The following is a 230,686-nucleotide window of genomic DNA, read 5'->3' as shown; positions in this document are numbered from 1 at the left end:
GACGGTATTTTCTTAGACGATGCGAAGACAGTGCTCAAGCATTGCGCAACGGCAGAAGACTTCATTGCAGCTGAATTCGTTGAAGTGAATCCTTTGCTTGAAGAAGGAAACGGAACCGCGGAACTTGCGAATGAACTGATCGGAGATCTACTTTTGGCAATGGAAACACATCGCTTAGTAAAATAATGGATGGAACTTGAACTCTTTTCATCGGGGTTCAAGTTTTTTTGTTACAATTTAAAAGGAGATGAAACATTTATCGGTCGACTTCGTATAAGAGATTGACCGCATAGAGCGGGGGGTATTCAAAGTGGAAGAAACGACACTACGCTTAATTGAGCGAGTGAAACAGGGAGACCGTGATGCATTCGCGGCACTTGTTGATCTATATAAGGAAGGTGCCTTTCTTGTGGCTTTCCGGGTCTTGCGCGATCGAATGGAAGCGGAGGATGCGACACAAGAAGCCTTCATCCGTGTATTTACGAAGATTGATTCGTATAATGCACAATGGAAGTTCCGGACTTGGTTGTACCGAATCGTCACGAACGTATCGATTGACCGATTACGGAAAAAGAAACCTGATTATTCTCTTGATGCTGAGATGTCAGGTACTGAAGGACTGACATTGTATTCACAACTCGAGAGCAAGGATACCTTGCCGGAGGACCAAGTGGTCGATAACGAGCAACGAAACGAAGTCGGGGACGCGATTGCGGCTTTACCAGAAAAATACCGTGTCCCACTCGTCCTGAAATATGTAGAGGATCTTTCGCTAAAGGAAATCAGTGAAATGATCGAATTACCTGTCGCTACTGTCAAAACTAGAATTCATCGTGGACGGGAAGCGCTGAAGAAGCATTTTGCCAAACGATGAGAAGGAGGAACTCACCATGTCACGAGAGCATGTACATGAACGGATTCAGGATTATTTAGATCAAAACCAACCACCTGAGGAATTCGAGCGATTGGAAGCAGAGTTACGGGAAGCGGACGCGATGGACGAGTTCGAAGAGTATCGACTCCTTGATGCTCGACTGCGTCAACTTCCAGCGCCCAAATTATCGGCAGATTTTACATCCCGCGTGCTGGCACAATTGCCCGACCAGGTGGATACGCCGAGCGCTGCTTTACTGCACCAACCGCAACCGTCCCGTTTTGGAGGGAAGATGAAGCAATACCCATTGCTCGCGGCCGCGGCTGTTTTCTTACTTTTGTCGGTCGGTAGCCTTGGTGGTTATATGGCACAGGAAGAACATGACTTATCTTATACGAATGCACCAGGCATCGTCGCTCAAAATGGTGAGGTCGTCGTGCCAAAAGGCGTCACGGTCGATCAAGATCTCTATGTCGAAGGCGGGAACGTCCGAATCGAAGGGAAAGTTAATGGCGACGTCATGACCGTTGACGGGAAAGCGTACACGGCGAGTGCTGGTAGCGTGACCGGAGAAATCAAGGAAATCGATCAATTATTCGAACGCGTATGGTACGGAATCAAGCGTCTATTTCAATAATCAGCTGGGACGAGTCGAACTCGTCCCTTTGTGCTATAATGGAAACTGTTTAAATCAGATGAGTTAGGGGGCACGGTTGGTGAATTACTTCAGCTGGCAACCACTTCAATTTCAATTGTTGAAACTGGGAGAAAACGTACATTGGTACGATTATATTAATGACGTGATTGATATTGCGGTCGTGACGTTCGTCATTTACCGTCTCATGATCATCGTCAAAGGAACAAAAGCGGTCCAGCTCATTAAAGGGATTTCGGTCATTTTGATCAGTTGGTTCCTGAGTGGCTTTTTTGGACTTAAAACACTTCAATTCTTACTCAATCAAATTATCACCTATGGGTTACTGGGGATCATCATCATCTTCCAACCCGAACTCCGGCGTGGACTGGAACACTTAGGACGAACGAGTAAATTCTTCTCACGTAGTGCGATCAGTGATGAAGATGAACAAGTTCGAATCGTCGATGCGCTCGTATCGTCTGCCCAGTACATGTCAAAACGCCGTATTGGAGCACTCGTGACGATTGAACGTGAGACAGGACTGAGTGAATACGTAGAGACGGGCATTCCGCTTGGTTCACAAATCACGAGTCAGTTGCTGATCAACTTATTCATTCCGAATACACCATTACATGATGGCGCCGTCATCGTCCAGCAAGGCAAGTTAGCAGCTGCCGCTTGTTACTTACCGTTGTCAGAAAGTGCACATATCTCAAAAGAGCTTGGAACACGTCACCGCGCTGCAATCGGTGTCAGTGAAGTAACGGATAGTGTTACGCTCGTCGTCTCGGAAGAAACGGGTGGTGTCTCACTCGCCATCAATGGACGTCTGTACCGGGAACTCGATGAAGAATCCTTACGGACGAAGTTGCTTGAGACGATCGTTAAGGTCGAACAGACGAATACTTCCTTCTTGAACTGGATGGGGGCGAAAAAATAATGTTCGAAAAATGGTTCAATGAACGCTGGTTTTTACGCATTGTTGCGGTCGTCTTAGCCGTCATGTTGTATTTGATGGTGGCAGGTTCGAATACGACAGGAAAAAGTGACGCCGCTAGTCTGTTGCCGATCGCGGGTCAAGGTTCGACGAAATTTGACGTGCCGGTCACGGTCCAGTATGATGAATCGCAGTGGGTCGCCTATAATATTCCAAATACGATGGAGGTAACCGTTAAAGGTCCATCGAGTAGCTTGACGATGCTTCGGCTCGTTCAGGATTTTGGGTTATCGATTGATTTAAAAGGACTTGACCCTGGCTATCATCGTGTCCGTGTCACAGCAACTGGCTTCGGAAAAGATGTCGAGGTGACGCCGAAGCAGGAGACGATCGAAGTCTTCCTCGATAAGAAGATTACAAAGGAAGTACCTGTACAAGTCGCCTTACTCAATAAAAACAAAATCGCTGAAGGATATGTCGCTGGGGAAGCACAACCGAACCAACAAACCGTTGAAGTCACGGGAGGCGCAGAAAAGTTACAGGCGATTTCAGCGATCCAAGTACCGATCGATGTAACTGGTCGGGCAGAGACGTTTAAAGAGACGTTCAATGCCAAAGCGACCGATGCGAACGGGAATACGATCAATGCATCTTATCAACCAGAGCAACTAGAAATCACAGTACCGATCTATAAGGAAAGTAAGACGGTACCGATCAATGTGCAGACAAAAGATGACGTCAAAAAAGGATATACCGTCGTCAAGATCGTTCCCGTTACGACGGAAGCTCGTCTATATGGAACAAAAGAAGAGTTAGAGCGTATCGGTTCCGTTGATACGGAAGCGGTCTCGCTCAAAGGACTGACGAAGACGACAGAAAAAACCGTCAAACTTGTTGAACCAGAAAATGCGACAGCGATGGATCCGACACAGGTCACCGTCAATATCGTTGTCGAAAAGGAAAATGCGAAATCGACGACGGAAACCGTCGAAGATCGGGCAGAGAAAACGATTCCGGGTGTGACGGTCACGTTGAATGGGTTTGATGAATCGAAGTATACGATTGATTACAACCAAACGATTGATGTCATTGTCCGTGGGAAAGAATCTGATTTAGCATCGATCGATGCGACGGATATCAAAGCGGTCATCGATGTGACGGGACTAAAAGAAGGAACGCACGGATTGCCGATTTCGTATCAGACGTCAAAAGCCTTTGATGTCCTGCGTCCGGATAATATGGATGTCACGCTAAAAGCTGTTCCGCGGACATCCGTTCCGACCAATTAAAACAAATTAGTGAAATGAGGAAATAACACATGGGTAAGTATTTTGGAACTGACGGCGTACGCGGCGTCGCAAACGTAGAATTGACACCGGAACTAGCATATCGCCTCGGTCGAACAGGTGGTTACGTGTTGACGAAACACGAAAGCACACGACCAAAAGTCTTGATCGGACGCGATACACGTGTTTCTGGTCAAATGCTTGAGAACGCACTCATCGCTGGTCTTTTATCAATCGGTGCAGAAGTCATGCGTCTTGGTGTCATCTCGACACCGGGTGTCGCGTACCTGACAAAAACGATGGATGCGACAGCGGGAGTCATGATTTCTGCATCGCACAATCCAGTTGAAGATAACGGAATCAAGTTCTTCGGTTCAGATGGCTTCAAGCTCGATGACGCAACTGAGCTTGAAATCGAAGCATTGCTCGATGAAGCAGAAGATACATTACCACGTCCAGCTGGAAAAGAACTCGGTTTCGTTCACGATTACTACGAAGGTGCACAAAAATATCTTCATATGCTTCGCCAGACATCGGATGAAGATTTCTCAGGTATCCATGTCGCGATCGACGGCGCACACGGTGCAACGTCAAGCCTCGCACCACGTCTATTCGGTGACTTGGAAGCAGAAGTATCGACGATCGGTACAACTCCGAACGGACTCAACATCAATGATGGTGTCGGTTCGACACACCCAGAACATCTCGCTGCCTTCGTTAAGGAAAAAGGCGCAGACGTTGGTTTATCGTTTGATGGAGACGGCGACCGCTTGATTGCAGTCGATGAGAACGGTGATATCGTCGATGGCGATAAAATCATGTTCATTTGCGGAAAATACTTGAATGAACTTGGTCGTCTGAAAGACAACACGATCGTTGCGACGGTCATGAGTAACCTCGGCTTCCATAAAACCGTGGAAGAAAACGGGATGACGGCACTTCAGACAGCGGTCGGTGACCGTTATGTCGTCGAAGAGATGCGTAAGAACGACTACACACTCGGTGGTGAACAGTCGGGGCATATCATTTTCATGGATTACTCAACGACAGGGGACGGCATGTTGTCAGGCGTCCAGTTGTTGCAAATCATGAAAGCGACAGGGAAAAAGTTATCGGAACTCGCAGCTGAGATGCCGATCTTCCCACAACGTCTCGTTAACATCCGTGTCTCAGACAAAAATGGTGCAATGAGCGGTCCTGCCGTGCAAGCGATCATTGCTGAAGTCGAAGCAGAGATGGCGGGCAACGGACGGATTCTCGTTCGTGCGTCAGGAACAGAACCACTCGTTCGTGTCATGGCAGAAGCTCCGACACAAGAAGCGTGTGATGCATACGTCGAGCGGATCGCGAACGTCGTTCGTGAGAACTACGCGTTACAAGAAAATTAAGCAACCTGAAGCGGAGCGAGTGCTCTGCTTCTTTTTTACAATTATTTTAGAAAAACAGATTGAGATTTTTACAAAAAATAGGTATTATGCGTATTGAATAGAAAAATATCGGGAATAGTTACAAATACGTTACCTTTCTTGCTTTTTCAGATTAAAGTTCGTATGATGGTGAAGTCGGACAGAAACGGGGTCAGACGGAAACAAGAAGCGCCAGGGCTTTCACCGTAGGATGAAAGCTGACGAGGTGGAGGTTTATCGAATCATTCGGCGGATGCCTCCCGGTACCAGATCCATACCGTAAATCGTTCTGAAATCGTCCAAGTGATTGGACGGACAAACAGACCGATCGGGATCCTCTCAACAAGAGCCGTTTCCTCTTTAGGGAAATACTTGTAAATGGAGAGATGTAACATGTGCGGAATCGTAGGTATGATCGGACAGGTCAACACGAAGGAAATTTTATTAAAAGGTCTCGAGAAGCTCGAGTACCGCGGCTATGACTCGGCAGGTCTTGCGTTCGTCAACGACGGCGTCCAAGTCCACAAAGAAGTAGGCCGGATTGCTGCGCTACGCGAAGTCGTTCCTGCAGATGCAGACGGGACAGTCGGAATCGGACACACACGCTGGGCGACACATGGTGTCCCAAGCGTACCAAACGCGCACCCGCATCAAAGTGCGTCAGCACGTTTCACGCTCGTGCACAACGGCGTCATTGAAAATGATGAGCAGTTGAAAGCAGAATTGAATGTCGATCTCCTCAGCGACACGGATACAGAAGTCATCGTTCAGATGATTGAAAAGAACTTCAACGAGACAGGTGACGTCGCGGAAGCATTCCGTCAAACACTTCGCGTCTTGCACGGTTCGTATGCCCTCGCATTGATCGATGCTGAAAATCCAGACGTCTTATACGTCGCAAAAAACAAATCACCACTTCTCGTTGGTCTCGGTGACGGTACGTTCAACGTCGTCGCATCAGACGCAATGGCAATGTTACAAGTAACGGATCAATTCATCGAGTTGCATGATGGCGAGATGATCATCTTGACGCGTGATAGCGTTACGATTCAAGATCTCGACGGTAACGTTCAAGAACGTGAAGCATATACGGCTGAAATCGATGCTTCAGACATCGAAAAAGGAACGTATGCGCACTACATGCTCAAAGAGATGGATGAGCAACCAGCTGTTATCCGCAACATCGTTCAACAATATCAAAATGAAGCAGGCGACATCACACTCGACCAATCAGTCCGTGATCTCGTACTCGGTCGTGACCGTGTCTACATCATCGGTTGCGGAACAAGCTACCATGCTGGTTTGATCGGAAAACAGTTGATTGAACAAATCGCTGGCATCCCGACAGAAGTTCATATCTCTTCTGAGTTCGGATACAACATGCCATTATTGACAGAGAAACCACTCTTCCTCTTCCTTTCCCAATCAGGTGAAACAGCGGATAGCCGTGCGGTTCTCGTTGAAGCGAAGAAACTTGGTCACCCGGCACTGACGATCACGAACGTTCCAGGATCAACATTATCACGTGAAGCAAACGCGACGTTGTTGCTCCACGCGGGTCCAGAAATCGCCGTTGCTTCAACAAAAGCGTATACAGCTCAAATCGCTGTCCTCGCTGTTCTTGCGTTTGACCTCGCTCAAGCGAAAGGGGTTGCTGTCAACTTCGATCTCATGAAGGAACTCGGTAAAATCTCAAGTGCGATGGAATCGGTCATGTCTCAAAAAGATCGTTTCCAAGAAATCGCGACAGAGTACTTGTCTGAGTCACGTAACGCGTTCTTCATCGGTCGCGGACAAGATGCATACGTCGGTATGGAAGGTGCATTGAAACTCAAAGAGATCTCATATATCCAAGCAGAAGGATATGCGGGTGGAGAGCTCAAGCACGGTCCGATCGCTTTGATCGAGGACAACACACCAGTCATCGCGCTCGTGACACAACCACACGTTCACCTCAACAACCGTGGGAACGTCAAGGAAGTCGTCGCACGTGGTGCAAACGCGTGTGTCATCGCAGCAGAAGGTCTTGAATTGCCGACGGATGCCTTTGTCATCCCAGCAGTCGAGCCACTCTTGTCACCGCTCTTGTCTGTCTTACCACTTCAATTGATCTCATACTACGCGGCACTCGGTCGCGATTGTGACGTCGATAAGCCACGTAACTTGGCGAAGTCGGTAACGGTTGAATAAGAAACAAATCGACTCCAAATGATAGGCGCGAAAGCGTCTGCCGTTTGGAGTTTTTTATATGAGAGGAGAATAAGATGAATCGCTGGCTTACAGCATTTCCTAAACGATATAAACAGAACGTTCGGGTCGTTAAAGCGTGTCTACCGTTTGGATGGACACGCTTATCACCAGGGACAATCAAAGTGAAGATAGAGCACGAACACATACAGATTCCGATGCGTGTATACGTGTCAGAAATCGACTCGGAGCGGATTAAGAAGCTGACGTCGACGCAACAGACGATTTTATATTGCCTTTACACCCGTCACCATGATGGTCATGTTCGTGAGCATTATCTTCAGCAGTTACTTAAAAACCATTCACACGACGGATGGGTTCTCGCCTATATCATCGAACTCGCTAGTGAATACGTCCGTGAAATCGTCGACATCATCGTACCCGCAATCGAGCAATGGGATCCGGAAGTGAAGCGGCGATTCGTCGAGGATGATCCGGCATACATGAAGCGAATCGAAGACCGGATGATCAGTTACTGGAATGCTTATTATCGGTCAAGTGGCGAACGACGATCTGAAGCGGACTACCCAGGCTTTCGGATTATAGAATCGTTACGGGAGGATGTTTCGGTAGAGGAAGTGTGAAGAGATGAAAAGGAGGTGCGCACTTGATTACGAAATCAAAGGATCTGTACTTAGAAGGAACTGGACCTGCTGTTTTGTTGTTACATAGTTTTACTGGTAGTGCGAATGAGATGCGGGGGCTCGCTCGCTTTTTACATGTAGCCGGGTATACCTGTTACGCGCCCAATTACGCCGGGCACGGGGAATCGCCGGAGCGCTTGTTTGAGACGACGATCGAAGACGTCTGGCAGTCCGCGCAAGACGGATGCGCCTTTTTACATGAGCAAGGGCACAAAGACTTCTTTTTGATCGGGCAATCACTCGGTGGGGTGATGGCTCTTCGACTGGCAGAACAGTCAGGATGCGCCGGACTCATCTTACTCTCGACGCCGATTCTTGAGCGGACGATTGCGGGACTCGAACATAGAGTCCGCCGTTATACGGAACGGTATTTTCAATTTGACGATCGTTCGCCGGAGTGGATCGCAGACTTTGTCGACCGTCATTTTCCACGCCCTGAAAAAGACTTACGGGCACTGCAACAGTTCATCCTCGACACAGGAGTCGTCTTGCAGAAGATCACACAGCCCATCGCTCTATTCCTTGGCGCATTAGATGATGCCGTCTATCATGCAAGTCTCGAGCGAATCGAAAAGACAGTGCCGAGCCGAGATCAGAAAAAGGTCCTTCTTCCGAACAGTAAACATCTACTGACACTCGATCGGGATAAACAACGTTTGTTCGAAGAAATCCTCATCTTCTTGAAGACGCATCCGGTAGAATCCTTGAAACCATCATCTGCTGTGCAGTAGGCTAGATAGGTAAGTTAGACGTGAAAGGGGAAAGGGTTATGCGTATTTTAGTAGTAGGAGCAAGCGGAACGATTGGGCAGGCAGTCGTCGAACGTTTGAGTGAGCGACATGACATCATTCGTGCCGGACGAAGCGGAGCGGATGTACAAGTCGATATTACGTCAGAAGCAAGTATCCGAGCGATGTATGAAACAGTCGGGTCTGTTGATGCTGTCATCAGTGCGACAGGCGGTGCTCATTTTGGTCCATTGACCGACTTAACACCGGAGCTCAATCAAATCGGAATCGACAGTAAACTAAAAGGTCAGGTCAATCTCGTCTTGCTTGGGTTAGGGGCAGTACGAGACGGGGGAAGCTTTACGCTGACGACCGGCATCATGATGGACGATCCGATTCGCCAAGGCGCATCTGCTGCGCTTGCGAACGGTGGGGTCAAAGCGTTCGTTCAGGCAGCGGCAATTGAGATGCCACGAGGCATTCGAATCAACAGCGTCAGTCCGAACGTACTGATCGAGTCACTTGAAAAGTACGGACCCTTCTTCCGTGGGTTTGAAGCCGTTCCGGCGTCACGTGTCGCGACGGCATTCGAAAAGAGTATCGAAGGGGCGCAGACGGGGCAAAATTACGAAGTCTATTAACTAAAAAAGCAGGTGGCGAAAAATCGCTACCTGTTTTTTTACAGACCGGATAGGATATAACGTTCAATTCCGAAAAGTAATAGAGTGATCCCGAGACAAATGAGTAAGTTGCGTACGAACCAGCGACCTGTCATCGTCCGGTTCATGATCAGTTTCTCCAGTGTCAGATTGACGAGAAGCACACATAAGAAGATGACGCCAAACCAAATCATCCAGACACATCCTTTCTTTCTTCTTAACGAATCCAACAGCTAAAAAGTTTCGCGTCCGTCAGGAGCAGGAAATCATTCAGATGAGCGGGAAGGAAACAAGCAGTCGATTTTACAAGGAGGAACATGACGATGAAACAAGCGGTCCTAGTGATTGATTTTCAACAGGAACTCGTCGACGGAAACACCGAAGAACGTCCGGTATACTTAAAAGAACAAGTCGCGCACGTCATCGAAGCGGTCGTACTCGAAGCAGACGAACGGAACATCCCAGTCGTCTTCATTCGGGATCTAGATGTCGCTGGCGGAACAGGACCCGGTTTTGCAGTCCATGATTCGATTCCCGTTCCAGCGTCCAGTGTCACGTTCGATAAAGCAGCGACGAATGCGTTCCATAGTACCCCCTTGCTCGATCATCTACGCCAAGCATCGATTGAACATCTGATCGTCTTAGGTTGTAAGACGGAACACTGCATCGATACTGCGGTACGCAGTGCGACAGTACATGGTTTTGATGTCACACTCGTTGCCGATGGACATACGACGAACGGTTCTGATGTATTGACGCCGGAGCAAATGATCGCACACCACAATCAAGTCTTGCACGGTCATTATAACGTCGAACACTTTGCGATCGTTCGTCCGTCAACGGAAGACGTCTTCACCCCAACCCACAATGACTACCGGACATGAAGAGGAGAATAAGATGATTGAATTACGAAAAATGACAGCGTCCGATTACGATCGCTACGCAATGCTCGTTCAAGACGATCGTGTCATGCGTTACATCACGGAACAGGCATTAACAGACGCAGAAACGAAACAACGCTTTGAGCGAATCCTTGAACAACAGCAGCACGACCGACTCGGATCGTATTTGATTTATGCCGAAGAGACATGGATTGGAATCGGGCACATGACCCGAAGTCAAACGCAACCGTTCGAAGCAGAGCTCGGTTACATGCTACTACCCGATCAGTGGGGACGCGGATACGGCACAGCGATTGCAGAGCGTCTCTTACAGTTAGCGACAGAAGAAGAGCTACAGGTCGTCACGGCGACGATTGATCCAGCACATGAAGCGTCGCGCCGTATTTTGATCGGATTAGGTTTTGAATCGACCTATGTTGGACCGATTGACGGTCTACCAGGTGAAACGCTACAGAAAATAGTGGGAACGACGGAATGACGCGAGACGAATGGATTGAACATTTTCAACTCGACGTCGTGGCGTGTGCGACCGTCGACGAATCGTATAGTTCTGAAGTCGATCGTCTCATCCTAACGGATGGTCAGGTCGTCTTCTTGAAGCGCCCGTACACGGCTGAAAAGTGGTACCGGGAACGTGGCTGGATTCATGCACTAGAAGAATTTGTACCCGTGCCGCACATCTTAGCTGAAGCAGCTCCCGGGCAGACGACCGGGGCGTTCGTACTTGCTGCCTTACCGGGACAGGCACCGGTCACGATGACTAAAAAATTGGCGTACGAAATTGGTCGAACGCTCGCAATGCTGCATACGTGCACAGGAGAAGCTTACGGCGAGTATACGGAAGATGGATTTTATGCCTATCCGGTTCAGGACTGGCGACGTTTCCGGAATGAAAAACTCGATGGATTCATGCCGTTCATCACGTCCGAACTCGACCCCGTTTTTTTAGAGAACATCCAAACAGAGTTAGTCAGACGAGAACAGTCGTTACCGGAGCCGTCACGTCCCGTTGCCACACATTGTGACTTCCGCCTAGCAAATTTACTGACGGTAGGTGATCAAGTCACAGGGGTGATCGATTTCGAGACGACCCGCTATGGGGCCGTCGAGATGGACTTCACGAAGATCGTCCGTAATCTCAATACGTTCGGTTCCATTTACGTCACGGCATTTCAAGAAGGATACGCGACATTACACCCAGACGTGCCGATCGAGACGTATCTCGCATACTATCGTTTGTGGGAAGTACTCACTGCCGTCGGCTGGTGCATCAAACGGGGACGAGAAGAGCACCAGGCGTTCTTTGAGGAGAACATCGCACTCATCGAGCAGGAATTACAGACGACGAGCATATCGGATGGGTATTGATTCACCCATGTCTTGGAAGAAACCTCTATACTTAGGGAAATGAGGAATCTGAGGGGGAAGCGAGATGACAGGGAAACGAATCGGAATCATTGGCGGTGGACTCGCCGGGATCTTTGCGGCACGCCAATTGCAGGCAGCAGGACATGCTGTTGAAATCATCGAAAAAAGCCAGAGCGTCGGGGGGCGAATGGCAACTCGTCGTATTGATGAAGGAACAGCGGATCATGGTGCTGTCTTCTTCACGGTTCGGACGGAAGAGTTGGGACGCGAAGTCGACGGATGGCTTCAGAAGGGATGGGTTCGTAAGTGGTTCGGAACGGATTTTCCACGCTATGTCGCAACGAACGGCATGAATCAACTCGTACAAGCGATTGGTCGAGGAATTCCCGTCCAATTGAATAAGCAAGTCACGCATATTTCGGCAACGGAAGATGAACTTGTCACACAGGCGACGGACCATCAAAGTGAATATGATGCACTCCTCGTAACAGCACCGGTACCGCAAGCCTATGAACTGTTACAGTCTTCTAGTTTGACACTTTCTGATGACGATCATGAGCAGTTACGACAAGTGACGTTCGAGCCGACATTCGTTGGTCTGTTTGAAGTCAAAGAGCGACTCACGATCGGGGAAGTCGGATTGCAAGATGAGCATCTTATCGACGGTATCTTAAAAATCGTCAACAATGCCGAGAAGGAGATTTCGAAAACGACACTTTTGAGCGTCTATATGACAGCCCGCTTCAGTGAAGACTGGTACGAGCGTCCGGAAGAAGAGACACTCGCGGAAGTTGAGCGTCTGTTACAACAGCAACTCGGACCAGTGACGATTATCTCCCGCCAGCTCAAGCGTTGGCGTTACGCTCAGGCACGTGCAGTTTACCGGACACCGCATTTGAAACTGTCGTCACATCCACTTTGGCTTGCTGGTGATGCGTTCCTTGAAGCCGATGATGCATCAGGACGGACGCGCGTCGAGAGCGCTGTCATCTCCGGATTACGCGTCGCAGAAGCGATCGACACCCACTTACGTCAGACGGTAACAGCGACGGAATGAACGAAAACATGCACTTCTTTTCAAGTGTCTATCATTCGGGGTTCAGTTCAACTCGAGAAGAAGCGCATTTTTTTGTTACTCACGATCATTTCACCTGAAAGTGTTGTTCACTCCAGGCTGCCATGTGATCAAGAATTGGTAAAAAACTATGACCAGCATCCGTTAGAGAATATTCAACACGAGGGGGAACTTCGCCAAAGACGTGCCGTTGAATCAACCCATCCGCTTCAAGCTCACGTAGCTGACGTGTCAATGTTCCCTTAGAGATACCTGTTAATTGTTGCAGTTCATTAAAACGATGTGTTCCGTGTGTCAGGTGCCACAGCAAGATGATCTTCCATTTGCCAGCGACCATCTGTTGGACCCGAGTGACTGGACAGGCAGTGCGTTGATTGGTCGTTGTATCGAATACAGCCACATTCATCCTCTCCCATTGGTTCGTTTTGAGGGACCTAGTTTCAGATAAGTGCCTACTTTTTTTAGTGTATCACCTAGCGTATCATGAAGAACAACATCAAACTTCAAAGGAGTGGTTTCATCATGAAATGGTTAATTACTGGAGCAACCGGAAAATTAGGCGCGCGGATCGTGCAGCACCTCAGTGAACAAGTCGGCAACGAAAATGTAGCGGTTAGTGTCCGCGATGTCGAAAAAGCAACAGCGCTTGCAGTACAAGGAATCGATGTCCGATACGGAGACTTTGATCAGCCCGAAACACTCGGACAAGCGTTTCAAGGAATCGATCGATTGTTGATCATTTCGACGGACGGTGAAGAGGCGACTCGGATCCGGCAACACCAAGCCGCTGTCACGGCAGCAAAAGAGGCAGGCGTCAAGCTGATCGGCTATACGAGCATCGCCAATGCGGCACACAGTACAAACGGACTTGCTCGAACGCATCGTGTCACAGAGGAAGCGATTCAAGCGACAGGTATCCCGTATGTCTTTTTCCGCAACAACTGGTATCTCGAAAATGAACTCGGAACGATTGAGGCTGTCGCACAAGGCGCAGACTGGTTAACGGCTGCAGGTGAAGGCAAAGTCGGATGGGCGTTACAAGATGAGTATGCGTTAGCGATTGCGACGGGACTGACACTTGAGCATCCAAAAGCGATCTATGAACTATCGGGACCGTTGCATACACAAGCAGAACTTGCAACTGCAGTCGGAACAGTGCTTAACCGACCGGTCGCTTTAGATGAAGTAGATGGCGCGACCTATGGCGAGCGGATGCAAGCAGCTGGCTTACCTGACTTCTTGATTCCAATGCTGACTGGTATCCAGGCAGATATCGCAGCAGGGACTCTGGCAGTAGAAAGTACTGATTTTGAAGCATTACTTGGTCGTCCCGTGACGACGCTGGAAGAGGGAGTCCGACTTCTTTTAAAAAGATAAGTTCATCTGAACGTTTTCAAGGTGAGTGAGTTGGGTAAACCCCCTTTAGAAGCAATTAAAGGAGGAGTCCTACCATGAAACTGTCATCCTATCGTGTTAAAGAAGGCGAGCAAGTCTCGTTTTCGAATTACCCGACATCAGAAGAACATAAAATTTCGGAAGCAGAATTGCGAGAGAAACGGATTCCAAAAAGTGTTGAGACGTTAAAAGAGTTACATTGGCGTTTGTATGCCGAAGAGAAAAATGGCGTCCTCGTCATCCTGCAAGCGATTGATGCAGCAGGGAAGGATGAGGCGATCAGCTATATCTTTTCTAACTTGAACGCACAAGGACTCCGAACGATTTCCGTCAAAAAACCGTCGGATACGGAGCAAAAACATGACTACCTATGGCGAATCCACGAAGGACTACCGGAAAAAGGGGAAGTCGGCATCTTAAATCGCTCCTATTATGAGGAAGTCATTGCACCACGAATCCATGATTTGCTCGAGGAGGAAGAAAAGCCGGATGACGGAGATGTTTGGCAGATGCGCTACCGTCAAATCAATGACTTTGAACGCTATCTCGTCGAGAACGGCTTCCGGGTCGTCAAGTTTTTGTTTCATGTCTCAAAAGAGGAGCAACGGCAACGGCTGTTGACTCGTCTGAAAGATCCAACGAAAAACTTCGAATTCTCGTTTAATGACATTGAGGAACGCAAGCACTGGGACGAATACCATGAGATTTTTGCTGAGCTTGTCTCAGCGACATCGACATCGTATGCACCATGGTATATTTTACCGGCAGATGACGAATGGTATTCCCGCTATATCGTCACCGAAGTCATGAATGACGTCCTGAAGGAAATTGATCCGCAATATCCAAAGCTATCAGAAGAGGATCAGGAACAGCTGGATGAAGCGATTAAACGATTGGAAGAAGAAGCATAAACTATTTAAACACATCAAGAGGCTGACTCAAAAGTCAGTCTCTACAAAGATAAGGGGGGACAGATCATCAATCTGTCCCCCCTTATCTCGTAATAAAAAGAATGACGCGTCACACGCCACTCCTACAGGAAAAACGCATTTATGCGTTGTCAGAGACGAACAAGACCCGCTTTCCTGCTTAAATGAAGCAGGAAAGCTGGCTTGTGTCTCGCCTGAGGAAGGGGCGTGAAAAGACGCGTCATTCTTTTTTTGAGTCAGCCCCTTTTGATACACTTGGAGTTGTATGAAATTCTATTTACTCATCATGATTTCTAAACTTCTGAACATCTCAGGACAAATGTCCTGTTCAAATCAGAAAGACTCTCGTTAAATGAGAGTATCATGGAACGAGAGAGGAGTATGCACATGCGTGGTGTCTTATTTGCGATTGCTGGTGGCTTTTTCTTAACGCTTCAAAGTGTTGCCAATGCCCGGATTAGTCAAACGATCGGGACGTGGCAAGCGGCAACGATCACACAGATGACCGGGTTCATCGTTGCGATCCTCTTAGCGATCGTCTTACGGGATCGCAGTTTTTCGGCGATGCGACGTGTCAAACCGCTTTATCTGGCAGGAGGTGCCTTTGCAGCGATCATATTATTCAGCAACATGACGGCTGTCCACCGGATGGGCGTGACCTTGACGATTTCGCTCTTTTTATTGGCGCAATTAGCGCTTGCACTCTGGATTGACGGAAGAGGCTGGTTTGGTGTCATGAAACGTCGACTGCGGGGACCGCAGATCATCGGCATCTTGATGATGATTGCGGGGATCTTCATCTTAAAAAGCTAAGGAGGAGAAAGCGTGACGAACATTGTAACCTACTTGGAACGGTATCAGTTAACGCATGTCTTTGATGCATCGTTACGCAAAGCGATGCACATCCAGACGTTCGCACCGGGTGAGACCTTATGTCGGCAAGGCGATGTTGCGCATGAACTCTACCTGCTCGTCGAAGGAAAATTGAAGATCACGCATATGTCGGCAACGGGGAAACGTCTCGTGTTGTCCTTCAAGCATCCGTTTGATCTCGTCGGCGATATTGAGTTCGTCCGAAAGATTGATTTGATGAACACGGTCGAGGCAGTGACATCAGTGACCGTCTTACGGATCGCTTATCCGGATTTAGAAGAGACACGTGTACATCATTCTGCCTTTTTATTATTTTTACTCGAGACGATCACGAAAAAGTTTGAATTAAAATCGCATACGCTCAGCTTCAATTTGTTGTACCCGGTTGAAGTTCGGCTAGCCAGTTATTTGCTGTCGATGACACCTAATACGGATGCTTTTGCGAGTAAGGAACTCGTCGATGCAGCAGATTTGATCGGGACGAGCTACCGTCATGTCAACCGTGTCTTACGTCAGTTCGTCGACGATGGGTTGATTCGCCGAACGCAGCATACGATTGAGATCATTGATCGAGACGGATTGATGGAACGAGTCGGAGAAAGCATTTACGAATGAAAGAGGTGCAACATGGTTACGGGAATCATCCTTGCCCTTTGTGGGGGTATGCTCGTTTGTATTCAAAATACGTTTAACGCAAAAGTCAAAGAACATGTCGGTGCTTGGGCGACGACGACGCTAGTCCTTGGACTCGGGTTCCTCGCTTCACTGATGATTGGTTTGATCGTCGAAGGGTCACAATTGTTTGCACTCGAACAGGCGCAAACTTGGTTTTGGTTCAGTGGGATCATCGGTGTCGGTGTCGTCCTCTGTGTGACGCAAGGCGTTCAACAACTCGGACCGAGTCGAGCGATTTCGATCGTCATGGTATCACAAATCCTGTTTGCCTTGCTGTGGGATACGCTCGGTTGGTTCGGTTTACAGACCGTTCCGTTTACGTGGACGAAAGCACTCGGTGTCCTATTGATTGGTGGCGGAGTTCTGTTATTTCAACTAGGCGGCAAAACAACGACTGTACAACATGTACGAAAGGGTGCGTGAATATGTTTTATAAAACAGTATTATTCGATATTGACCATACACTACTTGATTTTGAAGCGACGGAACGGATTGCCTTTAGACGTCTGCTTGAGCAACAAGATCTAACGTGGACGACTGAGCGAGAAGCGCGCTACAAGGAAATCAATCACGCACTCTGGAGAGCACTCGAACGGGGTGAAGTGACACGGGAGGAAGTCATTCACTCGCGATTCGTGACGTTCTTTGCGGAAGAAGGACGAGAAGTCAACGGACGAGAAGTTGACGAAACGTATCGCGGATACCTCGCGCAAGGGACGGAATTGATTCCGGGTGCGACTGCCCTGTTAGAGCAACTAGAAGGGAACGTCGAGATGTACGTTGTCACGAACGGGATATCAAAGACGCAACGCGCGCGACTTGATGGCGCCGGATTAACGCACTTCTTTAAAGCGATTTTCGTTTCAGAGGAGACAGGTTTCCAAAAGCCGATGGCAGGCTTCTTCAATCATGTGTTTGCGCGGATTCCGCAATTCGACCCGGTGCGAACGATCATCGTCGGAGATTCCTTGTCAGCTGATATCGCAGGTGGGAACGAAGCCGGTATCGCAACATGTTGGTTTAATCCAGACGGAAAATCAGCGACGGATATCAAGCCGACGGTTACGATTACGTCGTTAGCCGAACTACCTGCGGTGCTTGAAAACGCAGCAGTCCTTCAACAATGAATTAAACCAACCGATAGGAGAGAGAAGGAAAGGGGGCGATCACCGTGCAACGATGTGATCAACAGACGCTGGAGGCAACTCCTGTCTAATTAAAAGGGGAAATGAACATGATTCAACTTGTACCGGTAACAGCAGAAAATTGGGAAGCTTGTTGTGAACTGACGCTGACAGCAGAACAGCAGGACTTCATGGAAGCGAACGTCTATTCGATCGCGCAAGCGAAGTTCGAACCAAGCCTTGTCCTTCGGGCGATTAGCGATGCAAGCCCTGATTAAAGAGATGCGAATGTTACCTGCAGCAAAACGAATCGTCGTCGGTTACCGACCAGACAATCAGGCGGCACACTGTCTGTATGCGAGTCTTGGCTTCATCGACCACGGGGATCGATTCGGTCGGGAAATGGCAGTACGATTAGACATTTGAAGTATGGAGGGACTCTTGAAACACAAGAGTCCTTTTCTTTTGGATATTTTTTGAAACTTTTCTCGGTTTATCATGCTCTAATAAGTAAAGGGAGGGAACACGATGGACTTACGAAACGAGCACACGACACTCGTCCGCCGTGCGATGAAGCACGATGAAGCGGCGTTCGAGCAATTGGTGCTCCTACATAGCGAACAACTCTACCGAACAGCATATCTTTATGTGAAGAACGAACACGATGCCTTAGACGTCGTACAAGAGACAGTTTATAAAGCGTTCATCTCGATCGAACAAGTGAAGGAACCGAAACATTTCGTGACGTGGATCACGAAAATTCTCATCCGTAATTGTTACCGCGCGTTGGAAAAACAACAACCAACAGATGATATCTTACTTCATGTTCCGGTACAGGAAGACCGATCGCGAGACGAACACCTCGATCTCGTGCACGCGTTATCGCATCTGCGAAAAGAATACCGGGATGTCTTAGTTCTTTTCTATTTTCATGATATTCCGATGAAAGAGATCGCAACTTTCATCGGCATTACCCTCAATACGGTCAAGACGTATTTAAAGCGAGGACGCGAAGAATTGAAAATACAGTTAGGAGGAATGGATTATGGCACAGCACGATCTACGAAATGACTATGAAAAAATTCCTGTCCCAACGGACGCCTTACAAGACCGGATTCGTCAAGGGATTACGCAAGGCGTAGCGGAAAGAAAACAACGACGTCCTCGTCGGAAACAGTACGTTGCCATTGCGGGTCTTGCCGCCTCGCTATTCGTGACGACGTTCATCGTTCCACCGTTTGCTTCCGCGATGTCGCATGTGCCATTGATTGGTGGATTGTATCGTCCCTTTATAGAACAGGGCACAGTCGGCACGGAAATCGAGAAGAAACAACTTGCAACAGCAATTGATCAGACGGTAACCGATCAAGGCATTACGATCAAGGTCGTCGACGCCTACTATGATGGTACGACGATTGGGATGAACCTGACGGCAACTGGTGTACCAGACGTCAACGAAACGAAACGAGCTGCTTTTTATGAAGTGTTCAAAGGGGATAAACGATTCGAAGGTACTGAAAATCAAGAACTGGCACATTTCAAACAGGACGGTAAGGTATGGAAAGCACGAATCGAATATGATGTCGGCTTACAGAAATTAAGTGATTCCATGCAGGTGCCACTCGTGATTTCGGAAATGTTTGGTCTAGACGGAAACTGGCAATTCGAGGTTCCGGTCAAACGATTGCAAGCGATTGAACAGACGTTTAATACGACGGTGAAGAATCCTGATTATGCAGTCGATGTCACATTGAAACAGATGACAAAAGGACAGGCAAGTACGACGTTTGATTATACGGCGGTTTATCCGAAGGCATATGATTACCAAATCGGATTTTCCTTATTTGATGATAGCGGGAAAGAAGTTATTCACAATTGGTCAGAAAGTACAGCCTTAGTAAGCCATACGAATACTTCATCCGAGCGAACCGATACGTCACGGCTTAGTCTAGGCAACTATGTGATTCCGAGTGGGGCATACACATTGCATCCTCAATTAAGCATTACACCTAAAACAACGTTTATTCCATTGACGACATCGTTACCTTACGCGGAGCAGAATCCAACACATCCGTTAAAAATGACGACACAAAACATTAAGATTACAGACTCTCAAGTAATCGTCGATTTTGAAACGAATGCAGTCGAAATGTTATCAAACATTAAATTGGATGCAGTGAGAAGCATGTTCTTGATTCAAGGAAACGAACCCCCGGATGGGCGTGAAATCAAACCACACATCACGGTACGAGATGCGAACCAAAAGCAATTCCGAGCAACGTTTACGTTATCAGCTTCACAAATGGCATCCATTGACGAATTTTATCTGGAGACAGGTTACTCGAATATCATGACGAACACACCAATCGACTTGAAGCCGATTCCGTTCATCGTCGATTAAACAGGAGACTCCTGACATGCTGTCGAACTAGAATAAGCATGTGAGCAACAAAGGAGTCTGATGAAATGGAAGTACGTCAAATGACAGCGGAAGATTACCCAGAAGTCGTTCGGATCTACGAACAAGGAATAAAGACGGAGAACGCGACGTTTCGCACGGAAGCATTACCGTACGAAGAATGGACGAAGCATCACCACGAACACAGTCGACTCGTTGCAATCGAAGGCGAGCAACTGCTCGGCTGGGTTGCGTTAAGTCCATTTTCTTCGATTCCAGCATACGCTGGTGTCGCTGAAATCAGTCTCTATATTGCAGAAGAAGCACGCGGTAAAGGGGTCGGCACTCGCTTGATGGAAGACGTCATTGCAACAAGTGAAGCAGCAGGCATCTGGACCCTGCAATCGCAAGTCTTTCCGGAAAATCATGCGAGTCTGCGCCTTCATGAACGTTTTAATTTTCGCGAAGTTGGTCGCCGGGAGAGACTTGGTCGGCTCGGAGGCAGATGGCGCGATACGGTATTGCTCGAGCGACGCAGCACATATCTCTAAAATTCGGCAAGTGGACGCAATGTTCCCTTGCCTTCTTTGTGTTGAAAGCAAGGGATAACGGGAAAAGACAGACAGCAAAAGAAGGGGAGGGATCACGATGGATGATTTTTTTGGTGAGGGACTTGAGACCAATCAACAAAAGCGGAAACGCAAACTGGAGGAAATCTTTGATCAGTCGTTTGAATCGGAGCGAAGGGATTTTAATCAATCGTTGGAGCAGGACGTGACAGTTGCCCTGATCGGAGACGTCAATGCGGGAAAATCCTCGACCTTGAACGCAATTCTTGGTCGTGAAGTCGCGACGGTCGGGGCGCGCCCGGGTGAAACGGTCCGCATCGATCAAGTAAGGCAACATCCGGAAGATAAAGTCATCTTCGTCGATACACCGGGACTAAATGATGCCAATACACAGAACTCGGAAGCGACATGGACGTATTATCAAAGTGCCGATGTCATCCTCTATTTTTTAAATGCGGCAGGTACTGTCTTATCTGAGACAGAGACGAAAAATTTCCGGAAAATCTATCAACATAACCAAAATGTCTTGATCGTTGTCACGAAGATGGATGCGACGGATGATGTCGACACGATCGTCCGCCATATTGCAGAAAAACTACCAGGACCAAAAATCATTCCCGTATCAGCACGAGAAGGAACGAATATTGATCGGCTCCGTCGGGAGGTCCTCGATATCTTAAAAAAGTTCGACAAGGATAATGTGTTCGTTCGCCAGATGGATCCGACCGTTCGCGGAAAGATCGCCAACAATTGGATCGTGGGTGCCGGAACAGCTGCTGGTGCGATCGGTGCTGTCCCGTTTCCAGGAGCTGATATCATTCCGTTGACCTCAATTCAAATCGGCTTGATGCTCAAGTTATCGAATCTGTACGAACGACAGTTATCCAAGGAGAGTGCCAAAGAGTTGCTTGTCGTGACGATCGTCGGAAACTCCGGAAAAACGGCTTTCCGACAAATAGCAAAACTGGTTCCTGGATATGGAGCCGTCATTGCAGCGGGAGTCGCTTCGACCGCCACCCTTGCACTTGGATATGGAACGAAATATGTCTATGAGAATAAGCTCGAACTAACGCCGGAACAACTAATGGAATTCGTCAAACGATTCCGAAAGAAGGCGGAAGAGTCTTCAGAAGAGACAAACGAGTAAGCTCCTTGCTATTCCATACAGCAATGAAGGGGGAGAACATATGACACGACTACTCGAAGAAATCAAACAGTATCAATCGAAATTCCGACAAAAGGCACCTGCTGAGAAACAACGGTTGATGGCGGAAGCGACAGCTGAACTGGTTGCTTCTGGAATCGCACAAGGTTTAGGTGTCGGTGACACAATCCCATATTTTACATTACCCGATGTATCTGGAGAGCCAGTCGCAATCGAGACATTACTCGAGCAAGGTCCTGTTATCTTAACGTTCTACCGGGTGGCTGGTGTCCGTACTGCAATCTCGAGCTTCGCGCGTACGAACGAGAAATCGATCGAATCCGCGCTCAGGGAGCGACTGTTATTGCAATTAGTCCGGAGACACCTGATTTTGCTGAGCGAACGGCAAACAAGAATGAGTTAAGTTTCCCTGTCTTAAGTGAGGTTGATTTATATGTATCCCGTCAATTTGATTCAGTGTTCGATTTGCCAGATTATTTGATTGAGATTTACAAAGCATCAGGACTTGATGTAGCGAAGCACAACGGAAATGAGGATTGGCAGTTACCGAAACCGGCGACGTTTATCATTGATACGAATGGTGTGATTCGTTTCGCAGAAGTACCGTCCGATTATACGAAACGTGTTGATCCAGAACACATCCTCCAAAACCTCGAACAGAATAAAAGTATGAAGATTGACTTAAACGGTCTGGCTTCTCTCTACTTGTTGGGAGAAGTCAGACCGTTTGAAGTTTCCCTTTATTTTGTGTCAAGAAGTACTCGTCTCAGCCATTCTTGAAATTTGAGATCAGTCTGTTGCCAATCCATTGCCCGTGCAAAATGATGAGCGGAGATGCGAATGGCTTCGTACTCCTCTGGATCTCGGAAACAAGCTCGCATTTCTGCAGCGAGTGCACCAGGTGTTTTGTTTTTAGCCATGTAGCCTGTCATGCCGTACTGAACGGCGTCTCGGACACCAGGAGCATCATATACGATGGATGGTGTTCCGACTGCCGCCGCTTCAATTATAGGAAAACCCACGCTTTCGCGTATGGAAGGGAAGAGGAGAGCGGTGGCACGACTCATCATGCGACGCGTTTCTGTTTCAGTGACTGAATCGTAATATGTGATAGCATCCTTCACTTCTTTAGGAAGGGGAAGTGTAAGGTATTGCAAAAGATGAGAGCTGTTACGGATACCAATCAGCCAGAGGCGTGTCTCAGGAAACTCACGTTGGACCATGAGGAATGACTCTACAATATCTTGAAGTTCTTTTTCGTTCCGACGATTGATATATAGAAAGGTTGGAACATGTTCTTTTAACTCCCATTCCTGTTCAGACCATGGGGAAAAAGAAAGTCCTGGCGGCAACATCGTGATATGACTGTTAGTAAAACCAGCACTTTGCAGTTCATCTACAACAGAGGGGCTGATAGTCAAGGCATGACTATCTTTATACCAGCTTAACCGTCGAGTCTCTGTCCATTCGCCAAGCTTTGAAAAAGGAAACACAAGCGTCGTCGACCAACGTTCACGAATCAATTGATAAAGAAATAAAGTTCGTTTATGACGTGGAACATAAAATGGTGTGAAGAAATGAAACCCATTCAAATGATCCAGAACTAAATCAATCGTTTTAGCATAAGACCAGTAATAATAAAGTGCATATGGAATAAGAGAAGCTGTCGTACCATAACGGAGGTAAGTGATACCATCTCGATACTCCGTCGGTGATCCGCCCTTGAATGAGACGGACAAATGGGTAACTCGGTAGGTAGTACTGACACGCCGCAACATTTCATGAATAAAAGTTTCAGCTTCTCCAGCTTGTGGATGTCGAGCATCACGCCAAGATAAAAAAAGTAGATGAGGCTTCATGTCGTACCTCCTTTGTGTAGAAAAAATTGGATCCGAAAGATCGGTTCTGCTACTAATCTTCTCTACAGTAGAAGGATATTCCTAGAAAATCCTTCAAATCAAATGACTTCTGTTTCATCTATGATGTGCTGAAGCGTTACGTATAAAAGCTTTTGGGTAAAGAACAATAACGAAACGGGTAGGAGGAAAACACATGAAATGGAAGGGAAGAGAACGAAGTTCAAACGTCGAGGACCGGCGAGGAATGGGTGGAAAAGGAATCGCCGGTATCGGCGGTGGTGTCGGAATCATCCTGCTGATCGTCATCACTTTGATGGGTGGGAATCCAACTGAACTACTCGGAGACTTAACCGGTGGGGATCAGCAAAATACGACGTATGAGGAAACAGCGCAGGAAAAAGAAGCAGCGGACTTCGTCTCCGTCGTCTTGGCCGATACGGAACGAGTCTGGACAAAAGAATTTAAAGAAGATGGTAAGACCTATAAAAAACCGACACTCGTCTTGTATACGGATCAAGTTAGTTCGGCTTGCGGACAAGCAGGGAAGTCCGTCGGTCCCTTTTACTGTCCCGGTGATCAGAAATTATACATTGATTTAAGCTTTTATGATGAACTGCAGACGAAATACGGAGCACCGGGCGATTTTGCGATGGCGTATGTCATTGCGCATGAAGTCGGGCATCATGTCCAGACGTTACTCGGAAAATCGGATGAGATCATGCCACTTCGAAAGCAAATGAGTGAGGAGAAGTTCAACAAGTACCTCGTTCGATTCGAGCTACAGGCAGATTATTATGCCGGCGTCTGGGCGCATCACGCGCAAGGCGAAAACTTGCTCGAAGAAGGCGATCTCGAAGAAGCGTTGACGGCAGCGAATGCTGTTGGGGACGATACGTTACAAGAGAAAGGACAAGGATATGTCGTACCGGAAAGTTTCACCCACGGCACATCGGCGCAACGGGAACGTTGGTTCCAAAAAGGCTTTGATAACGGCACGATCGAAGGTGGAGACACATTCAAAGCGAAGAATCTATAAAACGAAGTAAAGACATACCTTTTGAAACATTTTCCAATCGTTTCCGTAAAGAAGAGAGAAGGATTCAAAGGGGAGTGTCGAAGTTGAAGCACATCAGTCTATTTTTGTTGCTGTATACGGCTGTCGTCGTATTGACGTACATCGTGTCAAGATTTGCACCGGACTTGTTGATCTACATGGTCTATTTCGCCATTGCGTCATTACTTGTCATCACGGGCTATTTGTTGAAACGACTCGTACTGAAGCGCTAAATACCAAAAGAGGCTGACTTAAAAAAAGAATGACGCGTCTTTTCACGCCCTTTCCTCAGGCGAGACACAAGCCAGTTTTCCTGCTTTGTTGAAGCAGGAAAGCGGGTCTTGTTCGTCTCTGACAGCGCATAAATGCGCTTGTTCCTGTAGGAGTGGCGTGTGACGCGTCATTCTTTTTGTTACGAGATAAGGATAGCAGTTTATTATTCTGCCACCCTTATCTTTGTAAAGACTGACTTTCGAGTCAGCCTCTTCGTTATTTAAAAGCCATCTTATGAACGGAACATCGTCGGATCATCTGGAACGTTTTCCAGGTAAGCGATCCGTCCGTTTTCATCGAGACGTGCGATATCTTTTCCGTCTTGCGTGAAGACACTACCGTCTGCCCGTTTTCCGCAAACTGCCCAGCGTGTTTCATATGTTCCGGGTGTTGTTTCTTCCCAGCCGGCGTACATGTGCTTAATGTCTTGATTCGTTGTAAACACATGACGGACGAATTGTTTCCAGGCGTCGATGCCGTACTTTGGTTGTCCGTTCAGGACGAACGTGATGTCTGTCGTGAATAAGGAAACGAGATCCTCAAAAGCTTGTTCATCTGTGCGTGACGCGTCGAATAAGTCGAAATAACGATTCAATACCATAGTAAAAACTTCTTTCTGTTCATTAAAGTGTCATCATCCGGTCTGTGATTAACGCATGCAACCGTTCTAAATGTTCTGGTGGACAGGAGGCGTCAATTGCTTGACGGATCGAGCCGATTGATTCGCGCTTCAACGTCGATTGCCACGCATCTTCTGCCTCTGTCATCAGATTCGAGAGCAGACCGATCTCCTGTTCCTGAATCCCCATCAAATCTTCAAAGACACCACTTGACGCGTACAATGTCTGTTTGCCCTCAATGGCTTGATAGACATCGAAGATTTGAATTTCGTCTGCCGGACGTCGCAAGCGAAAGCCCCCTTTGACACCCGGTACGGAATACAACAGATCCGCCTGAACGAGTTTTCGTAAGAGCTTTTGGAAATAGGTCGGTGAAGCACCGAGTTGCTGGCTGATGAATTCACCGGGCAACACAGCGCGATCTGGAAGGAAGGTCAAAAGCAACATCGCGTAGACGGATTGCTCGACCCCGGTTTTCATTTGCATAGAAAGACTCCTTTCGTTAAACGTGGATAATATCTATCCATAATAGTTTCATTCGAAAGGATTGTCGAGTTTTATGCTCTCACAAAACCGTCACACCTTTTCGACAGCATCTGCATGGCATCCCCGTTCCAGATTAGATATACTAAATGTACGATATGTGAAAATATTCACTAAAAGTCGTTCACACTTCGTGAAAGGACGTTTGTATATGAATCCATTAAAAGGAATCGTCCAGATTCCACGCAGTATTCTCATTCAATTCATCATCGCGGCTTTCCTGATGGGGGTCGCGGTCGTCGGTCAGTCATACGGCATCGTGTTGACGGTCGATCGCATTTTCCTAAAAGAACAACCGTTTGAAGCCGTTATTCCTTTACTGCTCGTCGTTCTCGGGATGCTGTTGCTCCGAGTCGCCGTGACGTATTGGAACGGTCGTCTTGGTACGACGTTATCGGCACACATGAAGCAGGCGCTTCGGGAAGCACTCGTTGCGAAATATACGAGTCGCTCAGTCGAGATGATGCTACAAGGGCAAGCGGGACAGAAGGTCAGTGTCTTGCTCGATGCAGTAGACGAGATGGACAGCTACTATAGTCAATATTTGCCGAAAGTCGTCCAGACGACAATCGTTCCATTGATGGTCTTGATTGCGGCATTCAGCTATGACTGGATCACGGGTCTTGTCATGATGATCACGGCGCCGTTCATTCCGTTGTTTTACATCATCATCGGCATCATGACGCAAAAGCGGGCCGATGCTCAACTCGAGAAGATGACGGCATTCTCAGGAACGTTCCTCGATACGTTACAAGGACTGATAACCTTGAAGTTATTCGGTCGCGCGAAACGACAGCGTGACGTCATCGAAAAAAGCAGTCTCGATTTCCGAGATGCGACATTAACGGTCTTGAAGCTCGCCTTCTTGTCGTCATTGATGCTTGAGTTCATCTCGATGCTCAGCATGGGAATGATTGCACTTGAAGTCAGTCTGCGTTTGATTCTGTTTCAAAGCATCACCTTTATCCCAGCGTTCTTGATGCTCGTGTTGGCACCAGAATACTATCTTGCCTTAAAAGAGATGGGGGCTGCTTTCCATACGGGACGCGGTAGTGTGGCAGCAGCGAAACAGATCGCAGCCGAACTGACGGCAGATGATCGTCCTGTTGCATTCGGTCAATCGGAACTCACGACCAATCGTCCACCACGAATCGTCTTGGATGAAGTCGGCTTTACGTACCAAGAAGGACGTTTTGCCTTACAAGATATCGGGCTTACGATTGAGCCGTATCAAAAGGTAGCATTGATCGGTCGCAGTGGGGCCGGTAAATCGACCGTCTTGCAGTTGATTGCCGGACTCGCGGATCCACAAGAAGGACGGATTCTACTCGACGGGACCGAGCGCGGTCAGGTGGAGGAAACAAGCTGGTTCCGTCAGTTGAGCTACATTTCTCAACATCCGTATCTGTATGCCGGAACACTGGCAGAAAACATCGCGATTGGTGAGCTTCGTCAAGCGACGCCGGAAGAGATTTTCGAAGCGGCGCAGGCGGCAGGGCTCGAGGAGTTGATTGCGACGTTGCCTGAAGGGATCGACACGGTGATCGGAGAAGGTGGACGTGGTCTATCGGGTGGCGAAAAACAGCGTGTTGCGTTAGCACGAGCGTTCTTGAAACGACCGAACGTCGTCGTCTTTGATGAACCGACGACTGGACTTGATGTCAAAACGGAGCGACTGCTCCAACACGCGATTGAGCAACTCGGACAATCGGCAACCGTCATCACTGTCGCGCACCGTTTGCATACGATTGAACGATCGGATCAAATCGTCGTTCTCGACGGCGGACGAATCGTCGATCGTGGCACTCACGATGAATTGCTTGGTCGCGATTCGGAATATGCGCGGATGCGTAGCGTCCAGAGAGGGGAGGAAACACGATGAAGGAATTATTAGGAGTCTTTCGGTTGATGGTGCATCAAAAACGCGATATCGCCTGGTCGATCTTCTTCGGTGTCCTCGCCGGTGTGACAGCGGTCGGTTTATTCGCAGCAAGTGGTTACCTGATTTCAAAGGCAGCCTTGTTGCCACCGATCCAGACACTCGCTGTCTTGATCGCCCTGCAAAAAGTGTCGAGTCTGACGCGCGCCGTCAGTCGGTATGCGGAACGTTACTATTCGCACCGGGCGACGTTTACGATCCTTAGTGACTTGCGAACGTCATTTTACCGTCGTCTCGAGCCGCTTGCGCCAGGGATTTTTGGTAAGTACCGCAGTGGGGATTTACTTGCGCGGATCGTCGGGGATGTCGAGAGTCTGCAAAATACGTTCTTACGTGTCCTCTATCCGCCGATCGTGTTACTGCTCGTTTTCTTCTGTACGATCTTTTTCGTCAGTTTCTTCTCATGGACGATTGCCGGGATTCTGTTGCTTGGTTTAATTTTGACCGGTTTCTTGATTCCGGGATGGTTCGCGTACCGTGAACAACGCTTCGCCCGTTCAGTCCGTGTCCGACGTGGTGACTTGTCGACAGAAGTGACAGAGTTATTCCAAGGCTATCGTGATTTGAAGATTTACCAACAGCTCGACCAAAAGGAACAGGACTTGAATGCCGTCGCGAAACGGTATGTCGAGGAAGAGAAACGTAATGGTTTACACGCTGTCTCGAACCTGGCCTTGAATACGATGGTGACGTTGATCATCTCTTGGCTTGTCCTCGGTGTGGGTGCATATCTCGTCGCAAGCGGACAACTCGAGGGAGTTTTCCTCGCTTTACTCGTCATGACATCGCTGACCGTCTTTGAAAATGCGGCACCGATGGCGATCTTACCCGGCTTTTTTGAAGACAGCCGGCATGCTGCGAAACGACTTGATGAAGTCGTGACCGAGCAAGAGGAGCCGACGTACGCTCCGTTCGTCCTCGATCAGGTACCGTCCTTTGAAACGAATGCGCTGACGTTTACGTTTCCTGATGCACCCCGTCCAGTCTTACGTGACGTCACTGTTTCGATTCCGGCTGGTAAGAAGACGGCAATCGTCGGAGCGAGTGGTTCCGGGAAATCAACGTTACTTCAATTGATGTTACGGATGTATCCGACGGACGGATTAACGATTGCTGGACAGGACAGTCAGACGGTTGATCCGGAAGGACTCTGGCAGCACGCGAATGTCGTCTTGCAACAAAATCACTACTTTTATGGAACACTTCGTGATAATCTACTTCTCGCAAACGAAGCAGCGACGGACGAAGCAATGCGACAAGCACTCGATGATGTCGGATTAACGACATTCGAGTTGAGTGATCGTGTGTTTGAAAAAGGAGAGAACTTATCCGGAGGAGAAAAACAGCGGCTAGCGATTGCCCGCGTACTCTTGCGAGAAGCATCACTTTACTTGCTTGACGAACCGACGTCATCCGTTGATGCTTTGACGGAACAGATGATTCTCAAGCGACTGTTTGCGCGAGCAACGGATGCGACACTTGTCCTCGTCAGCCACCGCTTAGCGGGTCTTGAAGCGATGGATCAAATCATCGTCATGGATCAAGGACAAGTCATCGAAGTCGGAACGTATGCCGAATTGATGACACGACAAGGGGCGTTTTATGAGTTAAAACAAGTCGAACAGTCGGTGTTTGCTCCGATTGGCTAATAAGTAGTAAAAGATAGAGGGTAATCAACAAATGTTTGACGAACAGAGGGTCGTTTTCCGAATGAAAAATCGGAAAGCGACCTTTTTTGTTAAATAGGAGAAGAAGCAGATTCATCCTCGACTCCTACAGGAAAAGAAAGCAACAAAGTAGCTTTCGTCAGGGATAGATAAGACCCGGCAGATCGCAAGAAATGCGAGTTGTCGCGGCTTATCTCCCGCCTGTGGAAAGAGAGGATGATATACGCGGATGGTTTCTTACATCGCACTACTTCTTCAAATAAGAAAGAGTCAAAAAGACATGACAGTCCACCTCTGAAATGGTAAAGTCTAGAAAAAACGTGGAGGGGTTTCATGCATATCAAACAATCATCCATCGTCGTCGATCAGACGACCGTCTCATATGATCATTTTCAAATGGGATCCAAACAGGTCTGCTTCTTGATCTCGGGAGCATCGTACGTATACGACCATCCATACTTTTACTACACTCGAATGGCATTACTCGCGCGAGGCATCGATGTCATCTGCATTCACTATGTGACAGAAGATCTATTTTTGATGTCAGACGCTGATTCAAATGCCTGCATGACGCGCCGGGTTGACGCTGTCGTCTCAGAAGTGCTGGCGACGCATCCATACGAGAACGTTCAGTTTATCGCAAAATCGTTAGGAACGATTCCGCTTGCCGCGTTACTTGCTAAGCCGAGTCTACAGACAGCGCGCTTCGTCTTCTTAACACCTGTCCTAAATGAAGTGGTTGAACAAATCGCCACATCTACGCAAGCTGGACTGATCGTCATTGGCACGGCCGATAAGTTTTATGATGAGGCAGCACTTGAAACGTGTCGGACATCACAATTAATGATCGATGTTATCGAAGGAGCGAATCATTCACTAGACCAAGGATTTGAGGTCGATTCGTCACTTGCAGTTCTCGGACATGTCATTCGTCAGATCGAAGCCAGTTTATTCGAACCGCTACATAAGTAAAAAATCCGTCCAGCAGAGAGCCTGCTGGACGGATTTTTTAGTATGGACGAAGTAAGGCGCGAACGGGACTACCATCGCCGTCGACGAGCGGGAGCGGGACGGCATTCAAGTGATAATCACCAGGCGTGATCGCATCGAGGACGAGTCCTTCGAGGATATGGACTCCATGCTGTGCCAGTGCGTGATGGGCTGCCATTTCCTTGCTATCAATCGCATCGACGCTTGGTAAGTCAAGACCAATCAGCGAAATCCCGAGTTCTCCGAGACGTTCAGCAAGACTTGGCGTCAAGACGGGAATCGTTTCCGGGAAAGTTGATTTGTCGATCCAACCATCCGTTTTGATGATCAAGCGCTGAACGTCATTTAGCTCAAAGCCATCTAAATCAGCGGCTGTGATTTCTGTACGACCTGGTAAGTAAATGACACGCGCATGTCCGATGTAGAGATCCGGATCAAGGTCGATGATTTTTTGTCCAGCATCGTCAAAATGAAACGGCGCGTCGACATGAGTGCCGGTATGCAGACTCATCGTAACTTTGCCGACGTTAACGGAACCGGTGTCTGCCTTATTCCATGTCAATGTTGCTTCAAACGGTGTATCCCCCGGCCACGTCGTGACGTGGCGATCAAGTGGTTGTGAAACATCAATCCATCGTGTCATCGCTTCATCCTCCTCATAATGTCGTGCGGACTGACCACAGTTCCGGGAAGAAGCGGTGGTCAAGCACACGTCGTAGATAACTGACGCCAGAAGAACCGCCCGTTCCTGGCTTTTGTCCGATGATCCGTTCGACGGTACTCATGTGGTTAAAGCGCCACATCTGTTGTTGGCTCCCGATATCAAGTAGTTTTTCACCGAGTTCATACAAATCCCAGTACCGATCGACATCACGATAGACGCTTGCCCAAGCTGCTTCGACACTTGCATTCGGCGTCCAGTCTTGCGTGACATCACGCTCAAGGACGGATTCGTCGATCGGTAGCCCATGGCGCGCCATCGCGCGAATCGTTTCGTCGTAGATGCTTGGTGTCTTCAGATCTTCCAGCATCATCGGATAGAGGGTTTCGTCATGCGCATAGACTTTTAGCATTTGCTCATTCTTGAAGCCGAGCGCGAATTCGATTTGGCGGTTTTGATACGATTGGAAACCGGACGAGTGACCAAGCGCATCACGGAATTCCAGATATTCGGCAGGGGTCAAGGTCGACAAGACATTCCACGACTGAATCAACTGGTGCTGAATCTTTGAAATCCGTGCGAGCATCTTAAACGATGATTCGAGATCATCGTTTGCAACGGCTTGCGTCGCTGCACGCATCTCATGCAGGATCAGCTTCATCCATAGCTCGCTCGTTTGATGAATGATGATGAACAGCATCTCGTCATGATGCCCCGATAAGCGATGTTGACTCGTAAGCAATGGATCCAGTTGCAAATAATCCCCGTAGGACATATCTTTCTTAAAATCCGTTTGAATCGATGCTTCAATAGACGTAGGATCTGTCTTTGTCATTCCCATTCATCCCCTTTATCGAGTTAATTCAGTTTTCGTTTTTCAGCAGTCTTCAGTTGTTCTGGATGCGCCCGTTTCCAGAAGAAATAGGCGATCGATAAGAACACTAACCACGGTACACCAAACTTCAAGACGATTTGGAAATCTGTGAACCATGTCGTCAGGACGAGTGCGAATAACAACAATGCACCGAGGGCCGTCAGATACGGATAGCCCATCATCCGAACCGGTAACGTCCGTCCACCTTCACGTTCCCAGGCTTTACGGAAGTAGAGGTGGGAGATGAAAATCATGAACCACGTGAAAATCGCCCCGAACATCGAAATCCCCATCATGAACGGATAAGAGACGCTCGACTGACTGCTGATGATCGCTGCGAGAAAAATGCCGAGCGTTGATAAGGCGAGTGCGAAGAGCGGTACACCTTTTCGATTTAAACGACCAAATACTTTTGGCGCATATGTTGCCTTGGATAATGAATACATCATCCGTGTCGAAGCATACAGCTGACTGTTCATCGCGGAGAGCGCTGCCGTCAGGATGATGAAGTTCATGATACCGCCTGCATATGGAATCGATAGCATCTCCATTACTTTGACGAACGGACTTTGATCGACGCCGCCTGCTTGTTGCCACGGGACAATCATCAACATTAAAGCAATCGTGACGACATAAAACGTCGAGAGACGGAAGACTGTCGCTTTCAATGCTTTCGGTACGGCAACGTCCGGGTCCTTTGCTTCACCGGCAGTGACAGCAATCAATTCCGTTCCGAGGAAACTGAACAGGGAGATGAAGATCGCAATCCAGAGACCCGAGAAGCCGAATGGCATGAAGCCACCATCATTCGTGAAGTTTTGTGGACCGATCTCAGGGCTCGGACTACCGATGACCAAGTAAGCACCAAGCAGGATGAACAGTAAGATGGCACTAATCTTAATGACCGAGAACCAGTACTCGAAGGTTGCGAACGTATTGACTGTCGTAGCATTAATGTAAATCAACGCGGCAGCGAACATGAGAATCCAGACGACCCCGGGAACGTCCGGGAACCAGTATTTCATATAGATGGCGATCGCACTAACTTCAACGCCGATTGCGAGAACGTTTGCGATCCAGTACGAATAGCGGACGAGAAATCCCGCGTACGGACTAATGTATCGTTCGGCAATCGTACCGAACGAGCCAGATGTCGGATGGGCGACCGTCATTTCAGCCAGACAGCCCATTAAAAGTAGGACGATGAAGGCGCCGACTGCGTAACTGATCAAAACGCTCGGTCCAGCAAGCCCGATCGCAAGCCCACTTCCGAGGAAGAGACCGGTACCGATCGCGCAGCCCATTGCAATCATCGTGAGTTGGCGTGTCTTGAGTTCACGCCGTAGTTCAGTAGGTTGTTCCATGGTGTACTCCTTAAGCAACGACTTCGCGTTCATTCGCGAAACGTTCGTATTCTTTATCTTCCATGATTCGTTTAAGTGTCGCGACGACGTCATAGACATCGGTAAACGTGTTGTAGAGCGCGACGGGTGCTAGACGGACAATGTTCGGTGCCCGGAAATCGGGGATGATCCGGTTTTCCTTGAGTGCTTTACAGATCCGTGCCGCTTCCGGATGCTCGAGGCTGAGATGCGCCCCACGGCGTTTATCGTCGATTGGATTTCCGATGACGAAACCGTACGGTATGAGTTCCTGCTCGACAAGGTCCATCATGTACTGCGTCAGCGCAAGGGACTTCGTTCGGACGGCTTCAATACCGACTTCGTCAAACATCTCTAACGCACCGATTTGTGGGGCGAGACTTAAGACGTGTGGTGTTCCAATCTGGAAAGCGCCTGCGTGCGCGGCCGGTGTCATCGTGTGATCCATGTCAAACTGTTTATCCTTGCGCGAACCGAACCAGCCCGTCAGCCCGGGCAACGTTCCGAAATGACGTTCGTGGACGAATAATCCACCGACTGTTCCAGGGCCGCCGTTCAAGTGCTTGTAATTACACCAGTAAGCAAAGTCGACGCCCCAGTCATGGAAAGCGTGCGGAACGGCTCCGACGGAATGACAGCCATCAAAACCAATCAAGATACCGCGGTCGTGTGCCGCTTTCGTTAAACGCTCCATATCGAGAATCTGTCCGCTTCGGTACAGCACGGCAGGCAAGACAATCAAAGCGATATCGTCTGTCATCGCGGCAATGATATCGTCCTCATCTAAAAAGCGACCATCATGACTTGGTACTTGGACGAGATGTGTCTCTGGATCCAGTCCGCGTAAACGAAGCTGACTTTGTAAAGCATAGATGTCCGACGGGAACGTCAGCGCATCCGCTAAAATCTTATCTCGTCCTTCTGTTGGTTGGAAAAATGTCGCGACGAGTTGATGTAGATTGACGGTCGTCGAACCGGTGACCATGACTTCTTCCGCTTGTGCGCCGACAAGCGGAGCGTTGAGGACAGCGAGACGTTCTGATAATTCGAACCAAGGATGACGTCCTTTCATCCAGCCATCGATCCCGAGCTCTTTCCAGTCTGATAGCGACTCGAGCAACGTCTTCTCGGCACGCTTCGATAATAAACCGAGCGAGTTTCCGTCCATATAGATACTACCCGGTTGCAGATAAAACTCATCACGATAGGTGGACAATACATCTTGCTCGTCCCGAGCAACGGCATCGGTCCGTTTTGCTTGCAGTGTCATACGTCATCCTCCTCAAATGAATACTCAATCAATTTTGACAAAAGCGTAGCAAACAAATTGACATTGTGTCAATATTATCGAATAGAGAAAACAAAAGGAGTGAAGGACATGTCATCTTCTCAACCAGAAAAAATCGATAAACGGCATCTGCGCACAGTGCGGACACGCAAAAAACTGTTGAGTGCGGCACGTGACGTCTTCTTAGAACAAGGGTTTCAAACGTCAACGATTTCACAAGTGATCAAACAAGCTGGCGTCGGCTACGGAACAGCCTACGTGCATTTTGAAGGGAAAGATGAGTTGCTCGTCGTCCTGATGGAAGATGTCATGAGTCGTTTCCATGCGATCGCGGAACGAACATTTGAACCGACGACGTCGCTAGAGGCAAAGGAACGTATCGTGACGCAAGCTACGGATTTCTTACGTCTCGCGGAAGAAGAACGAGCGATGCTACGGATCGTCGAGCAAGCAATCGGCGTCTCTTACATCGTCCGTGCGAAATGGAAAGCGATTCGAGAACGCTTCATTGATCGGATCAGTCAGGATATCCAGTATGCGCAGGAGACAGGACTTGCGCGGCAGGATGTCGACTCGAAACTCGTCGCCCGTGGTTGGTTCTTTGCGAATGAGATGTATTTATTCGAAGTCGTCCGCGAAGAGGCGACAGCGACGATCGAAGAGATCGCACACGTCTTAGCGACGATTTATACGCAAGGACTCTACCGGATCGAGGATTGATGAACGGACAGGAAGGGAACGTTTCAAAGTAGAAGGGAGCGTGACCGGGATGGCGTTTGATTACGATCTCGATTTCAAGACGACGGATTTTCGTAAGGAGCCGGAAAAGTACCGGATTGGACGCGGGGAGCAAGGGGTCTTACTCGTCGAACCTTACAAAAGTGAGATTTTGCCGCATTGGCGTTTTAAGACGCCGGATATCGCGAAGGAATCGTCTGAGAAAATTTATGAGATGTATTTAGCTTATAAAGAAGACGGGGACTTCGTCGGCATGGATATGGCGCGGAAGTTCATTCAGATGGGACATACGCGCGCGCGACGTTACGCGAACTACAAGGGTGGGCGCAAATATAAAGATAAAGAGACCAAAGAATTACACACACGCGAAATCGACGAAGAAAAAGCAAAATCCGCGGCCATCTTCCAAGAAAAATGGGATTTGATTCGGGCGGACGAAGAATACCTTGAACTCAAACGTGCGCATCAAAAGCAGTACGGATAAGTCATTTCAAAATAAAGGGAATCGATTCAAACCATGCGATACTGAAAAGAAAACGGGAGGCATAAGGATGAACCGTTGGTGGATTCCGCTGTATCCGATTGGTCTATTTTTACTAGTTGATCACTTTTTCTATGATATTTCATTGATATGGCTTATCATGCTTGGTATTGTGAGCATCCTTTTAAGTATCCGTCCGAAGCGACCATCCTTTTCGTCATATCGTCCATTAATGATTGGGACGTTTTTGATCGGCTGCGGTCTGATGCCATGGTTGACGCTGGATTTTACAGGAGTCGTCTTCGTCTTCTTGTTAACAGAAATCGTTGCGAAACTGCTCGTGTCAGTAACAGAGGAACAATTCGTATGACGAATGAATAGGGATAAATGAAATAGCCTCGATTACTCTGTCTGATAGGATAGAGTAATCGAGGCTATTTTTGATTCATTTAAGAACTCTGTTCGACCTTGGCAATTAATCGTGCTTGACGTTTTTGCCAGATGAATGATCCGATGAACGTCACGACAAGGAAGATCAGACCAAGTGCGAATGGATAGAAAATGTTGACGTCATACAGTACACCGGCAAGCGTCGGTCCGAGCACGTTCCCGATACTCATGTAGGCGTTGTTCATTCCCATAGCAAAGCCTTGCTCATTACCAGCGAGCTTTGAAATCATCGTATTCAAGACGGGACGTAAAATCGATGTCGCAAGGAAGATGACGAGAGTGATCGCAAAGAATCCACCGTAACTTGATGTCAATAATGACAACAGGAAGCCGAGTGCTGCGATGAACAGGAACAGGTTCAGGACCTTTCCTTCGCCTAAATTACGGGATAACTTATCGACGATGAAGATTTGAGCAATGACGCTGATGATTCCAGTTGACGTCACCATGATCGCGATGTCCTTCGGTGAAGCACCGAATTGATCATCAACGAACAGACCGAGTACCGATTCGTATGCCATGAGACCAAAGCTCATGACGAGTGTAATGACGAGCGGTACGAAGTACGGTTTTTTAAACGATGTCCCCAGTTTCTTAAGCATCGATCCTTCATCTGGTGCCATCGCTGTTGCATCGTGTTGTTCGCTTTCTTGAAGTAACAAGACGCTGAATAAGACGGCTGCACCCGAGACGATCGCTGAGATGAGCAATGGCAATTTTAAGTCATACTCGGCAAGGAATCCACCGATTCCTGGACCGATGACGATCCCGAGTGACATCGCAGCTGAGACGTAGCTGTTTCCTTTTGCACGTTGATCCATCGTCGTGATGTCCGCAACGTAAGCAAAAATCGCTGGAATCAGGAGTGCGGCACCGGCACCGCCGATTGCGCGCGAGATGTAGAGGACCGTGACAGAGTTTGAGAAATAGAAGACAAACATCGAGAGCGTTAAGCCGACCAATCCATAGATGATCATCTTACGACGACCATATTGATCTGCCCATTTACCAGCAATCGGTGACATGACGAGCTGTGCTCCGGCAAAGATGGCAATCATTAATCCAGCCGCCGTCCCACCTTGTCCAATCGACGCTAAGTAAGCGGGTAGAATCGGAATGATGATCCCGAAGCTCCCGACCGCAATAAACATATTGATCATGAGGACCGTTAATTTTTTTCGTTGATCCGCGTGCAAGGGGACCCCTTCTTTCGACTCGCTTTTTGTAAGCGGTTATTTGTTTCACTTTCATTATCTTAGATTCAAGCTAAAGCGTCTGTCAACGTAGACGAGTCGATGATTTGAAAAAGACTCTATCCTTCAAGAAGGATAGAGCCAATTCAAACTTATTGCTCTTTTTTGAATAACCATTTGACGTTCGGTGACAGCAACGGTCGGAAAATCGTCACGATGGGTCGACTCGACAGCAACCAGACGAATCCGGTAGCGAGTAAGAAAGAATGTCCAATCAATAACAGTGGTGACTCCGTAATGGCTGGTGGAACCGAATCTCGGAACAAACGAACGATGAACGAGTGGATCAAATAGATCGCGAGCGTCTGAATTCCGATCTGGTCAAACCGTTCACCGAACGACCGATGCGGTACGAGCAGGAGAACGGAGAAGATCATGATGGCGCTGATGGCGTAAAGAAACAGTTGGATTGCTACTCCCTTGAGAAGTGGGACTTCGAATTCACCATACGTATCGCGGTAAAAGAGCCAGACCGTGTCAAACCCGTTTTTTGTCCAGAGAATCATGAAGACGGCAATCAAGAGTGAGACGATCAGTCCGGTCAACCGCCCGATCGGTGCTGTCATCTGTTTTCGCCAGCCGACGTCAGTTAACCAGCCATGCTCCTTGACGAGATACCCCATCAAGAAGAACGGATAAAAGCTGACGACTTTTTGTAATGATAGGAAGTTCGTGATCGAATCTGGATTGGCGTTGATCAATAAGGCGAATAAGACACTGACGATCAGCGGAAAACGCATCGCTAGAAAAGCCGGTGTGACGGTCTGCCAAATGATAATGCCGATTAAATACCAAAGCGTCCAGTTCGGAACGAGTGGATGAAGTAATCCATCGAGCATTTCCCGTAAGGAGTCATCCTGCGTGTAAGATAAATAAATTTCGTGAATCGACTGCCAGAGAAAATAGAGAACGACGAACGCGATGATTCGTTGTGGTCGCGCTTGTTTAAAGAAATAGCCACTCATGAAGATGAAGGCTGGCATATGCAACAGGTAAATGACGTTATACGCCATCTTGACGACATCATTTCCTGGTAAGTCACGGAACGTCTCGATCAAGTGACCAAAGACAACCGTGAAAATGAGTAGCACTTTATAGTTTCCAAGCCAATGATCGTACATAGGAGCGGTCACTGGTTTGATAGCAGTAGTCATTTTTTTTCACCAAGCAAAATTTGATCGACGAACCGGGCACTCGATTTCCCGTCCTGATGCTCGAAGAAGTACTCCGCGAATGCTTTGACGTTGTGCATTTCGAAGTCTTGATTTTTAATTCGCTCAATCAACTCTTCTGATGTCTTGACGATCGGACCAGGTACGAATTCCTCAAAATCATAGTAAAAATCACGTTTCGAGATATAGTCTTCAAGATCGTACGCGAAGAACAACATAGGTCGATTCAATAGAGAGAACTCGAAGCACGTCGATGAGTAATCCGTGATTAAAATGTCTGAGACGAACAGCAATTCATTGATTTCACGATGATCCGTCAAATCAAGGAAGAAGTCGGCATAGACTTCAGGAATCTCTATCCGACGACGGATGAACGGGTGGAGTTTTAGGACAAAGACATACTCCTCATGAAGTGCTTCATACAACGCATCGAGATCCAGCTGATCAAAATCATAATAGGCACTCTTTGCACCATTTCCTCGGAATGTCGGAGCAAACATGATGACTTTCTTTTGTTTGAAGATTGGATATTCCTCATAAATACGTGCTTTCGCTTCCTCGATGAACGGTTGATCGAAGAACATATCCGTCCGAGGAATACCGGTCGCGATAACTTGGTCTTCCCGTAAACCAAAACCTTCTGCGTAATGACGGGCGACATTATGAGAGCTAACGATCGCTTTCGTGTAGTTCCGGTGACTGAGCGAGTTCGCACTTGGACCACCTGGTTTTCCGAGGCGACTGTAACCGAACGTCTTGAAGGCGCCAACGGCATGCCAGACTTGAACGAGGTCACTGCCTTTACGAATATTTAACGGATAGATCATCGGATAGAAATCATCGACAAGAATCGTCTTTGCTGTCGCTAAGTGATATGGCAGCGCAAACTTATCACGCCAATCACGGCGAGACTGTAGATTCGGTTTGAAGAACGTCTTCACATCGAGATCGAGATTGCGACGCTCGACTTCATCCAAGATATAGGCGAAGTTACCACTAATATCGCTCCGTGAGTCGGAAGCGAGGATGACTTTATTCTCTTGGATCGGTTGGGTCCATTTCGTAACGTTATAAATCGCCTTGAACGTAAAACGACGGAACTTGAACGCCCGCTTTTTCATGTTCTTCTTCCATTTTTTATACCGGTTAATGACTTGAATTAGACGTTTCGTTTCGCCTTTTTTCAGGGAATGGAAACCTAAAGAGTTGCTGTATTGCGAATACTGCACGACAAGTTCGTACTCAAGTAAGATCAACGCGTTACTATGTTTCGTATCAACGCGGTAAGCGACAGGGATAAGTGAACGTGTATCACCAAAAGGCGCTTCATGTAAGATCGTCTTTCCTTGCACGATGGCGAAGAAGGCATCAAAATAACCCATCGGCAACGGACGACCCGTCGGTGTAATGTGGTTCAAATTTAATTCGCCTGTAAAGGGCTCTTCCGTCCAGTCTCCTTCAAACGGAAAACGGCAAATGAATGTCCGTTTATTTCGTTTGTTACGAAAAACGATGGCACGTTCGAGCGGTACCGATACTTCAGCAGGTTCAGACTGAATATAGTCGTCGATCGGTTCCTCGGAATCAGTTTGATGCGATATAGGATTTTCAAATAATGTTTGTTCAGCGCGCAAAAAATCAGTCAACCCGCTTAAACGTGCTTCGAAACGAAACGTCGTTCCGGCTAATTCCAAGTAGGTGACCTCGGCATGTAAAGTAGGCATAAGTGTCTCTTCTGTCAAAACCATCTCTCCTCGCTCGAATAATTACATTACATTTACACAATAACGATAAAATTTTAAAATGCAGTTGAACATAGTATAGTGAAACTAGAAATCACCACTCATTATATCGTGAGACATTAAAATTAATAGGGATTTCTTTATTTTTTTGTGTTTTTGTAAAATAACACTTCAATACAGACTGCATCATTACACATACCCTGAACGATAGGGAGAGAAAACCGAAATCCGATTATTTCATAAGGGAGGGAAGCAGGTCGTCTCGTTTGTAACAGGCAACGAGACACTGCGTCAGAAGATGATTTATGCAGCCATTTTAGCTGGAGGAAAAGGAACACGAATGGGGAATGTCGATCGCCCGAAACAATTCTTATCGATCGGAGAACGTCCGATCATCGTCCATACAGTAGAAAAATTTTTATTACATGAAGATTTTGACCGCATCATCATCGTCACACCGACTGCTTGGATTAACTATACACGCGATATTTTGGAAAAATACATCGGAAAAGATGAACGTCTTATCATTACACCGGGTGGACAAGATCGAAATGAATCAATCATGGCAGCGGTGAACTGGATTGAAGAGAAAAACGGTCTGTCTGAAGAAGACATCATCGTCACACACGACGCCGTCCGTCCGTTCCTGACGCACCGCATCATCAAGGAAAATATTGAAGCCGCGCAAGAGTTCGGTTCATGCGACACGGTCATTTCAGCGATCGATACGATCGTCGCGTCAACGAACGGCAAAACGATCACGGATATTCCAGTACGGGATCAAATGTACCAAGGACAAACGCCACAAAGCTTCCAAATCACGAAGTTAAAATCGCATTATGAGTCGCTTTCAACGGAAGAACGGGCGATTTTGACGGATGCGTGTAAGATTCTTCTTCTGAAAGGAGAAGATGTGGCGCTCGTCACAGGAGAACTGTTCAACATTAAAGTGACGACACCATATGACCTACGGATCGCAAATGCTATCTTGAAGGAGCGGATTCATCAATGATTAATCAAGTCTATCAACTCGTCGCCCCGCGTCAGATCGAAGTGACGTATGATGAGCGGTCTTTGAATACCGATCGTGTCGTCGTGCGTCCAACATATTTATCGATTTGTCACGCGGATCAACGCTATTTCACAGGTAGTCGTAGTGCGGAAGTATTGGCGAAAAAATTACCGATGGCGATGATTCATGAGGGAATCGGAAAAGTCGTGCATGATCCAAGTGGTACATTCAAGAAGGGAGCACTCGTCGCGATGGTGCCGAATACACCGACGGAAGAAGATGATATCATTGGTGAAAACTATCTGCGCACGAGTCGTTTCCGTTCGAGTGGATACGACGGCTATATGCAAGACTATGTGTTCTTGAAAGCAGACCGTCTCGTTGAGGTACCGGCTGATCTTGATCCTGAAGTCGCGGCATTCACTGAACTTGTCAGTGTATCGGTCCATGCCTTAACTCGCTTTGAAAAGATTGCGCACCCGCGCCGGGAGACGTTCGGTGTCTGGGGAGATGGAAATCTTGGTTTCATCACGGCACTTTTGTTGCGTAAATTATATCCGGAAGCAAAACTACTCGTCTTCGGTAAAACCCAGTCGAAGCTCGACTACTTCTCGTTTGCGGACGAGACATATCACATCGACCAGATTCCAGCTGATGTCTCCTTCAACCACGGTTTCGAATGCGTCGGTGGAATCGGTAGCCAATATGCGATCAATCAGATGATCGATTACATTATTCCAGAAGGCACGATGGCATTGCTCGGTGTGTCAGAAGATGCCGTCGCGATCAACACGCGGATGATTCTTGAAAAAGGACTGCGTGTCTACGGATCAAGTCGAAGTACACCGGCTGATTTCGCACGGACGATGGAATTGTATCAAACCCATCCGGACATTCCAGCCTATCTATCGAATCTGGTTTCAGGCGTATTCCAAATCCGACAAATCGAAGATATTCATAAAGCGTTTGAAAACGATTTAACGAATCGCTTCGGAAAGACGGTCATGGAATGGTGCATGTGATGATATGCGCTGAAAAAGAGGAGAATCGTCTATGAAACAAAAAATTCGGTTATTGCAACGACGGACGGTCCACTATTTGCTTGCTATGACATATTGGTTGACGAAGCGACTGCCGATCCAATCAAAGAAAGTCGTTTTTGCGACCTATCGTTCCGATCGTCTCGTCGATAACTTTCGTGCCGTCTACGATGAACTAGAGCGACGCGATTTAGGATATGAATACGTTTTTTTGTTGAAACGATTTCCTCAATCGTTGGTGGGACAAATTCAATACGTCTTCCACATGATGCGAGCGACGTATGAATTAGCGACTGCCCGTTATTTCATCATCGATGATTATTATTATCCTGTATATGTCTCGTCCTTACGGAAAGGAACAGAAGTCATTCAGCTGTGGCATGCATGTGGTGCCTTTAAAAAGTTTGGTTATAGTGTTCTTGATAAATCCTATTCGCCGGATGACGATTATTTGAAGATGGTCCAGATTCACCGGAATTATAGCAAGGTCTATGTTTCCGGTGAAGCCTGCGTCGCACCATATGCGGATGCTTTCGGAATGACACAGGAACGGATTCATCCGTTAGGGGTTCCACGGACGGATCAACTACTGAATACAGTACGCCAAGCCCGTGTGCGAGAAAAGTTGTATGACCGATATCCAGAATGGCGTAAGAAACGAATCATCTTACTTGCTCCGACGTTCCGTGGAAACGGACAGACGACAGCACATTACGATCAAGAGCTCGATTTTGAGAAGTTTCGTCGTGAGCTTGGACCGGATACAGTCCTCTTGCTTCGCATGCATCCGTTTGTTCTTAATCCACCAATCGTACCGGACGCGTATTCGGATCAAATCATTAACATGACAGACTATCCGGACATCAATGATCTGATGCAGATTGCGGATATTCTGATCACGGATTATTCATCTGTCATCTTCGAGTTTGCCTTGTTGCAGAAGCCAATGATTTTCCTTGTTAACGATCTGCAGTCGTACAAAGCAGAGCGCGATTTCTATTTCCCGTATGAATCCTTCGTACCGGGACCGATCGTCTCGACGTTCGAAGACGTCATCGCTTGGATTAAACGCGGGCAATTCGATACGCAGAAGATCGAGACGTTCGCGAATCAGTTCTTTACGTATCAGGACGGGGAAGCAACCAAACGAATTGTCGATCATTTGTTATATGACACGATTCCGGAAGCACCTGTCTATACGAAAACGTCGGTATGAACACAAAAAAACGTTCCGATTGCGTCTCCATTTGGGGAGAGAGACGTCATCGGAACGTTTTTATTTTGAATTGGGGCTTGATTGGCGCGAGCAGGGGTAGCTCGCAGAATGCGCACCTCTTAAAAGTGCGTCAACTTGTCCTTCAGGGACGTTCTCGGTTTGACAGGTGGAACGAGGGCTGGCCAGCCGATTTGAATGACGCCGAGAACCCGTTCGTTTTCTGAAGCGTGAACGAGTGAAGCATATTCTGGTGTAAACCAATGTTTTCCACTCTTCCAGCAGCAACCAAGACCGCGCTCTGTCGCCACCAACTGTAGATTTTGAATCATGGCAGCTGTTGCGAGTGTATCCTCTAACTGTTGATCCGGTGTCCCTTGTACCTGACAAAGTACCGTTAAGTAAACCGGGACTTCCCGTAATTTTTGTTCAGCCTGTTGACGTTGTTCAGACGTTTTCGTCTCGAATTGACCACGCGCTGTCAGTAACTCCATCAAAGCATCGACGTACCGAGTTTGTCCTTCTTCGATCGCGAGAACAAAACGCCAAGGTTCTCGTAGCTTATGGTTCGGAGCATACATCGCCGTTTCGAGTAATATCTCTACTAATTCGACCGGAACTGGTTGTTCCGTATAGGACCGGATGGACCGGCGTGTTTCAATCACTTGTTGAACATGCATCCGTTTCATCTCCTCACTGAGTACTTTTTCACTATAAATGATAACGATTATCATTGTCAATGTTATTTGTGGGAAAACAAAAAGACGATTCCCAAGAGGAAATCATCTTTCGTTGAATTTGTATTAAGAAGCTTTTCGTTCCTCTTCTTGAGCAACAGTCGTTAGTTTCTTTTTCATGAGACGAATCCGGTACAACGCAAATAAATAATGGGCGAAATAAATCGTGAATCCCAGGAAAAGCGTTAATGCTACATGAATCTGAACGCCAGGAACAGCATGAAGCTGAATGAAGAGCAAGACAGCCATTGCCATCGTATAGAGCACCATTTCCACCGATTGTGGCATGACGCGTTGACGTTTTAAGAAAAAGGAACGCATGAGTGGTAGGACGACGAGACTGACGAGACGATCGACCAGACCGATGACGAGCACACTGATCACCATCGCTAAACCATTTTCAAAAGTGATTAACCGTGGAAAAATAAGATATGTGACGAGTAATAGTGGTCCAACTAACAAAAAGATTGAAATCGAGGCACGTGCAAAGACGAAGAGCCCGTTGACACTTGTTAAAAAAGCGCGAAAAATCTTTTGCGACCAAGGCGATGGTCGACCGACTTGCCAAGCAAAACAACAAGCAAAGATAAACGCATAAAATTGCAGAAAGGCAACCATAAAGCATCTCCTTTAGATATGAAACTCATTGTCCCTAGTGTATCGATTTTAAGAGAGAAGTGCAAAGAAGAACTTTTCACGAAGTATAGCAAAAGACCAGCTGATATGACATCAACTGGTCTTTCATGAATCAATCCAGATTTGGTTCTTTTTTTCCGTGCAAGAAGAAGGACAGAATCAATGCGAGCGCAGATAAAACGGTCGCAATCCAGAACGCGTCGGTGATCCCTTGAATCGTTGCTTGTTTCGTCAACGTCGTAAACCAGCTCATCGAAGCGGCTTGTGAACTACCCAGCTGTTGTCCGAGGTCGTTTAAGTGTTGCGAAAGCGTCGGGTCGAGAGTCGTGAACTGATTCGCGTCGTCTGCCAAATGAGCCGTCGTTTGACGTGTCATGACAGTGACGAGAATCGCTGTTCCGATGGATCCAGCGACTTGCCGGAGTGTGTTTTGCGTCGCGTTTCCGTGTGGGATCATCTTCATCGGTAAGGAATTCATTCCGGCAGTCATGATCGGCATCATGATGAACGCCATTCCGAATGACCGAACCATGTAGATTCCCATGATCGAGTAATACGACGTATCCATGTTCAATTGCGTCAATTCCCATGTCCCGTACGTCATCAATGTTAAACCAAAGATGGCGAGCGGACGGATACCGAAGCGGTCAAATAAACGACCAGCAATCGGTCCGGTGATTCCCATGATTAGTGATCCGGGCAAAAGGAGAAGACCTGAATCGACCGGTGAAAAACCGCGAATGCTTTGAAGGTAAATCGGTAAAAGCAACATCCCACCGAACAACGCCATCGTGACGATGACATTGATGAAGAGGGTGAACGAAAATTCCGGAACCTTTAACACACGAATATTCAACATCGGATCTTCCATCGACAGCTCACGCATTGCAAAAGCAGCGATTCCGATTAAACCGATGACGATTGAGCTGATGACGATCGGACTATCCCAACCGTCATTCCCAGCTTCACTAAATCCATAAAGGAGGCTGCCGAACCCAATCGTACTGAATAAGACACCAAGTGCATCAAAAGAAGGTTTCGAGAGTGGCTGTGTCAGTCGGAACCAAGCCGTACCGAGTAGCAATGTCACTAATCCAAAGAACGACATCGCATAAAACATGACGTGCCAATCATAGTTTTGGATGACATATCCCGTGATCGTTGGTCCGACTGCTGGAGCGAGAATCATCGCGATTCCGAGCATTCCCATGGCAGCGCCACGCTTATGCGGTGGGAACAATGTCATGAAGACATTTGATCCGAGTGGCATTAAGATACCAGCACCTGCCGCCTGAACGACACGCCCGATCATCATGACCGGGAAGTTCATCGCCATCGAACAGATGATTGATCCCAAGAAAAAGAGTGTCATCGAAGCGAGGAACAACTGGCGGAACGTATAACTGCGCATTAAAAAAGCACTGATCGGAATCAAGATCCCGTTGACGAGCATGAAACCTGTCGTCAACCACTGGGCAGTGGACGTCGACACGTTGAAGTCATTGATTAGAACCGGTAACGCGACATTAATCAACGTTTGGTTCAAAATAGCAATGAACATACCAATCAGTAAGACCGTCAGTACTTTCGGAATACTGACGTTTTCAGTCGATACTTGTTTTGAAGGTGCTGCGACTGGTGGTGTCACGGTCATCGTCGGTTCCGTCTCGAGGGACTCCTCAAGTGTCGGTCCGTCAGTGGCCAGTGCGATGTCGGATTGACGATTCCGGCGGGCGATCCAGTTGACGCCGATGATGATCAGAATCGTGAACGCACTATATCCGAACAAGAAGGTAGTAGACATGAACGTCCCTCCTTAATCCTTATGAATGCGGACGGTCACATTCATACCAGGTCGAATGTCGAGTGATTTTTCTTGCGAGAGTGATACTTTAACTGGAATGACTTGTGCGACTTTCGTGTAGTTCGCATTTCCGTTTGAAGAAGGCATCATCGAGAACGTCGAAGCTGTCGTCATTCCGATCTGTTCCACTTCACCAGAAAGTGTCGTGTCAGGATAGCTGTCGACATATACGTCAACGGTTTGTCCGACTTTGATTTCATCGATTTCTGTTTCTTCGATGTTCGCTGTGACCCAAAGGTCGTTTAAGTCAAAACCATAGGCAAGTGGTGTACCGGCTGCGACGAAGCCGTTCTTTGTCGCCATCGACTGAACGATCGTTGCCTTCGCAGGCATCGAAACAGAAAGATCTGTTGGTTTTTGTCCAGCTTGCGCAGTCATGATGTGACCAAGTGTTGCACCGCTGTCGAGCGATTCGCCTGTTTTAGCAGACCAGTCCGTTAATTTACCAGCGCTTGGGCTAGCAATCGTTATCATTTTGCCATCGATTTTCGCATTGTCTGTTTTGACATAGCTTGTTGCTTGATCGTAATAGTAGTATCCGACGACCCCACCACCGATCAAAACGATGAGTGTAACGACATTAATGATTAGTAATTTTTTCATACTCATGAGTGTGTTAGCATCCTTTCTTGTGTACAATCGATTCAAAAAAAGTACTCCTCTGGGGGGAGGAGTAATTAATATAGTTAATTATATGGATAGTTAGATAACAAACAACCAACAATTTCCGACAAAATGTTGGAAAAATAAATGATAACGGATTCATTTTTAAAAAGATGATGGAAAAGGAGTGAAATGCACATGAAAGAGAGCCGTGATCCACGACCAAAACGGTCACGTGACCGTATTACGATGGAATTGTTTCGTTTACTGAAGACAAACAGCTTTTCGAGCATCACCGTCAAGATGCTGACGGATGGGGCGGGTGTGAACCGCTCGACCTTTTATGCGCACTACACAGATAAATATGATTTGCTTGACCAAATCGTTGAGGAACAGATGATGGCGCTCGAACAAGCGATTCGGATTACAGGTACAGGCACCGTATTTCCGACAGTCGAGCAGGTGAGTCATTATTTTGCTCGTTTGTTCATTCACATTGAAGAAAATGAATTATTCTATCAGACGATGCTCGTTCAAGGACCGATCAAAACGTTCATCTCTCGTTTTCTTGATACATTGAAAGAAAATTATCGCCTCGTCTTTCGATCCCAAGTCGCAGAGGATGCGACTTTCGTCGATCGGGATTTGTTACTGAACTATGTCATTGGTGGACAGTTAGGATTATTGATTTCCTGGTTACGAAACGGTCGGCCATATTCATCCGCATATATGGCGGAGCAATTGAGCCGGATGATCGTCTTTGGAACGGTTGAAAGCATCGGTTTTCCGAAAGAAACGGAATAAGGTCATAGAAAAAGACACTCCTGATAGGAAGTGTCTCGTATTCAAGCTTGTCGGAAGGCAAGTTCCTTCGTATAAATCGTACTTCGGTTTCGTCCGCTTTCTTTTGAGTAATACAACGCTTTATCTGCTTGTTGTAATACTTCTAAAGACGTATGGGAACCACTAGAATGTGCAATCCCAAGCGAAATCGTGATTTGCAGATCAGGTACGTCTGCCGTCGGGAACAGGTTGCGTGCGACCGTCATCCGAGCCAACTCTGCGATTTTTTGAGCTTCTTTAGCTGTAGTGCTTGGTAAAATGATCAAAAACTCTTCACCACCGTACCGTCCGACGAGGTCATCCGGTCGTGTTAAGGAAGCGAGTGTCATGCCGAGTTGACGTAGGACATCATCTCCGGCGTCATGACCATATGTATCATTGACGTGCTTGAAGAAGTCGATATCAATCAAGACAAGTGAATACCCTTGATCCGTTGAACCGACAAGTGACAGTGAATCATCGAGACGGCGCCGATTGGCAAGTCCGGTCAAAGCATCCGTCATCGCTAGTTTTTGTTGATACTGAATGTTTTCGAAGTGACGGCGTAATTCCGTCAGCAGTCGAAAAGCAACAAAGCCAGCTAATAGATTAAAGAAGATATAAGCGATTGAAATTTTAAAGAATGTCGACCAACTGTTTGTCAGGATATAGATGGCAGGTAACGAATAGAGAACACCAATTGACACCAATAATTGAAAATGGCGTGTCGAGACATGAACGAATCGACGTACGATTCCGATCGTCGTAATGATTAAGACGATAATCAGTGTGGACAGATAAAAACCCTCCATTTGATCGACGGGTGTCAAAAAGTAACGTGTCCCGATGATCATTATACCGGCGACGATGGCGCTCGGGAAACCACCGAATAGCATAGCGATCGCGACTGGGATGATTCGTAAATCCACACGGGCGACATCGATCTGAATGCCATTGAATATCAACAAAACTGCAATCAGACCACAGACACTTCCCAATATGAGGCGTGTACTCCAGCTGGAATTCAGCGAAATACGTGGTCGATTCCGAAATGGTAAGAATAAGAGAGTAATCGTCGTGAACAGTAGACAAAAGTTAATGATGAATTGATTCATGATGGACAACAAATCCTCCCAACTCCCCAGCTAACAGATTTCCATATATATACTCCAGTATACTCATCTAGGTAACGGTTAGACAGAGGTAAATGTTTAGATAAAACATAAAAAACGGTAGAAAATCTACCGTTTTTTATGAAGACGAAGTGAGCGTATCCTCATCCATCGTCAGTAAAATCTTATCGAAGACGCGAATCATCGTTTCCAGTTCTTCTTCTGTTAAAGTTCCGAAGCGATCTTGTAAATAGTTTATTCGGACGACCTCGAGTTCCCGAAAAGCACGCTCTCCGTCATCCGTCAAAGCAAGGACAATCGAGCGACGATCTTCCGTCGAACGCGTCCGTGTGACATATCCTTGTTTATAGAGCTTATCCGTTAAAGCAGTGACTTGACTCGTCGCCAGCTCAAATTGTTCCGCAAGAAGTGTCGGACGCTGGGGACCGTTTTCTGAAAGACTCCGTAAGATGAAAAATTCGCTTCGGGTTGCTGTTCCTTCAAATAGTCGATTAAGTTCACGTCGCAGGGTACGAAGAATGACACGCATTTGTTCCTCGAGTCGGTAAGTCAGCAAATCACGTTCCTGTAGCATGCAAGCAGCATCCTTTCTCTCAGTGGACTTCTATCATTTAGTGTACTAAACATATCGGATTTTTACCATCTACTACCCCAGATTCAAAAAAGGCAATTGACAATTTCGTGGCGGTTTGTGTAATATGGCGTAGTAATAACTAATTTAATTCAGTTCTCACTCAACCAGTGGGATGGAGGTTGCAGTTCTTAAGAGTACGGTTACGGATGTCGTCAAGCGACAAATGAAGTGACCTGAAAGGAAGAATTGCCGAAATCAATCATCGCTTTGAAGATGATCGATTGGGATTAGGTCGAATAGGTCTAATACTGTCACAAGTCGGGTATCACTCACTTGTGGAGAGCTATCTTTCACGACGGTAGAATGAGGCGCATTCATTTTATTATGTTGCGTTCTCATCTTCCATCTGGAAGATGAGGGCGCTTTTTGTTTTTTCATTCAAAAAGTGTCCTCTCAAAAAATCTAAACAGAGAGAAGCGAACGAAATGAACAAACTAGATGTGAAACAAACAACAGATTCGACAGCCGAAGGATTAAAACGTGGATTACAAGCCCGTCACATGTCGATGATTGCCATCGGTGGGGCAATCGGAACAGGACTTTTCATCGCGTCCGGTGCTTCCGTTGCAGCAGCAGGACCAGGTGGTGCACTTATATCGTATGCAATCGTTGGTCTGATGGTCTACTTCCTAATGACAAGTCTTGGCGAAATGGCGGCGTATATGCCTGTCGCCGGATCCTTCTCGACATACGGGACAAAATTCGTCGATCCCTCATTCGGCTTTGCCCTCGGCTGGAACTACTGGTACAACTGGGCGGTCACGATCGCAGTTGAGCTCGTTGCAGCACAAATCGTTATGACGTATTGGTTCCCGGACGTTCCTGGATTTTACTTCAGTGCCTTATTCCTTTTACTCATGATCGGCTTGAACTACTTCTCCGTTAAAGGTTTTGGGGAAGCGGAGTATTGGTTCGCCATGATTAAAGTCGTCACTGTCATCGTCTTCTTAGTCGTCGGTGTTGCGATGATTTTCGGTGTCTTTACATCGGAGCCACCAGTTGGCTTTAAAAACTTTGCTCTCGGGGATGCGCCGTTCGTCGGTGGTATTCCTGCCGTCATCGGAATCATCCTCGTTGCTGGATTCAGTTTCCAAGGAACGGAGCTAGTCGGGATTGCCGCAGGTGAATCGGAAAATCCGAAAAAAAACGTTCCAAAAGCAGTCAAACAAGTCTTCTGGCGCATTTTACTCTTCTACATCCTTGCGATTTTCGTCATCGGGATGCTCATTCCGTATACGAGCCCGAACTTGGTTTCCAATGACATCACGGACATTGCCGTTAGTCCGTTTACGCTCGTCTTTGAAAAAGCAGGTCTTGCGTTCTCGGCAGCACTCATGAACGCCGTCATCTTGACATCTGTTCTATCTGCCGGTAACTCAGGTATGTATGCTTCCACACGGATGCTGTATACACTTGCTCGTCAAGGAGATGCACCAAAGTTCTTTGCAAAAGTGTCGAAAAATGGGGTACCGCGTAACGCTTTGCTTGCAACAGGAGCAATCGGTGCACTCTGTTTCTTAACATCGATGTTTGGTGGACAAGTCTATCTGTGGTTACTCAATGCTTCAGGTATGACAGGATTCATCGCGTGGCTCGGAATTGCGATCAGTCACTATCGTTTCCGTAAAGGATTCCTTGCACAAGGTCATTCGTTGAAAGATTTACCTTACGTTGCACCAGCGTTCCCGTTCGGTCCGCTGTTTGCATTCGGTCTTTGTTTCCTTGTCATCGTTGGTCAAAACTATGCAGCATTCCTTGCTGATCAAATTGATTGGGTCGGGATTGCCGCGACATATGTCGGAATTCCGTTGTTCCTTGCCTTCTGGTTAGGACACAAATTCAAAAACCGGACGTCGATTGTTCGTTACGAAGAGATGGACTTCCCAGAACATCCGCGTCAATCATAATGTGTGAACCACCTTCTACAAATGAAGGTGATTGAGATTGAAGACAAAGTGCAATTTTTCTCTGATGAGTCTGATGAAAAAGATTGCGCTTTTTTGTTCGTTTCGAATCGTTTTCCTGGGACAAGCATCGCGCCGCTTCGCTTCGCTGCAGGGTCGCTCTTGCTTGTTTTTCCCTAGGAAGCGATGTCGAGTGAACAAAACGCTTCTCTGATTCTCTTTCCGGGTATAAAGAAGAATGACACGTTACACGCCACTCCTACAGGAAAAAGCGCAATTTTGCGCTGTCAGAGACAAACAAGACCCGTTTTCCTGCTCGAATAGAGCGGGAAAACTGGCTTGTGTCTCGCCTGAGGAAAGGGCGTGAAGACGAGTCATTTTTGAGTCAGCCCATTTTTCTGCAATCGGAACCACCTTCTATAAATGAAGGTGGTTTTTTATTCCTTTAAATAAAAACGTTTTCTAAAATATAGTTTTGAAAAAGTATAAAAAAGGAATCAATGAATACATATTCATAAAAGGAAAATATAAATAAAGAATAGGGGGAGACGCATGACTACATCTGAATTATTTTTCACATTAGGTTCTGCAGCGTTTTTCATGTTGCTCGTTGCCTACATATCCTACCGATTGACGCGTGGGAAAACACAAGGCGTCGATGAATACTTCTTAGCAGGGCGAGGATTAAGCGGTGTGTTCATTGCCGGTTCGCTACTGCTGACGAATTTGTCGGCAGAACAGTTGATTGGATTAAACGGACAATCCTTCATGGGAAATATGTCGAGTATGGCGTGGGAAGTCACGGCGGGATTTGCTGCGATCATCATGGCTATCTATCTGCTTCCGAAGTTTCTCGGGCTTGGCATCTCGACATTACCAGAATACTTAAGTCACCGGTATGATGAGACGGTGCGCCGGATGACAGTCTTACTCTTTTTGCTTGGATATATGTGCGTCACGATTCCTTCGATGCTTTATTCAGGTGGGATTGCTGTCTTGCAGCTGTTCGATGTTCCGGAATTATTTGGTCTCAGTTATACGCAATCCCTTTGGTTAGTTGTATGGGTCGTCGGGATCATTGGAGCAATTTATGCGATTTTTGGAGGACTCCGTGCGGTGGCTGTCTCCGATACGCTGAATGGGATCGGACTCGTCTTCGTTGGATTCCTAGTTCCGGTGCTTGGCTTTATTGCGCTTGGTGACGGGAATCTCCTTCAAGGGATGAAGACGATTGCGACTGTACAACCGGAGAAGCTGAACGCAATCGGAAGCTCAACCGATGCCGTTCCGTTCTTCTCGATATTTACGGGAATCTTATTCGCGAATTTATTCTATTGGTCACTAAATCAATATGTCATTCAGCGTGTGCTCGGCGCAAAGGATTTAAAAGAAGGTCAAAAAGGAGTCTTAATGACAGGATTTTTGAAGTTGTTAGTTCCAGTCTTCATGCTGATTCCTGGAATCATTGCTTATCATTTGTATGGAAATACACTGACGAGCGGTGATTTATCCTATCCTCGACTCATCACGGAGTTACTGCCGGTCTCGCTGATGGGATTTTTCTTGGCTGTCTTACTCGGGGCCGTCTTCAGTTCATTTAACTCGTTGCTAAATAGTATTGCGACACTTTTCGTCCTCGATATCTATCAGCCGGTGTTTGCGAAAGAGGCGAGTGATGAACATTTGATTCGTGTCAGTAAATGGTTCGGAACGATCGTTGCCTTGATTTCTTTCGTCATCGCACCATTCTTGATGTACGCGCCAGACGGCTTATGGAGTTTAATCCGGCAATTTACAGGATTTTTTAACATTCCGATTCTCGTCATCGTATTAATGGGGATTTTCATGAAACGAATTCCGGCGATTGCAGCGAAAATCGTCATCGTCTTTCACGTGTTCGCGTATTACTTATTCGTCTTCGGTTTTAAACAACTGTTCGGCTGGGATCATGGCATTAGCTATATTCATGGGTACGGTATTTTACTCGTGATAGAAGTGTTATTCATGGTATTCATGGGGTATCGTTACCCAGCAGTCCAGTCAAAAAAGGTCAATCGACGACAGTCTGTCGAGCTCATTCCATGGAAGTTCGCGATTCCAGTCTCGATCCTATTATGTACATCCATCATTTGGACGTACGTTTTGTTCTCAAAGATCGGACTGGCTTCGACAGCAGGTATCGTGTCGATGTGGTTCTGGCCGGTTACGTTAGGACTTGCCATCGCAACGATTGTATTATGGCGTGTGTCGCTAAATGCTTGGGAAACGAAGTACCGGATCTATCTCGAAGAAGAGTACCGTCAAGCTGAATAATCCTCTCGCAGAAGGCATGACATATCGGGTAAGATGAAAGAAAAACAGGAGGCGATCTTTGTGAATTACTGGTACCACTTTAAGCGTGCCTTCTTACCGATCGCATTATTGCTTGTGACGCTTGCCTTATATCAAATGATCTATCGCTTGAATAACATCTGGTATTCGCTTGGAGGACTGCTTCTTGTCTTTGCGGCGATCTACTTCGTCATGCGTCGCCTAAAAACGAACCCAGAGGATTGAATGAGCAGGAAAGTCGAGTCCATTCTCTGAACGCGGTAAAATAGAGACATACAGAGGAGGGGAAGATAGATGGCAAAAGCAATATTTGCAGGTGGTTGTTTCTGGTGCATGGTCAAGCCATTCCATAAATATGATGGGGTAGAGCAGGTCATTTCAGGATATACCGGTGGTCATACAGAGAACCCAACTTATAAAGAGGTCTGTTCGGAAACGACAGGTCACTTGGAGGCGGTTGAAGTCACGTACGATCCGTCCGTCATTACGTACGAAGAATTACTCGATATCTTCTGGCGTCAAATCGATCCGACAGATGGCGGAGGTCAATTCAATGACCGTGGCGAATCGTACCAACCGGCTATCTTTTATGTCGATGAAACACAGCGTGAAGCAGCTGAACGTTCGAAAGCTGCGCTTGACGCATCAGGACGCTTCTCGCGACCAGTCGCGGTAGAGATTCGTCCAGAAAAGCCGTTTTGGCCAGCTGAAGAATATCACCAAGATTATTATAAAAAGAATCCGTTCCGTTATCAGATGTATAGTGTCGGCTCCGGTCGCGCGAAATTCATCAAGGAAGCGTGGAAGGATCACGGTAAGGAAAAAGAATTAAAAGAGCGCCTGACACCGATTCAGTATAAAGTCACACAAGAGAACGGGACGGAACCTGCTTTTCGTAACGAATACTGGGATGAGGAACGTCCAGGTCTTTATGTCGATATCGTCGATGGTACACCACTCTTCACATCAAAAGATAAATTCCAGTCAAACTGTGGTTGGCCGAGCTTCGCTAAACCGATCTCAGAAGACAAGATGGAAGTCGAACTCGACACGAGTCATGGGATGACGCGGACGGAAGTGCGCTCTGCGAATGCAGATAGTCATCTTGGTCACATTTTCGATGATGGTCCGACAGAGCTTGGTGGTCTACGCTATTGTATCAACTCAGCAGCGTTACGATTTATTCCGGTAGAAGAGCTTGATTCGGCAGGATACGGGGAATATAAAAAACATTTCGAGTAACATGTAGGGAGCAGTCAAACGATTTCGTTTTGACTGCTCTTTTTTCAAATGGAAGGGAGAGGATCAGATGTTTCAGTCCGTGTATGAAGAGATTCGACAAATGACGATTGCAAAGGTACTTGATTTCTACGATCATGAAATCCGTCAGCTCGATGAGCAGGCACGTCAGGAAAAGTACGACAAGATGAGTTTGAGTCCGTTTCGCTTTTTCCGCGGGAGTTCGCACCTGTTTTATTATGACGTGACGCGAATCCCCCTTGGTTTTGATACACCTCGTGATAAACCAACGTGGATTCAGGGCGATCTCCACTTTGAGAACTTCGGTGTTCATGGCAATGCAAAAGGAGAAATCATCTACGACGTCAATGATTTTGATGAAGGATACTTAGGGTCGTATTTATATGATTTGATTCGCATGGCGGTCTCCGTCCGCTTGTTCGCCGAAGAGGCAGGATATGATCCGACTCCTGCGATTCGCAATTATGTTCTCGAATACTTACACGATTTAAAAAAGTACGCTCTCGGAAAAGATCCGAGTGATGTCTGTTTTACGCGGGATAATACAAAAGGACCAATCAAGAAGTTAATCAAGAAAGCAGAAAAAAAACGTGAAGAATTAATGGGGGAGCGAACAGAACTGGTAGATGGCGTGAGACGATTTTGTACACTCCCGGATATGGAAGCAGTAGATGACGCGACACGAGCAGCAATTGAATCTGCCTGGCCTTCCTACATCGAGACGATCGACACCGAGGATCGCCGTGAGGAATCGTTCTATACGATCAAGGATATCGTTCGTAAATTAGACAGCGGAACAGCATCTATTGGTCTCGAGCGCTATTACATCTTGATTGAGGGCGAAGGGGGAGAAGAAGATTTGATTCTTGAGATGAAACAAGCGCAAACGTCTGTCCCTTCGTTATTCCTGCCCGTTTATCGTCCAGAAGCAGAAACCGTTCATCAAGGGAGACGGGTCATCACGTCGCAAAAGGCGATGCAGGCACATGAAGATCCATATCTTGGTTATCTGACGATTGAAAAAAAGGAATATTATGTACGCGAGCGCTCACCGTACAAGAAAAAACTAAAGGCGAAGCATATAAAAAGTCAGGAAGATCTTGAGAACGTGTTATGTATTCAAGGTCAAATTACCGCGAAAATCCATGCGCGGGCAGATCAAGATGCGGGAATTCAAGAAAAAATATTAACCCATCATGCGGATGTTGAAATCATTCAAGCTATCGGTGTCTCAGACACTGCTTTTTTGGAGCAGATCGAGCGTTGGTCAGAAGCTTATGTCATGCGAACAAAGCTAGATTACCAAGTGTTTTTAGAATGGACGAAGACGTGGAAAACGACTTAAAACGTGGACTGAAAAAGGAGAGAAATATCGGTATGTAACAGATGTTACATACCGATATTTTTGAAGTGATTTTTATTCTTTAACAGATGAAAGCGTCACGCAAAAAACAAATAGGTATAATGACCTATATCAATTTATCTGAAAACTTCGTAAATTTTTGATTAAGTTCTTACGGACGACTCGCTTCGTAAGACAAATCACAACGGATATAGGGGGAAGTACATCATGAGTTTGACGCGGAAAAAAGATGTTTCCGCTATGATTGCTGCAAGTAAACGCAACAGTGGACTTGCTCGAAATCTTGGCGCGATGGATTTAACGTTTTTAGGAATTGGCGCCATCATCGGTACCGGAATCTTCGTTTTGACGGGAACAGGAGCGTTGACTGCAGGGCCAGGACTTATCGTATCATTCATTCTATCTGCCATCGCCTGTGGTCTAGCTGCTCTTGCTTACGCTGAATTTGCATCAACGATTCCGGTCAGTGGATCCGTATATACGTATACGTATGCAACGATGGGAGAGGTCTTCGCTTGGATCATCGGTTGGAACTTGATTCTCGAATATGGACTCGCCTCCAGTGCCGTAGCAGCCGGTTGGTCAGGTTACTTCCAGTCTTTACTCGCAGGATTTAATATCCATGTGCCGACAGCTCTCTCAGCAGCTCCAGGAGCAGTAGAAGGAGCCAAGACATACTTCAACCTTCCAGCCTTCCTGATCCTCTTTGCCATTACGGCATTGTTGTCGATGGGAATCAAGGAAACGAAACGTGTCAACAACATCATGGTCGTCATCAAATTAGCAGTCGTCGTGTTGTTCATCGTCGTCGGTGTCGGCTACGTTGAACCATCAAACTGGACACCATTCACTCCATTTGGTTGGGGAGGCGTCTTCTCGGGTGCTGCGATCGTCTTCTTCGCGTACATCGGTTTTGATGCTGTTACATCAGCGGCGGAAGAAGTCCGTGATCCACAAAAGAACTTACCACGTGGTATCATCGGTTCACTTGCTGTCTGTACAATTCTTTACGTCATCGTCGCAGCCATCATGACAGGGATCGTCCCTTACAAACAATTCGCTGGTATCGATCACCCGGTCTCACTTGCGATTCAAATGGCAGGTCAAAACTGGGTCGCTGGTTTCATCGATCTCGGTGCGATTCTCGGGATCACAACGGTTATTCTCGTCATGACATACGGAATGGTGCGTCTCGCGTTTGCGATCTCGCGTGACGGGATGTTCCCTAAAGTATTCTCCGAAGTGCATCCGAAATACCAAACACCATTCAAGGCGACTTGGATGATCGGACTTGGTAGTTCACTCGTCGCTGGATTCGTTCCACTCGATGTCATCGCGAACCTCGTCAACATGGGTACACTCGCAGCATTCGTCTTGATCTCTGTCGCTGTCTTGATTCTTCGTAAGACACAGCCGGATCTCCCACGTGCATTCAAATGTCCGGGTATGCCATATGTGCCAATCGCAGCAATCGCTGCATGTCTCTTCTTGATGTTCAACTTGAAACTCGAGACATGGATTGCTTTCGGAATCTGGCTTGCAATCGGTTTAGTGCTTTACTTTACGTTTGCGCGTAAGCGTTCGAATCTACACCCAGGAAACATGCCGGCAGCGGAACTTGCTGCTTCAAAAGAAGAAGAGTAAACACATCAAAAGACCCGGTCGCCTTCAGGCGATCGGGTCTTCTTGTGTTAGGAAAGTGGAACAGGACCTTTGACGCGAACCGCGTCAAATTCACGACGAATGCTTTCATTGGCTTTCGCTTCATCTTCTGCCGACCAGCCGAGTTCACTACGCATCAGGGCAAGAACACCGTCTGCGTATTGTTCAGCATGAGGGAAATCAAAGAAGACGGCTGAAGCACGACGGTTCAAGAAGTCACCGGGTTGCATGACGAGCTCTGCTTCTAGACCATACAGAAGGGCACCGAACCAGTGTAACGGTAATTGATAACGAGCGGCTTCGTCACCGCGTGTCCGAATCAATTCAAAGACACGCTCGACATTCGTACCGTAGCGCTGGATGAGCCATGTCGTCTCATTCGGTGACAACCCAAGTGCTTCGCCTTTTGGTTGTTGTTCCTTCATGTAACGCGCGAATCCTTTACTTCCTTGTGGATGACCACCACCAAGCAAAATATCGTGCGTACGGGAAGCAAGATAAATTCTATTTTCTTCTGTCTTGAATTGCTCCGCGACCATATTGATGATTCGTTCCGCCATTTTCCGGTACCCAGTCAACTTACCACCGGCGATTGACATCAGACCGGATTTCGAAACGAAGATTTCGTCTTTTCGGGACAGTTCACTTGGATCTTTTCCATCTTCATGAATGAGTGGACGTAGTCCAGACCACGTTGATTCGACATGCTCAGGTCGTAACTCGACGTTGAACATTTGATTCGTTGCCTCTAGGATGTAGTCCTGATCCTCGACGGTGACACCAGGCTCAAGAATATCTCCTTTATAGTTCGTATCCGTTGTTCCGACATACGTTTTCCCTTCACGTGGAATCGCAAAGATCATCCGACCGTCTGGAACATCGAAGTAAACGGCTTGTTGCAACGGGAAATGTACTTGATCGATGACGAGATGAATCCCTTTTGTCAGGTGTAAAGACTTTCCAGATTTCGAACCGTCTTTTTCGCGCAGTTCATCGACCCAAGGACCCGTCGCATTAATGATCTTCTTCGCCCGAATCGTATACGTTTTGCCACTTAAGACGTCACGGACTTCGACACCAACGACTTTTCCGTTGTGGTAGACAAGCGATTCCGCTTTCGTATAATTGACGGCACGTCCGCCGTAACCGATGGCTGCTTTTAAGACTTCGACCGTCAGTCGAGCATCATCCGTTTTATATTCGACATACCGACCACCGCCGACTAAATGCTCTGAGCGTAACAGTGGTTCGTAACGTAATGTTTCTTCTTTGCTAAGCATCGTCCGACGTTCATGGCGTTTGACACCAGCGAGTTGATCATAGACACGTAAGCCGATCGAGGTCGAGAAGCTACCGAATGTACCACCTTCGACAAGTGGAAGCATCATCCACTCCGGTGTCGTCACATGCGGTGCGTTCTCATACACGATGGCACGTTCTTTCCCGACTTCGGCGACGAGTTTAATCTCGAATTGCTTCAGATAACGCAATCCACCATGGACAAGTTTCGTCGATCGGCTCGATGTCCCTTCGGCGAAGTCCTGCATTTCAATCAAGCCTGTTCGCATGCCGCGACTTTGTGCGTCAAGCAGAATACCAGCTCCCGTGATACCGCCCCCGATGACGAGAACGTCTAGAAGTTCTTGTCCCATCTCTTCTAACCATGCTGTCCGTTCCGTACTTGAAAACATCTTGTCTTCCCCCTGTTCGTCTGAAATGAATAGTTAGTCTACTTCTATCCATGTACCCATTTTTGCACTCTTTTGAGCACGATCAATGATTTTCATGACGAGTTCAGCCTGTTTCGCAGAGACAGGTGGTGTGGTTCGCTTACGGATGGCTGGAGCGAGATCCGTATAATAATCCCCAAAATGACCGGAAACAAAAGGGAAGTCTTGCAGAGGTCCATTTGCTTCAGCCAATTGATAGGTCGTCCGTTTTGTATCGACTTCATCAACGAAGTAACTCGCCTGTGTTCCGTGCACCATCAGGGAGGGACCAACAGCTGGAACGATGGAACCGATATGCAAAATAGCGCGTCGCGTGCCAAAGGCTAAAATTAGATGTGTATAGTCATCAACGATCCCATCTTGTCGTTGAATCGTTTGATCACAAAAGACACGGTCTGGAATTTCATCGAAGGCGATGAGTGCTTGATCGATCAAGTGTGAACCAAGGTCGTACAATAGTCCGGCACCAGGAACGTCCTGTTCGCGCCAACGCTCCTGCACATCGGGACGGTAACGGTCATAATGCGCTTCGAACGTCTGGAGCGTACCGAGTCGTCCAGATTTCAATAAGGTCATCAGCGTCCGAAAGTCCTTCGTGTACCGCCGATTATGATAAACTGTCAATAACCGACCGTGTGTCCGTGCTAGTTCTGTCAACGTTTCGGCTTCTTCGAGCGTGACGGTGAATGGTTTCTCGACAAGTACATCACAGCCCGAGAGCAAGGCGAGACGCGCGAGTGGATAATGCAGATCATTTGCCGTCGCGATGACGACTAAATCGATTTGTTCCGCTTCAAGTAATGCTTCAAGTGTCGGATAGACAGGGAGCGTCGCATCGTACGTAGCGACCGCTTCCGGGCGACTCGATTGAACAGCGACCAACTGATAATCAGGTGCGTGTAAATAAGGCGCATGCAAATGTTCACCGGCAAGACCAAAACCAACTAATGCGGTACGAATCATAGAAAACACATCCTTTTCAAGTTCATACCCTCAATCTACCATAAGGAGGAATACAAGATGATTACCGAGCAACACATCATCGAAAAGATGCGCCAAGCGATGCAACGTATTGACCAAACAACAGGAGCTGCGCAAAAAGAACAGATTGCAGCGATGAAGGCTTATTGTGAATTACTCCTTGAATCCGAGGCGACGCCAAGTTCGACAATATCGCTTCCTACGTCAACGCCTCAGGCAACCCCAGCAGTCGATCCGATGTTAGCGCGTTTCATGGGTGTTTCGCAGGAAAAAGAAGAAAAAGGCACTTCATTGCTCGATTTTTGAATGAAATGACGCAATTCAGGGAATAACCATCACAGTTAAAATAAGAAAGGGAGATACGTCATGAAAACAGTCATCGTCATTGGAGCAGGACCAGGAAACGGATATGAAATCAGTAAACGATTTGGGCAAGAAGGGTTTCAAGTCGTTTGTGCGGCGCGGACACAAGAAACGCTTGCAGCCGTCATCACGGAACTAAAAGAAGAAGGTGTAGAGGCGGTGGGGGTAGAATGTGATGCTTCTCGAAAAGCCGATATCGCATCACTCATCGAATGGACAGAGGAGCAGTATGGACAAATCGATGTCTTAGTCTATAATGCTTCGATTTTACATCAAGCATCTGTCCTTGAAGTCTCGGCAGAACAGATTACGAAAGAGTTCGAGATCGATGTTCTCGGTGCACTGCATGCCGCACAACTCGTTGCTCCTTCGATGCAGGAACGAAAAGACGGCGCCATCCTGATTACAGGAGGTGGCGCTGCGATGCAAGCAATCAAATCGTTACCAGGGCTTTCGATTGGCAAGGCAGGCGTTCGTCAAGTGACGCACATGCTCCATGATACGTTGAAGGAAGACGGTGTCTACGTCGGAACCGTCACGATTGCCGGAGAAGTGAAGCGCGGAACGGCACTTGATCCGAAAAACGTAGCGGAAGCGTTCTATACACTTTATACAAACCGTAACAAAGTAGAGACGGTTCTATCAGCAGACTAACTTATGAACAAGAGAGCGTATGCGGGTTCGGACATTGACCGAATCCGTATTTTCATGGAAAGGAGAGAAATAGAAATGAGACGATCTGTATTCATAAGTTTACTTTTTTTATTCGTTCTCATCGGTTGTGCACCAGAAGAAACCGATCTGCTTGGCATCAAGCAACCAGACGATGAAAAGATTACGAAAGCGACGGTGCAACGCGTCATCGATGGGGATACATTAAAAGTGAGGCTAGCAGACGGGAAAACGGAGGATGTTCGTTTGTTGCTCGTCGATACACCGGAAACTGTTAAACCGGATACGCCGGTTCAACCTTATGGAACGGAAGCTTCAGCGTTTACAAAAGAGACATTACCGAGCGGGACAGCTATTCGGTTAGAGCGTGATCATTCCCGGGCTGACCGATACGGACGACTGCTCGCATATGTCTGGTACGGCGATAAAATGTTGAATCAAGAGTTACTCCGAAAAGGTCTTGCGCGTGTGGCGTTCGTCTATGAACCAGACACACGTTATGTCGATGTGTTTGAACAGATCGAACAGGAAGCCAAGCAGGCAAAGAAGAAAATCTGGAAGCACGATGGCTACGTCACGAATCGCGGATTCAATGTTCAAGCGATTACAGAAACGAAATCCTGCGATATCAAAGGTAATATCAATCGGTCAGGTAAAAAAATTTACCATGTCCCGGGTGGTCAGTCTTACAATGAAGTGAAGCCGGAGCAACGGTTCTGTACGGAGAAAGAAGCACAAGAAGCCGGATTCGTCCGAGCAACACGCTGATAAACGCAAAAAAAGCCATCGCTAGCGATGGCTTTTATCTATCATACAGGTGGTGGCGGTGGTTGATACTGCTGTACGTTATCATCTTCATCAAAGGAAATCGTGACATCGGTGATTCCTTTGAGGATGCGAATTTGCAATTCGAGTCGATCTTTAATGTCGTCCGCTTGCGCAATAGTCAAGTTGGGATCAACTTCAATCTCCGTTTCGACATGGAAGTGATCTCCTTCCTTGATGACTTCAAGTTTTTCGATGTCCCGAACCGCTTCATCACGTAACAAGATTTCACCGATTTTAGCCGTCAGTACTTCATCAACCTCACCGAGCGCACCGGCAGCATTTTGAATAAAAACATTATAGACGACATAAAACATCATGAGTCCAATCAAGATGGATGCAATGCCTTCTGCTTGATAAAAAGATGTATAATGCGAAATCAGGACAGCGATAATGGCGATGACGCCACCAAGAGTTGCGACAAGATCTTCCATGAAGACGAGACGTGTCGCCGGTTTGGCTTGTCCAAGGTGGGCGAAGCTTTGACCAACAAGTGTCAGTCCGCTCGATTTGAGTCCCGTCTCATGCGCGATTTCTTTCATCGCTTTATAGAACACTCCGACTTCGAGGACAACACCAATGCCAAGTGCCGTCAGGATGATCCACAAACCACTCGTCTTTTCGCCAGGACCGTGTGTGATATGCAAGATGCCTTCCCGAATCGTCTCGTAAGCAAGCAATGCAACGACGATGATCGCAGCAAGTAAGACGAGATTCACAAGGCGACCGAAACCATTCGGAAACCGTTTCGTGGGTGCTTTTTTACTGAGAGCAGAACCGATGTAGACGAAGAACTGGTTCGCTGCGTCACCGATCGTATGCATCATTTCAGCGAACATCGCTACATTCCCAGTTAAGATATAGGCGACGAACTTGATCGCGGCAATGATCGTATTGACGATGGCGGCAGCAAGGGCTGACTTATTTCCGCGACGGATCAATGAGAAAAAAGTGGTCATGAGCGGTCCTCTCCTTGTCTACTCAAAATAGGTTAACCGCGTCCTGCTTGGAAAGAAGGATAAAGTGTCATGCCGCCGTCCGCAAAGAGCGTGATCCCTGTAACATAACTTGCTTCATCCGACGCAAGCCATGCAGCAACGGCAGAAATCTCTTCTGGTTTCCCGATGTTGCCCATTGGAATCATACTCTCGACTTCTTTGCGTTGTTCTGGATCTTCGAATTTTTCAGCGTTGATCGGCGTATTGATTGCACCAGGTCCAATTGCATTAACCCGGATTCCTTTCGGTGCATACTCCATCGCAAGGGTTTGTGTCATCAATTTGACGCCACCTTTACTCGCGGCGTAGTGGACGAATGTCGGCCATGGAATGATTTCATGCACACTCGACAGATTGATGATACTACCTTTGACATCATGTTCGACGAAGTACTTCAGTGCTTCTCGTGCCCCGAGGAAAGCTCCTGTTAAGTTGACGTCGATGACTTTTTGCCAATCTTCGAGCGACATCTCGTGGGACGCTGACGGCATCTCGATTCCCGCGTTATTGACGAAAACATCCAACTGACCAAAGTGAGCCACCGTCTCTTTCACAAGATTGATCATATCATCTTCCTTTGAGACATCCCCTTGGACGATAAAGGCTTCCCCACCTTTTTCTTGAATCGATTCAGCGATTTTTTTCGCTTCTTCCGGGTGGCTGCGATAGTTGATGACGACACGCATGCCTTCTTCTGCATAACGACGAACGATAGCTTCACCGATTCCCATTGATCCACCTGTTACGACGGCAACTTTTCCTTTTAAACTTTCATACATGATGCTTCACTCCTTCATTTATTGTTTCGTAAATCCAATCATGATTCCACCAGCAACGACTAAAATACAACCGATAATGACGAAGGTCATCTCTTTCTTCGTTTTTGTTTCTTTCAGCAAGAGGACGCCACCAATGGTTGAAATGACGACACCTGTTTGAGAAAGGGAGAAGCTTGTTGCGACTCCAACTTTTGCCGTAGCAAACAGTAAAGCGACGTTCCCGACAGCCCACATGAGTCCGCCGATGGTATTGCCAGCAGTTTTCTTCGTGAAGAGGTCTCCTTCTCGTAAAGAAAGAAGAATGGCGCTGACGACCATCCCGATCGCTTGCGGTAATACGGCTTCCCAGCCATTAATATCAAACCAGCGGGCGATGACGACGTATCCGACATATCCGACAGTCGAGATGAGGAGGAGCGTCAATCCTTTGCCGATATTCTCATCTTCTTTACTCTTATCTTCCTTATAAGACGTGAAAGCTGCTCCGGCAATGATCAATACAAGCGCACTGATTCCGAGAATCAAGGCAGTTGTCGTTGACCACTCGCCAAAAGCAAGAACACCGAACAACGATGTTCCGACGAGTTGCATTCCTGTTGAGATAGGCATCGTCTTTGAGACACCCATTTGACGAAATGCGGCAAATTGATTTTTTTGACCAAGTGCCCAAAAGGCACCAGAAAAGAATCCGGCAACCCAAGCGGTCGTAGACAGCTCTGGGCTGACAAAAAAGAAGGTGACGATCGCGAAAAGCAACGCACCCAGAGTCGTACCGATGATTTGTTGCGCCGTTGAACCTCCGATTTTCGAAACGACAAGCGGTAACGATCCCCACATCAATGCGGGAACGATGGCAATTAGAATATCAATCAAGTGTTTCACCCCTCCTTACTATTATCTCTCTACTTGAAGTTGTACCCCACAAGGCGTTAGGAAAAACCTTATGGTGTGAAGATGAATTATTCTGAAATAAAAAACGTCCACCGAGGTGGACGTGTACGGTCGTTTCATTTAGCGAAATGGTTCATCGGCGATCCGGACGATTTGTCGTCCAATCCGGCGACCGTTCCATAAAGCGATGACAGCGATCGTCAAGGAAATGCCCATGACGTCGTACTGCGTAAAATAATAGCCGAGATAACTAAAAGGCAGGCTGATGATCCCGACGAGCGAACTCGTCCACTGTCGGATTTTGAGTGACTCGATGTTCGCAACACGAGAGAACTTTTGTTGCTCCATGATCCGCCAACGTGTCGGTTCGCTTAAGGCATCGTTAACAAGACGCGGGAAGGCGAGCAATCGCGCGCCGTAAGAACCAGCAATCTGTAGGTAACGGTTTTGATTTTTCCCTTCGTCATCGAGCCAGCGTCGAACCATTGGTTTAGCGAGTTCCAGCAGGTTGATTTGCGGTGAAAGAATCTGAAGGATTCCAAGAATCGTTGATGCGGCACGTCCAAAGAAAGCAAACTCAGCAGGAAGCTGGATTGGTTCATTTCGGACGAGCAATTCGATATCGGATAAGACCTTCTCGATCAGTTTTGTATCCACGTTTTCCATATCACTTTCGAGATAGAACGTGACTGCTTTTTCAATTGCTTGTCGGATATTTTGCTTATTCGCATTTGGCAATAAGAATCGTAGATCTTCTAAACCATCGACGATCGCATCGTAATCCAATGTGACGAAGGACTGAAGAATCCGCTGGATCGCGCGCATATCATCGGGCGTCGTCGCTCCGATCATCCCAAAATCAAGCAAGACGATTTTGCCGTCGGACTGGACGAGGACATTGCCTGGGTGCGGATCGGCGTGGAATTTCCCGCCAAACAGTAATTGTTCCCCAGCGTTCAAGAAGAGATTACGTGCTAGTTCGTCACGATCAATCTGATGTTCCGCTAGATAATCGAGATCCGTGATGCGTGTCCCTTCGATCCATTCCATGACGAGCACCCGATTCGTGCAATGTTCTTCATAATAACTCGGGATATAGATGACGGGGTTCGTTTCATACATCTTTTTAAAGTAGAGACCGTTTTTTAATTCGGTCCGGTAATTCAATTCATCCCCGATGACGAAGACCATTTGGCGATATAAGCTTTGCAAATCAGTCGATTTGTTTAACGACGTCCGGCGCAACATGGCAATGACGATACGCATGGCACGGAAATCGGTTTTGATGATTTGTTCGATATTCGGTCGCTGGACTTTGATCGCGACTTTTTTACCATTTGATTTTAAGGTTCCGCTGTACACCTCACCAATCGAGGCAGAAGCGACAGGACGGGAACTGATATCCGAGATGATTTCTTCGATCGGCATACCCCAATCCTCTTCGATGATCTTTCGTGACTCTCCAAGTTTACTTGAAGGCACTTTATCGACCAGTTCGGTCAGTTCCATCAAGACGGATGGGGGGAACAAATCAGCTCGAATCGATAAGAATTGACCGAGCTTGATCAGTAATCCTTCCAACCGTAATGCTTTTTTCTTATAGTCACGCGCAATTCGGATCATGATGCGCTCAAACTCTTCATTGTTCGTACCTGGCCGGTTTTTCCGGGTGAATCGATAGATCGTAAAGATGTAACGTGCGAACATCGTCACGATGACGACGATGCGATAAAGCGCCCAACGTTTCATACGGTCACCTAGCTTCCTGTACAGTTTGTTTCAGTATAGGTTACTTTACCTAAAAACGTCACTCGCAAACGGTCGAAACGGTGACAGAAAATTAATGCTTTACGGAAACTAAAAAGAGAGTATAGTAAGTATTGGAATTTCTTTGTAGAAAGGTGAAATGTGCGCATGTCCTGGGACTTATTGAATATCATCGGCACGGTCGCTTTTGCGATGAGTGGTGCGATCGTCGCGATGGAAGAAAAATATGATTTATTCGGCGTTTGGTTACTTGCTTTGATCACAGCATTTGGTGGTGGTGCCATTCGTAATCTATTGATTGGTGTACCAGTATCTGCTCTCTGGTCGCAAGGTGGTCTCTTTTTAGTCGCGATTCTCGTTGCGTTGTTGATTTTCATGTTACCCCAGTTGTTCTTGCCGCACTGGACACGTTGGGGTGTCCTCGCGGATGCGCTCGGGTTGTCTGCGTTTGCGATTCAAGGCGCCCTGATGGCAACAGCAAAAGGACTGCCACTGTCAGCGACGATTTCGGCTGCTGTGCTGACCGGTGTTGGTGGTGGTGTGATTCGCGATTTGCTCGCAGGTCGGAAACCACTCGTCCTGCATAAAGAGATTTATGCGATGTGGGCTGTCATGGCTGCACTCGTGATTGATCGTTTCCAATTGACGAATCCCCTACATTTGTTCACATTGCTTGGACTCATCACGGTTTTACGTATGCTATCGTATTATTATGAATGGAATTTACCAGCACGACGGTTAGGGGGAGAATAAGTATGAAAGTATTCATTATGATTGGCGCGATCTCGATGATGCTATCGGTCGCACTAGGTGCATTCGGTGCACACGCCTTAAAAGATATGTTGACGGATCGGATGCTTGCAAACTGGCAGACAGGCGTACTTTACCAGATGGTACACTCGCTCGGCATCCTAGCACTCGGAGGACTCTTATTAAAGGCATCGATCCCACAATGGTCATTGGCTGCATGGCTGATGCTCGCCGGAATCGTCTTCTTCTCAGGTAGTCTGTACGTCATGGCATTGACGAACGTGACGAAACTGGGTGCCATCACACCAATCGGTGGCGTCTTGTTCATCGCGGCGTGGGTCTTTGTCGCAATTGGTGCCTATAAAGGATTATGAGAACGGACCGTGTTTCTTCACTCATGGAGAAACACGGTCTTTTTCATATGAAAAACGCCTACTCACGATAGAGTAGGCGTAGGTATCAAAACGGATTCACCGCTTTGTCGTTTGTGTTTTGTTTAGCTTCGATAATGCTTGCTCATAGCGATCCAGTACACGATCTGCAACCGGTTTCAGCTCTTTTGAAAGCACAGCGAATTGCAATTCACGCGATCGTGTCGATCGGTTCATAGCATTCCCCATGGTAATTCCTCCTTACGTCATTCAACTTACTGTTTTATAGCCGCAAGGAGTATATTCCCATGAGATATTTCAATCAAACGTCATTCAACACATTAAAGTGCAAAATGAGTATTTAATTGTTCACTTTCGAGACGGTTGCCGATGAAGAACTCACCGAACTCACCGTACTTCGCGCTGACTTCGTCAAAACGCATTTCATAGACGATTTTCTTGAACTGAAGAATGTCATCTGAGAAGAGCGTAACGCCCCATTCCCAATCGTCAAATCCAGTTGATCCGCCGATGATTTGCTGAATCTTCCCAGCGTAACTCCGACCGATCATCCCGTGACGATACATGAGCTCTTTTCGTTTCTCCATTGAGAGTGTATACCAGTTATCGCCATCGCGACGTGACTTGCTCATCGGATAGAAGCAGATGTGCTTCGCTTGTGGCAGGATCGGATAGAGGCGGTCACGCACATATGGATTTTCGTATGGGTTTCCTTCGCCTGAACCACGGTACGTACCAAGCTCGACGACAGAGACATAAGAATATGTCGGAATCAAATAATCATAGAGATCGAGTTTCTGCATCTTGACTTCGACGTCTTGGATTTGTTCCATCGTAGGACGAAGAACCATCAAGACGAGATCCGCTTTTTGACCGATGATCGTGTAAAGTGCATGGCTGCCGTCTTTTGTCGCTTCGACGCCAGAAAGCTCTGAGAGGAAGGCTTGGAACTCTTCAATCATACGCGCGCGGTCTGTCGCGTCGACTTGTTTCAAGCGTGACCAATCGATCCGGCGGAAATCATGTAATGTATACCAGCCGTCGAGTGTTTCAGCGGCTTGTTGCGTAGCAGTCGGTTCAGATGTTTGGTGTTGCATGGGATGACCTCCTGAGTCTGAAATAAATTGTTTTTTTCCATATCCTATCTTATCACATTCTATTGAAACGCTTCGCCCGAAAAGGTCTTTGTCCATGAGATCGTAACACATGAAAAAAGCAGAGAGTGGGTAAAAGGGGAAGTGGAGATTACTTTGTTTGAAAATAGTCTCTGTACCATTCTTGAAAATGACTGTAATAGTCTGTAAATATGGCTTCAATGCTTTTGTTAGATAACTTTTTTGCAAATTGTTTTAACAACGATTGAGAACTGTGTATAATAAACGATGGAAAAGAAAATCGATCAAATCGACGACGTCGTGTTTACTTAAAAAGGAGAGAAACTCATGCAATTATTCGATATGTTAGAACAAAAGATTAAAGCGCACCAACCGAAAATCGTCTTCCCAGAAGGAATTGACGCGCGTGTTCTTGGCGCAGCTGTCCGTTTGAAAAAAGATGGTCTCGTCACACCGGTCGTCATCGGACCACGTGTACAAATCGAAGAAACAGCAGCAGCGAACGGCATCGATGTCACGGGACTTGATACGATCGATCCTGCTTCTTACGCTGGAATCGATGAGCTTGTCGCATCGTTCGTTGAGCGTCGTAAAGGGAAAGCAACAGAAGAGCAAGCACGTGCTGTCATCTTAAAAGATGTGAACACGTTCGGTACGATGCTCGTTCACACAGGGCAAGCAGAAGGTCTTGTATCGGGTGCGATGCACGCAACAGGCGATACAGTGCGTCCAGCACTTCAAATCATTAAAATGCAAGAAGGCTATAAAAAAACATCAGGCGTCTTCATCATGGTACGTGACGATGAGCAATACGTCTTCGCAGACTGCGCAATCAACATCGCACCAGATGCGAACGATCTAGCAGAGAACGCAATTGCATCTGCGAAAACAGCGAAAACATTCGGGATCGATCCGAAAGTGGCATTGCTCAGCTTCTCGACAAAAGGTTCAGCAAAATCACCAGAGACAGAGCGCGTCGTTGAAGCAACGCGCATCGCGAAAGAACGTGCACCAGAGCTTGCAATCGATGGCGAACTCCAATTCGATGCAGCATTCGTTCCAAGCGTCGCGAAATCAAAAGCACCAGAATCAGATGTCGCAGGTCAAGCGAACGTCTTCATCTTCCCAAGTCTTGAAGCTGGAAACATTGGCTACAAAATCGCACAACGTCTTGGTGGATTCGAAGCAATCGGTCCGATCCTTCAAGGTTTGAACAAACCGGTCAACGATCTTTCACGCGGTTGTAACGAAGAAGATGTCTACAAGCTCGCGATCATCACGGCAGCACAAGCAGTCGAAGAACGCCAAGCCTAAGCACGTTGTGAAAAAGTCTTTACTTTTTCGCTAAACCCCGTACAATGGTACACATCACGAAAATCACGAAACGTAAACGTATAGCAACGCTCGTATAATAGTGGGAATTGGCCCACGAGTCTCTACCGGATCGCCGTAACGGTCCGACTACGGGTGGTGAGTTACTGCTCTCTTTTTTGGCGTACAGTGGCTGCCCCCGGGTAGCGGCTGTACGTTTTTTCGTTTTTAAAGAGGAGAATGCATGTATGAAACGTCTACACGATATGATTAATCAAGAGGGAATCGTCTTATCGGAGCAAGTATTGAAAGTGGATGCTTTTTTAAACCATCAGGTCGATCCAACCTTGATGTGGGAAATCGCTTATGAGTTCATGGATCGTTTCCAAGATGCCGGGATCACGCGGATTTTGACGATCGAAGCGGGTGGTATTGCCCCGGCAATGATGACAGCACTTCGTCTTGGCGTACCAATGGTCTATGCTCGTAAGACGAAATCGGTCACATTGAATGAAGGAACGATTTCAGCTGAAGTCTTCTCATTTACGAAACAACAGACGAATACAATCACGGTCGCAGAGAAATACCTGCAACCGGGTGAACGTGTCTTGATCATCGACGATTTCCTCGCAAACGGAGAAGCAGCATTTGGTCTCGCTCGTCTCGTTGAACAGGCAGGGGCAGAAGTCGCTGGATTTGGAATCGTCATTGAAAAGTCGTTCCAACCGGGACGTCAAAAACTGATCGAAGCTGGATTCCGTGTCGAGTCACTCGCGCGTGTTGAGTCATTGAAGGACGGAAAAGCGACATTCGTCGACTCGGTGACCGTATGAGACTATCAAACTTCAAAGCAGCCAGTCTCGGACTTCAGCATGTGCTTGCGATGTACACTGGAGCAGCTGTTGTTCCACTGATCGTCGGGAGTGCGATCGGATTGTCAGGAGAAGAACTTGCTTATTTAGTGGCGATTGATCTCTTCATGTGTGGCGTTGCGACCTTATTACAAGTACTCGTCACGAAATACACAGGTGTTGGTCTTCCCGTCGTACTCGGTTGTACCTTTACAGCAGTCGGTCCAATGATTGCGATTGGAAGTCTTCAAGGCATTACAGCGATTTACGGTGCTTTGATTGCCAGTGGGCTGATCATTCTTGTCATTTCAGGTTGGTTTAGTAAGATCGCGGTCCTGTTCCCACCGGTCGTCCTTGGTTCCGTCGTGACGATCATCGGGATTTCCTTAATTCCGGCTGCGATCAACGATATCGGAGGCGGACAGGGAGCGAAAGACTTTGGTGACTTACGTTACCTCGGACTCGCCGGATTAACGATCGTCTTGATTTTAATCTTGAATCGCTACGGCACGGTCTTCTCAAAAGCGGCAGCTGTCTTAATTGCTGTGATGATCAGTACACTCGTTGCATTTGGCATGGGAATGATCGACTTCAGTCCGGTGGCGGAAGCGTCATGGTTCCAAATGGTGACACCGTTTTACTTCGGTGTACCGACATTCAATGCAACTGCCATCTTGACAATGACGCTCGTTGGTCTCGTCTCGATGGTTGAATCGACAGGTGTGTTCTTGACACTTGGTGAAATCACGGACCGTCGTTTGACGGATAAGGATCTAGCGCGTGGCTACCGAGCAGAGGGTGTCGCGACGATCGTTGGCGGTATCTTCAATAGTTTCCCTTACACGACCTATAGCCAAAACGTCGGTCTCGTTCAGTTGACTGGCGTAAAGACACGCAAAGTCATTTTATTTGCGGGTGGATTTTTGATCTTGCTCGGCTTCTTACCAAAAGTAGCGACGTTTACGACATTGATTCCAAAACCTGTTCTTGGTGGAGCGATGTTGATCATGTTCGGAACGGTCGCGGCAAGCGGGATCCGTATCTTATCACGGGTCGATTTTTCGAAGAACGAGCACGTCATCACGGTGGCACTCGCGCTCGGAATTGGTCTAGGAATCAGCATGAATCCTGAAATCGTAGCAGGTCTCCCGTCAAAAATTCGCGTTTTGACGGATAGCCCGATCGTCGCTGGTTCACTAACAGCATTGCTATTGAACGGGATCTTCCGATTGACCGGGAAGTCCGAAACAGCAGATGTGCCACTTGCTAAAGTTGAATAACAATTGTAACTTTCCGAAAGGAGCTATCCTGTATACTACATAGTAGCAGGTAGTTCCTTTTTTATACTGCTAACGTAATCAGAATATTCCGAGTATGTGGATTTAATGAAAATATACATTGAAAACGTTTACAAAATCGACACATCTTCTTTATACTGACAACGTAGCGGTACGGGGAACTGCTAAGAAACAAACAGAGACTGGAAGGACGTCGTAAAAATGAAACAACAGACAGAGTTGAATCGGGGACTGGAAGAGCGTCACATTACACTCATGTCGCTGGGGGCGGCAATCGGTGTTGGACTCTTCCTCGGATCAGCGAAAGCGATCCAATTGGCAGGTCCAGCAATTTTACTAGGCTATCTCATTGGTGGAATCATTATCTTCATCATCATGCGAGCACTTGGGGAGCTTGCAGTGCGGGAGCCGATCGCTGGTAGTTTTGCGGAGTATGCCCGGAAGTATGTCAGTCCATTAGCTGGTTTTTTAACGGGTTGGAATTATTGGTTGCTCTGGATTTTTACGTGTATGGCGGAAATCACAGCAGTCGGTATTTACATGAAAGTATGGTTCCCAGATTCCCAGGGGTGGGTATGGGCACTAGCAGCACTTGTCTTGATGACAAGCATCAACTTCATTGCTGTTAAATTTTATGGTGAATTCGAATTTTGGTTTGCGTTGATTAAAATCGTCGCGATCGTCGCCATGATCATCTTAGGAACTTTGACAATCGTCATTGGTCTTGGAAACGGCGGCACACCGGTTGGGATTTCGAACCTTTGGTCACATGGTGGATTCCTGCCGAACGGATTCGGTGGAGTACTCCTTGCCATGCAGATGGTCATGTTTGCCTTCTTAGGAATTGAAGTGATTGGGGTCACAGCAGGGGAAGCGAAGAACCCGAAAAAAACGATTCGAAAAGCTGTTAACAACGTCTTCCTTCGAATCTTAGTATTCTACATCGGGGCGCTCTTCGTCATTTTATCGATTTATCCATGGGATCAAGTCGGTGCGAACAACAGCAGTCCGTTCGTATTATTATTTGATTCACTTGGTATTCCGGCAGCAGCCGGCATCATTAACTTCGTTGTCTTAACGGCAGCACTCTCGTCATGTAACTCGGGTATCTTCTCGACAGCCCGGATGATGATGAACTTATCCGAGAACAGTGAAGCACCACGTCGTTTCTCGAAAATCTCGAAAAACGGTGTTCCGGCACTGGCGACGATTCTTTCAGGTGTCGCATTGCTCGTCGGTGTCGCTTTGAACTATTTCTTACCGGAAGACGTCTTTGCGATTGTGACGAGTATTGCGACGTTTGGCGCCGTCTGGACGTGGGCAATGATTCTAATCGCTCAGATGCGAGCACGGAAAGTACACGGTTCAGCAGAATTTGGTGTTCCGTTCTTCCCGATTGCGAACTATATCGCCCTCGCGGCGCTTGCCGGTGTCATCGTCTTGATGGCATTCGATGCAAGTACACGGATCGCGCTGGTCGTTGGACCACTCTGGTACGTGATTCTGATTGCCGTCTATTATGCACGAGGAATGCATAAAGAGACACGTCAATCGACGCGTCGAGCATCAGGAGAATAATGAGATGGGCGGATCTGCAAACGGGTCCGCTTTTTCATCACTTCGTATCAAACCGTTTCGTTTTGTTTTAATGATAGATTTGCTACACTTACGACAGAACCATACAGGAGGTCATACGAAATGAAAACGATTCATGTAGATGAATTACAAGAGCGATTAGAGGCAGGTGAGGCGTTGCATGTCGTCGACGTCCGTGAGCAGGATGAATACGATGCAGGACATATTCCGAACGTCCGCCTCCTTCCGATGTCTGAGATCGGCGAACGCTATACGGAATTGCAAGAAGGCGAAACCTACTACTTGATCTGTAAAGCGGGTGCGCGGAGCGAAAACGTCGGTCGTTTCCTCGAGCAATATGGATACGACATCGTCAACGTCGAAGGCGGTATGATGAACTGGAAGGGCGATCAAGAAGCATAAGGTAAGCGTTACCAAGGAAGACGACTCGAACTGAGTCGTCTTTTTTCATGTGAACTAGTACACGTTTATCGATTTTTCTATGAACATTTTTTGTTATTCTTCCGATAGAGAAGGTAGAATAGCGAGTCCTTGCACTCGAGAATGGAGTGACACATGGAACAAAAGATCAAACGAACAATGAGCATCAAACAAAAATTAATCGTGACATCGGTTCTACTTTTGATGATTCCTGCATTAGTAATCGGCTTTGTCGCATATGACCTTGCGAAACAAAAGATGACGGAACAGATTCTTCAATCTGCTCATAGTGGAGTCGACCGGATGAATGATGAGATCCAAAACATCATTGATCCGATGCGGCGCGATGTCGCCTTTTTTGCGGACCGAATTGACGGAACGCTCTATCAAAAAGGAAAACAAAATGCTGCGTTAAAGGAAAAAATGACAGAATATCTCGATATGCATCCGCAGGCGGCGAACATCTATTTCGCGACGACGGACGGGGATATGAATATTTTCCCGGAACAGGTCATGCCAGATGATTATGATCCACGGGAACGCTCGTGGTATCAATCGGCAGAAGCAGCAGGTGGCAAGGTCGTCATCACGGATCCGTACGTCGATGCTGCCTCGAACAAGATGATGGTCACGCTCTCGCAGACGACAGGTAACGGAAAAGGTGTCGTGGCGATTGATGTCGATGTCGACCGGATCGCGGAAATCGCGAAAAAGATCAAAATCGGAAAAGAAGGATACGTAATGATTCTTGATTCTACGAAAAAAATCGTTACGCATCCGACATTAAAACCAGGTGAGAAAGCGACAGGCAAATGGGTGTCATCACTTTACGCTAACCCAGCAGGGCAGTTTGGCTATGAGTTTGAAAACAAAGGCAAACAGATGGACTTCATGACGAACGACCTGACGAAGTGGAAGGTTGCTGGAACACTGTACGATCATGAAATCACGGGTGCGACATCTAGTATTCTTTGGACAACGCTTGCTGTCATCGGCGGGATGTTGCTCGTCGCAGCCATCTTCATCTACTTCATTCTTCGCTCGATTCTTCGCCCACTCGGTCATTTAACACGTGGAGCAGAACGGATTCAATCTGGTGATTTGACGGAGCCCGTCATCGTTGAATCAAATGATGAGGTCGGTCAAGTCGCCCAAAGCTTTAACGTCATGGTTGACTCACTCCGTTCGATCATCATTAATCTCGATCAGTCGATTACACAAGTAGCTGGCTCTTCTCAGGAATTGATGGCGAACTCTGCCCAAACGACTTCCGCTTCTGAGCAAATCGCGGGATCGATTCAACAGGTCGCAGCAGGGGCGGATCAATCGAAACGTCAACTCGATGCGAATGCTGTTTCGCTCCAATCGATTACAGCAGGCATCATGCGAATCGCTGAGAGCTCAACCGATGTCTCGGAATTGTCACGTTCAACGGCAACAGAAGCCGAGAATGGAACAGTTGCTGTGCTGAAGAACGTTGAGCAGATGAAAGAAATCGATGCCTCCGTTCAAAACTTCGGTGGTGTCATCAGCTCACTCGCCCATCGTTCGAATGAAATCGGAAAAATCGTCGATGTCATCAACGGTATCGCTGAGCAAACCAATTTGTTAGCACTGAACGCAGCAATCGAAGCAGCACGCGCAGGCGAAAATGGAAAAGGATTCGCTGTCGTTGCGAGTGAAGTGCGTAAACTAGCAGAGCAATCACAGGATTCAACGAAACAGATTGCACAGCTGATTCAAAACATTAAACAGGAGACGGATCAGTCGGTCACGATGATGAAGGAAGTCTCAGGACAGACGAAAGCCGGTTTGTCGACGACAGAAGCATCAGCAGAGCGTTTCCAAAAGATTCTCGAACGAACGCAGGAAATGACGCCACGGATCGAAGACGTGACGGCGACGGTCGAAGAAATTGCAGCGAACGTCCAAGAAGTATCTGCGTCAGCGACGGAAATCGCACATATCGCGCAAGAGAATTCGTCCGCTTCGAAACAAGTCGCAGCGACGACGGAAGAACAGTTGAGTGCGATGGAAGAGATTTCGCAATCCGCCAAAGTATTATCCGATATGGCGGAAGAACTACAGGTACTCGTTGCCCGTTTCCGTGTTTAAATGATCAAATCAAAAAAGGCAAGGAAGCCCGTCTTCCTTGTTTTTTTGTCTGTCAACATTCGGTGACAAACGGAACAAATAGCTTATAATCCCTGTGAATCTGGGCTTGAGACAGTGTTAAATCGGGAATTTAATTAGTATCTAACACTTCGAAGGAGGTGGGTACGGTGAAGCAGTTTCGTAAAATAAGAGAGTGGCAAGATGCAGGTCTTTTGGATGAAGCGACCGTTGAACGAATCATGAACTATGAAAAGCAACGTTCAACGAAACAACGCCTTCCGCTCTTGTTGATTGTTGGAGGGACCTTCGTCGTCTTGGCTGTATTCAGCTTTTTAGCTGCCAACTGGCAAGCGATGCCGATCGGCTGGAAAATCGGACTCGTCGTAGCACTCATGTGGATTTGTTACATCATGGCGGATCTTTCGGAACGTCGTCGTATTCTTCATCCGGTCGTCTTTCGAATCGGTGGAATCCTAGCGTTTGGCGCCTCGATTCTCGTAGTTGTTCAAAGTTTTCACTTGCCGATGGAAGGATCACTGCTCAGTTGGTGTATGTTTGTCGCCGCGTTAGTGCATTATATGCTTTGGCGTCATGAAGCATATGGTGTCGTCGCCTTCCTATCCGGATGGACGATCTTTACGAGCCTTGGTGGTTTTGGTCAGGAGCAGGCGAGTTATCTCGACTGGACATCGTTCGGTCTGATGGTCGTGTTGTCGTTCAGTTGGTTTTACTTCAGCCAACGTCTGCCGTCGCTGTTATTTAGCTGGCTGTTTCTTTTTTTCAGCGGTCTATCCTTGTTTCTCCTCGTATCATATGACGGATTCCTTTGGCCGATTTGGACGCTATTTTTGCTTGTTCCAGTTCTCTGGCTTGTTCGTGAGGAATCCAATCGCCGTATCGTCGAGATGGTCTATCTGGTCGTCGCTGCTATCAGTTCGATCATCTATTTATCCGTTCGTGCGGAATCAAACGTCGTATTACCCTCCGTGACAGAAGCGGTACTGTTAGCTATCGTCTCCACCGGTCTAGGAATCTTTCTCTATCAAAAACGTCGTGGATTGTTGTTCATCGTACCGCTTGGATTCGTCGGAGTACTCTGGATTGATGAACAGGCAATTCTACTTGCCATTCTCTTTGAATTATCCGCGCTACTGTATCTGTTATATCGAGAACGCCGTCATGCAGTCGTCTGGCCAGCCTTTCTCTATTTCATTCTCGTTCAAATTGCGATATATGTCATATATGCATGGGATCGTTTAAACATGTCCTTATTTTTCCTCATTGGTGCGCTCCTCATCTTCCTATTGTCCGGTGTCTTATGGTGGTTACGCCGTAAAGGAGGTGTGGCGTCATGAAGCGTTATCTGATACCAATATTGCAGACATGCGCCGTCGGTCTGTTGATCGTCAGCTTTTTTGCGACCTCCTGGTTCGGGACATCGTACCGTTTTCGGGCAGAACCGTTTGATCCGTTTGATCCCGTTTACGGCGAATACGTGATGCTTCAGTACCCAGATTTAAAACCTGGTCCGTGGATTCAAAATGGACGTGTCTATGTCAGCTTCAAAACGGATGCTTCCGGTTATGCTCAAATCGATCGGATTTCGAATGAACGATTCTTCGGAAGTGTCGCCGGCGATTATTACGATCAATATGTATCGATTCCGCAGTTGACGCAGTATTATGTCGAACAGGGAAGCGGAAAACAATACGAAAAAGCAAAAGCACTGGAAGTCCGTGCGGATGTGTCACCATGGGGAATGATCCGGACGACGAATTTAAAGATTTCTGAGTAAAAAACCTTGCGCCAGGAATAAAACGGTTGTACTATTAATTTAAATTTTCAGACAACTTAATTTGCATGTGTAGATGGGAAGAGTAAAGTGATCAGAAATCGATAGAGAGTCTCTGTTGCTGGAAATGAGACGATTTCGATACTTGAAGATGGTCCCGGAGCAGTCGGAAGAACGTGAACCGTGTTCATCAGTAGAACCGACCGGTAGGAAGGATACCGTTAGCATTCCATGGAGTCTCGTACTCCGAGAGGTGGCTGAGCGTGAGTTGAGTCATGAACGAAGGTGGTACACGTGATTAGACATCACGTCCTGAGAAATGAGGGCGTGGTGTCTTTTTTTGTGGAGACGTTCCCGCAGGAGGAGGATGACGAGATGGCAGAAGCATTGGTATTGCAATCAGACTTTGGCGTGAGTGATGGGGCAGTGAGCGCGATGTATGGGGTGGCCCATAGCATCAATCCGGAGATTCGGATTTTTGATTTAACGCATGATATTCCACCGTTCCACATTTGGGAAGCGTCCTATCGGTTACTGCAGACGGTGCCGTACTGGACGGAGCAAACGGTGTTCGTTTCTGTCGTCGATCCGGGTGTCGGGTCGAGGCGAAAGAGTGTCGTCGCGCGAACACGGACCAATCAATACATCATTACACCGGATAATGGGACGTTGACGCATCTTTGGCAAGCCGGATACATTGCGGAAGTGAGACAACTCGATGATCGACGGCATCGTCTGCCTCGGATGGGTGAATCGTATACGTTTCACGGACGAGATATCTTTGCCTTCACGGGTGCGCGATTATCGAGTCACGTCATCACGTTCGAAGAGGTGGGACCGCTTTTAACTACTGAAGAACTCGTCTTTCTCGACCGGACACCTGCCTCGTCGTCGGATATCGGTGTCACGGGTATCGTCGAGATTCTCGATGTCCGCTTCGGAAACGTCTGGACGAACATTCCCGTCTCACTCGTCCATCAGACAGGTCTCGATATCGGGAGCCACGTCAAGGTAAGGGTTTCGTACCGAGACCGGATCGTCTACGAACAAACACTGCTCTTCGGTCATTCGTTCGCAGATGTGCCGGTCGGTTCAGGAGTTGTCTACATCAATTCGCTGGATCAGATTGCTCTTGCCTTGAATCAAGGTTCGTTTGCACATGCATTTGAAGTTGGAATCGGAAATGATTGGAGTGTTAGCGTACAACACATTAAAGGAGGAGATCGAACATGAAAGGATTTACGACAAAACAAATCGTCGCAACTGGGATCGGAGCAGCTGTATTCATCATTTTAAGTCGATTCGCTGCGATTCCGACAGGCGTACCGAACACGTCAATCGAGACAGCCTATGCATTTCTCGCATTCATGGCGGTCTTGTTCGGACCGGTTACAGCCGGCTTGATCGGTCTGATCGGTCATGGCTTAAAAGATGCGATTTTATACGGTTCCCCGTGGTGGAGTTGGGTCATCGTCTCCGGGTTCGTCGGGTTTGGTATCGGATTGATTGCTAACCGAATTCGTTTAGAAGAAGGCGGATTGACGACTCGTAAAATCGTTTTATTCAACGCCACACAAGCCATCGTGCAAGCGATTGGTTGGATCATCATCGCACCTGTACTCGATATTTTAATTTACACGGAGCCGGCGAATAAAGTCTTCGTTCAAGGTGCGGTCGCTGCGACATCAAACATCTTGACAGTCGGTGTCATCGGAACGTTATTGCTCGTCACGTATGCCAAAACAAGAAGTAAAGCAGGCAGCTTGAAACGCGAAGTTTGACCGAATGAGCTATGATCCTGTGCGAAGAAACGGCAGGGACATAGCTCATTTAGCTTGGGGGGAGAAAGACATGACAAACGTGATTGAATTTCAGGATTTTTCATTTACATATCGGAGTCAGTCGGAACCGACACTCCGGCAGATTCAGTTAACGATTCAAGCAGGCGAACGCATCTTAATTGTTGGACCGTCGGGTTCAGGAAAAAGTACGCTTGCTCAGTGCATCAATGGGTTGATTCCATTCTCGTATCCGGGAACGTGGAAAGGACAGGTTCTGATCAAAGGGCAGGATGCCCGGACGTTATCGTTATTTGATCGTTCGCTGCATATTGGCACGGTGTTACAGGATCCAGATGCGCAGTTCGTTGGTTTATCGGTTGGCGAAGACATTGCCTTTGCACTCGAGAACAAACAGACAGGGCGACCGGAAATGCACGAGATCGTCGAACGCGTCGCACGGATGACGGACGTCGAGACGCTTTTGCAAGCGCGATTAAATGATTTATCAGGAGGTCAGCGACAACGGGCGGCATTGGCTGGAGTTCTCGTCGAAGATGCGGATATCTTATTGTTTGATGAACCACTCGCAAATCTCGATCCGGTAGCGGGTCAAGAAGCGATGATGTTAATGGATCGACTGCAACGCGATACGAACCGAACACTGATCGTCGTTGAACACCGAATCGAGGATGTACTGGTCATTCCATTTGATCGCATCATCGTCATGGTCGACGGAGAAATCATCGCCGATGATCATCCGGATGTCATCTTAAGTAACGGAAAACTGCAACAAGCAATATTGCGTGAACCCCTCTATGTCAGTGCCGCACGCTGGGCTGGTATGACCGTGGAGTCTGTGGATCAGCCGAGCCGCATCGATCCTTTTTTAGAGCAGTTCAACCAGAAGGACGTGTTAGAACGTTTAGAAGAAGCTTCTCAAAAAGAGGCTGCAATCTCTGATTCATTGCTTGAACTTGAGCAGTTGGCGTTTCATTATCATCAAGGAACGCCAGTGCTTGAAGATGTGACGGCGACTTTTCAAAAAGGAACACTGACAACGATCGTCGGTCAGAATGGTGCCGGAAAATCCACGCTTGCGAAAGTGTTGAGTGGTTATCAACGGTCAACGAGTGGCCGAATCCTACTGAATGGAAATGATATCACGACCCAATCGATCGCCGAGCGAGCGGGGACGATTGGATTCGTCCTGCAAAATCCGAATCATATGATTTCAAAACATCTCGTGCAGGAAGAGATCCGCTACGGCATGCAGACACTCGGATTGAGTGAAGCGGAAGAAAACGAGCGTCTCGAGCAGACGTTACGTCGCTGCGGATTATATCCGTTTCGCAATTGGCCGATCCAAGCACTGAGTTTTGGTCAGAAGAAACGGGTGACGATTGCTTCGATTCTCGTTCGACGACCGGATATCTTGATTCTCGATGAACCGACAGCTGGTCAAGATTACCGGCATTATTCGGATATGATGGGCTTTTTAGAAGGATTGAAACAAGAGGGGATGACGTTACTCATCATCACGCATGATATGCATCTCGTCTTAGAGTACAGCGATCAAGTCTGCCTGGTGCAAGCTGGACGCATCCGTTACGCCGGAACGTCATTTGGACTGTTAAATCAAGAACAGTTGCTGCATCATGCCCATTTAAAGCAAACATCGCTCTTTACGATAGCGAAACATCTCGACATCGATGTGGAACGATTCGTCGAGTCCGTGATTACGGCGGAGCGAAAGGAGCGGGAACAATGGCTGTAGAAATGCTTGGCTATATTGAAAAAGCGTCACCGATTCATCGATTGACGGGAACGACGAAACTGATCGGATTCTTGTTATTTACGACAGCAACGATGTTTACCTATGATACACGTGTCTTATTTGTTCTTGGTTTAGTCAGCATCGTGTTATTCCGATTGTCACGTATTCAGTTTCGGGAAGTCCGATTCGTTTTGATCTTTACAGCAATATTTGTCCTGATTAATGCACTCGCCGTTTATCTATTCGAACCAGAGCAGGGCGTTGAAATCTACGGTTCGCGTCACGTTTTATTTGAAGGCGTTGGTCGCTTTACGATAACATCAGAACAATTGTTTTATCTGTTTAATCTCATCTTAAAATACAGTGTGATCGTTCCGATTGCTGTGTTGTTTCTCGTCACGACCCATCCGACGGAATTCGCGTCCTCGTTGAACCGGATTGGTGTACCCTATAAGATCGCCTTCGCTGTCTCATTAGCGCTCCGTTACATTCCAGACGTACAAGCGGACTTTCAAATGATTGCGAACGCTCAGGAAGCGCGGGGAATTGCCGTCTCGCATGGTTCGCTTTGGCAACGGGCGCGCCATAGCATCCAGATTTTACTCCCGTTACTGTTTACGAGTCTCGAACGAATTGAAACCGTCAGCAATGCGATGGATCTCCGTGGATTTGGTGCGGGACGAAAGCGGACGTGGTACAACCAACAGACGATGACACGCATCGATTATGTCGCGATCGGTTGCATAGTGCTATTGACGATTTTCTCGTTTGTCGTCACTTTCCATGATGGCAATCGATTTTATAATCCGTTCTAAGCAGGAGATACGAAAAAGGCAGTGGATGCGTCCACTGCCTTTTATCATATAACTAATCCGCTTACGCAGAACGTTTTTGATTTTCCCAACGTGGTGAATTCAATAGTTCAATCCATTTCTTAACGGCTGAAATCGTAATGACGATCGCGAGCAGTCCCATCGTTACGGATAAGACAGTATTCAAGACGCTAAATCCTGGAGAATCTGGATTTGCATAAACGTTTGCGACCATCCAGATATCCGCGAACGTTACTGTGATCAGGAGGTAGACGAGTGGAATGAACGTCGTCAGAGCATAGACTTTTTTATCGGCGATTTTCAAGATGATCGTCGTTCCGATGATCAAGCCGATTGAAGCCATCAGCTGATTTGATACCCCGAATAATGCCCAAATCGAACCGATGTCACCTGAGAACAGGAGATAGCCCCAGAAGAACGTCCCGAGTGCTGAAGCAAAGATTGCACCTGGAATCCAGTCGACGCGTTTGAGTGGTTTATAGAATTCACCGAAGAAATCTTGAATCAAGTAACGGGCGACACGTGTTCCTGCGTCGATTGCAGTTAAAATGAAGACCGCTTCGAACAGAATGACGAATTGGAAGAAGAAACCGGCAATTTCTTTGAACCATGGGATGGCGCGGAAGATGAACGTCATACCGACGGCGAGTGAAACGGCACCACCTGTTCGACCTGCAAGGTCGAGTCCGATTTCACGAGATAAATCATCCAAGTAGACCGTGCTCATACCTAGAGTTGCGAATACTTCTGGTGTTGAGTTGATGGCAAAGTAATCACCGACTTCAAGAGATGTCGCAGCAATCAATGCCATGACGGCAACAAGACATTCGACAAGCATGGCACCAAAAGCAACCGGTTTGATGTCACTCCAACGATTGATCATCTTCGGTGTCGTACCAGAACCAACGAAAGCGTGGAAACCAGAGATTGCACCACAGGCAATCGTGATCGAGATGAATGGCCAAACTGGACCAGCGATGATTGGACCACCGCCATCAACGAACTTCGTGAATGCTGGGAATCGAATGTCCGGGTTGATGATGAAGACACCGACGATCAAGGCAAGGAAAACACCGATCTTCATGAAACTTGATAGATAGTCGCGTGGTGCGAGCAAGAGCCATACAGGCAGTGCCGCAGCGAAGAATGCATAAATCGGTAGAGCGATTGCGAGCTGACGAGAGGACAGGTCGAACCAATCGCCAATGAATGTTTCCGTCAACTGAGGACCAAAACCAATCGCAGCTAAGATGAGTAGAAAACCGACTGTTGAAGCAAGGGCTAGGTTACCACCTTTACGTAAGTAAATCCCAACGAGCATCGCGATCGGAATCGTCGAGAAGACAGCGAATGTGCCCCATGGGTTATGTTCAAGTGCGTGCAGGACGACCATCGATAGACCAGCCATCGTGATTGTGATGATGAAGAGCATCGCAAGACCGGCACAAAAACCAGCGACGGGACCTAATTCTTTTTTAGCGACTTCGGACAACGATTGACCATCTTGGCGCATCGAGGCAAAAAGAACGACCATATCATGGACCGCTCCACCGATAACGGCACCAATCAAGAGCCACAGTAAGCCAGGAAGGTATCCGAACTGAGCAGCAAGGACAGGTCCTACGAGTGGACCAGCAGCAGCGATTGCCGCGAAATGGTGTCCGAATGAGACCCATTTGTTCGTTGGAACGTAATCTTTTCCGTCCGCTAGTTTATGAGCAGGCGTTTCGCGATCATCTTTGATTTTTAAGACTTTCGCGGCCATGAATGTACCGTAGAGACGATACGCGATTAATAAGATACAGATGACAGCAATGACGATGGGAGTAGCGCTCATCTAAAATTCCTCCTCTTGAATGAACTATGATGGATTTAGTATACAAGTTATGGAAGCGCTTTCTTTAATTTTTAGATGAGTTGTCGATTTTGTACGATGAAAGGTTGAAAAAGGACCTTGAATCACAAAAAAGAAGCGCTCAAATACCGAGCGCTTCTTTCAATAGTTTGACATACGTCCGACTGACCGGCACATCGATTTGGTGAATCTTTAAGTTGTAAGCCCCGTTAAACCAAGGTTCGATCGCGTCAATCGCTGATAAGTTCACGAGATACGAGCGATGAACCCGTAAAAACCGATGATCTTGAAGCTTTCGTTCAAGTTCGAGTAAGGTCTCGTTTGAAGGATACGCTTCATGTTCCGTTACGATTTTCGTTTTCCCATTTTCAGCGACGATGTAATCAATATCTTGCGGAGATAAGAGTTTGAGTCGATCTCCCGTTTCGACAGCTAAACGTTCAAGTCGAGGTGCTTTTTTCGGAAGCGGTCGTGCGACTTTTTCGATGGCGCGCACGATCCGTGCCGGATCATACGGTTTCAAGATGTAGTCATAGGCATTGAGTTCAAAGGCTTCAAGTGCATGAGCATCATATGCCGTTACAAACAAAAGAGCCGGAGGACGTGGCATCGACTTCAATCGTTTGGCGACTTCAAGACCGCTTCCATCCGTCAGCTCGATATCAAGAAAGACTAAGTCGGGTTGAAGGGAGCGGACGAGTCGTTCCGCTTCTTCGACACTACCAGTTTCTCCGACGACTTCAAGACCGGCTGCGGTCACGTGATAACGGAGCTCGTCACGTGCGAGCGGTTCATCTTCAATCAACAAGGTGCGCATGCTGGTTCTCCTTTCTGACTTCAATGGGAAGGCGAATTGTGATCGTCGTTCCGTTTTGACCGTCACTCGTGATCATAAACTGTCCTTTTTCACCGTAAAGGCTTCGAATTCGTTCTGCCGTATTGAATAACGCGGTACCGGTACCAGAAGATGGAACGACTTCTCGACCGAGACGAGCAAGGCGAGAGGCTTCAATCCCGCGTCCGTTATCGACGACTTCGAGGTGAAGTTGATCTGCCTCACACCATGCCGTCACCCCGACATATCCCGTCTGCTCATTCAAAAAAGCGTGAAGGAACGCATTCTCGATCAACGGTTGTAAGATAAACGGTGGAACGAGTAAAGACGTCGTCTCTTCCGCTAAATCGATATCGAGGAACGGTCGATTTGGAAAACGCGCGGCTTCAAGGGATGTATACGCTTCGATATGCTCGAGTTCCTTTTGGAGCGGAATTTTCGTCGAGCGTGCTCCTTGGAGGTTACTACGGAAAAACGTTGATAATTCGAGCAACAATGTCCGTGCCTGTTCGACATCCGTTCGGCACAGTGCATAAATCGTATTGATGGCATTGAACAGGAAGTGTGGATGAATTTGTGCTTCGAGTGCCCGGATCTCGGCATCCTTCAGTAAATCAGCTTGGCGCTGTGCGTTCCCGAGTGCCAGTTGTGTCGAGAACAGTTTTGCTAATCCTTCAATGAGTTCGACTTCCACGGCGTCGAGCAATTCGGCGTGGGGATAGTAGACTTTTAACGTCCCGATCGTCGTTTCCCCGACGATGAGCGGAGCGATGATGCCCGCTTGAAGTGGGCAATCCGTTACGGGACAGCCGATATCGAGTCGTTCCGTCACAAGACGAACTTGTCCATCCTGTAAGACATGTTCGGTTGGTTTTGTCGTCCAGTGACTACCTGCTTGATGGTGATCACTTCCGATGCCAAGGTGAGCAAGGATAACGGACTGATCCGTCAAAGAGACGGCTTCGGCTCGTGTTTGCTGCAACAGAATTTCCGCGACAGCTTCTGCCGTATGGATATGTAGACCACGCGTCAGGTGCGGAAGCGTCAAATCGGCGATATGCAACGACCGTTCTGCTTCTCGTGCACGGACGGTTTCTTCTTCTCGCGCAGCAAGGCGGATGATTGATAAAAATAACCAGACGCCAAGGACGTTGATGAGTGTCATCGGCAAGAAGATGAACTGGACGAGTTCGACTGCCGCATCAAAGGGACGAGAAAACAGTAAAATCAATGACATTTCAAATAGCATCAAAAAAGCGGTCAGACAAACAGGTAACAATGCTTGGCTGCCGAGTCGGTCACGCCAGTAAGGGCGAAGTAATCCACTGACACCACCGGCGATGACAGTCGAAAGCGCGCAAGCGAACGCTGTGAATCCGCCGAGGGAATACCGGTGAACCCCGACGATCAGTCCAGTCATCAATCCACCAAGCGGACCAGCGAGCAATCCACTGATGACGACGATCATCGTTCGTGTATTCGCGATTGCCGAGGTTCCGTCGACCTCTTCGAGCCAAGCATGGGGCAAGAATTCTGCTAAGTCGACTTTGACCCCTGTATAGTTACTTAAGATCCCATACGTCGCAAAAAACAGGACGAGGACACGGAATTGCCAACCTGCTTCCGGTTGACGCAACAAGCGTCGCGTTGGTCCCCACTGGGCGAGGATGAACGCTAAGATGATCATGATACCAAGTCGCTCGAGTAAAAAAGGAATCAGTTCCAACATATGTATTCCTCCATTCGAGTTAAGTGTAAACGCTCGCAAAACGAAGGGCAATGCCGATAAACAAAAAAGCCGTACTCCCTCTAGTGGAAAGGAAGTACGGCGAGCTTGCTTATTGTGCGTCTTTATCGAACGTGATGCGTGCGATTGCATCATGTTGGTGAATCGTTTCTTCGTTGCGACATTCGACGTAGAACGAAGCAATTGGATCCATTTCGTATAGGTCAGCAGCAATCAAGCGCACCATGTCTTCTACGAAACGTGGATTTTCGTATGCCATCTCTGTCACGCGTTTTTCATCCGGACGTTTGAGTATCGGGTGAAGTGGGGCAGAAGCATTTGATTCAGCCGCATCAAGCAATGATTGTTTCCAGTCAAAGTCTTCTGCTTCATCACGTAACGAAGCTTCCATCGTGACGTAGCCACGTTGGTTGTGGGCACTGTACTCGCTGATTTCTTTCGAACATGGGCAAAGTGTCGTGACGTTGATCGTCAAGCCGACAGATAATGTCGCTTCATTCGTTTCCGTGTTGACGCTGACCGTTTGCCATACTTCGGCATTCATCAACCCACTAAGTCCCGTTGCAGGTGCTTTACGTGTAAAGAACCATGGGTAACGGATCGTCAATTGACCTTCTGTTTGTTCCATACGGTCCGCTAAATCACGCGCGAATTGAATAAGTGATTCATTCGTGACTGTCCAACCTTCGTTGTGGTATTGATCAAGTTGTTCCGTTAAGCGACTCATGTTGATCCCTTTACGGTCTTGTACGAGTGACGTCGACAACTCGAACGTTGCGACTGTCGCTTGTGTTTTGTCCCCGTCTTGGATGACGACAGGATGTTTAACGTTTGAGATTCCAACAGCGTCAAGTGCGAACAGGAAGTTCTTCGGTGTATTTTGCAAGTCGACCATTTTATCTTTTTCAGTCGGTTTTGTTCCTTTGATTGGTGGTACCGAACCGAACAGCTTATGGCGCTCTTCTTTCGTTGGTAACGTAATCGGGTAGGTAGACATATTTATGGGCCCCTTTGTCCTTTTGTAGTGTTTCAATAGTAATAACATGACAGGAATGCTAGAGACGAGCAAGTCTGATGATTCCGCAAATGTGTTTCATCGTTTCATTACTAGAAGTGTTGTCTTGAATTTTATCACGAACGTTCGATAAACGAAACTCGCACGACTTAAAATCGACACATTCCATAGCCGGAGGAATAACATGCTTGCAATCGGGTATATTATCCTATAGTATATGTTCAGGTGAACGTGTAATTATTGTTTTTGTCATAGTCATACAATGTATTTTTGATTTTACAGATAGTCAGAGAAAGGGATGACAGAGATGGATTGGCAGTTATTACTTCAATATGCCTGGGTCGTACTCGTCTTGATCGCGCTTGAAGGATTACTTTCAGCGGATAATGCACTCGTACTCGCGGTCATGGTTAAGCACTTACCAGGAGAACAACAAAAGAAAGCACTTTTTTATGGACTAGCTGGAGCGTTCGTCTTACGATTCGCGGCATTGTTCGCGATTTCGTTCCTCGTCGATATTTGGCAAATCCAAGCACTTGGAGCGGCGTACTTGCTCATCATGGGACTACGGCATATTTATAAGACCGCTAAGGCAAGGAAACTTGGTGAGAATCATGGCGCCGAAAATGAACTCGATGCAGAGCCGAAGTCGGAGGAGCCAGTTTCAAAAGGTGAATTCTGGCGGACAGTCGCGAAGATCGAATTCGCAGACTTAGCGTTTGCTGTCGATTCGATTCTTGCAGCAGTAGCACTTGCCGTTGCCCTTCCAAACTGGGGATCAGGTGAAATCGGTGGTTTGAACACCGGTCACTTCATCGTCATCTTATCGGGTGGTTTAATGGGTGTCGTCCTCATGCGTTTCGCGGCCCGTGTCTTCGTGAAGTTACTTGCAGATCGCCCAGGTCTTGAGACAGCAGCCTTTGCAATCGTCGCCTGGGTCGGTGTGAAGCTAGCCGTTCTAGCGCTTGAACACCCGAAATACCACGCATCAATCGAAGGAACGATCTTTGAATCCTTGAAGCTTCCTGAAGGATTCGCCCACAGTACACCGTGGCAGGCATTCTTCTGGACAGTCATGGTCGGTCTTGCTCTTTGGGGTTGGTTCTCTTCACCAAAAACGAAACCAAATCCAGATGCTGAAAAGAAAGTTGATCAAAACTTATAAAAAATGGAACGATCCGTCGATGACGGGTCGTTTTTTTGTGTTAGGTTTTCTTAAACAATGGGAATAAAACACAAGGTTAAGTACTTCAGTCGAGCTTGCATCTTTTTCTTTCCGAACGACCGGCATATAATAAATAGACTGAACAATAAAGGGGATTCGTTAGTATGGATATTGGATTAATTACACAGTATGCGACCGTCGGGCTCGTACTGATCATTTTGCAAGGATTACTATCCGCCGACAATGCGATGGTCATGGCGGTCCTGGTCCGACCGTTACCAGATGATCAACGTAAAAAGGCGCTTTTCTATGGTCTCGTCGGAGCACTCGTCTTACGTTTCGTGGCAATCTTCTTTGCTTCGTATTTAGCGACGATTTGGGAACTTCAAGCACTCGGGGCGATTTACCTTTTCTACGTCGCGTTTAAAGGAATCGTCGAGGCACGATCGAATAAACACCAAGTACCGGACACGATTGCCTCACAAAAAGCCTCACCGAACTTTTGGTGGACGGTCGTTAAAGTCGAGTTCTCTGACTTAGCGTTCGCTGTCGACTCGACACTTGCCGCTGTCGCGATGGCGACGACACTACCGATGATTGGTGGAACGATTGGTGGTCTGAATACAGGACAATTCTGGGTCGTCTTCTTCAGTGGGATCATTGGTCTCGTCATCATGCGTTACTTCGCGAGCTGGTTCGTTGTCTTGCTCCAAAAGCGACCAGGCATCGAAGAAGCTGCCTTTTGGCTCGTCGCATGGGTTGGTGTAAAACTGGTCGTCATGACACTCGCGCATCCGTCAATCGACGTCTTGCCGCATGAGTTTCCAGAGAGTACACTATGGCAAACGATCTTCTGGGTCGTACTTGCTCTGATTTTAATCATTGGTTGGTTCCGTAGCGGAAGCAGTTCAACCAAATCAGCAAAATAATACAATGGCGGGCAGGGTACTCTCTGTCCGTCTTTCGTTAGGAGAGATTTCATGCAAAACGGTAATTTCATTCGGATGCTGACGCGGATGCAAAACGTTCCACGGTGGGATGAATATGCACCACGTTTTCCGGATAACGCAGCCAGTCACAGCTTTCGTGTTGCCTTATTCAGTTTGATGGCAAGCTATTTAGAAGAAGCAGACGGGCAACCACCAGTCGACCGCCTGACATTGCTCGGAAAAGCCTTATTCCATGACATGAACGAAGTCATCACCGGACCAATCAAACACCGGACAAAAAAAGAGCCAACGTTACATGCACACATTCAGGCAATGGAACAACAAGCAAGTGAACAGCTCGTCGCCTTACTCTCGAAGTCGCTTCAACCAGCCTTTACGACGTATCTTGTTCATGCAGAGGATGAATCGCCGGAAGGGCGGATCGTCGAAGCCATCGATACGTTCGATGCGATGTTGTACGCACGCCGAGAAGCACGGATGACGGAGTCCGTCTTTTTCGAACAAAAAGCAGCGGAATTACAGGCTGTTCTAGAACGACACCCACTCGTTTCAATCCGTCGCTTGACACAGTCGGTCATGGAAGAGGATGAGATGTCTCATTTCATTGAAAACGTCTTGATGATGGATACGATTCGGCGCTGGAAAGGACGTTTCAATACGATTGATGATAACGACGCGACACATGCGTTTCGAGCAGCCTCGCTTGGTATCTTCAATGGTCTGATTGAATCAGAGAAGTACGGCGTCACGATCGACATCGAAGAAGTCGTCTCGCGTCTCTTGTGTCATGATCTCGTTGAAGGAACGACGGGAGATGTTCTTGGACCTGTCAAACATGCGACACCGGTCACAGCAGCAGCCTTCGAAGCTTACGAACGGGCAGAAGGAGAGACGTTGATCAATAATCTACCGAAAGAAATCCGAGTACCATTCCGTCGGTTCGTCGTTGAAGCAAAAGACGAGACATACGAAGGACAGATGGTCGATGTGATCGATAAACTCGACGCATTGATTAAAATGAACATGGAACGGAAGTTGAACGGGGTCGAGTATGAGACCGGTTACCGCGCCCAACTCAAAAAGGTTCAGATGACATATGAAAATCCATCGGTCGTCTTTTTCCTCGCTTATGTCCTGCATGATTTGGATTACGTGACGTCATGACGAAAGAAACCATGACCCCTCGCCGCTTAACGTTGATCTTGATCCTCGGTTCGCTTGCTGCACTCGGACCGCTCTCGATCGACATGTATCTACCTGCTTTTCCGGATATGTCACGCTCGTTTGATGCGAGTGCGTCACTGATCCAATTGAGTTTGACGGCTTGTATGCTCGGAATGGCGCTCGGACAATTGATCGTTGGTCCGCTCAGTGATGTTCGTGGACGTAAGCGTCCGTTAATGATTGCTTTACTTGCGTATCTGCTCGCTTCTCTCGCCTGTGCGATGGCACCGACGATCGAAGTGTTGATTGCGCTTCGATTCATCCAAGGGGCAGCTGGAGCGTCAGGAATCGTCATTTCCCGGGCAATCGTTCGTGACTTGTTTGACGGACCTGAATTGACGCGGTTTTTTGCTGCCTTGTCACTCGTCAACGGAACGGCACCGATTCTCGCACCCGTCATCGGCGGACAGTTGCTTCGGTTCGGTGACTGGCATTTTGTCTTCTACTTGCTTGCGATTTTAAGCACGATGATGTTACTTGCCGTCGCACTCCGTTTACCGGAAACGCTTCCGCTTGATAGACGTGTCGAAGGAAACCTGACGACGACGTTGAAGACGTTCGGACGATTATTGACGGATCGCGTCTTCATCGGTTATGCGTTTGCGCAAGCATTCGTCATGGGCGCGATGTTTGCCTACATCTCGGGTTCACCATTCGTCTTACAAAATATTTATGGCGCTTCGCCGCAACAGTTCAGTTTTTTGTTCGGTTTAAACGGAATCGGAATCATCTTAGCAGCACAGATCGCCGGTCGCCTTGCTGGTCGAGTTGATTCAGAGCGGCTGATGCGAACCAGTTTGACGATCGTTGCGAGTGCGAGCATCTTATTGTTCCTCGCCTTGACGTTAACGGATCAGCTGATCTTCGTCATGATTCCACTATTCTTCGTCGTTTCAAGCGTCGGTTTGATCTCGACGCTCGGTTTTACCTTAGCGATGCAAAATTACGGAGCAACGGCAGGCAGTGCCTCGGCTCTTTTAGGGCTCTTGCCGATGCTCGTCGGTTCGCTCGTGTCACCACTCGTCGGGATCATGGGAGAGCAATCGGCTGTTCCGATGGGGTTAATCATCATGACCTTAGATTGCCTGGCGCTCATCCTCTATTACGGTCTGATTGTTCGTCGACCGAATCGTTCATAAACGCTAATTATTCAAAAACGTTTGTCCTCTATATGGGACGAGCGTTTTTTCTTTTAATGAAAGGAAAAGAAATGGAATTCATTTTGAAACATTTTCTAAAAAATAAGCGTAGAAGAGAAGGAAAGCCAGTACTTCAGAAAGGAGTGGAGCGATGAAACAGGAGTTGCAGCGTGAACGAGAACCGTCGATTGAGGCAAGATTAGCACGTCATTTTGCCGCACAGAAAAAATACTTACGCCGTCAAGAAGAGGCAATCGATCAACGAGACAAAGAATTGGCTCGTTTATTGTTTGAGGAAAACCGGACTGCTTATCAAAGGGCTTACCACGAACTGTATGGCTCACATCCTTACATCGAGGTGAACGAAGATGGACGTTAGTACACTTTATTTATATGCGTTAGCGGCCGCTGCTTGTGGTGTGTTTGTGTCCATCTTATTCTCAGACGTCATTCCGGGTGTCGATCAAATTTTCCATCCTACGTTGATCTTATCTTTCGTCATCATCACGTCAGCGATCGGCTTCGGACTCGAACAACTGAGTCCGCTTGGTTCAATTTTGATTTTGATCATCAGCAGTGTCATCGCGTTGTTAGTGACGACGCTGATGCATATTTTTTTGTTCGTTCCGATGGCACAAGCCGAACAGTCGCTTGGATTTTCGGAACAGATGCTAGAAGGGCGTAGCGCAACCGTCATCGTGCCGATTCCGACTGAAGGATATGGTGAAATTTTACTTGATGACGTCTCAGGACGTGTATCGAAGTCAGCCGTCCTGTTTGAAGGTCCTGCCTTACCACAAGGAACAAAGGTACTTGTTATCGAGATGAAACAAGGCGTCGCGTCTGTCGTGACGTACCCCCAACAATGGAAAAAGGAGATGTTTACATGAATCCAGTGTTAATCGTATCGATCGTTGCAGTAGCATTGATCGTTGCATTGATTGTCCTATTCATCACGAAGTACCGAACGGTTGGTCCGGAAGAAGCATTAATCGTATCCGGTAGTTATCTTGGAGGACGCAATGTTAATACCGATGAGTCCGGCAACCGGGTGAAGATTATTCGCGGCGGCGGAACATTCGTGTTACCTGTCTTCCAACAAGCAACACCACTCAGTTTGTTATCGAGTAAACTCGAAGTCACGACACCAGAAGTGTACACGGAGCAGGGTGTACCGGTCATGGCTGATGGAACGGCGATCATCAAGATTGGCAGTTCGATTTCTGAGATTGCAACAGCAGCAGAGCAGTTCCTCGGAAAATCAAAAGAAGAGCGCGAAGGGGAAGCGCGTGAAGTTCTTGAAGGGCACTTGCGTTCGATCCTCGGTTCGATGACTGTCGAAGAAATTTATAAGAACCGCGATAAGTTCTCGCAAGAAGTCCAGCGGGTCGCATCACAAGACCTGGCGAAGATGGGACTCGTCATCGTTTCGTTTACGATCAAAGACGTCCGAGATAAAAATGGATATTTAGAATCACTCGGGAAACCACGGATTGCACAGGTGCGCCGGGATGCGGACATCGCAACGGCAGACGCTGAAAAAGAGACACGCATCAAACGGGCGGAAGCTTCAAAAGATGCGAAAAAAGCAGAACTCGAACGTGCAACGGAAATCGCTGAAGCGGAAAAAGAAAATCAGTTGAAGATGGCAGACTACCGCCGCGAACAAGATATCGCGAAGGCGAAAGCCGACCAAGCATATGATCTTGAGAATGCACGCGCACAACAAGAAGTCACCGAGCAACAGATGCAAATCAAAATCATCGAGCGTCAAAAACAAATCGAGCTTGAAGAACGAGAAATCCTCCGTCGTGAGAAACAATACGATGCGGAAGTCAAAAAACGTGCCGATGCCGATCGTTACTCGATTGAGCAAGCTGCCCAAGCGGACCGTGCGAAGCAATATGCGGAAGCAGACGCAACGAAATACCGGATCGAGGCATCGGCAAAAGCGGATGCAGAACGAATTCGTCTGGATGGTCTTGCGAAAGCGGACGCTGAGCGAGCACAAGGGGAAACAGAAGCAGACATCATTCGTTTGAAAGGTCTTGCCGAAGCGGAAGCGAAAGAAAAAATCGCGCAGGCGTTCGAACAATTCGGACAAGCAGCAATCCTTGACATGGTCATTCGGATGATGCCAGAATACGCGAAAGAGATTGCAGCACCACTCGGTAACATCGATAAGATCACGGTCGTCGATACAGGTAGTGGTGAAGGTGGCGGTGCGAACCGTGTCACAGGGTACGCGACAGATTTGATGGCGTCACTGCAAGAGACGTTAAAAGCCTCATCAGGGTTAGATGTCAAAGAGTTGATCGAGAACTTCTCTGGTAAAGGAACAGCAAAGCCGTTGACGGTCAACTTGAATTCCCATGATGCGGTGGCAGCGTCGAAAACAGAAGACTGATATCATTACTATGTACTAGTAGAAGTAGTTTCTGAAAGGATATCTCATCATGGATGGTTTAGCGTTACTGCAAGAGCGTTGGATGTTGTTGCTCCCGTTCGTTGTCGTCTTCTTGATCAACGTCGGGTTATTGACAGCCCTTCTTAAGAAGCGACGTGATTTACCGAAACTGTTAGTCTTCGGAATGGGTGGGATGGCGATCGTGTTCATCGTCTCCTCGCTTGGATTAAGCATGGCACTGCTGTTCTTCGGATACAATTCATAAAAAACGGAGCTGACTCAAAAGTCAGTCTCTACAAAGATAGGGGTGGCAGAATGATGATCTGCCACCCCTATCTCGTAATAAAAAGAATGACGCGTCACACGCAACTCCTACAGGAATAAGCGCATTTATGCGCTGTCAGAGACAAACAAGACCCGCTTTCCTGCTTGAATGAAGCAGGAAAACTGGCTTGTGTCTCGCCTGAGGAAAGGGCGTGAACAGACGAGTCGTTCTTTTTTTTGAGTCAGCCTCGTTTAATGAAGTAAGAATGAATGCCGTTAACGTGGAAGGTCATACCCAATGACGACAAGTCCCGGTCCAGTATGTGAACCGATGGCTGCGCCGGCGATCGTCAAGATGACTTCGCTTGGTGAGAATTGTGCTTCAATCGATTGTTTTAACTGTTCTGCCCGTTCGATTGAATCCCCGTGACCAATCATGATTCGGTGTCCGTCAATCGCAGGACGTGCTTCTTCCATCCACTCGACGATCCGGTTCATGACCTTTTTCTGACCTCGGATTTTCTCTTTTGGAATCAACTTCCCGTCTTCGACTGTCAACAGCGGTAAGATCGATAAGAGACCACCAATGAAGGCGCTAGCTCGCGAAACGCGTCCACCGCGCATCAAATATTCGAGTGATTCGACTGTAAACAGATGACGAATCGTATTCACCTTGGCTTCAGCATAAGCCGCTGTTTCTTCAAACGAATGCGTCTTCGCATATTCTGCGACGTCAAGAACGAACAATCCTTGTCCTGTCGAAGCGGTTTTCGTATCGAGCACGAGATAGGGGACGTTCGGATATTTTTCGGCAAGTTCATCTGCGAGCATCTTCGCGGTTTGGTATGTTCCAGATAATTCACTTGAAAAAGCGAGATAGAGGAAGGGATCCCCTTGTTCGAAATGACGCGTGAACACCTCGACCATCCGGCTGACTTCGACCTGGAATGTCTTCGGTGCTGCACCGTCACGCATCTTATCATACAGTTGTTTCGGAGATATCGATTCTCCGTCGAAGAACGTGTCTTCGTCGATCAATACGCCAAATGGCATGACCGTAAAATCATAAGCATCTAACATGTCTTTTGGTGCATCAGCACCACTATCTGTGATCAATCGGATCATCACGCTCTCTCCTTTCTTAACCTAGGGCTTTTTCGTTTCGATCAAGCATCCGACTCAAGTTGACGCCGAAACGCTCGTTCTCGAGTTCCGTCAACGTCGCGGGCGTCAAATCAGCGCCGAGCGCAAGTAACGCCTCATACGCACGACGTAAGCACTCCTCGACCGTTAAGGAAGTACCAAGCAGTTCCTCGAGTGACGCCATCGTTTCCGGCACGACGGTCGGATAGATGAACTTTGTTGTCTCACCTTGAAGCGCTGCCGCGTAAAAGTCACGGACTAAAGCGGCGCGTTGACTTCCACTTCCATTGACACAAAGGTAGATTTGGACAGCGACTCCGCCACGAACACGACGTTGCGAGATACCGGCGAACTTTTTACCGGCAATCGACAAGTCATAAGAACCGGGACAATACGATCCGACGACTTCACCAGCGACGATCGCGTCTGTTTCTTGCGCGAACATATGGCGGACGAGCGCAAGCATCGCTTCGTAACCACTATCGATATCGATCCCACCGCGTTCCGGTAGGACGAGCGAAATATTCAAGACACCGGCATCAAGGACGACGGCAAGACCACCTGAGTTACGGACGACGGGCGAGAAACCATGTTCATGCAGAACGGCTACACCGTCAGCAAGATGAGGAAGATGGGCATCCTGGATGCCGAGGACGACGGTTTCGTGGTGAATCCAAGAGCGGAGTGCGGCTCCTTCTGTTGCAACAGAGGCACATAATGTGTCGTCCATCGCAAACGATTGTGTCGCATGGAAAGCAGTTCCGAGTGACGTTTGATCAAAAATACGATAATGTTCTTGTTTTAAGAGTTCGATTCCCATAGGCTCGTTCCTTTATTGTAGATTTGCGACATCATTATAGCATAGGGTGTGTAAAGTTTCTGTGCGAAGCGCCGCGGGAGACAGGAATCCTTGGAAACAAAACCGAACAACAACGATATAGACACGATTTAAAGGAGAGAAACATATGTATCAATCATTAGGACAATTAAAGGAAACGAAGGTCTTCAAGGATCCGGTTCATCGCTATATCTATGTCAGTGATCAGTTGATTTGGCAACTGATCGGTACACGTGAATTTCAGCGACTACGCCGAATCAAACAACTCGGAACATCCTTTTTGACGTTTCATGGAGCAGAGCACACACGGTTCCATCATTCGCTCGGTGTCTATGAAATCACGCGTCAACTGATCGATGTCTTCAACGGTCGCGCCGATTGGGACGATCAGTACCGGGAGTTGACACTGGCTGCGGCACTCTTACACGATGTCGGACACGGTCCGTTTTCGCACGCATTCGAGAACGTCTTCGGTGTTAACCACGAGACGTGGACGGAGCGAATCATTCTCGGGGATACGGAAATCAAGAAAGTCCTCGACCAAGTCGGAGACGGATTTGCGGAAGAAGTAGCGTCGATCATCAACAAGACGCACCCGAATCAACTGCTTGTTACGATGATCAGCTCACAACTCGACGTTGACCGGATGGATTATTTATTGCGCGATGCGCATTTTGCCGGTGTCAGCTACGGAAAATTCGATCTCGAGCGGATGCTTCGGGTATTGCGTCCAGCCCATAATCAGATGGTCGTCAAACAATCGGGAATGCATTCGATCGAAGACTACATCATGCGGCGGTATCAGATGTATTGGCAAGTCTACCTGCATCCGGTGACACGATCGAGTGATTACCTATTAAAGGCTATTCTTGAGCGGGCGCAGGAGTTGTACCTGTCCGCATATCCGTTTGCGATCGCACCAATCCATTTGATGCCGCTATTTGATCAGAAGATGGAGTTGCGTGATTTCCTTGGGCTCGATGAGACAATCGTCTACTTCTATTTTCAGCAGTGGGCGAATGAGCAGGATCCAATCCTTGCAGATCTCTCGAGGCGATTCGTTGACCGGAAGTTGTTTAAGTATGTCGATTACCCGGCTGAAAAACGGGAACTCGTCCACGATAAGTTGTGTGAGTTGTTCGAAGCAATCGGCTTGAATCCGACGTATTATCTGCTTGAAGATAAACTCAGTCGTCTTCCTTACGATTTATATGGAGATAACGGTGAAATTAGTAAGCAGCCGATCATGCTACAGATGAAGGGTGGGCAGATGAAAGAGATTTCGCAAGTTTCACCGCTCGTTCAAGCCATTGCGACGTCACGCCAAACGGATGAGAAGCTGTTCTTCCCGCAAGAAATTTTGCACGACTTGCGCGAACATGCGAATGAGAAGATGCAAATCGACCAGTTATTGATTGGTAATGTGACATCATGATATCGTCCGCTGTCCTTACGAACATCTTGCAACAGCTTGGACAGGAGGGGGGAGAGGTCGAAGTCTTAAAAGGCGCGACATCCTCCCTTGTTTTTCGGGTCGGTGAGGGAATTCTTCGCGTCCATACGAATCAGGACTGGCTACATGAGGAGCCTGATCTTGTCTTGCACGAGGTGTTTGCGTTACGAGCAGCAGGTGACTTAGCACCAGATGTGTTGGACTATCAAACAGATGTTAGGGACGAAATACCGCCGTGGATATATATGACGCGTTCACCGGGAGAGATCCGGCTTGATCAGGTAGATGAGCAATATGTCGAACGACTAGCACAGATGCTTGCGGCAATCCATACACTACCGATACCAGAATCTCTTTATGTCTATCAGCCGTATGCGACGGAACGTCACGTTCCGACGTGGACGCAGCATCCGGAGAGATGGCGTCAGCTACTGGCGGTCGAACCGATCGAAAGTCAAACAATCCGATTTATTCATCGGGATTTCCATCCGGTCAATGTGTTATACGAAATGGATGGGACGTGTCATACGATTGATTGGATTAATGCGTGTGTAGGTCCCATTGAAGTCGACCTTGCGCATTGTCGTTTGAATCTTGCCTTGCTCGAATCCGTCGAGATGGCGGATCATTTTTTAAAAAGTTACCTTAAACAGACGAACCGTTTGTACGATCACGGGTGGGATATTCGGGCTGTTTTTGATTTTGGACCGGAAACGATTGACGTCTATTCGGGGTGGAAAGCATATGGAAGGCAAAACCTCAGTCAGGACAATGTTCGGGAACGCTTGGAAAAGTTTGTCTTGAAAGTCTATGAAAATAACGAAAGCGGTTACTAAATGAACTTTTCCTCTTGTAGTTCTTCGAAATATTGATTATTCTATTACTTGGAAAGAAATTAAACGTCAGACATCGTACGAATGTACAACTGATAAACAACTAATAGATAGAGGGGTACTTCATGAAATATCTTATCGCACTACTCGGACTGGCTATCGTTTTTGGTTTGGCGCTCCTTGTCAGCAGCAATCGTAAAGGCATCAAATTGAAACCGCTTGCGGTCATGCTAGTTCTTCAGCTCGTACTTGGGTTCATTTTACTCAATACATCGTTCGGATATATCGTCATTCGTGGCGTCGCGAAAGTCTTTGAAAAACTGCTGAGTTATGCGGCAATCGGGATTGATTTCGTCTTTGGTGGGCTAGCGAACGAAGGTGCACAACCGTTCTTCATTAATGTCTTGCTACCAATCGTTTTCATCTCTGCCTTGATCGGAATTCTACAATTCACAAAGATTTTACCGATCTTGATGCGCGGTATCGGTTTCGTCTTGTCGAAAATCAACGGGATGGGGCGTCTCGAGTCTTACAACGCGGTTGCTTCAGCTGCGATCGGACAATCAGAAGTATTCATCACAGTAAAAAAACAAATTGGTCAATTACCAGCAAACCGTCTTTACACATTGTGTGCATCAGCAATGTCGACGGTTTCGATGTCAATCGTCGGTGCGTACATGACGATGGTAGAACCAAAATATGTCGTTACAGCAATCGTCTTGAACTTGTTCGGTGGTTTCATGATCGTCTCAATCATCAACCCATACACGGTTGACCCGGAAGAAGATATTCTTGAAATCGTCGAAGAGAAGCAAACGTTCTTCGAAATGCTCGGCGAATACATCATGGATGGATTCAAAGTCGCAATCATCGTTGGTGCGATGTTGATCGGTTACAATGCTTTGATCGGAATGGTCAACGATATCTTCCTGATGGTTCTCGGTATCTCGTTCCAAGAAATTCTCGGATACATCTTTGCACCATTCGCATTCATCATGGGTGTTCCATGGGCGGAAGCCGTCAGTGCGGGTAGTGTCATGGCAACGAAATTGATCACGAATGAATTTGTCGCGATGTTAAGCCTTCCTGAGTACACGAAAGAGTTCTCGGAACGTACACTCGGAATCGTGTCTGTCTTCTTGATCTCGTTTGCGAACTTCTCGTCGATCGGAATCATCGCTGGTGCGGTTAAAGGATTGAATGATCGCCAAGGGAGCGTTGCAGCTAGTTTTGGTCTGAAGTTACTCTACGGCGCAACACTCGTCAGTGTCTTGACGGCAATCGTCGTCAGCGTCTTGCTATAATCGTTACACATATGAAAGAGCAATGGATCAGCAGATCCATTGCTCTTTTTGTTTTTCATTCAGTTGATCCATGCGAAGCAATCCCGACACGGACACGATGATGTGTTCCGTCACGATAAACTTCAAAGGCGAACTGTGCGACGTTTTCCCGGGGAATCGGACCTGTCGGTGCAGTGAAACGTGTCGTCTCGATCAATAGGTCGTCAGCAGCAAGTGCTTTGTCTTCCGTCAGTTGTGTTGGACAGATGACGGTGAAGTCGACGTCTGCATCCTTTAAAGTTAAATAAGCTTTCAGGTGATCCTCTGCTGCGATTGTCGAGCGTCGACGGGACTCACTCGATTGGAAACGATACTTTCCTGGTTCTTCTGATGCATCGAGAATGCCTGCTGTACCGATGAAGACGATCCGTTCGATGCCTGCTTCCTTCATCTTCGTGACGAGATGTGGAATCGCTGTCGAAAGGACCTGCTGTTGATCGGTACCGAGACAACTGAAGACAGCGGTGCTTCCTACAAGTGCTTGTTCGAGATCCTCTGGATTTGTCGCATCTCCTGTCAGGACGTGAAGTCGGTCATGGACGGGTAAGTCCGGTGACGTGGAACGTACGAGTGCACGAACGTCGTAGCCGTCTTCTAATAACCGATCAATCAAAGGTCGACCTGTTCGACCGGTCGCACCAAATACAGTAACAGTAGTCATAGGTTTTCCTCCTTAGAGATCAAGTAGATGGGAAAAAGAGACGTGCGGTAACGACCGGACGTCTCTTGTTGGTTATTTATCCGCGAACATGACGCCAGCTTGACCGTAATCTGTTTTTTCCATCTCTTCGATGAAGACCGTGATGTTTTCTTTAGGAGCATTCGTCGTTTCCGACACTGCTTCCGTGACTTTTTCAATCAAAGCACGTTTTTGTTCGACTGTACGACCCGATAACATTTTAACCGTAACATATGGCATGACTTCATTTCCCCCTCTAGCTTGATGACGATACGCCATCAGTATAGCGCATTCGATAGGGGATTCGTCAATTCGAACATCGTTTTCGAAAAAGAAGGGTATAAGGTAGGAGCTATTCTTGTCGGAAGCGAAGGTAGTCATACACATACGGCAGAAAAGGAGAGACATATGGACGCAATCATACGGAAGAAGATTCATACGTTACTGATTTTTGATCGGGCGTTAACGGAAGATACGAATTATCCGTTGTCTGGTGCTAAAGGACTCGAAGTCGCAGATATCGTCTTTGAACAGAACATTCCATTCGGACGACTCGTAACGGATAAAGAACTCGCTCAACTGCTGAATCAAAAAGAAGCAAAGCGATACGGGATGTTGACGTTGCTTGAAGACGATGTACGTTTCAAACCGTTGTTTCAAAATCGAAAACCGACAGCTGACATGGAAGAAGAGGTCGAGGCGAAGGTACGAGAACTCGCGCATCAGTTACGTGCGATTCGGTCGCGGTGTTTTTCGCTGGAACGTCTCTTCTTGTTCGGTCGTGCGGCGCAAACCCTGTTTGATCGCGCTTTGCTTCACCTTGAAGAGGTTAATCCCCCGGCTCACGAGGAAATTGCGTCCATGACGTGTTATCGTCTCCCGACGATTCGCCGAGCGACAGAGGAACAATTACAGCTTCTCCGTTACGAGTGACGGGTTGCAGACACCTCGGAATACGGTATGATAGAAGCAACAGGATTAAAAGGGGACAAAACACGATGGAAAAAAAGATTAACTTCAATATCATTTCAGATAACTCTACAGACGGTCACGGAGGATTTGGTGTCGGAACACTCAGTTTAAACAGTATGTCACCCGTCATCATTTCTCCGGAAGACGGTGAAGCTTACATCGATATGGGCGCGATGCACGCGAAAGCAGCCATCGAGAAACGCGTCAAATTCACGACGGATAAAGCCGATACGCCAAACGGTAAATTATACTGGATCGTTTGGGTGACGGTCGGTCGTAAGCCAGAAGGATTCTATTATGGTGGTGTCGCTGCCTGCGATCTGCTAGTCGATGCGGAAGCACGTCGCGGATTCAAGATTCTTGCTGATCATGTCAATAAGATGGATAAATCCCTTAAAGGACGGATCGTCGTCGATCACATGGATGAGCGTTCAAAGGAATTACTGCGTGATTTCTTACAGACACATAAACCGGAGATGTGGGAAAATGCTGACGCTGCTTTACATGAAGCGTTGGTCTAAAAAAAGAACGTGTGCCGCGGCACACGTTCTTTTTTCATGGTCGTTTCAGCGTCAAGACGACGAGTTCTGGATGATTGAACAGACGAAATGGAAACAGGCTGTTCCCGAGACCACGACTGACGATCAGTTCCGTCTGCTGTTCCTGATAGCGACCTGCCGTCACCGCTGGAAAGAATCCTTGACCAGGCGCATACAGACCTTCCGTAAAAGGTAAGCGGATCTGTCCGCCGTGGGCGTGACCGGATAAGACGAGATCAACGGAACGCTCGGCATACAAGGATTTATATTCCGGACGATGCGCAAGCAAGAGCTGGAACGCATCAGGTGACACGTCTTGCAGTGCTTGATCGAGACTTTGACGAATCCCATCCGGTTCCGACAGTCCTTCGCGCCATCGTGTCGTCGTCGGGTCATCGATACCCAGTAACGAAAACGATTGACCTTGGTATTCGATGACGCGCGATTCATTCCGGAGAACGGTGACACCTAGTTGTTCAAGCTTTGGCAAAATCGTTAGATTGAGTCGAACCTCATGATTCCCGGTGACGAAGTAGACCGGGTATCGATCGACGAGTGCTTTCATGAGTGTAAGGGCAGCTTCTTCACCGTTTCGTCTCGAATCAATTAAATCACCAGTCATGACAATGAGGTCTGGTTCTGCCTGATTGATTTTTTTCAGTAATCGTTGTTGTTCATTCCCGAACGTCTTGCCATGTAAATCTGCGACCTGCACGACACGATATCCGTTAAACGCTTCCGGTAAACGGCTGGACGCCACCGTCACCTGTGAGACATCGATGATGTTGTTTTCACGATATAAAAACCAGCTTCCTAAGGCGAGAACGCCAAGGGATAACAGCCAGCGTGTACGTTTACGCATAAGCCACCTCATTTCTTCCACTAATCATAATTCAGGATAACAAAAAAGACCTCCTTCCGTATGCGACGGAAGGAGGAAATCAATTCGATTTAAGCGTCTTGTTTTAATTCAGTTGCTTCTTTTTGTGCGTCGGGTTCATCCGACAAATCTTTGAATAGGGCGATGACCATCATCCCGACGACGAAGATGAATGGGAAAGCGGCTAATATGGCAGCAGCCTGTAACGCACCTAATCCACCAGCATATAAGAGTACAGCGGCAATCGATGACTGGACGACACCCCAAGCGAGCTTAATGCGTAAGCTTGGCATCAGACTACCACCAGACGATAGCATACCGAGAACATATGTCGCGGAGTCAGCTGAAGTGATGAAGAACGTCGTGATCAAGAAGACGGCAACGATACTGAGGAACGTTCCTAAGCCACCGAATGTCTCGAACAATGCAAACATTCCAGTTTCAACCCCTTTATCGTTGACAGTCGAGATTAGGTCGACGTTTTGGAACAGTTCGTTCCAAATCGCTGAACCACCGAAGACTGAGAACCAAAGGAGACCAAAAATCGTTGGAACGAGCATGATGCCGATGACGAACTCACGAATCGTCCGTCCTTTCGAGACACGAGCGATGAATGTTCCGACGAATGGTGACCATGAAATCCACCATGCCCAGTAGAAGATCGTCCAACCGTTGATCCACTCACGTTCATCTGGGTTGAAGGCAGATGCACGGAAACTCATGACTGGTAAGTTTTGCAGATAAGCACCCGTCGTTTGCACGAAGAGGTCCATGATGAAGCTAAATGGTCCGAGGAACATGACACCAATCATCAATAGAACAGCAAGAACAATGTTGGCGTTACTGAGACGAACGATTCCTTTATCAAGACCAGATGCGGCACTCATCATATAAAGGACCGAGACGATCACGATAATGATCATTTGTGTAGCAAATGAGTTCGGAATACTACTTGTCAAGAAGTTCAGTCCACCTGAGATTTGCTGCGCACCAAGACCAAGTGATGTTGCGACACCAAATGCTGTTGCAACGATTGCGAGTACTTCAACTGTTCCTTTACCAGCTGCTTCATAGCGCGGCTTCATTAGGGAAGCGACGGTATCCCCGATAGTAGCGGGACGCCCTTTACGGAATGTCGAGTAAGCAATCGCAAGCGCGACAACTGCGTATAGTGCCCAAGGGTGCAAGCCCCAGTGGAAGAATGAATAACGCATCGCAAGAGGACCGGCTTCTGTCGGGTCACTTGTTGCGATTGGTGGCGTATGGAAGTGTGTCAGTGGTTCTGAGACACCCCAGAAAACAAGCCCAATTCCCATACCAGCACTAAAGAGCATGGCGAACCAGGAAAGCAAACTGTATTCAGGACGGTCTGAATCCTTACCGAGTCGGATTGAACCGAAGCGGGAAAAAATAAGAAAGATGGCAATTAAGAGAAATGCGCTCATTCCGAGGAGATAAAGCCAACCCAAACGGTTGGAGACAAACGATTGTGCTATTGATGTGACATTTCCGAGACTAGCTGCACCGATTAGGGATTCCGGTAAGATTCCCCATATGGTAAAGAGCACACAGAAAATGACAGATACCATAAAGACTTTTGTGATCTTACTTTTTCGATTATTTTCCATCGTGTTCCACACCTTCTTTCGAATTTTACATGGTTGTTTTGAATCGAATGATAACAACGACAATAATAATTCCCCGTTTGTCCGATAACAAAACCTAATCACGCAGGGTACTACCGTAACAAACATTTTGGTAAAAAAGCAAATTAACCAGGAAATGAAAACAAAGAAACCATTAGTTTACAGGAAGGGATTCTAAAAAAAGGAGTTGTTTAAGCGCTCTTAAAAAAATTAGAAATAAAGAAAGAGAAAACGTTAATCTGTTATTTCCCGTTTCGTCTTAAAACTAACGTGAAGCTTGATCTGAGCAAATCAGAGGCGGTCTAAAATCAGATTTGATATAACAAAAGCAGTCATCATTTTAAAGGAGGTATTTTTTATGAAAAAACAACAACAAAAACAAGCGATTCTCGAAGCATTTCAATCTCGTCATGCCACAAAGGAATTTAACGGTCAAATGATCCCAGAAGAGGATTTCCGTTTTATCTTGGAAACGGCGCGTCTGTCACCGAGCTCGTTCGGATATGAGCCATGGAACATGCTCGTCATTCAAAATCCAGAAATCCGTGAAGCGCTAAAAGAAATTTCTTGGGGCGCACAAGGACAATTACCGACAGCGAGTCATTTTGTCTTATTCCTCGCTCGGACAGGAGAACAAATGCAGACAGATGGACCGCATGTCACGCAGATAATGAATTTTCTTGGTCTATCTGAAGAAGCGAAAGTCGGACGGACGAAGCGATACGGTCTGTTTTTAAATGAGGATTTCGCGATCGGTCATAACTCGAAAGCGATGGAAGACTGGGCAGCGAAACAAGCCTATATTGCACTCGGAAACATGATGTCGACGGCAGCACAAATCGGGATTGACTCCTGTCCAATCGAAGGGTTTGACCAACAAGCAGTCGAGCAATTACTCGTCGATCGTGGACTGCTCGATCGTTCTGTTTTTACGGTTCCGGTCATGGTTGCATTTGGTTACCGGGCAGACGAACCGAAACGTGATAAGCAACGTCGCCCGCTTGATGAAATCGTAACGTTCGTCGAATAAACACGGAAGACAAAAATTTTCAAATTATATAGAAGTTTCTTTCGAAATTCGGTATACTCGCATTTGTATGATTAAGAAGCGCCGTAAACGCCACTCGCATACGAACAACTTTTGTCTTGATGAAAGAAAGGGGTTCTATCGCAAATGGAACAAAAATTAAAGTTATGGTTCACGGAACACCAAACGGAAGATTACGGTATCACATTCCGTGTCAACCACGTTTATGAGAGCGAACAAACGGAGTTTCAACGCCTAGAGATGGTTGAAACGGACGAGTTCGGTACGATGTTGTTACTTGACGGAATGGTCATGACGACAGATAAGGACGAGTTCGTTTACCACGAGATGGTCGCGCACGTCCCATTGTTCACACACCCGAATCCAAAATCGGTTCTGGTCGTTGGTGGAGGAGACGGCGGAGTCATCCGTGAAGTCTTGAAACACCCATCCGTCGAAAAAGCTGTTTTGGTTGAAATCGACGGAAAAGTCATCGAGTATTCGAAAAAATACCTCCCGAACATCGCAGGTGGATTGGACGATGCACGCGTCGAAGTCATCGTTGGGGATGGATTCATGCATATCGCAGAAGCAGAAAACGAGTATGATGTCATCATGGTCGATTCGACAGAACCAGTTGGTCCAGCGGTCAACTTGTTCACGAAAGGCTTCTACTCTGGTATTTCAAAAGCATTAAAAGAAGACGGTATTTTCGTCGCACAATCGGATAACCCATGGTTCACACCAGACTTGATCCGTGATGTTCAACGCGACGTCAAAGAAATCTTCCCGATCACGAAGCTCTATATCGCTAACGTTCCGACATACCCAAGTGGTCTTTGGACGTTTACGATCGGATCAAAGAAACACGATCCGCTTGCTGTCGCACCAGAGCGTTTCCACGAGATCGATACGAAGTATTACACGCCTGAGCTTCACACGGCAGCTTTCGCGCTTCCGAAGTTCGTTAAAGATTTGACGAACGGCTGAGTTCAGTCACTATAGCACACATGAACAGAGCGGTTTCGATCTTCGAAATCGCTCTGTTGTCAGGTAAAGAGGCGTTTGCAGCAGCAAACGACTAATGAACAGGGGGAATGGATCATGCGTTTTGATGAAGCATATTCAGGAAAAGTCTTTATCGCGAGTCAACCGACTCACGAGGATGCAAAAGGAATTTTATACGGCATGCCGATGGACTGGACGGTCAGTTTCCGTCCCGGTTCACGATTTGGTCCGGCACGTATCCGTGAAGTCTCACTTGGTTTAGAAGAATATAGCCCGTACTTAGATGGCGACATCGCAGACGCGAAGTTGTTTGACGCGGGAGATATCCCGTTACCATTCGGGAATGCTCAAAAATCACTTGATATGATTGAAGAATACGTCGATTCGTTACTGACAGCAGGCAAGTTCCCGCTCGGTATGGGTGGCGAACATTTAGTCACATGGCCCGTCGTCAAAGCGTTCGATAAACACTATGATGATTTTGTAGTACTTCACTTTGATGCGCATACGGACTTACGAGACGAATATGAAGGAGAGCCATTGTCGCACTCGACGCCACTCAAGAAGATCGCGAACTTGATCGGACCAGAGAACTGCTATTCATTCGGAATTCGTTCAGGTATGAAAGAAGAGTTCGAATGGGCGAAGACATCAGGTTACAACCTCTTCAAATACGAGATCGTCGAGCCGCTTCGTCAAGTCCTTCCGACACTTGCCGGTAAAAAGGTCTACGTTACGATCGACATCGATGTTCTTGATCCGTCAGCAGCACCAGGGACAGGGACACAAGAAATCGGTGGAGTGACAACGAAGGAATTACTTGAAGTCGTTCACATGATCTCGCGAGCAGACGTCGATGTCATCGGAGCGGATTTGGTAGAAGTTTGCCCAGCGTACGATCAATCCGACATGACAGCGATTGCGGCAGCGAAAGTATTACGCGAAATGATGATTGGATTCATTAAATGAAAAAACAAAAGAGACCGGACGTGATGTCGGTCTCTTTTGTTTTGCTCAGAAGAATAACTGAATGACCCCGAACGCACCGAATCCGATGATTAGACTGACAGATGTCTATTGGACGACGCGTAGAACGGACGTCGCAACCTGGTGTTTAAGCAGGTGTGTGATGTTTGCCAGGATGCTCCCCCAGGTGGCAGAACCAAGAAAAATACCGATTAGAAACAAAACGGCATCCTGTCCGCTCGTCATCGTCAACTCAAAGCGTGCAAACAATGCCAGGAACAGTGTGATCGTCATCGGGTTCAAGAACGTCAGGAGTAAGACGGATAGATAGCTACTTAACCGTGACGAGGCTGTATCGGAAATTGAGGCGGTCGAAGAAGCTTGAAACATCGACCAGCCGATGTAACACAAAAACAGACTGCCGATCAGTTGCATCCAGGATGCTTGGGTGAGTAAAGATTGGACGAGTGAAAAACCAGATAAGGCAAGCAATCCATAAGTAAAGTCTGCCGTTGCGGCTCCGAGTCCGGAAACAATTCCGGAAATTCGTCCATGTCGAAGAGTTCGTTGCATGCATAAAAGTCCGATTGGACCGACGGGGGCGGCTAAGGCAAACCCGATTCCAAAACCAGTCGTAAACATCAGTCCACCTCGGGTAACGGAAAATGAAGCGACTCCTTTTCCGTTCGCATGATGATCGTCGTTTTCGTCCGCAGGATACCTGCTAATTCTTTGATGTGGTAGGTGATGATTTCATCAAGTTGTTCTGTATCACGACAACGGATTTTAAGTAGGTAATCATCGTCCCCGGCGACGTGATGGCATTCCAGTACATACTCAAGTTCTTGAATCCGTTTTAGAAATGGCGCTCGATGTTCCGGTCGCTCGAGTGAAACAGCGACGAATGCAGCAAGACGATAGTCAAAGGAGGAGGGGTCTAGCATCGTCGTCAACTGACGGATGATACCTTGCTCTTGTAAGCGTGCGACGCGCTCTGCAACAGCCGGTGCCGATAAGCCGATGTGTTGTGCAAGTGTTGACCATTTCATCCGGGCATCCCTTTTCAAAAAAGTAATAATTTTTAAATCGTAGGAATCCATAGGTTTTAACCTTCTTTTCTATTGTTATTTAAAATATTTTATTTCGAAAAGAAAGAAAAAGTCAATGTGTTTGTAGAACAAGTTCATAGCACATTGAAATCTTTACACATTTACGGCAGTGTCTTAAGTTTAAGATGTCACCACGAAGGAAATATTCTGAAGTGTAAGAACATTGGTTTGAGAGCGATGTACATTTGACAATCAGAAAGGTGGAAAAAAGATGAAGAAACTCTTATCGTTTGTGACCGCTACGTTACTGTTTGCACTATTCGTTCTACCAGTAGGCGCAGCAGATGACGCAATGGTTCGTGTCATTCATGCTTCACCAGATGCTCCGGCAGTCGATATCGCGGTCGATGGCAAAAAAGCGGTATCAGGAGCAAAATTCAAAGATGTCACAGATTATCTCACACTACCAGCTGGCGAACATAAAGTAGAAGTATTCGCTGCAGGAACTACGAAAGATCCTGTGCTCTCTCAAACACTCAACGTAGAAGCTGGTAAATTCTATTCGGTCGCAGCAATCGGCAAATTAGCTGATATCAAACTCGCGGTCATGGAGGACAACGGTAAAGGCGAAGATGGAAAATCAATGGTTCGTGTCGCACACTTTGCACCAGATGCACCAGCTGTTGATGTCGCACCAAAAGGTGGAGACCCACTCTTCAGTAACCTTGAATTCTCGAAAGTCTCTGACTACGGTACACTCGATGCAGGTACGTATGACCTTGAAGTCCGTCCTGCAGGCGCAACGGATGTCGTCAAAGCACTGGATGGCGTCAAACTCGACAGTGGCAAAAACTATACAGCACTCGCAATCGGCTTACTTGAAGGCGAACCAGCATTTGAAGTCCTCTTGATCCCAGACGGTGGTGAAATGGCATCAATGCCAGAAACAGGACTTGGTGGTTCATCTGATACGGCTTCTGCTACACCATGGGCAGTCGCAGCAGCAGCTGCCTTGTTAGTAGGAACAGCGTATGTCGTCCGTCGTAAACAAAACGCTTAAGAGTAGTCTTCTTCTCTTAATCGTATTAGCCGGATGTCAATCGGGATCACCTCCAGATGCTACAAAGCCGGAAAAACCAAAACAAACCGAAACAACGACGTCTTCTTCGTCCACTCCATCTGAAAAGGTGGATGAAGAGGCGTTCATACCAACGCGTATTACAATTCCGACGCTCGATGTGAAAGCGAACATCGAAGTCGTCGGGAAAGATAAACAAGGCCGGATGGATGTTCCGAAACAGACCGATCAGGTTGCTTGGTATAAGTACGGAGCAAAAGCCGGACAAATCGGAAATGTCGTACTAGCCGGACACTTGGATGATCAAGAAGGTCCCGCTGTTTTTTATGATTTAGCCAAGATGAAAAAAGGGCAACGGATTGAAGTGACGGGAAAAGCAGGACAACAGGTATCGTACGTGGTGACGAACGTCATGTCCTATCCTGTCGATGAAGCACCTGTCGGATCAATCTTCGGTGCGACCGTCATGAATAAACTGACGCTCATTTCATGTATAGGTACGTTTTCAGAATCAAAAGGATACGATCAGCGTCTTGTCGTCACAGCAGAACAAGACGAGTAAAGTAAAATAGGCAATTCTTATTTCGGTTAAAACCGAGAATAAGAATTGCCTATTTTTTAATGTGTTTCGGAAGCAGCGACAAGATCCGTCGTCAGTGTCGTCAATCCTTGTGTCGTCTTACTGAGACCTTGGATCGTCTCGACGATTTGTCCGAGGTTTTCCTTGTTTCGTCCAAATAAGGTGAGGGAGTTTTCCATCTCACTCTTGACTGTTTGGATTCCTTGTTTGACTTGTTGCAATTCTTGCTGAGATGCGGTGTTGGCACGTGTGATGTCTTCCATCTGAGAAACGAGTTGTGTGATATTACCATTGTTCTTTTGAATCAGACCATTGATACTGCTACTTAATGACTTGGCATTTTCAGCAAGGTTTCGGACTTCGGTCGCGACGACAGCGAATCCTTTACCGTGTTCACCGGCGCGTGCTGCTTCGATTGACGCATTCAACGCGAGTAAGTTTGTCTGATTGGCGATTGCTTCGATGCTTTGCGTCATCTGGACGATGTCATCCGACGTCGTCTTCAATTCATGGATGCTTTCAAGCGAAGTACCGACTTGTTGTGTCGATTGAGCGAATTGTTGCTCCATCTGTTGCATCTGTCGTTCGTTGGCAATCGTCATTTGGACGAGCTGCTGACTCGTCTGCTCTGTCTGAGCTGTTTCTGCTAATACTTGTGAGGCGCGACGGCTCGTCTCAATGATGGCATGATCCGTGTGCTCGACGGAACTGGCAACTTCTTGACTGACACGAACGACGTCTGTCAAAAGTTGACGACGCGACTCGTTCGCTGCTGTCACTTCATGAAGACGAGAATCGACATACTGGCTCGTCACGATTTGAGCATCTAAGTTCATCGCATGTGTCAAAGCGAGTACGGCTGTCGTCAGTTGCGCTGGGTCATGCTGATAATGTTCAACGATTTTTGGAATCAACAACGTCTGAAACGCAGCATACGAAGCGATGAACCAAGTGACGGGAACGAAGTTATGTTTATGCGTCTGTCCCATCCGTGTCCGCATCGCGAGGAACGACTCGTCCATGTTTCCTGTCAGTAGACTCGTGAAATAGTCGGCGAAAACTTTCTTCAGTCGTTCGCGTGTCGATGATTGTTTCGCGATCGTTGCCATCTCTGGATTCAATAATAGATGGTCAAGCACTTGCTCGAGGACTTCATCTAAGATGCCTTGAACGACAGGTGCCATCGATTTGAGTGTCTGTAGCTGTTCTTCTGTATATCCCATGTATACGAGACGGGATGTGAGATCAGGATCTGCCGTCTTTGTGATGAGACGGGAATCAGGAAAGCCGATGGTAGCTTGATAAGCCGAAGTAGTCTTACTTTTAAAAGGGTTACGCACGTAGTTGCCTCCAATACTCAAGATGTGAATAAAATGATGTCTGTTTCTTATCGGTTCATCTTGACGAAGCGATACTGATTTTCGAAAAAAAGACGAGAATATTGAAAAACATTGACCGGAAACAAAAAAACTCATGGCAAGTGCCATGAGGAGAATAGAAAAAGAACAGGATTAGACCGGTTGATCTTCCTGAAATGCTTTTTTAGCGTCCACGATCGAGCGCATTCGTTGAACGCAAGCTTGAACGAATTGAATGTCAATGGAGGTGAAACGGGTGACAGGTCCACGAGCTGACTCGGCACTGAATGTGAAGGTTCCGAGATTCCAAAGTTCGATTTTAAATCGTTTTCCTTTGTTGTCGTCGAAGTGTTCTACGAATTCGATTTTCGGTACCATACGAACCCCTCCTTACTCCGTACATTCCCGCTTTTCAAAAAATAAAAAAGCCAAACTGCGTGTTAGAAGCAGTTTGGCATGAAAATTTAAGCAGTCGGTACATCGTAGCCGATTTCTTCGATCGCATCGACGAGACGTTCACGAGGAACATCCTCGTGCTGGACTGTAACCTGGTTTTGTTCGAGTGAGACAGTTGCCTGTTGTACACCTTCGACTTCAGATAGAGCTGATTCGACACTTGCTTTACAGTGATTGCATGTCATACCGATAACAGATAATGTTGTTTCTTTCATGATGATGTTCCTCCTTCAGATAGTGGGGTACGTTTTAATCGTAACGCATTCGTCACGACAGAAACAGAGCTGAATGCCATCGCGGCACCCGCAAGCCATGGGGCAAGTAGACCGAGAAAGGCGACCGGAATGCCAATCGTATTGTAGCCAAGTGCGAAGACGAGATTTTGACGAATGTTTTTCATCGTCTGCTCACTCAGCTCGATCGCAAGTAAGACTTGTTTTAAGTCGTGTCCAAGTAGCGTCACGTCGGCTGCTTCAAGGGCAACGTCCGTTCCACTACCGAGCGCGATGCCGACATCCGCCGTTACAAGAGCAGGGGCATCATTGATACCGTCTCCGACCATCGCGACACGTTTCGTCTGTTGAAGTGAATGAATGACATCTGCCTTTTCAATCGGCAAAACGTCAGCAAAGACGAACGCTGGATCCAGTCCCAGTTCTGTTGCTAAATGATCGGCGACTTCCCGGCGATCACCGGTCAAGAGATATACTTCTTTTGTCTGGCGCAAACGCTGGATCGTTTCTTTCGCTGAATCTTTTAGCGCGTCACGGATGGCGTATCCGGCCGCGACTTCTCCATCGACAGCGACGTATACGAGAGTCGCTCCAGGTGATGTCCAATCAGGAAGAACGATGTTTCGTTCCTGCATCATTCGCGCCGATCCGACGATGAGATCATGTCCCATGATTTGTCCCGTGATCCCACGTCCTGATTCGACGTGGAACCGTTCGATATCAAAGACGACATCCCGTTCTGCTGTGATGGCGCGAGCAAGAGGGTGTTCCGATTGCCGTTCAAGCGCGGCAGCGAAATCGAGCGCTGTCTCCGTACCGAACGTCTCGACGACGACAGGGCGACCGACTGTCAGTGTTCCGGTCTTATCAAAGACGATAGCATCGACATGTTGGAGATTTTCGAGTTGAGCGCCTCCTTTAAAGAGAATACCTCGTTCTGCCCCTTTTCCGGTTCCGACCATGATCGAAGTCGGTGTCGCAAGTCCGAGTGCACATGGACAAGCGATGACGAGCACCGCGATGGCAGGACGAATCGCTTCCGCAAAGGAACCGGTGATCATCCACCAAGCGGCTAACGTCAGAAGCGCGATGGCGACGACAATCGGCACGAACACACCAGAAATCCGATCGGCTTGGCGCTGGATCGGCGCTTTTTCCGTCTGTGCTTGCTCAACGACGCGAATGATCTGTGCGAGAACCGTTGCTTGCCCGATCTTTGTCGCCTCGATTTGTAAGGAACCGTTCGTATTCAGCGTACCACCAATGACGGATGCGCCAACAGTCTTATGAACAGGAACGGATTCACCGGTCAACATCGACTCATCGAGATACGCATCACCTGCGCGAACAATACCGTCTGTCGGAATTTTATTTCCGGGTTTTACGAGTAACACCATCCCGGCTTGGATCGCCTCAATTGAAACGATCCGTTCCTGCCCATCTTCCAAAACGATGGCTTCTTTCGCTTGTAAGGAAAGCAGACTTTTAATCGCTCCTGTCGTCTGTTGTTTCGCACGGTCTTCGAGAACCTTCCCAAGCAAGACGAGTGTAATCAGAATCGCACTTGTCTCAAAGTAGAGGTGTGGCATATCAGAGACGAACAGCATTTCAGCAACGGAATAGAAGTAGGCTGCCGATGTCCCGAGCGCGACAAGGACATCCATGTTAGCACTCCCGCTCCGTAAGCTTTTATAAGCCCCGCTATAAAAGGGTGCACCGATGATGAATTGAACCGGTGTCGCTAAAGCAAATTGTAGCCATGGATTCATCAAGAATGGAAGATGAAATGGACTATTCGGAATATGTGTCAGCATGCTCGCGAGCAAAGGGAGCGAAAGAACGGCTGCGATGACGAAGCGATACAGCATCCGACGATTCGATTTTGTTGCGTGTGGTGCTTGTTTGACCGTGGCCTCGTAGCCGATTTTGCGAATTTTTTCGATGATCGCTTGATCATCATAGGCATCAGAAATCGAGACACGAGCCGTCTCGAGTGGTAAGTTGACCGTTGCTTCGACGCCGTCCATCCGGTTCAGGACTTTTTCAATCCGAGCGGAACAGGCGGCACATGTCATGCCTTCAATATCAAACTCAATCGTTTTTGACATCAGAAAACCCTCCTTACTTTTTCAGACGGGCAATGACTGCCATCAACTCATCGACGTAAGCATCTGTGCTGTCTTGACGAGTTGCGACTTCATGCATGCACATTTTGACGTGACGTTCGATGATTTGTAGTTCGACCTGCCGCAAAGCTGCTTGAATCGATGCGGTTTGCGTCAAAATGTCGATACAATACCGGTCTTCAGAAACCATGTTGGCAATGCCGCGGACTTGTCCTTCGATACGCTTTAATCGTTTCATCAAGGCATCTTGTTCTTCGTTCGTTCGTGGAACGACGGGATGATCATGTGCCATAGTCGTGCCTCCTTTAGTGATCTTTTTGTTATCTTTACTCTAACATATAGGTATGGGGGGTACAAGTATATAGCTCGAACAATAAAAAAGCAGTCGCGAGAGGCGACTGCTTTTGCACTTATTGATTGGAGACTTGCGGTTTGACGATCGTTTCGTTCAATGAGCGTTGATCGCTAATGATGTCTTCAGCTTGTGTCGCCCGTTTAATGAAGAAGGCGAGGACGAATGCTAGACCAGCAATGAACGTCGAGATGAAGAACGCATAGTTGATACCGTCAAGCGTCGCTTGCATCGTAATCTGCTGTTTTAAAGCAGCAGCTGCTTCAGCTGTCGGTTGACTTGTCATGTTCTTCGCCGCTTCGGTCGCGAGCTCTGTGCCACGAGTCTTCGCATGCGTTGACATGATCGTTACGAGCAAGGCCGTTCCGATTGCACCAGATACTTGTTGCAACGTATTGTTCATCGCTGTGCCGTGTGGATAGTAGCGTGTTGGTAACTGATTCAAACCGTTCGTTGAGACCGGCATCATGACCATTGACATCCCGAACATCCGTAACGAATACAGGATGATCAGATGCGTATACGTCGTATCCATCTCAAGTTGACTGAAGTAATAACTCGTGACGACTGTGATGAACAAACCAGTCAATGCAAGAGGACGACCACCGATTTTGTCAAACAGCTTCCCGTTGATCGGTGACATGACGGCCATCAAGATGGCACCCGGTAACAGCATGAGACCCGCATCAAGTGGTGAAATACCGCGAATCGTCTGGACATAGATCGGAAGCAATAACATGCCCGAGAACATCGCCATCGTGACGACCATCGAGATCGCAGAAGACAAGGCGAACATCGGGTAACGATAAATCTTGAAGTTGAGCATCGGACGTTCCATATGCAGCTGACGATGAATGAATGTCACGAGTGCGATGACCCCGACGATCAGTGCTCCATAGACGTGGAAACTATCCCAACCTTTAGAGCCAGCAGAACTGAATCCGTACAATAAGCCACCGAAACCAAGTGACGAAAGTGCAACGGAAGTCAGATCGATCTGAGCGGCAGACCGTTCCTTGACGTCACGAAGTAAGAAGAAACCAGCAACGAGAACGATTAAGGCGATTGGTGTGATGAAGTGGAACAGCATCCGCCAATCATAGTGCTCGATGATCCAACCGGATAACGTTGGTCCGATCGCTGGAGCCCCCATCATAATCAATCCGAAGAAGCCCATCGCAGTCCCGCGTTTTTCAATCGGGAAACTGACGAGCATGACGTTCATCAGTAGCGGCATCATGATAGCAGAACCCGACGCTTGAATCATCCGTCCTGCGAGCAGCACAGGGAAGACGTCTGCGAATCCGGCAAGAATCGTTCCGGTCGAGAAGAGGGTCATCGCAAATAAGAACAAGCGACGAACCGAATACTTTTGAATCAAGAAAGCAGATGTCGGAATCAAGACACCATTGACGAGCATGAAACCAGTCGACAGCCATTGAGCAGTAGCTGGTTCGATCGCTAGATCCTTCATGATTGAAGGAAGGGCGATGTTGAGCAAGGTATTATTTAAGAAAGCAATGAATGCCCCGATCATCAAAACGGCGAGGATGCCGTAAGGAGCGCGAGCTGTGTGAGTTGCACTTTGTTGCATGAATATCCTCCTAACTAAACGGACGGTACAGATTTATATACGGTCGTTCTATCTGTAGTTTATCTTAATCCGATTTAGTTCGAATTACAAACAATAATAGCTAAGAAAGATAATTTTATTTTTTATGTAGTTTTGAAAGCGTTTTTCTGAATGAGGAAAATGATTCGTAGGAAATAAAAAAGCGCAATCCTTCTCATTAGAGGAAAATTGCGCTGTGTCTTCAGTTTGAAACAGCCAGAAGCTTGTTTCATAGTTAGCGTTACTTAACGTTCGTTTCGAGTGCATCCTTTGTAATGTCGTAGTGAGATGCTGTCCAGACAGATTTGCCGTCCTGAATGAAAAGAACTTGTGGCGACTCATGTCGGACATTATAGTGTTCAGCGATGTGATTCGATAAGGTCCGAGCTTCTTGGACGAAGAGATATGCTGTCGGAACAGATGTTTCATCCGCGAACTTCGTATACTCTGAGAATCCTGCGGCACTGATCGGACATGTCGTACTGTGTTTGCAAATCACGAACGCGCTATGCTCGGACGCAAATTGATCAAAATCAGAAATAGATTGCAGTTTACGTGGTTGTGTCATAATATATCACCCTCCATACGTCCGGAGACGTTCACTTAACTTTAGATTTTCCCGGTAATCGACCGGACAGTCAATCAATACGGGTCCATCGCTCGCGAAAGCTTGATCAAGACAATGGGCAAGCGAACCGTGTTCACCGACGCGAAGTCCAAGCGCACCGAAAGCATGAGCCAGTTGAACGAGATCCGGATTATCAAAGGTGATGTACGATGATTTTCCATATGCTTGTTGTTGTTTCCATTCGATGAGGCCATATGTCCCGTCTCGCCAAATTAATACGACAAGTGGCAGCTTCAAACGAACGGCGGTCTCGAGGTCCTGACCGTTCATAAGAAAAGCTCCGTCTCCGGCGGCGCAGACGATACGTCGGTCGGGGTAGAGAAGTTTGGCTGCAAGTGCACTCGATAAACCATAGCCCATTGAAGCAAACCCATTCGAAATGAACAATTGATCTGGATGTGTCGTTTGATAATGGCGAGCGAGCCAGACTTTATGTGCTCCGACATCCGAGAAAACCATTCCGGCTTCACCAACCGTCCGTTCGAGCTCACGAACGATGCTTTGAGGATGTAAAGGGAGCGCGAGGGAATATGTTTCTTGAATCTCTTGGCGCAACTTATCGCGATTCCGTTGCCAACCGTTCCAGGAACGCTTTGGAAGCAGAGTCGTCAAAACGGTCAATACATCTGAAAGATTGCCGACTAGATTTGAAACGACTGGATAGTAGGCATCGATTTCATGAGGGTTCGTATCCAGATGAACGACCGGCGTCTTTTTCGGATTCCATTTTTCCGGGGGCAGTTCCGTGATGTCATAACCAATCGTAATGATTAAATCACTCGCATCAAGAATTCGTTGGTTGTAATCAACATCCGGCAAACCGATCGTATGCGCGGCAAGCGGATGTTGTGAGGAGATGGAGCCTTTTCCCATCATTGTCTCGACGACCGGAGCATCCAGCTGTTCGACGAATGCCCGAAACGCCTCAAGTGCGTGTTGACGGTGAATCCCGAAACCGGCAATGATGACAGGATGTTGCGATCGCTCGATCAATCGTAAAACGTCCGGATCATCAATCGTCAACGGATGAAGATATGTCGGAGCACTGTCGTTTTTGACAGGAGTCACAGGTTGATCTCGTTCTTGTTTTGCGACGTCTTCCGGGAAAGAGATATGCGTCGCTCCCGGCTTTTCGCTCTGTGCCGTCGCAAAGGCACGACGGACGATTTCCGGAATCACTTCTGGTGTCAGAACGGACGTACTTGACTTCGTGACCGGACGATATAGATCAACGAGATCAAACATTTGATGCGACGCTTTATGTTGCCGTGATAGTGCTCCTTGTCCTGTGATGGCAACGACAGGAGAATGGTCCATCGTTGCACTCGCAATTCCCGTCATCATGTTAGTCGCACCAGGACCAAGCGTCGATAAGCAGACACCCGGTCGTCCACTCAGGCGACCGAACATCGCTGCCATGAACGCAGCGTTCGTTTCGTGACGCGTCGTGATGAACGTGATCGACGAACGACTAAGTGATTCGAGCAATGTGATGTTCTCTTCACCGGGAACACCGAAGATATGCGTGACTCCCTCTGCCTCTAAACATTGGACGAACCAATCCGCCGCGTTCATGCTAGTCCACCGATTGAGATGTATTTTGTCTCGAGATACGCTTCGAGTCCTTCACTACCGCCTTCACGTCCAAGACCGGATTGTTTCATTCCACCAAATGGTGCTTGTGCCGCAGAAGGAACCCCATCATTCCAGCCGACGATTCCATAATCAAGCCCTTCGATCGCACGAATGGCACGCGCGTAATCCTTCGTAAAGACGTATGAAGCGAGACCGAATGGTGTCTGGTTAGCGTAACGAACCGCTTCTTCATCAGAGCTGACACGCTGGACGGGCGCGACAGGTCCGAACGTCTCCTCGTTCATGATCAACATGCCGGGTTTTACGTCAGCGAGCACGGTTGCTTCATAATAATAGACATCGTTCTCCTCGTCCGTTGTTCCTGTTCCACCCGTGACGACACGAGCACCGGCTGAAGTAGCGTCATCGACATGTTTTTTAACTTTATCGTAACCCGCTTTATTAATCATTGGACCGATCTTTGTTTCGGCATCCAGACCGTTCCCGGTTTTCAATTTTGCCGTCTCCTGACCGAGTTTTTCAACGAACGCGTCATAAATCGAATCAGATACATAGATCCGGTTTCCGCAGACACACGTCTGTCCGCCGTTTCGGAATTTCGACTTGATCGTCTCCGCAACAGCTAAATCGAGATCGCAATCATCAAAGACGAGAATCGGTGCATGCCCGCCGAGTTCAAGCGACATCGCTTTGATCGTCTCTGCTCCTTGAGCCATCAGTGTCCGTCCGACTTCGGTCGAACCAGTGAAGGTAATCTTATCGACATGCGGATGTGTCGCGAGTGATTCACCGAGTGCTTTCCCGCTACCTGTAACGGCATTGACGACGCCTTCTGGAATCCCGACTTCCTGACAAAGTTCAAGTAAACGAAGTGCTGTTAATGGAGTCGCGGTGGGTGGTTTGATGACGAACGTACATCCGGCAACGAGAGCCGGAGCCAATTTTCGGGTAATCATGGCTGCTGGGAAATTCCATGGTGTGATCGCGGCGACGACACCAACCGGTTGTTTGATGACTTGAAGTCTTTTAGAAGCATCGTGTGTCGGTATGACACGTCCGTATGCCCGTTTTCCTTCCTCTGCGAACCATTTGACGAAGTTTGCCGCATACTGGACTTCACCTTCTGATTCAGCTAGCGGTTTTCCCATCTCAAGCGTCATTAACCGGGCGAGTTCATCTTTTTTCTCGATCATTTTGGCATAGAGTTTTTCCAAGAGTTCAGCGCGTTCATATACTGTCCGCTTCGACCATTCTGGAAAAGCCTTCCGTGCTGCTTCGACAGCATCATTGACGTCTGATTTTGTTCCGTTTGGTACGCTACCGACGACTTCTCCGGTTGCTGGATTCGTGACATCTGTCCGTTCTCGTCCGTGATCCAGCCATTGTCCATCAATAAAGAATTGTCCCTTCATCTTGAAAATCCCCCTTTTTTACGTGCATTGGTTAGGGTATACCCGAACGAATAAAAAAAGATTCACTTCGAAAAGGAAAGGTTATGCAAAAAGGTAGAAATCGACCGATAAACAGTGTAGGATTATTCAGTAAATGTAATGTAAATTCAACTGAAATATTCGATGTAAACGAAGAGTGGTCCCCATTGATGTGAAATGGTGAAATCATCCTCGAGACATTGACTTTAAAAGTGGATTTGATAAGATAAAAGTAAAGGGTTTGCGCAATCGGTTGCGCAAAACAAAATGAAGGACTAACAAATATACCAAACTCCTACTAATGACTCACCTACGAGAGGATTTCTAACACATGACACAAATGATACCGCGCCCTGAGACGGCCCAACAAACAATTACACGAGCTTGGTGGAAAGAAGCAGTAGCATACCAAATCTATCCACGCAGCTTTTATGACGCAAATAACGATGGAATCGGCGATATTCCGGGTATCATCGCAAAACTGGATTACTTGAAGGATCTTGGCGTCGACGTTTTATGGATTTGTCCGATGTTCAAGTCACCGAACGATGATAACGGATATGATATCAGTGACTATGAAGACATTATGGATGAGTTCGGAACAATGGCAGACTTCGATCTCTTAATGGAAGAAGCGCATAAACGAGACATCAAAGTGTTACTTGATCTCGTCGTCAACCACACATCTGATGAACATCCATGGTTCCTTGAATCGCGTTCGTCAAAAGACAACGAGAAACGCGATTGGTACATCTGGAAAGATGCGATCAATGGAGGAGAACCGAACAACTGGGAAAGTATCTTCGGTGGATCAGCATGGGAATATGACGAGAAGACGGAGCAATACTTCCTGCACGTCTTCTCCCGTCGTCAGCCAGACTTGAACTGGCAAAACCGCGATATGCGTCAAGCGGTCTATACAATGATCAACTGGTGGCTCGATAAAGGCATCGATGGTTTCCGAATCGATGCGATCAGTCACATCAACAAGGATCAATCCTTCGCCGATCTCCCGAACCCGCTCGGTATGCCGTATGTCCCTTCATTCGATATGCATATGAACGTCGAAGGTATCCATGCGTATCTTGAAGAGCTAAAGGATGAGACATTCTCGAAATACGACATCATGACTGTCGGAGAAGCAAACGGCGTCTCGCCGGAAGAAGCAGATCTATGGGTCGGAGAAGAGAACGGCAAGATGAACATGGTATTCCAGTTCGAACACATGGATCTCTGGCGTGCCGACGCGGAAAAAGGCGTCGACGTCGTCAAACTGAAACAAGTGCTGACGAAGTGGCAAAAAGGACTTGAAGCGACCGGTTGGAATGCGTTGTACCTCGAAAACCACGATAAGGTTCGTTCGGTCTCCCTTTGGGGTGACGAGGAACAGTACTGGAAAGAGAGCGCGAAGTCGCTTGCGATGATGTATTTCTTCATGCAAGGCACACCGTTCATCTATCAAGGTCAGGAAATCGGGATGACGAACGTTCAGTTTCCGGACATCTCGGATTATGATGACGTCGCGACGAAAAACATGTATGAGATGCAACTCGCTTCTGGGAAGACACATGAGGAAATCATGGAAGTCATCTGGAACTCGTCCCGCGATAACTCACGCACACCGATGCAATGGACGAATGAGCAAAATGGTGGCTTCTCGAATCAATCCCCATGGTTCGGTGTTAACCCGAACTACGCGGATATCAATGTCGCGTCACAAGAACAAGACGAAGACTCGATTTTGAACTTCTATAAACGAATGATTCAAATCCGTAAGATGGAAGAGACATTGATTTATGGTGCGTATGATCTCATCTTACCGGAAGATACGAGAGTCTATGCCTATACACGGACGCTTGGTGACGAACAGTTCTTGATCGTTACGAACTTAAAAGGCGAAACAGCAGAAATCGATACGGATATCATCTTGCATTCGGATAATATGTTGCTTGGCAACTATCCGACGATGCACCACGAAGGAACAGAACTGGAACTTCGTCCATTCGAAGCTCGTCTGTACCGTGTGCGCTAATATGTTTTGAACGGATTCGAAGTACATCGAATCTGTTTGAGACTGAAGATAAGTGCAATTGTTCTCTAACGAGAAGGATTGCGCTTTTTTTTGTTCGTCTCGCATCGTTTTCCTGGGACAAGCATCGCGCCGCTTCGCTTCGCTGCAGGGTCGCTCTTGCTTGTTTTTCCCTAGGAAGCGATGTCGAGTGAACAAAACGCTTTTCTGATTCTCCTTCCGGGTATAAAGAAAATGACACGTTACACGCCACTCCTACAGGAAAAAGCGCAATTTTACGCTGTCAGAGACAAACAAGACCCGTTTTCCTGCTCGAATGGAGCGGGAAAACTGGCTTGTGTCTCGCCTGAGGAAAGGGCGTGAAAAGGTGCGTCATTTTTTGAGTCAGTCCATTTGTCTACAATCTGGAACGGATTCGATGTACATCGAATCCGTTTTTTTGTTGCGCGTAAGCAGAAGATGCATCAGATGAAAAAATCGTGTACGCTAAACGATGAGGTGATAGAAGTGAAACCAGTAAAGTACTCGGTGTCATTACGACAGGTGACGACGATTGAAGATGGTCCGATGCGTGAATCGGTCGAACTTGAGGCGGACGGCACGTTGTTCGAAACAAAGGACGGTTTTGCCGTGAAATTCGTTCAACCGGATGAACAACCGATTGATACGACGATCAAATGGTCAAAAGACCAGATCGCCTTGAATCGCAAAGGTCCTGTTGCGATGCATCATGTTTTCATTTTAAAAGAGACGACAAAAAGCCAGTATGGCAGTCAGTTCGGTCAAATGTTGATGGAGACAGACACGGAGACGATTGAGATGAAACCGCAGCAGATGAAGTTTCGCTATACATTAAAAATGAATGGACAAGCAGTCGGTACGTATACGATTGATTTAACTTGGAAACGGAGTGAGACGAATGGCATTTGAACAAACAGTACGTCAAATGGAACAGATGTTGGAAGAGGAATGGTTCGAGTGGCTCGAGAACGATGAGCCGCGCTACAACGAATGGCGTGATCAACTCGAAGGACTCGCAGAGCAGGTCATCACGGAATACAATCCGAAGGTCGATCCGGAGTCAATCGATACGCTACTTTTAATCAATGAAGAATTACCTGTCTTATACGGTGAAGATACCGTCATGCTGTATACAGCGCTTTTGAAAGCACGTCAGGAAGACGACCAAGTATATGAGCGTTACTTGACGATCCTTGGTGCGTTCGCAGACGAACAGCATCCAGCGATCCGTGAAGTCGAAAAGTTAGTCGCAAAAAAGGATTATAAAAATGCCTTCGCACGTGCAGTCCGTCTGCCACAGTCGCTCGGTCTAGAATAAACAATCAGTGGACCATCTTGTATTAGACAAGATGGTCTTTTTAGGAGGAAGCGTCATGTATCCACTCTATCGAATCATCGTCGCGATCATCCGGAAGGGCGATCAACTGCTCATTGTCAACAATCAATCGGGTCAGGACAATCGGTGGAGCTTACCCGGTGGACAGATTGAAGCTGGGGAGACACTCGAGCAAGCACTTCGTCGTGAGGTTGCTGAAGAGACTGGCTTGGCAGTCACATCATCGTCGTTTGCCTTCTTGACGGAGAACTTCATGCCAACTTATCAAGCGCACAGTCTCGTCACTTATTTTGATTGCGAGGTGAGCGGAGTACTCGATCCGAATGATCCTGATGAAGAAATTAGCGAGACGAAGTGGATCAATCAAAGGGAGCTAACGGAGTACATCACAAGTGAGGATGTCCGTCTTCCGTTATATACATACTTAACAGAACAACACAAAGGTTATTATATGTTTGAAGAGATGAAGTGGTAAGCAAAAGAACGGATCATCCTTATGAAGGAATGTATCCGTTCTTTTTGCTTAGAATGTCCTATTAGACGAAGGAAATCTTGCTAAGCATGTCTATCGAACAATCGCACGTGACAATTTACTTTTAATAGATTCAACTCATTTTTTAAATCATATTGAGCCAATCAATCGAAAGAGAATTTATTTAAAAATTTATGAATGAATAGCCATTCATTATATGCTATACTCATTTCAACACAACTGCTTTAGGGGGAAAGGGGTTTGTTCGAACATGAATACATTTTTAATCATCAACTGGATTGCCTTCCTACTCGTCATCGGTTATGCAGGCTATCTGTTCACATCACTTGTCAAAAGTCGTTACGCCGCCATTAAACGGGGGAAAAAGGCGGAATGGACGCTGACGAATAAAGAACGACTAGACGCAGTTTTAGTTAACGTCTTTGGTCAAAAGAAACTATTAAAAGATAAGAAAAGTGGCGCCATCCACGTCATGATGTTCTATGGATTCTTACTCGTTCAATTCGGAGCGATTGATTTTATCTGGAAAGGACTTGCCGTCGGTCAGCGTTTTCCGCATGTCCCGCTCGGTCCACTTTATCCATTTTTTACATTCTTTCAAGAAATCGTCATGCTCGTCATCTTGATTGCCGTCGTCTGGGGTTTTTATCGCCGGTATGTCGAGAAGCTCGTCCGTCTGAAGCGAAATTTCTTAGCAGGTCTTGCCTTGATCTTCATCGGTGGCTTGATGGTTGCCGTCCTCTTCGGAAACGGATTCTTCCTTGTCTATGAGAACCACTCGACGCTCGGTGAACCCGTCGCTTCAAGCATTGCGTTCTTATTCGGCTGGGTACCGGAATCGGTCGCTTTCGGATTATTCGTCTTCTTCTGGTGGGCGCATCTTTTGTTCTTACTTAGCTTCATGGTCTACATCCCACAAGGTAAGCATGCGCACTTGATTGCCGGTACAGCAAACGTCTGGCTCGGTCGGACATCGAAGGTTGGTCGTTTGGCACCGATTGATCTATCCGTCATGGAAGAAGCAGAAGACGACGAAGCGGAATTCAGCTTCGGGGTCAATCGGATTGAAGATTTCAATCAAAAGCAACTCGTTGATCTATATGCCTGCGTCGAGTGCGGTCGCTGTACGAACATGTGCCCAGCAAGCGGAACTGGGAAGATGTTGTCACCGATGGATTTGATCGTTAAATTACGGGACCATCTTAATATGAAAACGGCAGCCATCACACAACGTTCACCATGGGCACCTGCTTTTGCGTTCGAAGGATCGCAAGGAAATCAGATTGCCTCGCTCGCAGCAGCCGGGCAGATGGATATCGTCCCGGATTCATTGATTGGGAACGTCATTACGGAAGAAGAAATTTGGGCGTGTACGACGTGCCGAAACTGTGAGGATCAGTGTCCGGTCATGAACGAACATGTTGATAAAATCATCGACCTTCGTCGCCATCTCGTCATGATGGAAGGCAAGATGGATCCGGAAATGCAGCGGACGATGGCAAACATCGAACGTCAAGGTAATCCATGGGGGATGAACCGAAAAGAGCGCGAAAACTGGCGGAAAAACCGTGATGAACTCGTCGTTCCGACAGCGAAAGAAAAGAAGAAAGCAGGCGAAGAGTTCGAGTACCTGTTCTGGGTCGGGGCGATGGGATCGTACGATAACCGGAGTCAAAAAATCGCGATGGCGTTTGCCCGTATTCTGAACGAGGCAGATATCTCGTTTGCGATTCTCGGAAACGATGAGAAGAACTCAGGCGATACACCACGTCGAATCGGTAACGAAGTCTTGTTCCAAGAACTCGCGGAAGCAAACATCAAATCATTTGAGAAGTATGGCGTCAAAAAGATCGTCACGATTGATCCGCATGCCTACAATACATTCAAAAATGAGTACCCAGACTTCGGACTCAGTCTGGATGTCGAAGTCTATCATCATACCGAATTGCTCGCTCGTCTGATTGATGAGAAACGCATTACACCGTTACATGAAGTCAAAGAGCGGGTCGTCTATCACGATTCGTGTTACCTCGGTCGATACAATGATATTTACGACGCACCGCGTTATATTCTCGAGAAGATTCCAGGCATCACACTCGTCGAGACAGAACGTAACCGAGAAAAAGGCATGTGTTGTGGTGCTGGTGGCGGCATGATGTGGCAAGAAGAAAAAGTTGGTGCACGTGTCAACGTCGCGCGGACGGAACAATTGTTGACCGTCCAACCATCCGTCATCGGGTCAGCATGTCCGTACTGTTTGACGATGCTTAGTGACGGTACGAAGGCGAAGGAAGTGGATGAAGCGGTCGCCACGTATGATGTCGTCGAATTATTAGAACGGTCGATCGTTGGTATAGCGGTCGAAGAGCCAATTGCCACCGTTTAAAATTAGAAGTGTATAAACGATTATTCTCGTATCAACGGGAGTAATCGTTTTTTTATTAAAAGCATGACGTTTTACTGTACGGTTTTGACATGATAAAATAAAAGGACTAACTATGGAAAGGAGGTGAGAATCTTTTGGGAAGGCGTTACTTCGAATCGGTCAGGTCGCGGAGACCACCGGCTTATCAAAACGAACGATCGATTATTACACATCACTCGGTCTCTTAACATCAGAGCGTACTGCATCGGGTTACCGTTTGTATGACGAATCTGTCATTCATCAAATCGAAAAGATTGAATATTTGAAGTCTCAACGGCTTTCCCTGCAAGAGATTCTTGCTTCTTTTACGGAACGAGAACAAAAAACAGGAGAGACGATTTATCAGGAAGTACAACAATTACAGACGACGGTTGAAGGACTCGAGCAACGTTTGTTGCAGTCGACGGAAGTCGAAAAACAAGCGATTCGCTTAGAACTGTCCCGACGTCTGACATTGATTGCTTCTCTGATTGCACAGCTTTAATACAAAACAATGGAGGTGACCCCTGTTTAGGGGATTTTGGATACTATATTATTCATCAATTTATTTTTAGTGGTGTTGTTGATCGTGTTGACGGCGTTCTTCGTCGGATCGGAATTCGCTGTCGTCAAAGTGCGGATGTCGCGTTTGGATCAGATGATCCAGGAAGGCAATAAAAGTGCGGTCCTTGCGAAAAAAATCGCCGGTGATCTTGATTATTACTTGTCTGCCTGTCAGCTCGGTATTACCGTCACAGCACTTGGTCTCGGGGCACTTGGAGAACCGACAGTCGAAAAGATCTTGCATCCGGTCTTCGATGACTTCGGGATCTCTGCTGCTGTTTCGACACTCTTGTCGTTTGGTATCGCATTTGTATCCGTAACGTTCTTACACGTCGTCATCGGCGAACTTGCTCCGAAGACACTCGCGATTCAGTATGCAGAACGCATGACATTGTTATTTGCTCGTCCGCTGTATGTGTTCGGGAAGATCATGTATCCGTTCATCTGGTTACTCAACGGTTCAGCACGCCTGTTCCTTGGTCTGTTCGGTGTCAAACCAGCAGGACATGAACAAGCCCACTCAGAAGATGAATTAAAAATCATCATGGCACAAAGTTTCCAAAGTGGTGAAATCAATCAGACAGAACTTGCTCTCATGCAGAACGTCTTCGCCTTTGACGAGCATATTGTCAAAGACTTAATGGTTCCACGGATGCGGATGGAGACGATCTCGGAACGTTTGACGAAGAACGAACTGATGGAAATCTTCATGGACAATCCGTATACGCGTTATCCGGTCACAGAAGAGAACGATAAAGACCGGATTCTTGGATACGTCAACGTCAAGGAAGTCTTGACGGATTTTGCGAACGGGAACGAACATCCGGTGACACATTACGTCAAGGAACTACCGGTCGTCTCCGAAGTAACATCACTTCAGGACACATTGCGGAAGATGAAACGGACCCGGACACATCTCGTACTCGTCGTCGATGAATATGGTGGAACAGCAGGACTCGTCTCGATGGAAGACTTACTCGAAGAAATCGTCGGCGAAATCCGTGATGAATTCGATGCAGATGAAGTCGAAGAAATCGAACAAATCAAATCCGACGAATTTTTACTGGACGGTACTGTATTACTCGTGGATTTAGAAGAACGTTTCAACATTCGATTTACGAACGTCGAGGATGTGGATACGATCGGCGGCTGGATTCAGATGCACAACATTGATCTTCAGCCCGGTGAGCACATCGATACACCAGATTTTTCGGTTGAAGTAACGGAGATGGAGAACTATCAAATCAATCGCGTCAAGATTTGGTTGCATCCAGCTGAACAAGTAGAAGCAGAAGGATAAGATGGTCGGTTCCTCATCGAGGAGCCGATTTTTTTATATCACATCAGTCAAAAAATCAAGAACTTGCGGATTGTGTGAACTTTCAGCGGTCATGATAGGAGAATGGTGGAGTGAGCGGGAATGTAATCTACAACTACCGTATTGTCGATTCGCGTCCTATGAAACGAGGAGGTATTCCGTGCTTGATCAGATTCCATTCTTACTGAGTCGTTTAGGTATGTTAGCACTGTTAGCCTTTCTATTGTCCCAGTGGCGCATTTCTCGATACATATTCAAGATGGACCGCGGGATGAATGTACCACTTCTTTTAGCATTCGTATCATCTGGTATTTTAATGAACTATGCGGGAATCGTGCTTTCGAATGATACAACGATCGATCCGTTACTCGGGTTATCCGTCAAAAAGGATGCTTTATTACTTGATACACGTTTAGCAGTCATCGTGACGAGTGGTCTGATCGGTGGACCAATCGTCGGTGGGATCACAGGATGTCTAGTCGGGTTGCACCGCTATTTACTCGGTTCTCTAGGGGCAGAAGCAGGTTGGATCATTGCGATGATAGCTGGGCTCGTGAGTGGATGGTACCGGAAACGTTGGCGCTTACGGGATGACTATGCCTTGATTCCACCAGTCGGCATCGTCTTAGTCGCATTGTTCTTTGAAAGTGGAATCACGTTGTTGCTGGCTCCAGACACGACGCAGGCGCTTGATTTAATCAGTCATGCGGTGTTTCCGCTATTATTTGCGAACACATGTGGTGTCATACTGTTTATCATGATTTTACGAACGCAACTTCGACTCGAAGGTGATCTCTTCGTCCGACAAACGGAGCGTTCTGATCGGTTATTACAAGCGTTGCAACCCTTACGAAAGCAGGGGTTGACGTCAGAAGTCGCCCGACAAATCGGAGCGACATTATTAAAGGAGACGAAAATGCAACGTGTCGTCTTGCTCGGAGCGACGGAAGTCGTCATCGATATGACGGAACAGCAACCTGCTGTCTGTGGCGAACAACCGAGACGTGAGGAACAACAATGGATCGAGGCAGAAGAACCCGTCCGACAGGAAGATGAACTGACGGGACAGATTCTAAGCTTTCATCCAATACGCATCAACGGTCAAAAGGCGGGTGTCATCTGTTATTTCTCGAAAGATCTATTTGACGATACGGTCGAGCGAATGACGGAACAACTTGTCCGTTTATTAGCGCGAGAGTTATACATGCACCGAGAAGAGCAGTTGCTCCGATTAAGCGGTAGAAAGATGAAACCTATGTTACACGTCAGTTATCTCAAAGGCATCATCGAAGAAATTCAGCGGACAGCCGATCCCGGAACTCCTGTAAAACATCAACTGAATGCGTTGCTTCAACTTTTGACGACAGCGACGCGGCACGATGAACATCCACTGCGTGAGGAACTAGCGACGCTAAAAGCTTATCTATCGCTCGAAGGTACACGCCGCCGTCCGAATCAATTGACATCCGCTGATATCACGGTCGATCTCGACATCGAGACTTCCGTTGAGGAATACTTCGTTTTCCCGTTCCTAGTGACACAGCTTGTCGATAATGCACTACGTCACGCGTTCGTAAAGGCAGGACGGCATCACCGGATTGATGTCCGCGCCTTTAAGTCGACGACGGGTTGGGTCATCGAAGTCGCAGACAATGGGCAAGGAATGCCGTTTGCTGTGATGCAACAACTGGATCAAAAAGAATCAGGTGATTCGAATCTGTTCTTGATTCGACGCGCACTGGAGGTGACATATGGTCCGGCTGCGTCACTACGCGTCTATTCCATTATCCATCAAGGAACACGAATCGAAGTCCGGCTACCTTTTCCATCGCCTTGACGACAGTGGCACTTTGCTACTGTTGTTTTTTTGTGTTGCTTCAAGGGTAAATAGGAAAACAGCAAAACGTATTGTACAGGAGGAAGCAGATGATGATTACGACAACAGAAGTGGGTCAACTAGAAGATCAGTACTTGTTACGGTTCACGTTAGAGAATGTTCATGGACATAGTGTCGATATCTTGAACCGAGGCGCAAAAATTCTTGCGATACGGGTTCCAGATCAGCAAGGGATGATTGAAAACGTCGTACTCGCATTTGATGACCTGTCAGAATACCAGGATGATCCACACCATTTAGGCGCAACGATCGGACGTGTCGGAGGACGAATCGCGAACGGAGCGTTCGCGCTCGAAGGAATGACGTATGTACTTGAACAAAATGAAGGCGAGCATCATCTTCACGGGGGAAGCGAGAATTGGGCGAACCGGATGTTCACGCACGAAATCAACGATGACCGACTTGTCCTACGATTAGATAGTCCGAATGGAGAGAACGGCTACCCAGGTCACTTATCGTTTGAGTTGACCTTCGAATGGACAGACGAGAACGTCCTGCATGTTCATTATGAAGCGGAGACGACGGCCTCGACACCGTTCAGTCCGACGAATCATACGTACTTCAATTTGACGGGTGAGGCGAAGACGACAATCGAACAGCACGTCCTGCGAATGGACGCCCCTTTTTATATTCCGTTGACGAAAGATGCCGTACCGACCGGTGACATTCTCCCGGTAACAGACACCGTTTTTGATTTTCTCGATGCCCGTTTTCTACATGAAGTCACACACGCACCAGACGAACAACTTCGTCAAGCGGGTAGCGGGGTGGATCATCCCTTCCTGCTTAGAGAAGGTGGGGAAATCGTTCTTGACGAACCAATCAGCGGGCGGCGGTTACGGGTCGTAACCGACCAACCGGGGGTCGTCGTCTACACGGCCAATCACTTGTCAGGCGAGTTCACGATTTGTGGAAGACGGGCAACGCCGTACCTGGGCATCTGTTTTGAGACACAAGGGCTGCCGGATGCGATCAATCAACCAGATTTCCCTTCCGTCGTCTTGCGTGCCGGTGAGCACTATCATAAGCGTACATCGTTTCATTTTCAGATGATGTCATGAGGTATCTTGCGATTTCCACTCCTGTATATGGTAGGATAGAGCAAGAAGAATCTAACGGAGGCTAAGGAAAATGACTAAAATTGCATGGGTGACTGATAGTATGGCCTATTTCACGAAGGAAGAGGCGGAAGCGATCGGCGTCAATGTCGTGCCGATTCAAATTTTACTTGGTGATACGGCGTATCAAGAGAATGCCATTACGGTCGAGCGTCTGTTTCGTGCCCTGGATGCGGACAAAAAGCTGATTGCAAAAACTTCACAACCGATCTTTGGGGAGTTCGTTGGAACATATGAACGTCTGAAAGAAGAAGGCTATGACTGTGCCATTGCAGTGCACTGTACGAATGGGCTCTCAAGTACCGTCCAAAGTTCAGCATCAGCAGCGGAAGCAGCCAGTTTCCCGGTTCATATCATCGACTCGCATACAGCGTTTGAGAACCAACAAGAGTTCATTCGTTACGGGATGGAGCTCGCGGCACAGGGGAAATCCGTCGAGGAAATCGTCGCAGCCTTACAAGCGTTGACGAAAAAGACCCATTTCTATATGATCGTCGGTAATATGGAAACGATGCGCCGGGGTGGACGTGTCTCATCCGGTGACTTGTTCCTTGCGAACCTACTCAGCATCAAACCGATCATCACGACGGATGAAGCAGGAAAAATCGTACCATTCAAAAAAGCACGTTCTTTAAAGAAAGCTTACATCGAAATGGTTAAACAAATCGATGAATCGATGCGTCAGCACACGTTCTATAAGAACCGGATTTATGTCGCGACGACGATGGCACCGGAAATGGCAGCGGAACTGCGGCAGCAAGTCGCAGCGAAGTTCCCGGATTTGACGATTCTCGAGGGCACGTTCGGACCAGCAATCGGGACGCATGCCGGAGCAGAGACGGTTGGTCTATTCTGGATGAATGATTAAATTAAAACGGATACGACAAGAGGCGACGGATTTTCCGTCGCCTCTTGTTTTGTTCAAGCTGTAAGTGTGATTCCAAGGAAAGCTGCAAGAATTCCGAAACCGTAGCTTGAGATGAGATAGAGGGTAAGTACTTTACGATTTCCGTCCTGAAATAACTGCAACGTCTCGATTTTGAACGTTGAGAACGTTGTAAATGATCCAAGGAAACCGGTACCTAAGAGTAACGTCCATGTCGTATCCAGATGCGCACCGATGACGAGACCAAGCAAAAACGAACCGATTACGTTAATCAGGAACGTCGCTAGTGGAAATTCATGTTTCCAAAACGTCTTCATCCATTGACTGACAGCAAAGCGACTGATAGCACCACAAAAAGCACCGATGGCGAGGGCGAGTAATGTCATTCAGTCACGTCCTTTCGTCACGTAACGCAGTCGTCTTGTCCCAAGAGCGTAACCGAGATAAGACAGGAACAGACCACCAAATAAGCTGACGAGCACGTAGAGAAGCGCATCCGCTAGATGACGTTCGTTGAGTAACGTCACGGTCTCGACGCTAAATGTCGAAAACGTCGTAAATGAGCCGATGAAGCCTGTTCCGATGGCAGTGATCACATATTGATGCAAGAGTTTCGTTCGAAATAAAAAATGTGTCGCATAGCCGAGCAGAAAGCTACCGATCAAGTTGATCGCAAGCGTGGGCCACGGGAAAGGACCGACTGTAAAGTCGCCAATCAGCAGTCCGAGTCCATAACGTGCAAAGGCACCGAGAATACCTGCGAGACCTACGAGTACATAGAGCATAGGAATCCTCTTTTCTAAAAAAAAGTCTACGTTAAACGTACTCCCGCTCTCAAGAAAGCGTCAAGAAAAAAAGTCATCCGAGGAACTTAACGATTGAATTCATTCTGCCGATGAACAATTGTATGAGTTTACTATGATGAAGGAGTTTGAACAAGATGGTATCTGCCCTCGAGCAACAAAGTACAAAGATTTTGTCCCGCCTGATTGCAACGTTGATTACGATTGCGCACCCATTGATTTTCTTATTTGCCCAAATGAATTACGTTCCGATCAGTGTGTTTTATCAATTTTTAGTCGGTGGTCTGATCTTGACGGTCGCGTTGCTTGTCGGCAACCGCCTCCTCGGACATCGTCCGAGCGGGAAATATGTTCAAGTGACATTAACGTATCTCGTCCTCGCCTTGGTTTTGACGACATTACCGTCCCCAAGTATCTGGACGATTGCTTACCTTTATTTGACGATTTCAATCGTCTATTTGATTCCGCGTCTGGTCATTCTCGCCGGAATCCTTGGATTGGTTGAAATGGCAGTATTCACAGTGCTTGGAACGATTGTCTTTACGAATACGTTCGATTTGATCGTCGCGTACGTCATTTACTTGATGATTTTCTCAGCGGCTGTCTTCGTTGCTGTTTTTGGACGGAACATCATGCTAACCGTCCGAAAAGAACAAGAACGGTCGGAAGCATACGCAACAACATCACAAATTGCCCTGAAACAAACGGCAGCAACCGCAACGGAAGTGACGACGTTCACAGAAGAAATGAGTGAAACGGTCGACGCGGCGAAGGATTCGTTCAGTCAGGTCGATTTAGCGATGCAACAGTTAGCAAGTGAAGCAGCAGGTAGCGTTCAAGCGATTCGTGAAATCCGTCAATTGAACGAACAACAAGTCAATCGGATGGAGGAAGTGACGGTATCGGTCGACCGTGCCCTCAAGCGAAGCTCCTCATCACGGACGACAGCTGAACAAAGCAGACAGACGATCGGTCTTGCTGGACAATCCCTGCACCAATTAACGACGAGCATGGATGAGTCGGTCACGTCGTTCGGACAGCTTGCTGGGCGTTTCCAGGAAATCGTCGCTATCACGTCGACTATTAATGCGATTGCGACGCAAACGAACCTGCTTAGTCTTAACGCGTCGATCGAAGCGGCTCGTGCGGGCGAGTTCGGAAAAGGTTTTACGGTCGTTGCGCAAGAAATTCGTAATCTATCATCACAGACGGCAGAAGCGTCGAAGGAAATCAATTCGATCATCGAACGTGTTGAGCAGGACGTTACGCAAACCGGAAACTCGATTCATGCGAGCACAACACTGCTACGTGAACAAGAAGAACGGATGGCAGAGAGTCAATTGGCGCTACAGACGATTGAGACGGATACAACGGAAGTCGTTGGTTCGATCCAGTCGGCGCAGACTCAGTTCGCGACGATGACAAGTAGTCTTACTGCTATCACGACAGCAACCAGTCAACTCGACACGTTCATGAATGCCTTGCTCGCGCAAAGTGAGTCATTATCAGGTCTGACACGTCATCAAGTCGGACAGATCATGGAACTGCAACAGGCGATTCATGCCTTGAACGAGACGGCGTCCACCCTTCAGCAAACGAATCGTTAACGAAACAGCTCCTCATTGATCAGTGAGGAGCTGTTGTCTATCCTCAGACTGTTTGTTGGTGGAACGGACGGGGAAGAAGATAGGGAATGATTATCGAAGGAGGAGTCAACGGATGAAAGCAGCTTACATTGAACAGTATGGTGGATCGGAACAATTTAAGATCGGAGAACTGGAAAAGCCGGTCATCGGACCAGATGATGTTTTAATTGAAGTCTATGCCGCGAGCGTAAATCCGGTCGACTGGAAGTTACGAGAGGGGTACTTGCGTCAGATGCTGAGCTACGAAATGCCGCTCGTTATCGGTTGGGACGTTGCAGGAGTGATTCAGGAAGTCGGAGAAAACGTCTCGGATCTTCAAGTCGGGGACGCCGTCTTCAGTCGTCCAGAAATCGCTCGTCAAGGGACCTATGCGGAGTATGTCGCAGTTGATGCGCATTTAGTTGTGAAAAAACCAGAATCGCTCAGTTTCGCAGAAGCAGCGTCCCTTCCGCTCGTCTCGCATACAGCGTGGCAGGTCATGTTCGAAGTGATGGATGCGAAGCCAGGTGATCGGATCTTTATTGGTGCCGGATCAGGGGGCGTCGGAACGGTTGCGATCCAACTTGCGAAAGCGAACGGGTTGTACGTCATCACGTCAACAAGTACGAAAAATGTCGACTGGGTAAAATCGCTTGGAGCCGACGAAGTCATCGACTACAAACAAGAAAATCCAGCCGACCGTGTCCGGGACGTCGATTTTGTATTCGATACGATGGGCGGAGACAAGCAAGGGGAGCTCTATCAGATGCTGAAACCAAATGGCATGCTTGTTTCGATTTCCACACCACCCGATGAAGAGCAAGCGAAACAACACAATGCCCGTTCGGCCTATGTCTTCATGCAACCGACCGGTGAGCGTTTGCAACATATCGCTAAAGCCGTCGAGCGAGGCGAATTGCAGCCTGTCGTCGATCGAATCTTTGATCTCGACCAGATCAAGGAAGCACACGATTATGGCGAAGAAGGGCATGCGAAAGGAAAAATCGTCATCCGGGTCAAAGGAGAATAAGGAGAAAAGAGCGCTGAAATCAGCGTTCTTTTTTGTGTCCTGTCAATCTATTTTTCATACCTAAAACAAAAAATAACCTGGTTAAAAAAGTGTGAAGGTTAAAGGGTTGCTTCTTCCTATACTAGAGCTATCAGACGTGAGTCAGCCAAATTAAAAGGAGGAAGTAACATGAAAAAAGGATTGAAGTGGGCAGGAATCATCGTAATCGGAGCAGTTATTCTCGGAAATTTAGGGGATGATGAAGAACAAGCAGCACCGGAGAAAAAAGTAGAAGTTCAACAAGAAGCAGTTCAATCAGAAGCAAAACCAGTGAAAGCAAAGGCAGCCGCAAAGCCGGTCAAGAAAACGTACGGGATTAATGATAAGGTGAAAGTCGGTAAACTGACGTACGTCGTCAATGACGTCAAGATGGTCGATACGCTATCGAATGTCCTTGGCGAGAAGAAGACATCAGGACAATTCTTGGTCATCGGTCTGACGATTCTAAACGGAGATAAGGAAGAGCGCTTCGTCGACAGCAACATGTTTAAAGTTAACGTCGGCGATACGGAATACTCAGCCGATACGGAGCTTGATCTTTATGCGAATGAAGACGGAATGGGCTTCTTATTGGAGACGATCAACCCGAATATCAAGAAAACTGGCAACATCGTCTTCGAATTACCGAAACAGGTGAAAAATCCGATGCTTGAAGTCTCGTCTGGCTTTGGCTGGGCAGGTGGACAATCAAAAGAGATTCAATTGACACAGTAATGAGTGACCATAGAAGAGACTCAATAAAAGAATGACGCGTCTTTTCACGCCCTTTCCTCAGGCGAGACACAAGCCAGTTTTCCTGCTTCATTTAAGCAGGAAAGCGGGTCTTGTTTGTCTCTCACAGCGCATAAATGCGCTTTTCCTGTAGGAGTGGCGTGAAACGCGTCATTCTTTTTGTTACGAGATAAGGGTGGCAGATCATCATTCTGCCACCCTTATCTTTGTGGAAACTGATTTTTGAGTCAGCCCCTTCTTGTTACCGTCCTGATTGTTGGATCGAGAGTTCAGGCGTTAATCGATCGAGTAAAGCAAGCGTCTCCGGATGAGCGGCAAGCGTCTGGTCGAGTGCGTTCCGTTCAGTCTCTAGACACGCTAGATAACGTTGAGCCGCTTCAGCGTGCGTTGCGGGTGTCAAAACGTCATAGATTGCTTCAAGCGCAAAGCGTGGATGGTCTGGCAATGTCGTCGGAATCGTCTTTAATCCGAGTTGCGCTCGTTCAGGAACATGATGATGGAGTAATACTTTTGCGAACTTGATCAAGGCGCTACGGAGCATCTCGACTGCCCATAAGTCATTTCCCCGTGCTGCTGCTTTTTTATATTGGAACAAGAACCAGACAGCATCGATTGCTTCATCGGTCGCTTCTTGAGCAGAAAGCGTTAAGTCACATGTATCGGTAAAGTCCGTCAACTGTTCTTGTGGATCATACAAGACACGCAATTGATCCTTATGATTCAGCGAATCGAGCGTCACCGTAAACAAATCAATATGTAGCAGATCATCATAGACGACGATCATTTGTGGGGCGATGATATCAATCTCATCTTTCCAGATGATTGAACGATAGGCAGAAAGGTGGGACAAACGACGCGATAAGAATTTTGTTTGACGTTCTTCTGAGACGAGACAGTACAGATCGATGTCTGAATGAACATCTTCTTCTCCCCGCCCGAAGGATCCTTTCAAGAAGATGGCTTCGACTGCAGGATCTTGTTTGAGTCGAGCAACGAGTTGCTCGATCGCATGAAGTTGATGCATGAGGACTCATTCCTTTCCGAAAAACAGAAGTCTATTACGTCAGTATACGTGATAATAGACAGGTTTTTCCATGAAAAATAAGAAATCGCATCGAAATGGATTTCTCATTGAGAAGCGGAAGCGAGTTTTTCTTTCTGTTCAAGATGAAGGACATGTTGTTCCCCCCATGCATTGATGGCGTCAAGAACTGGAATGAGTGTCCGACCATAATCCGTCAGTGAGTATTCGACGCGGGGTGGGACTTCTTGATAAATCTCGCGATGGACGATATCGTTCAGTTCGAGTTCACGCAGTTGAGCCGTCAGCATCTTTTGCGTAATGTTCGGCAATTGTCGTTTCAATTCACTGAAGCGAAGCGTTCCGTGTGTGATTAAGACGAGTAAAATCGACGGCTTCCATTTTCCGGTCAAGATTTCGAGCGCTGTTTCGACCCGACAGCTTGGTGTCTCTTCCATCAGTCTTCCTCCTTCATGGTATCGTTTAGGATACTATACCACTTATTCGTGCCTACTTCCGCTTCGATCGCTTCCGCGTAATAATAGGGGTACGAGCTATTTCATTGAAGGAGGAAACACCATGTCGATTCATCCACAAATCACACTCGGTCCCGTTCGCTTGCGAATCACGGACCTCGATCGTTCGATTTCATTTTATACAACGTCACTCGGATTACGCGTGCTGACGCAAACCGATCAGTTGACGGTGCTTGGTGCACAAGATACACCACTCGTTGAACTTGAAGTCCACCCGAATGCCCGCCGTTTCCCACCGAACTCGGTCGCCGGGTTATACCATTTTGCGATTTTGCTACCGAACCGAAAAGAACTCGGCTTCGTTATCCGGAATTTGATCGAACAAGGAATCGAGATTGGTCAAGGTGACCATCTCGTCAGTGAAGCGTTTTATCTGTCGGATCCAGACGGGAATGGGATCGAAATTTATGCCGATCGTCCACGTGAGACCTGGACGTACGAAGCAAACGGAGACGTCAAGATGACGACGGATCCCGTCGATTGGCAAAGCATGCTCGTCGAAGCGGGAGAAGAAGACTGGTACGGCATGCCAAGCGATACGGTCATGGGACATGTCCATTTCCACGTCAAGACACTCGAAGCGGCGCGGGCCTTTTATGTCGACACGCTCGGCTTTGAGGTTGCGGCTGACGCTTCGCGGATGCGTGCGTTGTTCGTCGCTGCCGGCGGCTACCATCATCATATCGGTCTGAACGTCTGGTCGGGAGTCAACGCACCGACGAATCCGGAAGATGCGGTCGGACTTGTCTACTGGACGCTGCGTTATCCGGATCAAGCGACGCTTCAAGCAGCCATCGAGACATTAAAGTCTTCTGCTTATACCGTTACAGATCAAGCAGATGCTGTCTATGTTACCGATGATGCCGGAATCACTGCTCGATTGACAACGTAACCGAAAAAATCCCCTTGCGGCGAAAAATCTGCAAGGGGATTTTTTGTTTTATCGTGAAGATGATGTTGCATTGCCGTCATACCGGCTGATCAACTCATACGGTCTGACTTTATATAAGGCATGCGGGAAGTAGTGCGGATCCATCGCGTCAAGCGTCCGTAACTGGAAATGCTCCCGTTTGATGTATTCACTCAGCGAGTCACGTGTCAGCGGGAAGAAGCCGACATCCGTCGTTTCACCTTCTTGTGTCGCAAGTTCACCGCCAACCGCTTTTCCGCGGAAGCAGACACAAAGGACATGACTTGAGACATTTTGATAGATACCGGTAATTCCGTCAATCGTGACATCGACACCGGTCTCTTCTTTAACTTCCCGTTTGATCGCGTCAATAATCGACTCGTGATTTTCGACTTGTCCACCCGGCATCTCATACGTATCACCCCGGTGGAGGTTGCGGACGAGCAAGACTTCATCGGCATCGTTCGTGATGTACGCGGTCACGCTGACGATCGCGCGAGGGGGAGCATACGTACCAGTCGACGTCATGAAATCTTCATAGGATTTGATATAGAGGTTTTTGCCGAGGCGCGCGCGCTTCTTCATCGCTTCGCGACGTAAGGCACTGTTGCGGACATCACGATCGACTTGTTCGTAATGTTCACGGTCGCGGTATTCCCAGATAGCGATGACTTCATCTTCTGCCTCCGTCACCCAGCGCCCAACAAGACGGGCACCATGACTGACTTGAAGCGGGTACAAATAGGTATGGAAAAACTCAGTGAATTCTTCTAGGCGTTCGGGACGAATCGTATAGGTCTTCCGGCGATGTAGCATGGAAATTCCTCCTATCAGATGAGCGTTCAGATGTACGCTACACCCCTTCTCGAATGGATGGAGGAAACCCTTTTTTCTCGATGTGGGAAAAGGATTTTTTATGAAAAGGGGCTGAATCCATTCATATGACGTAACAGGCTTTCCGAAATCGATGACGATTTATTTTGCTCAAAAAAGTACAGCTAAAGAAGAACTTAAGAAATGGATAGGGCTCAACTTCAGAAAAATCGGGGATACTGAAAATAGAGAGAAATAGAAAGTAGGGATACGTGATGGATATCATGGCACTCGTCCGCCTGGCTGGCGGAATCATGTTCACCCCATTGTCGGACGATGTCTTGATGATGAGTTTTGCAGCACTTCGATTACGAGAGGGGATGTACCCGGTCGTCATCTGGCTGACCGCTTGGCCGATCTTCTTCATCGCCTTTACGTGGTTTTATCTACTTGCTCGGTTCTTCCGTGAGATTCCGCTCGTCAAACGCTGGATGAAATCACGTTTCTTAGAACGAGCAGAAACGATCATTGAACGACGGGGATTATGGGCAATCGGACTATCGTTCTTCTTACCCGGCGTCAGACACCCGATTCATTATGTCGCCGGACTCCTCGGTTATCCGTTACCGCGCTATTTAGTAATGACATTCTTAGCAGCAGGCGTGTATACAGGACTCTGGACTTTTTTGATAGTCCGGATCGGAGAAGCCGTGACGTGGTCGGAGCTATGGAACTGGCTCCAGGTGAATCCTGGTGTCATTGGATCAATCATCTTGATCCTCATTGGAGCAGCGGTCATCGGAATCGTCCATCATCATCGTCAAAAGCAAGCGTTAGAAGAAGAGTCCTCGATGTAAATCACATATAAAACGGCGAATCCGATAATGGATTCGCTTTTTAGGTTAAAGTTTGGTTTTATGAATAAGGATAGTTTTTTGAAATAAGAAGTAACCTGCAAAATAAGTGAAATCATTGTCAAAAAATGACGATAAACACTTCTTAAAAGACACCTGATTTACACACCGGATTGGCAATTTATCGTCACAGGTAGTTATCTGAAACTGGATTGTAAACTCTTATACTAAAAGGTGTTCACAGAGTGGACATATTTTCTGTCGAAGGAGGATACATATGAATCTCATGCAGACGGAAGAGACGGTCAAAAAAGCACTGACTTCTTCTGCTTACCGGACGATTTGGCGGTGGCACTTTTATGCTGGTATCATTTTTGCACCGTTCCTCGTCATGCTTGCCGTGACAGGGTCGATCTATCTATTTAAGCCGCAAATCGAAAACGTCCTGTATCAATCGTATTATGAAGTTACACCAAAAGCGGATCGCATCACGGCGACGGAACAAATCAATCGCGTCAAAGCGAAGTATCCGGACGCGCTCGTTACGTCATACCAACCGGGTGAATCGGACGATCGATCCAGTGAAGTGAACATCTCGTCACCTAAGATGTCGGCGACAGTCTTCGTCAATCCGTACTCCGGGAAAATCATCGGAACATTATCGGACGACGATCGAATCATGAACAAAATTGAAGAAATTCATGGAGAACTGATGGCAGGAACGACCGGTGACCGGATTGTCGAACTCGTTGCCTGTTGGGCAATCGTCTTGATCGTGACAGGATTATTCTTATGGTTCCCACGCAAGCAAAAGGGACTGTCAGGTGTTTTATTCCCGCGTCTTCGTCAAGGTAAGAAGTTATTCCGTCGTGATCTTCACGCGGTTCCTGCATTTTGGATTACAGCAGGAATGTTATTCCTCATCCTGACAGGTCTCCCATGGTCCGGTTTCTGGGGAACGAACTTCCAGTCACTCGTCACGAACCAAGGACTGGGCTATCCACCGTCCATCTGGGGTGGGGAGGCACCGACGTCAACGCTTCAAACGAAAGATATCGCAGAAGTCCCGTGGGCCGCTGAAACACTTGATGTCCCTCAGTCGAAAGTCGAAGGAGCCGTTCCGGCTTCGATCGATGACATCGTTGCGATCGGCAAGCAACAGGGAATGGACCCAAGCTTTAAAATCAGCATCCCGAGTGATCCGAGTGGAGTCTACACCCTGTCCGCGTATCCCGCAAAGGCACAGGATGAAGCAACGATCCATCTCGATCAATATTCCGGTGCCGTCCTCGCTGACTATCGCTATGATAATTATGGCGTCGTCGGGAAGATCGTCGCGACCGGAATCACGCTTCACAAAGGAACGGAATTCGGCTGGTTCAACCAATTGATCAGCCTATTGATTTGTCTTGGGATCATTCTCGTAGCAGTCAGTGGTTTCTATCTGTGGTTGAAGCGAAAACCAAGTAAGGGGATGGGGGCACCAAAAGGTCCGAAAGCATTCATGTTGAAAGGATTCCTCGCTGTGCTTGTTGTGCTGGGAATTGTCTTCCCACTTGTCGGACTCTCGTTGCTCGTCGTCTGGTTATTCGATTTCCTCGTCATTCGTCGTATTCCGAGTGTAAGGAGGTTCTTCAATGCGTAAATCGATGCAAACATTCGTGCTTGGTGGACTGCTCGTCATGATGACGAGTCTTGCCGGCTGCGCCGTTGATTCTGATGCGGCGGAGCAGTACGCAGTCGTTCATCCGTTATCGATCAAAATGAATATCCCAAAAGACGTACAACCGGACGCAAAGAAAAAGCAAACGTTCGAAGCGACGGTTTGGCGTGAAGCGAAACCGGCTCAAAAAGTCGACTATGTCCACTTCGAAATCTGGAAAGCAGACGGAACAGTCCGCTATAGTATGGAACCGGCAGAAGAGACGAAGCCGGGTGTCTACACGATTGCGAAGACATTACCGAAATCCGGCTTGTATTATGTCAAAGCGCATGCGAGCAGTGAAGGTGCGATGATCATGCCGACACGGCAATTCATCGTCGGAAAACTGTCGGCGCAGGATTTAAAAATCTTACAAGGTGGAGCAAAACCCGCTGGTGGAAGTAGCGGTCACCATCATTAATAGGAGTATGAAAAAAGAGAGAGCAGAATTTTCCGTTCTCTCTTTGTGTATTGAGGATCAATCATCATCACCGTGACCACCATGATCATCGCCATGATCATCGGAATCGTCATCGCCTTCATCCCCAGAATCATCCGATGCACCATCGTCATCCGCGTGTTCATCTTCCGATTCAAGCTCTTGTCCATTGTAGAACTTGACTTGGACTTGTAATGTTTTAATGTTTGGCAATTGAAGTGCCTGAGCTACGAACGTTAATAATTCCTCTTCCGTCATCGATGGCGTGACGAGAAGGCGGTCTTTTAACGTCGCGACATCAGTGATGCCAATCTCATCTTTAAAACGGAGTTCTTTCCGTTGGTGTTCATTACTGTAGCACCACTCGAACTTTTTTTGTTCGTATCCGTTACTTGGATCATGATCCGTTTGAGTTCTTGATTATTTTGAACGCCGTCTTGATCCGTGTCTTCCTGATCATCCCGTGTCCCATCATGATCGCTGTCTGCTTTTGTCGGATCAGAACCGAGCTCGAATTCGTCTTCATTCAAAAGTGTATCTTGATCGCGGTCCTCTTCGTTATCTTTGATGCCATCGCGATCTGAATCTTTTGTCAGTGGTTTCGTACCGACGATGAACTCTTCGCGTGTCGTTAATCGATCCTGATCTTGGTCTTCTTTATCATCGTAAATACCATCTTGATCAGAATCCTTTTTCAATGGATTCAGATGCGCTGTGTATTCTTGTTGATTCGTAAGGGAGTCGCGGTCCGAATCCTCTTTCCCATCCTTGATTCCATCACGATCGGAATCCGATTTGGTTGGGTTGAGACGAAGTTGATATTCCTGTGCATTCGTCAAACCGTCGCGATCGTGATCTTTTGTTGCGACGTGTTTGCCATATCCTAAATGATATTGTTTTTGCCAAGCGTCCGGAATACCATTTTTGTCTTGATCGACTTGCACGACAGGTTTCTTTTTCGATTTACTTTTTGTTTCGACTGGTCCAATTGCTTGTGAGACAACGAGAGAAGCCAGTACTGCGCCAATAAAAATCCGTTTCATAAGTCCACTCCTGTTCTGAATTAAAAAATAAAAGATGCGGTTATAAGAAGATTTTATGGATGGTACGTCATGGGCGGTAGCGGGGCTCGGAATGCTTGTTCTTGGAACAAGTATCCCGGTCATCGGTGCCGTTCGTTTTCTGCTTTCGACGCAAACGATGACGGGGGCTCTACGAACGGGGTTACTTTTGCATATCGGTCAAATGTTTCTTGTCGTTTACTTCGCTGTCTTACTCCTATTGATCGTACTTGCCTGGCGAAAATATCTGTCCGTCCTACTCGCACTCTTGACGATCCCGATATGGATTGGCATTGCAGGAACGAGTCATGCTGCGGCGAAATACGGTGCGTTCGGATGGATGCTGCAATTTAGTCACTTTTTATGTGTGACAGCTTGGATCGGTGTCGTGTTTTGGGTAGCCATCGGTGCCCGCTCGACCGCTCATTGGTCTGCCTTTTTAAGTTGGTTTAGTCCATTTGCCCGGATTGCTTTTACCGGTGTCATTCTGTCAGGTCTGTTGCTGATGCAACTGGCGATTCCGCTTGAACGTTATCCGAATCTATGGGGCGTGCCATACGGTCAAGCCATGTTGCTGAAGCATCTTTTGTTGTTGCCGCTTTTGTTCTACGCCTTTTGTAATGGCACGCTCGTCCGGCGTCGGTTACGTTTCGACTTGACATACGATCCGCGTCCGTTACTCCGGATGGAGAGTATTATTTTAATACTTCTGTTCATGGCAAGTGCATCACTCAATCGTTTGGCACAACCGACGTTAGGTCAACTACCGGTCAGTGGTCCAGCAGGGGACGGGGGGGTCTTGATGATGGGGATCGCCACCTTACCACTGCTCTTACTCGGATTCAGACGACATGCATTGGGTGTCTTGCTGAGCCTTCTTAGTGTCAGTCTGATCTACCTTGAACTACTTGCGACAGGGTGAACACGAAAAAACAAGGTAGCGGAACTATCCGTTACCTTGTTTGTCGTGGTTTTATTTTGTCGAAACGGCGCAATTCGTGGCCTTCGCAAGAATCTTCGAATAGGCCCGGGCGCCCTTAATATTCAAATGAACACCATCCGCTTCGAAGTATGATGGATGCTTGACGGCAACGGCATGCCAGTCGATCAGCTCGACCCGTTTTCGTTTCGAGGCCTCGCGTAACATCTGATTGACTTCCGCTTCCCACGGGCGTGGGACGCGTGCAGTGACCAGATAGATGTGATCGGCATTTGCAAATTGGTCGAGTAAGCTATTCAACTGATCTTTGCGGAAGCTGCCGTTTGTCCCAAGATGAAGGATGACTTGGCGTCCATGTTGATTATACGACGCATACTGCTCACTTAGCGGAATCGCTTCTCGTAGCTGTCGACCGAGTTTCGCATCAATCGTCAGTTGTTTGAGTGTACTGCCGAGATAATCTTCGACACCGAGCAGGACGGAGTCACCGATCGCAAGCGTCGGTCGACAAATTTTTCGTTGATCAGGTTTTGCTTTCGGTGTCGTCGGTTTGAGGACCGGTTTCGGTTTTTCTTTTGGCGCCGCTATCTTATGGAAGGCGGGTTTTGGCTTCGGTGTATCGGAAACAGCAAGAATCGATAAGTTACCAATGAAGCTGACGATAAGGATCGTCAACACGGCAACACTCGCCCACTGTACCGTTGAGAACTGACGTAACTGTTGCGGATGTAGCGATAAACGCTTCAAGTAACCAGACAGTCCGTGTTGACGAATCGGACGCTCGATGAGGCGATACGAGACTTCTGTTAACGCAACAAGAATAACTATGATCAATATAGTCCGTAGTACCGAGAATGTTCCAATTTGCTCGACCGGTGTCAGCAACGTGATGACGGGAAAATGCCATAGATATAAGCCGTACGACCGTTTGCCGATCGCAATAAGTGATGGACGCGCAAACCAACGACTCCAAATCGACGCCGGATGGGCGATCGTAGCAATCAACAGGGCGGCAAGGAGCGAAACGATGAAAAAGCCACCGCGGTATAAAAAGCTTCCGAACTCACTCGTGACAACCATCAGTAAAAGTAAGAGTAGCAACGTGACAGCACCTGTTTGATTCAACAATCGAACACCACGTTTTGGGATATCAATCTTAAAGCGGGTCGGTTGCCACGCGAACGCGAGCAAGCTCCCGATCAATAAGGCGAATAATCGTGTATCGGTACCGTAGTAGACACGACTCGGATCCTCACCCGGTGTGAATTGAATCGCCATCGCGAGCACGGATGCGCCGATCGCGACACCAATCAATTGAAGGAACAGGCGACGATTTTTCATACCGAACCAAAGTAGGATCGGGAATAGCAGGTAGAACTGTTCTTCGATCGCGAGCGACCAAAGGTTTTGGATCGGTGACGGTTTCCCGAACGACTCGAAATACGAGACGTCATGGAAGATATACCACCAGTTCGTTCCGTAAATAAGCGCAAAGGCACTATCTTGACGAACTGTATGCAATAGTTCGCGTTCAAAGACGGTTACATATCCGAGAACGAGTAACAGCATGATGAATAGGGCTGGGAACAAACGACGGAAACGATGAATCCAAAACCGTTTCAAGTCGAGGCGTCCGGTCGTCTGCCACTCGCGTAACAAAAGACCAGTAATCAGGTAACCGGATAAGACGAAAAAGAGATCAACACCGAGGAAACCACCGGAGAAGAATGAAACAGACAGATGGTAGAGAATGACAGATAGAACAGCGAAGGCACGCAGACCATCAAGCCCTGGCATATATGTAATCGAACGAGACGAGGATTTCATAAGACACGAACAACTCCTTTAAAACGACAACTAATTTCTAACAGTCTTTAGTGTATCGAATTCCAATTTCAAAGAAGTGTCTAAGAAGTAACAACCTAGCCCAAAAAAGCACCCGACGAGAGCATCGGATGCTGACTTACGAATGACGCGGAAAACGACACGTGACGGAAAAGTGGTTGTCTGGTGAAGTGAGCTGGACACTTCCGTGATGGCGCGCCATGATTTGTTGAACAATCGACAGACCGATACCGGAACCGCCGGAAGAACGCGATGCGTCAGACGTTCCGAACGGCGTCAACCATTCGTTTAATTCTTCTGGTGTATAGGTGTTAGCAATCGCATTCGAGCAAATCAGTTGGATGCTTTGTGCTCCTTCTTTGATTGAAATCCGAAGATCACCGATTCCGTGAAGTGTTTCTTTTAAAAAAATCAAACATGAAAACCCTACTTTCCGTTGAGTATAGCATGTAGTATGCACGTCGTCCCTTTCGAAAACAGGTAGAGAATTCTTAAGTGAATCTTAAACAGATCAATGCCTGATTTTCGGCGACATCGTAACCGGACAAGCCGTTATACTAAAGACAAAGGAGGGGAAAGCGATGGAACATCATATGTATTATGAGGCACTTGTTCGACGTGACGCGACGTACGAAGGAACGTTTTTCGTCGGGGTCAAGACGACCGGTATTTTTTGCCGCCCGACGTGTCCAGCGCGAAAACCGAAAGCGGAGAACTGTGAGTTTTTCGAGACGGCGCAAGAGGCATTGCTTGCCTCTTATCGACCGTGCAGACGGTGTCATCCGCTCGCTTATCCAGGCGATCACGGTACGATTCAACGCTTGATCGAAGCAGTCGAGGCGGAACCAGATAAACGGTTCAAAGAAGCTGATTTCCGAGCACTTGGTTTGGACGAATCAACAGCACGGCGCCAGTTCAAGAAACGATTCGGGATGACGTTCGTTGCCTATGCTCGGGCACGGCGGATGGGGTTAGCGATGAAAGAGATTCGGACTGGGAAGCCGGTCATCGAAGGGCAATTAGTAGGAGGCTATGAATCAAGCAGCGGTTTTCGTGAAGCGTCAGCACGGATGCTCGGGGAAGCACCGTCACGTTTTGACGGACAGGTCTTTCGCGCAAAATGGCTTGATACACCACTCGGTTCGATGCTTGCGATTGCGGATGAACAACACTTACATCTTCTTGAATTCGTCGATCGACGGGGACTTGAACGGGAAATTGAACAATTGCGTCGAAAAGCACATGCCGTCATCGTTCCCGGTGAGTCACCCATCTTTGGACAGATTGAAGGGGAGCTCCGTCGTTACTTCAAAGGAGAACCGGTCTTGTTTCAGACGCCACTGATGCGGTACGGAACGCCCTTTCAACGCCGCGTCTGGGAAGAACTTGAACGGATTCCGAGTGGCGAGACGATCTCGTATCAGGAACTGGCCATCCGAATTGGTCAACCAACCGCTGTTCGCGCTGTCGCACGAGCCAACGGAGCAAATCAACTGGCAATCATCATTCCATGTCATCGGGTCATTCGAACGAATGGGGATTTAGGTGGATACGCCGGGGGACTTGCACGCAAGGAAACATTGCTCAAACTGGAGCGTACAAAGAGAGGACTGGATGTAGGATGAGTTTGATTAAAGATGTGTTTTCACCGAGTTGGCTCGATGGCTTAGGAGAAGCGGTCGATGTATCAGATTTTCGCAGACGAGTCGAACGGGAGAACTGGGAAGAGCTTGCGTTTAAACAACGCGTCCGTCGTGTTGCGGAGACACTAGAATCCGTCCTGCCACCGTTTCCGGACTCGATTGGGGAGCTGGAACGACTCGCACCACAGTTTACTGGGTTACCAGGGATCGTTTTTCCCGAGTATGTCGAGCGGACAGCAACACTCACTGACTGGACACTTGCGTTAGCAACGCTCGCTAAATTGACACCGTATTCGACGTCTGAGTTCGCTGTCCGGCGTTTTCTACTCGCTGATCAAGAGCGTTATTTCGAGCAAGCACTCATGTGGGCAACATCAGACGATGAACATGTTCGGCGCTTAGCGTCGGAAGGGACACGACCGCGTCTGCCATGGGGACAAGCGATTCCGAGTCTGATTGCTGATCCGCGACCGTCATTACCAATTCTTGACGCGTTACTACAGGATCCGTCACTCTACGTCCGAAAAAGTGTCGCTAATCACTTGAACGATATTTCAAAGACGCATCCGGAATATCTGATTGAGCGGATCGAACGTCACTTAAGAACAGATCCGAATACGGACTGGATTTTACGTCATGCTTCCCGGATGTTACTCAAACGCGGAAATCCAGAAGTCTTACAGTTGTTCGGACACGTTACGCAAGGGGAGGTCGAGATTACAAATTTAGTCGTCTCGCCGGTTACGATTGGCAAAGAGCTCGACTTCTCGTTCACCGTGACGAGTTCTGTTCCACAACGTTTACGCTTGGAGTACGCGATCGATTACGTCAAACAACGCAGAACGAGTCGGAAGGTGTTTCAACTGCGGGAGCGAGAAGTTAAAGGTGTCTTACAAGTCGAACGACGCCAATCGTTTCGGAACATGACGACGCGTGTCCATTATCCTGGTACACACACATTGACGATTTTGATTAACGGAGAGGCTTACGCGACAGCAACGTTTGAGGTCGAGGAGGAGAGCTGAATGCAAGGACGGCATCCGGATTTTAAAACGTCACGATTATTTGTCGAAGCAACGGATGAAGAATCGGGTTGTAAGTGGACGCTGCATGCGTTACGTGAGAAAACGATCGTCGGAACGATTATTTTTACATGGGATGATTCAATCGGAAGCCTGCGATATACGTCAAATGATGAAGGCGATCAGCACGGGTACATCACGGAAGCCTTGACGTCGATTTTGTCATATCTCGCGCGGACATTATTATTGACGCGTGTTTATAGTGAAGCGGGCAGTGAGACGGTCTGGCGTCGCAACGGATTTCAGTTGCAGGCGAATCGATATGCACGTGAACTTCATCATTAAAGCCCCGTCCTGCTCAGCAGACGGGGCTTATTTGTGATTAGACCGTTGTTTGCGACCAGTTGAAATGGTCGCAAATCGCTTCAGCGCTTTCACGCGCACTTAACTGTTCCGTATCAAGAAAGAGATAATTGACGTCCGGCAATTCGCCTGGCAGCGAGCGTGTCCGGTATCCGTCTGCCGTCTCGCGTAAGTCTTGTTCAGAAGCAGCGAGGTCGCGCTTCGTCACTTTGTGCGTCAATCGGTTTTCGGTCGTGTTCCGGTGCAGACGGGTCGCGACCGGCGCATCCAGTTCAACGATATAGACGTCAGCACCTGCTTGTTCGAACAACTCAACCGTTTCTTCGATGAACTCGAGACCACCACCTTCGACGCCGAATAAACAGAGGAATGTAAACAGGACACCTTCAAGCGAACTGTTCGCCATTTCCTTGAACATCTCGCGCCGAATCGTATCTTTTAAGCGGTGATGGGCGGGTTCAGAGAAATCAAAATAAGGCAATAACAAGTCGATCGTCTGGTGGTTATGGAAGACTTTCATCTCCGTCAACCGTTCGATTTCCTGACCAATCGTCATCTTTCCGACCGCTTGGGGACCAAGTAACAAGACAAATTTCATGGACGAACCTCATTTCCTTTTTCTGCTAAGAATAGCACATTCCGATGAGTGACATCACTAGAACGCTTGTTCGTAATTTGATATAATTCAGGTATGAAGTCCCGTCGTGTCCTTGTCTGAAGGAGGACAACTATGCAAGAGCAATGGAAGGCCGTCATCGGCTATGTAGGTATATATGAAGTCTCATCGCTTGGTCGCGTCAGGTCGCTCGACCGGACGATCGTGACATGTCGCGGTGTCCAGCAACGACGAAAAGGTGTCTTGCTCCGTCCGCGAATCAATCGGGAAGGGTATCGCAAAGTGACGCTCTATCAACGTGGTCGAGGAGAACGCGTGCAGGTCGGTCTACTCGTTGCACAAGCTTTTCTGACGGCTGACGTCACGGAAGCGCGACTCGTCCGGCGCAACGGCAAACGGGCTGACGATCAGTTGTCGAACTTAGATGTCCTGCCTTCAATCGATCAGCAGTATACTGAATTGCTGGGCGAGTTTGATCTCTTGTTAGGTCAACATGTGACGCTGTCACCGTTTCAGATTCGAACGATTCGCACGCAGTATGAAAAAGGAAAGACGATTCGTCAACTGGCAGGGCAGTATCAGGTGACGGAGAACCGGATTCGCAATATCATCGATAAAAAGGAAGCACGTTATATCGGCTGAGAACAGAGGGAAAGAGCGCTTGCCAGGAATGGCAGGCGCTCTTTTTGTTAAGACGACGATTCGCTCGAGCGAACGGTCTGTTGCAACGAACTGATCCGTGACTCGAGTACCGCGCTATGTGTCTTCAATTCCGTTTGCTGAATGACGTGGTGTTGCATTTGATCCCCGAGTACTTGGCTGTAGGACGAGAGCTCTGACATCAACTTTTGGACAGATTGTAGATGCTGTTGCATATTCGACTGGACTTCTGCGACGATCTGGCGTTGGTGTTCAACGGTCCCTAGTGTCGTCTCGATCGTCGTCGCTTCAGTCAGCATCTGTTGCAAGTGCTCCGTTGCCGTCTCAAGCTGTTGTGACGTCGAGAGAAACCGTTCCGTCATCTGCGAGAGCGCTTGTTCGACTTGATTGAGCCCTGTCGTCCACGTCTGATTGACCTGACGGATGTGGTCCGTACTCGTCCGGATATCGATCGCTAGTCTTTCGACTTCCTTGGCCACGACCGTGAAGCCACGACCGGCTTCGCCAGCACGAGTTGACTCGATCAGCGCATTTAGCGATAGGCGGCGCGTCTCTTCAGCGACACGCTGGATGTGGGAAATTGAGGTCTCCATCTGCTGCTGTAGATGTGAGGTCTGTTGCAAAATCTGCTCTGTCGTCGCGGATTGTTCCTTCAGTAACTGGCTTTCCTCTTGTAATGTCTCAAGTGTCGTGTGATTTATCTGAACAGTCTGTTGAAAACGGGTTACGGCATGTTGACTGTTCAGAAGTGTCGTTTGCATTTCGCTTAACGCATCGTGTCCTTGGGCAGTCAAACGTGTGGAGGCGATGATCGTCTGATTCATCTGCGTCGATTGCGCAAGTAAGGAGCCGGCGACTTCATCGACGGCATGCACCGATTCATCCATCGCGGATAAATGCGAGGAAAAGTGGGGCTGGACGGATTCAAGTTCCTGACTGGCTTGTTGCATCTCGACCGTCAAATCCCCAATCTGTTGCATCAATTGATTGTATTGAAACGTGAGCTGTTGTAACTCAAAGGTCGTCGTCTTAAGCGTTAACGGACGATACGATCGCTTCGCATGGGCTTCTTCAATCTGTAGAGCGAGTTTCGATAACGGTGCTAGTTGTCGTTGAATTCGCCAGCGGATCAAGAGGCTGATGCTGACAAGTGTGATCACGCTCACCCAGATGAGTGTCCAAGCTAAATCTCGAGCAGGAGCGATTAATTTATCGCGATCGGTCGTCAGCAAGATGACGTCATCGAGTTCCGGAATCGTCATCGCGACAAGAAACTGGTCTTGATTTGAAAAGGCATATGTACGAGCTGTTTTTAAATGCTGTAGTAGTTGTTTCCGTTTTGCTGGTTCGAGTGTCAACGGTCGGAACGCCTCACTCGTGTTCAGGCTTTGAAAGCGAGTCGTGTAGTCATCACGTGATAAGTCGGTTCGCTGTTGCTGTTGTAATCGTTTAATGGCACGCGTACGGTCTGTTGCGTCATTCGGATATGCGAGAAACGTTGCCCGGACGTTCGCATCAAACATCGTTAATTCGCGCATCAGCCGTTCCTCAGTCGCTGCGACGGATTGTTGGTACGACGCGTAAACGCTTAGACCACTGATCACGATCAGTCCGATGGCGACGATCGGAATCAACCATCCATTTAATTGTTGTGCCAGTAATCGTTTTTTCTTTGGCATAAAATATCTCCTCCCGTATTCCTATCGGGAGGAGATAGCTCAACATGTATGAAGGCGTTGTACGACTTGTGTAAAGGTCTTGTGAATCTAGTTCACGTAAATCGGAAGGACAGTCGCAAGATGTGTCATAAGTGCTTGTGTCTCTTCTTTTGGTTCAGACGTCACATAAATGATCAACGCAGCAGCAACGATGACAAATATGGCAATGACAAGAATGATGAAGAACGGCATCTTACTTTTTCGTTTTTCGGCTTGACGGTCCATGAAAGATTCCCCCTTAATAATGTATACGATAGATATATTTAAGGGATTCCCTGTTCATTACTTTAAAAACACGACAACTGTTCGATAATGAAAAAAATACTGCCTTGTCTGACGAGAGCGTTAGACAAGGCAGTATATTACGTTCAACTAAGGAGAGACCAGACATCATATCGCTCAAAATCAGCCAAAATATTTGGCGCAATCAACTGACGGATCATTTCTTCGTCCGCCCAGAGATAAGCGTCGTGTTCTGCGGATAACTGAACGCTCGTCTGGTTCGTCGAGCAGACGTACATCAACAAAATGATTTGCCGATCGGGATGCGTTAGGAAGCTCGAGGCATAGAGTAGACGCTCCGGCGTAACCGTCAACTGTGTCTCTTCTTTCATTTCGCGAACGAGACTGTCGAGCGGCAGTTCACCGAAGTCGATCTTTCCACCTGGACATTCCCAAGTTCCGCCGCCGAAGTCAGCGACAGCCCGGCGGACGATCAGAAGACGTTGCTCGTGAATGATGATGCCTTTGACGGCAGGAACGATTGCTGTCATTTGACGGGACTCCGCGATAATACGACGGGATCGGTTCCTTCCGTTTCGATCAGCTGCTGATCGCGTAGATAGATCCCGCTTGCGTCGGCAAGTCCGAAGGCACGGCTCGTGCCTTCTTCCGTAAAGGATTTCACCAGGTGGGCAGCTTCGCCCCACGTCTCGTAATGGACACAGACGACAGCGTCTTTCAGCAGGGCAAGACCAGGCAAGCGAAGACGTCGATTGTCGCGTTGGTCGATCTCCGGAATCACACAACGTTCGGGTGAAACGAGGGCACCGGCAGAAAAGCCAGCGACCGGAACACCGTTTACGAAATGCGACTGGATGATGTCACCAATCGGTGTCGCGACCAAGTATTGCTGATACAATTCGGTCTCGCCACCGGAGATGATGATCCCTTGACATTGCTGTAGTTGCGCGAGCTGTTCATCCGTTGGCGCGTCAGACAGTGGTAGATGGACGAAGGACGAAATACCCTCTTCCTGCAACGCTTCCGTATAAATCGAGGCGTAGGTCACCCATTCCTTACCAGTACGTGGGACATACAGAATCGCGACCGGACCACCATTCGTTAATGCAGCAAACCGTTTTCGCAAATTCGGTGTAAATGGAGGACCGCCTCCAAATAAGAATAAATGAGTACGCATGAAGTCATCCCTCCAACTATGTATTAGAAAAAGTATAGCAGAAATCAATCAATTGGAAATATGCTGGTAGAATGATTGTTTGCGGAACCACGTGTGATGTTGTTTCCGTTCTTGAAAGAGAACGAATAGGACGAAGGTGATGACGAGACCGCGTCCAATCCATGGTAAGACGAGAAGACCGTAGTTCATCGCAGCGAACAGTTGGAGCAAGAAGCGACGCTTACTCGGATCCCGCAGATACGTGATCAGTGGAAGTTGCTGGTGCGTCTGCTTGAATAATCGCAGATGAAGGAACGGACGCTTTCGGTGAGACGGCTTCGGTAAGGCACCGTTCAATTCAAGGACGGTTGTTGATAAACTCGACTGTCGTTTCGTCGACAACAGGATATCCTCCGTTAATCCGTCCTCACGCCGTGACCAGTGCCGGACATGAAAAGATCCGAACAGTAACACACCCAGTGCGACAACGAAGAGGACAGGGTGCGGTTGAAGCCAAAGCAGGAGTAACAGGGTGATGCGTCCGGTTGCCAGGACGAGATGACCGCTCCATTTCCGCAAGAACCGTTGCCCAGATAGCCGGTATGTCCAGAAGCTAAAGAACGGTTGGAGTAAAGAAAGCGCGAGACTAGTCAGCAGTACGGTGATACTAGATTGGTCAAACCGGATGTGATGTAGCGGGAAACAAAGTAGATGTAAGCCGGCCGTTAATAAGAAAATCCGCACGAAGTGATACCGAACAGAATACCGCTTCATTCGGACGATCGCTCCAGAAACCGGTTTGAAGAAGAGACGATCCGCCGGTTCGAACCAAGCGTAAAAGGCAGGCAGAAACCCGTACAGCATCCAACCAAGTAAGATCCAAGCGACCGGAACCGTTTGAACCCAGTCCGCTTGACCACTTAAGATTTGAACCGTCTCATAGATGATGAACAGCCCGACCGGAACGACGAGATACAGCAAGATCGTCCAGTCGAAGATTTCTCGAAAGAAGCGACGCTGTTCCGCGTGCCGTCGACGGATCCGTTGCTTCAAAAAGGTTTCAATCATGCTCGAGCACCATCGCTTCCATGATGTCGAACAAGCGGGCACCTGGCTGACCGGAAGCTTCACCGATTTGAGCGAGTGTTCCTTGATGTTTGATGCGTCCCTGATCAATCCAGACGAAGTCGTCACACAGACGTTCCGCGGAATCAAGGACATGAGTGACGAGCAGAATCGCCACGCCACGCGTTCGTTCTGCTTCAAGTACATGCAACAAGCGAATCGTCGCGACCGCGTCAAGACCAACGAACGGTTCATCGATGATCAGGCAGTCCGCGCGTTGCATCAAGGCACAGACGAGCATCACCTTTTGCTTCATTCCTTTAGAAAAAGAGGATACATAGTCACATGTGACAGCATGCAGTTCGAATGTCTTTAAAAGTCTTTCCGTATAGGCATGGTCTGTCTCGTGGAGCGAGGCGACCAGCTCAAGGTGCTCGGAGAGCGTCAAATATTCATAATAGGTTGGCTGTTCCGGAATATAGGCGAGTGAGACCGGTAAATCGATTTCTCCTTCGACCCAAGGCAGCGTACCGAACATCGCTTGAATCGTCGTACTTTTTCCTGCACCGTTCGTACCGATCAAACCGGTGATGGATCCGGGCTGTAAAGCAAACGCAATCTCGTGTAAGACGGGCTGACCGATGTCATAACCGGCTTGTTGAATGGATACATGCATGTGAACCATCTCCTTTCACTACATTTACTGATAGAAGGAGGAAAATGTTTCACAGTCACAGAAATCAGCAGAACCATAGTAAAAAATGTAACAGGTTAAAAATAACAAATGGGCTATAATGGAAATATCAATTTTAGAGGATGAGCGTGATGCAAGCAGTCAAACGAATTTATTTCCGAGAGTCCGGCATGGGAAGAGGACAGACGTTTTGGTGGGACCGTGCAAGTCGGACAGTTCGAGCGGAAGATGAGGAAGAAATATTATCTCCACGGTTTCCACGTGAATTAATATTCCTTGACGAAATGGATCCATTGCTTATAAACCTGACGGAAGAGGACATCTATCTAATCGACATGTGGTCAGATTTATTCAATGCCGAGAAATGGCGAGAGTGCGCGGATCCTGAAAGTCTTACGATGATGGACGGAACAGCCTGGGAAATTCATGTGACGACAGAACACGGTACAGAAAAAGTGTCATGTTCAAATGTGTTTCCACCAGGGTGGGAGATGATTCGGGAACTCCTATACGGTTATTACGATGCCGGGAGTAACCGAGAAGACGAAGAAGGGGAGGGTGAACTATGAAACGAGCACTATTGTATCTGATTCCGTTTGCGTGGCTAGGACCTTACCTCGATTGGAAAGAGGGTTCGATACTAGGGTATGCCTTATTTTTATTTGGACTCGGTGTTCTATCGTATTCACTTGCACGGAGTGGAAAACCGAAATACATCGTCATCGGCAACATGGCTTCGTTTGTAATTTCGTACGCGATCGCACTCAGTGTAGGGGAAGGATATGGCGAAGGATACTTCAATCCATTGACAGTCAATCAACTAGTAATCGGAGTAAGTATCTTGAATTTGGTCGTACAAATACCAATGGTGATGAATGCGATTCAAAAACAGTTTGAAAACAATAAAAGCGCTCCATAAATCAGGAGCGCTTATGCGTTAGTTTTTACCTTTAAAAACAACTTCATTGTTATTCCATGAGAAAGAAGGCTTGTAGATTAATTCGAGCGACTGTCCCTTTGGTGCATCGTAGAAGAGCTTCCCTTTTAATGTCTTCCCTTTATTCAAATCACCACTGATTGCTGTATCATCGCCATAATAGGATTCTACTTGTTCGTCATTGATATACAAGTTAAATTCTGTATTATCAATGAATGAAGAATCATCACCTTTGTTGATTGCTGTTACATCAAAAACGACAACGTTATTGTTTTTAGCTTCACTATATTGATTAGGAGATTGATTTTGTGCTTTTGATATTGTTAATTGTACATCTCCAACTTTAATTGTGTCACCAAAGGCAAAAGTTTTAGGGGCTTCGCTTTTTTTCTTATCATCAGATGACTTATTAGAATCGACAGAAGTGACTTCATCACCCTTTTTTAATTCTTTATCAACTTCATTAGCAAAGAACGATGTACATGCTACCATTGCAACAATCAAAATAACAATTGCAACGATTAATCCCAATACCAATTTTAAAAACTTTTTCATAACAATAAATTCTGTCCTTTCATAATCCCAATAGATTTTTATGTATTAAATTCTTCCTTAATTTATGTTTTTAGATCTAAAAATTAGGTTGTCAAAATTATTTATTATAAAATAAGTAAGAATTAATAATATTCTATCATAAAAAACAAAATATTCCCTTAAAAAATAAATATTGTAAAATTTTGAAAATTCATTTGTTGAATATGAAAAAACGCTACGCAACGAGTGCGTAGCGATCAGATTACACGAGTCCTAAGATCTCAACTTCAACTAAAGCACCTTTTGGTAGTTCCTTAACAGCGATACAAGACCGAGCCGGGAAGTGATTGCGCGGTGCAAAGTAATCGGAATAAATCGTATTAAAAGAAGCGAAGTGTTCCATGCTCGTTAAGTAGCATGTCGTCTTGACGACGCGGTCAGGTGTCAGTCCTGCCTCTTTCAGGATGGCATCGACGTTGCGCATGACTTGTTCCGTCTGCTCCGTGATTCCGCCTGGTACAAGTTCACCTGTTGCCGGATCGATCGGGATTTGACCAGAAGCATAGAGTGTTCCGTTCGCGATAAAGCCTTGCGAGTAAGGACCGATTGCAGCAGGGGCGTTCGTTGTGTCGATCTGTTTGAATGTAGACATGAAAAGAACCTCCTCTTATAAAATACATATGTACGACACCGAGTGATTCGACTCGGATATCCCTCAACCTTTCAAAGGAGTGAATTGATATGCCACTTTATCATAAATTAGTTCGAGACGCGATTCCAAACATCATCGACCAAAACGGGAAAAAAGCGACGTTCCGCACGTTGGACGAAAATGAATTCCTAGTGGAAGCGAAAAAGAAATTACATGAAGAACTCGCTGAATATGAGGAGGCAGTGACAGACGCAGATGCTGTCGAGGAATTAGCTGATTTACTGGAGCTCATCCAAGCGTTAGCGAAGACACATGGCGTGACTGTTGAGGAAATGGAAGCCGTCCGGGCGAAGAAACAGCAACAACGCGGTGGATTCGAAGAACGCCTCTACCTGATTGAGGTCGAGGATTGATCCCGGAAGCGAAGCTGACGACGCATCATTTATATGACTCACTCGTCGAAGCCATTGATCAAGCAGAGGAAGTCTATATCGTCGCAGCGTTTGCTCAGAAGTCAGGTGTCACCTTGCTCGTCCCGGCATTTCGTCGTGCCTTGCAACGAGGAGCCGAGATTCGGCTGTTGATTGGCGACTATCTACATATCACCGATCCAGAAGCATTGGCGCAGTTGCTTGCGCTTGATGGGTTGTCAGTTCGCTTTTATCGGTCAGGTGGACGCTCTTTCCATCCGAAAGCGTATCTGTTTCGAAACGCAGAGACTGGCTTATCAATCGTCGGTTCGTCGAACATCTCGAACAGTGCGCTTCGGTCCGGTATTGAATGGAACGTTCATCTACCGCAAGCTGTCGCTCCACAGATCCTTGATGATGCGATTGATGCCTTCATGGATCTTTATCTCAGTGAATCGGCAGAAGAACTGAACCCAGTTGTCTTAGACGCTTACCGTCAAGAGTACGCGGCACGGCAATATGTCGCGGAACCAGAAGTCGAGTATGACGAAGGAACAGTCGTCGTTGCGCCAGAAATCCTGCCGCACCGAGTGCAGGAAGAAGCGCTCCGCGCGTTACGGGAAACGATGGAAGAAGGACGGACACGGGCGTTGGCAGTGCTTGCGACTGGATTAGGGAAGACCTACCTCAGCGCGTTCTTTGCGGGAGACTTTACACGAGTCCTATTCCTGGCGCATCAAAAAGAACTGTTACTGCAAGCGGAGCGTTCGTTTAAAAAAGTCAATCCGGCGTGGCAGACCGGCTTTTATATCGGCAGTGACCGGACCGTCACGGAGACGACGGAGATCGTCTTCGCTTCCGTCCAGACGTTGGCGCAAAAACGTCACTTGGATCGCTTTGCAACGGACCAGTTTGATCTCATCATTGTCGACGAGTTCCATCACGCGGCAGCGACGAGTTATCGGAAGGTCATCGATCATTTCACGCCCCGTTTCCTGCTTGGTCTGACGGCGACACCAGATCGGATGGACGGTGCGGATGTCTATGGGATCTGTCACCATAACGTTGCGTTCCAGATGCATTTCACAGCAGCGATTGCTGAAGGCTTTTTGACGCCGTTTCATTATTATGGTATTCACGACACGATCGACTATTCCCAGATTCGACGAATCGGTCGGACGTATGATGCGTCGCAGCTCGAGCATCGACAACTTGATCGAGAGGTCGCAGATAATATCTATCATTCATGGGAGACACATCGTCAAACGAAGACAATCGGTTTTTGTTCGTCGATCAAGCAGGCGGAATATCTGGCACAGGTATTTCGGGATAAAGGAACGACGGCATTTGCACTGACAGGGCAGACGACGAATCGTGCAAAGTACATGCAAGCATTCGAGCAAGGCGAGATTGAAGTCCTTTTTACTGTTGATCTGTTTAACGAAGGTGTCGATATTCCGAAAGTCGATACACTGCTGTTCTGTCGTCCAACCGAATCCATCGCCATCTATACGCAACAAATCGGACGCGGACTACGCTTAGCGCAAGACAAATCGTACTGCGTCATTATCGATTTGATCGGGAACTATCGTAACGTCGAGACGAAACTGAAACTACTTGGAACAATGAAAGAGTCGTTCAAGCGAGGAGAGACAGAACCGATTACGCCACCGCCCGGTTGTGTGATTGAGTTCGATACGCGGGCACTGGAATTGATTCATCGACTACGGCAACCAAGTCAGCGGAAGTTACGACTGATTGAACAATATGAGCAAATCAAATATGAACTCGGTCGTCGACCATCGTATGTTGAAATCGGAGAATATGCAGCAGTTCCACAAGGTTATAAACAAGAGTGGGGCTCTTATGTTGGTTTCTTGAAAGAGTATCAGGAGTTATCAGACGAAGAGATTGAGGCGTACGATGCAAATCGAGAATTGATTGAGCAGGTCGAAAAAACGATCATGAATCGGAGTTATAAGATGGTCGTCTTGCTAGCGATGCTTGAGCGGGGAGAAGAGCGCTGGATGGAGCCGATTACGGCCGAAGAAGTCGCACCGTTCTTTTATGATTATTTGCATGCGGAGAAGTATCGGGAATTGAAGGATGCCCAAACGGCTGAGTTAAAAGGAACGTTTGATGCTACTAAAGTTGAGAGATTATTAAAAAAAATGCCGTTTCCGAAAATGGGCAGGCCATTCGTATTCGAAAACAACAAATTAACTATTTCGACAGTTGATTATGCGTCGAATGATTTTTATAAAATGATATTAGAAATTGTTCGATATAGAATGAATATATATTTTGCTAAAAAAGGAAACTGAATGTTCATTCTATCCAAATAATGATAAAGTTAAATATAACTTATTAAAATAAATGTATAAACTAATTGGGGTGAGATTGATTGAAAGAAGTAGAAGTTTGGGGAGAGTTACAGACGCTTCTTCATGTAGACGAAATAATTTTTCATTTCGATGAGATTAATCAAATGATTGAAGATAGTCCGACGGAGGCATTAGCGTATCTTGATGGATTATTCATAGCATTATCTGAAAAGCGTTCGACACAACTAGCTGAGCAAATAGGCCAAGATAAAACGAAATCACACTTGTTTCAAAAAAACTTATTACATTTGGCATGGAAACATATGCGAGTTGGACTTAATGTATCGATGCTTGAAGAGATTCAAAATATGATTAAAAGATTATTTGACAGTAGAAAAGCTCGCCTCAACTCTAGTGGGATAGATTTAACTATTGATGAATTATATGATTACTATAAGCAGTGATGTAAATCACTAAGAAGGACAATTCCTGAAGTTTCTATACAGAAATTGTCCTTCTAATTTAAATTAAACTTTGTATTTTCTCCCATTCTTCCGGATTTTATCTATTACAATTTTTTCTACATCGATATTCAATTCACTACATAAAGTCAACGCGTAAATCAGAACATCAGCAATCTCTTCTTTAATATTCTCTTTGTTCTCTTTCCAAGCTTCTTCACTTGTCTTCCACTGAAAAGCCTCCAATAACTCAGACGCTTCGATAGATAAAGAAATCGCTAAATCTTTAGCGTTATGATATTGTCTCCAGTTCCGTTCATCCCGAAACTCATCGACTTTTTTTATTAAAGATTCAATTTCATTCATGAGTCATTCTCCTTTAGCTGTAATAGACGTTTTCGCAATTGCAGATTCGTAGCATAAAGATAAAGTCCTTTTACGCCTCGCTTCATCAAAACGTTTAATGAATTTAAAATAATATCTTCTTTGGCTTGTTCATTTTCTGTTTTACTTAAGTCCTGGCGCGAAACAAAGGCGCCTTTATCCTTATACTGTGTAGGATCAATGATTAGCTGCTGAGTCTCTTCGTCATATTGAATGGAAGGACCAAGCACAACACCTACGTAATTTAAATCAAATCCTTGAATTGTATAAATTGATCCAACTTCGTTTATTGTTTCGGGTTGTTCTGCCCACGTTATATTTGAGTAACTACGATTCCAGGGAAGGTTGATGCCATCCTCGTCTACGTAATAGTCAGCACCATCTTTTTTATGAAGATAATCAAAGGTTGATACCATTCTTGAAAGCCCATATTTTTGATCTTTTTGAAAAATTGCTTGTTTGAATGCTTCGGGGTCTTCGAAGATTTGAAAGTCATAGTTAGAGTCTGATGGTAACGGTAAGATTTCTCGTTCTACAAAACGATTGATCCAATGTAATGTTTCTTGACTAGCTCGCATCCGAAATTGATTGGATAATCGTAACGTTTTCGTTGCGAAGGGACCGACGATTTCCTGAAGAGTAGTACGTCCCCAGTGGCTCTTGATTTTTAACACTTGTTTAGGATCAAAAATTAGAATAGTGACTTTACTACGTGTGATGATTTCGTTCAGCTGATTTTTTTGATGGAAGTTATTATACGTGTCTTCTTTTGTTAAGAGTAGGTGTGCTTCATCAATTAGTACAATGTCTACCATCATGTTTTGATTACTTAATGTGTTTATGAATGGTGTAGGTTTTTGGAATTGTTTTTTCTTCAGGTTCGGTAAGCTTCTTGCAATCGATTTATACGTTTTTAGCATTTCACTATGATTAACAAGTAAGTAATTGTCTGTTTGATAAAGAGCAGAACTTGTATCTTTCGACAGGTCCTGGATTGTATTGAATAAAGAACTAAGCAAAACACTTTTACCTGTCCCGGCATCTCCTTCGACAATAAATACATGATGTCCTGGTTGTGTAATATTTATTTTGCAGTATTCTAGTATTTCTTGTTTTACTTCGAGTTGTTGCTCAGACAATTCACGATATGGAGAGAGTTTATAAACATCTTTATTGCGTAAGTATTCAAGTGTTCCTTTAGCAATGCTTTCTTCACGCAATCGTTGCCAAATATTTTCGAAGACCGTTTCATTAAAAAAGGACTTTTGATAATAATTATGAGTATAACGAGAGGCTGTTTGACTGACGTTCTGCAACTTATAATGACCGTCAGCAATCAGAAAGTTGATCAAATTAGACTCTATGTTATAAGTGGCCGATTGGTTAAACTGCTCGTGTCCAATTAAAATTGTTTGATCAAGTTGTTTACGTCGAGAATCTTTTAAATGGGATTTTAATCTTTGATTTTTTTGAACCGTTTGCCCTACGTATGCTTGTTCTTTAGTTGAACTGTACAATAGGTAAACGATTGGATAATCGTCTATAAAATCCGACTGCGTATTGATTACGTCACTATAAGTAAATTTACGTTTCTCGAAATAAAGATTTTTCACTGTATGAAATCCTCTCAAGGTAATGATAAATGATTCGGCTAACCTGTAATATAATGTAATTTACATAATTAAATAATACTATAAATTGTAATGTATATAGCATATGAATTTTTAACATGCTTTTTTAGGAGGACAAAGAATGGTGACAAGCTTATTTTTAGTTGAAGGACTCCCAGGCTCAGGCAAAACAACGACAGCTGAAGCATTAACTCGTCTATTGCAAAAGGAACAAATCAATACGCGTCTTCATATCGAAGGAGACCTCAACCATCCTGCGGATTATGAGAGTGTCGCTTACTTAACGATGGATGAATGGACGGATTTTCAAAGTAAGTACGCTTCACTCGATGTCTTACGATTTGCTGAGGTGTTCAATGATTATGTGCTTGTATCATATCGTAAGTGGCAGTCAAAACAGAATGTTCCTGAAGCTGCGCTTTCATTTTTGCAAGCACGTGATATCTATGAACTACCGTTCGAGTTACATCAATCACTGATACTAAAGAAGTGGGAAGCGTTCGTTGCTCAAGCGTTAACGACGGATACAACATATGTTTTTGAGTGCTGTTTCTTGCAAAATCCGTTGACGATGGGGCTCATCAAATACGATTTACCGGAAGAGACGTTGCGAGCATATATTGAACGCTTAGCGACGATCATCGCGCCTCTACAACCAGTTCTCGTCTATGTTGATCAACCGGATGTAGAACGAAGCTTCCGTAAAGCACTAAAAGAGCGTCCGACAGAATGGGCGGACGGATTTGTATCCTATTACACGGAGCAAGCATATGGTGTGAATCACTCATTATTAGGAGTGGAAGGGACGATTGCAATCTTAAGGGAACGAAAAGCATTGGAACATCAGTTGTTAAAAACGCTTCCCTTTAGAGTAGAAGTATTTGGAAATGAAGAGTTTTCAGTAAAAGCAAGACAAGCTTGGGTGAAGCAGTTGATTCAGTCGACTGTGCGTTCGACTTCTTTAAGCGAGAGCTAATAAAGAGGCGATTCTTTGTCTTAGAATCGCCTCTTTATAGTGAGAATGTCTGATCAATAGTGTTTTTATCATGGTTCAATATCCAATGCTTATAATCATCGTAGAGATCACGGATAGCGTCAGGTGTTTCGCCGATCAGGTCACAGCCTCGGTCATCATAGATGTGAAACAGACTCTTTCGTCTCGGATTAAAGAAAAAGGTACGATGGATAAAAGAAGGACGATCCGTGACATCGTGACTGCAAATATCACGGATTAAAGCTGGATAATGAATCTCTTGCCGCGTACAGGTCAAAGACAATGTGTATGTAGCATAGGGATGCTCTTCCACATATTGCGGTGTACGATCGCACCGCAGGCGATAGCGTAAAGAAGGGGACTTCAAGTACTTCACAAATCCACTATGCACGACCGGTTTCCAACCGCTTGTTCTTTTGTAGGGACTGACCTGCACGATCCATGTGATAAGATCAGATGGAGCATGGATGGCTTCGAATAAGGTTAGGGCTTTTCGATAGGCGGACTCTAGATAATTCGGATCATCTAGACCAACGTTTTTGAGCAATGTTGAATCGCCTAGCTCAAAGCGGATTCCGTTCGCATTGTGATAAAATAAGTTCGGATATAAGACGAGCTGGGGAAAGATCGTATACAGCTCTTGGTGATTCAATAGGAACCCATCCCTTCCATGTATGATGCGCTACACTTATTTATTAGCCCATACTCGTTTCATGATTAACCTGCCATTGTACGCCAAACGCATCTTCGACAATACCGTAGGCTTCACTCCAAAACGTCTTTTGAATCGGCATGATGATCTTGCCGCCTTCAGCGAGCCGCGCGAACGTTTCGTGCAATAGCTCCACATCGGCTAAGTGAAGGGCTAGCGTAATGTTTTGTCCGAACGTCACAGGGTTTTGTGGCATCGCGTCTGAGAACATGAGACGTGTGCCATGAACGATGAGCTGCGCATGCAAAATCAGTGTCTGGTGCTCCGGTGGATACGGTTGACCATCCGGTCCAGGACCTGGTCCGAACTCCATGATTTCTGGCATTTCTTCCTGGAACACCTCCGTGTAGAACGTCAACGCTTCACGGGTATTTCCATTAAAGACAAGATACGGATTAATCGGCATGGGAAAGCTCCTTTCAAAAGGAAGAATGTGTTTCTTTCAGTATACCAAACATTTGTTCGTATAAAAAGAGTGGGTTGCTGATTTATTTAGTATAAATGATGACAGTTTCAATTTATCTGATTTTTATAAAAATAGGTTGCAACTTCCAGAAAGACTTCGTATACTAAATTTATCGAAAGCGCTTTCGGTGAAATGGAGTGAGTAGTATGGGAACAATTTATGATTTAGCGAAGATGACCGGTTTTTCGATCACGACGGTCTCGAAAGCCTTAAATAATTATTCAGATGTCAGTGAAAAGACGAAAGCGAAGATCGTCCAGGCAGCAGCTGAGATGGGATACTTGCCGAATGCACATGCTCAATCGCTCTCGACAAAACGTTCATGGACGATTGGTGTCATGTTTTCAGAAGCACATGGTGTCGGCATGATGCATCCGTTCTTTAATGCGATCATTGAAAGCTTCCGGAAAGCAACAGAGCAGCAAGGTTACGATCTGATTTTTGCATCACGAAATTTACGTAATCGGGACATGAGTTACTTGGAGCACTTTCGGCACCGAGCGGTTGATGGCATTGTCGTCATCTGTTCGGACCAGTTGGATCTGCACGTTCAAGAATTGATTCAAAGTACGATTCCGATCGTTGTCGTTGATATGTACAGTCCGGATTGTAGCGTCGTCTATTCCGACAATATTACGGGTGGGCGACTAGCCGTCGAGCATCTATATGAATTAGGTCATCGCCGGATTGCGCATATCGCTGGCGACACGACGACGGATGCTGGTGCAGCAAGGATTGAAGGTTATAAACAAGCAATGACCCAGTTCGGTCTGCCGATTCCGGACGGCTATATTGCAAACGGTGGGTTGTTTTCCGGAGAAGAAGGAAAACGGGCGATGCAAGAGTTGCTAGCGCTACCAGATCGACCGACTGCTGTCTTTGCGGCAGGGGACCAAATGGCAATCGGCGCTATTGAAGCGATTCATGAAGCTGGCTTACAGATTCCAACAGATATCTCACTCGTAGGCTACGATGATATCGAGATGGCGAAGTACATCACACCGAAGCTGACGACCGTCCGGCAAGATACGGAAACGATTGGTCAGCATGCGGCTTCAGTCTTGATCGAACAAATTGTCGATAAACAGCGGATCACGACACAAGACGTCATCCCCGTCGAGTTGATCGTTCGTCATTCGACAGGTCCTGCACCTGAGTGACGTGCACCAATTTCGGAATCGCTCTCGCTGGTTGTCAGGGAGAAAACGCGAGAGCGATTCCGAAATTATTTTTACGGCAGTTCCGAAAGCGATTTCGAATTAAACGATTAAATTGAAAGCGCTTACTTAAAAACTATTAAAAAAAGATGGGATGAAATGAAAAAGGCGTTCATTAGTACAGTCACGATTGGTGCCATGACAGCAACTGTCTTAGCGGGATGTACGGGAAGTGGCGAAGACACTACGAGTGGTGGCAAAGAGGTCTTAAAGATCTGGTCGTTTACGGATGAATTAAAAAAACCAATCAAAAAATTTAAAGAAAAGAATGACGTTAAAGTCGAATTGACGATCGTGCCGATGGCCGACTATCCGACGAAGTTGAAACCAGCTCTTGAAAGTGGCGTCGGAGCACCAGATATCTTCACGGGTGAAATTGCCTTCTTGAAACAATGGGTCGACGCTGGCTACTGGGCAAATTTATCCGAAAAGCCGTTTAATGCAGATGACGTTGCAAAAGACTATATTCCGTATGTATTTGACATGGGGAAAGATAAAGAAGGAAACGTGCGTGCGCTCTCTTGGCAAACGACGCCAGGAGGCATTTACTACAAACGAAGCATTGCGAAAAAAGTACTCGGAACAGACGACCCGAAAAAAATCGGCGGCATGATGAATTCAATGGATGGGGTGTTTGAAGTCGCCGATTAAGATGAAGCAAAAAGGCTATAAAATGTTCCCGGATGAAGGATCGATTCGTTGGTTCGTTCAAGGCAATGATCCACAACCATGGGTCAACGACAAGCAGGAGCTCGTCTTGACCGATGCACGAAAAGAATATATGGACTACGCAAAAGAACTCCGTACGAAACAATATACGGCCCTTGCACCGAACGCATTCAAGGACTTAATTCGCCGATTGCGGGCGGAATATACAGATTTACCGATCTATATTACAGAAAACGGAGCCGCATTTGACGATGATCTGATCGAAGGACGGGTCGCCGACCAAAATCGAATCGATTACGTTGCGCAACACTTGCAAGCAATCTCGGATTTGAACGAAGAAGGCATGAATATTGATGGCTACTACTTATGGTCGCTTCTTGACAACTTCGAGTGGAGCTTCGGTTACGAAAAACGCTTCGGAATCCTTTATGTCGATTTCGAGACACAGGAACGAATTTGGAAAGACAGTGCTCATTGGTATGCGAACGTGATCAAGCGACATAAAGCTACGCTTCCCCAAAGCGTATAAGGAAAAGGGGCTGACTCAAAAGTCAGTCTCTACAAAGATAAGGGTGGCAGAATGATGATCTGCCACCCTTATCTTTTAACAAAAAGAATGACGCGTCACACGCCACTCCTACAGGAAAAAGCGCATTATGCGCTGTCAGAGACAAACAAGACCCGCTTTCCTGCTTGAATGAAGCAGGAAAACTGGCTTGTGTCTCGCCTGAGGAAAGGGCGTGAAAAGACGCGTCATTCTTTTTTTGAGTCAGCCCATTTTGCCCGGATTAAATAAAAAATCAATAGAAATAGGGTGAAAAAATGTGTAAAAGAAAAAGGATTAAAACCCATCATATGGAATGTAAAGGGTAGAGGTGACATCTATTCGTTTTCAGGGGAGGAAACGTCATGCGTCAGAGGGACTTACCGTATCGGTTCATCTTTATTTTAGGTTTACTTGTCATGATCGGAATTAACGGATGGTCCGCCATGCTCCATCCGGACGGAATGATTAACGGATGGCAAAGCATTGCCTCCGTTGTCTGGCTTGTTGGTTTAGTCGTGTCTCTATTCTATATCAAAGAAGATAAAGCGCTTCGACTTATGGTCTGGTATATCCGGATTGGTCTCGTTGCGGCGTTATTCATCTACGGTGTTTCGTTACTTGAAGGCGCGTTTTCTGAGACGATTTGGTTTGATGGGCTTGCGAGTGTTCAGTTCATATTCTATTTCCTGTTCGTCATCCCATTGTTTGGATTAAATGCCTGGACGGATGTTCTGTTTGGTGAGTTTTCGTTATACATGAGTGTTCTGTACGGTATCGCCTTGATCACGCTTCACGTAAAAGTCTGGAATGATGCATCACGGCATTTAGATTATTGATTCAAAAAGGTGACCTTGTGTCGCCTTTTTTTGTTGTGTCGTCAACTTTTTTCTCGACTCGCCCGTCTTAATGATGTATACACAGAACGATATCGAAAAAAGGAGCCGCGGCCTATGACCTCTCGCCAAATGAGAAAACGGGAACAAGCATTCGTCCGTTTTTTAAAGCAATACAAACCGAATCTCTACTGGTTAGCCTACAGTTATATGAAAAATGAACAGGATAGTCTGGATGTCATTCAGGACAGCATCCAAAAAGCGTTACAATCACTCGCTCGACTCGAGGATGATGAACGGATGAAAGCCTGGTTCTATCAGATTTTGACTCGAACAGCGATCGATGCAATTCGGAAGCGTCAGCATAGTATCAGTTACGACTCGGAGCGACTGATTGAACTCGTTGCAACGAAAGAAGATACATATCCGGATGCTGATTTGCGACAAGCACTCGAGGAGTTACCGGTCATGTACCGGGAAGTCGTTATCTTACACTATTTCGAGGACTTGATCTTAAAAGATGTCGCGACGATTTTAGAGCTGAACCTAAGTACGACCAAGTCTCGCCTCTATAAAGGGTTGACCTTACTGAAAATGAAATTGAATGGAGATGATCTAGATGTCAAACAAACTTGATGATCTGAAACAGGCTTACCAACAACCACCGGTCCCAAAGGAACTCGATGAAATGATTGCCCGAGTCGAGCGTCGAACTCGTCCTTCACGGACGAAGCAATCCGTGTTGATTACAGCGGCCGCCATCACGTTATTCATTGGCGGATTAAATAGTAATGCGTCGTTTGCAGACGCAATGGCGAAGGTGCCAGTCCTCGGTCAACTGACCGAGATCGTGACGATTGATTGGAAAGAGACGAAGACACAACAGTCGGCTGATATTAAAGCACCCCAAGTGACGTTACCGGACAAGGCACTCGAGCAACAGCTGAATGAAAAGTATATCGCGGAAGGACAAGCGTTATATGAAAAGTTCAAACAAGAGACGCACGGACAAGAGGGAGTATTTGCGATCGATAGCCGATACGACATCAAGACGGATACGGACGACCTGTTGTCGATCGGGCGAACTGTCACGGAGACACGGGCAAGTGCATCGGAAAGCGTCCAGTACGATACGATTGATAAGAAGCAACAGCTTGTCCTGACGTTACCGTCCTTGTTCAAAGATGACGGATATATCACGACAATCAGTGATTACCTAAAAGAAGAAATGCGTCGCCAAATGAAAGCAGATGAAGGGAAAGTCTACTTCGTCGAAGGAACACCGGATATACCGGAGGACGAACAGTTCAAACACATTTCAGCGAAGCAAAACTTCTATATTACGGCAGACCACAAATTAGTCCTGTCGTTTGATGAGTACAGCATCGCTCCAGGATATATGGGCATCGTCGAGTTTAAAATTCCGACGTCAATCTTAAAAGACGACCTCGTCAGTTCGTCCTATATTCGTTGATTGTCAGATTTTAAAAATCATTGACGTAAAAATGAAAAAAGGGAACAATTTCTAAAAATGACCTCTTATAATCAAAAGACGAATCGTGTTTTTTGAAAAAAGGAGGAACCCCTATGAAAAAATGGAGTCGGCTCGTACTCGCGGGTGTCGTCAGTCTCGCTTTGCTTCATGTTCCGGCAGCTAGTGAAGCGGCGACGAAAGCAAAAGCCTTTAAGAACTGTACGGAAATGCAGAAGACCTATAAAGGTGGCGTCGCGAAAAAAGCGGGGTTAAAGAATCGAACGGGTTATGACAAGAATGGAAAACCAATCTACAAAGCAACAAAATATAAGGCATACGTGAGTCTTGCGACATATAACTTAAATATGAAGAGTGACCGGGATAAAGACGGTATCGCGTGTGAACGTTAAATAAGAAAAAGTGGTCTTTCTCGAGCGGGAGAAAGACTACTTTTTTGTAGAGATTAGATGTTCCTTTCAATTATGTAATCCTTAGAAAATCATCATGTATGGTAGTGTTGTAGCGATGAAAGACGACAAATATGTGTTGAGTAGGAGGAGTACTATGCGAAAACGAGACTATTTAATTTTCTTCATTCTATTTTTCATTCTGAATCTCATTAATTTCTTGGGCGCATTAGGTATACAGGATTTATTAGCAATCGTGGTCGTCGCTCTGATCGAAGCAGCTATAGCTGGAACGATTACGAATCTGTTCACTCGCATCTTTTTTAAGAAAATCTGAGAAGGATTGAAGTAGCACTCCAAATCAGATCGGTACATAAAAAATAACCTGACGCCGCAGCGTCAGGTTATTTTTGCTTAGTTGAAGTTTTGCTTTAAGAATGCTGTAACTTCTTCTGGTGTTTTAGCATTTGCACTGTGCAAATGCGCTAGTTTTTCATTGTTTTTAAAGACGAGCAAGCTCGGGATCCCCATGACATCGTGGTTCGATGCGATTTCAGGGAACTCATCTTTGTCGATCGTGTGGATTGGTAAGTGGTCGAACTGTGACTCGACGTCCGGCATGAAATAGTCCATCCGTTTGCAGTCCGGACACCAGTCTGCTTCAAACTTAATGATGACCGGTGCATCACTTGAAATCAATTCCTTGAATGTTTCTTCACTCTTAATGAATTCTGCCATTGTGAGAACTCCTCCTCTTGGTGTTGTACCTTTAGTCTACCGATTCCCTTCAGAACTTGCACGAATTATGTTCGTCAAAGAGTCTGACAAGTCAAAAAAGTTGGTTAATCTTTAAGGGGATGCTACCGATTTTCTTTGAAATAGCTACATGACGTAATCGAATTCAGTTTGGCATAGGGAAACATTATTGCGTGTTTGTTAATTACCTAGTTCGAAACAAAATGATTTCTCTAGACCCACTCGATTTCCGACTGGTACGATGAGGTTTGCTGATCGCAGAGAAAGTGGGGCGACGAGAATGGAACAACAAAAATACGATAATCTAAAACGCGGCGAACGCGGTGCGATGATCAGTATTGCAGCCTATATCTTGTTATCATCTTTAAAATTAATCATTGGGTATACAGCAGATTCCGCCGCACTCCGGGCGGATGGTTTGAACAACGCGACTGACATCATCGCGTCGATTGCCGTCTTAATCGGCTTACGGATCTCACAACGTCCGGCAGATGACGATCACAAGTACGGACACTGGAAAAGTGAGACGATTGCCTCGCTCGTAGCTTCCTTCATTATGATGGCAGTCGGTCTCCAAGTCTTGATCGATACGATCTCGACGTTATTCGAAGGCAAGCAGGAATCGCCTGATGTTCTTGCAGCGTACGTCGGAATCGGTTCAGCTCTCGTGATGTACTTCGTCTATCGTTACAATAAGAAGTTATCCGAGGAGATTGAAAGCAAAGCCGTCATGGCGGCAGCGAAAGATAATCTATCCGATGCGTGGGTCAGTGTCGGGACGACGATCGGAATCGTCGGATCACAGTTCGGCATGCCCTGGCTCGATGTCGTGACAGCGATCATCGTCGGCTTCTTGATCTGTAAGACAGCATGGGATATCTTCACGGAAGCGTCACACGAACTGACAGATGGCTTTGATGAGAAGAAACTGAAGATGTACGAAGATGTCATCTTCGATCTTGAAGGTGTCAAAGGCATCAAGTCCATCAAAGGACGTAACTACGGTAACAATGAAGTCGTCGATGTCGTCATCCTCGTCAACTCCACCTTGAACATCCATCAAGCGCACGATATTGCGACACGTGTTGAGGATACGCTGACGGAAGAATACGGAGTTTATGATATCCATGTTCACGTCGAACCCGAATGAATTCAAAAACGTCTTTTCTACGCTGACTGTAGAAAAGACGTTTTTTATGGCAATAACTCGATATGAAGAGCCAGTGCTCCGTACTGTTGCTCGGCTTCTGGTGAATAGATCGTATACGTAGATGTTACGAGTTCATCGATCGACCAACCGACGCAGTCGATGGATTCCTGTGATACGTGTTCATACAGTGCTTGAAAATCTTGAAATGTCTCCCGTTTCGTCACCTGGACGAGTAGCGTCTCGTTCGTCTCCGTATGCGTGAACTGAATCTGATCACCGACTTGTACTTGTTGGCGTTTCAGATCATTGAGTCGAATTTCGACCGTTTTCAGCCGTTGTTCAATCGAACGAAACGGTACTTCATATAATCCCATCTCATGTCTCATCTATCTTCCACTCCTTCTCTACAAAAGCATAGCAAAACTATGTGATTTTTCACATCGCCTTTTCGTTGACAACCAGGAATAATCAGCGTATTTTAATTCATATAAGTAATTGTTCCTTTTGGAACGATTTGAAATGGAACAAGGAGGCGAAACAGGATGGAGCAAACGGAAACGGTTCGTTCAACGGCGATGATGCAGTCGTTTTGGAATGTACAACGACATCTCGTTCGAGCAGCACACCAGACGGCGCAGGAAAACGGACTCAGTTTACCTCAATTTCATAGCTTGATGACGATTGCGCCACGTGGACCGATTTCGCAAAAAGCACTTGCGACACATACACATTTACCAAAGAGCACACTGAGTCAGTCGATTGAGGGCCTCGTTCAGTCCGGTTGGGTCATTCGGGAGACGAATCCTGAAAATCGACGAGAAGTCGTCCTATCGCTTAGTGATCAAGGACAACAATTCGTGACGGAGATTCAAGAACAAGAGAAGGGGATGCAACGTCAACTCGAACAGGTCCTAAAGACGATTGATCAAGAGGTGTTCGAGCAGATGCTTGCGACGCATGCTCAGATTGCAGAAGGCATCGGACGTATCTTACAGCCAAATATGAAAGGAGGATGCTCGGATGATTAAGTTACTCAAACGGTTGACGGTATATAAATGGGCAGTTCTTGCCGTGCTCGTCTTGGTTTTCGCACAATCAATGTCTGATCTCTATTTGCCGACACTGATGGCGGACATCATCGATAAAGGCGTCGTTACCGGCGATACCGCGTATATTTGGAAAATTGGTGCCGTCATGCTCGGAATTACCGGTATCGGAGCGTTAGCTGCAGTTGCCGCCAGTTATTATTCATCGAAGGCATCGATGGGGCTCGGACGGGATATTCGTCGCCAAGTCTTTAACCATGTTGAACGATTTTCACTGCAAGAGTTCGACCAAGTCGGAACGGCGTCATTGATTACGCGGACGACGAACGACATCACACAAGTCCAACAAGTCGTCATCATGATGTTACGGATGGTCGTCAGTGCACCAATCATGTTCATCGGTGGATTGATCATGGCCGTCTCAAAAGATGCCAAACTATCGCTCGTCATCGTCGCGGCGATGCCGGTCCTTGTGCTTTCAATCCTATTGATTTTGTGGAAAGGGGTTCCGTTGTTCGGAAAGGTCCAAAAGCGACTCGACCGACTGAACCTTGTCCTACGTGAGAACTTGACCGGAATCCGTGTCATCCGTGCTTTTAACCGGGAACGCGATGAGCAAGTCCGGTTAACGAAAGCGAACGCTGATTTGACAGAAGTCTCGATCAAGGTCAATAAAATCATGGCGTTTTTGATGCCAGTGATGATGCTCGTGATGAACTTGACGGTCGTCGGTGTCATTTGGTTCGGGGGCATCCGGATCGATAATGGTGGCATGCAAATCGGGGACTTGATGGCGTTCATCCAGTACGTCATGCAAATTATGTTCGCTCTCGTCATGGCTTCAGTCATGTTCGTCATGATTCCGCGGGCAGCCGTCTCGGCGAAACGGATCAATGAAGTCCTCGAGATGACACCAACGATGACAGATGAGGGAACACAAACCGCTGACCGTGAAAAAGGAACGCTCGTCTTTGATCGTGTCACGTTCCGTTACCCAGGAGCTGAGGCACCCGTTTTATCCGATATTAGTTTTACGGCACGACCAGGTGAAGTGACGGCTGTGATTGGTGGGACCGGTTCCGGTAAATCAACGCTCGTCAATTTGATTCCCCGTTTTTATGACGTGACGGAAGGGAGCATTCGCGTCAATGGCGTTGATAGCCAGGACGTACCGCAAGAGGAACTGCGGTCGAAAATCGGCTTCGTTCCCCAAAAGGCGTTACTGTTCACGGGTACGATTGCCGAAAACATTCGTTTCGGGAAAGAGGACGCGACAGATGAAGAGGTCGCGCATGCAGCACAAATTGCGCAAGCGACGGACTTCATCGAACGGATGCCGGATGGTTACGATGCGCGGATCGAACAAGGCGGATCGAACGTCTCTGGTGGGCAAAAACAACGGTTGTCGATTGCTCGGGCCCTCGTTCGTCGACCAGATCTATATGTCTTTGATGACAGTTTTTCAGCGCTCGACTTCAAGACCGATGCCGCTCTTCGGAAAGCGTTACGGGAAGAAACACGCGAAGCGACGGTCTTGATCGTTGCTCAACGTGTCAGTACCGTCATCGATGCCGATCAAATCATCGTCCTTGATGAAGGGAAAGTCGCTGGAATCGGCACGCACGACGAGTTGTTTGCGAACAACGCCGTCTATCAGGAAATCGTTAAGTCACAACTATCAGAGGAGGAAATCGCATGAGTGAGAAGAAACGACCTGCCGGCGGTCCTCCGCCTGGTGGTCCCGGTGGCGGAAATATGATGATGCTCGGAGAAAAACCAAAGGATTTCAAAGCAACGTTCCGTCGTTTGCTTCGGTATTTGCGTCCGCGTCGGACGGCACTGATCGGTGTCTTTTTAGCAGCGATCCTCAGTACAGTCTTCATGATTGCCGGTCCGAAAATCATGGGAACGGCGATCACGGAATTGTTTGAAGGGGCGTATGCGAAATTCCAAGGTGTGCCAGGAGCAGAAATTGATTTCACGAAAATCGGACAGATCCTCTTGTGGCTCGCTGGACTGTATATCATCAGTAGTCTGTTCAATTACTTGCAACAGTATTTGATGTCGGGCATCGCTCAAAAAACAGTCTACGATTTACGTGAGGACGTCAACCATAAACTCGAACGCTTGCCATTAAAATACTATGATGGTCGTCCGAACGGGGAGACACTCAGCCGCGTGACGAACGACATCGATACGATCGGGAGTACGTTACAACAAAGTGTGACATCATTCATCACGTCGATCGTGACGATTGTCGGGATTCTAATCATGATGTTGACGATTAGTCCATTGTTAACACTGATCTCGCTCGTCTCGTTGCCGGTCTCGATTTTTGCGATTCGTCCGATTTTGAAACGATCCCAAAAATACTTTGCCGATCAACAACGAACACTCGGTCAGTTGAACGGACACGTCGAAGAGATGTATACCGGACACTCTGTCGTCAAGGCGTTCGGACATGAACGCAAAGCGGTCGAGCAATTCGATGCCGTCAACGAGGAGTTGTATGAAGCAGGGCGCAAAGCGCAGTTCATCTCCGGGATCATCATGCCGATGATGATGTTCATCGGGAACATCAGTTACGTCCTGATCAGTATCGTCGGTGGGATTCTTGTCACGCAACGGGCGATCTCGATCGGGGATATTCAAGCGTTCATCACCTATACACGTCAGTTCACACAACCAATCACACAAACGGCGAACATCGCGAACATCGTCCAATCGACGGTCGCAGCAGCGGAACGTGTCTTTGAATTGTTGGATGAAGAAGAAGAGATCAAAGAAGTGACGACGCATCGTCTTGCGCAGGCTGAAGGAGCCGTTGCATTCGAACACGTTGATTTCGGTTACGGAAATGATCTCTTGATCGAGGATATGAACATTGATGTCGCACCGGGACAAACCGTCGCGATCGTTGGACCGACGGGTGCCGGTAAGACGACGATGATCAATCTATTGATGCGCTTTTATGAATTAAACGGCGGGACGATTCGGATTGATGGCATCGATACCCGTGAGATGTCACGCGAAGACTTACGGACGACGTTCGGTATGGTCTTACAAGATACGTGGCTCTTCAACGGTACGATCCGAGACAATCTTGCTTACGGTAAAAGTGGAGCAACCGAAGAAGAAATTATCGCGGCAGCGAAGACCGCACATGCTGATCATTTCATCCGGACATTGCCGGACGGGTATGATACCGTCTTGAATGAGGAAGCTTCGAACATCTCGCAAGGTCAGAAACAGTTGTTGACGATTGCTCGGGCCGTTCTTGCCGATCCTCCGATCATGATCCTTGATGAAGCGACTTCTAGTGTGGATACACGGACGGAGGTCTTCATCCAGCAAGCGATGCGACGGTTGATGGAAGGACGGACGAGTTTCGTCATTGCTCACCGTCTGTCGACGATCAAAGACGCTGATTTGATTCTCGTCATGAATCAAGGGCGTGTCATCGAACAAGGTACTCATGAGGAATTACTCGAGGCAGATGGATTTTATGCGGATCTGTACAACAGCCAATTCTCTGAAAAAGAAGTCGTATGATATAAGGCAGTGTCGTCATGTAGACGATGCTGCTTTTTTTAGAAGTGATTATTACAAATGTGTATTTTCACATACCGCAGTTATCCAATTTATTGTAGGAAAAACAAGAAACGCCACATTCTGGTACAGGTAAGGGTTTAACAAATCCTTTAGCTGGGGAAATTAAAGAAGTGTCAGAAACATATAATTTTATTTTAGGTGAAGGAGTGTAAAAAGATGAATAACATTTGGAACGGAACGTCGTTGAACCTGAACGGCATTCTCGGATCACTCGGCAACTTGCTTGGAGCGATCATCGTCTTTTTAATTGGATGGCTCATTGCTAAGCTGATTGCGAACGGGATTCAAAAAGCGTTAGAGAAATCTGGAGTCGTCAACAAGTTATCACCTCAAAAAGAAGGGGCGCCACCAAAGAAGAAAAAGTGGACACCTGAAAAAATTATCGGGACTGTCGTCTTTTGGATTCTCATGGTCTTCGTCCTGATCTTGGTCTTCAATATCCTTAATCTGAACATCATTGCAGGACCACTTGCGGATACGATGAGTACATTGCTCGCGGCAATACCGAATATCCTGAAAGCAGCCCTCATTCTCCTCTTGGCATATGTCATCGCGGTCGTTCTCCGCATGATCATCGTCAAAGCAGGTACGAAGCTGATGGCGAACGACAAAGTACGTTCGAACAAGATGCTTCAAGGTCAGACAGATCTTTCAGCTTATCCAAAAATCGCAGGGGAGATCGTCTTCTACCTCGTCTTGCTTCTGTTCCTACCAGGTGTACTTGGTGCGTTGAACATTGAGAGTGTCTCACAACCGTTTAGCCAATTGTTATCGTCATTCCTTGGATTCATTCCACGCTTGATTGCTGCGGCAGCCATCTTCTTCGTTGGCTTCCTCGTAGCGAAAATCGTCCGCGATATCGTGACGAATTTCCTTCATGCTGTTGGAACGGATAAATTTGCATCTCGCTTCAATCTTGGGTCAAATGATCAAAAAGATTCGAAATCACTTTCGTCGATTCTTGGAACAGTCGTCTTCATCTTGATTCTGATTCCAATCACGATTTCAGCACTTGATCAATTAAATATTAAAGGAATTACAGGACCAGCGATCAACATGTTGAACGATGTCCTAGGTATGATTCCGAATATCATTATCGGGGTCGTTCTGATTCTTGTCGGTCTTTATGTCGGACGTTTCATCAAAAAATTCGTTACGGATCTCCTGTCACGTCTTGGATTCAATAACCTAACACGTCACTTGAAAATCGGGACGTGGGATGCGAACCAAGCGTCTACATCACCAGCTTCCATCGTTGGTGCACTCGTTGAGATCGTCATCGTCGTTCTCTTCGTCGTCGAAGCCTTCAACTTGATTGGTCTTGATTTCATGGTCGACCTCGGTCGTGCCGTCCTTGCTTTCTTGCCAAGCGTCTTGACAGCGATCATCATTCTCGCAATCGGGATCATCGTCAGCAACCTTCTCAAACGTACGATGGACAGCCTGTTCGGTAACTCTGAACTGAAAGTCCTCTCAAGCGTTGCGAAGTATGCGATTCTTGCACTTGCTGTCTTCATGGCACTTGATCAATTGGGTGTTGCGGATACAATCGTCAACTCAGCCTTCATCTTGATCCTTGGAGCACTTGCGCTTGCTTTCGGTCTTGCCTTTGGTCTCGGTGGACGTGATAATGCATCGCGTTACCTCGATCGTCTGCAAAAGAAAGCAGATAACACGGAAGTCGACACATCGAATCTTCCAAGTAAGTCTGCATCGACTTCTTCTTCACCAAGCTTGAAAGATGCAGCAAAAGGTGCTGCGTCACAAGCAGCGGATGATGTCACACCAGATCGTGCACCACGTTCAGCGCGTTCATCTTCAACAGATGAAACGACACATGGTACACCAAAAGGTGCGTTGCCAGAAAATGATTTAGCACAACAAGATGATTATCCGATTGACCCAAATGATCATAAAGGGCCAAACCTCGATCATCCTAACAATCGTCCAAACCTCGATCACCCTAATGATCGTCCGTAATGAGAGTACGCCCTTTCCTCTAACTTTAGGGGAAAGGGTGTTTTCGCGTTGATGCATCAAAGCGTTGTCGTATTTTCACAAAAGTGGTTTGACCGCTTTGTGAAAAAATACAGAAAAAAAGACTTATCGAACCTGACATCATTTGTTATGATTAGAAAGTCAATTACCTAAATGATTTGAATATTCAGAAAAAAGAGAAAAGTTCGGAGGATGAAACATGAGTTTGCTTCGCAAGAAAGATGTCAGTGTAATGATGGATATGAAACAACATTCCAAACTGGCACGTCATTTATCAGGGTTTGACCTTATTTTACTTGGAATCGGTGCCATCATCGGAACCGGAATTTTCGTTCTAACAGGAACGGGTGCTCTTTATGCTGGACCAGCTTTACCGATCTCATTCATTATTTCTGCAGTCGTCTGTGCACTCGCAGCCCTTTGTTATGCTGAATTCTCATCGATGATTCCTGTTTCAGGTAGTGTATATACGTATACATACGCAACGGTCGGGGAACTTGTCGCCTGGATCATCGGGTGGTGTTTGATCTTAGAATATGGACTCGCTTCAAGTGCCGTTGCAACTGGCTGGTCAGGATATTTCCAGTCGCTCTTAGCAGGTTTCGGCGTCCATTTACCGACGGCTTTAACAGCTGCGCCAGGAGCTGTACCGGGAAGCGAGACATTCTTTAACTTACCGGCATTCTTGATTTTAATGGTCATCACGCTCTTGCTTTCGCTTGGCATTAAAGAAACAAAACGCGTCAACAATGTCATGGTACTCGTCAAAGTTGCCGTCGTTGTTCTTTTCATCGTCGTCGGGATTTGGTATGTCGAACCAGGCAACTATAAACCATTTGCTCCGTTTGGTATGAGTGGGATCTTACAAGCTTCGGCGATTGCCTTCTTTGCGTACCTTGGGTTCGATGCGGTTACATCAGCGGCAGAAGAAGTCAAAAACCCAGGACGTAACTTACCAATCGGAATCTTGGGATCGCTTGCGATCGTTACCGTTCTATACGTCGTCGTTTCGGCTATCATGGTCGGAATCGTTCCATTCAAACAGTTCGAGGGTGTCGATAGTCCCGTATCGCTTGCGTTAAAAGTCGCAGGTCAAGACTGGGTTGCTGGATTCGTTGACTTAGGTGCCATCGTTGGTATGACGACGGTCATCCTCGTCATGACATTTGGTCTTATTCGTCTCTTGTTCGCGATGAGCCGTGACGGACTCTTGCCGAAAGTCTTCTCGGATGTTAATGAAAAATCCCATACACCGGTCAAAGCGACATGGATCCTCGGAACAATCGCCGGTTTGATTGCCGGATTCGTGCCACTCGGTACACTTGCTGAATTGATCAACATCGGAACACTGGCAGCATTCGCGCTCATCTCAATCGCAGTCATCATTCTGCGCCGGACGCGTCCTGATTTGAAGCGTACCTTTAAAGTTCCGTTCGTACCAGTCTTACCGATTCTATCAGTCCTCGCTTGTATCATGTTGATGGTCAACTTACAGAAATTCACATGGATTGCCTTCTTCGTTTGGACAGCAATCGGACTGCTTGTTTACTTTGGTTACGGACGTAGCCGTTCTAAAATTCAATAAGTAGGGCACCCTTGGCGACAAGGGTGTTTTTATCTGCAGGAAACCGCAAGAAAGATAGCGAAACTGCTCAGTGGAAAAGGAGGTTTTTCGATGATTCATATTCAACGCGCGCCTGACGTAAAAACAGCATATCAAACGATGCAGGATGGATTTCAAGATTATCTGATTCCGCTGCACTTATCAGAAGCAGAGTTTCAGAAGCGAATTCTCGAGCGAGACGGAAACCAGTTGGAACATTCGTTTATTGCCTACCATGGAGAAAAACCGGTTGGTCTTTGGCTGAACGGTTGGAAGGAAATCGATGGTCAACGCATCATGCGATGTGGAGGGCTGGGCATTTCACCGCAGTATCGACGACTTGGCATTGCAAAAGCCTTGTACCAAGCGCAACTGAGCCACGCTAAGGAAATCGGAATGGATGAACTGATGCTTGAAGTCATTCAAGGGAACGATCCGGCGATTCGATTGTATCAATCGCTTCACTACAAGATTGTTGGAGAAATTGGATATTTTCATTTAACCGATGAACATCAAAAATCCGCTTTGCCAGCGATCGAAGAAACAGAGTTCTTAAAACAGTATCGTGGACAAGGAGAATACATCTGGCAACAAGATCCTCATGTCATGCAACGCTTGCAGGCGAATTATTATCAACTCGAGGAAAGTGTCGTCGCTGTAGCGGAGGCTGCTTTATTGTCGGTCGTCGGTCCAGCAGAACATAAAGCAAGGCATGCGACAGAAGTCGTCCGCCATTTACCGGGAACGACCTATCATTATCAATCGACAGATGTACAAGTGTGGGAAGCATTACGTTCTGAAGGAAGGATACAACGGGATTTGAAGCAATACATCATGCGTCAGTCACTAAAATAAGAAGGGAATGATTTTAACTACAAAAACCCTTAAATTTTTTATGTATGCTACTTTAAGATACAAAAAATATAAGGGTTTTATTTACTTAGGTAAGTGTCACTTTACAAAGTAATTCGTCTTAGAGCTATAGGCGTTCCATTCTTGAACTCCTTTTTTATATGTTTTGCTATTAAAACTTGAGGATAAGAATGAGTGTTCTTTGCCTTTTACCCATTTTCCTTTAGATAATTTTTTATCTTGGAACAAAAAGCCGACTTCGTCTCCAGCATTCGAGTAGATTGGAACTTGTAACAAGTCACTTTTCATCTTAGGTCGCATACCGTAAGACATGAATGTTCCTGGATGACGAATTAATTTTCCGTTTTGAATCGAGAATGTAGTTAAACTCATGTAAGAAGGTGTTTCTCGGAAAGAAAGTGAAAAGACGGTCGGATGACCGGATACATTTTTCAATTTCCCGCTCGTACGAAAATCGTGAGTAGCAATCACATACGGAAAATCCTTCGAGAATGTATAGTGGTAAGCTGTCGACTTGTTATTTACGTACAGAGAAAACTTCCCAGTGCATAACGAATCCTTTCCTTTCACCCACCAAAAGTCGTCTACTGTCGCTTTTCGGCAAGATGCTGCTTTAGATTGAACAGATACAGTATACTTTTTGTTTTTTGCATCGACAATCGTATACGTCTGTTTGACAGATTTAGGAGCAGCAGCTTCTGTCGATGAGATTAATGAAAGACTGAGGAGTATGGACATTCCAGCAATTACAAGTGGTTTCATCTGAAAGCTCCTTTCTAAAAATGAATTTATTCCATTTTATAACAAATGAAAAAACGCCGCTATACTTTAACGGCGTTTTTTGTAGTCTTCAATCATTCGAGCGTGAGAACCGACCAAGTGATCGGGTAAGTCGTCTAGCGAAACGAACTGAAGCTTGATGCTTTCGTCACTTTGCTTTAACGTTCCGATCGGATGTTCACCGATATAGGCGAGAGTGACGCTTTGAAAGACGTCTCCGTTCGCTAAAATCGTCACGTATTGCGGACCGGAGTAGACATCGAGTAACGTCAATCGTTCGACTTCCAGTCCAGTCTCTTCGAGGAGTTCCCGACGAGCGGTCTCTTCCGGTGATTCCGCCCATTCCATTAATCCACCTGGCAAACCGAAGCGAGCTTGTGCTTCGTTCCGTTGTTCCAGCAAAATGTGTTTATGTTGCACGACGAGGACAACGGAACCGACGAGAATGACCGGATCGTGACCGATTTTTCGACGTAACTGTTCGACATAATTCATTTCAATACTCCTTGGTGAAACGGACAACCCGTCACAGGCGCTGTCTGTGTTGAGTTTGGAAAGAAGTTCGGTCGTTTGATTTCTGGGTCGTAATCTTTATGGAACATATGCGTCGTTGCACCACTCATCGGTGGCACGAGCCAGGACCATTCCCCGGTGACATCGCGACCGCATGCCGCTTCATTTTTTTCAAAACGAGCGAACTGTTTGGCAGCGGTATGGTGATCGACGATCGTAACACCAGCGCGTTCAAAAGATTCGAGTACGGCGACGTTCAGTTCGACGAGCGCTCGGTCTTTCCAGAGTGAACGTTCACGCGAGGTGTTCAGACCGAGTTGCGTCGCGACGAGTGGCAATAGATCGTAACGATCCGTATCGGCGAGGTTACGAGCGCCGATTTCTGTTCCCATATACCAACCGTTGAACGGGGCACACGGATAAACAATACCGCCAATCTCAAGCTGCATATCAGCAATCATCGGTACGGCATACCAGCGGACTTCGCGACCATCAAACAGGTCATAGTCAGGATGTGTGATGCTGACTTCGAGCACGAGCTCGTCTGGAATCGGATGCAGACTACGTTGTCCATCGAGTTCAATCAAGAGAGGAAGGAGGTCAAACGGTGTTTTTGCCCCTCTCCAGCCAAGTGCTTCACATTGTCGTGTCAGTTGGACAGAAGCCGGATCGCCGATGATTCCTGTTGCAGTCTCATAACCAGCGTAGCGAATCAGTTGGTGATTATGCAGCCGCACACGTGTCGGATGAAAAATCGTGATCGTCGAGCGAATTCGTCCTTCATTCGTCGCGAACCGGATATGCTCAAATAACGCGTCGCGGACCGCTTCGACGGTCAACGCATCCCGCGCATCAAAGACATGAAGTTGCTCCCAAAAGAGGCGTCCTACACATCGGTTACTGTTGCGCCAAGCGAGCTTAGCACCGAACGCGAGCTCAGAAGCCGTCTGTTCATATGTTCCTGTCATTTGAATCGAACGGATGACTTCTTGCTGACGTCCGGACATTTCGGGGTATTGCTCTATATAAGAAGTAAAGAAGCGTTCTGCTTCGGATTGAATGAATGGGTCCACGAATCGAAATCCTTTCTGAAAAACAAGCACGATACAATCTCTGTTCCTAGTGTACCTCGCGAAGAAACGAAGCGCCAAACTTGAATGATGTATAAGGTTGTTATAAGTTCAAAAGACTTCCAAAAGTTTAAAGAAGTTATGAAATGGGGGATAGTGTAGAGAATGAGTTGAAAGTGAGGAAATTTGTATGTCTTTAATCAAACCTGTATTTGCCCGTTTTTTTGGTGAAGCCTTTTTTGATAAATCGGCTCAGCTCGCCTATTATCTGATGTTGTCCTTATTCCCATTCTTATTATTTGTGGTTGGGATCGTCTCGTTCTTACCGTTTACGTCGGAAAACGTGCTGGATTTGATTCGACCATTTGCTCCAGCAGAAACGTACGACTTGATTCAGCGGAATGTCGTCGGAATCTTTGATCAAGGCGGCTTTAAGCTTGCCTCGATCAGTTTCATCGCCGCTTTTTGGCTTGCTTCGATGTCGGTCCAGTCACTTGTCCGCTCGCTAAACGATGCGCTCGAAGTGACACGGAAAGCACCGTTTTGGCGCGGGCTGTTGCAAGACTTCGCTTTTACAATCGGGATGATGATCATCTTACCGATTTCATTGATTGTTCCGATTTCAGAGAAACTAACACGACGTTTCATCAACCACTTTGCGATTGTCGCTGATTTCGTGACGAACTACTCTTGGATTTGGTTCTTATTCCGCTGGGGAATCGGGACATTGTTCTTACTTGTCTTTTTCATCTTATTGTATCGGATCCTACCGAGTGTCCATTTGACTGTTCGTCAGGTACTTCCCGGGGCGATCTTCGCAACGATTGCTTGGCAAGTCGTTTCGGAATTCTTCTCTTACTACGCTGAGTTTGGAAGTTACGACCGTCTTTACGGTCAGCTTGCCGGAATCATCGTCTTGATGACGTGGTTCTATTTATCTGCTGTTGTCTTGATGTTAGGGGGACTGATGAATGCGGAACGCATGCGTCAGAAAAAAGAAGCAAAAATCATGAAGCCGCAAAAAATCAAAGAAGAGAGCGTGCGTTAACGATTGAGCACGAATAAAAGCAGCTGACGGTGTGTCAGCTGCTTTTTCGTTTAGGCAGTTTTAATAATTCGGTAGCCAAAGATGCTTAACAGACTGAGTGTGAACAAAGCGAGTAAGACAAGTGACAGGTAAGGAAGACCGAACACTTTGACGATGACGCTTAAGGCGACAACACCATAAAAGATCCCTAACGTCTTTTGGACGAACGTCTCATTGAAGCGTTGCAAGAGTGAAGCACCAAGTGGAGAACCGATGAACGCACCGATGATTAAAGCAATCCCAAGTAATAACGGAGCACTGGTTCCGGAAGCGACATAACTCGTCACCCCTCCGAGAACGATAAGGGTTGCAGAGGCAATACTCGTTCCGATTGCTTGTTTGAGCGGGAAGCGAACCCACCCAATCAAGAGGGGGGTTAGTAAGAACCCACCGCTGACACCCATTAACGAAGAGAGAATTCCGGCAGCGAGTCCGATGATGGCAAGCTTCACGACGGAAGCATCATGGACCGGAAAAGACGAACGCTCTTTAGAACGAGGGCGTAGAAATTGAATCGAAAACCCAAGCAGTAAGACGATATACAAACTCGATAAGACGACATCGGCACCAGCATGACGCTCGAGCCAGAAGACGACTGGCGTGATCAACATTGAACCGATGATGCCGGTCAGACCGATAACCCCAGCATCGCGAAAACGGAATGTCTTTAACCGAAGATGCGAGAGCGTACCGGTCATAGTCGAACCGAGTGTCAGCAACAGACTGAGGACGATCGCGGTACTCGCTTCATAGCCGAGAATCAATAAAAGTGGGGTAAGGATGATGCCGCCACCAATTCCAAAAAAGCCAGAGAGTATGCCGATGGTTGCTCCTAACAAAGTAAATGATATATATATCATGAAACAGTCCTTCTTTCTAATACATGATACCTTAAGTATGAAAGAGGAATTCTTGATTATAAAAATGAATTAATTAAATATAAATGATTATGAAATGTAATAAGGAGAGGGGATTCGTGAAATTAACGGAACTGAGAACATTCGTTACACTCGTCGAGACACGTCACTTTACGAAAACAGCGGAGCAGTTATTTCTGTCGCAACCGACGATTAGTGTTCACGTGAAACGACTCGAAGAAGATGTCGGGCATTCGTTATTAATACGTGATTCATTCGCAATAGGGGTCGAGGTATCGGAAATGGGTTGGATCGTCTATCGTCATGCAAAAGAAATTCTATTCCAGCTCGAACAGATGCAGTCCCAGTTGGATGAATCGGAAGGTGTCTTCCGAGGGACCTTACGGATTGGAGCAACACATACGATCCATGAGATATTGCTTGATGATATGATTCATCTGTTTTCACGCGCTCATCCTGAAGTATCACTGGATATTCAGTTGATGAATCATGATCAAGTGGCAGCAGCTTTAAAACATCGTGAGATTGATCTCGGCATGATTGAAGGAGAACTGACACTTGATGGAATGAGACAAATCGTCTTTGCGAGAGATCAGCTACACATCATTGGCGCGATGCATCTTGCACTCGAAGATGCGACATGGATCGTTCGGGAAGAAGGATCGGCGTCCCGCTATGCACTTCATCGTTGGCTACATGCGTCGTCAATCGTACCCGCACGAACGATTACAGTAGATGCTAATTATTTAGCACGACAACTTATTTTAAATGGGAGCGGTATTGGAGCATTATCGGAACGTCTCGTCACATCCTTTCCGTCCGAGTCCTTTACGCTTCATGCGAAAGGAATTTCCAATCGGACGTTTCGCTATGTATTACCAGAGAAGATGCCCACTCGACTAGCAGAGCGTTGGATCGATTTTTTAGAGACGAATTGGAAAGGCTGAGTACAAAAAGATTTTCGGACTCACTGAACATAGTGATGAATCCGGAAATCTTTTTCGTTGACTTATACCCCTGTAGGTATTATTGTGTGAAATGTACCAACGAGGTATGACGTATGTCACATTTGAAAAAAGGAGATGGACTTCATATGGAAAACGGTTATGAAGATCGCATCATTCATCGGATGAATCGGATTGAAGGACAGATCCATGGGATCGTTCGAATGATGAAAGAAGAGGCGCCCTGTAAGGATGTCGTTACACAGCTGAGTGCGACACGTAGTGCAATCGATCGTGTCATCGGTCTTGTCGTCAGTGAGAACTTGATTGACTGTGTCCGTCAGGATGATGCGACGGAAAATCATGAACAAGCCGTTGCAGAGGCTGTTCAACTCTTAATGAAAAGCAGATAAAATTTTTTACGAATCAATATACCCCTCAGGGTAAAAATTTGGAGGGATTACGTTCATGTCAGATACGAAAAAAACAACCATCGTTTTATTTAGTGGAGAGTACGACAAAGTCATGGCAGCTTATATCATTGCCAACGGTGCAGCCGCATACGATCACGAAGTCACGATTTTTCATACCTTCTGGGGTTTGAACGCGATGCGTAAGGATGAACCGATCCAGCCGGATAAAACATTCCTTGAGAAGATGTTCGGTAAGTTCATGCCACGCGGTGCTGATAAGATGCCACTCTCGAAAATGAACTTCGGTGGTGCCGGTCAAAAAATGATTAAAAACGTCATGAAGAAGCACAATGCGATGCCACTTCCGGACTTGATCGAATTAGCAAAAGAACAGGACGTCAAACTCGTCGCTTGTACGATGACGATGGATCTGCTCGGCTTAAAACAAGAAGAATTGCACGACGGCATTGAGTATGCAGGAGTTGCCGCCTATCTCGCTGATGCGGAGAACGGAAACGTCAATCTATTCATCTAATGATCTGAAGGAGGAATGACGCATGGATGTACTATCGATGATCTTGTTGCTCATCGTCGGCTATCTCGCTTATAAGATGTTTGTACCAACGAAAGGCGTCAAGCAAGTATCGACAACGGAACTGAAGCCATTGTTAAACGACCGGAAGCGATTTTATCTCGATGTTCGGACAGCATCAGAATTCAAGGGCAATCACATCAAAGGATTTAAGAACATTCCGTTACAAACGTTAAACAGTCAACTGAATCAAATCCCGCAAGACAAAGAAGTGCTCGTCATCTGTCAAAGCGGGATGCGAAGCAAACAAGCCGTCAAAGTATTAAAAAAAGCCGGTTATTCAAATGTCACGGAAGTCCGTGGCGGAATGAATGCCTGGCGCTAAATCGAATCAAGAGGAGGAATTGAACATGAAACGCATGACAGCAACAGAAGTACAGGAAAAAATTGAACGTGGTGAACAACTGAACGTCATTGATGTCCGGGAAGTCGATGAAGTCAAAGAAGGAATGATTCCGGGAGCAATCCACATTCCACTCGGATTGATCGAATTCAAGATGAACGAACTCGACAAGAAAAAAGAGTATGTCATGGTATGCCGTTCTGGTGCACGCAGTGGTCGCGCAACGACATATCTCGAAGGACAAGGATATGACGTGACGAACATGGATGGCGGCATGATGTCGTACGAAGGCGAAACGAAATAATACCCCACACCGTAAAGGAGCGAATTGTATGACTATGATTAAATCAGATATCGTATTGGACGCTAAAGGTCTCGCTTGTCCGATGCCGATCGTTCGGACGAAAAAAACGATCAAGACGTTAGAACCAGGACAAGTCATCGAAGTCCAGGCGACGGATAAAGGATCAACTGCAGATCTTCGTGCTTGGGCGAACAGTACCGGCAATCATTATTTAGGCACGATTGAAGAAGGCGAAGTGCTCCGTCATTACGTTCGGAAATCAACAGGTGATGTCACGGAACCAGCAGCATTCGCTCAAACCGTCGACAACGCAACAGTCGAAGCAGCACGCCAAGACGATTCGATCACGGTGCTTGATGTTCGGGAACAAGCAGAATATGCCTTCGCCCATGTACCGGGAGCGATCAATATTCCGTTAGGCGAACTGGAGACACGCCATGTAGAACTGGATTCAAATCAGACGATTTATGTCATCTGCCGGACAGGTAGCCGAAGTGACATGGCATGCCGACAGCTCAGTGACAAGGGCTACACGGTCTACAATGTCGTACCGGGTATGCAGGAATGGGCATTTGAGTCGACAACACTCGTTTCAGCGAAATAATTCAAAAGCGTAAAGCAGAGGAGGAATTAGTAGATATGGCACAAGCAATGACAGCCGCACAAGTTACAAAAAAAATCATTGGACGTGAGTCTCTGTTCATCTTAGATGTCCGGAATGAGGATGCGTTTCAAGATTGGAAAATCGAAGGAGAGAACTTCAAGTACCTCAACATTCCGTATTTTGAATTGTTGGATGGTGTCGAGGAGATTCTCGATCAGCTTCCGACGGATCAGGATGTTCTCGTCGTTTGCGCAAAAGAAGGTTCATCGATTTTCGTCGCCGATATGCTAGAAGAAGCAGGACGAGACGTATCGTATCTGTCAGGCGGTATGAAAGCATGGAGTGAACATCTAGAACCGATTTCACTCGGAACGCTGAATGAAACAGGAACTGATCAAGGCGAAGTCGTTCAGTTCGTTCGAATCGGTAAAGGTTGTCTCTCGTATATGGTCATCTCAGAAGGAGAGGCCGTACTCATCGACGCGACACGAATGACAGATGTGTATTTGGATTATGCCGCATCACGCAACGTCACGATTAAGCATGTGTTTGATACACATCTTCATGCGGATCATATTTCTGGAGGACGCGACATCGCCGAAAAAACAGGCGCGACATACTGGTTGCCGCCAAAAGATGCGACGGATGTCACATTTGATTATGCACCACTTGAAGACGGTAGTACGGTTCAAGTCGGGGATACAGCGATTGAAGTACGTGCTCTTTATTCCCCAGGACATACGATTGGATCAACGTCATTCATCGTCGATCAGCGTTATTTATTGACGGGTGATATCTTGTTCATCGACTCGATTGGTCGTCCGGATTTAGCCGGTCTCGCGGAAGACTGGGTCGGCGACTTATGCGATTCGCTCTACAACACGTATCGTGATCTTTCACCAGAACTCATCGTCTTACCGGCACATTTCATGATCATTGAAGAATTGAACACGGATGGTAGTGTAGCGGAAAAATTAAGCATCTTGCTTGCGAACAATCATGGTCTCAACATCGACGATGAAGCAACATTCCGGAAAATGGTCACAGAGAACCTGCCGCCACAACCGAACGCGTATCAAGATATCCGTGAAACAAACATGGGGAAACAGACACCCGATCTTGAAACACAACGGGAAATGGAAGTCGGACCGAACCGCTGTGCGGTACGCTAAGCCAATGCATAACGAACATCAAATCATTCAGGAGGAATACAACATGAAATCAGAACTCGTACTCGACGCAAAAGGACTTGCTTGTCCGCTGCCAATCGTAAAAACAAAAAAAGCCATCGCTGGACTCGAATCAGGTCAAATCCTTGAAGTCCATGCAACGGATAAAGGGGCAAAAAACGATCTTCAGGCGTGGGCGACATCAGGTGGTCATGAACTCGTCAAACATGAAGAAGAAGCAAGCGTCCTCAAATTCTGGATTCAAAAAGGTTAATGTTGAAAAGAGCCGATATAAGGCTCTTTTTTTGTGGGTAAAAACATAATCACTTTTCATATTGTTGAAGGTTCTTCTTTTGAGCACATGCTACGACAAGCCAGCATCAGCGCGTTACAGTTAAATAAAATAACATCCAATAAACGTCGCGCGACGTAAGCTAAATAAAGGAGGCGAAGGAAGATGAAGAAACGAATGTGGACAGTTTTATCCGTCATTGGTCTCATCGTCGTCATGGTCGGGGGATACTTCGTGTTCCAGCAACAGCAGGCAAAATCAAGTGGTAGTAAGGAATTGAGTTATCAACCGGAAGAGACGGCGATCTTAGCTGGAGGATGCTTCTGGTGTATGGAGCCACCGTTTGAGAAGTTAAAAGGAGTTAAATCGGTCATTTCCGGTTACACGGGCGGTGATGTTATAAATCCGACATACAATCAAGTATCGGCGGAGACGACAGGGCATCGGGAAGCGGTGTTAATCACGTTTGATCCAAGTGTCATCTCATATAAACAATTGCTCGATGTCTACTGGCGTCAGATTGACCCGACGGATGCAAACGGTCAGTTCGTTGACCAAGGGGAATCGTACACGACAGCGATTTTCTACACGAATGAAAAACAAAAAGAAATTGCAACGCAATCGAAACAGGGTTTAGAGAAACAACAGGTTTTTGATGAAAAAATCGTCACACCGCTGATTGCAGCAGGTCCTTTTTACGAAGCGGAGGCATACCATCAGGATTATTATTTAACGAATGAGAAAAAATATAAGTTTTATCGGGCAGCTTCTGGACGCGATGACTTTATCAATCGCTACTGGAACGATCAACCAAAACTTAACCTTCCAACGTATCCAAAATTATCAGACGCAGAAATTAAAAAGAAACTAACCGCAATCCAGTACGAGGTGACACAAGAAGACGGGACGGAGCCGGCATTTGATAATCCGTATCATGACTTAAAGGCAGACGGGATCTACGTCGATCTGATTTCTGGCGAACCACTGTTTTCATCAAATGATAAATATGACTCGAAGACAGGATGGCCAAGTTTTACAAAACCACTTGAGCCGGGGAATATCATTGAGAAAAGGGATTTCTCGATCGGGATGAAACGGATGGAAGTTCGGAGCCGACATGGGAATGCACACCTCGGACACGTCTTCTCGGATGGTCCAAAACCGACCGGACTTCGATATTGTATGAACTCGGCTGCTTTACGTTTCATTCCGAAAGAGGAATTGAAACAAGAAGGATACAGCGAATATGTAGCAGATTTTAAATAATCATTAAAGGCATTCAATGCGTGTGAGCATTGAGTGCCTTTCCTTTCAAAATTGTAAGATACATCCATAAAATAAATATCCATTTTATCCATATCCTGTTTATAATCAAGGTAAAGTACGTCCATTTTGAAGGAGGAACATCTGTGAAGAAACTGATGATTTGGGTCATGCTGAGCTGTCTGATTTTGACGCTTGGAGTAGGACCTACGACAGCAAAGGCGGAGACTGCCCTTGCTAAAGCAACGCTTTTGAAAGCAGGTCAAGAGACGACGCTTGAAACAGGAACGGAAGAAAAAAATACATATTGGTACCGCGTCAATCATGAAGCGGGTGTAGAAAAAACTGCCTCTCACTTCGAGTTATCAATCGATACGGATCAACCTGTTCAAGTAACAGCTTATCCGAGCGAAGCGATGGCTGCAGAAGACGATACGTTTGATCGTTACCGGACAGAAGCAGAGCCAAATGAAAAAACACCGACAAAACTAGCTGTTCCATACGCATGGGATGGACCGTATTATGTCAAAGTAGAATATTACCCGAACATCGAAGAAGGGAAGACGACAAAAGCAGCGCACGCTAAACTAACGTATAACAACGTCAAATTGCCGGTTGAGTATGAACCGATCAATGATATCAGCTGTATGGCAGAAGAAGCGCTCAAACAAACAAAAGAAGAAAAACCGATGCTTGCGCTCATGCACTCGATTCAAAAACAAGTATTGAGCCAATCAGATGCTGGACGCGCTTTGACATCGCTTTACTACAAAGCATCGCCTTATGTCGTCAAAACACTTTTATTTAACAAAGATAAGCGTCAACAAGCATACGAAGATTTAAAAACATTGAAACCAGCGATGGAAGCACTCGTGCGTGGAACGTCATACACGTTGACGAAAGCTGATCAACAAGCTGTCGATCGTCTTTACAAATTATCACGTGAAGCGTCACCTACTGTGATCGCTGAAGAGATTGATGGATATGCAAATAAAATGGATATCTCGAAATTAAGTGGTAGTTCGTTAAGCGAAACATTCCAGTCAATGGGTATGAGTATCCAATCAAAAGAAGCAACACGTTACATCGTCAAACTAAAACCAGGTAAAATGAACCGTTCGATGAAGATTGCGGGCGTTCAGGCAAATGATGTAGAACGTTTATCCCTTGGCAATGCGGGAGACTTCGTCATCGTAACGGAAGATCCGACGGTCAAAGGACAATCAGCGGCAGCATTAAAACAATCACTCAACCGTTCGTCAGCGGTCGAGTACGTTGAAAAGATTCAGACGTACCGGGCGATGAAGGATATCAACTTTGATTATCAATGGGCCGTCAACAAAAAGACTGTCTTCGAGCAATTCGATAACGTTGGAATCGGTTTTGAAGCGTTCCAACAACGTTTCGGAACGAAAAAATTAGCGCCTGTGAAGATTGCGGTCATCGATACAGGTGTTGATTATCGTTTGAAGGACTTACAAGGCAAAGTTGATATCGCAAATGAAAAGAACTATGTTTCTGTTAATGGAGACGGGGACGCAATTGATGACAACGGTCACGGAACACACGTGGCAGGCGTCATCGCAGCAACGATGAACAATGATTACGGTATCCAGGGAATCCATCAATCGGCACAAATCCTGCCGGTTAAAGTCTTGAATGCGAACGGTGAAGGGGAAACAGACGCCATCGCACTCGGGATTAAATATGCAGTTGATCACGGCGCAAAAGTCATCAATATGAGTCTTGGTGGCGGTGAGAGCCGGACGATGGCTTATATGATGAAATATGCAGCAGATCATGGTGTTACGGTCGTAGCTGCTTCAGGAAATGACTACGACATGATGGTCGGTTACCCAGCGAACTCGGAATATGCGATTTCTGTCGGAGCGACGAACCCTCTCGGAATGGTAGCGGATTATTCAAACTATGGTGTTGGACTTGATGTCGTAGCGCCAGGATCAAAAGTGGCTAGTTTGATTCCAGACGGTAACACGGTGTACATGGATGGAACAAGTATGGCTTCACCACATGTTGCCGCAGTAGCGGGTATCTTGAAATCACTAAATTCGAAACTGACACCAGCGCAAATCGAACAAATCTTGCGCAAGAGTGCAGAACCGCTTGCGTTTGAAAATCCGAATGACTGGTATGAATTTGAAGATGAGGACGAAGATGGTGAGAAAATCGAGCCTGAGTTCCCAGCTTACGTCAGTCCAGTCGCTGGCTACGGGAAAGTCAGTATTCCACGTGCGATCTCCCAGTTGAACTTGAACGGGAACGTCAATGATGTCTACGATAACCAACTAGTTGTTTCTGGAACAGTTAAGACAGGGACGAAAGTTGAAGTGTGGGCAGCTGTCGTAACAAAAGATAAGAATGGCAAAGAAACAACAACGAATAAAAAGTTAGCTGCAACAACAGCACAAGCAGGAAAATACAGCGTCAAGATTCCGCGTCAAAACCAAAAAACAGTTCTGACTGTTCGCTATGCAAATGGATTAGACGTCACATCGGAACGGACAGAAGTCCTTCCTGGAAAAGCACCAAAAGCACCAAAAGTGAATGCGATTCTTGCCGGTGCGACAAAAATGACAGGTACAGCTCTTGCGGGTGGTACGATTACAGTCAAAGATGCGAAACAAAAGAAAATTGCAACAGCGAAAGTCGATGCAAAAGGTAAGTTCAGCGCGAAGTTACCAAAGCAAGTGGGTGGTTCAAGCTTGATCGTTACGGTGACGGATATTGCAAAACGAACAAGTAAACCGACGATCGTAAAAGTCTTACCAGCACCAAAGGCACCAAAAGTGAAATCGGTCTATGCCGGTCAAACGAAAGTAACCGGAACAGCTGAAAAGAAATTGAGTGTCTACGTAAAAGATGCGAAGAAAAAAGTCATCGGAAAAGGAACGGTTTCTTCAAAAGGAAACTATTCCGTCAAAATTCCGAAGCAAAAAGCAAAAGTGAAACTGTCGGTTTACGTTAAGAATACACGCGGACAAGTGAGTCCTGTAACGTCTGTGACAGTGAAAAAAGCGAAAAAATAAGAGTATGAAAAGACCTTTTTTCGGGTACATTCCGAGAAAAGGTCTTTTTTTGTACATCTTAGCTGTTGCTTCGAAAGCGTTTCTATTATATTAAAAGAAACAAATGAAAAAGCATCATTCAATGAATGATGAGGAGGATACATTCATGATGAATTGGATTCGGCGACGAATCGGTCGGCAGTTGCTGACGGTTTTTTATGCGGTACTGATCGTAGTATCGATTACTTCGTTCTTTGTCTATGACTACATGGAAGGGCGAATTGAAACGTCTAAACAAAATTTAGAAACGATCAGTGAACAAAATCGCCGAGCCAACGATTTATGGGACAATTGGCAAACGGTTCAGTTCGGTTTACGAGGGTTTGTCATCTTTGGAGACCAGGATCGGTTTGACGAGGTTCAAGCACTTCGAACAGATATTAAAAGTGAGACCGATTGGTTCATGCGAAACGCAAAAACGGATGAAGAAGAAGAATTCGCGGCACAAATGACGAATTTATATGAACTGTACTATGACGCCTTATTTCCGCTGACCCAGTCTTACGTCAATGAAAAAAAGGCGAATCGGATCAATGAAGACTTTTTACAGGGAGATAGTCTATTTTCCTTACCAATTGCGAAACGATTCGTTGAACAAGGACAGTTAAAGCCAACTGCAGACGGTTCGATCGATATTACGCCAGATATTGAAAAAGCATCTGCGGCACTTGATGAATACCGGACGAATCTCAGCCAACAACAAGAAACCGCTGTCGGGGAACTGCGGAGTGAAGTCGCGAAGTCACAATGGATTTGGATCTCAAGTATCGTTGTGCTCGTCGCATTCATTCTCTTATTCGTTCACCCGTTCCTTCGCCGGATGACGCGGCAGTTGTTACGATTAGTAGACGATAATCAAAAACTTGCTCGCAAGGAACCAATTGAAATCGATAAGACGACAGAAAAACGTCCAGACGAAATCGGATTATTACGTGCTTCCTTTAATCGGATGGTCGTGACGACGAATGCTCATACGGATGCGATGCAAGGTAAAAATGAAGAATTGCAAGCGCAAAGTGAGGAATTGCTCGCGCAACAAGAAGAGTTACAAGCGCAACAAGAGGAACTCGAAGAAGCGTATCAAACGACGAAAAAGAATGAGGAAAAGTTGCGATTACGTAGTGAACTAACAGAGGCACTTGCCGTTCGCGAAACTGTCGAATCGTATCCAGCAATCGTTCAAAAGATGATCGATATCACTTCTTCAGAGTACGGTGCTCTATTGCTTTATGAAGAAGGGCAGTTTATGGGTGCAACAACAAACGGCATGACGATGGACTATTTAAAAGATCTCCTGAAAGATGAGATGTCCGTCATCAATCGATCGGTTCGCAAGATGGAATTCGTTCAATCGGAGAAGCGCGTTACACGTGAAAAAGAGCATCCGTATTCCTTTAGTACGTATGAGGTGACGATTCCGGTTCAAGATCCAGAAACGCATGAATTGATTGCTGCCATCTATCTCGTTCGCTACAAATCTGCATATAAAGGACAACAGCTGACGGATATTCGCGAGTTTGCGCAACAAATGACGCTTTCACTTCTACGGACGCGTTCTTATGAAGGAATGCGTCAGGAAAAAGAAAAGACCGAGCAAGTGTTGGACTCAATTCGAGAAGCGATCATTTATCTCGAGGATGGAAATGGAGAGTTATACGTCAACCGTCCATTGTTTGACTTGATTCCAGAACTTCAAACGGAATTCACAGTAGATCGGACGTTACCTTCGAGTGAGTACGTCATTGATGTGATGCGTCAGTTGGTGGATGATGTTGAAGCCTTTAATACGTATCTGGATTTAATTCGTTCCGGTAAGATTTCACCGGACAAAGTCCGATTTGATGTTCGAAACAATACGGCGCATCTAGAAGTCTACGCGGAACGCATTGATGTCGTCGGGGGATGGAAGGGAATCATTCTCGTCTTACGGGATATTACCCGGGAAACAGAAGCCGATCGTCTAAAAACAGAACTTGTCTCGACTGTGTCACATGAATTGCGAACGCCGCTCTCATCGATTTACGGTTTTACAGAGTTGATGCTAAATCGAAAGATCGATGACTCAAAACAGCAGAAGTATCTAGCGACGATCCATAATGAGACAGAACGATTATCGAACCTCGTCACGGACTTCTTAGACGTTCAACGGATGCAGTCGGGTGGACAGTTGTACCAAATGGCACATCTTGATTTGCTCAGCCTAACTGAACAAGTGATGTCCCTGTACGACGCTTCAAGTGAACGACACGATCTTCATTTGCAATTGCTCAGTCCGGATCGTCCATTCATATTAGGAGATGAAGACCGGATCAAACAATTGATGAGTAACTTGATCAACAATGCAATCAAGTATTCTCCCGATGGCGGACGTGTAGATGTCTGGATCGATACGAAAGATGATCAAGCCATCATTGAAGTGAAAGATGAAGGAATTGGAATTCCTCACCATGCATTTGCCCACTTATTTGATAAATTCTATCGTGTCGATAATTCCGATACACGTCGAATCGGTGGAACTGGACTCGGTTTATCGATTTGTAAAGAAATCGTCAAAGAACATGAAGGCGTCATCCACGTCGAATCTGAAGTCGGTAAAGGCAGTCGCTTCATCATCGTCTTACCGCTCAGTTTAAGTGAATCGATCGAGTCGACAGAAGAGAATCGACGTTCTAGTTAAAGAAAACATGATGTATTTCTGTTAAACCGTGTTCAATCCGCTAGGTGCGAGCACGGTTTTTTCTTATGTTTGAAACGAGTAATCTTGTCAAAAAAGATTTCAATAAAATAAAAAAAGAGTGAATAAACAGCAATCCTGAACCGATATACCTATAGGACAAACGAACTATGGTTAAAAAAGAAAGGGGGAATCGTCATGTATGAGAAATGGCTGGGAATCGTTATAGGCTGGTTACTGTTTCATATCGGCTGGGTGACGTATATGGGCACGGAAACGGCAATTGGACAAGTCGTTAACAGTCTGTTCACGATCGGTGGTGTAACGATCTCCCTCTATTTGATTTGGCGGGCACAGCGACGCCAGGCAAGACGCCCTTTTACTTACCGCTTATTTCTTCTATTATTATTCGCTAATGCGATGCTTGGTATCGGCGAATGTGGACAGCTCCTATACTTCCTGCAAGGACGTACACGAACGGAACCGTTTGATTGGATCGACTTGATCTTCAGTCTTCAAATCTTGATCTATATCATTGCTTTCGGTTATTTCCTGCGTAATCGACGACAAGAAGTCAATTTGCGGGTCTTTTTGTTCGATGAGTTCATCATTTTAGTCGTTGCAGGATCTCTTTCGTGGCACTACTTAGTGACGCCTTATTTAGAAGCAAATGCCTTGCTGACGATCGAAACGCTTTTATGGCTTCGCTATCCGATCGGTGATTTATTGTTGCTCGGTGGAATGATTGTCTTATTCTTTGGTTTGATGAAGCGTGGCAATGGCGGCTCGTTATTATTGATTCTACTCGCATTTCATTTTCAGTTACTCGCTGATCTATTATACGTGGTACTCGAACGATTTGATTATCCATTTCCTTCGAGTTGGCTCGATCCGTTATGGTTAGCGACTGTCCTGATTGTCGGGCTTGCCGCGTATCGCTTTGATGCTGAGGAATCTCTCGTTCCTCTTGACGTTACACGGAGGTGGATCGATGTCTTACGTTTGATCACTCCTTACTTATTCTTATTGATTCTATTCGTGACGATGGCACGACAAACGATTAGTTGGAACGGTTTGACGATTGGATTAATGATTGCGATTCCGTTGTTGATTTCCCGTCAAATCCGGATTGTTGTTGACAATCAACGGTTGCGCGAAAATCTCGAAGCGAAGGTGGAAGAGCGAACGGAAGCATTAGCAACTGCCATGGAGGAGATGCGACACATGGCATATCACGATGCCTTAACAGGGTTACCGAATCGATATCTGTTTGCGCGACTGTTCCAAGACGCCTTGTACCGAGCGGAAGCGACTGACGGGCAGGTTGGGTTGTTCTTTATTGACATCGATCACTTCAAAGAGATTAACGATACGTATGGACATCATGTCGGAGATCAACTCATCGTCGATGTCACGACACGTCTACAAAAGAAATTGCCGCCCAATACAGTCATTTCAAGACAAGGTGGAGATGAGTTCGTCGTCTTGTTATTTGACGTTGAACAAGAAGCAGAAGTCGTGCAGTGTGGGGAACATCTCGTTTCCTTGTTCCGACAGCCGTTTCACCATGGTATCATTCCACTTCCGGTAACAGCGAGCATCGGTGGAGCAATCTATCCGGCGCATGCAGCCTCGCGATCGGACTTGATCGAGCAAGCAGACCTAGCGATGTATGAGGCAAAACGTCGCGGGAAGAATCAATTTTGCTTGCATGATCCAGCGATAATGAACACATGAACGTCGTCACATTCAAAAACACGCTCGTATACCGAACCTTATCGGATCAGTCATACGAACGTGTTTTTTTGATGCCGATCATTTCTTTTGCGTGCGTGCTAAGAACGTTTCAATGACTTCTGGATTCGTCACAGCTTGATTACATGCATCGCTGTCGATACACATATGATGACCAATCGTCTGATGCTGTTCAGTCGAACGGCGTGTCGTGACAGTTACGAGTGTAATATCACTATACGTATGACAAATCGCACAAATCCCTTTTTGAATCGATGGTAGATAGGTACCTTCTACGCCAATCCATTCACCATTCAAGGGATAGACGAAATATTTTTTCCGATTTCCGGTATCGTTCCAGCTTAAAAACGTCGTGTGTGTCCACTCAAAGGAGTGAAGTGACGGAATGTGTAACTTTTTCGTTTTTTTAAAGAGCTGTCGGATCCGTGATTCAGAAATACTCGGAAACGGTTGGACGAACGGTTCGACATGTGCTAAATACGCGAGGAGATCCTGTTCGGATTCAGCGTCACGAATGTTCGTCAGCAAGATTTCCTGTTCCGGTGTAAGTATTGGCAATAGATCAAATATCTTTTCAGCGGCACTGTACCGAACAGCATCACGAACATCGGGGTCATGAACGGCTGCGAATTGATGTTGCAGCAGCTCGACTTGATTCCGAATGAAATTGTATTGATAGGGTAGTAAAAATGCGTCCATTCTCGTTCCTCCTTTTCCTTTCATCGTACCGTAATTTGGCAACAGAACAAAGCGACATTTTAGTTTTTCAGACTTCTACAGCGGGAATTAAATAACAGACTGAACGAGGAGGTGAAAAGAGAAGTGCAGTATTTAACATTTTTACGCTTGATGAATGTAGGAGCATTCCTCTTTGCAATGCTAGCACGCGTCGTTTGGCAACATCCGATGACCATTCTTAAGTTATCTCTTGTTCCTGCACCATTCTTTGACGCCATTGCCGGTGTCGTGTTTACGACATTATTGATTTGGTGTATTCGACCGGTACGTGCCTTCCCTGCGGATCGAGAACTGATTGAAGATATCGGAGGGTGGCTTGCATTATCACTCGTGACGCTTGGAATCAGTAGTATGAGTGGCCCCCCTTGGGAACTCGTCTCGACGACGATTTCTTTCATCAGCCTTTGCTTAGTCTATATGAAAATTCAACACCATCCCCGGCGTTCGCCGTGGATGCGCTCTCCATTTTCAGTGTTGCTTGCCTGGATCAGTACGATGCTATTGATTTTACCATTTCGGATCTTGTCGGATTTTCAGTTCACTTCTCTATTCAGTCTTTCCGAAACCCAATGGAGCACGATTGCGCTCGCATTAGCTGTTATCGGTGGACTCCTGTTCATCGCAATCCATTCAGATTGGGTATTTGGTCTCGCACTCATCTGGTATTTAGCTGGACTATTGTTTAACGAACGTCTCATTCTCTTGCAACAAATCATAGCGGGAATTGGCATAATGTGTGTTTTACTCCTATGTTATTACGTCTTTCAGAAACGTCAACGTCTTTTTCGACAGCATTCACCTAAGTCTTCTTCATCCTAGTCATGTTTTAGATGAATTTGGGGTATATCTCATATAGTTGCTATAAAAGGGGGAGACGTGTGTCATGGGAAAAAAACAATGGATTGGTGTCTATCAAAATGAGACGGATTTGATTCGAAAAATTGAGGATCTACATTTTGCGGGTTACCTAGAAGAAGATTTGTATGTCGTGTTGCAAGACAAAACCGATATGGCGATGTTACGTGGGCAATCGGCGGCGCAACTGGTCTCTGGAAAACGGACGCTGTTTGAGCGGTTTACAGGCAAACCAGCTTCGGCTGAGGAAATTCAAACCGCTTTTACGGAACTCGGATTGCCGGAGGCAGATATTCGGCAACACGTCTTACGTGTCCAACAAGGCGATTATGTCCTGTTGGCAGACGAAGCAGGGGCTTCTCGTCCTGCGCCGGAACCAAAAAGTATTCTGGAAACAGAGCCAGAGGGAATCGAAGCGGAACGAAAACTTGATCACGAAAACCGTGCCCTTGAAAATGAAAATGATCGGATGTTGTAAGAGAGTCGTGCGGAAAGGATGAATTTTGATGGAGAGCCAATATCATACGATTTTGGTAGCAGTCGACGGATCAGAGACAGCAGATTTAGCATTTGAGAAGGCAGTGAAATTTGCCAAACTTGATCATGCTAAACTCGTCATCGCCCATGTCATCGATATTCAGACGTTTGCTAACGTACGTGCCAATAAACGTTTCATTGATCAAAACGTTACCGAATATGCACAAGAATTGCTCGATCGTTACGAAAAGCGGGCACGAGAAGCAGGTGTCGAGACAGTTGAGCTGATCATCGAAAACGGCTCTCCGAAAACACTGATTCCAAAGGTCATCGCACCACGCGTTGGTGCGGGTCTGATCGTCTGCGGAGCAGTCGGGACGAATGCGATGGAACGAATCATGATTGGGAGTGTTTCTGAAAACATTTCCCGTTATGCAAAATGCGATATCTATATCGTCCGTCCGAAAACCTTGAAGTGACATAAAACAGCACACATCAGCCGATGTGTGCTGTTTTATGTCACGTTAGAAAGTAATAGAAAATACCTAATAAAATCAGAATGATCGGGAGAAAAATGAAATACATCCAAGACATATTTTTTGCCGAAGTCTTGTGATCGTACTGCTCTTCTGCTGGTTGCTTAGCAATCCGCAACGTAAAGATGAGTCCGACGAGACAAATGACTAATGCGATCCAAAATAAAGTCAACATAAGCATGCTCCTCTCTTCCTTTATCATACAGAAATTGGTCATGTTCTGCATCGGTAAGTTGTGACAGTTTAGAGTTGACAGACTTCTAGTTGAGGGGCTAAACTAACTTCATAAGTTTAGGGGGTAAACTAAAAATGAAAGACAATTTACGTGAAGCAGTCCTCCTGTTTGAAGAAGTCATGATCCACGGAACAGAACGCGTGTTGAAGTCGGTCGAAGCACCCGTTTGGCAAATGTACTCACCGGAACAACTTCATGTGTTGAAGCTCGTCGGAAAATATGGACCGATTTCGTCCGGACGTCTCGCGGCAGTACAGGGTGTTCACAAAAGTGCCATCTCGAACCGGCTGAAAAAGTTGACGGAAAAAGGTCTCGTCATCGTCGAACGTCGAGAAGATGATCACCGAACGAAGTACATCTCTTTGACGGAAGCAGGTCGGTTAGTGGCAACTGAAGCGGAGCAAGAAATCTATACGTATCTGGAGAATTTGATTGAAGGAAAAGTCGAAGAAGAAGAAATCATCCAGTTCATTGAAACCTTCAAAAAGATTAAAGAGATTTTGCAGTTGAATGATTAAAAACAGACAGAGGGAAGAGGAGAATCAGACATGCGACAAATCGTCAAATGGCGCTGGGCAATTCTTGCATTATTGCTCATCGTCACAGTAGGTTTACTATTTACGGCACCAAACTTGGCAAAACAAGCAGAGGACGCAGGGGCGATTCAGCTTGCAAATGATGCTGATTCACAGCGAGCAGCTGATATTTTAGAAAAAGCGGGAGCAAGCGAAGAAACGATCTCGCTTGTCATTCCGCTCAAAGACAAAGTCAGCGATGCCGATCGAAAGTCGATCGGGCAAATCGTTCAGGATTTAGAAGCACTCGATCGTCCGGTCACGGATGTGCTCGATCCGTTTGAAAACAAAGAGACGGAAGGACAGCTCGTCTCAAAAGATAAAAAGACGGTCCTCGTACCGATCACAGTCGACGGTTCGCAAGAAGAGATCGTCAAACTGGCAAAACAAATCCGGACGGATCTTTTACCAAAGGATCAAACGATTTATCTAACGGGTGAAGCGTTAATCAACGATGACGTTAATACGAGCTCGCAAGAGGGACTGAAGCGGACGGAACTGATTACCGTCGGATTGATTTTCGGACTGCTTCTGCTCGTCTTCCGTTCAGTCGTCACACCGTTCATCCCACTCGTTGCGGTTGGGTTTACGTACCTGATTAGCCAATCACTTGTCGCCTTTTTTGTCGACTGGTTCGGCTTCCCGGTATCGAACTATACGCAAATCTTCCTTGTTGCCATCCTGTTCGGGATTGGAACGGACTATTGTATTTTGCTACTGAGCCGGTACAAGGAAGAGTTGACGGCAGGACACGATGTCGAGACAGCAATCGTCAATACGTATAAGACAGCAGGGCGTACGTTACTCATCAGTGGTCTTGCTGTTCTTGTCGGTTTCTCAGCGATTGGGTTTGCGGACTTCCCAATCTTCAAATCATCGGTCGCTGTTGCGGTTGGGATTGCCGTCCTCTTACTCGTCTTATTTACACTTGTCCCCTTCTTCATGGCGACACTCAAAGAAAAATTATTCTGGCCGTCAAAGAAGGCAGCGAGTCACCAAGATAGCAAACTGTGGTCACATTATGGTGGGTTATCGATCCGTCGTCCTTTACTTGCGATGATCATCGTTGCGATCGTCACGGTCCCGACACTCTTTACGTACGATGATGACCTCTCGTTTAATACTGTCGATGAGATTGGTGCGAAGTATGATACGGTCAAAGGACTGAATGCGATCTCGGATGGATTTGGAGCAGGTGAGTCGCTCCCGGTCAATGTCATTCTTAAGAGCGACAAAGATTTGATTACAGAAAAGACAGTTCCTTATGCGGAACAGTTGAGTCGTGAGCTCGTGAAAATCGACGGGGTCAAATCGGTTCGTTCGATTTCTCGTCCGACAGGCGAAATCATTAATGACTTCTACGTCGATCGTCAATTAAAACAAGTTGCTTCCGGCATGAAGAAAGCAACCGCCGGTCTTACGGATGTTCAGTCTGGTCTGACGACAGTTGAAGACAATCTCAACGGTATTACAGGACAACTACCGGCAGGAGACTCGGCTTCAGCAGGAGCAAGTCAGTTGCAACAAGCAGCAGACGGACTTGGACAGATCAACCAACAGTTGACGCTCGTCGGTCAAGGTCTGCAATCGACTCAAAATATCCCGCAAACCATTGGGACATTAAATGCCTTGTCTGGTCAATTGAGCCAAGTTCAATCTGGCATCAGTCAAGCAGCAAGTGGAATAGCCTCACAAGGAGCACAAGCCGGTCAACTTGGAAGTGGGCTGACACAACTTGCGGATGGTGTTGGTCAAGCAAACACAGGGCTTGCGAAAATTAGTAATGGTCTAGATGACATCTCGAATTTGTTAACCGAGATGGGACAAGCGACATCGATCCGTGGGACAGGTGTGTTCGTACCAAAAGATACGTTATCGGACAAGGCCTTTAAACCAGCAATTGACCGTTACGCGATTGATCAGCAAACCGGATTGAAGTTTGAAGTCATCCTCAAAGATGATCCGTATTCACCAGAAGCGATTCAAACCGTCGCTGCAATCAAAAAGACGACAGCGAATACGATCAAAGGAACACCGTTTGAAGACAGCACCGTCGCATATGGCGGGATTTCAAGCGTTAACAGTGACTTAAACGATACGTCGAAAGCCGATTTCAAACGAACGGTGACGGTCATGCTGATCAGTCTCTTCGTGATTCTAGCAATCATGTTCCGTTCGTTGATCATGCCGTTGTTCATGATCGGTTCGTTATTGCTGACGTATTACACGTCGATGTCGATCGCTGAATTGATTTTCGTCAATGGACTTGGATATGACGGTATCAGTTGGGCTGTTCCGTTCTTCGGATTCGTCATGTTGATCGCTCTTGGTATCGATTATTCGATCTTCCTACTCGATCGTTTCCGGGAAGAGACGATCAACGGACTCGATACGAAGGAAGCGATGTTCCTGTCGATGAAAAAAATGGGGTCTGTCATCATCACGGCAGCGATCATTCTTGCAGGAACCTTCGGGGCGATGATGCCGTCTGGTGTCTTGAGTCTCGTTCAAATCGCGACGATTGTCATCACAGGTCTACTTTTGTATGGATTAATCGTCTTACCACTCTTGATTCCAGCGATTACAGTTTCGTTTGGTAAAGGGGTCTGGTGGCCGTTTCGACCAAACGCTAAAAAATAAGAACTAACCAAACCGGGTTCGTCTTCTAGATGAACCCGGTTTTGTCATGACGTATACTAAGAGCAGATGATAAGGAGGTAGAGCATGCAACACTTCAAACAACTGACTTCACGGATTTGGTATCAGACACCGGTCAGCGAGACGGATCGCCCGATTCTCGCCGTCGTGCGTGGGGAGAAGCATCAATTGATGATTGACGCGGGAAACTCGTCAGCCCATGCCGCTTTGTTTTTAGAAGAAATGAAAAAACACAATCTTGGATCACCTGACTTATTGGCCCTGACCCACTGGCACTGGGATCATATTTTTGGAATGAAACATCTCGGTCTGCCATCGATAGCAACACAGCAAACAATCACCCGCATGAAAGAGATGCAACCATACGCTTGGACGGATGCAGCATTACAAGAACGAATGGATCAAGGGATCGAGATTCCGTTTTGTGCGGATGCGATCAAGCTCGAGTTTGGTACGACACGCGATATTGAAGTCGTCTTACCGACGATTGGCTTTACTGGACAATTGGAAATTGACTTAGGTGGCGTGCAGTGCCAACTGATTGAAGTCGAAAATGATCATGCTCCTGGTAGCCTACTCGTCTACATTCCGGAAGAACGCGTCGTGTTCTTAGGAGACGCGATGTATGCGGATATCTTTTCATCGAAGTGGAATTATACGGTCGAACGGACGAAGCGCTTACTCGCAACAATCGATCGTTTAGAAGCCGATTATTATGTCTGGTCGCATGGAGAAGCGATGCCGAAGTCTGAATTTGAAGAAGAGGTCAACATGTTGCGTCGAGCCATTCGTGTAACGGAAGCGACCGGAGGACGACTGAAGGATATGCGGACTTTATATGCAGAAGAGACAGGACGATCGTTGACGGAAGACGAAACCGAAACATTGATCTATTTTGCAAATGGAGTGAAATGACAGATCGTAACAAGGGATAAAACGGAGGACGTCGAAATAAAAAAGTACTACGAGCTTGTTAAAGGGAGCGGTACTATATGACAAAGCCAAAATTCGAACGGGATGAAACCATCGATCGCGTTTTTTTTTGGAAAAGCGGGCATCTTTTCATTTTTGGTTATCGTGGGAGGCATTCTATATCTACTATATGATCTGTACGTACAATGATCGGAACGCATGCGTTCCGATTTTTTGAATTCAGGGGAGTGCACGAAAACCAGATATTGGGTAATAACTTGCGTGAGACTGTTAGTGAAAGTGAGAGGAGATGTCGGATGAAACGAATTCAAATTGCGGATTTTGATCGACGCATGCCATCGATTGAATTGGTCGAAAAGGATGATCACTATGAAGCGATGCTTGTACCGAGTTATGACCATACGTATCCTTCGACACAAATCCGGACGATCCGCTTAGCGGATATCTCTGTCAATCTGTTTGTCACCCCGGAAGAAACACTACTTGTTTCTGCGCTTTTTCATAAACCGGTTCAAGTGACGGATATCGTTTCCTGGATGCAGTTGTATACGATTAGTTTTGCCCAGTCGGATGAGACTGGTTATTTCGTCGAACAAGCGGATGAAATTTTAGAAGTCGTCTTGTATAAGAAACATCCGATCGTCATCGCGACACGTGGTCAAGATCGATTGTATTACGATACGACGGGAGCAATCGAGGTCCGGCGGGCGACGAATGAATCGGTCGGCGAGCGTCCCTTGCTTTATTTGAACGGGGAAGCCTGGTATGGTGTCCCGCGCTTGTCGTTCAATCGAATGAAGGATGAGCTGCACGTCAATGGAACGTTTTTATATGCGGACTATATGGACGCACACCATGGAAAAATCGGTTTCTTTCGCGAGAATGATCCCTCTCTACCAATCGTTTTGCTCGTCGGTCAGGCAATCGTTGAGATCGAACTGACCGAGAATCCGGACGGTTCACGCGTCCTGATTTTAGAACAACCATATGACGAAGCATGAAAGTGCACAAAAACCGTTCAGCAGATGAACGGTTTTTAAGTGAGACCGTGAAATCCCTTACAAAATATGCGAAGATAGTAAAGAGACAGACCAAAGGGGTTGATGGGGACATGGCGAAAGAAACACCGCGTAATTCTAAATGGATGCGTTCCTATAATCGGGCACTCGTCTTGCGACTGATTCGGATGCATCAACCGATTTCGCGGGTCGAGTTAGCGCAACGGACGAACTTGACGAAGCCGACAGTATCAAACATCGTCAGTGAATTGATTGCAGAACAACTCGTAACGGAGCGAGAGCTTGGGATATCAAATGGGGGACGAAAACCGATCATGCTCGAACTCGTCGCAACAGAACAGTACGTCATCGGTATCGATGCAACAAGTCACCAATTCATCGGTGTCGTTGCGGATTTAAGTGGCAATACGATTCATGAGTCCGAAGCCGTGGGACGCTTTGAGACGAATGAAGAATTGATTGAAGCCATCGGTCGCTTATGCGAGACCTTGATTGCACAGACACAAGGACGGGGAACGATTCACGGTATCGGCATCTCCGTCCATGGGATGGTCAATCCGGAGACAGGTGTCATTCTTTTTGCTCCGCGATTCCATTTACATGACGTTGAGTTGAAGATACAACTCGAAGCACGTTTTGATTATCCTGTCTTCATCGAAAACGATGTTCGAGCACTCGCTTCGTTTGAGCTATTATTCGGTGAAGGTGTTGGGGTCGAACAATTCTTTTATCTCTATGCCGGGGAAGGCATCGGGGGTGCTTATGTGCTCGATGGACAGCTTGTCGACGGACAACATCATATTACGGGAGAGGTCGGACATATGCGTCTTGATCTCGATGGACCGATTTGTTCGTGTGGGAACAGAGGATGCCTAGAAGCATTAGCAGGCGAAAAAGCATTGTTACGGGATTATGCTGTCATGGATCCGCAAGTCATGACGATTGCTGATTTGCGCAAACGGTTAAACGAACGCGATGAACAAGCAGTTCGTACATATGAACGGGCGGGGGAATATATCGGAATCGGTGTCTTGAATACGATTCATCTCCTGAATCCACGCCGGATTTTACTTGGGGGACCGATGTTTGAGCTCGCACCCACGATCGTTGATCAAATCAAGGAACGGGTCGAGCACACGGCGTTGACCGCTGCTTCACGTGAAACCGATGTCAAGATGGTCCCGTGGGGTGAAAAACAAGGAGCACTCAGTGCGGCTGCCCTTGCGACAAATAGTTTATTTCAAACGATTTAATGGGGGCTGACTCAAAAAAAGAATGACGCGTCTTTTCACGCCCTTTCCTCAGGCGAGACACAAGCCAGTTTTTCTGCTTCATTCAAGCAGGAAAGCGGGTCTTGTTTGTCTCTGACAGCGCATAATGCGCTTTTTCCTGTAGGAGTGGCGCGAAACGCGTCATTCTTTTTGTTAAAAGATAAGGGTGGCAGATCATCATTCTGCCACCCTTATCTTTGTAGAGACTGACTTTTGAGTCAGCCCCTTGTTATTCAAAAAGTAATTTTTTGAAACCGTTTACAAGTTAAAAACCGATGTGCTATAGTCGATATAAAGTTAGATAATAAATTTAATTTACTAAGTTCGTGGTCAACTAAGTGGAGGTGGATGCAGGTTAGCAGGGGCTAATCAAGCTGAAGCAGGAAAGGGAGGCATCGCGCAATGGAACCACACGATCCATGGGTTTCGTACCGTGAAGCTTTCGGGCGTTACGGAGCAATCCGCGGTTTTTATTTTCATCGGTCAACGCAACAGATGACAGAACAGGGTTCAGGCGATGTCCCGACAGACGAGCAGGATATCGTGCTCGTCCGACCACGACGTGACGGTGTGTTTCAATTCCGGATGTCATCGGTACAAGGGGTCCTGACGATCCGTTCATCCGAGCTACACATTCGAAAAAATGAGAGCGGATACATTGAATTACGCGCACTCATGCAACACATGCGCTCTGCCGGTTGTCTGACGCTCGGTGGAGAGTTATACCTCTTCGTCCGACCGGATGTTGATACGCTGGCGTACCGTCTTCGATTGATTGCCCGCGTATTGATTCAGCTACAGGGAATGCCGATTCAGACGAAAGTGATCGAAGAATGGTGCAAACAAGCACAAATTGAAGGGGAACACGCTAGACGATACGCTTGACTACTTACACATAAAAGGGGAGCTCTTACATGAAATTCAAAAAAACGAAACTCGTTGCTGCAGCATCAGTCCTAACATTATCCGCATTCCTTGCTGCTTGTGGTGGCGAAGACGAGCAACAAACGAAAACAAAAGACGGTAAGACGATCGTATGACAAACCAGACGTTAGAAGCACAATTTGAACAGCGGTTTGGCTCACCGTCGACGCATCGCTTTTTTGCCCCAGGTCGAATCAATTTAATCGGTGAGCATACGGATTACAATGGCGGTCACGTCTTTCCGTGCGCGTTAACGTTCGGTACACACGCGATCGCGCGAAAACGAGACGATCAACGTTTCCGCTTCTACTCGCTGAATTTTGAACAGGACGGCATCATCGAAGTCGCACTCGAAGAACTGGCGTATGACGCGACGCACGGTTGGGCGAACTATGCGAAGGGTATGATTTCAGTCCTACAGGAAGCAGGATACCAGATCAATACAGGATGCGACATCTTGATTCAAGGTGACATCCCGAACGGAGCCGGTCTTTCGTCATCCGCTTCACTTGAACTCGTCATCGGAGTCTTGCTCGATCGATTGTATGGATTAGACATTCCACGTCTTGATCTCGTTCGGTTTGGTCAACAGGTCGAAAACCGTTATATCGGCGTCAATAGTGGTATCATGGATCAATTTGCGATCGGTATGGGGAGAGCGGGAGCGGGATTGTTGCTTGATTGTGAGACGCTCGACTATACGTATGCTCCACTCGATTTGACGGGATATACGATCATCATCATGAATACGAACAAACGCCGTGAACTGGCAGATTCGAAATATAATGAACGCCGGGCGGAATGTGAGGCAGCACTCGCTTATCTCAATCAGTTCACATCACGGGAAACGCTCGGACAATGGACGACATCAGAATTCACGAAAGTCGCATGGGAAGACGAAATCTTGATGCGTCGTGCCCGACACGCGATTTCAGAAAATGAACGAACACTTCAAGCACTAGCGGCACTCGAAGCGGGAGAACTGAAGACGTTCGGTCAGTTGATGAATGCTTCACACGTCTCGTTACGGGAAGATTATGAAGTGACAGGGATTGAACTCGATACACTCGTCGAAGCCGCTTGGGAGCAACCGGGCGTGCTCGGCGCACGGATGACAGGTGCTGGTTTTGGTGGCTGTGCGATTGCGATCGTTGAAGACGAGGCAGTCGACGCGTTCAAACAAGCTGTCGGCGAACAATATGAAGCAAGGATCGGTTACCCGGCGACGTTCTATACGGCGACGGTCGGTGACGGAGCACGTGAAATCGAACGGGAGGTCATCTAAATGGCAACTTTAGTCGTAGGTGGAGCTGGTTATATCGGCTCCCATGCTGTCTATCAATTGATTGATGCCGGAAAGGATGTCGTCGTCATCGACCATCTGCAGTCCGGTCACCGTGAAGCGGTTCATCCGCAGGCACGTCTATATGAAGGAGATATACGCGATCGTGCTTTTCTCGATCGTGTCTTTACGGAAGAGGCGATTGAACAGGTCATCCATTTCGCTGCTTTTTCACTCGTTGGCGAGTCGATGACGGAACCATTACGCTACTTTGATAACAACGTTTATGGAACACAAGTGTTGCTCGAAGCGATGATTGCCCATGACATTAAACAGATCGTCTTTTCTTCGACGGCAGCCACATACGGGGAACAGGAGCAGATGCCGATTCTCGAGACAGCGGAAACGTGTCCGACGAATGCGTATGGTGAGACGAAGTTGATGATGGAGAAGATGATGCGATGGTCTGAACAAGCATATGGCTTACGTTATGTCGCATTACGTTACTTCAACGTTGCGGGTGCGCGTGTAACAGGAGAAATCGGGGAAGATCATACGCCGGAAACCCATCTGATCCCGCTCGTCCTCGAAGTTGCCAACCGGCAACGGTCAGAAATTTCGATCTATGGCGATGATTATCCAACGCCTGACGGTACCTGCATTCGTGATTACATCCATGTTGAGGACTTGATCGACGCACATATGCGAGCACTTGATCATTTGGCTGATGGAAACGAGAGTACGGTCTTTAACCTCGGTTCAAGCCAAGGGTTTTCCGTTCGGGAAATCATTGAAGCAGCTCGACGCGTGACGGGACATCCGATTCCAGAACGGATCATTGAACGTCGTGCAGGGGATCCGAGTATCTTAATCGCCGGATCTGCCAAAGCAAAAGAAGTTCTCGGCTGGACACCACAACGCACCGACATCGAAACGATCATCCGTGATGCTTGGAATTGGCATGCACATCATCCAGAAGGGTACCGGACGAGCGTTCGTTAATAGAGAGACAGAATGAGGAGAGTGACGGCGATGAATGAACTCATCCAACAGTTAGTAGCGCAAGCGATCCAGGAACGCTTGATTGAACAGGAAGATGCGATCTACGCCCGGAACCGGATTCTAGCGCGAATCGGTCAAGCCGATTTTGAAGAACAGGCAGACGTACCATCTCGCCCAATTCCCGATATTTTGGACGACATGATTGAAGTGTTGATCGTAAGTGGGCAGTTGCCGGCGCGTCTTGAAGACAAAGAGCAGTTCGCAGCAGATGTGATGGATATCTTCGTTGCCCGTCCGTCTGACGTGACGGCGGCATTCCGCCGTCTGTACGCTGAATCACCGGTAGCGGCAACAGATTACTTCTATCAACTGAGCCAAGCGAGTAACTACATCCAAACGAAACGGATCGCTAAGAATAAACGTTATCAAGCAGAGACGGTTTACGGGACGATCGATGTCACGATCAACTTATCGAAGCCGGAAAAAGATCCGCGCGAAATCGCAGCAGCTCGGACGGAGGCACCAACGGCGTCGAACTATCCAACCTGTCTGTTGTGCGTCGAAAATGTCGGCTACGCGGGTCGTGCGAATCATCCGGCCCGTGCGAATCACCGGGTTGTTCCGCTGACACTGATGGAAGAATCATGGGCACTGCAATACTCACCATACGTCTACTACAATGAACATAGCATCATCCTGTCGCAGGAACATCGTGACATGGTCATCAATCGGGATGCATTTGCAAGGCTGATTGCCTTCGTTGAGCAGTTTCCACATTACTTCGCTGGTTCGAACGCTGACCTGCCGATCGTCGGTGGATCGATCCTGACGCATGATCATTATCAGGGCGGACGCTATACGTTTGCGATGGACCAAGCAAACGCTTTAACATCCTTTACGTTCCCGGATCAGCCGACAGTCACTGGGGAGACATTACACTGGCCACTGAGTGTGTTGCGTCTGAAGAGTAAAGATGCGTCGGCATTACTCAATGCTGCGACGACCGTCTATGAGACATGGTTGATGTACACGGATGAGAGTCAAGAGATCCGTTCACATACAGGCGAGACGCGACACAATACCGTGACGCCGATCGCTCGTCAACGCGACGGACAATTCGAGCTCGATCTCGTCTTGCGGAATAACCGGACGTCAGCAGAACATCCGGACGGTATTTTTCATACACATGCCGATATTCATCACATCAAACGGGAAAATATCGGTTTGATCGAGGTGATGGGACTGGCAGTCTTACCGGCACGTTTGCTCCAAGAATTGCAACAGGTCGAACAGTTCATCACAGGCGAAGTCGACGAAGTAGCAGCTGCTCATGCTGACTGGGCACAGGAACTAAAACAAGCGTATGTCGGACAACATGTCACGACATACGTCGAGCAAGCAGTTGCTACAAAATTCGTACGTGGTCTTGAGGACTGTGGTGTCTTTAAACAGACAGAGGAAGGTCAGGCGGCGTTCGGGCGATTCGTTCAACTCGTGACGCGCCAACCAGTGGAGGAACAACGATGACACGACTACTTGAGAAAGAGTTGATTCGACATACATTACGTCAGGAAGGTATCGAAGTGACACTCTGGAACTATGGCGGCATTATCCAGGACATCCGGACGATTGATCGGGATGGTCATTTGGAAAGCGTCGTCTTAGGTCTAGAGACGGTGAAAGACTATCAACAACACTCGCCGTACTTCGGGGCAATCGTCGGACGCGTCGCTGGTCGAATCGGGCAGGCACGTTTCGAAGTAGAGGGAAAAGTCTATCCGCTCGTCGCAAATGACGGGGCGAATCATCTGCATGGTGGAATTCACGGATTTGATCAAGCGTGGTTTGATGTCATCGAAGCGACGGATACATTATTCCATTTGCGCTTAAAAAGTCCAAACGGAGAAGAAGGTTATCCGGGAACAGTTACACTTGATGTGTTTTATCGACTAAAAGATACGACATTGACACTTGAGATGTCGGCGGTGACGGATCAGACGACACCACTCAATCTGACGAATCATACGTATTTCAATTTATCTGGAAATGCGAAGCGAGATGTGTTAGATCATGTCTTGACGTTACCAAGCGACTGTTACTTACCGGTCCAGCCAGACGGTTTGCCGACAGGCGAACAACGGGATGTATCCGGAACCCCATTCGATTTCCGGAACGGTCAGTCGATTCGTAAGGGAATTACGCTTGAGCATCCTGAGACGATCGCTGTCGGAAATGGCTACGATCATCCCTTCGTGTTGCGGGATAACACACTTCGACTCGCAGATCCGGTATCCGGTCGTTTCGTCGACGTCACGACGAATCAGCCGACAGTTGTACTCTATACCGGAACGCAACTGCTGACCGATTATACGGTTCATGGTGTTCCTGCTCGACCGTCGCTCGGTTTATGTCTTGAAGCACAAGCGCATCCAAATGCAATCCATGAATCTGATTTTCCTTCAATCCTGTTATCACCTGGTGAGACCTACCACTGGAAAACAGCTTATCGTTTTAATGTAGTATCTTGAAATAAGCCCCGCTTCCCGTGTCCAATTGGACAGGGAAGCGGGGCTTATTTGTGGTAGAACAGGGAAGGAAAAGTCTCAATTCACAGACGTTGCTCGAGCGCGAGTAGCGTCCGCTTCATATTCAGTCCGCCATGATAGCCGAGCAAATCGCCTTTTTTGCCGATAATCCGGTGACACGGGATCGCAAGCAGTAATCGATTTTTGCCGATTGCCGTGCCAATCGCGCGAGTCGCGTTCGGTCGGAAAAGACGTTCCGCGATATCGGAGTAGGTGGCGGTTTGACCGTACGGTACCGCACGTAGAGCATGCCAGACTTCAAGTTGAAACGGAGTACCGACTGGTGCGATCGGAAAGGAGAATGTCGTCGACTGCTGATTCAAGTAGGCCAGCAGTTGCTCCGTATATGGAGCAAGCGCGGTATCAGAAGCAACTCGTTCCGCCCGAGGCAAGTATTTCCGCGACCAGTCGTCGAATAAATCCTCCGGTTCATCCCAAGCACCGACATAACAGAGACCATCCGCTGTAGCGGCGACCGGAAATGTATGGTTGTTCCATTGCATGCGAGTGAAGTAAAGTTCCATGACCATGTTTTCCTTTCTACACGAAATGAAGTGACGCATTCCCAAGAAGTGATTTTTGCGCAGAGACACCTCTTTTGATTACGCGCGCGAACCGACCTGTTGACGTGGTGGAAGATGGATCGATTGACTGAATAAGGCTTCCATCGATTCCGTCAAGGCTTCGACCCTACTCGGATGTGCCATGACAGGGAAGAGGAGATCTTCTCGTTTCGCTGTCAGTTCCAGCGCTTGGGTGAATTGTCCGACGAGACGATGGGCATCGTCCCCAATCATGTGAATACCAAGGATCAGTGATGTTTGCTCGTCAGCAATGACCTTGACGAACCCACTGCCACCTTCAATCGTCGTCGCTCCGTTTGCATTCAGCGGGAACTGTCCGCTCTGAACAGCATGTCCAGCTTCACGGGCTTCCTGTTCCGTCATCCCGACCGAAGCAATCGGAGGAAACGTTCGCAGAACGGTAGGATAATACGGTGTCGTTGAATCGACGTCTTGACCAGCCAAGTGAGCTGCCGTTCGCTTCGCTTCATGAATCGCACGGATGGCGAGCTGTGGACCCGGGGTCACATCACCAATCGCGTAAATATGCGGTTGATTGGTTTGTCCGTATGCGTCGACGGGAATCGTCCCGTCTTCTGCAAGCGTCACACCAATCCGTTCGAGACCGAGCGTCAAACTGTTCGGAATCCGGGAAAGGGATTGGAATAAATAGGTGCCCTGATAGGTGACTTCTTCACCGTTTTTCATGACCGTGACGGTCGCGTCCATTGAAGCATCGATCCGTGTCACGACATCCGGCACGAGACGGATTTTTTGTTTTTTGAATGTCCGCTTTAGTTCCTTTTCAACGCTTGGTTCAAGTGACAATTGATCGGCAAACAACGTCACCTCTGTACCGAGAGCATGGAAACAGGCTGCGGCTTCAAGTGCTAATGTGTCGGAGCCAATGATCAATAAGCTGGTTGGTAACTGCTCGAGTTGATAAAGCTGTTCGGCATTCAGTCGGCACGATTCCTCGTGCTGGATGCTGTGACTGCCGGTCGCGATGATGACATCTTGGAATCGATACGTATCGAACTGATGTCCCGACTCAACACCGATCCGGTCCTCTGACAGGAAGGAAGCTGCACCAGAAATATGCTCGATTTGATTCGCCTGACAGAGGGCGACGACACCTTGACGTAATTGCTGCACGACACGATTGCGGTAAGCATTCAGTTTACTGAAGTCATGGACAGTAGGGGTGGTGAATCCAAGGTCTTCAAGATGAGGCAAGCGTAACATTTCTTCTGCCGCATGCGCATAAATCTTGGACGGGATACAGCCTCGGTTCAAACAAAGTCCACCGAGTTCAGCTTGTTCAATCAGTGTCACCTTACGACCGCCTTGCGCAGCACGGATCGCTGCCGTGTAACCTGCGGGACCCCCACCGATGATCAGGAGATCCCGTTCTTGTGTAAGTTCGCCAACAACCATGTTAGATCAACTCCAAAAGTAGGGTAGTCGGATGTTCAATCAGTGAAACGAATCGATTCGTAAAGGCAACAGCCGTTGCCCCGTCTGCGACGCGATGATCGAACGACATCGACAAATTCATCATCGAGCGGACGACGATTTGATCGTCTTCATCGACACAGGCTCGTTTTTTCGTCTTGTGGAAGGCAATCAATGCCGTTTCCGGATAGTTGATGATTGGTGTAGCCCCCGTACTGCCCAGTGGACCAACATTGCTCATCGTAAAGGTACTTGGCTTTAAGTCCGCTGCACGTAAGGCACCGTTTTGAGCACGTTGTTGCAACGAGATCAGTTGATCATGCAATTCCGTCAGTGAGAGCCGATCGGCATGACGGATGACTGGCACCATTAACCCGTCTGGTGTCTCGGTTGCCATGCCAAAGTGGAAATCCTGCTCTAATCGAATACATGCATTCGCTTCATCGAGTTTGGCATGGAAGACGGGATAGTCTTTTAAGGCAACGATCAAGGCTTTGATGAAGAAAGCATTGATGTTGATATTTCGTCCAGCGGTTTTCCATTCTGCGCGTAGTGCGAGCAAGCGCGTCATGTCAACTTCTTCAAAGTGGGTGACGTGCGGAATCGTGTACAGCGACTGGGTCATCTTTTTCGCGATTTGCTTACGAATGCCGCGGAACGGAATCGTTTCCGGTGGCATTTGTTGTTGCGTGACCTCCTCCGCGACGACGGATGGAACCGTCTCCTGTGGAGCAACTGCAGCATTGACGAAGCGAAGGACATCGTCCTCTGAAACTCGACCTGATGGATCCGAAGCCGTCACAGATTCGATATCAATCCCGTGGTCACGAGCAAGTTTTCGTGTATACGGTGTCGCTAGGACACGTTTTGATGGAGATGTTTGAGCAGGTGGGGCCGCGACGGCGACAGGCGCTGGTTCAGATACGCGCGACACTTCAGGTTTTACCGCGACCGGCACTTCAGAAGCGTTACTTGCTTCGATGTGCAACAACGTCGTACCGACTTGCACCGTCTGACCGACCGGAATGATGATTTCCTTGACGATTCCGGAGACAGGAGCCGGTAGTTCAGCGACCATCTTATCGGTCGCAACCTCAACGACCGGTTGATCGGTCGTGACGTGGTCCCCGACTTGAACGAGATAATGGGCGATTTCACCTTCCGTCATACCTTCCCCGACATCATGTAACTTGACTTCGATCATGGGACTCAGCTCCTTAAAACTCGACCGTACGCTGAATCGTCGCAAGGACTCGTTCCGGCGTCGGAATGTAATGGTCTTCGAGGGCGAACAGTGGAACCGGCACATCAAAACCGGTCACACGGGCAATTGGTGCCCGTAAATAAAGAAACGCCGTATCGTTGATCAACGTGACGAGATCATTCCCGAGACCACCCATCGCTGCGGCTTCATGTACGATGACGGCACGACCGGTCTTTTGAACGGAAGCAGCGATTGTGTCCCGGTCAAGCGGATAAAGCGTCCGTAAGTCGAGGACTTCGCAAGAGATACCGCGTCCCTGTGCAGCCATCGCTGCCTTGTGAGCCACTTGGACCATTGCCCCCCAAGCGATCAACGTCACGTCCGTCCCTTCACTGACGCAGCGCGCTTTTCCGATCTCGACGGTATAGGACTCGCTCGGTACGACTTCCTTGAATGAACGGTAACTACGCATCGACTCGAGGAACAACACGGGATCTGGATCTTCAATCGCAGCAATCAATAACCCTTTTGCGTCGTACGGTGTCGCCGGACAGACGACCTTGAGACCAGGCATTGATGTAAAGAGCGCCTCCGTACTATCGGAATGGATTTCCGGTGCCCGGATGCCGGCACCATAAGGCGCACGAATGACCATCGGCACACTATAGCGTCCCATCGTTCGCATCCGGATACGAGAGACATGGGTCATGATTTGTTCATAGGCAGGGTAGATGAAGCCGAGAAATTGAATCTCGACGATCGGTTTAAAGCCATTGATGGCAAGACCGATCGATGTACCGACGATGCCGGCTTCACTGAGCGGTGTATCAACGATCCGGTCTTCACCGAACTCTTCTTGTAAGCCGTCCGTCGCTCGGAAGACGCCACCGTTTTTTCCGACATCTTCTCCAAGAACGAGTGTCGTCTCATCCTCCGACAATTTTGTCCGCAGGGCATCCGTGACAGCTTGAACGAGTGTCATCTCTGTTTGACGATTGATTGGTGTTGCCATCTCATTTCCCCCTTGCTAGCAAATACGCTTCTTTTTGTTGCTGCACATCAACCGGTACAGTCGCGTACGTATGATCGAACAAGTCATTGATGTCTGGTGCCTTGAATTGCTCCATCGCAGCTACTGCCGCTTCGACTTCTGTTTGATGCCGTTCCTGCAGCTGTTGCATCCATGTTTCGTCAAAATAGCCTTGGTGTTTTAAGAAGTGTTCGAGTCAATCGAGCGGATCAACCCGGTCGCGCGAGCGTGCTTGATCCCGGTATTTTGTTGGATCATCTGCTGTCGTATGGGCACCAAACCGCCACGTGACGGCTTCGATCAATGTTGGTCCACCACCAGAACGGGCACGTTCAACGGCTGCTTGCATCGTAAAATAGACGGTAAAGGCATCGTTTCCATCAATCCGAACACTTGGCATCCCGTAGGCAATCGCTTTTTGCGCGATCGTCTCAGAATGCATCTGTTTTTCGATCGGAACAGAGATCGCGAACTGATTGTTTTGGTTAAACAGGATGACTGGTGCTTGGAAGACGCTTGCAAAGTTCATTCCTTCATGGAAATCCCCTTCAGACGTCGCTCCGTCACCAAAGTAGGCGACCGCGACGTTCGTCGTGCCTTTTCGTTTTTCTGCCCATGCGGCACCGACGGCATGCGGAATTTGCGTTGCAATCGGCACAGCAGGAGGAAAGATGTGTTTCTCAGACGGGACGCAACCTTCAACACGACCGTTCCAGTAGAGGAGTGTCCGCACCATGTCGGCACCGAACGTCAACGTTGCGCCGTGATCCCGGTACGTCGGGAACAACCAGTCTTGATCGGACAACGCGAGTGCACTACCGACTTGCGCTGCCTCTTGTCCTTCGAACGGTGCATACGTGCCGAGGCGCCCTTGGCGTTGTAAGTTGATCGCCTTCCGGTCGAACGTCCGGATCCGGTGCATCTGTTCATATAGGGTGAGGGCAAGCTCTTTTGTCAGATCGTGTTCTTTTGAGGCGTCGATGATACGACCTTCTTCATCGATAATGCATTGAATCGGAAAATGTTGCTCCATGTCAGTCCCTCCTTCAGTGGTTACGGATATCCCATTTTGGTTTTGTCGTGTTCGTGAAGATGTTGTTGTGTTTCGCCCGAATCTGCATCCGTTTTTCACACATCCGGTTCGCCGCTTCGACCGTCGTGATGTTCTCTGCTTGCGACTCTTTGAAGACTTCGAGCACGGCGTCATAGATGTGACGCGTTTTTAGGAGAACCCGTTCGTGATTTGCTCCATACAGTTCGTCTGCCACTTGGATCAGCCCACCACCATTGACGATATAGTCTGGGGCATATAAGATGCCACGATCCATCAAGACGTGAGCAAGTTGTTCTTCCGCGAGTTGGTTGTTCGCCGAACCACAGATGGCTTTGCACGGTAAGAGCGCGATGTTTTGAGCGTGAATGACACCACCGTATGCACACGGGACAAAAATATCAGCATCCGTCAGATGAATTTCGTGAGGCGAGACGACGCGAACTGTCCCGGGTGCCATTTCGGCTTGAGTTACGATTGCTGCGAGCGCGGCTTCATTGACGTCTGAAACATAAATCGTCGCACCGGCGAGTAACAGTTGTTCTGCGACCTTGAAGCCGACCTTTCCAAGTCCTTGAATCGCATAAGTCGCGCGACTTAAGTCGTCCGAACCGAATAACGTCTCGATCGTCGCCCGGAGTCCATAGACGACACCTTCAGCCGTCGGGATCGATGAATCGCCACTTCCGCCAAAGGCTTCCGGAATGCCGACGATGCGTGACGTCTCCCGACTAGCATGAACGAAGTCATCCATCGTCGTACCCATGTCGGTTCCGGTGTAAAAACGTCCGCCGAGCGAATCGACGAAGCGACCGAAGGCACGAAAAAGCTCTGGTGATTTATCTGTTGCCGGATTGCCGATGATGACGGCTTTACCACCACCAAAATCAACATCAGCGGCAGCGCATTTATACGTCATGCCACGTGACAGGCGGAGGACATCGTCAAGTGCTTCATCGACAGAAGCGTAAGGCGCCATGCGGCAACCACCGAGAGCGGGACCGAGCGTCGTATCGTGGATGGCGATGATTGCTTGTAACCCTGAGACAGGGTCGTTGCAAAAGACGACTTGCTCGTGACCCGCGATTTTTTCCATGATCGAGAGCGTTGGATTCGTAGATGGGTTTAACATGTTCATAGTAGAGTCCTCCTCTATCAAATATAAGTAAGCGCTTTCATTTTGTCGGAACATTATTTTGTAATTTTTCTTGAATCCGGCTTTTTTCTAAAATGAATTGTGTGACTTCCCCTGTACCGATGATCGTTTGTCCATCTCGGACTTCAATGCTCGCGTCAACGCGATGTGAGGTCATCGACGTTACTGTCGCAGTTATGATCAATCGTGCGCCTTCAGCTGCCATACCAAGATGCTTCAGTGAAACTGCACCCCCGACACCTTCTTCACCAGCTTCTAGGTAAGGCAAGATCAGTTGACGTGCTGCCCATTCCATGTGATAAACCATCGAAACGGTGGAGTATGCTGGATGAACGAGCTGACCTTCGAATCGTGCAAACATATCTTCCGAGACGACTGCTTGAATCTCTGCTGTATCCCCGACAGCTAAACCTGGCTTCATGGTGATCCCCCTTCACTACAACGAATCCTCATTCCATCAAGTGGTCTTACCAAAAATAGTATAACACTTGTCACACGATATTTTATCAATCCGTTACAAAATGAGCAAATCATTTCAGAAATATTTTCCAAAAAAAGACTCTTGTCATGAAAAAATAGCTTTATAAGCCGATTGATTTACTGGTAAGGTGCGTTGAAGTGATAAAGTGAGAATCGTTTGGGAGCATTTAACAAAACAAGATTGACAACATTGTGAACGTATCGTACGTTAAACATATAACTAAAAATAAACGACCGTCTTATTATTGTATACATGATGAGGAGGTGCAGATGTGTACGATCAACATCACGAAACGATGGATGCTCAAACGCGGGAGCAGCTACAAATGGAGCGATTGCGCCAAACGATGGAACACGTCACGCGCGTCCCGTTCTATCAAGAACGTCTGCAGACATTGCAGATGACGGCACATGATTTTCAAACGATCGAAGATCTACGAAAATTTCCCTTCACACGCAAGCAAGATTTACGCGATCATTATCCGTTCGGGCTATTTGCCGTCGAACGAGAACAGGTCACTCGAATTCACGCCTCGTCTGGTACGAGTGGTAAACCGACTGTCGTCGGGTATACGCAAGAAGATTTAGACGACTGGGCAGATGCCGTAGCACGGAGCTTAGTCTTAGCCGGTGGTTCACCAGCTGACTTGTTGCACAATGCATACGGCTACGGACTGTTCACAGGTGGACTCGGTCTTCATGCAGGTGCTGAAAAACTAGGCATGACGATCTTGCCGATTTCCGGTGGCAACACGGATCGGCAAATCACGTTAATCGAGGATTTCCGACCGGATGGCATCTGTGGGACACCTTCGTATATTTTGCGATTAGCAGAACGCATGATTGAACGTGGTATCGATCCGCGGAAGACAAGTATGCGTTATGGCATCTTTGGAGCCGAACCATGGTCGGAAGAGATGCGGCAGACACTCGAACAGACCTTTGATCTACAGGCATTTGATATTTATGGACTCAGTGAAATCATGGGACCAGGTGTCGCGATGGAGTGTCAGGAGCAGGCAGGTCTGCATATCATGGATGACTTATTCATTACGGAAGTCGTCGATCCCGTTACGGGGGAACCGTTACCAGATGGCATGGTCGGGGAACTCGTTTTTACAAGCTTAAAAAAGAAAGCGCTTCCAATCATTCGATACCGGACAGGCGACTTAGCTTCGATCACGCACGAAGCGTGTGCTTGTGGTCGGACGACGACACGAATGTCACGTGTCAAAGGGCGGACGGACGACATGCTGATTATCCGAGGGGTCAACGTCTTTCCGTCAGAAATCGAGCGAGTCTTGCTCCAACAACCGGATGTGACGCCACATTATCAAATCCATCTCGTACGTAAAGCCGGACTCGATGCCGTTGAGCTACATATCGAATTCGAAAATATCTCAGAACGACAAATGCGTTCGATATGTGACGCCATCAAGTCGGAATGTCTCATTTCCATTGATCTCGTCTGTCACCCGCACCAAGGGTTACCACGATCGGAAGGTAAAGCCGTCCGGGTCGTTGATCGACGCTCGACATCACTCGTCTGATTCAAAGGAGGAACTAGCATGTATGATGCAACACAACTGTTCGAACCCGTCCAACTGACGGAAGACGAAAAATTAGCACGCTTCAAAGAACGAATCGAGCAAGGTGAAAAGATCGAAGCCGATGACTGGATGCCTGCTTTTTACCGAGACACACTGATTAAACTGATTTCGATGCACGGTATCAGTGAAATCATGGGTGCACTTCCGGAAAAAGAATGGGTTCCAAAAGCACCATCGCTTCGCCGGAAGCTTGGCATCATGGCGAAGGTTCAGGATGAGATGGGGCATGGACAACTGTTACTTCGTGTCGTCGAGGATTTGATGAAGCCGTATGGCAAGACACGCGGGGATTTGATGGATGATTTGTTCACGGGACGATTGAAGTTCCACAACGTCTTCCACATGCCGACGCGGTCATGGGCCGATGCCGGGATGATCGGTTGGCTCGTCGATGGCGCGGCAATCATCACGCAGACAAACATGCTCGGGGCTTCGTACGGTCCTTACGCACGGGCTTTGCAACGAATCTGTGCGGAAGAGGTCTTCCATGCGCAACACGGAGAGTCGATCATCATGGCACTCGCAGAAGGAACACCGGAACAGCGGGCGATGATTCAAGAATCACTGGATGAGTGGTGGGAATCCTTGTTGATGTTCTTTGGACCAGCCTCGAAAGAGACGACCGGGACATCAAAACAGGACGTGACGATCGCTTATAAGATTCGGACGAAAACGAATGAAGAGCTCCGACAAAACTTCTTTACGAAGTACGTGCCACGGATTCGTTCACTCGGACTCGTCATTCCAGACCCGACGTTACGTTTTGATGAAGAGACAGGGCAATGGGAATATGCGCAGCCAGACTGGACAAAATTCAAGACAATCATCCAAGGGGGAGGACCACGTTCGAAAGAGCGACTGGATCTGCGCCGGACATCTTACGAAAATAACGCCTGGGTACGGGATGCACTCGCTGAAACGAAGGCATGAGAGGGGAAAGCACGATGAACGAGACGTTTTATCACGAATTCGAAGTCTTTAGCAAACGGACGCCGAACGCGGCGTTCACCCATCAATTCAGCTTGCTCGCTCCGAACAAGGAGATGGCACTGTTGATGGCGCAAGAAAATTTCATGCGCCGGGAACCGGTCGTCGACATTTGGGTCGTCAAACGCGAAGATATCCGTGGTTTATCACCCGATGAGAAGCAGATGCTCCAACGCCTCGATAATAAGGACTACCGGACAACGAAAGGATACGGCTACTTGAAGAAAAAATGGCGTCATTACGAGCAACAGATGCTCGATGAAAAAGAGATCATGTCTTGGCAAGGAGGCGATTCGAAATGACGGAACAAGAACGGACGGCACTCGCCTCCTTACTGTATCAACTCGCAGATGATGACTTTCTCTATGCGTATCGTGGTTCGGAATGGCTCGGGCTTGCACCGCATATCGAAGAGGACGTCGCTTCATCCTCGATCGCGCAAGATTCGATGGGACACGCGGCGATGTATTACCAACTCCTTGAGGAACTTGGTGAAGGGAATGCTGATGCGTTAGCCCACGTCCGCTTGGCACACGAACGGAAGAACTCGATTCTTGTCGAACGTGTCAATGGACCCGGCTATTATATGGAAAAACCCGAATATGACTGGGCATTCGCTGTCGTCCGGAACTATTGCTATACAGTCGCGAAAAAGATTCGGATTGATGCGTTGAAATCGAGCAGTTACGAGCCACTCGCTGCGGCTGCCGTCAAGATCAACATGGAGTTGTACTATCATTTGCTGCACTGGCAAACATGGTTCACCCAACTTTATCAATCGACGGAGACAGCTCGCCAGAAGATGGATGCAGCCCTAGAAAAAGTCCTCTATGACTTCGGCGACATGTTCGATTATGGCGAACACGGTCAACTGATCGAAGAGATGCGGTTGATTGAAGGGCAAGGGATTTTACTTGATTGTTGGTATCAGACGATCACACCGTTACTCGTCGAATTGAACGTGACCCTCCCAGAAATGCAGATGACACGCAACGGGCGGGACGGCGATCATACGGAAGACTTGAATGATGCACTCGCGACACTCGGAGAAGTCTATCTGATTGATCAAACGGCGACGTGGTGAAAGGAGAGGGAAGCATGACGACGACACTTCAACATGCGATCCGTGAAGCCCTGAACGGGGTGAAGGATCCAGAAATCGATAGCGTCAGTATTTTAGATCTTGGCATGGTCGAAACGATGGACGCGGAAGCGACGGCGTATGGCTACACGGTGCACGTCACGCTTCTCCCGACGTTTCTCGGTTGTCCGGCGCTTGAAATCATTAAAAAAAATACCGAAGCTGCTTTGCAGGTGATTCCGAACGTCGAGCAGGTCGATGTCCAGTTCCGGTTTGATCCACCGTGGACGTCAGACCGGATCACAGAACAAGGGATGCAAGGATTGAAGGCATTCGGCATCGCACCCCCTCGATTCGAACAAGGGAAGTGGGAGATCGACTGTCCGTACTGTGGGTCGACGTACGTGACGATGGAAAACTTATTCGGACCGACCGCTTGTCGAAGTATTCTCTATTGTAAATCGTGTAAAAATCCATTCGAGGCGATGAAACCCGTCTCTACTCTCATGTGAAGGAAGGTAATCAATATGGCAAAATTAATCGCACTGTACAAACATCCGGAAAACAAGGAAGCATTCGATCAGCATTACTTTGAGGTCCATGGTCCATTGACAGCAAAAATTCCAGGACTGCAAGAAATGAATGTCACGAAAATCGTCGGTTCACCAATGGGTGGAGACGGAAAGTATTACTTGATGTGCGAGATGGTCTATGAAAGTCAGGAAGCGATGCAAGCAGGCATGCGTTCTCTCGAAGGAAAAGCGTCAGGGAAAGACTTGATGAGCTTTGCGGGGGATCTCGTCACATTGATGATTGGTGAAGATGTCCATGCCGACACAACAGTACGTTAAGACAGAAACGGTTGGTCGGATCGGTCGAATTCGGCTCGACCGGACGGCACGATACAATGCGCTGAACCGGACGATGGTCCGCGAAATCGTCGAGGCGATGGAGATATTTGATCGTGACGATCAGGTGACGGTCATCGTCTTGACGGGAAACGGAAAGTCGTTTTCAGCAGGTGCTGATATCGAGGAGATGCTCGAAGCGACACCGATCTCGATGGAACTCCTCGATCCGTTCGCGGACTGGGACCGGATCAGCCGAATCAAAAAGCCGATCATTGCAGGTGTCCATGGTTTCGTCCTTGGCGGCGGTTTCGAACTCGCACTTGCTTGTGATTTAATCTACGCCGATCCTGCGACACAGTTCGGTTTTCCAGAAGTCGGACTCGGCGTCATGCCGGGAGCAGGCGGGACGCAACGTTTGACAAAATGCATCGGTCGGACGCGGGCGCTCGAATGGCTCTTCACGGGTGACCGGATGCAGGCAGACGAAGCAGAACGACTTGGCATCATCAATCGAGTGACGATGGACGTCGAAGCGACGGTGCTTGCGATGGCAGAGCGGTTATCGAACCAGCCGAGCATGGCGTTACGACTGATCAAGGATGCAGCAAACAAAGCCGTCGATTTATCGTTACAAGATGGCATGGAGCACGAACGCCGGAACTTCTATCTGTTGTTCGCAACAGCCGATCAAACAGAAGGTATGCAAGCTTTTCTCGAAAAACGCCCACCGATTTTCAATCAACAGGAACAGGAGTGAATACAATGTCGATAGTACATGAAAAAACACTTGAAATGAAACGGTCCGTCTATCATTTGCTCATTAACGGCGAACAAGTCGAAGGTGCAACAGGCGAGACATTTAAAACATATAATCCGGCAACAGGTGAAGTGATTGCGGAAGTTGCAAAAGCCTCGAAGGAAGACGCTGATCGTGCCGTTCAAGCCGCACGGGATGCGTTTGATCACGGGAAGTGGAAGATGTGGCCGGTCGGACGCCGCGCGCAAATCTTAAATAAGATTGCGAGCATCATGCGTTCCCGCTTCAACGAAATCGTTGAACTCGAGATTCTCGATACAGGGAAATCACTAGCAGCGGCACAAGGACAAGTCACGCAAGCGATTGAAGACTTTGAGTTCTACGCAGGTGCGATCGTCGGTCATCGTGGTGTCGTCAATAACGTGCCGGGACAATTCCATAACTACACAGAAAAAGAAGCGGTCGGTGTTTGTGCGCAAATCATTCCGTGGAACTATCCATTGATGATGGCAGCTTGGAAAGTCGCACCAGCGATTGCAGTCGGTTGTTCGGTCGTCGTCAAACCAGCGACATTGACTCCGTTGACAGCGATCATTCTCGGTGAGATTTGTCTAGAAGCTGGCGTTCCGGCAGGTGTCGTCAACGTCATCCCAGGCTCAGGACGCGAAATCGGCAACCATCTCGTCGAGCATCCAAACGTCGATAAAGTCGCCTTCACGGGCTCGACGCCAGTCGGAAAAGACATCATGGGACGTGCGTCGGAAACACTAAAACGAGTCACACTCGAACTCGGTGGAAAATCACCGAACATCGTCTTTGAAGATGCAGATGTGACAGCAGCCGTTGATGGCTCGGTGTTCGGAATCTTCTATAACAGCGGTCAATCATGTGAAGCACGCTCGCGTTTGTATGTTCACGAAGAGATTTACGACGCGTTCATGGAGCAATTCGTCGCAAAAACAAAACAACTCGTTCTCGGCAATCCATTTGATAAAGGGACACACGTCGGAGCGATCATCGACCAACAACAAGTCGATGTCATCGATGGATACGTCCAGTCAGCGAAAGCAGACGGAGCGACAATCGTCACAGGTGGTCACGCTTCAGCACCAGAAGGATACGAAAAAGGCTTCTGGTACGCACCAACGATCATCACGGACGTCACGCACGAGATGAAAGCGGTCAATGAAGAAATCTTCGGACCGGTCGTCGTCGTCATGCCGTTCAAAGATGAAAAAGAAGCGATTCGTTTAGCGAACGACACATCGTTTGGACTCGGATCAGCCGTTTGGACAAAAGACGGTGCAAAAGCGACGCGCGTTGCCAACCAAATCAAAGCCGGTATCGTCATGGTCAACTGTCCGTTCTCTGCTTTCCCAGGTACACCGTTTGGTGGGTATAAGCAATCAGGATTCGGTCGTGAACTCTGTATCGAAACACTTGATCTGTACACAGAAACGAAGAGTATCTTGTCGTATTACGGCAGTCGTCCACTCAATCCGTTCGGACTATAAGCAAGAGGGAAGGCTGGAGTTCCGTCGGGAAGTCCAGCCTTTTTTAACAGCACAGGGGATAAGGGGGAAGTCAGATGATAGAACAAATCGTTGTCGTCGGATCCGGCGTCATGGGACGTGGCATTGCGTACGTTGCCGCACACCGCGGATTTCAGGTGACACTCGTTGATATCAAAGAAGCGTATGTCGAAAGTGCCTATCAAGAACTCGAACGCATCGCGGAGAAAGGCATCGCGCGAGGCAAAATGTCCGC

240 protein-coding genes, 2 pseudogenes and 2 riboswitches (2 of these 244 only partly in view) are annotated in these 230,686 nt (G+C 47.2%); of the genes and pseudogenes, 158 read left to right on the top strand and 84 right to left on the bottom strand.

Features of this window, described 5'->3' with window-relative positions; genetic code table 11:
* The 10 genes from rocF to HZS85_RS12480 all read left to right on the top strand — a co-directional run.
* A protein-coding gene (rocF, locus tag HZS85_RS12525) for an arginase (protein WP_214856336.1) crosses the window boundary here: on the top strand, positions 1 to 186 show its 3' portion. It extends 723 nt beyond the left edge of the window; 186 of the gene's 909 nt are visible here — the last part of the coding sequence; its start codon lies beyond the left edge, outside the window; it ends in the stop codon at positions 184 to 186.
* 124 nt (positions 187 to 310) lie between these two features.
* Entirely contained in the window at positions 311 to 874 is a 564-nt protein-coding gene (gene sigW, locus HZS85_RS12520; protein WP_023466660.1) for an RNA polymerase sigma factor SigW, read from the top strand.
* 16 nt (positions 875 to 890) lie between these two features.
* Complete coding sequence (locus HZS85_RS12515; RefSeq protein WP_056064592.1) at positions 891 to 1,511, top strand: anti-sigma factor; 621 nt, start codon at positions 891 to 893, stop codon at positions 1,509 to 1,511.
* 79 nt (positions 1,512 to 1,590) lie between these two features.
* Complete coding sequence (gene cdaA, locus HZS85_RS12510) at positions 1,591 to 2,451, top strand: diadenylate cyclase CdaA (RefSeq protein ID WP_056064589.1); 861 nt, start codon at positions 1,591 to 1,593, stop codon at positions 2,449 to 2,451.
* Positions 2,451 to 3,737, top strand: coding sequence for a CdaR family protein (locus HZS85_RS12505; protein WP_214856335.1), 1,287 nt, complete (start codon positions 2,451 to 2,453; stop codon positions 3,735 to 3,737). The genes cdaA and HZS85_RS12505 overlap by 1 nt, the downstream gene beginning before the upstream one ends.
* 29 nt (positions 3,738 to 3,766) lie before the next feature.
* Complete coding sequence (gene glmM, locus HZS85_RS12500; RefSeq protein ID WP_029343107.1) at positions 3,767 to 5,122, top strand: phosphoglucosamine mutase; 1,356 nt, start codon at positions 3,767 to 3,769, stop codon at positions 5,120 to 5,122.
* A gap of 411 nt (positions 5,123 to 5,533) precedes the next feature.
* Positions 5,534 to 7,330 carry a glutamine--fructose-6-phosphate transaminase (isomerizing) gene (gene glmS, locus HZS85_RS12495; RefSeq protein WP_214809556.1) on the top strand — a complete coding sequence of 599 codons (1,797 nt, stop codon included), beginning with the start codon at positions 5,534 to 5,536 and terminating at the stop codon, positions 7,328 to 7,330.
* 74 nt (positions 7,331 to 7,404) lie between these two features.
* On the top strand, positions 7,405 to 7,971 hold the full coding sequence (locus tag HZS85_RS12490) for a hypothetical protein (protein ID WP_214856334.1): 567 nt from the start codon (positions 7,405 to 7,407) through the stop codon (positions 7,969 to 7,971).
* A gap of 23 nt (positions 7,972 to 7,994) precedes the next feature.
* On the top strand, positions 7,995 to 8,762 hold the full coding sequence (locus HZS85_RS12485; RefSeq protein WP_214856332.1) for an alpha/beta hydrolase: 768 nt from the start codon (positions 7,995 to 7,997) through the stop codon (positions 8,760 to 8,762).
* 38 nt (positions 8,763 to 8,800) lie between these two features.
* Positions 8,801 to 9,400: a short chain dehydrogenase gene (locus HZS85_RS12480; protein ID WP_214856330.1), complete on the top strand. Its 600-nt coding sequence runs from the start codon at positions 8,801 to 8,803 to the stop codon at positions 9,398 to 9,400.
* A 38-nt stretch (positions 9,401 to 9,438) separates the two neighbouring features.
* Here the strand turns inward: HZS85_RS12480 and HZS85_RS12475 are convergent, their stop codons facing one another.
* A complete protein-coding gene (locus tag HZS85_RS12475; protein WP_155960197.1) occupies positions 9,439 to 9,612 on the bottom strand; it encodes a hypothetical protein in 174 nt (57 codons plus the stop codon).
* 129 nt (positions 9,613 to 9,741) lie between these two features.
* Here HZS85_RS12475 and HZS85_RS12470 point away from each other — a divergent pair, with 129 nt between their 5' ends.
* From HZS85_RS12470 to HZS85_RS12455, 4 genes are all read left to right on the top strand, one after another.
* On the top strand, positions 9,742 to 10,302 hold the full coding sequence (locus HZS85_RS12470; RefSeq protein ID WP_214856329.1) for an isochorismatase family protein: 561 nt from the start codon (positions 9,742 to 9,744) through the stop codon (positions 10,300 to 10,302).
* Positions 10,303 to 10,315: 13 nt separating this feature from the next.
* On the top strand, positions 10,316 to 10,798 hold the full coding sequence (locus HZS85_RS12465) for a GNAT family N-acetyltransferase (RefSeq protein ID WP_214856328.1): 483 nt from the start codon (positions 10,316 to 10,318) through the stop codon (positions 10,796 to 10,798).
* Complete coding sequence (locus tag HZS85_RS12460) at positions 10,795 to 11,688, top strand: phosphotransferase family protein (RefSeq protein WP_214856327.1); 894 nt, start codon at positions 10,795 to 10,797, stop codon at positions 11,686 to 11,688. The genes HZS85_RS12465 and HZS85_RS12460 overlap by 4 nt, the downstream gene beginning before the upstream one ends.
* A 64-nt stretch (positions 11,689 to 11,752) precedes the next feature.
* Positions 11,753 to 12,745: an NAD(P)/FAD-dependent oxidoreductase gene (locus HZS85_RS12455; RefSeq protein ID WP_214856326.1), complete on the top strand. Its 993-nt coding sequence runs from the start codon at positions 11,753 to 11,755 to the stop codon at positions 12,743 to 12,745.
* An 85-nt stretch (positions 12,746 to 12,830) separates the two neighbouring features.
* On the opposite strand, the gene HZS85_RS12450 is transcribed toward HZS85_RS12455, so the two are convergent.
* Complete coding sequence (locus HZS85_RS12450; protein ID WP_396197630.1) at positions 12,831 to 13,163, bottom strand: winged helix-turn-helix transcriptional regulator; 333 nt, start codon at positions 13,161 to 13,163, stop codon at positions 12,831 to 12,833.
* 122 nt (positions 13,164 to 13,285) lie between these two features.
* Between HZS85_RS12450 and HZS85_RS12445 the strand changes: the two genes are divergently transcribed.
* The 13 genes from HZS85_RS12445 to HZS85_RS12390 all read left to right on the top strand — a co-directional run bounded on the left by HZS85_RS12445 (position 13,286) and on the right by HZS85_RS12390 (position 22,671).
* Entirely contained in the window at positions 13,286 to 14,140 is an 855-nt protein-coding gene (locus HZS85_RS12445; RefSeq protein WP_214856324.1) for an SDR family oxidoreductase, read from the top strand.
* 74 nt (positions 14,141 to 14,214) lie between these two features.
* Positions 14,215 to 15,069 carry a PPK2 family polyphosphate kinase gene (locus HZS85_RS12440; protein ID WP_214856322.1) on the top strand — a complete coding sequence of 285 codons (855 nt, stop codon included), beginning with the start codon at positions 14,215 to 14,217 and terminating at the stop codon, positions 15,067 to 15,069.
* A 405-nt stretch (positions 15,070 to 15,474) separates the two neighbouring features.
* Positions 15,475 to 15,900 (top strand): DMT family transporter, encoded by a 426-nt coding sequence (locus HZS85_RS12435; RefSeq protein ID WP_214856320.1) that lies wholly within the window; start codon positions 15,475 to 15,477, stop codon positions 15,898 to 15,900.
* Between the two features lie 12 nt (positions 15,901 to 15,912).
* On the top strand, positions 15,913 to 16,575 hold the full coding sequence (locus HZS85_RS12430) for a Crp/Fnr family transcriptional regulator (RefSeq protein ID WP_353048872.1): 663 nt from the start codon (positions 15,913 to 15,915) through the stop codon (positions 16,573 to 16,575).
* A 12-nt stretch (positions 16,576 to 16,587) separates the two neighbouring features.
* Positions 16,588 to 17,058: a DMT family transporter gene (locus HZS85_RS12425; RefSeq protein WP_214856318.1), complete on the top strand. Its 471-nt coding sequence runs from the start codon at positions 16,588 to 16,590 to the stop codon at positions 17,056 to 17,058.
* A 2-nt stretch (positions 17,059 to 17,060) separates the two neighbouring features.
* Positions 17,061 to 17,762, top strand: a complete 702-nt coding sequence (locus HZS85_RS12420) for a YjjG family noncanonical pyrimidine nucleotidase (RefSeq protein WP_214856316.1) — start codon at positions 17,061 to 17,063, stop codon at positions 17,760 to 17,762.
* A gap of 107 nt (positions 17,763 to 17,869) precedes the next feature.
* A complete protein-coding gene (locus HZS85_RS17025; RefSeq protein ID WP_313291154.1) occupies positions 17,870 to 18,037 on the top strand; it encodes a hypothetical protein in 168 nt (55 codons plus the stop codon).
* Complete coding sequence (locus HZS85_RS17020; protein WP_396197216.1) at positions 18,021 to 18,185, top strand: N-acetyltransferase; 165 nt, start codon at positions 18,021 to 18,023, stop codon at positions 18,183 to 18,185. Before HZS85_RS17025 ends, HZS85_RS17020 begins: the two co-directional genes overlap by 17 nt.
* A 102-nt stretch (positions 18,186 to 18,287) precedes the next feature.
* Positions 18,288 to 18,830 carry a sigma-70 family RNA polymerase sigma factor gene (locus HZS85_RS12410; RefSeq protein ID WP_214856314.1) on the top strand — a complete coding sequence of 181 codons (543 nt, stop codon included), beginning with the start codon at positions 18,288 to 18,290 and terminating at the stop codon, positions 18,828 to 18,830.
* Positions 18,805 to 20,160: a DUF4179 domain-containing protein gene (locus tag HZS85_RS12405; protein WP_214856312.1), complete on the top strand. Its 1,356-nt coding sequence runs from the start codon at positions 18,805 to 18,807 to the stop codon at positions 20,158 to 20,160. The genes HZS85_RS12410 and HZS85_RS12405 overlap by 26 nt, the downstream gene beginning before the upstream one ends.
* A 65-nt stretch (positions 20,161 to 20,225) precedes the next feature.
* Positions 20,226 to 20,708, top strand: coding sequence for a GNAT family N-acetyltransferase (locus HZS85_RS12400; RefSeq protein WP_214856310.1), 483 nt, complete (start codon positions 20,226 to 20,228; stop codon positions 20,706 to 20,708).
* Between the two features lie 97 nt (positions 20,709 to 20,805).
* On the top strand, positions 20,806 to 21,873 hold the full coding sequence (locus HZS85_RS12395; protein WP_214856309.1) for a YcjF family protein: 1,068 nt from the start codon (positions 20,806 to 20,808) through the stop codon (positions 21,871 to 21,873).
* 189 nt (positions 21,874 to 22,062) lie between these two features.
* Positions 22,063 to 22,671 carry a peroxiredoxin-like family protein gene (locus HZS85_RS12390; RefSeq protein ID WP_312067295.1) on the top strand — a complete coding sequence of 203 codons (609 nt, stop codon included), beginning with the start codon at positions 22,063 to 22,065 and terminating at the stop codon, positions 22,669 to 22,671.
* On the opposite strand, the gene HZS85_RS12385 is transcribed toward HZS85_RS12390, so the two are convergent.
* Entirely contained in the window at positions 22,632 to 23,750 is a 1,119-nt protein-coding gene (locus HZS85_RS12385) for a glycosyltransferase family 4 protein (protein ID WP_214856307.1), read from the bottom strand. The genes HZS85_RS12390 and HZS85_RS12385 overlap by 40 nt on opposite strands.
* Before the next feature lie 193 nt (positions 23,751 to 23,943).
* Between HZS85_RS12385 and ypfJ the strand changes: the two genes are divergently transcribed.
* A complete protein-coding gene (gene ypfJ / locus HZS85_RS12380; protein ID WP_056064528.1) occupies positions 23,944 to 24,786 on the top strand; it encodes a KPN_02809 family neutral zinc metallopeptidase in 843 nt (280 codons plus the stop codon).
* A gap of 83 nt (positions 24,787 to 24,869) precedes the next feature.
* Positions 24,870 to 25,037, top strand: coding sequence for a hypothetical protein (locus tag HZS85_RS12375; protein ID WP_214856305.1), 168 nt, complete (start codon positions 24,870 to 24,872; stop codon positions 25,035 to 25,037).
* A 272-nt stretch (positions 25,038 to 25,309) separates the two neighbouring features.
* On the opposite strand, the gene HZS85_RS12370 is transcribed toward HZS85_RS12375, so the two are convergent.
* Both HZS85_RS12370 and HZS85_RS12365 read right to left on the bottom strand, forming a co-directional pair.
* Positions 25,310 to 25,678 carry a nuclear transport factor 2 family protein gene (locus HZS85_RS12370; RefSeq protein ID WP_214856303.1) on the bottom strand — a complete coding sequence of 123 codons (369 nt, stop codon included), beginning with the start codon at positions 25,676 to 25,678 and terminating at the stop codon, positions 25,310 to 25,312.
* A gap of 22 nt (positions 25,679 to 25,700) precedes the next feature.
* Positions 25,701 to 26,183: an Rrf2 family transcriptional regulator gene (locus HZS85_RS12365; RefSeq protein WP_029343142.1), complete on the bottom strand. Its 483-nt coding sequence runs from the start codon at positions 26,181 to 26,183 to the stop codon at positions 25,701 to 25,703.
* Positions 26,184 to 26,391: 208 nt separating this feature from the next.
* Between HZS85_RS12365 and cydD the strand changes: the two genes are divergently transcribed.
* The 3 genes from cydD to HZS85_RS12350 all read left to right on the top strand — a co-directional run bounded on the left by cydD (position 26,392) and on the right by HZS85_RS12350 (position 30,818).
* Positions 26,392 to 28,122: a thiol reductant ABC exporter subunit CydD gene (gene cydD / locus HZS85_RS12360; RefSeq protein ID WP_214856301.1), complete on the top strand. Its 1,731-nt coding sequence runs from the start codon at positions 26,392 to 26,394 to the stop codon at positions 28,120 to 28,122.
* Positions 28,119 to 29,828 (top strand): thiol reductant ABC exporter subunit CydC, encoded by a 1,710-nt coding sequence (cydC, locus tag HZS85_RS12355; RefSeq protein ID WP_214856299.1) that lies wholly within the window; start codon positions 28,119 to 28,121, stop codon positions 29,826 to 29,828. Before cydD ends, cydC begins: the two co-directional genes overlap by 4 nt.
* A 351-nt stretch (positions 29,829 to 30,179) precedes the next feature.
* Entirely contained in the window at positions 30,180 to 30,818 is a 639-nt protein-coding gene (locus HZS85_RS12350; RefSeq protein WP_214856297.1) for a cyclase, read from the top strand.
* 37 nt (positions 30,819 to 30,855) lie between these two features.
* Here HZS85_RS12350 and kynB read toward each other — a convergent pair whose 3' ends face one another.
* Genes kynB through kynU form a run of 4 tightly spaced genes read right to left on the bottom strand, consistent with a single transcriptional unit; the run spans position 30,856 to position 35,023 of the window.
* Positions 30,856 to 31,479 carry an arylformamidase gene (kynB, locus tag HZS85_RS12345; protein ID WP_029343146.1) on the bottom strand — a complete coding sequence of 208 codons (624 nt, stop codon included), beginning with the start codon at positions 31,477 to 31,479 and terminating at the stop codon, positions 30,856 to 30,858.
* Between the two features lie 13 nt (positions 31,480 to 31,492).
* The gene (kynA, locus tag HZS85_RS12340; protein WP_214856295.1) at positions 31,493 to 32,332 is read right to left on the bottom strand and encodes a tryptophan 2,3-dioxygenase; all 840 of its coding nucleotides are present in this window, start codon (positions 32,330 to 32,332) and stop codon (positions 31,493 to 31,495) included.
* Between the two features lie 23 nt (positions 32,333 to 32,355).
* Positions 32,356 to 33,735 carry an amino acid permease gene (locus tag HZS85_RS12335; RefSeq protein ID WP_251137972.1) on the bottom strand — a complete coding sequence of 460 codons (1,380 nt, stop codon included), beginning with the start codon at positions 33,733 to 33,735 and terminating at the stop codon, positions 32,356 to 32,358.
* Between the two features lie 10 nt (positions 33,736 to 33,745).
* Positions 33,746 to 35,023, bottom strand: coding sequence for a kynureninase (kynU, locus tag HZS85_RS12330; protein WP_214856292.1), 1,278 nt, complete (start codon positions 35,021 to 35,023; stop codon positions 33,746 to 33,748).
* A 108-nt stretch (positions 35,024 to 35,131) separates the two neighbouring features.
* On the opposite strand from kynU, the gene HZS85_RS12325 reads away from it, so the two are divergent.
* From HZS85_RS12325 to HZS85_RS12315, 3 genes are all read left to right on the top strand, one after another.
* The gene (locus tag HZS85_RS12325) at positions 35,132 to 35,761 is read left to right on the top strand and encodes a TetR/AcrR family transcriptional regulator (protein WP_214856291.1); all 630 of its coding nucleotides are present in this window, start codon (positions 35,132 to 35,134) and stop codon (positions 35,759 to 35,761) included.
* Positions 35,762 to 35,810: 49 nt separating this feature from the next.
* Positions 35,811 to 36,263, top strand: a complete 453-nt coding sequence (locus HZS85_RS12320) for a DUF4385 domain-containing protein (RefSeq protein ID WP_214856290.1) — start codon at positions 35,811 to 35,813, stop codon at positions 36,261 to 36,263.
* Positions 36,264 to 36,330: 67 nt separating this feature from the next.
* Positions 36,331 to 36,630 (top strand): hypothetical protein, encoded by a 300-nt coding sequence (locus tag HZS85_RS12315; protein ID WP_214856289.1) that lies wholly within the window; start codon positions 36,331 to 36,333, stop codon positions 36,628 to 36,630.
* A gap of 79 nt (positions 36,631 to 36,709) precedes the next feature.
* Here the strand turns inward: HZS85_RS12315 and HZS85_RS12310 are convergent, their stop codons facing one another.
* The 3 genes from HZS85_RS12310 to HZS85_RS12300 all read right to left on the bottom strand — a co-directional run bounded on the left by HZS85_RS12310 (position 36,710) and on the right by HZS85_RS12300 (position 40,859).
* Positions 36,710 to 37,906 (bottom strand): MFS transporter, encoded by a 1,197-nt coding sequence (locus tag HZS85_RS12310; RefSeq protein WP_214856288.1) that lies wholly within the window; start codon positions 37,904 to 37,906, stop codon positions 36,710 to 36,712.
* A 149-nt stretch (positions 37,907 to 38,055) separates the two neighbouring features.
* The gene (locus HZS85_RS12305) at positions 38,056 to 39,117 is read right to left on the bottom strand and encodes an acyltransferase family protein (protein ID WP_214856287.1); all 1,062 of its coding nucleotides are present in this window, start codon (positions 39,115 to 39,117) and stop codon (positions 38,056 to 38,058) included.
* Positions 39,114 to 40,859 (bottom strand): CDP-glycerol glycerophosphotransferase family protein, encoded by a 1,746-nt coding sequence (locus HZS85_RS12300; RefSeq protein ID WP_214856285.1) that lies wholly within the window; start codon positions 40,857 to 40,859, stop codon positions 39,114 to 39,116. The genes HZS85_RS12305 and HZS85_RS12300 overlap by 4 nt, the downstream gene beginning before the upstream one ends.
* Before the next feature lie 316 nt (positions 40,860 to 41,175).
* Here HZS85_RS12300 and HZS85_RS12295 point away from each other — a divergent pair, with 316 nt between their 5' ends.
* The 3 genes from HZS85_RS12295 to HZS85_RS12285 are packed head-to-tail and all read left to right on the top strand — an operon-like array spanning position 41,176 to position 44,145.
* Positions 41,176 to 41,889, top strand: coding sequence for an IspD/TarI family cytidylyltransferase (locus HZS85_RS12295; RefSeq protein WP_214856283.1), 714 nt, complete (start codon positions 41,176 to 41,178; stop codon positions 41,887 to 41,889).
* Positions 41,886 to 42,911, top strand: coding sequence for a ribitol-5-phosphate dehydrogenase (locus tag HZS85_RS12290; protein WP_214856281.1), 1,026 nt, complete (start codon positions 41,886 to 41,888; stop codon positions 42,909 to 42,911). The genes HZS85_RS12295 and HZS85_RS12290 overlap by 4 nt, the downstream gene beginning before the upstream one ends.
* Positions 42,912 to 42,942: 31 nt before the next feature.
* Positions 42,943 to 44,145: a CDP-glycerol glycerophosphotransferase family protein gene (locus HZS85_RS12285; RefSeq protein WP_214856280.1), complete on the top strand. Its 1,203-nt coding sequence runs from the start codon at positions 42,943 to 42,945 to the stop codon at positions 44,143 to 44,145.
* Positions 44,146 to 44,264: 119 nt separating this feature from the next.
* Here HZS85_RS12285 and HZS85_RS12280 read toward each other — a convergent pair whose 3' ends face one another.
* From HZS85_RS12280 to HZS85_RS12265, 4 genes are all read right to left on the bottom strand, one after another.
* Positions 44,265 to 44,822 carry a nitroreductase family protein gene (locus HZS85_RS12280; RefSeq protein WP_214856279.1) on the bottom strand — a complete coding sequence of 186 codons (558 nt, stop codon included), beginning with the start codon at positions 44,820 to 44,822 and terminating at the stop codon, positions 44,265 to 44,267.
* A 123-nt stretch (positions 44,823 to 44,945) separates the two neighbouring features.
* On the bottom strand, positions 44,946 to 45,497 hold the full coding sequence (locus HZS85_RS12275; RefSeq protein WP_214856278.1) for a hypothetical protein: 552 nt from the start codon (positions 45,495 to 45,497) through the stop codon (positions 44,946 to 44,948).
* A gap of 130 nt (positions 45,498 to 45,627) precedes the next feature.
* Positions 45,628 to 47,319, bottom strand: coding sequence for a DHA2 family efflux MFS transporter permease subunit (locus HZS85_RS12270; protein WP_214856277.1), 1,692 nt, complete (start codon positions 47,317 to 47,319; stop codon positions 45,628 to 45,630).
* A 12-nt stretch (positions 47,320 to 47,331) separates the two neighbouring features.
* Entirely contained in the window at positions 47,332 to 47,988 is a 657-nt protein-coding gene (locus HZS85_RS12265; RefSeq protein WP_035411497.1) for an HlyD family secretion protein, read from the bottom strand.
* A 192-nt stretch (positions 47,989 to 48,180) separates the two neighbouring features.
* On the opposite strand from HZS85_RS12265, the gene HZS85_RS12260 reads away from it, so the two are divergent.
* Complete coding sequence (locus HZS85_RS12260; RefSeq protein WP_214856276.1) at positions 48,181 to 48,786, top strand: TetR/AcrR family transcriptional regulator; 606 nt, start codon at positions 48,181 to 48,183, stop codon at positions 48,784 to 48,786.
* A 41-nt stretch (positions 48,787 to 48,827) separates the two neighbouring features.
* Here HZS85_RS12260 and HZS85_RS12255 read toward each other — a convergent pair whose 3' ends face one another.
* Together HZS85_RS12255 and HZS85_RS12250 are read right to left on the bottom strand one after the other, a co-directional pair.
* On the bottom strand, positions 48,828 to 49,919 hold the full coding sequence (locus tag HZS85_RS12255) for a diguanylate cyclase (RefSeq protein ID WP_251137971.1): 1,092 nt from the start codon (positions 49,917 to 49,919) through the stop codon (positions 48,828 to 48,830).
* 136 nt (positions 49,920 to 50,055) lie between these two features.
* A complete protein-coding gene (locus HZS85_RS12250; RefSeq protein WP_214856273.1) occupies positions 50,056 to 50,511 on the bottom strand; it encodes a MarR family winged helix-turn-helix transcriptional regulator in 456 nt (151 codons plus the stop codon).
* A gap of 165 nt (positions 50,512 to 50,676) precedes the next feature.
* Positions 50,677 to 50,865: riboswitch (Lysine riboswitch) on the top strand.
* A 131-nt stretch (positions 50,866 to 50,996) separates the two neighbouring features.
* Between HZS85_RS12250 and HZS85_RS12245 the strand changes: the two genes are divergently transcribed.
* The 6 genes from HZS85_RS12245 (at position 50,997) to bcaP (HZS85_RS12220) (ending at position 59,073) form a co-directional block, all read left to right on the top strand.
* Complete coding sequence (locus HZS85_RS12245; protein ID WP_214856271.1) at positions 50,997 to 52,478, top strand: amino acid permease; 1,482 nt, start codon at positions 50,997 to 50,999, stop codon at positions 52,476 to 52,478.
* 549 nt (positions 52,479 to 53,027) lie between these two features.
* Positions 53,028 to 54,788: a solute:sodium symporter family transporter gene (locus HZS85_RS12240; protein ID WP_214856270.1), complete on the top strand. Its 1,761-nt coding sequence runs from the start codon at positions 53,028 to 53,030 to the stop codon at positions 54,786 to 54,788.
* A gap of 60 nt (positions 54,789 to 54,848) precedes the next feature.
* The gene (locus HZS85_RS12235; RefSeq protein WP_035411695.1) at positions 54,849 to 55,031 is read left to right on the top strand and encodes a hypothetical protein; all 183 of its coding nucleotides are present in this window, start codon (positions 54,849 to 54,851) and stop codon (positions 55,029 to 55,031) included.
* A gap of 69 nt (positions 55,032 to 55,100) precedes the next feature.
* A complete protein-coding gene (gene msrA / locus HZS85_RS12230) occupies positions 55,101 to 56,048 on the top strand; it encodes a peptide-methionine (S)-S-oxide reductase MsrA (RefSeq protein ID WP_214856269.1) in 948 nt (315 codons plus the stop codon).
* A 67-nt stretch (positions 56,049 to 56,115) separates the two neighbouring features.
* The gene (locus tag HZS85_RS12225; protein ID WP_214856268.1) at positions 56,116 to 57,411 is read left to right on the top strand and encodes a DUF2252 domain-containing protein; all 1,296 of its coding nucleotides are present in this window, start codon (positions 56,116 to 56,118) and stop codon (positions 57,409 to 57,411) included.
* A 225-nt stretch (positions 57,412 to 57,636) separates the two neighbouring features.
* A complete protein-coding gene (bcaP, locus tag HZS85_RS12220) occupies positions 57,637 to 59,073 on the top strand; it encodes a branched-chain amino acid transporter BcaP (RefSeq protein ID WP_214856267.1) in 1,437 nt (478 codons plus the stop codon).
* A 47-nt stretch (positions 59,074 to 59,120) separates the two neighbouring features.
* Here the strand turns inward: bcaP (HZS85_RS12220) and HZS85_RS12215 are convergent, their stop codons facing one another.
* Both HZS85_RS12215 and HZS85_RS12210 read right to left on the bottom strand, forming a co-directional pair.
* Positions 59,121 to 60,782: a glycerol-3-phosphate dehydrogenase/oxidase gene (locus HZS85_RS12215; protein ID WP_214856266.1), complete on the bottom strand. Its 1,662-nt coding sequence runs from the start codon at positions 60,780 to 60,782 to the stop codon at positions 59,121 to 59,123.
* 33 nt (positions 60,783 to 60,815) lie between these two features.
* Positions 60,816 to 61,784 carry a Gfo/Idh/MocA family oxidoreductase gene (locus HZS85_RS12210; protein WP_214856264.1) on the bottom strand — a complete coding sequence of 323 codons (969 nt, stop codon included), beginning with the start codon at positions 61,782 to 61,784 and terminating at the stop codon, positions 60,816 to 60,818.
* A gap of 57 nt (positions 61,785 to 61,841) precedes the next feature.
* Between HZS85_RS12210 and HZS85_RS12205 the strand changes: the two genes are divergently transcribed.
* The 3 genes from HZS85_RS12205 (at position 61,842) to HZS85_RS12195 (ending at position 63,605) form a co-directional block, all read left to right on the top strand.
* Positions 61,842 to 62,108, top strand: a complete 267-nt coding sequence (locus tag HZS85_RS12205) for a DUF5327 family protein (RefSeq protein ID WP_214856262.1) — start codon at positions 61,842 to 61,844, stop codon at positions 62,106 to 62,108.
* A 60-nt stretch (positions 62,109 to 62,168) separates the two neighbouring features.
* Positions 62,169 to 62,819 carry an SDR family NAD(P)-dependent oxidoreductase gene (locus HZS85_RS12200; protein WP_214856259.1) on the top strand — a complete coding sequence of 217 codons (651 nt, stop codon included), beginning with the start codon at positions 62,169 to 62,171 and terminating at the stop codon, positions 62,817 to 62,819.
* A gap of 75 nt (positions 62,820 to 62,894) precedes the next feature.
* Positions 62,895 to 63,605, top strand: a complete 711-nt coding sequence (locus HZS85_RS12195) for a thermonuclease family protein (RefSeq protein ID WP_214856257.1) — start codon at positions 62,895 to 62,897, stop codon at positions 63,603 to 63,605.
* A 41-nt stretch (positions 63,606 to 63,646) separates the two neighbouring features.
* Here the strand turns inward: HZS85_RS12195 and HZS85_RS12190 are convergent, their stop codons facing one another.
* The 4 genes from HZS85_RS12190 to HZS85_RS12175 all read right to left on the bottom strand — a co-directional run bounded on the left by HZS85_RS12190 (position 63,647) and on the right by HZS85_RS12175 (position 68,079).
* Complete coding sequence (locus HZS85_RS12190; protein WP_214856255.1) at positions 63,647 to 64,621, bottom strand: cation diffusion facilitator family transporter; 975 nt, start codon at positions 64,619 to 64,621, stop codon at positions 63,647 to 63,649.
* A gap of 32 nt (positions 64,622 to 64,653) precedes the next feature.
* Positions 64,654 to 65,439: a glucose 1-dehydrogenase gene (locus HZS85_RS12185; protein ID WP_214856254.1), complete on the bottom strand. Its 786-nt coding sequence runs from the start codon at positions 65,437 to 65,439 to the stop codon at positions 64,654 to 64,656.
* An 18-nt stretch (positions 65,440 to 65,457) separates the two neighbouring features.
* The gene (locus HZS85_RS12180; protein WP_214856348.1) at positions 65,458 to 66,309 is read right to left on the bottom strand and encodes a GRP family sugar transporter; all 852 of its coding nucleotides are present in this window, start codon (positions 66,307 to 66,309) and stop codon (positions 65,458 to 65,460) included.
* A 141-nt stretch (positions 66,310 to 66,450) separates the two neighbouring features.
* On the bottom strand, positions 66,451 to 68,079 hold the full coding sequence (locus HZS85_RS12175; RefSeq protein WP_214856253.1) for an ABC1 kinase family protein: 1,629 nt from the start codon (positions 68,077 to 68,079) through the stop codon (positions 66,451 to 66,453).
* Positions 68,080 to 68,244: 165 nt separating this feature from the next.
* On the opposite strand from HZS85_RS12175, the gene HZS85_RS12170 reads away from it, so the two are divergent.
* Entirely contained in the window at positions 68,245 to 68,850 is a 606-nt protein-coding gene (locus HZS85_RS12170; RefSeq protein WP_023466752.1) for a trimeric intracellular cation channel family protein, read from the top strand.
* Between the two features lie 2 nt (positions 68,851 to 68,852).
* Positions 68,853 to 69,221, top strand: a complete 369-nt coding sequence (locus HZS85_RS12165; RefSeq protein ID WP_214856252.1) for a DUF423 domain-containing protein — start codon at positions 68,853 to 68,855, stop codon at positions 69,219 to 69,221.
* A gap of 96 nt (positions 69,222 to 69,317) precedes the next feature.
* Here HZS85_RS12165 and HZS85_RS12160 read toward each other — a convergent pair whose 3' ends face one another.
* Entirely contained in the window at positions 69,318 to 69,467 is a 150-nt protein-coding gene (locus HZS85_RS12160; protein WP_023466754.1) for a hypothetical protein, read from the bottom strand.
* A 92-nt stretch (positions 69,468 to 69,559) separates the two neighbouring features.
* Positions 69,560 to 70,336, bottom strand: coding sequence for a hydrogen peroxide-dependent heme synthase (hemQ, locus tag HZS85_RS12155; RefSeq protein ID WP_050677313.1), 777 nt, complete (start codon positions 70,334 to 70,336; stop codon positions 69,560 to 69,562).
* Between the two features lie 345 nt (positions 70,337 to 70,681).
* On the opposite strand from hemQ, the gene pta reads away from it, so the two are divergent.
* From pta to HZS85_RS12095, 12 genes are all read left to right on the top strand, one after another.
* A complete protein-coding gene (pta, locus tag HZS85_RS12150) occupies positions 70,682 to 71,668 on the top strand; it encodes a phosphate acetyltransferase (protein WP_035399200.1) in 987 nt (328 codons plus the stop codon).
* A gap of 70 nt (positions 71,669 to 71,738) precedes the next feature.
* Positions 71,739 to 71,838, top strand: a riboswitch (purine riboswitch).
* A gap of 75 nt (positions 71,839 to 71,913) precedes the next feature.
* Positions 71,914 to 72,498, top strand: coding sequence for a xanthine phosphoribosyltransferase (locus tag HZS85_RS12145; RefSeq protein ID WP_214856251.1), 585 nt, complete (start codon positions 71,914 to 71,916; stop codon positions 72,496 to 72,498).
* On the top strand, positions 72,495 to 73,796 hold the full coding sequence (locus HZS85_RS12140; RefSeq protein ID WP_214856250.1) for a nucleobase:cation symporter-2 family protein: 1,302 nt from the start codon (positions 72,495 to 72,497) through the stop codon (positions 73,794 to 73,796). The genes HZS85_RS12145 and HZS85_RS12140 overlap by 4 nt, the downstream gene beginning before the upstream one ends.
* 219 nt (positions 73,797 to 74,015) lie before the next feature.
* Complete coding sequence (locus tag HZS85_RS12135; RefSeq protein ID WP_214856249.1) at positions 74,016 to 75,392, top strand: amino acid permease; 1,377 nt, start codon at positions 74,016 to 74,018, stop codon at positions 75,390 to 75,392.
* 120 nt (positions 75,393 to 75,512) lie between these two features.
* Complete coding sequence (locus HZS85_RS12130; RefSeq protein ID WP_035411426.1) at positions 75,513 to 75,812, top strand: rhodanese-like domain-containing protein; 300 nt, start codon at positions 75,513 to 75,515, stop codon at positions 75,810 to 75,812.
* A 153-nt stretch (positions 75,813 to 75,965) separates the two neighbouring features.
* On the top strand, positions 75,966 to 77,945 hold the full coding sequence (locus HZS85_RS12125) for a methyl-accepting chemotaxis protein (RefSeq protein ID WP_214856247.1): 1,980 nt from the start codon (positions 75,966 to 75,968) through the stop codon (positions 77,943 to 77,945).
* A gap of 167 nt (positions 77,946 to 78,112) precedes the next feature.
* Positions 78,113 to 79,300: a DUF2157 domain-containing protein gene (locus HZS85_RS12120; protein ID WP_214856245.1), complete on the top strand. Its 1,188-nt coding sequence runs from the start codon at positions 78,113 to 78,115 to the stop codon at positions 79,298 to 79,300.
* A complete protein-coding gene (locus tag HZS85_RS12115; RefSeq protein ID WP_214856243.1) occupies positions 79,297 to 79,740 on the top strand; it encodes a GDYXXLXY domain-containing protein in 444 nt (147 codons plus the stop codon). The genes HZS85_RS12120 and HZS85_RS12115 overlap by 4 nt, the downstream gene beginning before the upstream one ends.
* Before the next feature lie 372 nt (positions 79,741 to 80,112).
* Positions 80,113 to 80,970 carry an SAM hydrolase/SAM-dependent halogenase family protein gene (locus HZS85_RS12110; RefSeq protein ID WP_214856241.1) on the top strand — a complete coding sequence of 286 codons (858 nt, stop codon included), beginning with the start codon at positions 80,113 to 80,115 and terminating at the stop codon, positions 80,968 to 80,970.
* Complete coding sequence (locus HZS85_RS12105) at positions 80,967 to 81,518, top strand: ECF-type riboflavin transporter substrate-binding protein (protein WP_056064409.1); 552 nt, start codon at positions 80,967 to 80,969, stop codon at positions 81,516 to 81,518. The genes HZS85_RS12110 and HZS85_RS12105 overlap by 4 nt, the downstream gene beginning before the upstream one ends.
* A gap of 70 nt (positions 81,519 to 81,588) precedes the next feature.
* A complete protein-coding gene (locus HZS85_RS12100; RefSeq protein WP_214856240.1) occupies positions 81,589 to 83,292 on the top strand; it encodes an energy-coupling factor transporter ATPase in 1,704 nt (567 codons plus the stop codon).
* Positions 83,283 to 84,107, top strand: coding sequence for an energy-coupling factor transporter transmembrane component T family protein (locus HZS85_RS12095; protein ID WP_214856238.1), 825 nt, complete (start codon positions 83,283 to 83,285; stop codon positions 84,105 to 84,107). The genes HZS85_RS12100 and HZS85_RS12095 overlap by 10 nt, the downstream gene beginning before the upstream one ends.
* Before the next feature lie 61 nt (positions 84,108 to 84,168).
* Here HZS85_RS12095 and HZS85_RS12090 read toward each other — a convergent pair whose 3' ends face one another.
* The 4 genes from HZS85_RS12090 to folE2 form a co-directional block, all read right to left on the bottom strand.
* Complete coding sequence (locus HZS85_RS12090) at positions 84,169 to 85,962, bottom strand: carbon starvation CstA family protein (protein WP_035411402.1); 1,794 nt, start codon at positions 85,960 to 85,962, stop codon at positions 84,169 to 84,171.
* A 139-nt stretch (positions 85,963 to 86,101) separates the two neighbouring features.
* The gene (locus HZS85_RS12085) at positions 86,102 to 86,797 is read right to left on the bottom strand and encodes a LytR/AlgR family response regulator transcription factor (protein ID WP_035411399.1); all 696 of its coding nucleotides are present in this window, start codon (positions 86,795 to 86,797) and stop codon (positions 86,102 to 86,104) included.
* Positions 86,778 to 88,544 carry a LytS/YhcK type 5TM receptor domain-containing protein gene (locus HZS85_RS12080; protein ID WP_214856236.1) on the bottom strand — a complete coding sequence of 589 codons (1,767 nt, stop codon included), beginning with the start codon at positions 88,542 to 88,544 and terminating at the stop codon, positions 86,778 to 86,780. The genes HZS85_RS12085 and HZS85_RS12080 overlap by 20 nt, the downstream gene beginning before the upstream one ends.
* 109 nt (positions 88,545 to 88,653) lie before the next feature.
* Positions 88,654 to 89,559, bottom strand: coding sequence for a GTP cyclohydrolase FolE2 (gene folE2, locus HZS85_RS12075; RefSeq protein ID WP_214856234.1), 906 nt, complete (start codon positions 89,557 to 89,559; stop codon positions 88,654 to 88,656).
* A 325-nt stretch (positions 89,560 to 89,884) separates the two neighbouring features.
* On the opposite strand from folE2, the gene HZS85_RS12070 reads away from it, so the two are divergent.
* The 8 genes from HZS85_RS12070 (at position 89,885) to HZS85_RS12035 (ending at position 96,727) form a co-directional block, all read left to right on the top strand.
* Positions 89,885 to 90,742 carry a TerC family protein gene (locus HZS85_RS12070; RefSeq protein ID WP_214856232.1) on the top strand — a complete coding sequence of 286 codons (858 nt, stop codon included), beginning with the start codon at positions 89,885 to 89,887 and terminating at the stop codon, positions 90,740 to 90,742.
* A gap of 164 nt (positions 90,743 to 90,906) precedes the next feature.
* Positions 90,907 to 91,671, top strand: a complete 765-nt coding sequence (locus HZS85_RS12065) for a TerC family protein (RefSeq protein WP_029343196.1) — start codon at positions 90,907 to 90,909, stop codon at positions 91,669 to 91,671.
* A 51-nt stretch (positions 91,672 to 91,722) separates the two neighbouring features.
* Positions 91,723 to 92,856 carry a YfbR-like 5'-deoxynucleotidase gene (locus tag HZS85_RS12060; RefSeq protein WP_214856230.1) on the top strand — a complete coding sequence of 378 codons (1,134 nt, stop codon included), beginning with the start codon at positions 91,723 to 91,725 and terminating at the stop codon, positions 92,854 to 92,856.
* Positions 92,853 to 94,055, top strand: coding sequence for a multidrug effflux MFS transporter (locus HZS85_RS12055; RefSeq protein ID WP_214856228.1), 1,203 nt, complete (start codon positions 92,853 to 92,855; stop codon positions 94,053 to 94,055). The genes HZS85_RS12060 and HZS85_RS12055 overlap by 4 nt, the downstream gene beginning before the upstream one ends.
* A 151-nt stretch (positions 94,056 to 94,206) precedes the next feature.
* Positions 94,207 to 94,434 carry a hypothetical protein gene (locus HZS85_RS12050; protein ID WP_050677305.1) on the top strand — a complete coding sequence of 76 codons (228 nt, stop codon included), beginning with the start codon at positions 94,207 to 94,209 and terminating at the stop codon, positions 94,432 to 94,434.
* Positions 94,424 to 94,945: an NfeD family membrane protein gene (locus HZS85_RS12045; RefSeq protein WP_214856226.1), complete on the top strand. Its 522-nt coding sequence runs from the start codon at positions 94,424 to 94,426 to the stop codon at positions 94,943 to 94,945. Before HZS85_RS12050 ends, HZS85_RS12045 begins: the two co-directional genes overlap by 11 nt.
* Entirely contained in the window at positions 94,942 to 96,462 is a 1,521-nt protein-coding gene (locus HZS85_RS12040; protein WP_029343201.1) for a flotillin lipid rafts scaffold protein FloT, read from the top strand. Before HZS85_RS12045 ends, HZS85_RS12040 begins: the two co-directional genes overlap by 4 nt.
* A 49-nt stretch (positions 96,463 to 96,511) precedes the next feature.
* On the top strand, positions 96,512 to 96,727 hold the full coding sequence (locus HZS85_RS12035; RefSeq protein ID WP_214856225.1) for a hypothetical protein: 216 nt from the start codon (positions 96,512 to 96,514) through the stop codon (positions 96,725 to 96,727).
* Positions 96,728 to 97,002: 275 nt separating this feature from the next.
* Here the strand turns inward: HZS85_RS12035 and HZS85_RS12030 are convergent, their stop codons facing one another.
* On the bottom strand, positions 97,003 to 97,851 hold the full coding sequence (locus HZS85_RS12030) for a DegV family protein (RefSeq protein ID WP_214856224.1): 849 nt from the start codon (positions 97,849 to 97,851) through the stop codon (positions 97,003 to 97,005).
* A 16-nt stretch (positions 97,852 to 97,867) separates the two neighbouring features.
* Positions 97,868 to 98,689, bottom strand: a complete 822-nt coding sequence (gene lipL / locus HZS85_RS12025; RefSeq protein WP_214856223.1) for an octanoyl-[GcvH]:protein N-octanoyltransferase — start codon at positions 98,687 to 98,689, stop codon at positions 97,868 to 97,870.
* Between the two features lie 145 nt (positions 98,690 to 98,834).
* Between lipL and HZS85_RS12020 the strand changes: the two genes are divergently transcribed.
* The 3 genes from HZS85_RS12020 (at position 98,835) to HZS85_RS12010 (ending at position 102,297) form a co-directional block, all read left to right on the top strand.
* Positions 98,835 to 100,142 (top strand): HD domain-containing protein, encoded by a 1,308-nt coding sequence (locus tag HZS85_RS12020; protein ID WP_214856222.1) that lies wholly within the window; start codon positions 98,835 to 98,837, stop codon positions 100,140 to 100,142.
* Positions 100,139 to 100,996 carry a phosphotransferase family protein gene (locus tag HZS85_RS12015; protein WP_214856221.1) on the top strand — a complete coding sequence of 286 codons (858 nt, stop codon included), beginning with the start codon at positions 100,139 to 100,141 and terminating at the stop codon, positions 100,994 to 100,996. The genes HZS85_RS12020 and HZS85_RS12015 overlap by 4 nt, the downstream gene beginning before the upstream one ends.
* A 122-nt stretch (positions 100,997 to 101,118) precedes the next feature.
* Positions 101,119 to 102,297: a NupC/NupG family nucleoside CNT transporter gene (locus HZS85_RS12010; protein WP_214856220.1), complete on the top strand. Its 1,179-nt coding sequence runs from the start codon at positions 101,119 to 101,121 to the stop codon at positions 102,295 to 102,297.
* A gap of 55 nt (positions 102,298 to 102,352) precedes the next feature.
* On the opposite strand, the gene HZS85_RS12005 is transcribed toward HZS85_RS12010, so the two are convergent.
* On the bottom strand, positions 102,353 to 102,997 hold the full coding sequence (locus HZS85_RS12005) for an NAD(P)-dependent oxidoreductase (RefSeq protein WP_214856219.1): 645 nt from the start codon (positions 102,995 to 102,997) through the stop codon (positions 102,353 to 102,355).
* 72 nt (positions 102,998 to 103,069) lie between these two features.
* On the bottom strand, positions 103,070 to 103,255 hold the full coding sequence (locus tag HZS85_RS12000) for a 2-hydroxymuconate tautomerase (RefSeq protein WP_023466792.1): 186 nt from the start codon (positions 103,253 to 103,255) through the stop codon (positions 103,070 to 103,072).
* 168 nt (positions 103,256 to 103,423) lie between these two features.
* Here HZS85_RS12000 and HZS85_RS11995 point away from each other — a divergent pair, with 168 nt between their 5' ends.
* A complete protein-coding gene (locus HZS85_RS11995) occupies positions 103,424 to 103,948 on the top strand; it encodes a hypothetical protein (RefSeq protein WP_214856217.1) in 525 nt (174 codons plus the stop codon).
* A gap of 65 nt (positions 103,949 to 104,013) precedes the next feature.
* Positions 104,014 to 104,508, top strand: a complete 495-nt coding sequence (locus HZS85_RS11990) for a YwhD family protein (RefSeq protein ID WP_023466794.1) — start codon at positions 104,014 to 104,016, stop codon at positions 104,506 to 104,508.
* A 34-nt stretch (positions 104,509 to 104,542) separates the two neighbouring features.
* Here the strand turns inward: HZS85_RS11990 and HZS85_RS11985 are convergent, their stop codons facing one another.
* Positions 104,543 to 105,388, bottom strand: coding sequence for a metallophosphoesterase (locus HZS85_RS11985; RefSeq protein ID WP_214856215.1), 846 nt, complete (start codon positions 105,386 to 105,388; stop codon positions 104,543 to 104,545).
* A gap of 89 nt (positions 105,389 to 105,477) precedes the next feature.
* On the bottom strand, positions 105,478 to 107,034 hold the full coding sequence (locus HZS85_RS11980; protein ID WP_214856213.1) for a BCCT family transporter: 1,557 nt from the start codon (positions 107,032 to 107,034) through the stop codon (positions 105,478 to 105,480).
* Positions 107,035 to 107,410: 376 nt separating this feature from the next.
* Here HZS85_RS11980 and HZS85_RS11975 point away from each other — a divergent pair, with 376 nt between their 5' ends.
* The 3 genes from HZS85_RS11975 to speB all read left to right on the top strand — a co-directional run bounded on the left by HZS85_RS11975 (position 107,411) and on the right by speB (position 110,056).
* Complete coding sequence (locus tag HZS85_RS11975; protein ID WP_214856212.1) at positions 107,411 to 108,082, top strand: NAD(P)H-dependent oxidoreductase; 672 nt, start codon at positions 107,411 to 107,413, stop codon at positions 108,080 to 108,082.
* A gap of 144 nt (positions 108,083 to 108,226) precedes the next feature.
* Positions 108,227 to 109,069, top strand: a complete 843-nt coding sequence (speE, locus tag HZS85_RS11970; protein WP_023466799.1) for a polyamine aminopropyltransferase — start codon at positions 108,227 to 108,229, stop codon at positions 109,067 to 109,069.
* Between the two features lie 114 nt (positions 109,070 to 109,183).
* Entirely contained in the window at positions 109,184 to 110,056 is an 873-nt protein-coding gene (gene speB, locus HZS85_RS11965; protein WP_214856210.1) for an agmatinase, read from the top strand.
* 105 nt (positions 110,057 to 110,161) lie between these two features.
* Here the strand turns inward: speB and HZS85_RS11960 are convergent, their stop codons facing one another.
* Both HZS85_RS11960 and HZS85_RS11955 read right to left on the bottom strand, forming a co-directional pair.
* Positions 110,162 to 110,695 (bottom strand): LysE family translocator, encoded by a 534-nt coding sequence (locus tag HZS85_RS11960; protein ID WP_214856208.1) that lies wholly within the window; start codon positions 110,693 to 110,695, stop codon positions 110,162 to 110,164.
* The gene (locus tag HZS85_RS11955) at positions 110,695 to 111,153 is read right to left on the bottom strand and encodes an Lrp/AsnC family transcriptional regulator (protein WP_214856206.1); all 459 of its coding nucleotides are present in this window, start codon (positions 111,151 to 111,153) and stop codon (positions 110,695 to 110,697) included. Before HZS85_RS11955 ends, HZS85_RS11960 begins: the two co-directional genes overlap by 1 nt.
* 220 nt (positions 111,154 to 111,373) lie before the next feature.
* On the opposite strand from HZS85_RS11955, the gene HZS85_RS11950 reads away from it, so the two are divergent.
* Positions 111,374 to 112,162, top strand: a complete 789-nt coding sequence (locus HZS85_RS11950; protein ID WP_023466804.1) for a DUF4397 domain-containing protein — start codon at positions 111,374 to 111,376, stop codon at positions 112,160 to 112,162.
* Positions 112,134 to 112,742 (top strand): class F sortase, encoded by a 609-nt coding sequence (locus HZS85_RS11945; protein WP_214856204.1) that lies wholly within the window; start codon positions 112,134 to 112,136, stop codon positions 112,740 to 112,742. The genes HZS85_RS11950 and HZS85_RS11945 overlap by 29 nt, the downstream gene beginning before the upstream one ends.
* A gap of 56 nt (positions 112,743 to 112,798) precedes the next feature.
* Here the strand turns inward: HZS85_RS11945 and HZS85_RS11940 are convergent, their stop codons facing one another.
* From HZS85_RS11940 to HZS85_RS11900, 9 genes are all read right to left on the bottom strand, one after another.
* Entirely contained in the window at positions 112,799 to 114,100 is a 1,302-nt protein-coding gene (locus HZS85_RS11940) for a globin-coupled sensor protein (protein ID WP_029343217.1), read from the bottom strand.
* Between the two features lie 171 nt (positions 114,101 to 114,271).
* Positions 114,272 to 114,496: a hypothetical protein gene (locus HZS85_RS11935; protein ID WP_023466807.1), complete on the bottom strand. Its 225-nt coding sequence runs from the start codon at positions 114,494 to 114,496 to the stop codon at positions 114,272 to 114,274.
* 86 nt (positions 114,497 to 114,582) lie between these two features.
* The gene (locus tag HZS85_RS11930) at positions 114,583 to 114,789 is read right to left on the bottom strand and encodes a cation transporter (protein WP_035399161.1); all 207 of its coding nucleotides are present in this window, start codon (positions 114,787 to 114,789) and stop codon (positions 114,583 to 114,585) included.
* Positions 114,786 to 116,915, bottom strand: coding sequence for a heavy metal translocating P-type ATPase (locus tag HZS85_RS11925; RefSeq protein ID WP_214856202.1), 2,130 nt, complete (start codon positions 116,913 to 116,915; stop codon positions 114,786 to 114,788). The genes HZS85_RS11930 and HZS85_RS11925 overlap by 4 nt, the downstream gene beginning before the upstream one ends.
* Positions 116,916 to 116,928: 13 nt before the next feature.
* Complete coding sequence (locus HZS85_RS11920) at positions 116,929 to 117,225, bottom strand: metal-sensitive transcriptional regulator (protein ID WP_214748366.1); 297 nt, start codon at positions 117,223 to 117,225, stop codon at positions 116,929 to 116,931.
* A gap of 118 nt (positions 117,226 to 117,343) precedes the next feature.
* The gene (locus HZS85_RS11915) at positions 117,344 to 118,879 is read right to left on the bottom strand and encodes a DHA2 family efflux MFS transporter permease subunit (protein WP_214856200.1); all 1,536 of its coding nucleotides are present in this window, start codon (positions 118,877 to 118,879) and stop codon (positions 117,344 to 117,346) included.
* Positions 118,880 to 119,138: 259 nt separating this feature from the next.
* Positions 119,139 to 119,465 carry a bacillithiol system redox-active protein YtxJ gene (ytxJ, locus tag HZS85_RS11910; RefSeq protein ID WP_214856198.1) on the bottom strand — a complete coding sequence of 109 codons (327 nt, stop codon included), beginning with the start codon at positions 119,463 to 119,465 and terminating at the stop codon, positions 119,139 to 119,141.
* 6 nt (positions 119,466 to 119,471) lie between these two features.
* The gene (locus HZS85_RS11905) at positions 119,472 to 121,100 is read right to left on the bottom strand and encodes an acetolactate synthase large subunit (protein ID WP_214856196.1); all 1,629 of its coding nucleotides are present in this window, start codon (positions 121,098 to 121,100) and stop codon (positions 119,472 to 119,474) included.
* A complete protein-coding gene (locus HZS85_RS11900; RefSeq protein WP_214856195.1) occupies positions 121,097 to 122,533 on the bottom strand; it encodes an NAD-dependent succinate-semialdehyde dehydrogenase in 1,437 nt (478 codons plus the stop codon). The genes HZS85_RS11905 and HZS85_RS11900 overlap by 4 nt, the downstream gene beginning before the upstream one ends.
* A gap of 349 nt (positions 122,534 to 122,882) precedes the next feature.
* Between HZS85_RS11900 and HZS85_RS11895 the strand changes: the two genes are divergently transcribed.
* The 10 genes from HZS85_RS11895 to HZS85_RS11850 all read left to right on the top strand — a co-directional run bounded on the left by HZS85_RS11895 (position 122,883) and on the right by HZS85_RS11850 (position 134,599).
* A complete protein-coding gene (locus tag HZS85_RS11895; RefSeq protein ID WP_251137969.1) occupies positions 122,883 to 124,583 on the top strand; it encodes a glycoside hydrolase family 13 protein in 1,701 nt (566 codons plus the stop codon).
* A gap of 504 nt (positions 124,584 to 125,087) precedes the next feature.
* The gene (locus tag HZS85_RS11890) at positions 125,088 to 125,510 is read left to right on the top strand and encodes a YwiB family protein (RefSeq protein WP_231496909.1); all 423 of its coding nucleotides are present in this window, start codon (positions 125,088 to 125,090) and stop codon (positions 125,508 to 125,510) included.
* Positions 125,500 to 125,919: a hypothetical protein gene (locus HZS85_RS11885; protein WP_050677289.1), complete on the top strand. Its 420-nt coding sequence runs from the start codon at positions 125,500 to 125,502 to the stop codon at positions 125,917 to 125,919. Before HZS85_RS11890 ends, HZS85_RS11885 begins: the two co-directional genes overlap by 11 nt.
* A 55-nt stretch (positions 125,920 to 125,974) precedes the next feature.
* Complete coding sequence (locus HZS85_RS11880; protein ID WP_056064029.1) at positions 125,975 to 126,412, top strand: NUDIX hydrolase; 438 nt, start codon at positions 125,975 to 125,977, stop codon at positions 126,410 to 126,412.
* A gap of 268 nt (positions 126,413 to 126,680) precedes the next feature.
* Positions 126,681 to 128,816, top strand: coding sequence for a (Fe-S)-binding protein (locus HZS85_RS11875; RefSeq protein WP_214856194.1), 2,136 nt, complete (start codon positions 126,681 to 126,683; stop codon positions 128,814 to 128,816).
* A gap of 154 nt (positions 128,817 to 128,970) precedes the next feature.
* Positions 128,971 to 129,339, top strand: coding sequence for a MerR family transcriptional regulator (locus HZS85_RS16895; protein WP_035411297.1), 369 nt, complete (start codon positions 128,971 to 128,973; stop codon positions 129,337 to 129,339).
* A 36-nt stretch (positions 129,340 to 129,375) separates the two neighbouring features.
* Positions 129,376 to 130,698 carry a hemolysin family protein gene (locus tag HZS85_RS11865; RefSeq protein ID WP_214856193.1) on the top strand — a complete coding sequence of 441 codons (1,323 nt, stop codon included), beginning with the start codon at positions 129,376 to 129,378 and terminating at the stop codon, positions 130,696 to 130,698.
* Between the two features lie 178 nt (positions 130,699 to 130,876).
* Complete coding sequence (locus HZS85_RS11860) at positions 130,877 to 132,553, top strand: LytS/YhcK type 5TM receptor domain-containing protein (RefSeq protein ID WP_214856192.1); 1,677 nt, start codon at positions 130,877 to 130,879, stop codon at positions 132,551 to 132,553.
* Between the two features lie 89 nt (positions 132,554 to 132,642).
* Positions 132,643 to 133,674, top strand: a complete 1,032-nt coding sequence (locus HZS85_RS11855; RefSeq protein WP_251137968.1) for an aldose epimerase family protein — start codon at positions 132,643 to 132,645, stop codon at positions 133,672 to 133,674.
* Between the two features lie 70 nt (positions 133,675 to 133,744).
* Positions 133,745 to 134,599 (top strand): DegV family protein, encoded by an 855-nt coding sequence (locus tag HZS85_RS11850; protein ID WP_058265493.1) that lies wholly within the window; start codon positions 133,745 to 133,747, stop codon positions 134,597 to 134,599.
* A 53-nt stretch (positions 134,600 to 134,652) separates the two neighbouring features.
* On the opposite strand, the gene crcB (HZS85_RS11845) is transcribed toward HZS85_RS11850, so the two are convergent.
* Together crcB (HZS85_RS11845) and crcB (HZS85_RS11840) are read right to left on the bottom strand one after the other, a co-directional pair.
* On the bottom strand, positions 134,653 to 135,003 hold the full coding sequence (crcB, locus tag HZS85_RS11845) for a fluoride efflux transporter CrcB (RefSeq protein WP_214729638.1): 351 nt from the start codon (positions 135,001 to 135,003) through the stop codon (positions 134,653 to 134,655).
* Positions 135,004 to 135,402, bottom strand: coding sequence for a fluoride efflux transporter CrcB (gene crcB / locus HZS85_RS11840; protein ID WP_214856191.1), 399 nt, complete (start codon positions 135,400 to 135,402; stop codon positions 135,004 to 135,006). It lies immediately after the preceding gene.
* 155 nt (positions 135,403 to 135,557) lie between these two features.
* Between crcB (HZS85_RS11840) and HZS85_RS11835 the strand changes: the two genes are divergently transcribed.
* The 3 genes from HZS85_RS11835 (at position 135,558) to HZS85_RS11825 (ending at position 138,828) form a co-directional block, all read left to right on the top strand.
* The gene (locus tag HZS85_RS11835; RefSeq protein ID WP_214856190.1) at positions 135,558 to 137,027 is read left to right on the top strand and encodes a methyl-accepting chemotaxis protein; all 1,470 of its coding nucleotides are present in this window, start codon (positions 135,558 to 135,560) and stop codon (positions 137,025 to 137,027) included.
* 112 nt (positions 137,028 to 137,139) lie between these two features.
* Positions 137,140 to 138,075 carry an NADP-dependent oxidoreductase gene (locus HZS85_RS11830; RefSeq protein ID WP_214856188.1) on the top strand — a complete coding sequence of 312 codons (936 nt, stop codon included), beginning with the start codon at positions 137,140 to 137,142 and terminating at the stop codon, positions 138,073 to 138,075.
* A gap of 168 nt (positions 138,076 to 138,243) precedes the next feature.
* Complete coding sequence (locus HZS85_RS11825; protein ID WP_214856186.1) at positions 138,244 to 138,828, top strand: DUF4352 domain-containing protein; 585 nt, start codon at positions 138,244 to 138,246, stop codon at positions 138,826 to 138,828.
* Positions 138,829 to 139,087: 259 nt separating this feature from the next.
* Here HZS85_RS11825 and HZS85_RS11820 read toward each other — a convergent pair whose 3' ends face one another.
* Complete coding sequence (locus HZS85_RS11820; protein WP_214856184.1) at positions 139,088 to 139,870, bottom strand: nucleotidyltransferase domain-containing protein; 783 nt, start codon at positions 139,868 to 139,870, stop codon at positions 139,088 to 139,090.
* Between the two features lie 104 nt (positions 139,871 to 139,974).
* Complete coding sequence (locus HZS85_RS11815; protein WP_058265500.1) at positions 139,975 to 140,325, bottom strand: winged helix-turn-helix transcriptional regulator; 351 nt, start codon at positions 140,323 to 140,325, stop codon at positions 139,975 to 139,977.
* A 121-nt stretch (positions 140,326 to 140,446) separates the two neighbouring features.
* Here HZS85_RS11815 and HZS85_RS11810 point away from each other — a divergent pair, with 121 nt between their 5' ends.
* Entirely contained in the window at positions 140,447 to 141,295 is an 849-nt protein-coding gene (locus HZS85_RS11810; protein WP_214856182.1) for a VOC family protein, read from the top strand.
* Between the two features lie 48 nt (positions 141,296 to 141,343).
* Here the strand turns inward: HZS85_RS11810 and HZS85_RS11805 are convergent, their stop codons facing one another.
* Positions 141,344 to 142,129, bottom strand: coding sequence for an NUDIX domain-containing protein (locus HZS85_RS11805; protein WP_214856180.1), 786 nt, complete (start codon positions 142,127 to 142,129; stop codon positions 141,344 to 141,346).
* Between the two features lie 272 nt (positions 142,130 to 142,401).
* On the opposite strand from HZS85_RS11805, the gene HZS85_RS11800 reads away from it, so the two are divergent.
* The 3 genes from HZS85_RS11800 (at position 142,402) to HZS85_RS11790 (ending at position 145,103) form a co-directional block, all read left to right on the top strand.
* Positions 142,402 to 142,983 (top strand): DedA family protein, encoded by a 582-nt coding sequence (locus HZS85_RS11800; RefSeq protein WP_214856178.1) that lies wholly within the window; start codon positions 142,402 to 142,404, stop codon positions 142,981 to 142,983.
* 274 nt (positions 142,984 to 143,257) lie between these two features.
* Positions 143,258 to 144,625 (top strand): PepSY-associated TM helix domain-containing protein, encoded by a 1,368-nt coding sequence (locus HZS85_RS11795; protein WP_214856176.1) that lies wholly within the window; start codon positions 143,258 to 143,260, stop codon positions 144,623 to 144,625.
* Positions 144,618 to 145,103 carry a FixH family protein gene (locus HZS85_RS11790; RefSeq protein WP_214856174.1) on the top strand — a complete coding sequence of 162 codons (486 nt, stop codon included), beginning with the start codon at positions 144,618 to 144,620 and terminating at the stop codon, positions 145,101 to 145,103. The genes HZS85_RS11795 and HZS85_RS11790 overlap by 8 nt, the downstream gene beginning before the upstream one ends.
* 57 nt (positions 145,104 to 145,160) lie before the next feature.
* Here the strand turns inward: HZS85_RS11790 and HZS85_RS11785 are convergent, their stop codons facing one another.
* Both HZS85_RS11785 and HZS85_RS11780 read right to left on the bottom strand, forming a co-directional pair.
* Entirely contained in the window at positions 145,161 to 145,379 is a 219-nt protein-coding gene (locus HZS85_RS11785; protein ID WP_214856172.1) for a hypothetical protein, read from the bottom strand.
* 26 nt (positions 145,380 to 145,405) lie between these two features.
* A complete protein-coding gene (locus HZS85_RS11780; protein WP_214856171.1) occupies positions 145,406 to 146,164 on the bottom strand; it encodes an MSCRAMM family adhesin SdrC in 759 nt (252 codons plus the stop codon).
* Between the two features lie 55 nt (positions 146,165 to 146,219).
* On the opposite strand from HZS85_RS11780, the gene HZS85_RS11775 reads away from it, so the two are divergent.
* Positions 146,220 to 147,104: a CopD family protein gene (locus tag HZS85_RS11775; protein WP_214856169.1), complete on the top strand. Its 885-nt coding sequence runs from the start codon at positions 146,220 to 146,222 to the stop codon at positions 147,102 to 147,104.
* A gap of 51 nt (positions 147,105 to 147,155) precedes the next feature.
* On the opposite strand, the gene HZS85_RS11770 is transcribed toward HZS85_RS11775, so the two are convergent.
* Positions 147,156 to 148,949: an acyltransferase family protein gene (locus tag HZS85_RS11770; RefSeq protein WP_214856168.1), complete on the bottom strand. Its 1,794-nt coding sequence runs from the start codon at positions 148,947 to 148,949 to the stop codon at positions 147,156 to 147,158.
* A 136-nt stretch (positions 148,950 to 149,085) separates the two neighbouring features.
* Positions 149,086 to 149,382, bottom strand: a complete 297-nt coding sequence (locus HZS85_RS11765; RefSeq protein WP_214856167.1) for an ATP-binding protein — start codon at positions 149,380 to 149,382, stop codon at positions 149,086 to 149,088.
* 166 nt (positions 149,383 to 149,548) lie between these two features.
* Here HZS85_RS11765 and HZS85_RS11760 point away from each other — a divergent pair, with 166 nt between their 5' ends.
* From HZS85_RS11760 to HZS85_RS11750, 3 genes are read left to right on the top strand one after another with little or no spacing between them, the layout of a single operon-like run.
* Positions 149,549 to 150,592 carry a bifunctional transcriptional activator/DNA repair enzyme AdaA gene (locus HZS85_RS11760; RefSeq protein ID WP_214856166.1) on the top strand — a complete coding sequence of 348 codons (1,044 nt, stop codon included), beginning with the start codon at positions 149,549 to 149,551 and terminating at the stop codon, positions 150,590 to 150,592.
* Entirely contained in the window at positions 150,589 to 151,635 is a 1,047-nt protein-coding gene (locus tag HZS85_RS11755; protein WP_214856165.1) for a DNA alkylation repair protein, read from the top strand. The genes HZS85_RS11760 and HZS85_RS11755 overlap by 4 nt, the downstream gene beginning before the upstream one ends.
* Positions 151,636 to 151,977 carry a GNAT family N-acetyltransferase gene (locus tag HZS85_RS11750; protein WP_214856164.1) on the top strand — a complete coding sequence of 114 codons (342 nt, stop codon included), beginning with the start codon at positions 151,636 to 151,638 and terminating at the stop codon, positions 151,975 to 151,977.
* A 37-nt stretch (positions 151,978 to 152,014) separates the two neighbouring features.
* Here the strand turns inward: HZS85_RS11750 and HZS85_RS11745 are convergent, their stop codons facing one another.
* Complete coding sequence (locus HZS85_RS11745; protein ID WP_214856163.1) at positions 152,015 to 152,593, bottom strand: AAA family ATPase; 579 nt, start codon at positions 152,591 to 152,593, stop codon at positions 152,015 to 152,017.
* Between the two features lie 132 nt (positions 152,594 to 152,725).
* Here HZS85_RS11745 and HZS85_RS11740 point away from each other — a divergent pair, with 132 nt between their 5' ends.
* Positions 152,726 to 153,253: an NUMOD4 domain-containing protein gene (locus HZS85_RS11740; protein WP_214856162.1), complete on the top strand. Its 528-nt coding sequence runs from the start codon at positions 152,726 to 152,728 to the stop codon at positions 153,251 to 153,253.
* Positions 153,254 to 153,300: 47 nt separating this feature from the next.
* Here the strand turns inward: HZS85_RS11740 and HZS85_RS11735 are convergent, their stop codons facing one another.
* The 6 genes from HZS85_RS11735 to HZS85_RS11710 form a co-directional block, all read right to left on the bottom strand.
* Positions 153,301 to 154,950 (bottom strand): methyl-accepting chemotaxis protein, encoded by a 1,650-nt coding sequence (locus tag HZS85_RS11735; RefSeq protein ID WP_214856161.1) that lies wholly within the window; start codon positions 154,948 to 154,950, stop codon positions 153,301 to 153,303.
* 87 nt (positions 154,951 to 155,037) lie between these two features.
* On the bottom strand, positions 155,038 to 155,214 hold the full coding sequence (locus HZS85_RS11730; RefSeq protein ID WP_023466867.1) for a hypothetical protein: 177 nt from the start codon (positions 155,212 to 155,214) through the stop codon (positions 155,038 to 155,040).
* 143 nt (positions 155,215 to 155,357) lie between these two features.
* Positions 155,358 to 155,762 carry an NUDIX hydrolase gene (locus HZS85_RS11725; protein ID WP_035411230.1) on the bottom strand — a complete coding sequence of 135 codons (405 nt, stop codon included), beginning with the start codon at positions 155,760 to 155,762 and terminating at the stop codon, positions 155,358 to 155,360.
* The gene (locus HZS85_RS11720) at positions 155,759 to 156,409 is read right to left on the bottom strand and encodes a Type 1 glutamine amidotransferase-like domain-containing protein (protein WP_214856159.1); all 651 of its coding nucleotides are present in this window, start codon (positions 156,407 to 156,409) and stop codon (positions 155,759 to 155,761) included. The genes HZS85_RS11725 and HZS85_RS11720 overlap by 4 nt, the downstream gene beginning before the upstream one ends.
* Positions 156,410 to 156,457: 48 nt before the next feature.
* Entirely contained in the window at positions 156,458 to 157,456 is a 999-nt protein-coding gene (locus HZS85_RS11715; protein WP_214856157.1) for an ABC transporter permease, read from the bottom strand.
* Positions 157,449 to 158,129 (bottom strand): ABC transporter ATP-binding protein, encoded by a 681-nt coding sequence (locus HZS85_RS11710; protein WP_214856154.1) that lies wholly within the window; start codon positions 158,127 to 158,129, stop codon positions 157,449 to 157,451. Before HZS85_RS11710 ends, HZS85_RS11715 begins: the two co-directional genes overlap by 8 nt.
* 149 nt (positions 158,130 to 158,278) lie before the next feature.
* On the opposite strand from HZS85_RS11710, the gene HZS85_RS11705 reads away from it, so the two are divergent.
* Together HZS85_RS11705 and HZS85_RS11700 are read left to right on the top strand one after the other, a co-directional pair.
* Positions 158,279 to 158,716, top strand: a complete 438-nt coding sequence (locus HZS85_RS11705) for a hypothetical protein (protein ID WP_214856152.1) — start codon at positions 158,279 to 158,281, stop codon at positions 158,714 to 158,716.
* The gene (locus HZS85_RS11700) at positions 158,713 to 159,066 is read left to right on the top strand and encodes a hypothetical protein (protein ID WP_214856150.1); all 354 of its coding nucleotides are present in this window, start codon (positions 158,713 to 158,715) and stop codon (positions 159,064 to 159,066) included. The genes HZS85_RS11705 and HZS85_RS11700 overlap by 4 nt, the downstream gene beginning before the upstream one ends.
* Before the next feature lie 18 nt (positions 159,067 to 159,084).
* Here HZS85_RS11700 and HZS85_RS11695 read toward each other — a convergent pair whose 3' ends face one another.
* Positions 159,085 to 159,639, bottom strand: a complete 555-nt coding sequence (locus HZS85_RS11695) for a DUF4352 domain-containing protein (RefSeq protein WP_214856148.1) — start codon at positions 159,637 to 159,639, stop codon at positions 159,085 to 159,087.
* A 241-nt stretch (positions 159,640 to 159,880) separates the two neighbouring features.
* Entirely contained in the window at positions 159,881 to 160,270 is a 390-nt protein-coding gene (locus HZS85_RS11690; protein ID WP_214856146.1) for a RidA family protein, read from the bottom strand.
* A gap of 89 nt (positions 160,271 to 160,359) precedes the next feature.
* Here HZS85_RS11690 and HZS85_RS11685 point away from each other — a divergent pair, with 89 nt between their 5' ends.
* The 3 genes from HZS85_RS11685 to HZS85_RS11675 all read left to right on the top strand — a co-directional run bounded on the left by HZS85_RS11685 (position 160,360) and on the right by HZS85_RS11675 (position 163,468).
* Complete coding sequence (locus tag HZS85_RS11685; protein ID WP_214856144.1) at positions 160,360 to 160,683, top strand: nucleoside triphosphate pyrophosphohydrolase; 324 nt, start codon at positions 160,360 to 160,362, stop codon at positions 160,681 to 160,683.
* Positions 160,680 to 163,004 carry a DEAD/DEAH box helicase family protein gene (locus tag HZS85_RS11680; RefSeq protein WP_214856142.1) on the top strand — a complete coding sequence of 775 codons (2,325 nt, stop codon included), beginning with the start codon at positions 160,680 to 160,682 and terminating at the stop codon, positions 163,002 to 163,004. Before HZS85_RS11685 ends, HZS85_RS11680 begins: the two co-directional genes overlap by 4 nt.
* Before the next feature lie 80 nt (positions 163,005 to 163,084).
* Entirely contained in the window at positions 163,085 to 163,468 is a 384-nt protein-coding gene (locus tag HZS85_RS11675; protein WP_214856140.1) for a hypothetical protein, read from the top strand.
* 63 nt (positions 163,469 to 163,531) lie between these two features.
* Here the strand turns inward: HZS85_RS11675 and HZS85_RS11670 are convergent, their stop codons facing one another.
* Positions 163,532 to 163,831 (bottom strand): nucleotide pyrophosphohydrolase, encoded by a 300-nt coding sequence (locus tag HZS85_RS11670; protein ID WP_214856139.1) that lies wholly within the window; start codon positions 163,829 to 163,831, stop codon positions 163,532 to 163,534.
* On the bottom strand, positions 163,828 to 165,462 hold the full coding sequence (locus HZS85_RS11665; protein WP_214856138.1) for a DUF2075 domain-containing protein: 1,635 nt from the start codon (positions 165,460 to 165,462) through the stop codon (positions 163,828 to 163,830). The genes HZS85_RS11670 and HZS85_RS11665 overlap by 4 nt, the downstream gene beginning before the upstream one ends.
* 139 nt (positions 165,463 to 165,601) lie before the next feature.
* Here HZS85_RS11665 and HZS85_RS11660 point away from each other — a divergent pair, with 139 nt between their 5' ends.
* Positions 165,602 to 166,456 carry a P-loop NTPase family protein gene (locus HZS85_RS11660; protein ID WP_214856137.1) on the top strand — a complete coding sequence of 285 codons (855 nt, stop codon included), beginning with the start codon at positions 165,602 to 165,604 and terminating at the stop codon, positions 166,454 to 166,456.
* A gap of 34 nt (positions 166,457 to 166,490) precedes the next feature.
* Here the strand turns inward: HZS85_RS11660 and HZS85_RS11655 are convergent, their stop codons facing one another.
* Positions 166,491 to 167,126 (bottom strand): DUF3885 domain-containing protein, encoded by a 636-nt coding sequence (locus HZS85_RS11655; RefSeq protein ID WP_214856136.1) that lies wholly within the window; start codon positions 167,124 to 167,126, stop codon positions 166,491 to 166,493.
* A 43-nt stretch (positions 167,127 to 167,169) separates the two neighbouring features.
* Positions 167,170 to 167,592, bottom strand: coding sequence for a VOC family protein (locus tag HZS85_RS11650; RefSeq protein WP_035411200.1), 423 nt, complete (start codon positions 167,590 to 167,592; stop codon positions 167,170 to 167,172).
* A 206-nt stretch (positions 167,593 to 167,798) separates the two neighbouring features.
* Here HZS85_RS11650 and HZS85_RS11645 point away from each other — a divergent pair, with 206 nt between their 5' ends.
* From HZS85_RS11645 to HZS85_RS11615, 7 genes and pseudogenes are all read left to right on the top strand, one after another.
* Positions 167,799 to 168,812: a LacI family DNA-binding transcriptional regulator gene (locus tag HZS85_RS11645; protein WP_214856135.1), complete on the top strand. Its 1,014-nt coding sequence runs from the start codon at positions 167,799 to 167,801 to the stop codon at positions 168,810 to 168,812.
* A 156-nt stretch (positions 168,813 to 168,968) separates the two neighbouring features.
* Positions 168,969 to 170,067, top strand: a pseudogene (locus HZS85_RS11640) (ABC transporter substrate-binding protein).
* Positions 170,068 to 170,447: 380 nt separating this feature from the next.
* Positions 170,448 to 170,921, top strand: coding sequence for a hypothetical protein (locus tag HZS85_RS11635; protein ID WP_214856134.1), 474 nt, complete (start codon positions 170,448 to 170,450; stop codon positions 170,919 to 170,921).
* 114 nt (positions 170,922 to 171,035) lie between these two features.
* Positions 171,036 to 171,554 (top strand): RNA polymerase sigma factor SigV, encoded by a 519-nt coding sequence (locus HZS85_RS11630; RefSeq protein WP_214856133.1) that lies wholly within the window; start codon positions 171,036 to 171,038, stop codon positions 171,552 to 171,554.
* Complete coding sequence (rsiV, locus tag HZS85_RS11625; RefSeq protein WP_214856131.1) at positions 171,538 to 172,392, top strand: anti-sigma-V factor RsiV; 855 nt, start codon at positions 171,538 to 171,540, stop codon at positions 172,390 to 172,392. Before HZS85_RS11630 ends, rsiV begins: the two co-directional genes overlap by 17 nt.
* A 113-nt stretch (positions 172,393 to 172,505) precedes the next feature.
* Complete coding sequence (locus tag HZS85_RS11620) at positions 172,506 to 172,802, top strand: excalibur calcium-binding domain-containing protein (protein WP_214856129.1); 297 nt, start codon at positions 172,506 to 172,508, stop codon at positions 172,800 to 172,802.
* A 154-nt stretch (positions 172,803 to 172,956) separates the two neighbouring features.
* Positions 172,957 to 173,136 (top strand): hypothetical protein, encoded by a 180-nt coding sequence (locus HZS85_RS11615; RefSeq protein WP_214856128.1) that lies wholly within the window; start codon positions 172,957 to 172,959, stop codon positions 173,134 to 173,136.
* A gap of 77 nt (positions 173,137 to 173,213) precedes the next feature.
* Here the strand turns inward: HZS85_RS11615 and HZS85_RS11610 are convergent, their stop codons facing one another.
* Complete coding sequence (locus tag HZS85_RS11610; protein WP_023466923.1) at positions 173,214 to 173,537, bottom strand: thioredoxin family protein; 324 nt, start codon at positions 173,535 to 173,537, stop codon at positions 173,214 to 173,216.
* A gap of 298 nt (positions 173,538 to 173,835) precedes the next feature.
* Between HZS85_RS11610 and HZS85_RS11605 the strand changes: the two genes are divergently transcribed.
* Complete coding sequence (locus HZS85_RS11605; protein WP_053452503.1) at positions 173,836 to 174,705, top strand: cation diffusion facilitator family transporter; 870 nt, start codon at positions 173,836 to 173,838, stop codon at positions 174,703 to 174,705.
* Positions 174,706 to 174,749: 44 nt separating this feature from the next.
* Here the strand turns inward: HZS85_RS11605 and HZS85_RS11600 are convergent, their stop codons facing one another.
* Positions 174,750 to 175,091, bottom strand: a complete 342-nt coding sequence (locus HZS85_RS11600) for an ASCH domain-containing protein (RefSeq protein ID WP_035411172.1) — start codon at positions 175,089 to 175,091, stop codon at positions 174,750 to 174,752.
* Between the two features lie 156 nt (positions 175,092 to 175,247).
* Between HZS85_RS11600 and HZS85_RS11595 the strand changes: the two genes are divergently transcribed.
* The 6 genes from HZS85_RS11595 (at position 175,248) to HZS85_RS11570 (ending at position 183,819) form a co-directional block, all read left to right on the top strand.
* Positions 175,248 to 175,733, top strand: a complete 486-nt coding sequence (locus HZS85_RS11595; protein ID WP_214856127.1) for a MarR family winged helix-turn-helix transcriptional regulator — start codon at positions 175,248 to 175,250, stop codon at positions 175,731 to 175,733.
* Entirely contained in the window at positions 175,726 to 177,450 is a 1,725-nt protein-coding gene (locus HZS85_RS11590) for an ABC transporter ATP-binding protein (RefSeq protein WP_214856126.1), read from the top strand. Before HZS85_RS11595 ends, HZS85_RS11590 begins: the two co-directional genes overlap by 8 nt.
* Positions 177,447 to 179,303: an ABC transporter ATP-binding protein gene (locus HZS85_RS11585; protein ID WP_214856125.1), complete on the top strand. Its 1,857-nt coding sequence runs from the start codon at positions 177,447 to 177,449 to the stop codon at positions 179,301 to 179,303. Before HZS85_RS11590 ends, HZS85_RS11585 begins: the two co-directional genes overlap by 4 nt.
* Positions 179,304 to 179,519: 216 nt before the next feature.
* Positions 179,520 to 181,343 (top strand): mechanosensitive ion channel, encoded by a 1,824-nt coding sequence (locus tag HZS85_RS11580; protein ID WP_214856124.1) that lies wholly within the window; start codon positions 179,520 to 179,522, stop codon positions 181,341 to 181,343.
* A 217-nt stretch (positions 181,344 to 181,560) separates the two neighbouring features.
* On the top strand, positions 181,561 to 182,946 hold the full coding sequence (bcaP, locus tag HZS85_RS11575) for a branched-chain amino acid transporter BcaP (RefSeq protein WP_214856123.1): 1,386 nt from the start codon (positions 181,561 to 181,563) through the stop codon (positions 182,944 to 182,946).
* A gap of 90 nt (positions 182,947 to 183,036) precedes the next feature.
* Positions 183,037 to 183,819: a GNAT family N-acetyltransferase gene (locus HZS85_RS11570; RefSeq protein ID WP_214856121.1), complete on the top strand. Its 783-nt coding sequence runs from the start codon at positions 183,037 to 183,039 to the stop codon at positions 183,817 to 183,819.
* A gap of 96 nt (positions 183,820 to 183,915) precedes the next feature.
* Here the strand turns inward: HZS85_RS11570 and HZS85_RS11565 are convergent, their stop codons facing one another.
* The 3 genes from HZS85_RS11565 to HZS85_RS11555 all read right to left on the bottom strand — a co-directional run bounded on the left by HZS85_RS11565 (position 183,916) and on the right by HZS85_RS11555 (position 186,203).
* The gene (locus HZS85_RS11565; RefSeq protein WP_214856119.1) at positions 183,916 to 184,599 is read right to left on the bottom strand and encodes a hypothetical protein; all 684 of its coding nucleotides are present in this window, start codon (positions 184,597 to 184,599) and stop codon (positions 183,916 to 183,918) included.
* Positions 184,600 to 184,665: 66 nt separating this feature from the next.
* The gene (locus tag HZS85_RS11560) at positions 184,666 to 185,112 is read right to left on the bottom strand and encodes an NUDIX hydrolase (RefSeq protein WP_214856117.1); all 447 of its coding nucleotides are present in this window, start codon (positions 185,110 to 185,112) and stop codon (positions 184,666 to 184,668) included.
* Positions 185,109 to 186,203: a nitric oxide synthase oxygenase gene (locus tag HZS85_RS11555; RefSeq protein WP_214856115.1), complete on the bottom strand. Its 1,095-nt coding sequence runs from the start codon at positions 186,201 to 186,203 to the stop codon at positions 185,109 to 185,111. Before HZS85_RS11555 ends, HZS85_RS11560 begins: the two co-directional genes overlap by 4 nt.
* 187 nt (positions 186,204 to 186,390) lie before the next feature.
* Between HZS85_RS11555 and HZS85_RS11550 the strand changes: the two genes are divergently transcribed.
* Positions 186,391 to 187,248, top strand: coding sequence for a YihY/virulence factor BrkB family protein (locus HZS85_RS11550; protein ID WP_214856113.1), 858 nt, complete (start codon positions 186,391 to 186,393; stop codon positions 187,246 to 187,248).
* Between the two features lie 50 nt (positions 187,249 to 187,298).
* On the opposite strand, the gene HZS85_RS11545 is transcribed toward HZS85_RS11550, so the two are convergent.
* Complete coding sequence (locus HZS85_RS11545) at positions 187,299 to 188,147, bottom strand: sulfite exporter TauE/SafE family protein (RefSeq protein WP_214856111.1); 849 nt, start codon at positions 188,145 to 188,147, stop codon at positions 187,299 to 187,301.
* A 116-nt stretch (positions 188,148 to 188,263) separates the two neighbouring features.
* Here HZS85_RS11545 and HZS85_RS11540 point away from each other — a divergent pair, with 116 nt between their 5' ends.
* From HZS85_RS11540 to HZS85_RS11485, 12 genes are all read left to right on the top strand, one after another.
* Positions 188,264 to 189,112 carry a LysR family transcriptional regulator gene (locus HZS85_RS11540; RefSeq protein WP_214856109.1) on the top strand — a complete coding sequence of 283 codons (849 nt, stop codon included), beginning with the start codon at positions 188,264 to 188,266 and terminating at the stop codon, positions 189,110 to 189,112.
* Between the two features lie 146 nt (positions 189,113 to 189,258).
* Entirely contained in the window at positions 189,259 to 189,522 is a 264-nt protein-coding gene (locus HZS85_RS11535) for a metal-sensitive transcriptional regulator (protein ID WP_214856107.1), read from the top strand.
* Between the two features lie 55 nt (positions 189,523 to 189,577).
* Complete coding sequence (locus tag HZS85_RS11530; protein ID WP_023466937.1) at positions 189,578 to 190,057, top strand: DsrE/DsrF/DrsH-like family protein; 480 nt, start codon at positions 189,578 to 189,580, stop codon at positions 190,055 to 190,057.
* A gap of 22 nt (positions 190,058 to 190,079) precedes the next feature.
* Positions 190,080 to 190,439 (top strand): rhodanese-like domain-containing protein, encoded by a 360-nt coding sequence (locus HZS85_RS11525; protein WP_214856105.1) that lies wholly within the window; start codon positions 190,080 to 190,082, stop codon positions 190,437 to 190,439.
* Between the two features lie 25 nt (positions 190,440 to 190,464).
* Entirely contained in the window at positions 190,465 to 190,761 is a 297-nt protein-coding gene (locus tag HZS85_RS11520; protein WP_023466941.1) for a rhodanese-like domain-containing protein, read from the top strand.
* Positions 190,762 to 190,789: 28 nt separating this feature from the next.
* The gene (locus HZS85_RS11515; RefSeq protein WP_214856104.1) at positions 190,790 to 191,365 is read left to right on the top strand and encodes a sulfurtransferase TusA family protein; all 576 of its coding nucleotides are present in this window, start codon (positions 190,790 to 190,792) and stop codon (positions 191,363 to 191,365) included.
* 35 nt (positions 191,366 to 191,400) lie between these two features.
* Entirely contained in the window at positions 191,401 to 192,537 is a 1,137-nt protein-coding gene (locus HZS85_RS11510; protein ID WP_214856103.1) for an MBL fold metallo-hydrolase, read from the top strand.
* Positions 192,538 to 192,580: 43 nt separating this feature from the next.
* Positions 192,581 to 192,808 carry a sulfurtransferase TusA family protein gene (locus HZS85_RS11505; RefSeq protein ID WP_214856102.1) on the top strand — a complete coding sequence of 76 codons (228 nt, stop codon included), beginning with the start codon at positions 192,581 to 192,583 and terminating at the stop codon, positions 192,806 to 192,808.
* 183 nt (positions 192,809 to 192,991) lie between these two features.
* Positions 192,992 to 194,092 (top strand): peptide-methionine (R)-S-oxide reductase MsrB, encoded by a 1,101-nt coding sequence (msrB, locus tag HZS85_RS11500; protein WP_214856101.1) that lies wholly within the window; start codon positions 192,992 to 192,994, stop codon positions 194,090 to 194,092.
* A 143-nt stretch (positions 194,093 to 194,235) separates the two neighbouring features.
* Entirely contained in the window at positions 194,236 to 197,136 is a 2,901-nt protein-coding gene (locus tag HZS85_RS11495; protein ID WP_214856100.1) for a S8 family peptidase, read from the top strand.
* A gap of 145 nt (positions 197,137 to 197,281) precedes the next feature.
* Positions 197,282 to 199,852, top strand: coding sequence for a HAMP domain-containing sensor histidine kinase (locus HZS85_RS11490; RefSeq protein ID WP_214856099.1), 2,571 nt, complete (start codon positions 197,282 to 197,284; stop codon positions 199,850 to 199,852).
* A 195-nt stretch (positions 199,853 to 200,047) separates the two neighbouring features.
* A complete protein-coding gene (locus tag HZS85_RS11485) occupies positions 200,048 to 201,586 on the top strand; it encodes a GGDEF domain-containing protein (RefSeq protein WP_214856097.1) in 1,539 nt (512 codons plus the stop codon).
* Positions 201,587 to 201,664: 78 nt separating this feature from the next.
* Here the strand turns inward: HZS85_RS11485 and HZS85_RS11480 are convergent, their stop codons facing one another.
* The gene (locus HZS85_RS11480; protein WP_214748485.1) at positions 201,665 to 202,303 is read right to left on the bottom strand and encodes a FusB/FusC family EF-G-binding protein; all 639 of its coding nucleotides are present in this window, start codon (positions 202,301 to 202,303) and stop codon (positions 201,665 to 201,667) included.
* 123 nt (positions 202,304 to 202,426) lie between these two features.
* On the opposite strand from HZS85_RS11480, the gene HZS85_RS11475 reads away from it, so the two are divergent.
* The 3 genes from HZS85_RS11475 (at position 202,427) to HZS85_RS11465 (ending at position 204,153) form a co-directional block, all read left to right on the top strand.
* Positions 202,427 to 203,161 carry a hypothetical protein gene (locus tag HZS85_RS11475; protein WP_214856096.1) on the top strand — a complete coding sequence of 245 codons (735 nt, stop codon included), beginning with the start codon at positions 202,427 to 202,429 and terminating at the stop codon, positions 203,159 to 203,161.
* Between the two features lie 64 nt (positions 203,162 to 203,225).
* Positions 203,226 to 203,675, top strand: a complete 450-nt coding sequence (locus HZS85_RS11470; protein ID WP_214856095.1) for a general stress protein — start codon at positions 203,226 to 203,228, stop codon at positions 203,673 to 203,675.
* A gap of 28 nt (positions 203,676 to 203,703) precedes the next feature.
* Positions 203,704 to 204,153: a universal stress protein gene (locus HZS85_RS11465; protein WP_214729837.1), complete on the top strand. Its 450-nt coding sequence runs from the start codon at positions 203,704 to 203,706 to the stop codon at positions 204,151 to 204,153.
* A 40-nt stretch (positions 204,154 to 204,193) separates the two neighbouring features.
* On the opposite strand, the gene HZS85_RS11460 is transcribed toward HZS85_RS11465, so the two are convergent.
* Complete coding sequence (locus HZS85_RS11460; RefSeq protein ID WP_035411129.1) at positions 204,194 to 204,385, bottom strand: hypothetical protein; 192 nt, start codon at positions 204,383 to 204,385, stop codon at positions 204,194 to 204,196.
* Between the two features lie 134 nt (positions 204,386 to 204,519).
* Here HZS85_RS11460 and HZS85_RS11455 point away from each other — a divergent pair, with 134 nt between their 5' ends.
* The 11 genes from HZS85_RS11455 (at position 204,520) to HZS85_RS11405 (ending at position 216,637) form a co-directional block, all read left to right on the top strand.
* The gene (locus HZS85_RS11455; RefSeq protein WP_023466958.1) at positions 204,520 to 204,963 is read left to right on the top strand and encodes a MarR family winged helix-turn-helix transcriptional regulator; all 444 of its coding nucleotides are present in this window, start codon (positions 204,520 to 204,522) and stop codon (positions 204,961 to 204,963) included.
* A gap of 30 nt (positions 204,964 to 204,993) precedes the next feature.
* Complete coding sequence (locus HZS85_RS11450; RefSeq protein ID WP_214856094.1) at positions 204,994 to 207,660, top strand: MMPL family transporter; 2,667 nt, start codon at positions 204,994 to 204,996, stop codon at positions 207,658 to 207,660.
* An 84-nt stretch (positions 207,661 to 207,744) separates the two neighbouring features.
* Entirely contained in the window at positions 207,745 to 208,593 is an 849-nt protein-coding gene (locus tag HZS85_RS11445) for an MBL fold metallo-hydrolase (RefSeq protein ID WP_214856093.1), read from the top strand.
* Between the two features lie 314 nt (positions 208,594 to 208,907).
* Entirely contained in the window at positions 208,908 to 209,612 is a 705-nt protein-coding gene (locus HZS85_RS11440) for a hypothetical protein (RefSeq protein WP_214856092.1), read from the top strand.
* 110 nt (positions 209,613 to 209,722) lie between these two features.
* The gene (locus HZS85_RS11435) at positions 209,723 to 210,883 is read left to right on the top strand and encodes an ROK family transcriptional regulator (RefSeq protein ID WP_214856091.1); all 1,161 of its coding nucleotides are present in this window, start codon (positions 209,723 to 209,725) and stop codon (positions 210,881 to 210,883) included.
* Positions 210,884 to 211,303: 420 nt separating this feature from the next.
* Complete coding sequence (locus HZS85_RS11430; protein WP_214856088.1) at positions 211,304 to 211,786, top strand: hypothetical protein; 483 nt, start codon at positions 211,304 to 211,306, stop codon at positions 211,784 to 211,786.
* A gap of 29 nt (positions 211,787 to 211,815) precedes the next feature.
* Complete coding sequence (locus HZS85_RS11425) at positions 211,816 to 211,941, top strand: YgdI/YgdR family lipoprotein (RefSeq protein ID WP_251137651.1); 126 nt, start codon at positions 211,816 to 211,818, stop codon at positions 211,939 to 211,941.
* Complete coding sequence (locus HZS85_RS11420; RefSeq protein ID WP_214856087.1) at positions 211,938 to 213,110, top strand: galactokinase; 1,173 nt, start codon at positions 211,938 to 211,940, stop codon at positions 213,108 to 213,110. The genes HZS85_RS11425 and HZS85_RS11420 overlap by 4 nt, the downstream gene beginning before the upstream one ends.
* A complete protein-coding gene (gene galE / locus HZS85_RS11415; protein WP_214856086.1) occupies positions 213,111 to 214,109 on the top strand; it encodes a UDP-glucose 4-epimerase GalE in 999 nt (332 codons plus the stop codon).
* A 30-nt stretch (positions 214,110 to 214,139) separates the two neighbouring features.
* Positions 214,140 to 215,636 (top strand): UDP-glucose--hexose-1-phosphate uridylyltransferase, encoded by a 1,497-nt coding sequence (locus HZS85_RS11410; protein WP_214856085.1) that lies wholly within the window; start codon positions 214,140 to 214,142, stop codon positions 215,634 to 215,636.
* Positions 215,633 to 216,637, top strand: coding sequence for an aldose epimerase family protein (locus HZS85_RS11405; RefSeq protein WP_214856084.1), 1,005 nt, complete (start codon positions 215,633 to 215,635; stop codon positions 216,635 to 216,637). The genes HZS85_RS11410 and HZS85_RS11405 overlap by 4 nt, the downstream gene beginning before the upstream one ends.
* A gap of 80 nt (positions 216,638 to 216,717) precedes the next feature.
* On the opposite strand, the gene HZS85_RS11400 is transcribed toward HZS85_RS11405, so the two are convergent.
* The 7 genes and pseudogenes from HZS85_RS11400 to HZS85_RS11370 form a co-directional block, all read right to left on the bottom strand.
* Positions 216,718 to 217,218 carry a methylated-DNA--[protein]-cysteine S-methyltransferase gene (locus HZS85_RS11400; RefSeq protein WP_214856083.1) on the bottom strand — a complete coding sequence of 167 codons (501 nt, stop codon included), beginning with the start codon at positions 217,216 to 217,218 and terminating at the stop codon, positions 216,718 to 216,720.
* A 78-nt stretch (positions 217,219 to 217,296) separates the two neighbouring features.
* Positions 217,297 to 218,694, bottom strand: coding sequence for a dihydrolipoyl dehydrogenase family protein (locus tag HZS85_RS11395; protein WP_214856082.1), 1,398 nt, complete (start codon positions 218,692 to 218,694; stop codon positions 217,297 to 217,299).
* A 1-nt stretch (position 218,695) separates the two neighbouring features.
* Positions 218,696 to 219,916: a dihydrolipoamide acetyltransferase family protein gene (locus HZS85_RS11390; RefSeq protein WP_214856080.1), complete on the bottom strand. Its 1,221-nt coding sequence runs from the start codon at positions 219,914 to 219,916 to the stop codon at positions 218,696 to 218,698.
* A 13-nt stretch (positions 219,917 to 219,929) separates the two neighbouring features.
* Complete coding sequence (locus HZS85_RS11385; protein WP_214856078.1) at positions 219,930 to 220,928, bottom strand: alpha-ketoacid dehydrogenase subunit beta; 999 nt, start codon at positions 220,926 to 220,928, stop codon at positions 219,930 to 219,932.
* Position 220,929: 1 nt separating this feature from the next.
* Positions 220,930 to 221,979: pseudogene (pdhA, locus tag HZS85_RS11380) on the bottom strand (pyruvate dehydrogenase (acetyl-transferring) E1 component subunit alpha).
* Between the two features lie 13 nt (positions 221,980 to 221,992).
* Complete coding sequence (locus tag HZS85_RS11375) at positions 221,993 to 223,135, bottom strand: Glu/Leu/Phe/Val family dehydrogenase (RefSeq protein ID WP_023466985.1); 1,143 nt, start codon at positions 223,133 to 223,135, stop codon at positions 221,993 to 221,995.
* 37 nt (positions 223,136 to 223,172) lie between these two features.
* Positions 223,173 to 223,574 carry a thioesterase family protein gene (locus HZS85_RS11370; RefSeq protein ID WP_214856076.1) on the bottom strand — a complete coding sequence of 134 codons (402 nt, stop codon included), beginning with the start codon at positions 223,572 to 223,574 and terminating at the stop codon, positions 223,173 to 223,175.
* Between the two features lie 355 nt (positions 223,575 to 223,929).
* On the opposite strand from HZS85_RS11370, the gene HZS85_RS11365 reads away from it, so the two are divergent.
* The 9 genes from HZS85_RS11365 to HZS85_RS11325 form a co-directional block, all read left to right on the top strand.
* Positions 223,930 to 225,183, top strand: a complete 1,254-nt coding sequence (locus tag HZS85_RS11365; RefSeq protein WP_214856341.1) for a phenylacetate--CoA ligase family protein — start codon at positions 223,930 to 223,932, stop codon at positions 225,181 to 225,183.
* Positions 225,184 to 225,201: 18 nt separating this feature from the next.
* A complete protein-coding gene (gene paaA / locus HZS85_RS11360) occupies positions 225,202 to 226,173 on the top strand; it encodes a 1,2-phenylacetyl-CoA epoxidase subunit PaaA (protein ID WP_035411059.1) in 972 nt (323 codons plus the stop codon).
* A 14-nt stretch (positions 226,174 to 226,187) separates the two neighbouring features.
* Positions 226,188 to 226,532, top strand: a complete 345-nt coding sequence (gene paaB, locus HZS85_RS11355) for a 1,2-phenylacetyl-CoA epoxidase subunit PaaB (RefSeq protein WP_023466991.1) — start codon at positions 226,188 to 226,190, stop codon at positions 226,530 to 226,532.
* Positions 226,529 to 227,314: a 1,2-phenylacetyl-CoA epoxidase subunit PaaC gene (paaC, locus tag HZS85_RS11350; protein ID WP_214856074.1), complete on the top strand. Its 786-nt coding sequence runs from the start codon at positions 226,529 to 226,531 to the stop codon at positions 227,312 to 227,314. Before paaB ends, paaC begins: the two co-directional genes overlap by 4 nt.
* Positions 227,315 to 227,328: 14 nt before the next feature.
* Positions 227,329 to 227,823 carry a 1,2-phenylacetyl-CoA epoxidase subunit PaaD gene (paaD, locus tag HZS85_RS11345; RefSeq protein WP_214856073.1) on the top strand — a complete coding sequence of 165 codons (495 nt, stop codon included), beginning with the start codon at positions 227,329 to 227,331 and terminating at the stop codon, positions 227,821 to 227,823.
* 15 nt (positions 227,824 to 227,838) lie between these two features.
* Positions 227,839 to 228,162, top strand: a complete 324-nt coding sequence (locus tag HZS85_RS11340) for an EthD family reductase (RefSeq protein ID WP_023466996.1) — start codon at positions 227,839 to 227,841, stop codon at positions 228,160 to 228,162.
* Positions 228,140 to 228,919 (top strand): enoyl-CoA hydratase/isomerase family protein, encoded by a 780-nt coding sequence (locus tag HZS85_RS11335; protein ID WP_214856072.1) that lies wholly within the window; start codon positions 228,140 to 228,142, stop codon positions 228,917 to 228,919. The genes HZS85_RS11340 and HZS85_RS11335 overlap by 23 nt, the downstream gene beginning before the upstream one ends.
* Before the next feature lie 5 nt (positions 228,920 to 228,924).
* Positions 228,925 to 230,433 carry an aldehyde dehydrogenase family protein gene (locus tag HZS85_RS11330; protein WP_214856071.1) on the top strand — a complete coding sequence of 503 codons (1,509 nt, stop codon included), beginning with the start codon at positions 228,925 to 228,927 and terminating at the stop codon, positions 230,431 to 230,433.
* 74 nt (positions 230,434 to 230,507) lie between these two features.
* Positions 230,508 to 230,686: the beginning of a 3-hydroxyacyl-CoA dehydrogenase gene (locus tag HZS85_RS11325; protein WP_214856070.1), read on the top strand. 688 nt of this gene lie beyond the right edge of the window; 179 of the gene's 867 nt are visible here — the first part of the coding sequence; its start codon is at positions 230,508 to 230,510; its stop codon lies off the right edge, out of view.

This window comes from Exiguobacterium sp. s130 (assembly GCF_018619055.1).
In the GTDB taxonomy this organism is placed as follows: Bacteria; Bacillota; Bacilli; order Exiguobacteriales; family Exiguobacteriaceae; genus Exiguobacterium_A.
The sequence above is the reverse complement of the archived record's forward strand: the minus strand, read 5'-3'. Positions and strand labels throughout refer to the sequence as shown.

Coding starts and splice junctions, on each gene's coding strand:
- glmM (WP_029343107.1), top strand. CDS start 3,767: ATGGGTAAGTATTTTGGAACTGACGGCGTACGCGGCGTCGCAAACGTA.
- HZS85_RS12200 (WP_214856259.1), top strand. CDS start 62,169: ATGAAAACAGTCATCGTCATTGGAGCAGGACCAGGAAACGGATATGAA.
- msrA (WP_214856269.1), top strand. CDS start 55,101: ATGGCAAAAGCAATATTTGCAGGTGGTTGTTTCTGGTGCATGGTCAAG.
- HZS85_RS11470 (WP_214856095.1), top strand. CDS start 203,226: ATGGGAAAAAAACAATGGATTGGTGTCTATCAAAATGAGACGGATTTG.
- HZS85_RS12245 (WP_214856271.1), top strand. CDS start 50,997: ATGAACAAACTAGATGTGAAACAAACAACAGATTCGACAGCCGAAGGA.
- HZS85_RS12070 (WP_214856232.1), top strand. CDS start 89,885: ATGGATTGGCAGTTATTACTTCAATATGCCTGGGTCGTACTCGTCTTG.
- HZS85_RS12300 (WP_214856285.1), bottom strand. CDS start 40,859: ATGCCTACTTTACATGCCGAGGTCACCTACTTGGAATTAGCCGGAACG.
- HZS85_RS11825 (WP_214856186.1), top strand. CDS start 138,244: ATGAAAAAAGGATTGAAGTGGGCAGGAATCATCGTAATCGGAGCAGTT.
- HZS85_RS12160 (WP_023466754.1), bottom strand. CDS start 69,467: ATGGGGAATGCTATGAACCGATCGACACGATCGCGTGAATTGCAATTC.
- HZS85_RS11915 (WP_214856200.1), bottom strand. CDS start 118,879: ATGCAACAAAGTGCAACTCACACAGCTCGCGCTCCTTACGGCATCCTC.
- HZS85_RS11995 (WP_214856217.1), top strand. CDS start 103,424: ATGGACGCAATCATACGGAAGAAGATTCATACGTTACTGATTTTTGAT.
- HZS85_RS11875 (WP_214856194.1), top strand. CDS start 126,681: ATGAATACATTTTTAATCATCAACTGGATTGCCTTCCTACTCGTCATC.
- HZS85_RS12035 (WP_214856225.1), top strand. CDS start 96,512: ATGGATGGTTTAGCGTTACTGCAAGAGCGTTGGATGTTGTTGCTCCCG.
- HZS85_RS11975 (WP_214856212.1), top strand. CDS start 107,411: ATGAAAAAACAACAACAAAAACAAGCGATTCTCGAAGCATTTCAATCT.
- HZS85_RS12045 (WP_214856226.1), top strand. CDS start 94,424: ATGGACGTTAGTACACTTTATTTATATGCGTTAGCGGCCGCTGCTTGT.
- HZS85_RS12480 (WP_214856330.1), top strand. CDS start 8,801: ATGCGTATTTTAGTAGTAGGAGCAAGCGGAACGATTGGGCAGGCAGTC.
- HZS85_RS11330 (WP_214856071.1), top strand. CDS start 228,925: ATGTCGATAGTACATGAAAAAACACTTGAAATGAAACGGTCCGTCTAT.
- paaD (WP_214856073.1), top strand. CDS start 227,329: ATGACGACGACACTTCAACATGCGATCCGTGAAGCCCTGAACGGGGTG.
- HZS85_RS11935 (WP_023466807.1), bottom strand. CDS start 114,496: ATGGTACCGAAAATCGAATTCGTAGAACACTTCGACGACAACAAAGGA.
- HZS85_RS11515 (WP_214856104.1), top strand. CDS start 190,790: ATGACTATGATTAAATCAGATATCGTATTGGACGCTAAAGGTCTCGCT.
- HZS85_RS12080 (WP_214856236.1), bottom strand. CDS start 88,544: ATGTTGGAACTGATTCCTTTTTTACTCGAGCGACTTGGTATCATGATC.
- cydC (WP_214856299.1), top strand. CDS start 28,119: ATGAAGGAATTATTAGGAGTCTTTCGGTTGATGGTGCATCAAAAACGC.
- bcaP (WP_214856123.1), top strand. CDS start 181,561: ATGAGTTTGCTTCGCAAGAAAGATGTCAGTGTAATGATGGATATGAAA.
- HZS85_RS11740 (WP_214856162.1), top strand. CDS start 152,726: ATGCAAGAGCAATGGAAGGCCGTCATCGGCTATGTAGGTATATATGAA.
- HZS85_RS11820 (WP_214856184.1), bottom strand. CDS start 139,870: ATGCATCAACTTCATGCGATCGAGCAACTCGTTGCTCGACTCAAACAA.
- HZS85_RS12410 (WP_214856314.1), top strand. CDS start 18,288: ATGGACTTACGAAACGAGCACACGACACTCGTCCGCCGTGCGATGAAG.
- HZS85_RS11795 (WP_214856176.1), top strand. CDS start 143,258: ATGAATCTCATGCAGACGGAAGAGACGGTCAAAAAAGCACTGACTTCT.
- HZS85_RS11945 (WP_214856204.1), top strand. CDS start 112,134: ATGTCGTCCGTCGTAAACAAAACGCTTAAGAGTAGTCTTCTTCTCTTA.
- HZS85_RS12210 (WP_214856264.1), bottom strand. CDS start 61,784: ATGATTCGTACCGCATTAGTTGGTTTTGGTCTTGCCGGTGAACATTTG.
- HZS85_RS11775 (WP_214856169.1), top strand. CDS start 146,220: ATGGATGGTACGTCATGGGCGGTAGCGGGGCTCGGAATGCTTGTTCTT.
- HZS85_RS12060 (WP_214856230.1), top strand. CDS start 91,723: ATGCAAAACGGTAATTTCATTCGGATGCTGACGCGGATGCAAAACGTT.
- HZS85_RS12205 (WP_214856262.1), top strand. CDS start 61,842: ATGATTACCGAGCAACACATCATCGAAAAGATGCGCCAAGCGATGCAA.
- HZS85_RS12470 (WP_214856329.1), top strand. CDS start 9,742: ATGAAACAAGCGGTCCTAGTGATTGATTTTCAACAGGAACTCGTCGAC.
- msrB (WP_214856101.1), top strand. CDS start 192,992: ATGAAGAAACGAATGTGGACAGTTTTATCCGTCATTGGTCTCATCGTC.
- HZS85_RS11725 (WP_035411230.1), bottom strand. CDS start 155,762: ATGACAGCAATCGTTCCTGCCGTCAAAGGCATCATCATTCACGAGCAA.
- HZS85_RS12285 (WP_214856280.1), top strand. CDS start 42,943: ATGAAACAAAAAATTCGGTTATTGCAACGACGGACGGTCCACTATTTG.
- HZS85_RS11755 (WP_214856165.1), top strand. CDS start 150,589: ATGAGTTTGATTAAAGATGTGTTTTCACCGAGTTGGCTCGATGGCTTA.
- HZS85_RS11460 (WP_035411129.1), bottom strand. CDS start 204,385: ATGTTGACTTTATTTTGGATCGCATTAGTCATTTGTCTCGTCGGACTC.
- HZS85_RS11400 (WP_214856083.1), bottom strand. CDS start 217,218: ATGGAACTTTACTTCACTCGCATGCAATGGAACAACCATACATTTCCG.
- HZS85_RS12130 (WP_035411426.1), top strand. CDS start 75,513: ATGAAAACGATTCATGTAGATGAATTACAAGAGCGATTAGAGGCAGGT.
- HZS85_RS12445 (WP_214856324.1), top strand. CDS start 13,286: ATGAAATGGTTAATTACTGGAGCAACCGGAAAATTAGGCGCGCGGATC.
- lipL (WP_214856223.1), bottom strand. CDS start 98,689: ATGGGAATCGAACTCTTAAAACAAGAACATTATCGTATTTTTGATCAA.
- HZS85_RS11620 (WP_214856129.1), top strand. CDS start 172,506: ATGAAAAAATGGAGTCGGCTCGTACTCGCGGGTGTCGTCAGTCTCGCT.
- HZS85_RS11920 (WP_214748366.1), bottom strand. CDS start 117,225: ATGGCACATGATCATCCCGTCGTTCCACGAACGAACGAAGAACAAGAT.
- HZS85_RS11780 (WP_214856171.1), bottom strand. CDS start 146,164: ATGAAACGGATTTTTATTGGCGCAGTACTGGCTTCTCTCGTTGTCTCA.
- paaB (WP_023466991.1), top strand. CDS start 226,188: ATGAACGAGACGTTTTATCACGAATTCGAAGTCTTTAGCAAACGGACG.
- HZS85_RS12425 (WP_214856318.1), top strand. CDS start 16,588: ATGGTTACGGGAATCATCCTTGCCCTTTGTGGGGGTATGCTCGTTTGT.
- HZS85_RS11960 (WP_214856208.1), bottom strand. CDS start 110,695: ATGTTTACGACTGGTTTTGGAATCGGGTTTGCCTTAGCCGCCCCCGTC.
- HZS85_RS11980 (WP_214856213.1), bottom strand. CDS start 107,034: ATGGAAAATAATCGAAAAAGTAAGATCACAAAAGTCTTTATGGTATCT.
- HZS85_RS12165 (WP_214856252.1), top strand. CDS start 68,853: ATGAAAGTATTCATTATGATTGGCGCGATCTCGATGATGCTATCGGTC.
- HZS85_RS12325 (WP_214856291.1), top strand. CDS start 35,132: ATGTCATCTTCTCAACCAGAAAAAATCGATAAACGGCATCTGCGCACA.
- HZS85_RS12000 (WP_023466792.1), bottom strand. CDS start 103,255: ATGCCATATGTTACGGTTAAAATGTTATCGGGTCGTACAGTCGAACAA.
- HZS85_RS11530 (WP_023466937.1), top strand. CDS start 189,578: ATGTCAGATACGAAAAAAACAACCATCGTTTTATTTAGTGGAGAGTAC.
- HZS85_RS11650 (WP_035411200.1), bottom strand. CDS start 167,592: ATGCCGATTAATCCGTATCTTGTCTTTAATGGAAATACCCGTGAAGCG.
- HZS85_RS12295 (WP_214856283.1), top strand. CDS start 41,176: ATGATTTATGCAGCCATTTTAGCTGGAGGAAAAGGAACACGAATGGGG.
- HZS85_RS12195 (WP_214856257.1), top strand. CDS start 62,895: ATGAGACGATCTGTATTCATAAGTTTACTTTTTTTATTCGTTCTCATC.
- HZS85_RS11660 (WP_214856137.1), top strand. CDS start 165,602: ATGGTGACAAGCTTATTTTTAGTTGAAGGACTCCCAGGCTCAGGCAAA.
- HZS85_RS12030 (WP_214856224.1), bottom strand. CDS start 97,851: ATGATCCGATTGATCACAGATAGTGGTGCTGATGCACCAAAAGACATG.
- HZS85_RS12290 (WP_214856281.1), top strand. CDS start 41,886: ATGATTAATCAAGTCTATCAACTCGTCGCCCCGCGTCAGATCGAAGTG.
- glmS (WP_214809556.1), top strand. CDS start 5,534: ATGTGCGGAATCGTAGGTATGATCGGACAGGTCAACACGAAGGAAATT.
- HZS85_RS11440 (WP_214856092.1), top strand. CDS start 208,908: ATGAAACGAATTCAAATTGCGGATTTTGATCGACGCATGCCATCGATT.
- HZS85_RS12420 (WP_214856316.1), top strand. CDS start 17,061: ATGTTTTATAAAACAGTATTATTCGATATTGACCATACACTACTTGAT.
- HZS85_RS11545 (WP_214856111.1), bottom strand. CDS start 188,147: ATGATATATATATCATTTACTTTGTTAGGAGCAACCATCGGCATACTC.
- HZS85_RS11450 (WP_214856094.1), top strand. CDS start 204,994: ATGCGACAAATCGTCAAATGGCGCTGGGCAATTCTTGCATTATTGCTC.
- HZS85_RS11570 (WP_214856121.1), top strand. CDS start 183,037: ATGATTCATATTCAACGCGCGCCTGACGTAAAAACAGCATATCAAACG.
- HZS85_RS12005 (WP_214856219.1), bottom strand. CDS start 102,997: ATGACTACTGTTACTGTATTTGGTGCGACCGGTCGAACAGGTCGACCT.
- HZS85_RS12275 (WP_214856278.1), bottom strand. CDS start 45,497: ATGGTTGCCTTTCTGCAATTTTATGCGTTTATCTTTGCTTGTTGTTTT.
- HZS85_RS11490 (WP_214856099.1), top strand. CDS start 197,282: ATGATGAATTGGATTCGGCGACGAATCGGTCGGCAGTTGCTGACGGTT.
- HZS85_RS11700 (WP_214856150.1), top strand. CDS start 158,713: ATGAAACGAGCACTATTGTATCTGATTCCGTTTGCGTGGCTAGGACCT.
- HZS85_RS11375 (WP_023466985.1), bottom strand. CDS start 223,135: ATGAACATGTTAAACCCATCTACGAATCCAACGCTCTCGATCATGGAA.
- bcaP (WP_214856267.1), top strand. CDS start 57,637: ATGAGTTTGACGCGGAAAAAAGATGTTTCCGCTATGATTGCTGCAAGT.
- HZS85_RS12250 (WP_214856273.1), bottom strand. CDS start 50,511: ATGCTACAGGAACGTGATTTGCTGACTTACCGACTCGAGGAACAAATG.
- HZS85_RS12265 (WP_035411497.1), bottom strand. CDS start 47,988: ATGAGTATGAAAAAATTACTAATCATTAATGTCGTTACACTCATCGTT.
- HZS85_RS11480 (WP_214748485.1), bottom strand. CDS start 202,303: ATGGACGCATTTTTACTACCCTATCAATACAATTTCATTCGGAATCAA.
- HZS85_RS12465 (WP_214856328.1), top strand. CDS start 10,316: ATGATTGAATTACGAAAAATGACAGCGTCCGATTACGATCGCTACGCA.
- HZS85_RS12400 (WP_214856310.1), top strand. CDS start 20,226: ATGGAAGTACGTCAAATGACAGCGGAAGATTACCCAGAAGTCGTTCGG.
- HZS85_RS11335 (WP_214856072.1), top strand. CDS start 228,140: ATGCCGACACAACAGTACGTTAAGACAGAAACGGTTGGTCGGATCGGT.
- HZS85_RS12050 (WP_050677305.1), top strand. CDS start 94,207: ATGAAACAGGAGTTGCAGCGTGAACGAGAACCGTCGATTGAGGCAAGA.
- HZS85_RS12185 (WP_214856254.1), bottom strand. CDS start 65,439: ATGTATGAAAGTTTAAAAGGAAAAGTTGCCGTCGTAACAGGTGGATCA.
- HZS85_RS11830 (WP_214856188.1), top strand. CDS start 137,140: ATGAAAGCAGCTTACATTGAACAGTATGGTGGATCGGAACAATTTAAG.
- HZS85_RS12040 (WP_029343201.1), top strand. CDS start 94,942: ATGAATCCAGTGTTAATCGTATCGATCGTTGCAGTAGCATTGATCGTT.
- HZS85_RS12395 (WP_214856309.1), top strand. CDS start 20,806: ATGGATGATTTTTTTGGTGAGGGACTTGAGACCAATCAACAAAAGCGG.
- kynU (WP_214856292.1), bottom strand. CDS start 35,023: ATGACACTGCAAGCAAAACGGACCGATGCCGTTGCTCGGGACGAGCAA.
- HZS85_RS11835 (WP_214856190.1), top strand. CDS start 135,558: ATGGTATCTGCCCTCGAGCAACAAAGTACAAAGATTTTGTCCCGCCTG.
- HZS85_RS11610 (WP_023466923.1), bottom strand. CDS start 173,537: ATGGCAGAATTCATTAAGAGTGAAGAAACATTCAAGGAATTGATTTCA.
- HZS85_RS11760 (WP_214856166.1), top strand. CDS start 149,549: ATGGAACATCATATGTATTATGAGGCACTTGTTCGACGTGACGCGACG.
- HZS85_RS11485 (WP_214856097.1), top strand. CDS start 200,048: ATGTATGAGAAATGGCTGGGAATCGTTATAGGCTGGTTACTGTTTCAT.
- HZS85_RS11505 (WP_214856102.1), top strand. CDS start 192,581: ATGAAATCAGAACTCGTACTCGACGCAAAAGGACTTGCTTGTCCGCTG.
- HZS85_RS12460 (WP_214856327.1), top strand. CDS start 10,795: ATGACGCGAGACGAATGGATTGAACATTTTCAACTCGACGTCGTGGCG.
- HZS85_RS12385 (WP_214856307.1), bottom strand. CDS start 23,750: ATGAAGCCTCATCTACTTTTTTTATCTTGGCGTGATGCTCGACATCCA.
- HZS85_RS11985 (WP_214856215.1), bottom strand. CDS start 105,388: ATGCGTAAACGTACACGCTGGCTGTTATCCCTTGGCGTTCTCGCCTTA.
- HZS85_RS11690 (WP_214856146.1), bottom strand. CDS start 160,270: ATGTCTACATTCAAACAGATCGACACAACGAACGCCCCTGCTGCAATC.
- HZS85_RS11465 (WP_214729837.1), top strand. CDS start 203,704: ATGGAGAGCCAATATCATACGATTTTGGTAGCAGTCGACGGATCAGAG.
- HZS85_RS12305 (WP_214856287.1), bottom strand. CDS start 39,117: ATGACTACTGCTATCAAACCAGTGACCGCTCCTATGTACGATCATTGG.
- HZS85_RS11385 (WP_214856078.1), bottom strand. CDS start 220,928: ATGGCAACACCAATCAATCGTCAAACAGAGATGACACTCGTTCAAGCT.
- HZS85_RS12085 (WP_035411399.1), bottom strand. CDS start 86,797: ATGCGCACCTTGTTGATTGAAGATGAACCGCTCGCACGTGACGAGCTC.
- HZS85_RS12320 (WP_214856290.1), top strand. CDS start 35,811: ATGGCGTTTGATTACGATCTCGATTTCAAGACGACGGATTTTCGTAAG.
- HZS85_RS11785 (WP_214856172.1), bottom strand. CDS start 145,379: ATGACGGAAGAGGAATTATTAACGTTCGTAGCTCAGGCACTTCAATTG.
- HZS85_RS12055 (WP_214856228.1), top strand. CDS start 92,853: ATGACGAAAGAAACCATGACCCCTCGCCGCTTAACGTTGATCTTGATC.
- HZS85_RS11590 (WP_214856126.1), top strand. CDS start 175,726: ATGATTAAGTTACTCAAACGGTTGACGGTATATAAATGGGCAGTTCTT.
- HZS85_RS12280 (WP_214856279.1), bottom strand. CDS start 44,822: ATGCATGTTCAACAAGTGATTGAAACACGCCGGTCCATCCGGTCCTAT.
- HZS85_RS11880 (WP_056064029.1), top strand. CDS start 125,975: ATGTATCCACTCTATCGAATCATCGTCGCGATCATCCGGAAGGGCGAT.
- HZS85_RS12135 (WP_214856249.1), top strand. CDS start 74,016: ATGAAACAACAGACAGAGTTGAATCGGGGACTGGAAGAGCGTCACATT.
- pta (WP_035399200.1), top strand. CDS start 70,682: ATGCAATTATTCGATATGTTAGAACAAAAGATTAAAGCGCACCAACCG.
- speB (WP_214856210.1), top strand. CDS start 109,184: ATGCGTTTTGATGAAGCATATTCAGGAAAAGTCTTTATCGCGAGTCAA.
- HZS85_RS12010 (WP_214856220.1), top strand. CDS start 101,119: ATGAAATATCTTATCGCACTACTCGGACTGGCTATCGTTTTTGGTTTG.
- HZS85_RS12505 (WP_214856335.1), top strand. CDS start 2,451: ATGTTCGAAAAATGGTTCAATGAACGCTGGTTTTTACGCATTGTTGCG.
- HZS85_RS11425 (WP_251137651.1), top strand. CDS start 211,816: ATGAAATTCAAAAAAACGAAACTCGTTGCTGCAGCATCAGTCCTAACA.
- HZS85_RS11525 (WP_214856105.1), top strand. CDS start 190,080: ATGGATGTACTATCGATGATCTTGTTGCTCATCGTCGGCTATCTCGCT.
- HZS85_RS11635 (WP_214856134.1), top strand. CDS start 170,448: ATGCGTCAGAGGGACTTACCGTATCGGTTCATCTTTATTTTAGGTTTA.
- HZS85_RS12315 (WP_214856289.1), top strand. CDS start 36,331: ATGAACCGTTGGTGGATTCCGCTGTATCCGATTGGTCTATTTTTACTA.
- HZS85_RS12170 (WP_023466752.1), top strand. CDS start 68,245: ATGTCCTGGGACTTATTGAATATCATCGGCACGGTCGCTTTTGCGATG.
- HZS85_RS11340 (WP_023466996.1), top strand. CDS start 227,839: ATGGCAAAATTAATCGCACTGTACAAACATCCGGAAAACAAGGAAGCA.
- HZS85_RS11790 (WP_214856174.1), top strand. CDS start 144,618: ATGCGTAAATCGATGCAAACATTCGTGCTTGGTGGACTGCTCGTCATG.
- HZS85_RS11685 (WP_214856144.1), top strand. CDS start 160,360: ATGCCACTTTATCATAAATTAGTTCGAGACGCGATTCCAAACATCATC.
- HZS85_RS11390 (WP_214856080.1), bottom strand. CDS start 219,916: ATGATCGAAGTCAAGTTACATGATGTCGGGGAAGGTATGACGGAAGGT.
- HZS85_RS12260 (WP_214856276.1), top strand. CDS start 48,181: ATGAAAGAGAGCCGTGATCCACGACCAAAACGGTCACGTGACCGTATT.
- HZS85_RS11770 (WP_214856168.1), bottom strand. CDS start 148,949: ATGAAATCCTCGTCTCGTTCGATTACATATATGCCAGGGCTTGATGGT.
- HZS85_RS12335 (WP_251137972.1), bottom strand. CDS start 33,735: ATGGAACAACCTACTGAACTACGGCGTGAACTCAAGACACGCCAACTC.
- HZS85_RS11455 (WP_023466958.1), top strand. CDS start 204,520: ATGAAAGACAATTTACGTGAAGCAGTCCTCCTGTTTGAAGAAGTCATG.
- HZS85_RS12440 (WP_214856322.1), top strand. CDS start 14,215: ATGAAACTGTCATCCTATCGTGTTAAAGAAGGCGAGCAAGTCTCGTTT.
- galE (WP_214856086.1), top strand. CDS start 213,111: ATGGCAACTTTAGTCGTAGGTGGAGCTGGTTATATCGGCTCCCATGCT.
- kynB (WP_029343146.1), bottom strand. CDS start 31,479: ATGACACGATGGATTGATGTTTCACAACCACTTGATCGCCACGTCACG.
- HZS85_RS12350 (WP_214856297.1), top strand. CDS start 30,180: ATGCATATCAAACAATCATCCATCGTCGTCGATCAGACGACCGTCTCA.
- paaC (WP_214856074.1), top strand. CDS start 226,529: ATGACGGAACAAGAACGGACGGCACTCGCCTCCTTACTGTATCAACTC.
- ytxJ (WP_214856198.1), bottom strand. CDS start 119,465: ATGACACAACCACGTAAACTGCAATCTATTTCTGATTTTGATCAATTT.
- HZS85_RS12065 (WP_029343196.1), top strand. CDS start 90,907: ATGGATATTGGATTAATTACACAGTATGCGACCGTCGGGCTCGTACTG.
- HZS85_RS12365 (WP_029343142.1), bottom strand. CDS start 26,183: ATGCAAATGAAAACCGGGGTCGAGCAATCCGTCTACGCGATGTTGCTT.
- HZS85_RS11445 (WP_214856093.1), top strand. CDS start 207,745: ATGCAACACTTCAAACAACTGACTTCACGGATTTGGTATCAGACACCG.
- paaA (WP_035411059.1), top strand. CDS start 225,202: ATGTATGATGCAACACAACTGTTCGAACCCGTCCAACTGACGGAAGAC.
- HZS85_RS12255 (WP_251137971.1), bottom strand. CDS start 49,919: ATGAATCAATTCATCATTAACTTTTGTCTACTGTTCACGACGATTACT.
- HZS85_RS11895 (WP_251137969.1), top strand. CDS start 122,883: ATGACACAAATGATACCGCGCCCTGAGACGGCCCAACAAACAATTACA.
- HZS85_RS12105 (WP_056064409.1), top strand. CDS start 80,967: ATGAAAGGATTTACGACAAAACAAATCGTCGCAACTGGGATCGGAGCA.
- HZS85_RS11405 (WP_214856084.1), top strand. CDS start 215,633: ATGACACGACTACTTGAGAAAGAGTTGATTCGACATACATTACGTCAG.
- HZS85_RS12015 (WP_214856221.1), top strand. CDS start 100,139: ATGATATCGTCCGCTGTCCTTACGAACATCTTGCAACAGCTTGGACAG.
- HZS85_RS11645 (WP_214856135.1), top strand. CDS start 167,799: ATGGGAACAATTTATGATTTAGCGAAGATGACCGGTTTTTCGATCACG.
- kynA (WP_214856295.1), bottom strand. CDS start 32,332: ATGACAAAGACAGATCCTACGTCTATTGAAGCATCGATTCAAACGGAT.
- HZS85_RS12215 (WP_214856266.1), bottom strand. CDS start 60,782: ATGTTTTCAAGTACGGAACGGACAGCATGGTTAGAAGAGATGGGACAA.
- HZS85_RS11605 (WP_053452503.1), top strand. CDS start 173,836: ATGGAACAACAAAAATACGATAATCTAAAACGCGGCGAACGCGGTGCG.
- HZS85_RS11855 (WP_251137968.1), top strand. CDS start 132,643: ATGATGATTACGACAACAGAAGTGGGTCAACTAGAAGATCAGTACTTG.
- HZS85_RS11885 (WP_050677289.1), top strand. CDS start 125,500: ATGGCATTTGAACAAACAGTACGTCAAATGGAACAGATGTTGGAAGAG.
- HZS85_RS12190 (WP_214856255.1), bottom strand. CDS start 64,621: ATGACCACTTTTTTCTCATTGATCCGTCGCGGAAATAAGTCAGCCCTT.
- HZS85_RS12370 (WP_214856303.1), bottom strand. CDS start 25,678: ATGGTATTGAATCGTTATTTCGACTTATTCGACGCGTCACGCACAGAT.
- speE (WP_023466799.1), top strand. CDS start 108,227: ATGGAACAAAAATTAAAGTTATGGTTCACGGAACACCAAACGGAAGAT.
- HZS85_RS11535 (WP_214856107.1), top strand. CDS start 189,259: ATGGAAAACGGTTATGAAGATCGCATCATTCATCGGATGAATCGGATT.
- HZS85_RS11900 (WP_214856195.1), bottom strand. CDS start 122,533: ATGAAGGGACAATTCTTTATTGATGGACAATGGCTGGATCACGGACGA.
- HZS85_RS11600 (WP_035411172.1), bottom strand. CDS start 175,091: ATGAGACATGAGATGGGATTATATGAAGTACCGTTTCGTTCGATTGAA.
- HZS85_RS12240 (WP_214856270.1), top strand. CDS start 53,028: ATGACTACATCTGAATTATTTTTCACATTAGGTTCTGCAGCGTTTTTC.
- HZS85_RS11550 (WP_214856113.1), top strand. CDS start 186,391: ATGTCTTTAATCAAACCTGTATTTGCCCGTTTTTTTGGTGAAGCCTTT.
- HZS85_RS12020 (WP_214856222.1), top strand. CDS start 98,835: ATGTATCAATCATTAGGACAATTAAAGGAAACGAAGGTCTTCAAGGAT.
- HZS85_RS12225 (WP_214856268.1), top strand. CDS start 56,116: ATGTTTCAGTCCGTGTATGAAGAGATTCGACAAATGACGATTGCAAAG.
- HZS85_RS12435 (WP_214856320.1), top strand. CDS start 15,475: ATGCGTGGTGTCTTATTTGCGATTGCTGGTGGCTTTTTCTTAACGCTT.
- HZS85_RS11710 (WP_214856154.1), bottom strand. CDS start 158,129: ATGCATGTATCCATTCAACAAGCCGGTTATGACATCGGTCAGCCCGTC.
- HZS85_RS17020 (WP_396197216.1), top strand. CDS start 18,021: ATGCAAGCCCTGATTAAAGAGATGCGAATGTTACCTGCAGCAAAACGA.
- HZS85_RS12095 (WP_214856238.1), top strand. CDS start 83,283: ATGGCTGTAGAAATGCTTGGCTATATTGAAAAAGCGTCACCGATTCAT.
- HZS85_RS11365 (WP_214856341.1), top strand. CDS start 223,930: ATGGATGCTCAAACGCGGGAGCAGCTACAAATGGAGCGATTGCGCCAA.
- HZS85_RS11565 (WP_214856119.1), bottom strand. CDS start 184,599: ATGAAACCACTTGTAATTGCTGGAATGTCCATACTCCTCAGTCTTTCA.
- HZS85_RS11510 (WP_214856103.1), top strand. CDS start 191,401: ATGGCACAAGCAATGACAGCCGCACAAGTTACAAAAAAAATCATTGGA.
- HZS85_RS11520 (WP_023466941.1), top strand. CDS start 190,465: ATGAAACGCATGACAGCAACAGAAGTACAGGAAAAAATTGAACGTGGT.
- HZS85_RS11850 (WP_058265493.1), top strand. CDS start 133,745: ATGACTAAAATTGCATGGGTGACTGATAGTATGGCCTATTTCACGAAG.
- HZS85_RS12090 (WP_035411402.1), bottom strand. CDS start 85,962: ATGAGCGCTACTCCCATCGTCATTGCTGTCATCTGTATCTTATTAATC.
- HZS85_RS17025 (WP_313291154.1), top strand. CDS start 17,870: ATGATTCAACTTGTACCGGTAACAGCAGAAAATTGGGAAGCTTGTTGT.
- HZS85_RS12490 (WP_214856334.1), top strand. CDS start 7,405: ATGAATCGCTGGCTTACAGCATTTCCTAAACGATATAAACAGAACGTT.
- HZS85_RS12100 (WP_214856240.1), top strand. CDS start 81,589: ATGACAAACGTGATTGAATTTCAGGATTTTTCATTTACATATCGGAGT.
- HZS85_RS11595 (WP_214856127.1), top strand. CDS start 175,248: ATGGAGCAAACGGAAACGGTTCGTTCAACGGCGATGATGCAGTCGTTT.
- HZS85_RS11800 (WP_214856178.1), top strand. CDS start 142,402: ATGGATATCATGGCACTCGTCCGCCTGGCTGGCGGAATCATGTTCACC.
- HZS85_RS12125 (WP_214856247.1), top strand. CDS start 75,966: ATGGAACAAAAGATCAAACGAACAATGAGCATCAAACAAAAATTAATC.
- HZS85_RS11410 (WP_214856085.1), top strand. CDS start 214,140: ATGAATGAACTCATCCAACAGTTAGTAGCGCAAGCGATCCAGGAACGC.
- HZS85_RS12145 (WP_214856251.1), top strand. CDS start 71,914: ATGAAACGTCTACACGATATGATTAATCAAGAGGGAATCGTCTTATCG.
- HZS85_RS11810 (WP_214856182.1), top strand. CDS start 140,447: ATGTCGATTCATCCACAAATCACACTCGGTCCCGTTCGCTTGCGAATC.
- HZS85_RS11715 (WP_214856157.1), bottom strand. CDS start 157,456: ATGATTGAAACCTTTTTGAAGCAACGGATCCGTCGACGGCACGCGGAA.
- HZS85_RS12270 (WP_214856277.1), bottom strand. CDS start 47,319: ATGTCTACTACCTTCTTGTTCGGATATAGTGCGTTCACGATTCTGATC.
- HZS85_RS11990 (WP_023466794.1), top strand. CDS start 104,014: ATGGAAAAAAAGATTAACTTCAATATCATTTCAGATAACTCTACAGAC.
- HZS85_RS11695 (WP_214856148.1), bottom strand. CDS start 159,639: ATGAAAAAGTTTTTAAAATTGGTATTGGGATTAATCGTTGCAATTGTT.
- ypfJ (WP_056064528.1), top strand. CDS start 23,944: ATGAAATGGAAGGGAAGAGAACGAAGTTCAAACGTCGAGGACCGGCGA.
- cydD (WP_214856301.1), top strand. CDS start 26,392: ATGAATCCATTAAAAGGAATCGTCCAGATTCCACGCAGTATTCTCATT.
- HZS85_RS11705 (WP_214856152.1), top strand. CDS start 158,279: ATGCAAGCAGTCAAACGAATTTATTTCCGAGAGTCCGGCATGGGAAGA.
- HZS85_RS11615 (WP_214856128.1), top strand. CDS start 172,957: ATGCGAAAACGAGACTATTTAATTTTCTTCATTCTATTTTTCATTCTG.
- HZS85_RS12405 (WP_214856312.1), top strand. CDS start 18,805: ATGGCACAGCACGATCTACGAAATGACTATGAAAAAATTCCTGTCCCA.
- folE2 (WP_214856234.1), bottom strand. CDS start 89,559: ATGTCTACCTACCCGATTACGTTACCAACGAAAGAAGAGCGCCATAAG.
- HZS85_RS11420 (WP_214856087.1), top strand. CDS start 211,938: ATGACAAACCAGACGTTAGAAGCACAATTTGAACAGCGGTTTGGCTCA.
- HZS85_RS11805 (WP_214856180.1), bottom strand. CDS start 142,129: ATGCTACATCGCCGGAAGACCTATACGATTCGTCCCGAACGCCTAGAA.
- HZS85_RS11730 (WP_023466867.1), bottom strand. CDS start 155,214: ATGGACCGTCAAGCCGAAAAACGAAAAAGTAAGATGCCGTTCTTCATC.
- HZS85_RS11435 (WP_214856091.1), top strand. CDS start 209,723: ATGGCGAAAGAAACACCGCGTAATTCTAAATGGATGCGTTCCTATAAT.
- HZS85_RS11670 (WP_214856139.1), bottom strand. CDS start 163,831: ATGAATGAAATTGAATCTTTAATAAAAAAAGTCGATGAGTTTCGGGAT.
- HZS85_RS11930 (WP_035399161.1), bottom strand. CDS start 114,789: ATGAAAGAAACAACATTATCTGTTATCGGTATGACATGCAATCACTGT.
- HZS85_RS11815 (WP_058265500.1), bottom strand. CDS start 140,325: ATGGAAGAGACACCAAGCTGTCGGGTCGAAACAGCGCTCGAAATCTTG.
- crcB (WP_214729638.1), bottom strand. CDS start 135,003: ATGACATTACTCGCCCTCGCCATCGGTGCTTTTTGTGGTGCTATCAGT.
- HZS85_RS11585 (WP_214856125.1), top strand. CDS start 177,447: ATGAGTGAGAAGAAACGACCTGCCGGCGGTCCTCCGCCTGGTGGTCCC.
- HZS85_RS11395 (WP_214856082.1), bottom strand. CDS start 218,694: ATGGTTGTTGGCGAACTTACACAAGAACGGGATCTCCTGATCATCGGT.
- HZS85_RS11560 (WP_214856117.1), bottom strand. CDS start 185,112: ATGAATTATGTCGAACAGTTACGTCGAAAAATCGGTCACGATCCGGTC.
- HZS85_RS12175 (WP_214856253.1), bottom strand. CDS start 68,079: ATGAAACGTTGGGCGCTTTATCGCATCGTCGTCATCGTGACGATGTTC.
- HZS85_RS11430 (WP_214856088.1), top strand. CDS start 211,304: ATGGAACCACACGATCCATGGGTTTCGTACCGTGAAGCTTTCGGGCGT.
- rsiV (WP_214856131.1), top strand. CDS start 171,538: ATGTCAAACAAACTTGATGATCTGAAACAGGCTTACCAACAACCACCG.
- HZS85_RS12455 (WP_214856326.1), top strand. CDS start 11,753: ATGACAGGGAAACGAATCGGAATCATTGGCGGTGGACTCGCCGGGATC.
- HZS85_RS11745 (WP_214856163.1), bottom strand. CDS start 152,593: ATGAAATTTGTCTTGTTACTTGGTCCCCAAGCGGTCGGAAAGATGACG.
- HZS85_RS11905 (WP_214856196.1), bottom strand. CDS start 121,100: ATGAACGCGGCGGATTGGTTCGTCCAATGTTTAGAGGCAGAGGGAGTC.
- HZS85_RS11955 (WP_214856206.1), bottom strand. CDS start 111,153: ATGGATTCCTACGATTTAAAAATTATTACTTTTTTGAAAAGGGATGCC.
- HZS85_RS11720 (WP_214856159.1), bottom strand. CDS start 156,409: ATGCGTACTCATTTATTCTTATTTGGAGGCGGTCCTCCATTTACACCG.
- HZS85_RS12115 (WP_214856243.1), top strand. CDS start 79,297: ATGAAGCGTTATCTGATACCAATATTGCAGACATGCGCCGTCGGTCTG.
- HZS85_RS11950 (WP_023466804.1), top strand. CDS start 111,374: ATGAAGAAACTCTTATCGTTTGTGACCGCTACGTTACTGTTTGCACTA.
- HZS85_RS12140 (WP_214856250.1), top strand. CDS start 72,495: ATGAGACTATCAAACTTCAAAGCAGCCAGTCTCGGACTTCAGCATGTG.
- HZS85_RS12110 (WP_214856241.1), top strand. CDS start 80,113: ATGGCAGAAGCATTGGTATTGCAATCAGACTTTGGCGTGAGTGATGGG.
- HZS85_RS12475 (WP_155960197.1), bottom strand. CDS start 9,612: ATGATTTGGTTTGGCGTCATCTTCTTATGTGTGCTTCTCGTCAATCTG.
- HZS85_RS11630 (WP_214856133.1), top strand. CDS start 171,036: ATGACCTCTCGCCAAATGAGAAAACGGGAACAAGCATTCGTCCGTTTT.
- HZS85_RS12515 (WP_056064592.1), top strand. CDS start 891: ATGTCACGAGAGCATGTACATGAACGGATTCAGGATTATTTAGATCAA.
- crcB (WP_214856191.1), bottom strand. CDS start 135,402: ATGCTCTATGTACTCGTAGGTCTCGCAGGTATTCTCGGTGCCTTTGCA.
- hemQ (WP_050677313.1), bottom strand. CDS start 70,336: ATGCAACACCAAACATCTGAACCGACTGCTACGCAACAAGCCGCTGAA.
- HZS85_RS11370 (WP_214856076.1), bottom strand. CDS start 223,574: ATGAAGCCAGGTTTAGCTGTCGGGGATACAGCAGAGATTCAAGCAGTC.
- HZS85_RS11750 (WP_214856164.1), top strand. CDS start 151,636: ATGCAAGGACGGCATCCGGATTTTAAAACGTCACGATTATTTGTCGAA.
- HZS85_RS11735 (WP_214856161.1), bottom strand. CDS start 154,950: ATGCCAAAGAAAAAACGATTACTGGCACAACAATTAAATGGATGGTTG.
- HZS85_RS11580 (WP_214856124.1), top strand. CDS start 179,520: ATGAATAACATTTGGAACGGAACGTCGTTGAACCTGAACGGCATTCTC.
- HZS85_RS11925 (WP_214856202.1), bottom strand. CDS start 116,915: ATGTCAAAAACGATTGAGTTTGATATTGAAGGCATGACATGTGCCGCC.